We start from the raw sequence: 230,686 nt of genomic DNA, 5'->3' as shown, positions 1-230,686 counted from the left end.
AAAAAACTTTTATCCCTTTTTTTTTCCTTAAAATTTCTATAATAAGCCTTATACTAAGCCCTTTTTAGATAAAATATCTAAATTTTACAATAAAGGCATTTTTTAATGGAGAACCTTTTCGAAAATCAAGATATTATTAACATAAATATTGAAGACAGTATTAAAGCTTCATATTTAGATTATTCTATGAGTGTTATCATAGGTAGAGCACTTCCTGATGCAAAAGATGGATTAAAACCAGTACACAGAAGAATTCTTTACGCTATGCATGATTTAAACATGAGTGCAAGAGCACCATACAAGAAATCTGCAAGGATTGTTGGGGATGTTATTGGTAAGTATCACCCACACGGAGATAGTTCTGTTTATGATGCCCTAGTAAGAATGGCACAAGATTTCTCAATGAGAGCACCACTAGTTGATGGTCAAGGAAACTTCGGTTCAATTGACGGAGATAGCGCTGCTGCTATGAGGTATACAGAAGCTAGAATGACAAGAATCTCAGAAGATGTATTAAGAGATTTAGATAAAGATACAGTTAACTTTGTACCAAACTATGATGATACTTTAAAAGAACCAGATGTATTACCTACAAGAGTTCCAACTCTACTTTTAAATGGGTCTGAAGGTATTGCAGTTGGTATGGCTACAAAAATTCCTCCACACAACTTAGGGGAATTATTAGATGCTGTATTACATACTATTGATAATCCAAACACAACTGCTGATGAGTTAATGGAGTTTATCCAAGGTCCAGATTTCCCAACAGGTGGTACAATTTTTGGTAGACGTGGTATTATAGATGCTTATAACACAGGTCGTGGTAGAGTTAAAATAAGAGCTAAACATCATATCGAATCAAAAGGTAAGAAAGAGGTTATTGTTTTAGATGAATTACCATACCAAGTAAATAAAGCTAGACTTATTGAGCAAATTGCAAATCTTGCAAAAGATAAGCAAATTGAAGGTATCTCAGAAGTTAGAGATGAGTCAGATAGAGAAGGTATCAGAGTAGTAATTGAGCTTAAAAAAGATGCTATGAGTGAGATTGTATTAAATAACCTTTACAAATCAACTCCTATGGAAACTACATTTGGTATTATCCTTTTAGCAGTACATAACAAAGAGCCTAAAGTATTTACTTTACCTGAGTTATTAAAAGTATTCTTATCTCATAGAAAAACAGTAATTATTAGAAGAACAATATTTGATTTAGAAAAAGCAAAAGCTAGAGCTCATATTTTAGAAGGTTTAAAAATTGCCGTTGATAATATTGACGAAGTTGTTAAGATTATCAGAGCTAGTGAAAATGATGCAGATGCAAAAGATAAACTTCAAGAAAGATTCTCTTTATCTCCAATCCAATCACAAGCTATTTTAGATATGAGATTAGGAAGACTTACAGGTCTTCAAAGAGATAAATTAGAAGCTGAATATCAAGAGTTATTAGTACTTATTGCAGAATTAGAATCTATCTTAAAATCTGAAGATAAATTAAATGAAATCATCAGAGAAGAGTTAGTTGAGATTAGAGAAAAATATTCAGATGAAAGAAGAACTGAAATTGAAGATTCATATGATGAGATTGATATTGAAGACTTAATTCCAAATGAGCCAATGGTAGTTACTATTACTCACAATGGATATGTAAAAAGAGTACCAATCAAATCTTATGAAAAACAAAGAAGAGGTGGTAAAGGTAAAGTAGCTGTTACTACTCACGAAGATGACTTTATAGAGAAGTTCTTTGTATCTAATACACACGATACCTTGATGTTCATCACAAATATGGGACAATTATACTGGCTGAAAGTTTATAGAATCCCTGAAGGAAGTAGATCAGCAAAAGGTAAAGCAGTAGTTAACTTAATCAACTTAAGACCTGATGAGAAGATTATGGCTATCTTACCAACAAGTGATTTTGATGAGTCTAAATCTTTAGCATTCTTTACTAGAAATGGTATTGTAAAAAGAACATCATTAACAGACTTTGCAAACATCAGAAGCAATGGTGTAAGAGCAATCGTTCTTGATGATGCAGATGAAGTTGTAACAGCTAAGATTACAACTCCTGAAACACAATTCTTGATGATATTTACAAGTCTTGGTCAATGTATCAGATTTGATATTGAAAAAACAAGAGAGCAAGGAAGAACAACAAGAGGGGTTAGAGGTATTAAGTTTAAACACGATACTGACTTTGTTGTTGATGCTGAGATTATTGAAGATGACCAACATGAGTTATTAACTGTATCTGAAAAAGGTATTGGAAAAAGAACAACTGTTGATGAATATAGATTAACAAACAGAGCTGGTTCTGGTGTTATCTCTATGAAACTTCACCAAAAAACAGGAAATGTAGTTGGTGCAGTACTTGTTGATGAAACACAAGACTTAATGGCATTAACTTCTATTGGTAAGATGATAAGAGTTGACATGCAAACAATTAGAAAAGCTGGAAGAAACACTTCTGGTGTAATTATTGTAAATGTAGATGCAAAAGATAAAGTTGTATCAATTGCAAGATGTCCAAAAGAGGAAGATGAAGAGCTAAGTATAGAAAATGCAGATACTATGGACGGTATCGATTTAAACGAGTTCAATCTTTTAGATAAAGAAGAACCTATTTCTGAAGAAAATAACTCTTTAGATGTAGAAGAAAACAATGATGACAAAGGAAATGAATAATGAGAAAATTTAATGTAGCAGTAGTGGGTGCTACAGGTGCTGTTGGTGAAGAACTTTTTAGAGTATTAAAAGATTATAACTTCCCAATCAACAATTTAGTTCCCCTAGCAAGTGCAAGAAGTGCAGGAAGCAAAGTGGAATATGATGGAAAAGAGATAACAGTATTAGAGCTTACTGAAACTTGTTTTGAAGAAAATGAAGTTGATATTGCATTTTTTAGTGCAGGTGGTTCAGTTTCTGAAAAATTCGCAAAATATGCAGTTGAAGCTGGTGCAGTAGTTATTGATAACACAAGTCACTTTAGAATGGAACCAAATGTTCCATTAGTAGTGCCAGAAGTAAATCCAGAAGATATTGCAAACTGGAGAGAAACAGGGATTATTGCAAACCCAAATTGTTCTACAATTCAAATGGTACTTGCTTTAAAACCTCTTGATAATTTATATGGTATCAAAAGAGTAGATGTATCTACTTACCAAGCAGTTTCAGGAGCAGGTAAAACTGGTATGGAAGAGCTTGTAAAACAGATGCAAGATTTCTTTGCATTTAGACTTGATGAGAGTGAAAAAAATGCATTTGCTCACCAAATTGCACTTAATGTAATTCCTCAAATTGATGTAGCTCAGCCAAATGGATTTACTAAAGAAGAGATGAAGATGGTAAATGAAACTCAAAAAATCTTACACAAAGATGTACAAGTTGCAGCAACTTGTGTTAGAGTTCCAGTTTTAAGATCTCACTCTGAGTCTATTACAGTTACATTTGATGATAGTGTAGATGTAAGTGTAGATGAAGTAAGAGAAGCCTTAGCAGCTTTTGAAAATGTTGAAGTTATAGATGACTTAGAAAATAACGCATACCCAATGCCAATAATTTCAACTGATACAGATATAACATATTGTGGAAGAATTAGAAAAGATGTTTACGCAAAAAACGTTGTTCACTTCTTTAATGTTGCAGACCAAGTAAGAGTAGGGGCTGCTACAAATGCAGTAAGAATTGCACTTAAATGGATTGAATTAGGAGAATAATTTCTTTATGATAGAAAGAATTTTCGAAAGCACTATGTGGAAAGCAAGGCTTTTTGTCTTGCTTGCTGTTATATTCGGTCTTGTAGGCTCTACAATTTTATTTATTGTTGCATCTATAGATATTTTTGAAGTATTGACTTATACTTTTGAAGTATATACAAAAGGGCTTCACCCTGAAGATTTCCATGAAGCTATTGTAAGTAAAATAATAGGTGCAGTGGATTTATATCTTATTGCAGTTGTTATGCTTATATTTGCATTTGGACTTTATGAATTGTTTATTTCAAAAATAGATGTGGCAGAATCATCAAATAATGGAGCAAATATTTTAAATATCTCATCACTAGATCAGTTAAAAGATAAAATTGCAAAAGTTATTGTAATGGTTTTAGTTGTAAGTTTCTTCCAAAAAGTCTTACACACTAGCTATAACGGAGCTTTAGAGATGTTATATTTTGCACTTTCTATTGGATTATTAGCTGTTGGGCTATTTTTCTTGGGGAAAGTTGGAAAGCACTAAAAAGCTTTTATTTAAAGCTTTTTGATTTTACTACTTTTTAAAAAGTAGAATAGAATAAAAAGTCCCTTTAAAATAGGGACGATTTTAAGGAATATGTATGTCAAAAATTTTTGTTGATGCTTGTCTTAGAAAAGAGACTCCATATACACCTGTATGGATGATGAGACAAGCTGGAAGATATCTTCCAGAGTATATGGAAGTTAGAAAGAAAGCTGGGGATTTTTTATCTTTATGTCATAATCCAGAAATGGCTTGTGAAGTTACAATTCAACCACTTGATATAGTTGGAGTTGATGCGGCAATTTTATTCTCAGATATTTTAGTTATTCCAAATGAGATGGGAATGAAGTTAGAGTTTATAAAAGGTGAAGGTCCTAAGTTTGATACACCAGTAAAAACACAAGAAGATGTTGATGCACTATTAGGTGGAGAAGCAGCAGCTGACAAACTAACTTATGTATATGAAACAATCAAATTATTAAAACAAAGATTACCAGAAGATAAAGCTCTTATTGGGTTTACAGGTGCTCCTTGGACACTTGCAACATATATGATTGAAGGGCAAGGAACAAAAACATACAATATCTGTAAAAAGATGATGTATTCAAATCCTGAGCTTTTACATAATATCCTTAGAAAAGTAACAGAAGTAGTAAAATACTATATGATAAAACAAATTGAAGCTGGTGCTGATGTTGTTCAAATCTTTGACTCATGGGCAGCAGCAATTGAACCATCAAAATATGATGAGTTTTCTTGGTCTTATATGGTTGAAATAGCTGAATATATCAAAGAAAGATATCCAGATATTCCAGTTATCATGTTCCCTAAAGGTGTTGCGGCATTTATTGAAAGAGGACTAGTATATGGAAACTTTGATGTATTTGGTGTAGATTGGGGAACTCCAATGGCACTAGCTAAAGAGAAACTTGGAGACAAATATGTTCTTCAAGGAAATATGGAACCAACAAGACTTTACTCAAAAGAAAGAACTACAGAGTGTGTAGAAGCTATCCAAAAAACAATGCAAGGTGAAGGTCATATCTTCAACCTAGGACATGGTATTTTACCTGATGTTCCAGTTGAAAACGCAATCCACTTTGTAGAAGAGTGCCAAAGAGTGTCAAAAAAATAAATGTCATATTCAAACTCAATTATCTTTGGTCCCGTTCCCTCAAGGAGATTTGGAATCTCTTTGGGCGTGGACTTATCTCCATCATCAAAACAATGTAACTTTGACTGTCTTTACTGTGAACTTGAAAAAGCAAAAACAGTAGATACTATGACTACATATCCAAGTGTATTAGAAGTGATAACAGCCATAAAAGAATCAATAGAAAAACATCCTAAAATAGATGTTATAACTATCACAGCAAATGGTGAACCAACTTTATATCCAAAACTATCAGAACTAATAGCTGAGATAAACAAAATCAAAGGTGATACAAAAACTATGATACTTTCAAATGGAAGTACAATTTATCAAAAAGAGGTTTTTGATGCCTTACTAAAACTTGATACAGTAAAACTATCTCTAGATTGTGTAAGTGAAAAGTGTTTTAAAAAGCTTGATAGAATCCATGATGGTATTGATATTGAAAAAATGATTGACAGTATGGTTGAATTCAGAAAACAAACAACAAACAAGTTTGTTTTAGAAATACTATTTGTAAAAACCTTAAACGACAAAGAGGAAGAGATAGAACTACTTTATGAAGCAGTTAAAAAGATAAATCCTCATAGAGTTGATATTGGTACAATAGATAGACCACCAGCATATGAAGTAAAACCTGTAAGTTTTGAAACTCTGGAAAAAGTAGCAAATACTTTTGAGGGTGTAAATGTAAATATTGCATATAAAAACAGACCAAAACAAACAAATAGTTATAGCGAAGAGGAGATAAAATCTCTACTTTTAAGAAGACCTTTAACTAAAGAAGACATAGATAATATGTTTGATGAAAGTGCAAAAAATACACTAGAAAACTTAGTAAAAAATCAAGAAATTACACTTGTAGATAGTAGTGGAATTAAATTTTATAGAAAATTATAAAAACCATAAAAAATCTCTTGACAAATTAAGCTTTTTTTACTATAATTCCAACCCATTTAAGAGGAAGTATAGATTCCGGCATAGCTCAGTGGTAGAGTAGATGACTGTTAATCATTTGGTCCCTGGTTCGAATCCAGGTGCCGGAGCCACTTAACAACCTTTTAAATAGATAAATTTTAATATAGATTCCGGCATAGCTCAGTGGTAGAGTAGATGACTGTTAATCATTTGGTCCCTGGTTCGAATCCAGGTGCCGGAGCCACTATTTAAAATTTTATTCAAACTTATTAATCAAAATCCGGCATAGCTCAGTGGTAGAGTAGATGACTGTTAATCATTTGGTCCCTGGTTCGAATCCAGGTGCCGGAGCCACTTTTATTTTCGAAGAAAACAAATCAAATCACTAAACATACTTTTTAAAGATTTCTGCTTCAAATCAAAAATATATCATAGTCATTAACAGACGTTAACTCCCATAACATTTTTTCAATTTTCATTGAACTATTCAAAAATTATATTCATTGATTTGATTTAATTTTATTATGCCAATTAACATTATAGACAGTGCTGAATAAGGATGCTAAGAGATACTATAAGAATGTAAAAGATGTTTTAGTATAATACCTAAAATTATAAAGGTATATAATGGCAGATGCAACGATTGTAAATAATACTAAAGATATGTATGAGATAATAGATACCTCAATAAAAATTGGATTAGGTGCTGCAATTGGTGGTGTTTTTAGTTTTTTAACATTAAAATCAAATCAAAAATATGAAGTAAAAAAAGAAAAAAGAGCATTTAAAATTAAAACTTTAGATGAGGCATCTACTATTTTAGAAGAATATTTTAAAAGTAGTTATGAACTTATGAATTTTTTTTATGGATGTGCATACAAAGAAATTTATAACTTTGAATCTTTTAATCAACAAAGAAAAGACACCTATAAAGAAAAGGATACATTGTACTCTAACAGTATAACAAAAGCTCAAGAGTCACTTTCAAAATTTAATATAATAGGTCTAAAAGAGATTGAAAATATTATAATTAACCATGATGAGTTAGTAATAAATATAAGAAATGATTTTATTATTAATAACGATTTACCTCAATTTGAAAAAATTGATAGCATCATTACCAAAATGATTAGTTTAAAAATAAATGTCATGGAGAAATAAATACATACTTTGAAAATCTAGAATAACGAAGGCTCTCTAAGGTGTTTGATGATTTTATTGATTTTTTGCTTTGATAAGTCATAATCACTTGCTAGTTTAAGAACATTTTTCTTACTCATATTTTTTTCATAAGCTTCGCATATTTTTTTATCTCTAAAAGTACTTTTAAATGAAGGTATATATATATTTGTACCCCATGCTCTTTAAGGAAGGTTTCCATAGTGGTGTCTTATTTCTTTATATATTCAAACTAAATCAAGACTATTAATACAAGAACCAGTAGAACTCATAGCACCCTCCCTCTTAAACTTTCTTGAAAGTATATCAAATAAACTTACATAATGCAAGATTATTATAACAACATTACATATAGCAATTGAGAAATTAATTATATGCTTTTAGATAAAATAATCTCAACCTATATTTTAGGAGTATATTATGAAGTTGATGATGAAACATTGTTTTTGGTATATACCAATAATCTTAGTAATACTTTTAAATTATATTTTTTGTACTTATATTTGGTTTGCAATTGAGTTTTTAGAACTATTTAATAATTTGAGCAGTGATGCTAAACATTTTATTCAACTGTTTGTTTTAGGAATGTTAGGTGGGTCGATATACACAAGTATCTATTTTGCAAATGATTATAATGAAGTAATGGAAATAGCTGAAAAAAATAAAAGATTAGAGAAAGCACCCGCAGCAATAGATTTTTTAGGATACATACTCTTTATCTTTGGTGCTGGCATTACAGGAGTTGTATTATATCTGGCATTTAAAGCAGGAATAATTGTTATGTTAGTAGGCAGTTCTGAAATAGAAATTAATAAAGTTGCAACTTGGGTTATTGCATTTTCAGGTGGATTTGGTGCATCTCATGTAAAAAGATTTATTAATCATTTTGTAAAAGAAAATTTAGATAAAGATAATAAACATCAAAAAATTATAAAAAACAAGTAACTCATTTTTAAATGTTTATTTAAAATACTATTAAGGAATAATTCATTTCAACTATATGGTGAGATTTTACACAAAGGAAAAAGATGGAAGAAGAGAAAAAAGAAAATCAAAAGAATAAGAAAAAGATACAAGAGGATATTTTTGATTTTAGACTTTATATAAGTCTCGCCATTGCAGTTTTTCTTATAAGTATAGGTTCATTTGTAGGAAACTTTGGAGATGATAAAATTTCTGATAGTGTTAGTACATGGGGAGCATTTGGAGATTATTTAGGAGGAACACTTAACCCTATATTTGCTTTTGCGAGTTTTATTGCTCTACTTTATACTATAAATTTACAAATTAAAGAACTAAAAGCTTCACGAGAAGAGCTTGAACTTACAAGAGAAGAACTTTCAAAGTCAGCTGATGCACAAAAAGAACAAAGTAATTCTATCAAGATTCAAAACTTTGAAAACACATTTTTTAATATGTTAGATTTACATAATAAAATAGTAGATAATACAAATATATATAAAGGAACTAGTTTATCACATGCTGATTTTACTCCAAAAATGATAAAAAGCAGTAATGGAGAATTATTAAAAGGACGTGAAGCAATTGCCTCATTATTAGAGATAATAGGTAATTTCACTAAGAGAAATAATGATACAAGAAAATTTAATAAATCGTATGATATAGCACATGATACATGTCAAAACTTTATAGGACACTATTTTGGAAATATATATCAAATTCTTAAATTTATTTCTGAAAATAAATTTATATCCAAAGAAGAAAAACACAAATATGCTAGTCTATTTAGAGCACAGTTTTCATCAGATGAATTATTACTTTTATTCTACCATTGTACAGGAAAAATAGGTTCTAAAAAATTCAAACCACTTATTGAAGAATTTAACTTTTTAGAACATCTTAAATTAAATAAAGATGATGAAAATACTCAATTTATAATATATACAGAAATTTATGATATCAAAGCATTTGGAAAAAATAAGAATAAAGTGGAGGAAATAAAAAATGATGAAAAATCTAAAAGAAAAAAGTTAAAAGAAGATGATGATTATTTTGGATGGTTAGATAACACAGTTAAAATTGCAAAAATATTTTTTGATGATAACAATTATGAAAAAGCAGAAGAAATCTTAAATGAATATTTATCTCATAGAAAACGGGAAGAGTTTACTCTTCAAGATAAGATAAAAATATTACTTTATAATATAAAAGAAGAAAAGTCTTTGACTATATCAACTCAAGAGCCACAATAACTTTAGTGGCCTTACCTTTTAGCAAATCTTCCAGCCTTTGGAGTTTATATTTAGAGATTCTAAATACAAAACTTAATAAAGCCTCTTCACTCTTATCCCTTGCCTTTTCCATCCAAACTGTTCTTATCTTTTCAACTTGTGCTTGAGTTATAAGCTCTTTGTCTTCTACCTGATGTAGCATAGGTATATCACTAACTTTTCTATAACAAAAATCTAACAAAAGTTTTAGCTGGTCTATACTCATATCTTTTAAGCTCTTAGCACCAAATCTGCTTTGCATAAACTCTTTTCTCACATTCTCATCACTAAATACATTTGATTTATTTATCTGTATTTTAGTGATAAGATTTTGTTTGTATTCTCTTTGTTTAGGTGTCATAATCTCTCCTTGTTAATCCATTGACTATTAATTTTTATTTAGTTATTATTGAAGAACTTAAAAATTAGAAAAAATTTCATAAAATTTACTCAAATACATAAATGGAAAAGAGTGTTTAAATGTATAGCCCACTTGGGGAAAGGATATTTATGGAATTTTATATTTACTGCATAATAGGATGTGCATACATTTTATTAGCTCTAACAAAAATATTCCACTAAAAAATTTTCGATTCTTTTATGTTTAAAAGGCTTTAAAATTTTACTGTAACCTTTACAACTGTTACAACTCCCACCCTTTAGGGCTTTATTTATGGTTGTTGTAGTGGTTGTAGTGGTTTCAAGATATTAATTTATAAGTTACAGGTCTACCTTTTTTCTCTTGATGTTTAGACCAAAACTTATCCACATATTTTTCAAGAGTATCTCTAGCTGTTTTGTCTGTTTTCTCATGTCCTACAGCTTTGAGTAATTCAGTTTGCTTCATTCTATCTTTTGCTTTTTCAAGAACAGATTTTGTTTAGATTATGCTATTAATACAACTTCCCAAACCTATCAACATAAGTAAGATAAACCCTCAAATCAAACTCATACTGATGATAGCTTGGCTCCATAAAGGTGCATAGATTATAAAAGGCTTTGTCGTGTTGTTTCTCTTTTATGTGGGCTAACTCATGTACTACTATCATTTGTAAAAACTCTTGGGGTACATTTTTAAAGATTGAGGCTATTCTTATTTCATTTTTACTTTTTAGTTTTCCACCTTGAACTCTTGAGATGATTGTGTGTAGTCCTAAGGCATCGTTTATTACATTGATTTTTCCATCATAGATTACTTTACTTAGGGGTAGAGATTTTTTTAGGTATTGGTTTTTTAAATCCATTGTATATTCATACAAAGCCTTGTCACTTTTGTATTCGTGACAAGTTTTGTATTTGCTTAGCAGATATTTGTCTAGCCTTTTTTCATCTATTAGCTTTTGTATACTTTCTACATACTCTTTTGGGTAGTGTGCTAGATATTTTAGTTTACTCATTTTAGATACTAAATCTCATCTAGCTTTTTTTGGAACTCATCATTTAACTTATCAAGTTGTTTTTGTAACTCTCTTAGTTCTTGTTCACATTTTGACTTTTCTGCACCACTTAAAGCTTCAATCTCTTCTATTCTTGTTCTTATAGGTTTTGTTGCTTGACTTTTTTGGGTTACTATTTCTGCTCTTAATTTTTTTATCTCTTTTTTGTTTCTTTTTGGTTTTACAACTTTTTTCTCTTCTGTTGCATCATCTTCCCAACCAATTTTTTCTAAAAACTCATCATAAGTTCCATTGAAATAATCAGCTCCATCATTTGTAAATACAATCAATCTATCACATACTGCTCTTAATAACTCTTCTGAGTGAGTTACAATCATACAAGAACCAGGGAAAGCTTTTATGGCACTTGTTAGGGCGTCTATTGAGTCTATATCAAGGTGGTTTGTTGGCTCATCTAGGAAAAGTAGGTTTACATCTTGTGCGATGATTTTACCTAGCATTACTCTTGATTTTTCTCCCCCTGATAGAAGTGAGATTTTTTTCTTTGCATTATCTCCACTAAACATCATAAGTCCACAAATACTTCTGATAAGTGCTTCTGGAAGTTTGTGATTTACACTATAAATCTCATCCATGATTGTATTGTCTTGATTTAGGTGTGAGATGTTTGTTTGACCAAAGTGACCAAATACACAAGATGAGTGAAAATCTACACTTCCACTTAAAGCTTCAAGTTCTCCCGCAATAGTATTTAGTAAAGTTGATTTACCTTTACCATTTTTCCCTATGATTCCAATAGTTTCACCTCTAGATAGTGCAAAAGTGATATCTTTGAAAAGGATTTTATCAGGAGTATAACCAAAAGATAAATCTTTTACTTCAATTAAAAACTTAGCAGCAGAATCTTTGTAGTTGAAATCAAACTTTAGATTTGCATCATAATCCAAATCTTCTAAAATATCCATTTTCTCTAAGATTTTTACTTTTGATTGTGCTAGTGTAGCAGTTGCTGCTCTTGCTTTATTTTTAGCGATAAACTCTTCTAAGTCTTTTATTTTTTTCTCTTGTGCTATTTTTTGTTTTTCATGGTGCTCTTCGTTTGCTAAGATTTGTTCATAGAACTTTCTTGTTCCACCTTGAATCATAAATGCACTTTTTCTAACTATTCCTAAAGTGTGTGTACAAACACTATCCATAAAATCTCTGTCATGAGTGATTAAGATAACTTCCCCTTGGAAGTTCTTTAAGAAGTCTTTTAACCATCTAATAGACAAGATATCCAAGTAGTTTGTTGGCTCATCTAGAAGTAGCATATTTGGTTCTGTTAAAAGTAGTTTGGCTAAGTTGATTCTGATTTGATATCCACCAGAAAAAGATTTAGGGTCTTTTTCTAAATCTTCCATTGTAAAACCCAAACCAAAAAGTATCTTTTCAGCTTTATAAATTTCGTATTTGTCCTCTTCACTTAGTGCAAGAGCTGTTTCATTTATCAAAGTTTTTTCAGTAAAATCAAAATACTGTTTTAAAGCACCTATTTTATATGCTTTTGGAAGTTTTATCTCTCCACTGTCTTGATGTTCTTCACCAAGTATAAGTTTGAAAAGTGTTGATTTCCCTGTACCGTTTCTACCTACAAGACCAACTTTGTCTTTGGCATTTAGTCTAAGATTTAAATCTCTATATAAATCATTTGTTGGATAACTTTTTGATATGTTAACTAATTCAATCATGGATTCTTCTTTGTGTGTTTTTTGAGTTTGGGATTATACGCTATGATGGGTTATATGTTTATAAAGTGGGAAAAGTCTAATATTTAGAATATTCTCTAAGGTTACATAAACCTTGATATTGTGGAAAATCACTATTTATATTTAAAAAGTTTTCAGGTGTTGCTTCAGTTAAACTTTTAAATTCCCTTATAAAATGGGAGTGGTTTGAGAAGTTTTGTTCTTTTGCCAGTTCTTTGAATTTTGTATCATGTTCTCTGAATTTTATGTAATCTAATATTGAATAAAATCTTCCTATTCTACTTAAAAACTTGGGAGTTAATCCTGTAGTTTTTTTCATGTTTCGTTCAATTTGTCGAACTGAGAGATTTTGAGATTTAAAAAAGGCATCTAAATCTCCATCTTTATATAGTTTGTTTATATTACATAGATTTTCATTTTTATTAAAGTCAGATTTATAAAATAGGTCTATTAAAAAGTTATTTAGTTCGTTGTAAACTTTTGTTTTGTCATGTTTGAAGTTGTATATTTTTTCTATAAATGAAGAATCAAAATTTATTGATAAATCTTCCAAAGTATACATTGTATCTATTAATTCATCAACTGCTATATTAAAAAGTTTGTAGAATACACTTGGGTTTAGTTGGATATCTATAAAATATGCATCATCACTAACATAAGCAAAGTATGATTTTGATACAGGAGGATGAACATAAATTCCTCTTGTCATCTCCCCATTTTTATAAAGACTAAAATTTATCTCTCCATCTAGTACTATAAAAACCGTTGCACACCCATCAGGAATGATCTTTTGACAATTGATAAGATTACCATTACCATCTCCTTCTAAAAACCAAAAGACCTTTATCCAGTCTTTTAGTTTTTCATGAGGAATTAGCATTGAGGATTTAAGCATTTAAAACCTTAATTTTTTTAATAAGCTAATTATAATATATTCTACTTTTTAACCTAATTCATGAGCCAAATCAGACTCAGCTTGTTCAAGCATCGCAAACTCTTCATCTGCTGTTTTAGCAACTAAGTGGTTTTTACTATATAAGAAATAATATAAAGCACCAATTATATAAAGAATAATCGTATAAACAAAGGCTCTTGGATCAAAGGCATAAACACCTGTTAATGCAACCAATGATAAAACAAATGCAATACCTGATGTTACAGTTCCACCTGGAGTTTTATAAGGTCTTGGCATCTCTGGGTTTTTAACTCTTAGTAAAATATGACTTAAAGACATTAAAGCATATGAAATAGTTGCACCTACAACTGCCATTGCTAACATTAAATCACCTTCACCACTTAAAGAAGCTAAAAATCCTAAAACACCTGGAACAATTAAAGCCCAAGTTGGAGTTTTTCTTTTACTAGTAAGTGATAAAAATCTTGGTAAATATCCAGCTCTTGATAAGGCAAAAATTAGTCTACTATATCCATAAATAATTGAGAAGAATGATGCAATTAAACCAGCTAATCCTAAAACATTAACAGTTGTAGCTAAAGTGGTGTTTCCAGTTGCATTTAATGCATCTACTAAAGGAACAGCACTTTTACCAATAGCTTCAGCTCCTGTTGCACTTGGAACTAAAAACAGTACTAATGCAGCAGTAAATAGTAAGAATACCATAGCAGCGATAATCCCTTTAGGTACATCTTTTGCAGGATCTTTTGCTTCTTCAGCTGCTAATGGGACACCTTCAACAGCTAAGAATAACCACATAGCAAATGGTAATGCAGCCCATACACCATACCAACCTAATGGTAACATTTGAGTTGCTCCTGCAACATCAGCAGATGCAGCGATATCAAATAGTTTAGTTGAATCAAAATCACCTAATAAAGCAATAGCAGTTGCTAAGATTGCAAATACAGCTAAACCACTAATCACCATCATTGTTTTAAGAGCTTCACCCGCTCCAATTAAATGAATAGCAATAAATGCAGCATAAAATAGTGCATAAACAATAGGACCATTAAATCCAGTTAAGGCTTCAACAGCAGAACCGATAAATATTACAATTGCAGCAGGTGCTAAAGCATACTCAATTAGTATGGCAAGACCAGTTAAAAAACCACCAGCTGGTCCCATAACTTGTCTAGCGAAACTATATCCACCACCAGCAGCAGGGATTGATGCTGACATCTCAGCAAGTGATAATACTAAACAAAAATACATTAAAGCCATAAGACCTGCTGCGATTGCAAATCCACCCCAACCAGCTTCTGCTATACCAAAGTTCCATCCTGCAAAATCCCCTGAAATTACATATGAAATCCCTAAACCTGCTAATAAAATCCAACCAGCAGTACCTCTTTTTAATTGTCTCTTAGCAAGATAATCTTGATTCAAATTACTCATTTTCTTTCCTTATTTTATTAAAAAATTTTCTTCATTTATATTGTTTTCTATTATTGTTTGTGTTGTTCTATCTTTTAGGTTTACACCTGATAGTTCTAGTCTTCTAGACTCTTTTAGTAAATACATCGCCTTTTTTATTCCCTCCTCATAAGATAATCCTTCGATTCTAATATTTGATATACAGTTTCTACTCTCATCTGTGAGTCCTACTTTTGGATTATATGTTAAGTACAATCCCATACTATCAGGTGAACTAAGTCCTGGTCTCTCACCAATTAGTACAATGGATGTTTTTGAATTTAATATTTGTCCCACTTCATCACCAATTGCTACTCTTCCTTGTTGAACAATAGTAATTGGAGCTAAGTTCCAAGATTCTTTATCAGTATTTAATTCTTCAATTAATTTCTTTATAAAAATTGCAGCATTTTCTTTTATTGCAAGGGAAGATAAACCATCTACAACTACAATAGATAAATCATATTTTTCATCTTTTAAAGTATTTACCTTAGTTAATGTTTCGATTGATTTTTTATCTAATCTTCTACCTAAATCTGGTCTTTGTAAATATGTAGTTCTATTTACTGCTTGGGAATGCAGTAGTATTGGTGTAAATATCTCTTGATATAGGTTTGCATTTTCCAATTGTTCAATTACAGTCTCAACATCTAAAGGTAAATGAACAGCATCTTGTGCTTGTGCATGAGCTAATTGGAAGTTAAGTGACTCTTGGGTTGGTATACTAACTCCTGCTCTTCCTAAACCAATTCTAGCATCTGTATATTCTCTAAGGGCTGCCCATGGGTTTTCAATAACATTTTGCTTATCATTAGCTTTTTTAATATTACTCATTAGTTTGTCCCAATTGCATTTGATAGTGATTTTAAAAATGTTTTAGGCATCTTTTCATTTAAGATGAAATTATCCATATTTTTAAAAATTTCCATTTTTTCTAACCAAGCTGTAAACTCAGGAGCTGGCTTTAAACCTAAAACTTTTCTAGCATAAAGTGCATCATGGAAAGAGGTTGTTTGATAGTTAAGCATGATGTCATCACTTCCTGGAATTCCCATGATAAAATTGCACCCTGCAACACTTAAAAGTGTTAATAGATTGTCCATATCATTTTGGTCTGCATCTGCATGATTTGTATAACAAATGTCACATCCCATAGGAACACCTAATAGTTTCCCACAAAAATGATCTTCTAATCCAGCTCTTGTAATCTCTTTCCCATCAAATAAATACTCAGGACCAATAAATCCCACAACGGTATTTACTAAAAGAGGTTTGAATTTTTTTGCAACTGCATAAGCTCTTACTTCACAAGTTTGTTGATCTAAACCAAAATTTGCATTAGCAGATAGTGAGCTTCCTTGACCTGTTTCAAAATACATTACATTGTTGCCAACTGTACCTCTGTTTAGTGAAAGAGCAGCCTCATGAGCCTCTTTTAAGATACTTAAGTTTACTCCAAAACTTGAGTTTGTAGCCTCTGTTCCACCAATAGATTGGAATACCAAATCAACTGGAGCTTTTTTCTCAATTGCTTCAATAGTATTTGTAACGTGCGTTAAAACACACGATTGTGTTGGTATCTCATATTTTTGTATAACATCATCCATTAGTTTAAGAAGTTTAATTGTTTGCTCAACATTATCAGTTGCTGGATTTATACCAATAACAGCATCACCATTTCCATATAATAAACCATCTAAAATACTTGCTGCAATTCCTCTTACATCATCAGTTGGGTGGTTTGGTTGAAGTCTAGTTGATAATTGATTTTCTAAACCAATAGTATTTCTAAATGAAGTTACTACAGGGGACTTTTTAGCTACTAAAATCAAATCTTGATTTCTCATGATTTTACTTACAGCTGCTACTATTTCAGGAGTGATTCCAGCTCTTATGCTATTTATAACTTCTTCTGTTGTTTCATCACTTAAAAGCCAGTTTCTAAAATCTCCCACTGTTAGATGTGAAATTGGCTCAAACGCTTTTTCATCATGTTCATCTATTATAAGTCTTGTAATCTCATCTTTCTCATAAGGTATTAAAGCTTCAGTTAAAAAAGTTTTTAGAGGAACTTCTGCTAATCTCATCTGAGCTATTACTCTTTCTTGTGAGGATAAAGCTGAAACACCTGCTAATAAATCTCCAGAACGTTTTGGTGTTGCTTTTGCCATTAAATCTGCAAGATTTTTAAAAGTGTAGGTTCTATTTCCTAAGGTATATTTATAATTACTCATATTGCTATATACTTTATATATTAAAGTATAAATCCTTTTTACAAAAGTGATTACTACATAAAATTTACTGATGTAGCTTGTATAAGAAAATTTTAATATATAATGGTACGTTATAGTAAATATGATTTGTTTATTTTTTATAAAATGGAGAATTTGACAATTGTTAAATAATTTTTTACTTATTTTATAGATCTATATATAATTAAAAATATTGATAAATCTACCTTAAAATCATTAGTTTATAAATATTTTCTTTTATGAAAAAACTTATTATTTATTTATAGAAAAGCGTTGTTTTGTGTTAGATTTATTATTTCAAATGTCGTTTTTTTATTATACATTGAATAATTTTCAAAAAGAAATGGTTTTTGAACTATTCATATTTTGCTCTTTTATTACTTTTTTCATCTCTTCTATTCTTTTATGAAAATCAGGATGCGATGCTAAAAAATATTTCCATTTTTTTTCATTTTTTCCCATTCTTTCAAAAAGATTTGTTGCTCCAGATACTGAATCATAAGCACATTGCATAAGTTCTAAACCTGATTTATCAGCAGCTATTTCATTATTTTGAGAATATTTAGCTCCTCCAATTCCAATAGTATAGTTTAATAAACTGCTATACTCTTCACCCAATATTAATCCTATAGAGGCAAAAAAAAGTGAATTTCCTAAACCTTTTAGGTGATCTTTATTTTTAAAATGGGATAACTCATGGGCAATTATAAAGATTAGTTCACTTTCACTTTTAAGTTCATCCATCAATTTTTGTGTAATATAAATTGAACCTCCAGGTAAGGCATAAGCATTTGCAATATTGTCTTCAGAACTTATAAAAATTTTAGTTTTATAAGGGATATTTGTACAACTTGCAAGCTTATTTTTAATTTCACTTAGGTGTTTATCTTCCTTTCCATTTAAATCAATATCGTAAGTGATAAAATTTAAAAGTTTTTTCTCTTGTTCTGTGGATAAATGAGAAACTATAAAATTAACTGTCAATGAAATTAAAAGATAAAATAAAGTAGCTAATATAGCTAGTGATACGCCCAATTTAAAAGTTTTTAATAGAAAACTCTCTTGTGTAACATTTACACTTGTATTGGGAATTTTAGCATTATATTTCACGATAAATAGCTGTTCCATATGCAAGTACTTCAACTGTACCTATAGCTTTAGAATTTTTAGAGATTGAACTAGTTTCAATTCTTATATTTATTATTTCATTTGCATTAGTTGCATTCTCTTTCATCCTTAAGATTGCTTCTCTTCTTGCTCTATCAACAAGTGTTTCATAAGTTGAAATATTTCCACCAAAAATATTTATTAGTGCTGCTACAAATTTTTTAAAAAAATCTATAGATATAACAACACTTCCATTAACTAGTTTTGAATCTATTATATTTTCATTGTTTAGTGGCTTTTTGAGCATAATTGTTGGTAAAGATATAAACTCTTGTTCTCTTTTTTTTATTGATTTATAATGTCTTCTTTCGGCTAAAGTACCAAATAGGTAACCCATAATCAATAATATTAAAAAAATTATCAAATCATACATTATACAACCTTTACAGCTGTCCCATATACATATAGTTCTGCAGCACCTGCCGCAACTGTTGAGGTAGAAAACCTTACATTAACTATTGCATTTGCACCCAATGAGTGGGCTTGTTCTATCATCCTATTTATTGATTCATCTCTAGATTCACTTAATAATTCAGTATAGCCTTTTAATTCACCACCAAAAATATTTTTTAAACCAGCCATAAAATCTCTTCCAAGATGTTTTGCTCGCACAGTTGAACCTGAAACAACACCAAAGTGTTCTATAATTTCTTTATTTGGAACAGTTTCAATATTTGTTATTATCATCAATATATACTCCTTATATATAATGTATGATATTATCTTAAATTGTATTAATATTAGAAATGAATTTTATTTTGATTTTTATTAGAGTGTATTTTAGATTATTAGTTTAACTAAGGTATAGTTTGTACTATACCTTTAGATTTTAAAAGTTTTATTAACGCTTATGCGACTTGTTTTTTATATTGATTTATTGATTCAAAAATTGTGTCCCAAATCTCTGATAGTTCTAGTACACATTGTCTGTTAAATAGGTTTGAAACACCTTGCGCCATTTCGCTGCTATCAACTTGATATCTAATTACTTTATCACTGAACTTAACTACTACATTGTTATCTTGAGATGTAGCTTTATATTTGCTTCCAATCATTTTAATCCCCATATATTTTAAAATACAAATAATATTAAAATGATATAACAAGATAGTCACAGAAAAGTAACAAAATAGTTTAAAATTTAAACATTTTTATTTAAGAAGAGCAACTTACATGTGAAATTCCTGCAATTCCGAAAAAATCTGTTGGTTTTTTTCTATAATATTTCTCTTCTATCTCTTTTGTTTGTTCCTCATATGGCTTTGTCATAATCTCTTGTAATTCTTGGATTAATTCATAGTTTCCATTTTCTGCATCTTGATAAGCTTTTACTAAATGCCACTCTCTTAAAGTATATTTTGGATTTATTCTTTTCATATTTTTTGAAATAGTTTCTAAATCCTTATCTAAGTTCTCTTTCCAGTTTTCAAGCCACTTATTCCATGCTGATTTTATATTCTCTTTTTCAAAACTATTATCATAAAAAGCATTTGATATCTCATTTATATCTTCAGGTAAATTTGATAACTCCCTAAAAAATATTGTATAGTCAATAGGTGTTTCCATCAAAAGATTGATTAGTTCATTAAATAGTTCAAAATCAAACTTGTCAAGTCCTAGTTTTGAAGCCCACATTTTTTCTATTTTTGATTGCATTATATTTACAAAATCATTTTCAATATTTTCTAACTTTTTTAAACTATCTACATCAAGTAATGGTTTTAAAGCACTACAAAAGGATTTAAAGTTTTTTTGTGCTGCTTGGGGTTGATTGAAAAATGAAAAGTGCATACCACCACCAGTCCATGGTTGGTAATTTGGGTCAAACATATCTATAAAACCAAAAGGTCCATAGTCTAAAGTAAAGCCACCTGCTGCGCAGTTATCACTGTTGAAGTTTCCTTGACAATATCCTACTCTTATCCAGTTTGCTACTAATGAACTTAGCCTGTCTTGATAGTTTTTTGCTAGAAGTAATACTTTTTCTTCTAGATTTAATTCTTGACTTATTAGCTCTTTATATTCCCTTTCAATTAGATGCAATACAAGCATCTCCAACTCTTTTTTTGCATCTTGATATTCGTTTTTTCTAGCACGTCTTCCAAAAAGTTCAAGTTGTCCAACTCTTATAAAAGATGGAGCAACTCTTGTGGTGATTGCTACATCCTCTTCTATCATAAGTTCAGGGTCTTTTGAATAAGAATTATCTCTAAACCAAGGTCTACTTACTTGCTCTTTTTTAGAGGTAAATAAAGTTAAAGATCTTGATGTTGGAATGCCAAGAGAGTGCATATGCTCTTGGGCTAAAAACTCCCTCACACTTGATCTTAAAACTGCACGTCCATCTGCACCTCTACAATATGGAGTTCTACCTGCTCCTTTTAGTTGAAATTCCCATCTTTTACCATTTAAAACTGCTTCCAAAACTGAAATTGCTCTTCCATCTCCATAACCATTTCCTGTTTGAAAAGGGCATTGGGCATAATATTCTGTACCATAAATAGAAAGTGCATATCCTGTTGCCCAACCTTTATCTCTTATTTGTTCAGACTGATTTGAAATATCACCAGAAAACATTTTTATAAAATCTTCTGATTCAATCAACTTTTCATCAAAACCCAATTCTTCAAAAAAATCTTTACTATGAGAAATATATATTGGCTCTTTTATTGCAGTTGGTTCTACACTAACGTAGTGTCCAGAAAAAACCTCTCTAGGAAATTTGTTATCTGAATTAAACGCTTCTTCAGGGTCACTATTTAGGCTTTCTATAAAAGAATAGTTAGTATATTTTGCAAGTTCATCAAATGTTTGTATATTTTCTTTCATTTTTATAATCCAATTATTTTTATATATTTAGACTTTTAACATAAGTACTTGAAAGGTATAGAAAAAATATGATTTAAAAATATTTATTAAGTAAAAAATAATCATATACAAAGCTCTTACTTAAACTATTATCTATGTTTGATTTTTAACTTATTATTAAATAGAACTAAGATAAATTTTGAAAGGACGTTTTTTTGTTGGGTGAACTGGAGGGATTACTATGGTTTCTTTGCTTCATTTGCACGTCATTGCATTAGTTGTGATTTATTTAAATGTTTTGATTTTTAAAAAAAATATTTTAAACGATTTAGGTTCTAAGTATTTTTTTATAAATTATATTTACCATAATCACAAAAAAATCAGTTGCTTTCTTATAACTTACCCCTTTTTTATTATTTTAATCTATTACTTACAAGAAAATATATTTTTATTAAGCTCATTTTTTGTATCAATTCTTCATGTTTATTTTTTATATGAGATAACTTCTAAAAAAAATATAAATAAAAGAGAAGCTTATATAGCTTGGTATAAACAAAATGTTAAACATAGTCTTTCTATGCATTCTTATGATATCTCAAAAAAAGATTTTAACTTTTTAAATGAGAAGTTAAATCTTGCTATTTTATTTAAATTTGAAATTATTTTGTATCTATGTATAGTAGTAGAAAGTGAAGTGATGTATGAGGTTATATCTTATTTTCGTCCATAAAAATAAAATATAGACTAATACAATTTATGCTAAAATTAGCTCTTAATTAATATATTTGAAGGTGTTTTAGTGTCAATTTATGCTTTACAATCATTAGCAGGTGGATTTCTAGATGAAGATTTAGAACATTTTAACAAACATTTCGATGACTGGTGTATTCAGTTTGAGAGTTATGATGAGGCTATGGATATAGTTCAAACTCTTGAAAATCAAGAAGCCATAGATGTAGTAGAAATTACTCCATTAAGTTATCCAAAGTATTTTTTTAATTCTTTACAAGGTACAGTTTACGCTACAAGACAAATAGAAGATAAGATTATTTGTGTAATAGAACCACATATTGGTGCAAGTTTTAGAATTGCAATATGTGATTTAAAAACAAAAAATGTAAGACTTACAAAAACTACATATAAAAATATTCCAAGTATCGAGAATGCTTTTGCAAATTTTGATGAGATATAAAATCTATTAAAATATAGATTACTCACTCCACCATAATTTTAGTTTTAGATTAAAACTTGAAGTATATCCAACATCAGTAAATTTTAGATTTTTATTTTTATCATAAATTAGTGTTGTTGGGTAAGCTTTTACATTGAATCGGTATGCAAAGTCATTATAAGTATCATCAACAACATTAAAGCTTAGATTATTTTCTTCTAGATATTTTTGAATCTCCTCTTTTGTTCCTGATTGACTAGCTATTGTAATAACTTGATAATCTTTTGATAACTCTTCTATTGTTGGAGATTGTAGTTTACAAATAGGACACCAAGTTGCCCAAAAATAAACCAATGTAGGTTTTTCTTTATTTAGAGTATAACTTTTATCATTAATAAATTTAAAAGCATCATAGGGAAGATTCTCTTTATTTAAATCTTGCGATTTATAGTAGCTTATTATATTTAAAGCTATTATTGCAAAAATTGTGTATTTAACTATCTCTTTTATATATTTTTTTATTTTTTCATTCATGGTGTAATTTTAGCTTGTGGCTTTTTTAATATCACTTAGAAAAAAAAGATTTCTTGATAAATTTATATATTGCATAATGTAATATATTTACATTATGTAATATAAATGGTATAATTCTTTTATGAAAAAATCTATACCAAAATTAGAGATGTTAAGTGATTCACTTAATTCTCATATGACTTATTATAAATTCAATAAAATAGATATTCATTTATCTGACAACTATCGTAAGGGTAGGATAAATGCTGCAAAATGGCTTAATGACTTAGTATTTTATTATATACAAAAAGAGGCAAATCTTATTGAAGAGTTTAAAGAACATATCCAAAGGCAGAAAAAAGAGTTAGCCTCTTTAGCTGAGACTGAGTTTAAGCAAGGTTTATATGATGAACTAAATATTGTTGAAGAGATTATAAGTAAGTAGATTAAAAAGGAAAAAGATGTTAGATATAGTTTTTTATTTTGTACTTTTTATTTTTTTTACTTTTACCTATGGTTATATAAAAGAGAAAAAAGCACAGAAAAATAAAATTCCCTTTCATAAAGAGAGATTAAAATAGTAATTTTAAAAAGATGGTATAATAAATCAAGGATTAAAATTGGATATAAATAAATTTACAAACATAAAACTTGAAAAAAAACATAGAATTATTTTGATGATTATATATGCTGTCATAATGTTTATTTCTATTCAAGCTCAAATGGGTTTGATTAGCTTTATTATTCTATTTGCTGTGCTTCCTATAGTTATTTTTATTTATGTAAAAAAGTTATTTCCTAAGAAAGATTAACTTTTCTATTAATTATTTGTTAACGTATTATTGCATTTTTATTAACCTAGGTAGATTATAATTTTAATATAACAAATGAAGGAAACGCGAATCCTTTTTGTGAAAAGTTAAATATGCGAAGTTTAACATTTAGTCTCCGAAATTTTAAAAGGCTCTAAAGGAGCCTTTTTTTATGCCTTATTATTTCAATTTATACTACACAATCTACAATTTAAAATAACAAAGGATATAATCTATCCTATAAAACATAAAATAAGGAAAATCTAAGAGATGTATGGTTTTTATAGGGTAGCTTCAAGTGTTCCAAAAGTACAGATTGCAAATACAGATAAAAATATCCAAGAGATAATCAAAATATTTGAACAAGAAACTAAAAACGAAAGTTCAATCGTACTTTTTCCTGAGTTGTGTATTACTGGATACACTGTAGGAGACCTTTTTTTAAATCAAAATCTATTAGAATCTCAATATCAAGCCTTAGATAAATTATTAGTAAAAAGTAAAGGTATATCAACTATTGCTATAGTTGGAATAGTAGTTTCTTTTGAACATAGACTTTACAACTGTGCAGCGGTAATTCAAGATGGAAGTATTTTAGGAATAGTTCCTAAAAGCTATCTTCCAAATAAAAACGAATTTTATGAAAAAAGATATTTTCAATCAGGGCTTAGAATAAAAGCAAAAACTCTAAAACTTCTAAATCAAGAGGTTCCTTTTGGGGTTGATTTATTATTTACAGATGAAAACAATGTCACTTTTGGAATAGAACTTTGTGAAGACTTATGGTCAATCTTACCACCAAGTAACCAAATGGCTATAAACGGTGCAAATATGATTTTCAATCTTTCAGCTTCAAATGAACTTGTTGGAAAATCTTCATACAGACAAGAGTTAGTAAAAACACAAAGTGCAAGATTGGTCTGTGCTTATATTTATAGCTCTTGTGGAGTAGGGGAATCAAGCTCTGATACTATTTTTGGTGGAGATGCCTTGATTTGTGAGTATGGTTCTACTTTGGCAAAAAGTGAAAGATTTACTTTAGAAAACCAAACTATAAGAGCAGACATAGACCTTGAAAAAATTATTTGGCTAAGAAACCATGAGTCGTATTTTGGAGATAGTATTCCAAGTGAAGTAAGAATCATAAAAGTAAAATCAACACAAAATATCTCAAAACTAGATAGATATATAGATAAACACCCTTTTGTACCATCAAATGAGAAGATGAAAAAAGAGGTTTGTGAAGAGATTACAAATATCCAAGCTCACGGTTTAATCAAAAGATTAACTCACATAAACTCACAAAAAGTTGTTATAGGAATATCTGGTGGATTAGATTCTACTTTGGCACTTTTAGCTACATATAAAGCTTTTGAGATACTAAAATTAGATGTTAAAGGGATTATTGCTGTTACAATGCCTGGTTTTGGAACTACAAGCAGAACAAAATCAAATGCAATAAAACTTTGTGAAGCTTTAGGTGTAACAATAAAAGAGATTCCAATCTCTGAAATATCTTTAAAAGAGTTTGAGGCTTTAGGACATGATAAAGAGATTCATGATGTAACTTATGAAAATGTTCAAGCAAGAGCAAGAACTTCTATTTTAATGAACTTAGCAAATAAAGAGGGTGCAATAGTTATAGGAACAGGAGACTTAAGTGAGATAGCACTTGGTTGGTGCACTTTCAATGGAGACCATATGAGTATGTACTCTTTAAATAGTGGGATTCCAAAAACACTTATCTCATATCTTGTGGAGTATTTTACTTACAAACAAGAGATAAAAGAGGTTTTAATAGATATTTTAAACACACCAATTTCACCAGAACTTCTTCCCCCAAATAGTGATAAAATCTCACAAGAAACTGAAAGTATAATTGGACCATATGAACTACATGACTTTTTCTTGTATCACTTTATAAGATATGGTGCAAAACCTTCAAAAATACTATTTTTAGCCAATACTGCTTTTGAAGAGTATTCAAAAGATGAGATTAAAAAATGGCTAGATATTTTTATCAAAAGATTTTTCACTCAACAGTTCAAAAGAAACGCTATGCCAGATGGTGTAAAAGTTGGAACTATTAGTCTAAGCCCAAGGGCTGATTGGCGAATGCCAAGTGATGCTAGCTTTGAAGAGTGGTTAAACTATTAATCCTCTTTAAACAACTTGAATAGGGATATAAAAATCTAGGATAAATTTTTGTTAGTTTTACAGCTGTACCTAATAGCTCAATAAAAGTATCAGGTACAAGTAGAGTTATGTAGTTTTTTATTCGCCAAAAAGGATATTCTCTTTTTGGTGGATGATTTTAGAAGTAAAAATACTTACAACTAAAAGAGTTAATAAAGGAATCAATAAAAAGTAAAGACCTAAAACATCTGCTCTAAAATCCCAATATGACTCAAAAAGTAAATCACTTACAAAATATGAACCAACACTTCCTAATATAATCCCCAAACTACTAGCAAAAATAGAGATTAGACCAAACTCTAGTAAAAATGAGTTTTTAATTGTTTTGTTTTTTATCCCAATCATTTTTAGTCTTAGTATATTGTTTTTTTGTAAGTTCATTTGGTATTGAATAATAATAAAACTCATCAATAAACCAATAGCAATAGAGTAAAAGCTCATCTTCTCAGTTATTGAAGTTACATCTTTTACAATAGTTGCAAAGGATTCAAATAAACTTTTTACATCTATTACAGTAAGACTAGGAAATTTATCTGTTAGAGTTAAAAGCATTTTAGAAGCATCATAATCTCCTTGCGAGATTGTAGCCAAAATAGTGTTTGGAGCATCATCTATTGCACCTTTTTGAAGTATTAAAAAGAAGTTTGGTGTAAACTCTATCCATTTTACTGTTCTTATATTTACAACTTTTGCTTTTAATTCTAAGCCTAATACATCAAATATAACTGTATCTCCTAAGTTTATTCCTCTTCTTGAGGCATATCTTTGTTCAACACTTAGTTCTATTGGCTTTGAAAAATCACTTGAATCGTAATTTCCACTAAAATCTCTTCCCTCAACTAGTTGTTCACTTTCCTTTAAAGAACTTCTATATGAAAGGTTTACAGCTGAATCTCTTGAATTATTTTCTTCTAAATCCTCTTTTGGTTCTTTACCATTTATTTTAACTATTCTTGCTCTTATCATAGGAGCTATATTTTGAAGCTTTCCACCTAAATTTTCAACTTGCTTTTCTATATCTTTTAGTTGTTCCTCTTTTGCATCAATTACAAAAAATCTTGGTCTGTCATTTACACTTTGTGTTAAAGCATTTGATAGTGAGGAACCAACTTGTGGAATAAGACTAAAAAATGTAGTACAAAGTAATATTGCAGAAAAAAGAGTTAGTGAGGTTCTTTTTTGTCTTGTGATATTTTTAATAGCTAAAGATAAAGCAAGATTATCAAAGTGTCCTGAAAAATCAAATTTTTTAAGTAATAAAGAGCCAATTACAAAAAGTATTAATATCAATAAAAGTACCACTAAAGCAAAGAAAAACCCAATATATTTAGGAGGAGTTACAAAGTGTGATAACACAAGTAAAAATCCAACAAAAGGAATAAAACTAATAATAGTTTTTGAAAATTTTCTTTTTTCCCTTTGAACTAAAGGTAGTATTAAAGGTAAACCAATACTAAGACTAAGAGCAAAAAGTATTATTGCTGATTTTAAGAAAAACATATAATCAAGGGAAAAGTCAAAACTAAAATCTATATATTTTTGTATTAGTGGAGCTATAAATTGAGAACTTAAAGCTATAAATGAAAACACAATTACACTTGAGATTGATATTAAAACAAATAGGTGAAGAAGATAAGTATAAATTAGATTTTTCTTACTAACTCCAATATCACTTAAGATAGTAATATCATTCTGATGTTTTCTTAAAAAGCCTGAATATAGATATATAAGCCCAACTAAACCTAAAAAGAAAGAGATTAAAGAAACAAGTGATAAAAAGTTTGTTAAGAAGTTTAATACTCTAAGAAGTCTATCTCTTCCATCATTTGGGGATAAAACCCTAAGTGTTCTATCAAACTTAGTTTCTAAATTCTCTTCAAGAAGTTCAAGTTCATCATTTGTAAAGTTTTTTTCAAATAAAAAATTTAGTTTATATCTAGCAGTTGAGCCAAATTTTAAAAGTTCACTTCTTTTTAAAGCTTCACTACTTAAATAAACTTTTGGCATAAACCCACTAAAACTAATTGTTTTTAAAGAGTCTTCAATAATCACTTTTTTTATAGTGTAGTTTTGACTTCCTATTTTTAAGCTATCACCTTTTTTTAATCCAAGTAAATCAAGAACCTCTTGATAAACCCAAACTTCATTCTCTTTTGGAAGTGCTTCTTTTTGTGGATAGCTTGAGTTATCTTTAAAGCCAAAACCTCCATAAAAAGGAAAATTCTCATTTATTTGAACCACTTCCATAAGTCTTGCTCTATTTTTAGAAGCAACCATACTAACAGTTGAGATTCCTTCATCATAGGCTTTTATATTTGGAAGTTTGTTTTTTATATCTTCTTTTTGTTCATCTGTTATTGGAAATCTTGAAGAGATTACAATATCTGCCCCAAGTAAGGTTTTTGCTTTTGCATCAAGGGAGCTATCAATACTTCCTTTAAAAAACTGTAAATAAGATAATGATGCAATAGCCAAACAAAAGTTTAAAATAAATATCAAACTAAAAGATTTTGAACGTGCTAAGGCTTTTAAAACTAGTTCTACAATTAACATTTTGTCAAGTTTCCTGCTACTAGCTTATATGTCTCTTCACATCTTGCAGCCACATCTTTTGAGTGGGTTACCAATATCAAGGTTGTGTTATTTTCTTTGATAAGTTCAAAAAGTTTATCCATAACAGCTATTCCTGTTTCTTCATCCAAGTTTCCACTTGGCTCATCTGCTAAGATGACCTTTGGATTATGAATAAGTGCTCTAGCTATGGCAACTCTTTGTCTTTCACCACCACTTAGTTGTGAGGGTAAGTGATCAATTCTATGCTCTAGTCCTACACTTTTTAAAAGTTCAATAGCTTTTTCTTTTGGATTATCTATTCCACAAACTTTTCCTGGAAGCATCACATTTTCTAAAGCGTTTAGGTATGATACTAAATGGAAGTTTTGAAATACAAAGCCAATATTTGTTGCCCTAAAATCATTTATTTGGCTCTCATTCATATCTTTATATGAGATATTATCAAGAAGTATATCTCCTGAGTTTGGTTTTATAATTCCAGAAATTAAAGAGAGTAGGGTTGATTTCCCACTTCCTGATTTTCCCATTATTGCAACTCTTTTGGCCTCTTTTACCTCAAAATCTAAATTCTCAAAAATATCAACAGTATGTGAACCTTGAATATATGATTTTTTTAGTTCTTTGATTTTTAACATTATAATTCGTCCTTCAAGAATTCAAATACTTCATTTGCAATTATTTTATAACCTTCGCTTGTTGGATGGATTCCATCTGCTTGGTTTAACTCTTGTACTCCAGCTACATCTTTTAGTAAAAATGGCATAAACTTTAGTTTGTATTTATCTTTTAGTTTTATAAACATATTTTTAAAATCTTCACTATATTCTTTGCCATAGTTTGGTGGTAGTAACATTCCAGCTAATAATACTTTTGCACCAGATTTTAAAGCTTCATCAATTATTTTTTCAAGATTTCTTTGGCTTTCTTGCAGGTTTAAACCCCTTAAGCCATCATTTGCTCCAAGGGCAACAAAAACTATATCAGGCTTTGTTCTTAAATACCATTTTAGTCTTGATAAACCATCACTTATAGTAGAACCACTTACTCCACCATTTATTGCATCTATATTTTTGTTTAATCTTTTTTTTACTAATTCTTCCACTAAATGTGGGTAGGCTTCAGTTTTAGATACTCCTAGTCCTTCTGTTAGAGAATCGCCTAAAAATAGTATTGATTTTGCATATATAAATTGAGTAGTAAGTATACATAGGATAAAAATTATCTTTTTCATATTTTTATCTTATCCAAAGAAAAATTCGATGTCAATTTGATTTTGCTTATTTATTATGATTGATAATTAATTTTAGTATTGTTTAATTATATTTTTTTCATAATTCTTTAAATCCTCGTATTTGTAAAGAAGTTCTTGGTACTTTAGAAAGTTATCATTGTACAAAAATGAGTATTTGTCATCTTTATCTTTATATCTTCCATATTGATCTTTTGAACTATGAGATAAAGAAGATAAAAAGTTTACAGAATTTATTTGAAGTAGAATCTCATCTAAATACTCTTGAGGGATTTTTTCACCTGCTTTTGTTGTCTCAGAATTTGCTTTATATGAAATATATTTGTGTAAAATATCACTTATTGAGTTGTTACTATTTAAAGAAGTGAGATATGAGTGTTTATCACTATATGTGTCATATAGAAAACTATAGCCTAATTCAAAAGGTTTTCCTAATACTGTATTAAATAAAGCTAGTCCTAGATATTTATCTTCTGTAAACATTGTAGCAAGTTTTAGATTTTTTGCTTTTTGTTTATCCTCTTCATTTGAGTATAAACTTTCTATCTCTTCTAGGCTTAAATTTTTTATATTTTCATATGTAAAATCAGTACTTTTTTGTGAATTTTCTTCTTGTTTTGAAAAGATTAATGAATCAATAAAAGAGCTACTACTTGTGTTAGTTTCCTCTTTTGTATTATATTTACTTTTTAATAATATCTCATTTATATTAGATGTAATCATATTAAAACCTTTTGGCTTTTGTCTTTTTTATTTTAGCACAATTTACGAGATATGAAAAATTTGATAAAAAGAACAAATCTTGCATATATATTTTTATGGGTATAGAATCTTTATATTGTGAAAACTGTAAAAAAAATTATAATGTTCGTAAAGATGACTTGGAACTGATGAAAAATCATAATAAAAAGTTTGATGGGAAAAAGTATCTTGATGGTTGTTTCTTTAAAGACTTAATCAAACTGAAAAAAGCAAAATCTCAACTATCAAATTAGTAATATAAGTTTAAGAAGATATAATTTTCCATATTAATAATATATGGACAAAAAATGAAACTAAAAAAATGGATATTTATAGCAATCTTATTGGTGGTATTTTATTATGTATTTATAGTAAATATCTTCTTAACAATTTCAATAATATTTGGTCTTATAGTAGCATACAAACTATATAAGTTTTATGCAAAAATGAAATTAAATAAATTAGTAGATTCAAAAGAAAAATTTAGAGAAAGTGAATTAGGTCACTTCATAGCTCTTGTTGCAAAAGTTGCAAAAGCTGATGGTAGAGTTCATGAACTGGAAGCTCAACTTATAGGTATGATGTTTGATGATATCTCAAAGGTTTTTAATGAAAAAGTAAAAGCAAGAGATATTATGAAGGCAATTTTCAATGAAGAGAAACAAACTATTGAGGATACAAAAGAGATAGCAAAATCTTTAAATGAACTACTTGGAAAAAGTATAATAAAAAGAAGACAATATGTTAGTTTTTTGATTCAATTAGCATATATTGATAGTGGAATAAGTAGTGATGAAGAGAAGCTATTAAGGCAGATTGTACAAGAGTTAAATATTCCAGCAGATGTTTATGACACTATTGTAAATAGTTTTGAGAACAAAATGAAAAATAGAACTCAAACTATGAGTGAAACTGAAGCTTATAAAATCTTAGGTGTAAAAGAGACTGATGATATGAATACTATCAAAAAAGCCTATAGAAAGTTAATCCGTCAATATCACCCTGATATTATAAGTTCACAAGAAAAAGATGAATCTTATATGGAAGAAGCAACAGCAAAAACCCAAGAGATAAATCAGGCTTATCAAGTTATTAAAGATATAAAAAAGGTATAGGAGAATAGATGGATTATAAAAAGTTTGCAGAGCTTAGCCCATGTGATTATGCAGGACCATTAAAAAGAGAAAGTTTTATGGATGCAGGTATAAAAGAGTTATGGAGTGAGATACCAAGAATAGCTGGACCAGCTTTTACAGTAGAGATGGTTGCAGGTGATAACTTAGCATTACATAGAGCTATTTATGAAGCTCCAAAAGGCTCAATTATTGTGGCTCAAACAAACTCTATGGATTATGCTGTTTCAGGTGGAAATGTATGTGCCATAGCACAAAATCTAGGAATAGCAGGTTTTATCATTGATGGTGTTGTAAGAGATATAGGTGAAGTTAAACAAATAAAATTTCCTATTTTTGGTAGGGGAGTTATTCCTATGCCAGGGATTAAAAAAGCAGTTCTTCCTTTAAACACTCCAATAGTTGCAGGTGGTATAGATGTAAATCCTGGAGATATAATTATTGCAGATGAAGAGGGAGTAGCTGTAATACCTAAAGATAAAGCTGAAGAGATATATAAAGATGCAAAACAAAGAGTTGAAGAGGAAGCTGCTATGGGCTTAGAAAAATGGGCAGAAAACCATCGTAAAAAAATAGCTTCTTTTTATGAATAAAAGGAAACTTCCTTTTATTCATCTTTAAACTTTTCTCTAATTTCTAAAAACTCATCTAAATGTTCAAAAAATATATCTATTAGTTTTGGATCAAAATGTTTACCTTTTTCCTCTTTAAATAGTTTGAATATTTTTTCATCTTCCCAAGCTTTCTTATAACATCTATCACTACCTAAAGCATCAAATACATCAGCTAAAGCAGAGATTCTTCCATATATATGAATATTTTCCCCTTTTAAACCTCTTGGATAGCCACTTCCATCATATTTTTCTTGATGTTCAAAAGCTACAATTGCAGCTGTTTTTAATATAGGTCTAGTAGAAGTTCTTAACATCTCATAACCAATTGTTGTATGAGTTTTCATAATCTCAAACTCTTCTTCTGTTAGTTTTCCTGGTTTTTTTAGAATATTATCAGGAATTGCAACTTTTCCTATATCATGCATAGGGCTTGCTTGTTTTAGTATTTCTGCTTCTTCTTCCTCAAGTCCATAATGAAGTGCTAAAAGTTTTGAGTATTCTGCTACTCTTTTTACATGTTGACCTGTTTCTTTCGACCTAGCTTCAGCAATGGCACCCATTCTAAATACAACTTCTTTTTGTGTATCTTTTATCTCAATATTTAATTTTTCTATCTCATTTTTTGCTTGTTCTATTTGTTTTTTAGCTGTAATATCTTGACTAATTGCTGTGTAGTTTACAAATTCTCCATTTTTGTCGTATTCAGGGGTTATAATAGTATATAAAGTAAATAATTTCCCATTTTTACTTTTATTTATAAGTTCTCCACTCCAAATTTGTTTATTTGAAATAGTTTGTACTAGATCTTCAAGGGTTTTATTTGGTATTAAACCAGTTGTTAAAACAGTGTGTGTTTTACCAATAAGCTCATTTTCTTTGTAACCTGAAATTTCACAAAATGCTTTACTAACATAGATGATTTTACCATGCTGGTCTGTTTTAGAGATAATTACATTTTTATCAACCGTAACTAGTGTTCGATTAAGTTCATAAGTTAAAGCTTTTGATTCTGTTATATCAAATATTACACCAACTATTCCCCCAACTTCTCCATCATGGTAAAATAAGTTTTTGTAAAAAACTAAATCTTTTATACCTTGCCCATCAATATTTAAACTTGATTCATACTCTTGAACTTTTTTTGTATGTAATAACATATCATCTTGCTCGTGCAAGTATTTAGCAGTTTCTAAATTAGTTAAATCATAGGCTGTTTTATTTATGATATTTTCTTTTGGTATATTAATTAGTTTTTCAAAAGCTTTATTACATCCTATAAACTCTTTTTTTAAATTTTTATAGTAAATAGGTGTATTAACATTATCTATTAAGTCTTGTTGGAATCTTAATTGTTTTCTTATAAATATTTCAGCTTTTTTTCTTTTATTTATATTTATTAATAGGGTAATAATATAAAGAATTAGCAATATAAAAACTATTATTGTAATTAGAATTTCTTCAAAATATAAATCTAAAGGGGAAAGTTCTTTATTAATAATAGTACTGTTAGTTGGTAATAGATCTTCTTTTATATTAAATTTTTTTATTTGATTATAATCAAAAAAATATATATTTGGACTATCATATACAATAGGAATATTTTTTATTTTGATACCATTTAATATTTTTTCAGCCATTTTCGCAGCTGTTTTCCCTTGTTCATAACCACTTACAATATATCCACCTATAACACTTACTCCTACGATTTGGTCTGCAGACGTATATGTTGGAACACTAACATATTGATTTAGTAAATCTTGTAAATCAGAATATTCTAAATAGTATTCATCTTTTGTTTTAAAATATGCACTATGTAAAAGAACACTATCTTTAGGAAAAGATTTAAATTTTTTAATTAATTCAGACATAGTCATGTCTCCAATTATTTCAAATTTAACATCTTTATAGTTTGATTTGTTTATAGTGTTAATAATTAGTTTTTTAACAGAATCACCTGTTATTGTAGTGTCTACTAGATTGTATATAGTTTTTGTATTGGGATGAAGTTTTAATATTAGTTGATAATTTTTTATTATATCATTCTCTTCTGTAATCCCCGTAAAATTTTTATAATCATTTAATGAACCTTTTTTAAGATTATTTACACCACAAAAAACAACGGGTGCATTTTTAAATATTTTATTATTATATTTTTTTAAAAAATTAAGTGCATTATCATCAGAAGAAACAATAACATCAAATTTAATATTTTTATATTTTTCCTCATATATATTTTTAAGATTATCAAAATGTTTAATACTACGGTGTCTTTTAGTATCCATATATTCAATGTAAATATTATATTTGCTTGTGTTGTTAAAAACTGTTCCCATTCCGTCATTAACTTTTGTTGTCCAAACTGAAGAAGGGTGGTAGGAGTGTAGTAATAATACATTTGGTTTAGCTTCTAAATAGGAGCTTATAAGAGAGATAAAAATTAAATTTAGGACTAATATCTTTATTGATGTAAAAACTCTCATGATATATCCTTTATAAGAATTTTTAATAGTATAGCATTAATTTTACTGAATTCATTTTATATGGAAAAATTAATATTTTCTTATTAAGAGTATTTTTACTTTTAGCTTATTTTTTTTTGATTTTGATTATATTTGGCAATGCATTTATAAATATAGCACAAACAACTAAAGCTCCACCAATTATAGTCATTTTAGGTGGAATATCATTTAAAAAAATCCATAACCAAATAGGAGCCATGGTAGTTTCTATTGTGGTAAAAAGACTTACTTCTGCTGAACTTATATATTTTGTTGAGATAAAAATAAAATACATTGCAAAAGGTATTTGAACAAATCCCATAATACTAAGCCAAAAAAGAGTTTCTAAAGAGATGTTAAATATTTTATCATTGAAAGCAAACATAACAATTGCCACAAGAAATCCACTAAGTGAAATTATAAGCATAGTAGGAAAGTGGGCATATTTCCTAAGCATTGTTAATTCTAAACCCATAGTAATAGCTAAGGCTACTCCAAACATATCTCCTAAGATATTTCCTGTAATTGTAAAAGAGTTTCCAAAGACTATAAAAACTCCTATAAAAGATATGACAATAGCAAAAAGAGTTGATTTTTGGATTTTCTCTTTTAGTAAGAAATAGCTAAAAATAGCTGCAAAAAAAGATGAGGTTGCTAAAAGGACTACAGTATTAGCAGCAGCTGTATATTTTACAGAAAATACAAATAAACAAGTACCTAAAGCTGAGAGTTGAATAACAAAAGCAAAATTCATAAACTCTCTTTTATTTACAGGAAGCCATGATTTATTTTTACTTCTTTTAAAAAGAATTAGCATACTTATTCCCATAAAAAGGCCTCTATAAAAAGAGATAACAGAGGCATCAACATTAGCAAGTCTTACAAGTAGTGCATCAAAGCTTATTATGAAAACTCCCAATGCAGCTAGGAGCATTCCTTGAATTCTAATATCTTTCAAAGTAGTCTTTCTAAACTATTTTATAGTATTTCTATTTTCTTTTATCCATGATTTAATACCATGTTCTAAATGAAAAACTTTTTTATAGCCTAATTTATTTGATAAAAAGTTACCAACTACACCAGTTCTATTTCCAGATCTACAAACCAATACAAAAGCTTGATTTTTATCTTTTACATATTTTGAAAACTCATTAAGCCAATTTTCTACGTCATATTTTCCAGCTTGGTTAAAAAACATGATTTTTTTACTTGTTGGAACTACCCCTAACTCTTTCCATTCTGGTGGAGTTCTTATATCAATAACAACTACATTTTCATCTATTTTTTCTTGAAGGATTTTAGGTGTGATCCCTATAAAATCTGCAAAAGTTAAATTAAGTAATAGTATCAATAATAAAAATATTTTCATATTATAATCCTAAAGAATAATTATTTTTGAAATAATATCTTTATATAGTTTAAAAGCTTTAGAATTAATCTATTGTTTCAATATTTACAAGCTCTATTTCAACACAATCTTTTTTTGTAAGTTTTCTTGTTTTTGCATCCTCTTCAGCAAGGGTGATTAAATCCGCAAAATCATTTTTATCTACTTCTAGTTGATATAATTCTTTTTGTGTTTCTATTTTTATTTTTGAATCAAGCTCTTTTGAAAAAATATCAATATTTCTAATACCTTTTGCAAATTCACTTTTTATAACTTTTGATACTTTTTCATTTTCAAGAAGTTTTTGAAGAGTTAATTCTAGATTAAAATCATTTTTGCATAATATCTTATAAGTTACAATCATTTTGCCATCCATTTGTTTTCCTTTTTTATGATTAATTAATAGATTGTAGCAGTTAAAAAAGATTAGTCTTTAAAATATTACAACTTGTAATATTTAAAATTGTATTAGTCAACTTTTACTGTTTGATCTCTTCCTAAATCTTTTGCTTTATAGAGTGCATCATCAACATTTTTTATGAACTCTTTTAAAGAGATATCTTTTTTAGGAACACCTAATCCTATACTAACAGTAAGATCATATTTTTGCATCTCTTTAGATTTTTTTAGATTTGTATGAAGTTTTTTTGCAAGTTTAGTTGCACTGTTTAAATCACTATTTGGGTAGATTACTATAAACTCTTCTCCTCCCCATCTTCCAACTATATCAGTTAAACGTGTAGAGTTTTTTAATATTTTTGAAAATAGTTTTAATACTTCATCCCCTTCTTGGTGCCCATACTTGTCATTTATCTTTTTAAAGTGGTCTAAATCTAACATTAGTAAAGCAAAAGGAATATTATTGTTTTGAAAGCTAGCATAATGTATCTCTAGCTCTTTATCAATTTTATGTCTATTATAAAGTTTTGTAAGGGAATCTGTAATTGATTTTTTTGAAACCTCTTGATATTCAGTATGTTTGTCTTTTAATATTTTTTTATAAGCAATAAGTATAGGAACAATTGCTATTAAAAATAGTAAAAATGATAATAATGTTTGAATTGTATTTTGTTTGAGCAATTTGTTTACATAAGAGATATCCATATCAACACCAACTACATAAAGATTTCCTTTTGTTGTTTGTATGGGAAGTACAATGGAACGATAAGTTCCCCATCTATCACTAAATACTGGGACATAAAAGGGTTTGTATATTTTATTTGGTGCAGTGTAATCTGTACTTAAGTGCTCAAAACTGTTTTTTAAAGTTTCACTGGCATCAGGGTAGGGTGTATAATACCTAACTTCTGTATTTGTTTTTAGTTCTTTATTTAAAGCACTTGAACTTGTAAGATAATGAACACCATTTTTTGCTCGTATTACAGTATAAAGAAATTTTGTTCCTAATTGATTATTCAGTTTACTTAGATTTTTTATATTTTGATTATCTTCATTTATACTAATTGATGTGTTATCTATTGCTCTATCATGAAAATCATCTTCTAAAACAAAAGGTACTGCTACAGCTGCAGAATAAAGTTGTTTATCTATTTGGGCAATTAGTCGCTCTTTTTCATAAGAGTAGTTCCAAATGGAATATAATATTAATATTGTAACTGTAAAACTTACAGCCGCTGCCATTTTTATAGTTTCATGTTTCATTTTGATAAAAATATTAACCTTTAAAATATCTATTATATATAATAGTTCATATAAACTAATAATTATATGATATATTAATAATGTTGAATATTCTATTATTAATTTATAAATTAAACCTTTAGAATAAATAATAATCCCAAAAAAAAATAAAAAGTATTAAAAGTTATTTTTATATTTAGTTTTTACTTTTAATATTTGTTTTTATTAAAATTAAGTAAGATTAAAGTAATTCATTAAAAAGGTATCCTTTGTTGAAGTATATTTTTATGTTTTTTATAACTATACATTCCCTTTTTGCTGTTAGTTATTTAACAAATGAAGAAAAAGATTTTTTTAAAAATCATCCTATTATAAAAGTACATAATGAACAAAACTGGAAACCTTATAATTTCAATGAAAATGGTATTCCTAGTGGATATACTGTAGATGTTCTTAATATGCTTGTTAAAAAACTAGGAATAGAGATACAGTATGTTTCTGGTGATAGTTGGTTTAATTATTTATCAATGTTAAAGAATAAAGAGATTGATTTAATTGGAAATATAACTAAAACAACAAATAGAGAAAAATATCTATCTTTTACAAAAAATACTATTATAAATGAAAAACCAATAATTTTTGCCAAAAAAGATAAAAGTTTATTTTTTGATTTATCAAGTTTAAATGGTCACACTGTAGCTGTAGTAAAAGGTTTTTGGTATGAAGAACTTTTAAAAAGGGAATATCCTCAAATAAAAGTATTATTAGTAGATGAACCACACCAAACTATAAATGCTTTGATTAACAATGAAGCTGATGCCATAATAGATATAAAACCTGTAGTTGATAGTTTAATCTCTTCAAAAAATATTGATGAGATAATTGCAGTTGGTGAAGCAAAATTTAAACAACAAGAAGACATAAGTATTAAAATTGGTGTGCGAAATGATTATGCTTTATTAGTTTCTGCTTTGGACAAAGCATATGATAGATCATATGTTGAGATACAAAAGATAAAATCAAAATGGTTTAACTCTGAAGTAAATATACAAAAAGATACTAGGTTTGAGTTAAATGAAGAGGAAAAAACATGGATAGAAAACAATACTATTAATGTTGGTGTTGAGAGTTGGAGTCCAGTTGTTTTTTATAATAAAGAAACTAACTTAATAGATGGTTTTAGTGGGGAAATATTTAAAGAGATTGTTAAAAAATTTGATTTAAAAGTTAAATATCATGATAAGCTTTTTCATGAATTATTGTCTGATTTTAAAGATAAAAAAATAGATTTATTGCCTGATACTTATTTTACTAAAGAGAGGGATAGTTTTGGATTTTTTACAAAACCATATTTTAGTATAAAAGAGTTTTTATATGTTAATACCCAAAACAATAGTATAAAAACATTTGAAGATTTAAAAAACAAAAAATTAGCAATCATAAAAGATTATGGCACAATCACAAAAGTAAAAGAGAAATATCCCCAAATTCAAATAATTGAGACAAAAGATATTGAAAGTTCAATAAATAAACTTCTTACAAATGAAGTTGATGCTTTTTTAGATACACAAATTGTTGTAGAAAATTATTTGGCTAATAATTTTATTGTGGGAGTAAAAGGGATACCTCAAAATGGTTTTCCTCCCTCAAATCTGCATTTTTATATAAATAAAGATAAAGCAATTTTATTTTCTATTATAAAAAAAGGTCTTGAAACAATTGATACTTTTGAAAAAAATAAAATAATTGCAAAATGGGTAACTGAAGTAAATGAAAAAAAGAGTTTAGAAACTGTAATTGATTCTAATGATATATCTTATTTAAAAAAATATAATACTTTAAAAATGTGTGTTGCTCCAAATTGGATGCCTTTTGAAGCTATAAATTCAAAAGGTATGCATGATGGAATGGGTTCTGATTTTAAAGCAATGCTTGAAAAAAAATTGAATAAATCGATTAAAGTGGTTAAAACTAAAAACTGGACAGAATCACTAGAAAAAGCCAAATCAAAAGAGTGTGATATTTTATCTTTTGCTAAAAAAACACCAACAAGAAGTAAATATTTACTTTTTACAAAACCTGTTGTGTCTTTGCAGTATGTAATTGCAACAAAAAACAATCAGTTTTTTATTGATGATATTAACAATTATCAAGATAAAAAATTTGCAGTTGTTAAAAGTTATGCAGTAGAAGAAGACTTACGAATCAAATATCCTAAAATAAAACTTGAATTGGTTTCAAGTGTAAAAGAGGGACTAGAAAAAGTAAATGAGGGGAAAGCCTTTGCTTATATTGATTCAGCTTCTACAATAGGTCATACAATGGAAGAAAATGGCTTTGTTGATATAAAAATTGCAGGACAACTTCCTTTAAGTTATGATTTATCATATGGAATAAGAGATGATGATATAAAACTATATAAAATATTTGAGAAAGTTATAGAAAGTATAAGTGAAAAAGATATCAATAGAATATATAAAAAATGGGTTACTTTGAAATATCAACATGTAGTAGACTATTTTTTAATTTGGCAGATAGTTGTTGGGGCTGCATTTATATTATCTTTATTGTATTATTGGAATAGAAAAATTGTTTTAGCTAAAGAGATTATCGAAAAACAAAATAAAGAGTTAGAGATTTTAGCAACAACTGATAAGTTAACAAATATATACAATAGAACAAAACTAGATGAAATATTGTTAAAAGAACTTGATAGAAGTTTAAGATATAGTAACGATTTTGCCTGTGCTATTATAGATATTGATAACTTTAAACATACAAATGATACTTTTGGACATCTCATTGGAGATAAAGTCTTAATAGATATTACAAAAGTAGTAAGTAAAAATATTAGAAATACAGATTATTTTGGAAGATGGGGTGGAGAAGAATTTTTACTTATCATTCCTGAAATAGATAAAAATGGATTAGAACAATTAATTGAAAAAATTAGAATTTCAATTAGCAAACATAAGATTGAAAAAGTAGGAACTAAAACTGTTAGTATTGGCGCTACTATATATCAAAAAGATGATACAGCTGATAGTATAATAAAAAGAGCTGATGATGCTTTATATAAAGCAAAAGAAACAGGTAGAAATAGAACAATTATATATTAGATATTATGGAGAGTAAATGGAAGAAAAAGAGTTTTTAAATGAAGTAGAGTTAAATCAATTAAAGAGTTTTGTTGAAGAGAATTTTAATTTAATATATAAGTTTATAAATAATGAGATATTAAAAGATGTTGGTGTTATGAATTACAATTATTATATTAAACTTATTGATGATATGTTTGTTAAACAAAATGATTTAAAAATAAGTAAAATAAATCTTGATTCAAATCTTTTTCCATATTATATTTTTACACAAATATTTGGAAAAGGTAAGATGGATTATACCTCTTTACGAACTGAAACTATTAATTTACAAAAATTGAATAAACAAATTTCAGTTTATTATAACTATGCTAGATTTTCTTTAAAAGATGATTTTTTGTATATAGACTTGATGCAAACAAAAATTGGTGGTATGCCAATTGATGAAGATATTGTTAAGGTTACAAAAAAAATTGAGATTAAATCTAAAGGCTTAGAAGAGTTTATAAATAAAAATAAAACAAACTAATTATTATATTAGTTTGTTAATAAGTTCAATTAACTCTTCTTCTTCAAAAGGTTTTTCTAAAGAGGCATTTGCCCCTATTAATTCTGCACTTGCTAAATAAGAAGTATCAAGTCTTCTACTTCCCCCTGACATGGCAATTATAGGAACGGTTTTATCAATAGCTCTTAAAGATGAGATTAATTCCAATCCTTCAATATCAGGCATTATTATATCTGTAACGATAATATCTGGTTTGAAAGTTTTATATACTTTTGTTGCATTTTTCCCTGAAGGAAGAGTTTCAACTTCAAAACCTTTTCTTTGTAAGTATCTATTTAATGCAAAAGAAACTAATTCGTCATCATCTATTAATAATACTTTTTTCATTTATACTCTTTTATACTTGGAATTATTAGTGTAAACTCTGTAAATTCATTTTCTTTTGAATCAACTGAGATTTTTCCACCTGCATTAGAAATTATACCAAAAGTTTCAGAAAGACCCAATCCTGTACCTTTACCTTGCTCTTTTGTTGTAAAAAATGGATCAAAAATAAGCTCTTTATTTTCTTTACTAATTCCTGAACCATTATCTCTTATTTTTATCTCTATAATATTATTCTCACCTAACTTTAAAGAGATATTAATAATCCCATTTTTTTTATTTTCTAAAGCATGAATTGCATTTGTGATGAGGTTAAAAATTATAACTTCTATATTAACTTTTGATATAGGAATAATCAAAGATGTTTTTTCTATTTGAGTTTCAAAAGATATTGAACTAGGGATAGTTGTTTTTATAAGATTTAAACAATTATTTATTGTCTCATCTATAAAACAGCTATTTACTAACTGATTATTATCTTTTCTTGTATAATTTAGAACTTGTTTAACAATATCTTTTAATCCATAACTTGCTTCAAGTATTTTTGATATATCTTCATAATTTGGGCTATTTTTTGGCGTGTCTTCTTTTATAATTTTACTTAAAGTTATAATTGGGACTAAGTGGTTATTTATTGAGTGTGATAATCCACCTAGCATACTTCCCATATATTGAAGTTTTTTATTTGCTTGTATTTTTTTTTGTTGTTCAATTTCTTTTTTAGTTAATATTAGTACTTTTTTCCCAAATCTAAAACTTAGAAAAAATAGACTTATAGAAAGGGAAATAAAAAGTGCGATAAAGGTTAAAATTATCTCATCTAATTCCCAATCTTCATGTTCTCTTGATACTTCATAAATCCTCTCAAATATATCAAAAGTTATAAATATTGAACTAGCAATTATAAAAAAAGATAAAAATATAATAGATGCAATAAGAATATCTTTTGTGCTAAAAGTACCTTTTGGAAGTTTTGGAGTCTCACTCATGAGTTATCCTTGAATAGTCTAGATTCTAAGACTAAAAAAGTCTTAGAATCTATTTAGTTAAGTTTTTTTGATACAAGTTCATTTACAACTTTTGGATTTGCTTTCCCTCCAGTTGCTTTTAAAACTTGTCCTATAAAAAATCCAAACAGTTTTTTGTTTCCAGCTTTATATTTTTCTACATTTTCTGGATTTTTTTCTATAATTTCATCAATAATTGGTAAAATAGTTTCTGGATCACTAATTTGAACCAAACCTTTATCCTCAACAATTTTTGATGGGTTTTCACCTGTTTTCGCCATCTCTTCAAATACCTGTTTAGCTATTTTACTTGAGATAAGTTCCTCATCAATCATTTTTACAAGTTGTGCAATATCTTTTGAAGTAAATTCTAATTCATTTTTTTCTTTTAACTCTTTAGCTACATCATTTGCAATAATATTTGCCAATGAAATAGGGCTGTTTAATTGAGATAAAGCTTCTTCATAAAAAGATGATAATTTTTCATCTCTTGCTAAAATATTTGATACTTCATTGTTTAGATTAAGTTCATTTGTATATCTATCAAAAAGCTCTTTTTGCTCTATAGTTAAAGGCTCTGCTTCCCCATGAACAATCTCTTTTTTCTCTTGTTTTACAGTAGTTTGTACTTTTGGCTTATCTTCAGTTTCTTTTGATTTTTTCGCCCAAGAATCTTTTAATCCAACGATTTTATTAAATACTGGTTTTTCATCACTATAATCTATAGGATCAGCATAAAAATATCCTTGTCTTTCAAATTGAAATCTTTCATCTGGTTTGTCAGTTATTACGGCTGGTTCAATCAATGCATCTTTTATAATATTTAAAGAGTTTGGATTTAAATCTTCAAGACCTTCAGGAGCTTCGTTTTTATATAATCTATCATAAAGTCTAACTTCAATTTTTTTAGCTTCTTTTGCACAAACCCATTGAATAGCACTTTTTACTTTGATTCCACTTTTGTCTTGACCACTTTTTGAGTCAGGATTATATATAGCTTTTATCTCTATGATTTTTCCAGTTTCATCTTTGATAATCTCTTTACAAGTGATAATATAAGCGTGTCTTAATCTAACTGCTTGGTCAATAGTTAATCTATTGTAACCTTTTACAGGATTTTCACTAAAGTCTTCTCTTTCTATATAAACTTCATTTGAAAAAGGTATTTTTCTTGAACCTTCTTTTGGTACATCGTGTGGATAATATGAAGCTTCAATCTCTTCACTTCCTTCATAATTTTCAATTGTAACTTTGATAGGGTCAAGTACACACATAACTCTTGGTGCTTTTTGGTTTAAATCATCTCTAATACAAAATTCAAGTTGAGAAACATCAACCATAGAGTTTGCTTTTGCAATACCTATTTGTTCACAAAAGTTTAAAATAGAGTCTTTTGTATATCCTCTTCTTTTTAGACCTGCTATTGTTGGCATTCTAGGGTCATCCCAACCATTTACATAGTTTCCATTTACAAGCTCTAAAAGTTTTCTTTTACTCATAACAGTATAATTGATACCAAGTCTTGCAAATTCGTGTTGGTATGGTCTTGGTGGAGTTAAGTTTAGTTCATCTAAAACCCAGTCATAAATATCTCTATTGTTTTCAAATTCAAGTGTACAAATAGAATGGGAAACCCCTTCGATATAATCAGATAAACAGTGAGCAAAATCATACATTGGGTAGATGCACCATTCATCTTTTGTTCTAAAATGATGCGCGTGTCTGATTCTATATAAAAGAGGGTCTCTCATTTTCATATTTGCTGCACTCATATCAATTCTTGCTCTTAATACATGCTCTCCATCTTTAAACTCACCCTTTCTCATTCTTTCAAAAAGGTCTAAATTTTCTTCTATTGTACGGTTTGCATATTCACTTCTTTTACCAGCTTCTGTTACAGTACCTCTAAACTCTTTCATTTGTTCTTCATTGATACTATCAACATATGCTTTACCCATTTTTATAAGTTCTACTGCATATTCATAAATTTTAGGAAAATAATCAGATGTATATTTAACTTCACCAACCCAACTATAACCTAGCCATTCAACTGCATCTTTTAAAGCTTCTACATATTTTGTATCTTCAGTTGTAGGGTTAGTATCGTCCATTCGAAGATTACAATAACCCTTGTAATCACGTGCTATACCAAAATTTATAAATATAGATTTTGCATGTCCTATATGTGGAAAGCCATTTGGCTCAGGAGGGAATCTTGTAACGATCTTTTCGTATTTATTAGATTTTAAATCCTCTTCAACTATTGTTCGTAAAAAATCTTTGTTTTCACTCATTCTTATTAAACCTTTTGATTTTAAAACTATTATAAGAGGTATATTTTATCTAAATAGAACTTATATATTAGGGTTTCTTAATAGAATAAATTTAACAATAGCTCATTATAATTTAATTAATAAAAGTAATTATAAATTTTTTTATACTTATTCATCCAAATGTAACATATACTATATATGTTTTATATCAAAATAGATACTCATCTTAAACTCTTTATTTAATAAAAGTTTACAAAAGAATTATAGTAGTAAAGTGCATTTAAATAGTATATTCTAATCTATTTCTTTTTAATGTTAGTATTTATTTGCTCAATAGATTATATTAAATACCTAAATACTTTATATAATTATTAATTAAGTGAGTTTTTGTAGGATTAGTTAGTAGAAAAGAATAGGTCTCAGTATAATCTGAAGAATCGATGTAACAATATAAAAGGAAATATAATGATACATGAATCTAAAGAGAATATAAATAGAAGGGATTTTTTTAAAAATCTAGCTTTTCTAAGTTTGGTTACTTTTTCGACGAAATCACTTTATGCAAAAGGTTCAAAAAAAAGATTTGAATACCAAGATACACCAAAAAATGGTAAAGCCTGTAAAGATTGTATCCATTTTGAGTCAGAAACTAATACCTGTAAAATAATTGAAGGTTCAATTAGTCCTCAAGGTTGGTGTAATCTTTATATGGAAAAACCTCAATAATATTTAAAAATAAGACATAGACTATTAAGTTAAAATAGTCTGTGTTTTATTTATTTGGACTAAATGGAATTATTGGTTCTACAACACTATATAAAAATCTGTTGTTATTAAAAACTGTTTTTGATATTATTCCTACAAGTTTTCCCTCTTGAAAAACTCCACCACCACTATTTGAAGGTATTGCTAAGCAGTTACTTCTTATCTCTTCTTTTTTCTTTAGGTCTGTTAAATCTAAACTTGTGTTTACTCCTGTTGGAATATTTTTTGCTTTGTAAAATTTGCAATTTTTCTCTTGCAATAATACATTGTAAAACATCCCTTCTTTTGACATGGAATAGTATTTAAATGTACCTTTTTTAGATGTGTCTAGTTTTTCAATTTTTAGTTTTGAAGTATTTTTTGTATCTATATAATTTAGGTCATAATGTATATTTTTGGATTTTTCTATTTTACAATGTTTTGCAGTATAAATTTTGTTGTTTGCATGGACACCATTGCAGCCATCAAATTTGATAAAATATTTATATTCTTGGTTTTTTATTGGATTTTGTGAATCTATATTTAGATATTTTGGAATTTGTTCAAGATTGTTTTTATTGTAGTTATAATCTGGTAATAGTTGATTTAGGTAATTATTAAGCATAGTTATATTTTCACTCATAGATTTTACGCTAAAATCAGGATTTGGATTTTGTATCAAAAAATCTTTAAATTTAATTATACAATTTCTTGTAGACTTTAAATATATGTACGATAATCTTGTATGATCATTAAATTGCTTTGCCCTTTCGTATTTTTCAACACATTCATTCCATGTAAAAGCGTAAACTTGAGTAATACTTGCAAATAAAATCAAGAATATTACAATTAACTTTTTCATAATATAGAATTTTACTATATTTTATAGATAAAGTAAAGTTTTTATTAGTGTAAAAAATAGACTACTTTCAAGTTTGTCATTAAAATTAATGTATAATCATTTTTTAAAGGAAAAAAATGGGTGATTATTCTTTTATACTTGCAATAGCAGTAGTTTTTATATTTGGGACAATTAGTCCAGGTCCAAGTTTTATACTTGTAGCAAAAACAGCAGTGTCCAAACCAATCTCTGAGGGAATAGGGGTTTCAATTGGATTGGGCTTAGGAGCTACTTTTTTTACTCTCTTAGCTATTTTGGGTTTATATACTTTATTTGAAATGGTTCCTTTTTTGTATGAAAGTTTTAAAATAATTGGTGCTTTATATTTAATCTATTTAGCTTATGTTATTTGGAAACATTCTGGTGAATCTTTAGATATGAATATGAAATTGGAAAAAAAGTCAAAAAGTTTTTTAAAAGCTATAGCCTTTGGATTTATAACACAAATGAGTAATCCTAAAACAGCAATTATTTTAGGTTCAATTTTTGCAGCACTTTTACCTCAAACTTTACCAGAATATGGTGCTTTGCTGTTATGTTTGACTGCTTTTATAATAGACACAACATGGTATTGTTTAGTAACAATATTATTATCAACAAAAAAATCTCAAAAGATTTATTTAAAATTTAAAAAATACATTGATAGAGTTGCTGGTACTTTACTAGGGGCTTTAGGAGTAAAATTAGCAATTGATTAAAATCAATTGCCTCCACATAATTTTGTTTTATTTTTAGCTTGACATTCAAGAACTAAAGTATTTATTTCATCTTTATGCTGTTTTATTATTTCAAACATCTCAGTAGAAATATTTTCAGAAAGTTTTTCCTCAATTATTTTAAAAGTTTCATCTATTGATAAACTATCTCTATAGGGTCTTTTTTCCATTAAAGCTGTAATAATATCTGAAAATGCAAGTATTCTAACTCCATCATCAAGTTCAGATAAATCTAAAGCATATGGATATCCTGATTTATTTCTTTTTTCATGGTGCCATTCTGCCCAGTGAATAATCTCTTCAAACCATTTTGATGAACTCAATTCACTTAAAATTTGCCCCGTAAAATAAGGATGAAGTTTTACTAGATTAAACTCTTCAGGGCTTAAGTAGCCTTTTTTTTCTATTAATCCAGGATCAATTCCTATTTTACCAATATCATGTAAATATCCTGCAACCATCAATTTTTTGCATCTTTCTTCTGAAAAATTGAAATATTTTCCTAAAAGTGCAGCAAGATGAGCCACAGTAGTAGAGTGTGTAGCTGTAAATTTACTTCTATAATCAATAATATGTGAAATTGTAAGTGCAAAATTTAAAACATTGTCTATAGTTAGTTCAAAATCCATTGAAAAATTTAGTTTTTTAAATAGTTGTTCTATTTTCATGTTTGGAATCTCTATCCAAAATATATCTGCTTTTGAAACTTTTTCAAAGGCTTCAAAAACTTTGGGATGAAATAGGGTACCCACTTTTTTTCTAATTGTTTCTGTAACTTTTTCTTTTTGATTTAAGATAAATTCATCAGGAGAGATTATTACATCAATTCTATCTGCCAAATGTATAATATGACTTGCGAAAAATATTTTTCATCAGTCATATTTAAAGAATCTTCATATTTTATATGATGATGTTTTATTATTTGTGCAATATTATTAAAAGCTTCAAAAGAGGATAACATACAGTGTCCAACTATACAATGTGGTTCTGGATTAACAACATCTTCTTGGACTAACATATCTCTTTCTCGAACAGATAATGCACCAATATCATGTAATGAAGCTGCAATAACTAATTCTAAAATCTCTTCCTCTTTTAGATTTAATTCTTTTGCTAAGTTATATGAGATTACTGCAACTTTTCTATGGTGGGATTTTAGTAAATAATTAAAACTATCAATAGCTTTAATCATAGGTATAGCTAATTCTTTTAGTGTAAGTTTTTCCATAATTCAAGCAATCCTTTGAATAATTTTAGAAATTACTAAAATATTATTTATATTTCATTATATCATATTGCTCGAATTATGTTAAGTTTTTATAAAAGAGAGTTTAATTTATCTTCTAAAGCTGCTTTATTTGTAGCTCCTATAAGTTGATCAACAATCTCTCCATCTTTGAAAAATAAAATTGTTGGAATTGATCTTATTCCATATTTTACTGTTAAGTCTTGTTCCTCTTCAGTATTTACTTTACATATTTTTGCTTTACCTTCAAACTCTTCGGCTAATTGTTCAATTACCGGAGCAATCATTCTACAAGGTCCGCACCAAGGTGCCCAAAAGTCAACTAATGCAACACCTTCTTTTACTGTTTCTTCTATAGTATCTTGTGTTAATTCAATATATTTTGACATAATCTTTCCTTTTAAAATATCCCTTTTAAAAGGGACTTATTCTTTTGTCTTCTTTTTAGTGGTGGATATAAAATCCACCAAAAAAAGAAAATTCTAAAGCGAACAACTAGTTGTTCTTTCTATTTTATAGTTTGTCAGAGTTTTTACTTAAGTATTCAGCTACACCTTCAGTAGTATCTTTCATACCCTCATCACCTTTGTTCCATCCTGCAGGACAAACTTCACCATGTTCATTTGTAAATATCATAGTATCTACCATTCTAACCATCTCATCGATATTTCTTCCTAGTGGTAAGTCATTGATAACTGCGTGTCTTACTGTTCCATCTTTATCTATTAAGAAAGAACCTCTAAGTGCTACAGACTCACCAAATAATACGTCATAATCTTTTGCAATTTGTTTTGTGATATCTGCTACCATTGGGAATTTAACTCTACCAATTCCACCTTTTTCAACAGCAGTTTCTCTCCACGCAAAGTGAGAAAACTCTGAGTCAATTGAACAACCAATTACTTGAATACCTCTTGCTTCAAACTCTTCAACTCTTTTTGAAAAAGCAATAATCTCTGATGGACAAACAAAAGTAAAATCTAATGGCCAGAAAAATAAAACTGCACCTTTCTCACCGATATTATTGTATAAATTAAAATCCTCTACGATTTGACCATCTGCTAATACAGCTGTAGCTGTAAAATCTGGAGCTTTTTTAGTTACTAACATTTTTTTTCCTTTAATAATTTTTATATATGTGAAAGTATACATGAATAAAATTAAATTAATATTAATAAAATTTACTAAAGGATAAAAATTATCCTTTATATATTCTTACCCATAATTTTATATTATGGCTTTTAGTTGTTAATACATTATTTGTTTTTTAAACTCTCTATTGATAAATTCTTTTGTAAATCTTATTGCTTCAACAGTAAAATCTTCACAAAGATGAGGAGGGTTCTCTTCTTTAAATCCTTCTGGTCTTAGCTCTTTGCATAATAAACTTGTATATCTAGTCTCAAACTCTTTAGCAAATTTATTACATAGTTTAATAACATCAGTCTTTTCTAGCTTTTGCATATCTCCATAAATACCAATAAACATTAATGTTCCTTCAACTAAACCGCATTGAGCTCCATACTCTCCTGCACCATGCATAGCTGTTGCTGCATTAATTACTTGAGAATCTATTTTTATATTGAAAATTTCTGCTAGTGTTTTAATCATTGTTGTTGCACAGTTTATGTCATCTTCCCAATAATAGTCTTTTACTTTGTTTTTAATAAAACTGTTTTGTTCAGTCATTGTGGGTCCTTATTTAATCACTATGAGTTATATATAAAGGTAAGTGAGGTTTTTATTTTACCCCTTTTGAAATTGATTTTTACTTATAATTACTTAATATAAAAAATAATTTATATGCTTTATATGGAATAATAATTGCATTGGAACTTGCCATTGATTTTAAAGGTGTGAGATGATTTTAGATATGAATATTAAACTTAATGGTATCGATGAGGATTTTTTAGAAGAGTTAGATGAGTTAATAGAGGATACTAGAGTTGAGTATTTTATTATAAATCCAAAAACAAAAGATGAATTGGAAAAAACTTTAGAGTTGTGTTCTGATATTCAAAGATTTAAATACACTTTACCAATTGAGTTTAAAGAGAATAAAGATGAAAATTGTATTGCTTTTAAAATATCAAAAGTAGATGAACTTGATTTAGTAGAAAATATGCCAATAGTAATAGACTCAATTAGTTTAGATGATAGTTTTATTGATATTATTAACCAAAAAGGGTTTAACGGTGTAGTTATAGATGCAAAAGAGAGTGATAATAGATTAGAAAAGTTTGCATATTCTATTTCCCATAATTCTTTAAAACAATGGAGTAAAAAAGGTATTACGGATACAGATTTTAATAAACTTGCCCTTCAAAGTGATTATCCTGTGTTTAATTATGATGAGCTTTTAGATGGTCTTTTAAAAGATATCTCTGATTTAACATTTAGGGCAGAACAGTCAATCGCATCAGGTGGAACCAGAACTGTATTGAAAACTTTTGGACTTCTATAATCTATTAACAAATAAATAAGAGTATAAAATAGTAAATAATTTTTTACTATTTTATACGAAATTAAGAAGAAAATAACTAGAATTTTACATTCTAAAATTAAGCAAGTTCCAAGGTTTGGAACGACAATTAAGCTTTTCTTGTCAACAACTGCTTTTTAGGAAAACTATTATTTGAGGTTTTCATGAATCGAAGCAAAAAAATTATACTTTTAAGTCATTGTATACTTAATTCTAATGCAAAAGTTTATTCCTTAGCAAACTATAAAGGGTGTTTGGCTGAACTTATTAATCCTTTATGTGACAAAGGTTACGGAATTTTGCAATTACCTTGTCCAGAGATGTTAACTTGTGGAGTTAACAGATGGGGAATGGTTAAAGAACAATATGAAACACCAATATATAAACAACAATTCAAAAAAATGCTACTTCCAATAGTAAATCAAGTGATTGATTATAAAAATAATGGATATGAAGTTAATGCTTGCATAGGTATTGATGGAAGTCCAAACTGTGGTATTAATAAAACATGCCGAGCCCAATGGAAAGGGGAGATTGATAAATCATTTGATTTAGAAAAGAATCTTGACTCTTTAAAAACGGTTGATGAAGCAGGAGTTTATATGGAAGTACTTTTTGAGTTGCTTGAAGAAAATGGTGTAAGTTTAACTTTTTATGCTTTAGATGAACAAAACCCAACTGCATCGGTGCAGAACATATTAAAGGAGATTTGATGAAGAAATTTTTCGCAGGGTTATTGTTGACATTTGGACTTTTTGCAAATGCACAACAAGATGTTATTACAGTTGGTTTATGTGCAGCATATCCACCATTTGAGTCAAGAGATGAAAAGAGTGGAAATATTGTTGGTTTTGATATTGATTTAGCAAATGAGATTGGTAAAATCATTGGTAAGAAAGTTGAAATCAAAGATGCAGAATGGCAAGCATTATTAGGTGGACTTAAAAACGATAACTACGATATGATAGTTAGTGCAATGAGTAAACAAGAAGCTGGTGAAAACAATGTAAATCTATCAGATACTTACTACTTACTAAATGATGTTTTAGTTGTAAAAAAAGATAATGATAAAATTGCTTCACAAAAAGATTTAGCAGAAAAAACTGTTGGGGTTCAACTTGGAAGTGGAAGTGAACAAGTTGTTGATAAGCTATCAGGACTTGGAAAAGTTGCAAGATATAACTATAATCCAGAAGCATTTTTAGACTTAAAACATGAAAGAATTGATGCAGTAGTTGTTGGTTATGCATATGCTTTAAATCAAAAAGATTTTAATACTGAGTATAAAATCGTTGATAAACTAGCACCTGCTGAGTTAGTTGTTGTTATGAAAAAAGGGAAAGATGAGTTAACAAAACAAGTTAACGAAGCTTTAAAAACTTTAAAAGATAACGGAACTTACGACAAACTAATCAACAAATGGCTGGCAGTAAAATAAGTGAATTTTAACGCTGTATTTGATAACTTGGGGTTTCTTTTAGAAGCCTCATGGCTTACTATTTATTTATCTTTTGTATCTTTTGTTATTGCACTATTTATTGGTGTAATAATAGGTACACTAAGAAGTTTGAAAATAAACTATTTTTTCAAACTTCTAATTAGTTCATATATAGAGATTTTTAGAGGAACACCTTTACTTATACAACTATTTTTTATCTATTATGGTTTACCACAAATTGGTATAACTATGTCAAGCCATCAAGCTGCTATTATAGGTTTGTCTTTAAATTTTGGCGCATATATGGCTGAGATAGTAAGAGCTGGAATTCAAGCAATACCAAAAGGTCAATATGAAGCAGCAGATTCACTTGGACTTAGCAAAATACAGATGTTTATACACATAATCTACCCACAAGCATTTAAAATAGTTTTACCACCACTTACAAACACTTATGCTTCTATACTAAAAGACAGTTCTTTAGTTTCTGTTTTATCAATTACTGAACTCACAAGAGCAGGGCAACTTATATATGTGCGAACTTATGAGCCTTTTGAGATATATTTAACCCTTGGAGTTTTTTATTTTGTTATGACTTATACTATTGCAGTTTTCTCAAAATATTTAGAGAAGAAAGTTAGTAGACAACAATAAAATTAATTTTTCTTCTAAAGATAGTATGTTAAAATAGATCTTTAAAGGATTTAGATGAAGAAAACTATAGTTGTTGGTGGATTTTCTAAAGAGCAAAGATTAAAAGAATTAGAAAAAGTAAAAGCTAAGTATGAAAAAAAAGGTTATAAATTTTTAGAGTTTATTGAAAATGGTGCTATGAAATCTGTTGCAGTTTTTGAAGTTGAAAAAGCTATTGTAAGAAAAGAGCAATCAAGAAACCTGATTTTGCTAGGAGTTATATTCTTAGGTTTTGCTGCAATCTTATATATAAAAGCTACTTTAGCTCAATAATGATACTATCCCCAAATGGATAATAAATATAAAATATTAAAAGAGGTTTTTGGACACGACAACTTTAGAAGTTTTCAAGAGGGTGTTGTAGATGCAATTTTAGATAAAAAAGATGTATTAACAATTCTTCCAACAGGTGGAGGAAAATCTTTGTGTTATCAACTGCCTTCATTACTTCAAGATGGACTTACTGTTGTAATCTCTCCACTTATTGCTCTTATGCAAGATCAAGTAAAAGCTTTAAATGACTTAAATATTAGTGCAGGAATGATTAGTTCTCTTTCATCTCAAGAAGAGAATAGTTTTACTTTGCAAAAGATTTTAAATAAGCAATTAAAGTTTTTGTATGTAGCTCCAGAAAGATTCACTTCAAATGAGTTTGTCGGAGTTTTACAAAGGGTTGATATAAACTATTTTGTGATAGATGAAGCCCACTGTGTTAGTGGTTGGGGACATGAATTTAGAGCAGAATATAGAAACCTTGATAGATTAAAAAGGTACTTTCCTAACACTGCTATAGCAGCTTTTACAGCAACTGCAACAAAAAGAGTTGAAGAGGATATTGCTCAAAGTTTACATCTAAACAATCCTTTGCACTTTAGAGCAAAAACAGTAAGAGATAATCTTGATATTAAAGTAGAGCCAAGAATCTCAAATGGAAAAACACAAATTCTAAACTTCCTAAAATCCCACAAAGGACTTTGTGGAATAATCTATACCTTTACAAGAAAAGAAGCAGAAGCAACAGCAGAGTTTTTAGCACAAAATGGTTTTAGTGCAAAAGCATATCATGCAGGTTTAAGCAATGAAGTTAAAAACAAAGTTTTTGATGATTTTGTATATGAAAAAATTGATATTGTTGTTGCAACTATTGCATTTGGAATGGGAATAGATAAATCAAATATTAGATTTGTAATTCATACTTCACTTCCAAAAACTTTAGAAAACTATTATCAAGAGATTGGGCGTGCAGGAAGAGATGGAGAGATGTCTTATGTTTATCTTCTTTACTCAAAAGCAGATGAAGTAAAAAGAAAAATCCAAATAGAAGAAGCAATAGATGATTCATACAAACAAGTAGGGCTTGAGAAGCTTGAAAGGATGTATCGATATTGTGTTAGTAATAACTGCCGTCATAAACTTATTGCTTCATATTTTGAAGATGAGATTGAAGATTGTAAAACTTTATGTGATAACTGCACAAAAGGTGAAGTTGAGCAAGTTGATGTAAGTGTAGATGCACAAAAACTTTTATCAAGTATTTATAGAAGTGAACAAAGATTTGGACTAAATCATATTATTGATATTTTAAGAGGTTCAAAAAACAAAAAGCTTTTAGAGTTTGGTCACGATAAACTTTCTGTTTATGGTTTAGGTGTTGATAAAAGTAAAAATGAGTGGGTTGCAATAGCTGATAAACTAATAGATATGCAAGCTTTAGATTTGGGTGAGTTTAGAGCCTTAAAGATTACAAATCTTGGATTTCAAATCTTAAAAGGGCAAGAGAAACTACTTATAGATTCAGATAAATTAGGAATCGCACAAAAAGTTGAAGAGAGTGTTGAGGAACTAAGTTTTGATGAACAATTGTTTGAAAAGTTTAGAACTCTAAGAAAAGATATGGCTTTAGAATATGAAGTTCCAGCTTATGTAATATTTGGTGATAAAACTCTAAAAGAGTTTGCTACTAAACTTCCAATTACAAAAGAGCAAATGCTTGATATAAATGGAGTAGGGCTAGTAAAATATGAAAAATATGGAGAGCCTTTTTTAGAACTTTCAAAGAGTATAAAAGAGGAGTATAAAGAGGAAGTTGAAAATAGAGTTCCTCTTAAAAAGCTTACTAAAACATATCTTGATACCTATGAACTTATTTGTGAAGATAAAACCATAGAAGAGATTTCTCATATTAGGGATTTAAATATCTCTTCTGTTTTATCACATATATCACTTTTAAGTGAACATAAAAAAATATCTGATGGTAAAAAAAGAGAATTACTAAAACCTTTTACTTTGCCTAATGAGATTAAGTTTTGGATAGAAGATGGATTAAGACTGGATTCTATTAAGCAACTAAGACAATATTTATATTTGTATGAGTATCTTGAAAAAGAGTTATAAAGAAGTTATTGAATAACTTCTTTATTTGTGTGAGTGTTTATTAGATTTGTGATATTTTCTATAAATTTATCATTTACAACTAAATTATAGTGTTCATAAGTTCTTTGGTAATTGCTTTCAAAGTTATATTGCATAATTTTATTAAAAAAGTTATCATTTAAGATATTCTCTTTTTTCATTTTTGCATAATATTTTGAACCAATTAAATCTTTATCATTTTTTATAAAATCATCTAAAGCCAATAAAGAAGCATCAATCCGGATTAAATATTCCAATTGTTTTTCTAGGTGCTCGTTAGTTGTATTTGCTTCAATTATTTTATATATATTAAACATAGCAATTTCTGGTTTAACATAAAGCTTTAATTCTTCTAATTTTTTAACTGTTTCTTCATTGTCTAAAAGTGTCTCAAATACAAAGTTTCCTAATGATATTTGATAATACAATTCATATTTTGTAATCAAATCAATAATATTATTTCTTTGAAAAAACTTTTCATAAATAGAATCTTTTTTATAATAGTTTATAAAAGATTCATTATTTTTTTGACTGTTAAAATCTTTCATAAGCTTCCTTTCTTTATAAATATTATAAATTATATCAAATAAAATTAGCAGTTGTCAAGTGTAAGTGCTAAAATAATAAATACCCTTAGTAAGTATGACTAAAAATTATTAAGTAATTGGCAAAATAATAGTAAATGCAGCACCTTTATATCTCTCTTTAAAAACATTAAAAGTTGTGTTTTCAACTTTTATTTCACCATCCATATGTTTATTTATAATCATCATACAAAGGTGTAATCCAATACCTGAACTTTGTTTTGTTGAGTAGAATTGTTCAAAGATATTGTTTATGTGTTTTTTTTCAATCCCTTGGGCATTGTCTCTGATTTTTATAAATATTTTTCTATCTTTTTTATATGTTTGGATTTGTATAAGAGGTTTTTTTATTTGTCTTTCTATAAATACATCTCTACTGTTTGATAAGATGTTTATTAATACTTGTGCAAACTCATTTTGATATCCATAAAGAGATAAATCATTCTCTCTTTGTCTAATTATTTGAATATTTAGTTTTGTAAAATCATTTTCTAAAAGTTTTAATGCAACATTTAATGTATCATCAAACATAAAGTTAGTTTTTGTTTTGTCTTGGATATGGAAGTTTTTAAACTCATCAACAATATTACTCATATAATCTAAAGTTTTTTGCATATTTTCTAAAGAGGTTTGAAGTTTCTCTTTTTTTGGCATCCCTTTAAACTCAATCTCACTTTGAATTGAGATAATATTTGAAGAGAGTTTAGATAAAGGGCTTCTCCATTGGTGTTCAATATTTGATAGAGTTTCTCCAATAGTTGCATATCTTGATTGAATATATAAAATCTCATCTTTGTTTTTAAGTTGTTGAATCGATTCAAACTTTTGATTATGAAACTTGTTTATTCTGTATGAGATTATGATTGTTATTAATATACCAATAATGAGACTAAGTTCAAAAGCTAAACTTTTTCTTTCATTGATGTATGTTACACTAGGAATTGCTTCGAAAGTCCATTGTTTTCCCCAAACACTCGGAAATGTTTTTTTATAAACCATATGCTTATATATCTTATTTTCTGCTTTATGGCTAAAAATAATCTCTTCTATTTTATTACTTATATCATAAATGTTAAAATTTATTTGTTTTACTAAATTATCTTTTAACATAGATTTTGTAAATATATCTTCTATTACAAATACACCTAAAACAAAACCTCTAATTTCTTGGGTATGATTTTTGAATATTGGAAGAAATGCTAAAAAGCCTTTTTTATTTTTATTTTGAACCAATTCTATAGCTTTTGTTATCCTAGGTTGTTTTGTTAAAAGTGAATTTTGGATAGTTATATCTCTCGTTCTATTACTTGATAAATCAAACCCTAATGCTTCTTCATTGTTTTCTAATGGAACTACATAATATACTGGAAAATATTCATCTTTTTTTTCAATTTGGATCATTTTTTTATTTTTATCTTGTGTTGTAAAGAAAAACTCTTTTTCATACTCTTGTCTTTTATCGTGAGGAACTCTTGGAATCCACTCTAAAGCTTGTAGGGCATTGTGTCTGTTTATGATTTTTAGAGCTTCTTTTTGAAATGTTTCTCGTGAAGGTACTTTGTTTTCATTGAATAAAATTGATAAAGTATAAAGAGTTTCAAGGTTTACTGAAATCTCTCTATAAAAAGATTTCATTTTATTATCAACTACATTTTCAAATCTGTTTTTTATAGCTTTTTCTTCAATATTGTTTATTGTAAAACTAATAAATAAAGAGAGTAGGAATCCTACAATTATTATTGATGATACATGCAGTTTATATCTGTTTTTTATCAAATTAGAAGCCTGTAACCTTGTTCATTTTCGTTTATTATTGAGGTTTTTCCTATTTTTTGTCTTAGTTTTCCCACAATAACTTTTAGTGTTCCTTTGTTAAGACTATCGCCTTCCCAAACATTCTCTTCTATAATATCATAAAAAACAAGTTCATTTTTAAACTCGATTAGTGTTTCTAACAGAAGTTTTTCTTTGTTTTGAAGTTTTTCTATTTCTTTGTTTTTATTTGTAAAAATATTTGTGTGAAGATTGTATTTCGAGCCATTTTGAAAAACAATTTCAAATCTGTTTCTTTCTAATAGTTTTTCAGAACAGTTAAAAAGTGCTTCTTTTAAATCTTGGTAAGAGATAGGTTTTATAATATATGATTCAAGGTGTAAAGAAACAGCTTCCATTAAAAACTTTTCTGTTTTATAAGCAGTTAGTACAACAATTGGTGTTGTACTATCTTCTTCTCTAATCTCTCTTACTAACTCCAAACCATTTCTTCCTGGCATATCAATATCAGTGAAAATAATATCTGGTTTAATCTCATCATAAATATCCAAAGCATCTTCTACATTTGATGCAGAATAGACTTTTTTGACCATATTTGAGATTGTATCTGTAAGGTTTTGTCTTACTTCATCATCATCTTCAACATATAAAACTGTTAAATATTTTAGTATATTTTTCATGGTCAAAATTATATCTAATGAAACTTATTAATCCACATATTTTAGTTTTTCAGGCTCAAAGTGTGGAATTGATTCTATAAGTTTTTTAGTATACTCCTCTTTTGGGTTTTCTAAGATGTCATAAACATCACCTTGTTCAACTATTTCACCTCTGTTCATTACTATAACTCTTTCACAAAGTAGTTTTACTACATTTAAGTCATGTGATACAAAAATATAACTCATTTGAAGCTCTATTTTTAGTTTTTCTAAAAGTTGTAAAACAACTGCTTGAACAGATACATCAAGAGCAGAAGTTGGCTCATCTAGAATAAGAATTTTTGGATTTACTGAAATAGCTCTTGCTATTCCAACTCTAGCCTTTTGTCCACCTGATAATTGATGGGGAAATCTAGATAAAAGGTGAATTGGAAGTCCAACCATTAAGCTTAACTCTTCAACCCTTTTTTTAATCTGCTTTTTGTCTTTGATGTTAAGTAACCTTTTTAAAGGCTCAGAAATAGAATCAAAGGCAGTAAATCTAGGATTTAAACTCTCTGTTGGGTCTTGGAAAACCATTTGGATTTTATTTCTTTGTTTCATAGATGAAAATTGTGTAGCTGTATAAGGTGTTATATTTTCATTTTCTAAAATAATATCTCCAGAAGTTGGTTCAAGTAGTTTTGTAATCATATTTGAAGTTGTTGATTTTCCACATCCAGATTCTCCAACCAAACCTAAACTCTCACCTTTTCGTAAGCTAAATGAGATTCCATCTACAGCAGTAAATACAGGCTCTTCCTCTTTTTTGAAATTGAAAAATGACTTTTTGCCAATAGGGAATTTCTTTACTAAATCAATTACTTCTAAAACAACTTCATCGCTTTTTATATGTTTTTTACTAGTTGACTTTACAACTTCTACATTAGAATCTTCCATCTCTTCAGGAATAGCTGTCAAATCTTCAAGTTTAGATTTTGGTCCAGGTGAAGCTGCAATTAGTTTTTTTGTATATGGATGTTTTGGGTTTTGAAATAGTTCAAAAACACTGTTTTTTTCTACTATTTCCCCTTTTTGCATTACACTTATTTTGTCACAATATAAAGCTGCCATCCCTAAATCGTGTGTAATTAGCATAACAGACATATCTTCTTTTTGTGCTAACTCTTGTATCAAATCCATAATAACTTTTTGAGTTGTAACATCAAGTCCAGTTGTAGGTTCATCAGCAATCAAAAGTCTAGGTTTGCAAGCAATAGCAATTGCTATCATAACCCTTTGGCACATACCTCCTGAAAGCTCAAAAGGATAAGAATAATATCTTTGTTCAGGGTTTATGATTTTTACTTTTTCAAGCATTTTTATTGCTTTTTCTTTTACATCTTGCCTTGATGCTTGATGGTGACAAAGAAGTACATCTTCTATTTGTTTTCCTACACATCTAATAGGGTTTAATGCGGCTCTTGGATTTTGAAAAATCATTGAGATTTCTCTTCCTCTATAAAGTCTTAGTTCATTTTCTTTTGCTTTTGTTAAAGAGAAGTTTTCATATTTTATATCTCCATTTGATACAAACCCAGCATCATCTAAAAGACCTAAAACAGTAAAAGCAGTTACAGATTTACCTGAACCACTTTCACCAATAACACCAAGGATTTCACCTTTTTGAATATCCATAGAGACATTTTTTACCCCATGAACAATCCCATTTCTAGTTTTGAAGCCTACACTTAAATTATCTATATTTAAAAATGAGTACATCTATTATCCTTATGTTCTTTTTTTAGGGTCAACTAAATCTCTTAAACCATCACCAAGTAGATTAAAACAAAATACTGCAAGCATAAGAGCAAGTCCTGGGAATAGGGCAAGCCACCATTCTCCTGATACTATATATGTCGCACCTTCTGCAACCATAATTCCCCATTCTGCATCTGGTGGTCTAACACCAAGTCCAATAAATGATAAACCAGCTGCATTTAAAATTGCCCACCCCATATTTAGTGAGATTTGAATCATCATAGGTGGTAAACAGTTTGGAAAAATCTGTAAAGCCAAGATTCTCATATTTGAGTTTCCATTTAGTTTTGCAGCTTGAACATATCCTGCATCTCTTCGTATTAGAACTTCTGCTCTAGTAACTCTTGCATAAAAAGGAAGGTTAATAATAGCTGTTGCATATATGATATTTTCAACTGAATTTCCCATAGTTGCAACAATACCCATTGCTAAAACAAAAAGAGGAAAAGCCATAATAGAATCACAAACTCTACCTATGATCTTATCAAGCCAACCACCATAAAATCCAGAAATAGCTCCTAATGCACTCCCTGCAAAAAATGATAAAAATACAGCAGAAAAAGCAATAAACAAATCAAGTTTAGTTGCAACAATAACTCTACTTAGAATATCTCTTCCTAAATTGTCAGTCCCAAATAGATGAGCCCAAGATGGTGGCTGTAAAATAGCCTTTGAGTCAGTTAAAAGTGGGTCATAAGGTGCAATAGCTGAACCAAAGATTGATAAAAAAATTAGTGCAAAAAACATAAAAAAAGATAATGCTGTAACAGGATTTTCTTTTAATACATATTTAAAGTGTTTTAAAAATTGTTCCATTATCTTTCCTTAGTTATCTATTGAAACTCTAGGGTCAATTAGAGTTAATACAATATCAATAAATAGGTTTACTAAAACAAATAGTAAAGCCATAGTTAAAACAAAACCTTGAACGGCTGCATAATCTGAAGCAACTAAAGCTTCAATTGCAAAAGAACCAATTCCTGGCCATGAAAATACTTTTTCAACTAAAACATTTGCTCCTAAAAGAAATGAAAATACCATTCCTAATGTTGTCAGAATAGAAAGAAATGAGTTTCTTAAAGCATAAGTTATTAAAACTTTTCTTTGTGGTAAACCATTTGCTTTTGCAGTTCTTACATAATCACTTGATAGGGCATTTATCATAGATGCTCTTGTCATTCTAGCAATTGGTGCTAAAGCAAAAATACCTAAAGTTAAAGCAGGTAATATAAGCTGTCTAACACTTGCCCAAAATGTTTCCATATCGTTTGCTAATAGTGAGTCAATAGTATAAAAACCTGTCACATGAGGAGGTGAAAGATATATGATATCAAGTCTTCCAATTGGTGAAGGTGCAACTCCTAATAGAAAATAAAAAATATATATAAGAAATAATCCTGTAAAAAATGTTGGAAGAGAAACTCCCATTGTCACTAAAACTCTAGTTAAATGGTCTATCCAACTTCCTGGTTTTGTTGCTGATAAAATCCCTAAAGGTACAGCAACAAAAATTGCAAAAGTTAAACCAATTAAAGTTAACTCTAAAGAAGCTGGAAGTCTAGTTGTTAGCTCTTCTAAAACAGGAAGTCCAGTATTTAAAGATAATCCTAAGTCTCCAACTGCAAGATTTTGAACATAAATAAAAAATTGTTCAATAATCCCTTTGTCTAAACCAAGTGCTATTCTTACTTCATTTATCGATTCTTCATCTGCCATTGCCCCAGCAAAATAAACTGCTGGGTCACCTGGTAAGGCTCTTGTTAGAAGAAAAGAGATGATAATAATACCTATAATTGAAGGTATTGACTGAAATAGCCTATTTGCTATTTGACCGACACGATTTTTCATGATATTATGATTTTGTAATTGTGCTACAATCTAGCTGTCTATGGAACCAAGAAGAATAACCATCAACATTTTTTTGCATTGCTGCATCTAAATATGGTTGATATAGTGGAATTCTAGGAACATCCTCAAACGCAATCTCAATCATCTCTTTAATCATTGGCTGATACTCAGGGTCATTTACTTCCATAAATAAAGTTTTATCTGTTAACTCTTCAATTTTCTCATTTTTGTAGTTTGATGAGTTAAATAGGTGTCCATATTGGTATGCCCAGAAGAAATAGTAATCTGGATAGTTTAACCACCCACCAAAGTTTTCTAAGTGCATTGGAAGTCTTTTCTCAATAAGTGCCGCTGTTCTCCAGTTTGCTCCTGGAATTTTGTCTAGTTTTACTTTGATACCAATCTTTTTTAAAGCTTCTTGAATAAGTAGTGCAGTTGGTTCTTGCCAATCTGCCATTCCTAAGTTATAAGATAGTGTTGTTTCAAATCCATCTTTAAATCCAGCTTCTTCCATAAGTTTTTTTGCTTTTTGGATATTTGTATCATAAGGGAAAGCTTGTGGCCATTTGATTGAAGTTGGTTTTTTACTTTTTGCTCCAAACATTGGAACAGCTCTTTCATAAGCAGCAGCTTCAATAATTTGTTGATAAGGAATAGCATAAGCAATCGCTTGTCTCACTTTTTTGTTATCAAATGGTTTGTATTTTACATTTAAACCTAAAACATGTAAGCAGTTATCAATAGGTGCACCTTGAACTTTGATTTTACCTTCCTCTTTGAACTCTTTTACATCTTTTGGTGGTACATCAGTATAAAGGTCAGCATCTTTTCTTTCAAGTAAGGCTCTTCTTGTTGAAGCAGAAGGAACTTCTCTTACTATAACTCTTTGAATAGCTGGTTTTGGACCAACAGCATAATCTTCATTTCTTTGGTAAACATATTGTTGTCCTGCATCCCATCTAGCAATTTTATATGGTCCTGAACCAGCAGGTGTTTTATGTAAATATTCAGTTGCCCAAGGATCTTTTTCAGTGGCATGTTTTTTTGCAACTTTTGAGTTAATAATAAATGGAATGGGAACAGCTAAATCTGGAAGTGTTAGTTTAGAAGCAACGGGTGTATCAATTCTAAAAGTCATATCATCAACTACAACAAACTGTTTTGGGTCAGTCATAGAACCTGCTTTCATTTGAACTGTTGGGAAACCTCCAAGACTAACTGCTCTGTCAAAAGACCATTTAACATCGTGTGCAGTTACTTGTGTCCCATCCCAGAATTTTGCTCTTTCATCAATTTTAAATGTAATTGATTTTCTATCTTCTGAAAATTCCCATGATTTTGCAATTTGTGGCTCAATTTTAGTAGAATCATAAGCAAGTGTACCATCTGCTAAAGTAGTTGTACCAAATCTAACAAGTCTATCATAGATATTTACTGTAACTTCATAACTTGGTCTATTTGTTCCTTTTCTATGTAAATCAAGACTGTTAATTGAGTGTCCTGAAATCACAACTAAAATTCCATCTCTAGAAGCAGCATTTGCTTCAACTGGTAAATATCTTAAAAACGGTAAAACTGAAGCTGCTGCAGCAACTCTCATAAAATCTCTTCTTTTCATAATTAAATCCTTTTTTTATTTTTCAATTGAGTTTAAATAAGCTTTCCAGCCACCAAATGCAGATATATCTTCCGCTTCTAAAGTTGCAATATGTTCACATAAGAAACCTTTTACATATTTTCCATTTTCTAATTCAATATCTCCTATACATAATGGTGTTGATATATTTTTTTCAAAAGCACCAAGGTTTTTTATAGGAAGTGACCAAACTTCAATCTCTATTGCATAACCATCATCAGTTTTTATTAATCCTGGTTTTGCAATATCTTCATTTACTAAGTTATAAAGTTTGTATTTCTTTGCAGTTCTTGTTCTATAAACATAACTTGCATCTAAATCAGTTAGTTGGTAGTTTAGAGGCATATTTTTAAGGTGAGCACCAACTACAGCAATCTCTATTCTCTCTTTTTTATCTTTGTTGCAATCTGATGTAGAAGTATCAATCTCTACTTTAGAGTTTCCATAATAAAGTTTCATTCCCTCTTGAAGAGTTCTACAAAATAAAGAAAGTGTGTCTTCTTTGTGAGCAACAGCCATTGCAGTTATTCCACTTGCAAAACCATCTTTTCTTCTTTCTACAGGAATAGCAATAGCACTAAAATCTAAAAGATTTACAAATTTTGTGTATAGTCCAATTCTTGAGTTTGCTTCTATTGGCTCATTTTCTAAGTCTTCAACTGTATATGGTCTAGTAATTGTTGGTAATGCTAATAGATCAATACCTTCTAAAGCAATCTCAACTTCTCTTTTTAATTCGTTTAGTTTATATATATCTCTGTATACATCACTTGATGAGAAGTTTTTTGCTTTTGAGATGATATTTCTTGTTACATCTAAAACTTTTTGTGGAGCTTTTTCTATTAAGTCTCCAATTACTGTATATCTTTCTGCAACCCAAGAACCTTCATATAAAAGTTCTCCAACTTCAAAAAATGCTTCTAAATCAATCTCTTTAAGAGTAAAACCTTTTTCTCTTAATTCTATTAAAGTTCTTTCGTATGATTCCTCTTCTAAGTCATCTCCATAAAATATTCTAGAGGCACTGTTTGGAACACCAATAATCATATCTTCTGTTTTTTTAGGCTCCTCAAGCTCTCTTTTTTTAGAGTAAGGGTCTTTTATATTGTATTGAGCACTTATATCAAAAATCTGTGAGGCATCACAAATAGTAAGTGCAAAAATTGAAATTGTATCAAGTGTAAGACAAGCAGGAACAACTCCTTGTTTAGAAAGTGTTCCAAGTGTTGGTTTAAATCCAACTATATTATTTAAAGCAGCAGGAACTCTACCTGAACCAGCAGTATCTGTTCCTAAAGAGAATGAAACAATTTGATGTGAAACTGCAACGGCAGAACCACAACTTGAACCCCCTGGAACAATCGAAGCATCAACTGCATTTTTAGGTGCACCATAAGGCGTTCTTACTCCCACAAGTCCAGTGGCAAATTGGTCAAGGTTTGTTTTACCTATACAAATAGCACCAGCTTCTTTTAGTAGTTTTACTACAAAAGCATCTTCAACTGGAGTGTACTCATACGCTTCACAAGCAGCAGTTGTAGGAACACCTGCAACATCAATATTATCTTTTACAGTAAAAGGGATACCCCAAAGTGGTTTGTCTGTTAAGTTCATATTGTCAAAAGAAGATACCTCTTTTAGAATATCTTCAATTGGTTGAAGATGGATAAAAATCCCATCATCATTTACCTCTTCAATTCTTCTATAAACCTCTTTAACTATATCTTCAACTTTAGTTCCCCCTTTATATGCATCGTGGATACTTTGTATATCAAATAATTGTTTTTCTAACATGCTCTGCCTTTTTTAATTTCTTATGGTGAAATTGTAAAGGTAGGTGGTAAACTAAAAGTAAATTGTTATTTTTTATATGTTAAAAATGCTATAATATCTTAGTTTTTATGAGGGGCTTTTATGAATTTTATTATTTTAGGTACGGGTGGAATTGGTGCATTTTATGGAGCAAAACTAGTTTTAGCAGGTCATAGTGTAAAATTTATTGCAAGGGGTGAACACCTAAAAGTTTTAAAAGAAAAAGGATTAAGTTTAACTCACAGCACTTTTGCTTTTAATGAAAAAATTGATGTGTGCAGTTTTGAAGATTTAGATTTTAAGGTGATTCAAGAGAGTGATGCAATTATTTTTTCTACTAAATCTACTTCAACAAAAGAACTTGCTCAAAAATTAAATACTGTTATTAATCAAAATCTTTCTTTTCCTTATTTAGTTTCTCTTCAAAATGGTGTTGAAAATGAAGATATATTATGTGAATATTTTCCAGAAGAAAAGGTTATTGGAGGATTATCAAGAAAAATAGGTGCACATATAATTGAAGCTGGAGTAATTGAATCAACAGGAGATGTGGAAACAATAATTGGTGCAATTAAAGAGAATAATTTAAATAAATCTTTTATGGAAGATTTTAAATATAGTTTAGAAAAAGTTGAAACTAAATGTGAGATTGTTTCTGATATTAAACTTGAATTGTGGAAAAAACTTATTATAAATAATGGTGTTAATGCTATTTGTGCTTTACTTAGAGTTAAAACAGGTATTGTAATGAGAAATGAAAAGTTATCCCAAATAGTTTATGGGCTTATGAAAGAAACAGCAATAGCTGCAAAAGTTGATAATATTGAGATATCCCCAAAAGATGTTGAACAAATGTTTGAGCTAATAAAACATTTTGATTCAATAAAACCTTCAATGTTGGTTGATGTTGAAAATGGTAGAGTTATAGAGATTGATGAGATTTGTAATATTGTAATCAAAAAATGTGAACAGCTTGATTATGATGCTTCTTACACTAAAACTATATCTTATTTATTAGATTTTATATATTATAACTAAAATTTTACTTTATATTATTCGATATTATTACTTATTGTTTACTAAATTATAATAATTAAAAAAATACCAAATTTTATTAGAGTTATAAATTTAGTATACTTCCTAAAAAATGGGAAATAAAGAAATTATTTTCATCTGATAATTATTACAAAAAATAATGTTACAAAAATGAGTAGCATTTCTTTTCCTATTTTTATATAATTAAGTAAGAAAAAATAAAGGCTTTAGAATGCTAAATAAAATCTCAATAAAAGTAAAACTTTACATATTGGCAATTTTGTCAATTACTGGTTTAGGTATATTAAGTGTACTTTTGTTTCAGTCTGTTTCAAATGTTCATACCTTAGGTAATGCTCAATCATTAGTAGAAACTTTAGATTCAGATATGTTAATGTTGAGGCGAAATGAAAAAGATTTTCTAGCAAGGAAAGATTTAAAATATAAAGAGAATTTTTCAAAAAATACTCAAATACTAAAATCAATATTGAGAACTTAGACTTATTATTAAAAGATTTAGATGTTGATGATTCAGATTTAATAAAGTTTAATAATATAATTGAACAATATCAAAAAGTATTTTTTTCTCTTGTATCAAAACAACAAGAGATAGGGCTTACGCCTAAAGATGGTTTATATGGAAGTTTAAGAGAAGCAGTACACAAAAGTACAAGAGAGTGCAAAAAAATCTCAAAATAATGAATTATTGGCAATTGTGTATGATTTAAGAAAGCAAGAAAAAGATTTTATGTTAAGAAGGGATTTAAAATATGTTGATAAGTTTACAAAAATAATTGATAAATTATTAGTAAATGAGATATTAATAGATGCCCAAATAAAACAGTTTCTAGAAAAATATAAAAATGATTTTCTAAAACTTATCGAAGCTGAAAAAGCTTTAGGTTTAAATAGTAAATCTGGAATTCAAGGTCAGATGAGAGATACAATTCATCAAACAGAAGCTATTTTAAAAAAGATGACAAGTGATGCTTCAACTTATATTGAAAATTCAATAAATAAAATTGAGATGACAGTATTGGTTATATCTATTGCTATTATTCTTATAATTTTAATTCTTTCACTTATTATTTCAAGAAATATTGCTCAAAGATTAAATGATTTTCAAGGGGGATTATTAAGCTTTTTTAAATATTTAAATAGAGAAGTTTCTGATGTAAAACCACTTGATGCAAACTCTCACGATGAAGTGGGAATTATGGCTACAACAGTAAATGAAAATATTAATAAGATAAAACATATGATAGATGAAGATAGAAATACAATTGATAATACAATTGAAGTTTTATCAGAGTTTGAAAAAGGAGCCTTTGCAAGTAAAGTAACTGCTCACTGTACAAATCCATCATTAAATGAGTTAACAAATCTTATTAATCAAATGGGTACAAATCTTGAAAAAAACATTACTACAGTACTAGATATTTTAGAGCAATATTCAAATAGTAATTTTATGAATAAAGTTCCAACAGAAGGTTTAAAAGAACATATACTAGAACTTGCTGATGGAGTTAACTCTTTAGGTGGAGCAATTACAAATATTTTAGTAGAAAATAAAAAAAGTGGGGTAACAATAAATAATTCTGCTCACTCACTACTTGAAAATATAAAAACACTAAATACAAACTCAAATAAAGCAGCAGCAGCTTTAGAAGAAACAGCAGCAGCTCTAGAAGAGGTTACAAGTAATGTAACAGGTAATACTGAGATGATTATTCAAATGGCAGGTTATGCAAATGAATTGAATAATGCAGCAACACAAGGTGGAAACTTAGCAACTGAAACTACAAAAGCTATGGATGAGATTAACAATGAAGTAACTGCAATAAACGAAGCAATTACTGTAATTGATCAAATAGCATTCCAAACAAATATACTTTCACTAAATGCAGCTGTAGAAGCAGCAACTGCTGGTGAAGCTGGTAAAGGATTTGCTGTTGTTGCACAAGAAGTAAGAAATCTTGCAGCAAGATCAGCTGAAGCTGCTAAAGAGATTAAAGATATTGTTACTGAAGCAACTCAAAAAGCTAATAATGGTAAAACTATTGCAGATTCTATGATAAGTGGTTATGAGAGTTTAAATACAAATGTTTCAAAAACTTTAGAATTGATTTCAAGTGTAGAGATTGCTAGTAAAGAACAATTAACAGGAATCAAACAAATAAATGATGCAATTAACTCATTAGACCAACAAACACAAGAAAATGCAGGAATTGCAAGTGAAACACAAGATATTGCAAATGATACATCAACAATTGCAGATAAAATCATTGAAGAAGCAAATCAAAAAGAGTTTGTAGGAAAAAATGATATCCAAGAGACAAAAAGAGTTTCAAATAAAAAAGAGATACAAACAAAAGTAATCAAAAAAACGGAAGTACATAATAATCCATCACCAAAAAAAGAAACACCAAAAGAAAACACAAATAAAGAGATTAAACCCATTAATAATGACGATGATGAGTGGGAAAGTTTTTAAAAATATTTAGGTTAATATAGATTTATATTAACCTAATTTTTTGGTAGTGTAAAAATAACTGTGTAAATCCAAAAATATAAATTTATTAGATAGAATTTATCTAGTAGATTTATTTAAAGGATTTACATTATGGGAATACTAAACAAAGAAGAATTAAGAAGACAAATAAAAGAAGGTAAAGAAGTATCATTAGATGGTATTTTAGATGAATTTAAAGGATTACTAAAAGAAGCTTTACAAACAGCAACGCAAGAAGAACTTACTTCACATCTTGGCTATGAAAAGCATAAAGAATCAGATAATCCAAACTATAGAAATGTACATAATAAAAAAACATTAAAGTCAAAGTATGGAGAGATTGATGTATCCATGCCAAGAGACAGAGATGGAACATTTGAACCAAAACTAGTACAAAAAAGAGAGAGACTTTTAAAAGGAAGTGAAGATTTAATATTATCACTTTATACCAAAGGAATGAGTGTAAGGGATATACAACATCATTTAGATGATTTATATGGATATGAACTATCAGAACAAACAATATCAAATATTACAAGTGCAATTATCGAAAAAGCTAAAGAGTGGCAAAACAGACCATTAGAATCAATTTACCCAATTATCTTTATGGATGCAACAGTTCTAAAAATAAGAGTAGATAGAGTTGTTAAAAATATAGCTGCTTATATCATGCTTGGAATCACACTAGATGGTAAGAAAGAGATTATAGGTATTTGGATTGGAGAGAATGAATCTAGTAAATATTGGCTAACACTTTTAAACGAACTTAAAAACAGAGGTGTAGATGATGTTCTTATATTTGCTATTGATGGTTTAAATGGATTTAACCAAGCCATTGAAGCAGTTTATCCCAAAGCTGAGATTCAAAGGTGTATAGTTCATCAGATTAGAAGTTCACTAAGATATGTATCTTGGAAAGATAGAAAAGCTGTAGCAAAAGACTTAAAGACAGTTTATCAAGCTTCTACAGAAGAAGATGCTCAATTAGCTTTGACTTCATTTAATGATATTTGGGGTAAAAAATATCCTCACATTTCCCAATCTTGGACAAATAATTGGACAGAACTTGCTACATTTTTTAAATATCCAAAAGCTATTCAAACTTTAATTTATACAACAAACCCAATAGAATCACTAAATTCAAATATTAAAAGAAAGATCAAATCTAAAGGCTCCTTTCCAACAGTTGATTCAGCATTTAAACTATTATATTTAGCAACACAGGAGGTTCAAGAAAAGTGGACTAGAACTAAACTTAGAAATTGGAGTGAAATTTATCCTCAACTTAGTATATTCTTCAGTGAGATTATGGAAAAATATACTAAGTGATTTAAAGTTTACTGGTGATTTACACAGTTTACTTTACAGGCTCAATTTTTTTACTACAATTGATTGTTTCTTCATTCTATATAGTTCATAAGTTTCATTAAAAAACTCATCATAATCCAAAATTTCAAAACCATCTGTAAAAAAACTTTTTAATTCGTCTTTTTTTAATAAATAATCAGGATTAGAATGTTTTTTTTCATTTTCTTCATCCTCCATATATGTTTCTATAACTATAATCCCATTTTTTTTCAAACTCTTTTTTAATTTTTGAATGATATCTCTATCTAAAAAATTTGTTTTAATAATTAAGTTATAAGTATTTTCTTGAAAATTATATTCATCTAAATCAACCAACAAAGTATTGATATTTTTGTTATTAAGTTTATTTAAGTTTTCTAGAGCAACACTTGAAATATCTAAAGCATCAACTTGAAAACCATTATTTGCCATATATATTGAATTTCTTCCAGAACCACAAGCTACATCTAAAGCTTTTTCTTTTGATACTTTATCAATAAATTTTACAAGCTTCTCACAAGGGTCTCTTTTTTCTAATAGTTTTGGTAACTCTTTATATTTGTTATCCCATTTTATTTTATCTTTTTGTGCCATGAGTATCCATTTTGTTTTTTAGATTGTATCAAATTTATTTATATATTTTCTAAATGTAGTTAGATAGGATACAAATGTATCCTATCTTTTTAAATTATTGAAAGATGTCAGCAGTTTGATTTTTATACCAACCTACAGCATATTCTGCTTCTGTGGCTCTAACTCCTTCATCTGCATTCATTGGACTTAGTCCTCCTGAACCAGCTACTTTTTCAATTATATCTTCTTTTGCTTCATAAACTGCAGCAACAGAAATACCATAATTTGGAGCAACTAAACTATAACAAGTATTTGCAAGTTTAGGAGGATTTACAACAGGTTTATTTTTTAACATTCTACTTATTTGAAGTACTGCAATTTTAGCTTGTGAATTTGCTGAAAAGCCAGATTTTGGCATACTAGTTGCTATTGCAGCATCACCAATTATATGTACATCTTTTACTAACTTTGATTCAAATGTTTTTTTGTTTACAGGACACCAATCACCTTCAGTTAGACCTGAATCAAAGGCTAGTTTTCCAGCTTTTTGTGATGGAATATAATTTAATACATCAGCTTTTATAATTCCATCTTCTGTTGTTAATTCTTTTTTTATTGGATCAACAAAACTAACTGCTCCTCCAAATTCTGCGCTTCTCCATTCAATCATATCTGCATATAGTTTTTCCCATCCTTCTTGAAATAAGCCTTGTTTTGAGAATTTGTTCTTTTGATCTAAAATTATGATTTTAGAATTTGGTTTATTGTTTTTAAGATAGTGTGCAACTAAAGAGATTCTTTCATATGGTCCAGGAGGACATCTAAATGGATTAGCTGGCGCAACCATCACATAAGTACCACCATCTTTCATATTTTCTAATTGTTCTCTTAAAAGTTGTGTTTGAGCTCCAGCTTTATATGCATGAGGTGCATACATTTCTGAACCTTCAATATAACCTTTTTCATATTTAAAATCAATTCCTGGAGAAACTATTGCTTTATGAAAAGGAATAATATCACCATTTTCTAATATTACAGTATGCATTTGCCCATCAACTTTTGCAACTTTTTCATAAATTACAGTAATTTTATACTTCTTTTCTAAAGTCTTATAATCATGTTTGATATACTCTAAGTCATTTAATCCTGCAATAACAGTATTACTAAAAGGACAAGTATAATACTCTTTGTTTTGCTCTATTAAAATTACTTCTGTTTCAGGTGAGTATCTTTTCATATATTTAGCAGCAGTTGCACCACCAAATCCACCACCAACTATAACAACTCTTTTTCTATCTTTTGGTAAAGTTGAAGTCATACTTGTTACACTTGAACATGCTGCAAATGACAATGCAAATGAGCTAGCAAGTAGTTTATTAAAATTTCTTCTATTCATCATAACATTATCCTTTTATCTTTTGATTTTTGAAAAGTAGTAACTGATTTGTTCTAATTCAGCATCAGTGAAACCCTTTGCATGTTTTGGCATCATTGTACCTGGTCTTCTATCATATTTATAATCTAGAAGAATATTATACATTGTTGTTTTTCCAAGCCCCGCAATAAGTGGTGTAATTGCAACAGATTTTCCATCTGTTCCATGACATGAGGCACATGAAAGGGACAACATACTTCCTTTAACAGGATCGTAGTCTATGGCATATGATAAGCTAATTGCACAAGTTAGTGCTATAAGTGTTTTCTTCATCTCTTTTCTCCTTGATTTTATCTATATTGTTGCGATAATACAATAATAAATAATATTGATTAATCTCTTAATTAAATATAAAAAATAATTATTAATATAATAGGAAAAAATTGTTTTTTAAATGAAGATTTTAATAAAAGTATTACAGTAGTTTAAAATACTCTTCTCTGGAAATCTCTTTAGCACCTAAACTAGCTAAGTGATCATTATATACTTGGCAATCTATTAGCTTGATTCCATTTTCTTTTGCTTGTTTACAAAGGTGATAAAATGCAACTTTTGAAGCATCTTTTTCTTTTGCAAACATGCTTTCTCCACAAAAAATATCATTAACAAGTATGCCATAAAGACCACCAACTAACTTATCATCTAAATAACATTCAATAGAGTAAGCATAACCTAGTTTAAAAAGATTTGTATAAGCTTGTATAAAATTTTCATCAATCCAAGTGTCATCTTCATGTTTTCTTTTTATAGTTGAGCAGTTTCTAATAACCTCTTCAAAATTTTCATTTGTTTTAACTATAAAGCCTTTATTGTTTATAGTTCTTCTTAGACTTTTAGAAACTTTAAATTCATCTGGAAATAGAACCATTCTTTGTTCTGGACTAAACCAATGGATATGATTATATTCATCTATAAACCAAGGAAAGATACCATTTTCGTAAGCATTAATAAGTCTTTGGGGATGAAAATCTCCACCAACAGCAACTAAATCATTACTCATCATCTCTAAAGTGGGAAAAAGAAAGTTATTATTATCAAGAAGATATATTTTGTGAGTTGGGTCAAGTAGTTCCATGAAGGAAAGTTTACTAAACTTTTCCTTCAAATTTGTTCATTTTTACATTTTCAACAATATCGTTAGAGATTTGATTTGTTTCTTGTGAAATATCATTTGTTTTATCTGCAACTGCAGCATTTTCTTGTGTGAATTTATCTAGTTGGTTTATTGCATCACTTACTTGTGACATTGCCAAACTTTGTTCACTAGCTGCATTTGTTACATCATCTATTAAATTACTTGTATCTTGAATTTTTGATTCAAGTTCAGTAAAACCTTCAATCATAGATGAACTTACATTTTTACCTTCATTTGCTTTAATTGTAGCATTTTCAACTAAGTCTTTAATCTCTTTAGCAGCTTCAGCAGATCTTGCTGCAAGGTTTCTAACTTCTTGTGCAACAACAGCAAACCCTTTTCCTGCTTCTCCGGCAGTTGCTGCTTCAACAGCAGCATTTAGTGAAAGGATATTTGTTTGGAATGCTATTTGATCAATTACTGTAATAGCTTCATTTATGTTCATTACTGTATCGTTAATCTCATCCATAGATTTTGCTGTACCTGCAGCTAACTCTTTACCTTTATTTGCAGAGGATTTTGTGTCTCTTGAGATTTTTAACATCTCTTGGGCTTTTCCATTTGTTTGTTTAATATTTCCAGTGATCTCTTCAATTGAAGCAGCAGTCTCTTCTAATGAAGCAGCTTGCGAAGTAGCATTATCACTCAATGTTCTAACATTAGAACTTAGCTCTTGTGATTTATCTCTTAGTAAAAGACCATCTTCTTGATTATCTTGAAGAATTTTTGTAATCATTTTATGCATATTAATAATACTATTTCCAATTTTACCACTTGAATTTGAATTTAATTTTTTAGTAAAATCTCTGTTTGCATACTCTTCTAAAACTTCAGTTAAAGAATTGATATTTGTTCCAACAAGTGCTTGAAGGTTTGTTAACATAGCATTTAGTAGAGTTTTTAATTCTTCTAAAGATTCATTATTTGTTGAACCAGTAATTTTTTTGTCTAAATATCCTTCTCCAACATTTGTCACTATATCTTTTACTTCATGGATTAGTTTATTGTCTTGGTCTATGATTTCTTTAGATTTTTGAATATTTTGGTTGATAAGTGTAGACATTTTTCCTATCTCATCATTTGCCTCAATCTCAATTTCATTGATATCATTTTGCTCTTTATTTACATATTTAAAGAAATTTAGAAGACCATCTTGAAATTTTAATAATGGTGTAAAAAGAATCTTTTTCATAAATATTGTTACTGCTATTGATACTAAAACAAGTAATACTAATATCATTATTATATTACTAATAATAACACTTTCTACATTTTCATGAGTTCTTGCATCCATTGCATCAATTGAATCTTTAATATCAGTAACATAAGCTCCAGTTCCAATAATCATATCCCAAGGTTCAAATTTCTTAACATAAGAGAATTTTTGGAAGTCACCTTTTTTCCCAGGAATAGGCCAATAGTATTTAACAACTCCACCATCTTTATTTTCATTTGCAGTTTTTACTATATCTCTATATAAAAAGCTACCTTTTGAATCTTTTAAATCATATAAATTTTTTCCTATAAGTGATTCATTCGCACCATGTGCAAGTACAACATGATTTGAATCATTTATCCAAAAATATCCAGTTTTTCCATATTTCATATCAGTAATAGCTTTTAATGCTTCTTTTTTCATCTTTTCTGAAATATCATCAATATAAGCTCCTGTTCCTAATATCCAATTATATGGTTTAAAAACTTTTACAATAGATGTTTTAAAAACAGTTTTCTTTGAACTTGGATTATAAAAAGAGTATTCTATATAACCAGTATCAGCTCCTGTTTTTTTAAGTTCATCTACTCCTAGTTGAACAAATGGAACTTTTGGTGTATCTTTAAAATATTTTCCACTTAGTTCTGGTTTGATTGGGTGCATAACCATTTTATAGTTAAAATCATTAATCCAAAAATAACCAGATGTACCATATCTAGTAGAAGCAATTATAGATTTTATTCTATCTTTTAGTTCATTTTCAGATAATATATCTTTGTTTTTTTCATATTCTGCAGTTATTATAGAGAATAAAAAGTCAGTTTGTTCTTCTATATAATGTTTAACTTCATTCTTGATTTTTTCTTTTGAAGTTCTTGCGTAATATGATTCTACAGTCTTAAAAGCTAATGATACATAATTCTCTAGCTCTTTCTCTTTTGTTTTGTATGCAGTTTGTTCACTGTCATCTAAGATTAAATCAACTTCACCATTTATAGTTGAAGTCATTTCTACTAACATAATTAACCCAATTAATACTATTGATCCAATTACTGTTGACAGTAATTTAACTTTTATGGAAAAGTTTTTAAGCATAATGTCCCCTTTTTTGTAACAACTGTCACAAGCTATAAACATATTTTACTATAATTTTGTTAAATCTAGTATAAAATAAAAAAATTATTTTTAAATAAAACTTAATTTATAATAAAAATATTTATCTTTTTGTATCTTAAGATAAATCCCATATAATAGGTAATTATTATGTTAATGATAATAGTTATTAATATAAAGTTATAATTATTATTATTTAAAAAAATAATATTTTTATAATGTTATATATTATAAGAAGATTATTTTAGTAAGCAATTCTAATTGGAATAAAGAAATCCAATTCAAAGTTTTTTTGATCAGTTGTAAAATAGTTTTTATAATAAATTGTATATGCAGGTATTATTTTAGCTTCATATCCAGAATTTGGTAACCAGTAATGATACACATATCTAAGTAGATTTAATACATCACCGTATACTCCTTTTAGATAAAATACTGCGCATAAAGATTCAGGAATATCAAATGTACTAATTTTATCAAAATCTTTTTCAACACTTATACAAGCAACATAAGAGCAATTTTCTAATGGTGTTATTACAGGATTATCATGAAATAGGGCAATCTCTTTATAGTTTTCAAGACTATTTTCATAGGCAATAGCTTCTAGTTTTTCCCAACTTTTTTTTATCGTTTTATTATAACCCTTGTGTCTTATATAGGCACAATGTATTTGCTTACAAATTTTTATTTCAGGTTCTATATCTATAAATTCCCTTTTAGATGTAAAATCTTGAAGTAATTGCTTTGAGTATTTTTTAAAACTTCCATTTTTCCATTGGGTTGGTGTATAAATATATCTAGATTTAAAAGCTTTTATAAATGAAGAGTGGGAAATATAACCACATTGATTTGCTATTTCACTAATTGTTGAATGGGAATTTGTGATTAAAAGATTAGCAGCTTTTTTTAATCTTTCATCAGCAATTATCTCAAATAAGGTTTTACCTGTTTCCTCTTTTATTATACGATGGTAGTGGTATTTACTTAGATGATTTATTTTTGCCAATTCATCAAGTGTAACTTTATATTCCAAGTTTTTATAAATATAATAAAAAGTTCTATTAACTACATCATTTCTAAAATGCTTTGTTTCTTTTTTCATAAATAGATTATATCGAAAATAGCAATATAAGACAAATATTTTGAAATTTGAGATAAAGATTTAATTTTTAAATTCTAATATAATTATGAAATTTTTTAAGGGACAGTACAATGAAAAAAGTTGAGAGATCATATATCAGACAGATATTAGATGCAATAAATGAAAGAACAATCTCTTTTGCAGGTGGTTTACCAAATGAAAACCTATTTCCTATTGAGGATTTAAAAGTAGCTACAAATAAAGTATTAGAAAATAAGTTATGCTTACAATACTCAAAATCACAAGGAGTCGAAGGTCTGAGAGAAAAAATTGCACAAATCTATACTGAGAAATTTGATTTTCCAACAAATAAAGATGAGATATTAATAACAACAGGTAGTCAACAAGCTTTTGATATTATTGCTAAATCATTTTTAAATAAAGAATTATATGTGCAAAGACCTACATATATTGGTGCTTTAAGTGCTTATAAAGTATTAGATTTAGATATTAAATCATTTGAGGATTTAGACGATTTAGAAAATAGATTAAACACTTCAAATGGACTTTATGCAATGAGTGATTTTACAAACCCTACAGGTAGAGTTGTAGAGCAAGAAAGAAGAGAAGAAGTAGCAAAAATCTTAAATAAAAAACAATGCTATTTTATAGAAGATGGAGCTTATTCTTTAATCGATTTTGATGGTGTTATTAGAAAACCAATTAGTGCTTTATATGAAAAAAGTTTCCATTTAGGTTCATTTTCAAAAATTGTTGCACCTGGATTTAGAGTAGGTTGGATTAGAGCAAAAAAAGAGATGATTGAACAAATGATGGTATGTAAAGAAGCAATTGATTTACACACTTCTACATTTAATCAAATGATATTAAATGAATATATGGAAGAGTTTGATGTGTTTGAACATATAAAACTTGTAAGAGCTGAATATCAATCAAAAATGAAGTTTATGGCTGATTGTTTTGAAAAATATATTCCAAGTTTTAAATTTGAAAGACCAAAGGGTGGAATGTTTATTTATGGTTCATTCGAAGAGAATTCTTTTGAATTGGCGAAAAAAGCCTTAGAACAAGACGTGGCTTTTGTACCTGCAAAAGTTTTTTTCCATGATAACAGAGATTCAAAAGAAGCTAGGTTTAATTTTACCAATTCAACATTTGAACAAATAGAAGAGGGTGTTCAAAAGTTAGCTAAATTACTTTCTTAAAAAAGAGGATAGCTTAAAGTTATCCTCTTTTTAATACTATTTCTCCTAAGTTTCTTGAAATAGTATTTGCTACAACTTCACATTTTACTTTAAATAGAAAGAATATTTTTTTATCTTTATAACTTTCTAAACACTCAAAGTTTCCCATACCTTTAGATAATATTAGTGGTGTTTTATCAAACAATTCTAAAAATTCTTTTGAGGCTTGTTTTTTTTCTAGTCCTGGTGTATCTACACCTGTGCTAATCACTTCACAGTATTTATCAATACCTATCTGATATGCCTCTTTTGTTGTTATATCATTTATAATTGGTTTATCTCTTGTAGCGTAATAGATGGTAAGTTTAGGATAAAGGGCTTTAATTGTTTTTACTAAAATTTTATCAAATACATTTTCACCTGCATTATCTGAAAGTATTATGATAGAGTTTGTTTTTTCAAGTTCTTTTTTAAAAATCTTATAATCATTTATTGCAAAAGAAGTTTCAAATATTGAATTTATCTCTTCATCTAAACTAAACTCTTTTTTTGTTGAAAAATCAATAACATTTCCTGCTACAGCAGCTTTAATTGCTGTAAAAAGTTTATCTTCACTTTTTTCCAACCTTTTTTCTATAAATGGAATATATGTAGTTGCTTGTTTGATTGATAATTGTTTTATCTCTTCAAGTGGGTCATTTAGATTTGTTCGTTTTGCCAAATATTGATATACATCTTTTGCAACAAATGGAGGAGTATCATCAAAAGAGAAGTTTTCAGCTCTTTTTCTAACCTCTTTCATAATTGATTTTGAAAGCTCTTCGTCGAGGTTTAATACTTTTGTTGCCTTTTCTATTTGATAAATTATACAGTTAACACATTCATTGGTAATATTCATAATTAGTTGCTCTTTTTATTTATGTAAGTTATACATTTTATACACTTTTTTAGTATAAATAAACCTTAGATTAAGTACAATTATCTCTTAATATCGAAAAAAGAAGGACAAGATTATGTTTAAACTAAAAGAACATAACACAAGCGTAGGTACTGAGCTTAGTGCAGGGTTTACTACCTTTTTAACAATGATGTATATTGTTCCTGTAAATGGATTTATCCTAGCAGATGCGGGTTTACCAATGGATGCAGTTGTTACTGCAACAGCATTAATTACTATTCTTGCAACACTATTTAGTGGTTTATGGGCAAATACTCCAATAGCTATGTCAGTTGGTATGGGACTAAATGCATACTTTTCATATGGATTAGTTCTTGGTATGAAAATACCTTGGCAAACTGCATTAGGTATAGTATTTTTATCTGGTATTTTGTTTATGATTCTGTCGTTTACCAATTTTAGGGTTTGGATTATGACTTCAATTCCTATGAACTTAAGAAGAGCAATTAGTGCTGGTATTGGTTCATTTATCGCATTTATTGGTTTAAAACAAATGGGAATGATAGTTGATAACCCTGCTACTCTTGTGTCGCTTGGTGATTTTTCAAATCCAAATGTTCTTTTAGGAGTTTTAGGACTTATTCTTTCTTTTACTTTATATGCATATAGAGTTAAAGGAGCATTTATTTTAGCTATTGCTGTTACATCAATTGTTGGTTGGAGTTTTGGAATTGGTACACTTCCTGAAGGTATAGTTTCTGCTCCTGCATCAATTAGTCCAATTGTATTTGAGCTTGATATAACTAGTGCATTGACATTGTCATTATTACCTGTAATTATTACATTTTTAATTACAGATATGTTTGATACTTTAGGTACTCTAACAGGTGTTGGTACAAGAGCAAATCTTTTTCAAGAAAACAATAAAGATGATAAATCTTTACAAAAAACTTTAGAAGCAGATGCTATTGCAACAACTGCTGGTTCTTTACTTGGAGTTTCAACAACAACTGCTTTTATTGAAAGTGCAAGTGGTGTTGAAGAGGGTGGTAGAACTGGTCTTACAGCAGTATTTACTGCAATGTTTTTTGTAACTACACTATTTTTATTGCCATTATTTAAAGCAGTACCTGGAAATGCAATTTATCCAGTATTAGTTGTAGTTGGGGTGTTGATGTTTACAGAATTAGGTAAAATAAATTTTGAGGATTCAGATTTAGCAACAAGTGCAGGTGCATTTTTAATTGTAATTTTGATGCCGTTAACTTTCTCTATTACAAATGGTATAGCAGCAGGTTTTCTTATCTTTACAATTATTAAGTTCGCTAAAAAACAAACTTCAGATTTAAATCTTGGAATTTTTGTTATTACATTCATAAGTGCTTTAGCATTTATTTTATAAGGAAGTTTTTTGGAAAAATATTATTATGGTTACGATGAGTTCGCAAAAGATACTCAAGTTTTAGTTGATAAGTGTAGGGATTATGAACCAGATATTTTATTAGCAATAGCAAGAGGAGGATTAACTCTTGCGCACTTGATGTCTCAGGCCTTGGATATGAGAAATTTATATTCATTAAATTCTATTCATTATGAGGGAGAATTAAAACTAAATAGTTTTAATATTTTTAATATTCCAGATGTATCCCATGCAAAAAGAGTTTTAATAATTGATGATATTGTTGACTCAGGAGAAACTATGGAAGAGATTTTAAAACTCTTAGCAGAAAAATTCCCTAAAGTAGAATTTAAACTTGCAACAATATTTTATAAAAAGACTGCTTGTTTACAACCTGACTATGCAGTAAAAGAAGCTAAAGGTTGGATCGATTTCTTCTGGGAAGTTGATGTAAAATAGAAAATAGGTTTAACCTATTTTCTACTTATTATCTATAAAATATGTATTTTATACATATTTGCTACCGTTTTTTTAAAAATTCAAGTATTTATATTGTATAATATTTAAATCTTAATTATATATGGACGAGAATATGACATTTATAGAATTTAAAAAATTATTACTTGATGCTGAATTAACAATTCCTAAATTCACAGCTTTAATAAAAGTTAGTGAAAAAAATATCCAAGCATATAAGAAAAAAGAAGAGGTACCAAATGCAATCGCAGCTGTTGCAGCCTGTTTTGCTAAGATGAATCAAGAGGGTATGGATTTTAGAGAGTTAATGGATGAGTTAGATTTAAAGAAAAAAGAGAAAAAGGGTGCAGGATTCTCATCTAAAAAGAAAGATAAAAAATAACAATAGCTTTTATAAAACTTTTTATAAAAAAACTTAAATAAATTTTCAACAAAATTTTTGATATACTTCCAAAAAAATTTAGGAAGTATATATGACAGATAATAAAAAAGTAAATCAATTTTTAACTATAGCTTCAATAATGATGGCTTTAGCCATAGCTATTGGTGCTTTTGGTGCACATGGTTTAAAATCTTTAGTTAGTCCTGAGATGTTAGTTGTTTATCATACCGGAGTAGAATATCAATTTTACAATACCTTGGGACTTTTTGCAGCCTCTTTTGTAATCTATTTAAAACCAGATTCAAAGAAAAGTGTAGTTGCTGCATGGTTAATTTTGATTGGTATGATAATCTTCTCTTTTTCACTATATCTTTTAGTTATTTTAAATATTCCAGTATTAGGTGCTATTACTCCAATAGGTGGAACACTTATGATTATTGGATGGCTTACTTTAGCTTATTCTATTTTAAGAGGTTAATAAATGGGAATTATTCAAAAGATTGAAGAGATTAGAGATGCTAGATGGTTTTCTAATCTAACAACTTTTATAATTTTAGCCTATGCTTCAGTATTAGGTTTTAAAACAATTGGTGAAGTTGAAGAGCATTATGCTTTATTTTTAACTTTTGCTGATTCTTTTGTGACAATATATTTCGTATTTGAGATAGCTATAAAAATGGTTGCAGAGAAAAAGTTTATAAACTTTTTTAAATCTGGCTGGAATGTTTTTGATTTTGTTATTGTTGTTATTACTCTTTTACCTTTAGAGCAATCAGGATTTGCAGCAGTTGCAAGGGTATTAAGAGTATTTAGGGTATTAAGACTATTTACTGCAAGGCCTGAATTAAAAGCAATTATAGATATGTTAATTAGAGCAATTCCTTCAATTATTGATATTGTTATATTGATGTTTATCATTTTCTATATATATGCTATTGTAGGAAACTTCTATTTTAGTGAACTACCATCTGGTTTATGGAAGGATTTCTTAGTTTCAATGCTTACCTTGTTTAGAGTATTAACTTTTGAAGATTGGACAGATGTAATGTATGAGGCTATGGAGGTTTATCCTTGGGCATGGATATACTTTGTATCTTTTGTTATTATTGCAGCATTTGTATTTTTCAATCTTTTTGTTGCAGTTATTATTGGGGAAATGCAAAAGATTCAAGAATCTGATTTTCACGATGAGATGCATGAAGATAGTAAAAAATTAGATACTTTACTTTCAGAAATAAAAATTTTAAGAGAAGAAGTAAAAGAATTAAAAGATAAAAAAGAATAATGAAAACTTTTTCTATTTTAGGTACTGGATGGTTGGGCTTAGCTTTAGCAAAAGAGCTTAAAACTAATTATAAAGTAAAAGTATCTATTAGAACTTTGGAGAAAGAAAAACTTATGTTAGGTGAGGGATTAATCCCTCATTTATTAGATGAAGATAATTTGGAAAACTTAGATTCTTTATTAGATACTGATTATATATTTATAAACTTTCCACCTAGAAAATCAAAAAATTATATTAATTTTTTAGATAAAATCTACTCAAAAATAAAACTTAAAAATCAAAAAGTAATATTTATCAGTTCAACTTCAATATATTCAAATAAAGAGGGAATATATGATGAGGATTCACTATTGTGTGAGTTAAATTCATCTTTAGTATATAAAGCAGAAGAATTAGTTAAATCAAAAACAGATGTAATCTTTAGATGTTCTGGACTTATGGGATATAATAGAGTTGCAGGAAGATATTTTGCAGGGAAAACTTTAGACTGTGAAGATTCAAAAGTTAATTATGTCCATAGAGATGATGCAATTGAAGCAGTAAAATTTGTAATTGAAAATAATATAAATGGTATTTTTAATTTATGTTCAAAAAACCATCCAACAAAAAAAGAGATTTACACTCATAATGCCATAAAAGAAGGTTTTACGAAGATTATTTTCAAAGATAAAAAAGATTATCCTAATAGAATTATAGATGGAAGTAAAATCGAAAGTTTAGGATTTAGGTATAAGTACCCAAATCCACTTGATTATCTTTAGTTTGTATTAAATGCTCTATCACCAGCATCACCAAGACCTGGTCTAATATATTTGTTTTCATCTAATCTATCATCTATTTGTGCAATATAGATATCTACATCAGGGTGTGCTTCAACTACTGCATTTACCCCTTCAGGTGCACCTAAAATGTTTAAAGAGATAATTTTTTTAGCTCCTTTAGATTTTAAATAAGTGATACCATCAATTAATGAACCTCCAGTTGCTACCATTGGATCAAGAAGTAAAACAGTTTTGTCCTCCAATGGTGGTACATTTTCATAAAATAGTTTACTTTCAGCTGTTTCTTCATCTCTTTTCATAGCTAAAAATCCACTTCTAGCATATGGTAGTGTTCTTAAAATACCTGTTAACATTGGTTCCCCAGCTCTTAAAATAGGTATTAAAACTAATTTTTGAACCTCAATCATCTCTACATCTAAAGGACCTTGCCATGTTTCAATATTAGTTGTTATTGTTTTAAAATCATTTAATGCTTCAGATGCAACAATTCTTGAAATCTCTTCTATTGTTAATCTAAATTCATTTGATGCAGTTCTAACATCTCTTAATCTATTTACAAGATGTTTAACTACAATATTTGTACTCTCTTTATACATATTGTCTCACTTTTAGAATTTTTTTTATGTTATCGAAAAATTGCTTATAAATTACACATTTATTTACCGTATCTCTTATGTTAGTTTAGATATTATTTGAGACTAAATTTCTACACGAAGAGGACGTATGAAACCTACAGATTACAATTTTAGAGTCAAAGACTCAATCATCGGTATTCAATTTTTATTTGTTGCTTTTGGTGCATTAGTATTAGTTCCTATTTTGACAGGACTTGATCCGAATGTAGCATTATTTACAGCAGGTATTGGTACTTTAGTTTTTCAACTAGTAAATAGAGGTGCTATTCCGCCAATATTTCTAGCTTCATCTTTTGCATTTATTGCGCCAGTTTCTTATGGGGTAAAAACATGGGGAATAGCCGCAACTATGTCAGGGCTTATTGCAGCTGGTTTGTTATATGTAGTACTTAGTTTTGCAATTAGATTAAAAGGTGATGGATTTATTCATAGATTATTACCTGCAACTGTTGTTGGTCCAGTTATTATGTCTATTGGTCTTATTTTATCTCCTGCAGCTGTAAACATGGCTATGGGTAAATCAGGAGATGGTGCAATTGTTATAGTGCCATTTGAAAGTGCAATTATAGTATCTATGGTATCTTTATTTGCAATGATGTTTATCTCTTTATTAGCAAAAGGTATTTTTAGATTAGTTCCTATTTTAGGAGCAATAATTATTGGATATGTTGTTTCTGTATTTATGGGAATAGTTGATTTTTCACCTGTAACTAACGCAGCTTGGTTTGCGATTCCAAGTTTTACTGCTCCAGAATTTAACTGGCAAGCAATTTTATTTATTCTTCCAATTGCTATTGCACCAGCTATTGAACATATTGGGGATATGTTAGCTATTTCTAATGTTACAAAAAATGATTATTTAAAAAAGCCGGGTCTTAAAAATACATTATTAGGTGATGGTTTAGCAACTTCAGTTGCAGCATTATTTGGTGGTCCACCAAATACTACATATTCAGAAGTAACAGGTGCAGTAACTGTTACAAAAGCATATAATCCTGCAATTATGACTTGGGCAGCAATTACAGCTGTAATTCTTGCATTTGTAGGTAAATTAGGTGGTATATTAGCTACTATTCCAGTTCCTGTAATGGGTGGAATTATGTTATTGCTATTTGGAATTATTGCAAGTGTTGGTATCTCAACATTAGTTAGAGCAAATATAGATTTTAATTGTCCTAGAAATCTTATTATTATCTCAATAATTTTAGTATTTTCAATTGGTGGAATGACATTTAACTTTGGTGGAGTTCCTTTTTCTGGTATTGGACTTGGAGCAATTACAGGTATTGTTTTAAATTTAATCTTACCACAACCAAGAAAAGACGACCATATAATTTAAATAAAAAGGGGATTTGCCCCTTTTTAACTCTTTTAAAACTTACATTTTCTTATAATAAAAATAAATATTTAAAAACAGGATTTATAATGGCAAAAGAACACAGCTTTGATATCTCTGCAAAATTAGATCTTCAAGAGATGAAAAATGCAGTTGTACAAACTCAAAAAGAGATTGAAAATAGATATGATTTTAAAGGTATAGCAAAAGAGATTGATTTTAATCAAGGTGCTAAAACTCTTACTTTGAACTCTTCAAGTGATAATAAAGTTGAGGCTATGTATGATATTTTAATATCTAAAATGAACAAAAGAGGTATCTCTATAAACTCTTTAGAAGAGTTAAGAAAAGAGGATAGTTCAGGTGGAAATAGAAAGTTTACATATTCAATTGTAGATTCTATTAAAGCTGATGAAGCTAAACAAATACAAGTTGAAATTAAAAAATTAAAACTAAAAGTAAAAGCAGTAAATCAAGGTGATGAAATAAGAGTTACTGGAAAAAATATTGATGATTTACAAACAATTATGAAACACCTAAAAAGCCTTGAATTCAAATCTCCATTAGTATTTGATAATTTTAAATAGTCTTTGAAATCAAAATGATACCTTAAGTTGATAACATGCTTTCAACTTAAGGATTAAATGATGAAAGACTATGATTATTCAATTAAATATACAAAAACAGAAGAGATTGCTCTAAAAGAGTGTAATAAGATTGAAAAAATTAGGTCTAGACTTTTTTGTTTGGGGCTTATTGGTTCTTATTCAAATTGCTCTAGTTTTGGGAGTGCTTCTATAAGATATAATAAAAATAAAAATTCATTTGTAATTACAGGAAAAGATACTGGTGAGTTTCCTAAACTTAATGCAAACTATTATTCTTTTATAAAAAAAGTTGAGTTTAATAAACAAAAAATGTTTTGTGTTGGACCTAATAAACCCTCAAGTGAATGGTTAATTCACTCTTATCTTTATAATTTAAATATGCAAATAAAAGCTGTTATTGTTGTAAACAATGAAAAAATTTGGGATGTAATGTATAGTAATGAATCTTTGAAAGTTGATTATGACAATTTAGATAAAAAAGATATATTAGAAGAATTATATGAAAACGTAGACCCTTTTTTAAATAATTCATTTATTATTGATGGAAACGATTTCTCATTGGTTACTTTTGGAAAAACATTAAGTGAAGCAGAAAAAACTCTTTATAATATAATAAAAAAAGTGTTAAAACATTAATACACACTTGATAAACAAACTTTTTGTATAATATTTTAATTTTCTAATTAAAGGATTATATATTGAAAGTTTTATTACTAGAAGATGACCCAGCTTTAAATGACTTATTAAATGAACATCTTGAAGATAAAGGTTATGAAGTAACCCTTTGTACAAATGGTCAAGAAGCTTTAGAGTACCTAATAGACAATATATATGATTTAGCTTTATTAGATATAAATACTCCACTTATGACTGGTCTTGAGGTTTTAAAAACATTAAGAGATGATTATAAGAATAGAACACCAATTATAATTTTAACAGCTTATCAAGATACAAAACATTTAAAAGAATCTTTTGAAAATGGTGTAGATGATTATATAAAAAAGCCTTTTGATTTAGAAGAATTAGACCAACGAATTATGAAGCTTTGTAAGCAGTTTTATATTGAGCAATCAAATGAAGTAAACATAAATGAAACAACAAGTTTTTTACCTGAAACTTGTCAAATTAGAATTGGAAATATTACAAAAAATATTGCTCAAAAAGAAAGAGATATTTTAAAATATTTTATAAAACATAAAAGTAGAGTTATCTCAAGTGAAGAATTGTTGCAAAATATTTGGGTTTATGAAGAGATGCCAACTGATGCAACTATAAGAGTATATATAAAAAACCTTAGGGAAATACTTGGAAAAGATAGTATTCAAACAATAAGAGGCATAGGATATAAATTTGAATAATGATGAAAAAAAAGCTTTAATTAGTTTTTTATCAATATATATGGGTTCAGCTATATTACTAATAGGAATTTTACTTTATATATATTATCAAGATGAGATTGAATCTTTACAAAAAACATGCAGTATGGAGCTAAATAATGCTTCTATGAATATTAAAACAGATATATTAAACTCTTTTATGCATAATAAAAAATTTGTACCAAAAAAACTTAAAGAGGATGATATTAAATATGCACTTTTTGATAAAGATAAAAAGGTAATATATTCTTATCTAGATGGAAAAGATTTTATAAAATTTAGAAATAATTTTTATGAAAATGGTGATTTTCATTATTTCGTATCAAAAATAGATGAAGTAGGAATACCAATAAAATATATTGTAATGGAGACTTGTAGAGGTGTTCAAAGTAGAGATCAACTTAGAATTTATACCGTATTAGCTTTTATTTTTAGTTCAATATTTGTAGGTTTAATTGCTATTTTTCTTGCACGAATATTATTAAAACCAGTTAGAGATAAAGTTACCCATTTAGATAATTTTATCAAAGATTCAGCACATGAATTAAATACACCAGTTTCAGTTCTTATGACTTCTGTTTCAATGTTGAAAAAAGGCAAAAATCCTGAAAAGATGATGAAATATATTTTAAGTAGTTCAAAACAAATTTCTCAAATATACAATGATATACATTTTTCAGCTTTTAATGACTTTCAAGAAAATATCGATGAAAAGATTAGTTTAGATTCACTAATAAACGAAAGTGTAGAGTTTTTTAATGATATCTCTATTACTAAAAATATTAAAATAGAAACTGATTTAGAAAATTTTGAAATATTAATGGATAAAACAAAAACACAAAAACTAATAAACAATCTTATATCAAATGCCGTTAAATATAGTAAAAATGGTTCAATTATAAGTATAAAATTAAAAAATGGAATATTTTCAGTACAAGATTTTGGTATAGGTATTTCAAAAGAGGAACAAGAAGAGATTTTCAAAAGATATAAAAGGGGAATAAATAGTGAAGGTGGCTTTGGTATTGGTTTAGATATTGTAAAAAGAGTTTGTAATGATTATGGTTTAAAGCTCTCTTTACAATCTAAAGTAGATGAAGGTTCTACTTTTTATATAGATTTTAATAAAATAATTATTTCCCTATAGAATTAATATTTAATCGTATCTTGATATCTTTTTCATCATGAACTGTGTCTATTGTTGAACCTACTGATCTATGATTATGGTTTGACAATTCCCCTTGCAGTGATTGAAATACATGCCAAAATCTTTCGTTAAATACAGAATTAATAGCTTTTATTTGATTTTTAAAAATATCATCCACTATAATTTTTATTAATTCATAATAGATAATTTTGTTTGTTTCTCTTTGAATTCTATAGTTTTTCATAATAATTAGATTATTCTTATAAATTCTTTTTTCCTCTTGAGTATACTCTTTATGCTCTTTAGTTTTTTCTATCTCTTCATCTAGATATTCAATTAATTTATCTATCTCTATTTTACAAATCTCATTCAAATCTGGTCTTAATTTTAAAATCTCATTTAATAATTCTTCATCATTTAATCTTTTACCTTCAATATTATGAGAATAAACATGTCCCTTTTCATAATCGTGGTGTAAGGCTTTATATATTTGGAAAGCTGGGTAAATATAAGTATATTTATCATCTTTACCACTTTTAAAACTTATTCCATGGGCTGAAATCATCTCTTTAGGACCTGTATATTTAAGTATCATTTAGAAAACCTTTGTATATTTAAAAATTTAATTTACTATTATTTTATACTAATAAAATTAAAATATACGAAAGGTTTTTAATGAATAACAAAATTGAAGAGTTTAAAACAGCTGATTTAGAGGACACAAAGTTTGTACATCCTGTAAAAATATCATATATACAAAATGGTATCTCAAAAAATTGGGAGGCAGTAAAAAGCTTTGATTCAGTTGCAGTATTGCTTTTTCATGAAGAAAAAAATGCATTTTTATTAGTTAAACAATTTAGACCACCTGTTTATTTAAATGATAATTCAAAAGTTTGCACTTATGAATTATGTGCAGGTATAGTTGATAAAGAAAAGTCTTTAGAAAAAATTGTGCAAGAAGAGATTGATGAAGAGTGTGGATATGAGGTACCTTTAAATTGTATTGAAAAAATTACTTCTTTTTATACCAATGTTGGTGTAAGTGGTGGTTGTCAAACTTTATATTATGCTAAAATAGATGAAAGTATGAGAAAACATAAAGGTGGTGGAATAAATGATGAAGAGATTGAACTTTTATATCTGCCATTAGAAGATTATAAAGAGTTTATGTTTGATGAAAGTAAAGCAAAAACACCAGGATTATTATTCTCTTTTCTTTGGTTTTTAGAAAATAAAAAATCTCAGTAAAAACTATAATATTCAAAATTTGTAGAAATTGACAATATTTTAAGAGTAATATTATATCTATTAAATAGTAATTGAGATATTATTTATATATAAAAAAATAAGGAAACAAGTGTTTGTAAATATAAAAGATGTAGGTGAAACATATTTTAGTTCATGTGAAAATTGTCAAAATGATTGTTGTAGTGCACCTTTAGTTAGTTTAGCACCTTTGATTTTAGAAGATATTGAATATGCATATAAAAATTTTTTAATTCAGTTTGCATATATAAATAATGAATTAAGACTGTTAATGGTTATAAATAGAGGTGAGGGAAGCTGTAAATATTTTATAGATAGAAGATGTTCTATTTATGAAGAAAGACCGCCAGCATGTAGAATGTTTCCCATATCTCCATATTTTGATCAATTTTTTATAAGTAGTGATTGTTCTGCTTTATCTTCAAATAAAGACTCAGGTGAGCTTATTTGTGATGAAGAGAATATAAGTCCTAATTTTTACCACCAAGAGTAGAAAATTTTATAGAAAAACTAGATAGAACAAGAGAGTTTTTAAATAAAGTTGAAAATGATCTAGAACCAACAATTACAGTAGCTGGAGTTAAGCTTTATAAGTATGTTGGTGATTTAGATGATGATTATATAAAAATGCACAAAGAATCATTAATACATTTATAAAATAATAAAATAAAAAGAGATTGGATTTATCTTTATCTAGATAAAGATATTCCAAATCCAATTCTATTTACCTCTTTATCATAATCTATTAAACTATCCCCATAACCTGTTGATGCTTGAATATATCCAAAGGTATTATCTGAACCAAAGAATGGAAAAGTCCAATCAAGTTGAGCAAACCCTTTATTATCATCATTAAATCTTAAATTATTTCTAAGTAGAAGTTTAAAGGTATGACTTTTATAAGCATATGCAAAGGTTAAATCCCCATATCCTAAGTATTTGTCAATGTCTGGGTTATCGTCATCATTTTTACTTTCTGGGATTCTATACCATACCCTTGGAGATATAAAAAGATTTCCTGCTTGAAAATAAGTTGTAAGATAGATTCTATTCCATGATCTAGAATCATCTCCTGGTTGTCCATTTGATTCATGTAAGAAACCAAATTTAAAACCTTTTAAGGCTGTTTCATCCCTTTTCCCATAAGGTATAGTCATAAATATCTCTGGCTTATAGTTTGTTTCTCTAAATGGAGCAGAGTCTTTATATAATTGCCACCATGAAGTTTGGGTATATCCAAAGTTTATACTCTCGTTCATATTGAAAAAATTAGTTAAGATAGGTTTTTTTACACTTAATTGGAATTTTGCTTCTACTTTTTTCCTATCAGCTCTTTTTTTTGTATCATATGAAAAAGGTATAAAATAGTTTTCCTCATATGGATATAGGTTAAAAGCACTTGCAAGTATTTGTTGAATAGTTTGTTCTGTTTCTTTATCTTCAATTTTATCTAAAGTCTTAGTTGCAATCTCTTTTGCAATCTTTTTTTCTTCATCAAAGTATGTTCTACTTGAGTTTTTTTCTTTTAACGCTATCTCTTTATATATCTCTAAGGCATTTTTATAATCCCCATTTTTTTCAAAAACATCAGCTTTTTTATAAAGCATATCTAATTGTTCATTTGCAAATAATGGAATAAAAAAGAGTAAAGAAAATATTATTTTATCTATTTGTTTCATTTTATCTCCTATTTTAGTCTTATGAAATAGTACCTAAAAAAGGAAAATAATACTATAAAATAATAAATTATAAAAAACAGAGTATATTATTACTCTGTTTTTTAGTTTATGATACTTGACGCTCTTCTATGTTTTTTGCTTGAACTCTATCTTTTCCTATAAAATTTTTTTCATTTGCATCACTTAAAATAAGTTTTGCAATTTCATCTGTTTGCATTGCTATATCATACGTTTGGGTTGCAATTGCAGCATTTTGTTGAGTTTGCTGATCAAGATTATTGATAGCATCATTAATTTGTTCTATCCCAAACTTTTGCTCTTTTGAAGCAGATTCAACATTTTCTATTAACTCAATTGTTTTTGATATATTTTCTGTTAAGCCGTTATATCCTTCAATCATTTTATTAGATATTTCTTTTCCACTATTTGCTTTTGTTGTTGCATTTTCAACTAGATTTTTTATAACTTTTGCTGCTTCAGCACTTCTAGCTGCTAGATTTCTAACCTCTTGGGCTACAACTGCAAACCCTCTACCAGCTTCACCTGCAGTTGCTGCTTCAACAGCTGCATTTAGAGATAAGATATTTGTTTGGAAAGCAATTTGATCTATTATTGTTATTGCTTCATTTATTGCATTTACTTCTTCATCTATCTCATTCATTGCTGTTGTTGTTTGTTGTGCTAAGTCTTTACCTTCATTTGCAGAATTAGTAACTTGATTTGCAAATTCTGCCATTTTTATTACATTTTGAGTATTTAATGATATGTTACTTGTAATCTCTTCTAATGCAGCAGCAGTTTCTTCTAAAGATGCAGCAGATTCATTTGAATTTTGATTTAATGTATTTACATTAGTAAGTAAAATATTCGAACTATCATCAAGGGTTAATCCATTTGCTTTGTTCTCTACTAACATTTCATTTACTACATTTGCAAGATTATTTAGACCTATAGCTGTTTCCCCTTCATCATCTATTCTATGGGTAAAATCTAATTCTTGAAAAGAGTTTAAAGCGTTAGATATTTTATTTAAATCTCCTGATACTTTTTCTGATACAATTTTATATAACTCATTTATTCCATTTTTTAGTTCTTCAATTGCTTCATTTGTTGTTGTATGTGTTATCTTTTGTTTCATAATTCCTGATTTAGCTATATCAATAGATTCTTTTACTGCATTTATAACTTTTTTTGAATCAGTAATATCTTGTGCAAACTTAACAACTCTTGTAACTTTCCCATTTTTATCTTTTACTGGTGTATAAGATGCTTGAATCCAAATTGAACTTCCATCTTTTCTAAATCTTTCAAATTCATCAATTTGTGATTTACCTTCTGCTAAACTTTTCCAAAAATTTGAATATTCATTTGATAATATATAAGTCTTATCACAAAACATTTTGTGATGTTGACCAACAATCTCTTCTAAGTTATAACCCAATGCATTTAAAAAATTTTTATTTGCATGTAATATAGTTCCATCAGGTTTAAAAGAAATAATTGCAAAGTTTTCTTCCATTGCAGATAATCTTCCTGATTGTTCTTCATTTTTACCAAAACCAAACATAATTGTGCTCCTTATTATATTTTTCTTTTTTAAATAATTTCGTAAGAATAACAAATAAGGGTATTCTAATAGTAATATTTTCGCTAAATTTAATAGAAAAAAATGATACCTTTTAAAAAAAATAATCATTTAATAAGGAATAGATATGTTTATTCTTCTGCTATAGTTAATTTATAAAAAGAAAAATAAAACAATAAAATAGTATAATCGCGATAATTTAATAAAAAAAGGTTATTAATGCTAGTAGCACCCTCAATATTATCAGCAGATTTTGGAAAACTAAATGAAGAGATAACAGCTATTTGTGATGGTGGTTGTGATTTTATTCATGTTGATGTTATGGATGGACATTTTGTTCCTAATATGACTTTAGGTCCTGTTGTTGTTAATCCAGTTGCAAAAGTTGCAACAAAACCTCTTGATGTACATTTAATGGTTGAAAATAATACGTTTTTTGTAGAGCTTTTTGCTCCTTTAAAACCTGAATATATCTCATTTCACATTGAGAGTGAAAAACACCCTCACAGATTAATTCAAAAAATTAGAAGCTTTGGAATTAAACCTGCAATAGTTTTAAACCCACACTCAACGCCTGAAAGTATTGAATATTTACTTGAAGATTTAGATATGGTTTTATTGATGTCAGTAAATCCAGGATTTGGTGGACAAAAATTTATTCCAAGTGTTGTTGAAAAAGCAAAAAAATTAAAAGAATTGATTAATAAAAGAAACCCAGCCTGTTTAATTGAAGTAGACGGTGGAGTAAATGATAAAAATATTCACGAGCTTAAAGATGCTGGAGTTGATGTTGTTGTTGCTGGTTCATATGTTTTTGGAAATGAAGATTACAGTAAAGCTATAAAATCATTACAGGTATAATATGAGAACAAAAATTTGTGGAATAACTAACCTAAATGATGCTTTAGATGCAATTGAAGCTGGAGTAGATGCATTAGGGTTTGTTTTTTATGAAAAAAGTCCTCGATATATTAAACCTTTGGAAGCTAGAAAAATAGTTGAGTCTTTGCCACCTTTTGTCCAAGCAGTTGGACTTTTTGTTAATGAAGATTTTGAGACTATAAATAGTATTTGTTCTGAAGCAAAAATGCAACTAGCTCAAATAATTGATGACGATAATTACACAGATTTTTCAAAACTTTCATATAAATATATAAAAGTTGTAAGAGCAAAGGCTAAAGAAGATATTATAAATAATCAAAACTCATATGTTTTAATTGATGCTTTTGTTGAAAGCTTTGGAGGTTCTGGTAAACGTGTTGCACTAGAATGGTTTGAAAATGTTGATTGTTCAACATTTGTTTTAGCTGGTGGCTTAAGTGAAGAAAACTTAAAAGAGTTAAAACCTTACAATTTTTATGGAGTAGATGTCAGTTCTGCTGTAGAAAAAACAAAAGGTAAAAAAGATAAACAAAAAATGTTTAATTTTGTAAAAGCAGCCAATGAAATATAAAAAAACAAACCCTTTTTCAGTAAAACTTGTAGAAAAGTTAAAAAAACATCCTATCTCTTTTGATGATTTTCTTTTAGAATTGACAAAAAATAAAGAGAGGTTTTTTGATTCTGCAGAATTAGAGTTTGAATTACTTCTAACAAATGGTTTACCCCTTGAAATAGAAAATGATAAAGTTATTTTAAAAACTACAAAAACCTTAATATCTGAACAAACATTTTGTATTGTAGATATTGAAACAAATGGTTCACATGTAAGTAGGGGACACCAAATAATTGAATTAGGTGCTGTTAAATATAAAGGTGGTCAAATTATTGATAAGTTTGAATCTTTAGTTTATGCTAAGACTATTCCAGAGTATATTCAAGAAGTTACAAATATTAAGCCAGAGATGTTAGAAGATGCACCTGATTTACAAAGAGTTTTAAAAGAGTTTAAGCTTTTTTTAGAAGATGATGTTTTTGTTGCACATGATATTAAATTTGATTACAATTTTATATCAAATTCTTTAAATAAATATGATTTAGGAATACTTGAAAATAGAAAACTTTGTACAATAGATTTAGCTAGAAGAACAATAAAAGCAGAGAGATATGGTCTTAGCTTTTTAAAAGAACTTCTAAAAATAGATATAGATAATCATCATAGAGCGTATAGTGATGCTTTAAGTACTACATATATATTAGAAGAGTCTCTTAAGTATTTAAATAGTAGTGTTAAAACTGCAGAAGATTTAATAGAATTTTCAAAAAATGCAAAACCTGTAATGCCTAAGATAAATACAAATGCAGGACAGAAAAAAGAAGAAAAGAAGGAAGAAAAATAATGTTTAGTCAAGATAAATATTTAAAAGCTTTAAATTTTGCAGCAAAAGCACATGGTGAACAAAAAACTCCACATGACTTACCTTATTTGACACATTTGACTTCTGTTGCTATGGAAGTTATGCATGCTTGCATAGAATCACAACTTGAAGATAAAAAAGCAGATATTGCTATAACTGTAGCTTTACTTCATGATACAATTGAAGATACAGATGTAACTTATGATGATTTATATACTGAATTTTCACCTGAAGTTGCAGAGGGAGTAGAAGCTTTAACTAAAGATTTCACACTTTCAAAAAAAGAACAAATGGCTGAAAGTATTAATAGGTTGTTAACACAACCATATGAGATTCAAATGGTAAAACTTGCTGATAGAATAGTGAATTTACAAAAGCCTCCAGAGTCATGGGAAGGTTTAGAAATATTTAATTATCATAAAGAATCAAAATTTATATTATCATGTTTAAAAAATTGTAATTTATACTTATCTAAAAGATTAGAAGAGAAAATCAATAACTATATTGTTTATATAAAATAGAGTTAGTCATATTTTTGTGAAGGTATGGTTATAATAAATTCAGCACCTTTATATGTATCATTTTTATAGGTAAACTCTTTATTAGAAACACTAATTGAGCCTTTCATGTGATCTTTAATCATCTCTTTAGACATATATAATCCAATTCCTGTACCTTTTTCCCCTTTAGTTGTAAAATAAAGGTTAAATATATTTTCAATAATATCCTCAGGAATTCCCCCTGCATTATCATAAATCTTTATTTGAACACAATTAAATTCACAAATATTATCATTAATTAAACCTTTACAATTTTTTAATTCATTTGTTTCGATTACTAAAAGTTTATTTATTTTTTGTTTTTTTTCTAATTCTTCTACAGCATTATTTAGTATATTAAGTAATACTTGAATAAATTCATTTTTAAAACCATATGCATCTTTTGCATTTATATTCATTTCAACTTCAATCAAATTGTTTTTAATTTTTGATTGTAATAGTATTAATGATTTATCTATTACTTTTTCTAAATTAAAATATCTCTGCATTTTTTCTGGTTTTAAGTAATCTCTAAAATCCTGAATTGTTTGATTTAAATGCTCAACTGCTACATTAACATTTTCAATAGATTCTAATAAAAATTTATCATCAAGTTGTCCAAATTCTTTTTTTAATTTTATTCCACTAGAAGTACTTAGAATCAATGATAAAGGCTGTCTCCATTGATGGGCAATATTTTCTAACATCTCACCTAATGAAGCCATTTTAGATTGTTGGGTTAAAAGTTTATCTTTTCTATTTAAGGACTCTTCTAAATCTCTTTTTTCTGTTATATCCATAAATACTCCAAGTACACCAATAACTTCATTTTTTGTATTCTTTAATGGTACTTTAGATGTAATTACATGGATAGTCGAACCATCTTCTTGGGTAAGTTCTTCTTCTATCTGAAGTCTAGATTTTCCACTTTGAATCACTTTTTTATCATCTTCTATATAGTCTTTTGCTTGAGTTTTAGCCCAAGGCATATCGTAATCAGTTTTTCCTATCATTTCAAAGGGTGAATTTAAACCTGCATTATTTAAGATATATTTATTTACTCCCAAATATCGATTATTTATATCTTTCCAAAAAATTGCGGCAGGTACAGAATCTATAATATTTTGTATTAATATTTTTGATTCTTTTATCTCTATTACTTTTTTTTCTAAACTTTTTTGTGTATCTAAAAGCTCTGATTCAATCTTAAATATTTTTTTATTTAATATATTTATTATTACTAAAATACTTATAATCGTAAAAAATACAAAAAATAATGTGTAATATATTGTTGTATTGATTTGTTCATTAATATATGCTTTTTCATTTTTTTGAACTCTTTTAAATTCTTCAAAAATCAATTTTTCATATTGAGTTAGAAAATCAATTTTTTTGATTAGTAGATTAATTATATTAAATTGTTCATTTTTATCTTTTAATATAAATAGTTCACCTTTTAAGGCAAGTAAAGGTTTTTGTTCCAGATGAAATGAGGATAAAAAATTATTGTTTAATAAATTGTAGATTTCATTAATCTCTTTTTTTGTTGGATACCATAATGTTTCTACTTTGTTTTTATTTAAGAAATTAATATTATTTAAATCCTTATCAAATTTTTTAACTGATTTTATCCATTCCTCTTTCTTATGTTGTATTTCAGAAGTAATTAATAGGTTTTCACTGTTAACTTTCATTTGTAAAAAACTATTTTGTATTAATGTTAGTTCTGCAATTTGATTGTTAAGATTTTTAATTTTTGTTAAAGAAAAATACAATATTGCACTTGTAATTAAAAGTCCTATTATAAGATATAAAAAGCTATAAAATGTAATATCTTTAATTTTAAAATTACTCATTTATTGCCTCTTTATAAAATGATTTTTGTTTTTCAACACCATATATATTTGTTATCTCTTCCCATTCTTGTGCTATCATATCTAGACCTTTTTTAGGGGAGATATTTTTTTCTATTACAAGATTTAAATATTTTTCCATTACTTTATAATATTTAGAACTTTCTGGTATTTTTAAATCACTTAAAACATTTTCATTTGAAAGGGCATTTGAAATGGTTTCTAAATATCTTTTTGCATCATTTTGGGAAAAACCATCTTTTGTCCAGTTTTGTAAATTGTTAGTATCAAGGTGTGAAAATCTAGATGGATTAATTCCTGATTCACCTATTGTAACGTATTTTGTAGTAATTGATTTTGATGTCATATGTGATGCAAAGTCAAAAGCTTTATCTAAATTTTTAGAATTTTTATTTACAACTATAACCCAATTTCCATTTATAGATGATGGTGCATTATAAAAATATTCCCATTTTTTTGTGTGATTATTAAATATTTGATTACTTCCAGGTAGTTCTCTATATCCAACTTTGTTTTTTACTATTGATTCTTCAGCATTATTAGCCATTGTTCCAATATCTGCCCAATCTAAAGCCATAGCTACTTGTCCAGTTATAAAACTCATTCTAACTTCAGCAGGGGAATAGTTTTTTATATTAGGTGGAGCAAATTGCATTATATCAATAAATTCTTCTAAGGATTTAACAAATCCTTCACTATTTATCAATGGATTCATATCTTCATCAAAATAGTAATAATTGTTTTTTGGATATTTTGTTTTAGCTGCAGCTTTTGTTAAAAATTGGAATGTAGTACCATATCCTTTTATTCTACTCTCTGCAAAACCATATTCAATTTTACCATCATTGTCCCAGTCCCAACCATTAAAAAACTCTGCAATATCTCTATACTCTTTCCAAGTTTTTGGTGGGTTTAGTTCATAGTTATATTTTTCTTTAAAGAGTTTTTTGTATTTAGGATTTTCAAATAAATCTTTTCTATAATATAAAATTATACAATCTCCATCGTAAGGTAAAAAATAGTATTTATTATCCCATTTCATTATATTTTTTTTATATATTGGAAGTATATCTTCCCATTCTAATTTTTCTTTTATCTCCTTGGAAATCTCAGCTGCATTATTTTGGGATAATAAGGAGCCTGCCCAAGATGAGAAAAGTACAAAAACATCATAATTGATATTTTCATCTTTTAATGATTCTGATATTTTATTTGGCATATCTTCCCAACTAGGAGCTACTATATTTATATAAAGATTGTGATTTTCCTCATAAAATAAGGCTTCTTCTTTTATAGGTCCAGTGATTTGTTTTTCAAAATTTGGAGTTAAAATTGTGATTTCATCATAAATATAATTGTTTTTGTCTTTGCAAGATAGAAGTAATAGTGATAATAAAATAAAAAATATGATATTAAGTTTTTTCATATTTAATCCTAATACTTATATTAATTTATTTTATAGCTATTAAACTTAAAGTTTTTAATTGAATATGATTTAATAGAACTTTACCCCTCTTTTTTAAGAGAGGTAAAATTATTATGCAGTTGCTTGTTTAGCGTATTTTATACCTAAATCGAAAGCTTTATTGTTTATATCATGTACTTTTTCTGGTACTTTTGAAAGCATTGCATCTCTTAGTGTGTCATCATCAACTGTATGTCCAGTCATATAATTTGCAATAGATAATGCAAGTACTGATTGAGTAATTACATTTCCTACTTCTTCTTTTGCTATAGTGATAATTGGAATTTCATATATATTCCAAGTTTTTCTATCTTCTTCTGTAGGAGTCACAAGATTTGGTTCAATTACAATTGTTCCACCTGGTTTAACACCTGTTTTAAATTGATCATAAGATACTTGTGCAACTGAAAGCATAAAATCAATTTCACCTTCATTTGCATAAGGATATAAAATAGGATCATCTTCAAGTGTAATATCAACAACCGTTGCACCACCTCTTACTTGAGAAGTATATGTTGCAGTTTTTAATCCATATCCACCAGCTTTAATTTTTGCTGCAGCAAAGATAGCACCTGCAAGAAGTACACCTTGTCCACCAACACCTGTAAATCTCATTAATGTTCTAGCCATTGTGTTCTCCTTATAGTTCTACCGCAGTTTTATTTTGGTGTGCTTCTTTAACTTTTGCATACATATCTGTATACTCTTTTGCTTCTGTGTCTTGTTTAAGAATACCAGTTGGAAATATTCCTTCTTTCTCAGAATCTTCTAATTTATCAAATTTAGTTTTTGCCATACTAATTGAATCAATCCATTCTAAGTTTGCCATTGCAGAATTCATTTTATTTTTTCTACCAAGGTTTACGTGACAGTTTGAGAAAATATCAAAAAAAGAGTAACCATTATGCTCTAAACCTTTTACAAAAACTCTTTCAAGTTTTTTAGGGTCTAGCATAGTTTCTCTTGCTACAAATGAAGCTCCTGCTCCTATTGCTAAATTACATGCATCAAAAGTTGGGTCAATATTACCTCTTTTCATAGTAACAGTCCACATACCTTGTGGTGTAGTAGGACTTGTTTGAGAGTTAGTTAATCCATAAATAAAGTTATCAATAACAATATGGTTAATATCAATATTTCTTCTGCAACCATGAATTGTATGATTACCTCCAATTGCTAATCCATCACCATCTCCCGTTACACAAATAACATGTTTATCTGGATTTGCTAGTTTTACACCTGTAGCATAAGCAACAGCTCTACCATGAGTTGTATGAATAGTGTTACAGTTAATATAAGAAGAAAATCTTCCAGAGCAACCAATTCCAGATACAACACAAACATCGTCCATGTTCCATCCTAATTTATCAATTGCTCTAATTAGTGCTTTTAAGATAACTCCATCACCACATCCCCAACACCATAGTGTTGGCATTTTATTTGTTCTTAAATATTCATCATAATTAAATGCCATCTTACATTCCTTTCACTCTTTCAATGATCTCTAATGGGGCAATTGGTCTACCATTTGCTTTAAATAGTTTTGCAAAATCTCTTCTTCCACTAGCTCTTTCTATCTCATCAATATATTGTCCCATATTAAGCTCTATTACTAATGTTTTTTCAAATTTATCACAAAGCTCTTTAATTTTATTTTCTGGACTTGGCCATAAAGTAATTGGTCTAAACATACCAACTTTAACACCTTCATCTCTTAATCTATTAATAGCTTCTCTTGCTGATAATGCAACTGAACCATAAGCAATAATCATAATTTCTGCATCATCTAATTTATACTCTTCATAAGAGTCAATCTCATCAACATGAGCTTCTACTTTATTAAATAATCTATCAATTAAATTTTGACACATAGTTGCATCTTCTGTTGGGTGTCCATTAAAGTCATGATGAAGTCCAGTATAGTGGTATCTATAACCTTTAAACATTGGATTTAATATTGCTGCTTCATCTTTTGGAACATCATAAGGTTTATAATCTTTTGGATCACCTTCAAATACTCTTCTTGGTTTTATATTAGCTTTAATTTCTTCTAAAGTAGGTATTACAGCCTTCCCAGACATATGACCTATAGTTTCATCAAGAAGTACAAATACTGGTTGCATAAATCTATCAGCAAGATTAAATGCTCTTACAGTTTCAGTATAACACTCTTCTAAAGTAGATGCACATACTGTGATTGATTTATAATCACCATGAGTAGGAGCTTTAGCTTGATTTACATCACCTTGTTGAACTCTAGTTGGAAGTCCAGTAGATGGTCCACCTCTCATTACATTTATAATTACTAATGGAACCTCTGCAATATATCCTAAACCAATATTTTCTGCTTTTAATGAAATCCCCGGTCCTGAAGTTGCAGTAAGTGATCTTTTCCCTGACATTGCAGCACCTAAAGCAGCACAAATCCCTGCAATTTCATCTTCCATTTGAATTGCTGCACCACCTGATTTTGGAAGTAAATCAGAGATTGTGTGCATAACTTCTGATGATGGAGTAATTGGATACCCGCCAAAAAACTCACATCCAGCATCTACTGCTGCCATTGCAGCTAAATCATTACCTGTTGATATTATCTCTCTAGCCATTATTACTTCTCCTTATACACTTAGAACTCTATAATTGTTCTTTTTGATTGCTTCGCCTCTTTGTTTAGCTTCGTCTGTTAGCTTAGCAAATTTAAACTCTTTTTTATCTGCAACATATATTGCAAAATCAGGACATGATAGTTCACAGTCATTACAGCCAATACATGACTCTGAAGCTATTATTTGTACCATAGCACCAAGTGTAGAAGTAGGTTCTGGTCTCATCGCCAAAACACCAGCTGGACAAACTGATACACAAACATCACATGCTTTACATCTATTTTCATCTACCCAAACAGGTGTGTTTGTAGGAGCTTCCATTATTGCCATATTTTCCCCTTAAAAAATTTGATTGATAGTTGAGCAGAAATTCTCAAGTATACTTGAAGAATGATAACTAATTATGTAATTAAAGTTAATTTAAATGTGACGTTATGGCATTTCAATTTCGTTTTTGTTACTTTATGCTACATAAAAAAATATAAATAAAAGTTATATTATATAGCTTTATAGTATGAATAATTTAAAATAATTTTAGATATTAATTAATAGATAATATCTCACTTTAATTAAATAAATTATTAGATATAATCACAAGAAATTAAGAAAAGGTATTTTTTGGTTTTATATCAACCGAGTAATGGATATTGTTATAATAGTGATACCCATTTTTTATATAATTTTACAATTGAGTGTTTAAAAAAATTTAAAAATGTAAATGGTGATATTTTAGATATAGGAAGTGGAAGTGGTATTTTAGGACTTCTTATTGCTAGAGATAATAAAAAACTAAATTTAAATCAATGTGAGATTCAAAAAACTTTTCAAGAGTTATCTACAATAAATGCAAAATGCAATAAAATAGATACTCAGATGTATAAAGGCTCTTTTTTAGAGTTGGAGTTTGACAAAAAATTTGATATATGTGTATCAAATCCACCTTTTTATCATAGTAATGTAATAAAAAGTGAAAATGAAAATCTTAAGATTGCAAGATATAATGATAGTATGCCTTTGAATCTTTTTATAAAAAAAGTTTCAAAAGTTTTGAAAAATGATGGAAAATTCTTTTTTTGTTATGATGTGAAACAATTAAAAGAGATTGTAAAACTTTTAGAAGAGTGCAAACTTAATATTGAAGCTATGCAGTTTGTTTACCCGAAAGAGGGTAAAGATGCAACTTTAGTTTTGATTTATGCTAGAAAAAATTCAAAATCTTTATTAAGAGTTTTAGATTCAATATATGTATTTGAAGGTAATGAATTTACATCAAAAGTAAAAAAAATATATGAGATGTGTTCAACACATAGTATAAAAGTAGAGATATGAGTATTATAAAAAAAGAGGGTTTTAATTTTGCATTTAATCCAATAGGATGTGAATCTTGTGCAGGAAATTGTTGTATTGGTGAAAGTGGAAATATTTGGATTAAAAAAGAGGAGATGAAAAAGTTAAGTAAACTTTTAAAAATCTCTTTAGAAGAGTTAAAAACCAATTTTTTAGAAAAAAGAGGGTACAAATACAGTATACAAGAGGTTAAATTATCAGAAAACAATTATGCATGTAAATTTTTTGATTTAGATAAAAAACAGTGCTCAATATATGAAGCAAGACCAATACAGTGTAAAACATTTCCTTTTTGGGAATATTTTAGAACTAGAAAAAATGAGGTGAAAGAAGAGTGTCCAGCTATTATAGATATTTAATTTTGATTTTTCTTATTTTCCTTTCAGGCTGTAGTTTAAATAATGAGAATATTAATACTAATTTAATAAAAAAAGATTTCAAATATAAAACCTTTGCCCTTGAAGATAGATATATTATGTTTGCTCTTGAGTATTTAAGACAAGGGAATAATGAAGAAGCAAGTGATTTATTTTTAAAACTTTTTGAAAATACATTAAAAGAACAATATTTATTAGAATATACAAAATTAGCATTTGGTTTAAAAAGATATGATGAATTAATCTCATATGTTCAAAAAAATAAAAATACCCTTGATGAAAATAAAAATCAAATTTTAAAGGTTTATATATTAGCACTTATTCAAAAAAGTGAATTAGATTTAGCAGAAAAAGAGATAAAAAATTTATTAAAAGTTGAAAATGAAGAATCAACAAATGAACTTTTAGGGAATGTTTATATTAAAAAAGCTGAATATAAAAAAGCAAAAGAGATTTATAAAAAACTTTATAAAAACAGTTCTTCTATGAGCTCTTTATTAAATCTTTCAAATGTAATGTACCAATTTACTGATGAGAAAAAAGAGGCTATTAATCTTCTTGAATCGTATGTAAACGTAAAAGGTTGTGGAAATATAGTTTGTTCTAAACTTTTAGAATTTTATCAAAATGATAATAATATTGATGGGGTTATTTCTATCTTAAAACGTACATATTTAACCTTTAAGGATGAGGAAAATTCACAGATGCTAGATAAAATATATAAACTGCTGATGTTTTATCTAGAAAAAAAAGATATAAATGAGGCTATCTTTTTTTTAGAAGAGAGTGGGGCAGATGATAATAAATTGTTGTCTTTATATCGGGTAACTAATAATTATAAAAAAGCAAATAAATTAGTTAATAAACTTTATAAAGATACTGGAAATATTGATTATTTAGCACAAATTGCAATTATTGAATTTGAAATGGCAAAAGATAAGAAAAAAGTTTTAAAAAGTGTAATTAAAAAGTTTGAAGATGTATTAACTATTCTTGATAATCATGTTTATCAAAACTACTTAGGGTATATTTTAATAGATTTTGATATTGATGTAGAAAAGGGGCTTTATTATGTGAATAAAGCTTTAGAAAAAGCTCCTGACAATTTGGCATATATCGATTCTTTAGCTTGGGGTTTATATAAACAAAAAGATTGTAAAAATGCATATATAAATATGAAAAGAGTTGTTGAATCTACAGGAACAAATGATAATGAAATTAAATTACATTGGGAAAAAATTAAGGAGTGCAATAAGTGATTTTAGATGAAATTAATAGAAAAACAAGAGAAGATGTAGAAAAAAGAAAAAAAGATTATTCTCTTGATTGGTTAGGAAGAAGTTTAAGTATAAACCCTTTTCCTCCAAGAGATGTTAAACCATATTTAACATCAACAAAAGAAGAGCCTGTTAGAATTATTGCTGAGGTAAAAAAAGCAAGTCCTAGTAAAGGTGTTATAAAAGAGGATTTTGATCCTTTATTTATAGCTCAAGAGTATTCTAATAATGGAGCTAATGCAATATCAGTATTAACAGAACCACACTATTTTCAAGGTAATTTAGAGTATTTAACACAAATAAGAAGATATGTCCCAACTCCTTTACTTAGAAAGGATTTTATACTTGATAAATATCAAATTGTTGAAGCTTTAGTATATGGTGCGGACTTTATATTACTTATAGCAAAAAGTTTAAGTACAAAAGAGTTAAAAGAGCTTTATGAGTATGCTTTACACTTAGGATTAGAAGTATTAGTTGAAATCCATGATAAAGAGGATTTAAAGAAAGCCATGAAGTGTGGTGCAACTATTATTGGTATAAACCATAGAAACCTTGAAACATTTGAGATGGATATGACACTTTGTGATCAATTAATTCCAATGATTCCAAATGGAAAAATAATTGTAGCTGAATCGGGAGTTTCTAATACAGAAACAATAAAAAGATTAAGTTCTATTGGAGCAGATGCTTTTCTTATAGGGGAACATTTTATGAGAGTACCATCTATAGAAGAAGAGTTGAAAAAATTTAAAAACTCTTGTAATTAAGGTTTAAATGTTAAGCTAAGATTTTCACTGTACTGAAGAACATCTTCATTGTGTACAGGAAAATTTATGCTTTCATCATTGAATTCTAAACTTGTCATTGCTCTTTGGCTAATCTCAACTTTAAAAGCTTCGTTAAATTGTTTAATACTATTTTTTGGATTTACTTGAATATTCTGTTTAGAATTAGGTTGTATTGTTGAATCATATCTATTAAGATTATTAGAAATTTCCATTTTTTACCTTTTAAATCTCTTGGTCAAATACTGATTGTAAAATCTCTTCTTCTGATAATTCTTTCTTTTCTCTCTCTTTTGGAGGATTCTTAATAATAAGTACCATCTCTTTTAAATCGTGTAGATTATACTTAGTTAAATTTTTAAGAAGTGTATCATTAATCATCTCTTTTTTTAGAGTATCATTATTTATCATTTTATTAATAGCATTTTGAATATTTCTTCTAGTCATTTCAAATACTTGTTCTTCTTCAGTTAAAACTTTACACTCTTTTTCAATATATTTTAATATGGCATCACCATCATATTTATATGTTTTAACTGAGTTATATGTGAACTCTTGGTATTTTAAACCTTCAATAAGTAGATTAGTAAAAATATTTCCTCCAACATCTACAACACCAACTAAACTTTTTAGTGGGTTATGTGAACAAATATAATCCTCTTTTACTTTTACTGGTGAATATTCTAATGATGTGATATTATTTCTTAATATAATAAAGTTTTTACCAACTTCAATTGGTCCACCTTTTAGAGAAGTTAATTCATTTTTATATGCTAAAAAACTTCCTCCTACTCTTTTTGGAGAACCTTCAAGGGTTGTTAAAACATTATCACTAATATCAAAATCACCTGTAACTTCATGGAATCTAAGTGGTAGTTTTGAAAGGTTTTCCAACTTTTTAGAAAAGCTTACATCCCCTTGTACTTTAACAGAGTTATCTTTTAAGATATGGAAATCTTTAACTCCATGTTTGCTAAGCCATCTTCTAATATCATCTTTATCTGTTAGGTCAAGTAATGGTTTATAAATATGACCAATTACCTCTTCACCTTTGTATGTCCAAACCTTTTTCTCTTCATCAAAACTTTTTGTAATATGGTTTAAAGAGATATCAGTAATAAGATTCCAAGAAATTTCATCTGCTACATCACTTAAATTTTTTAATTGATTCCAATAACAAATGTAATCTTGCCCAACAGTAATTGGTCCACCTTTTAATGTTTCTAATCTATTTTGTGAACAATCAAAAAAACCATCAACATATTTAGGTCCACCTTTTAAACTTGTAAGTAGGTTGTTAGAACAATTGAAATACTCTACAATACTTCTTGGAGCTCCATCAATAGTTGATAATCTATTATTTGAACAATTATAGTATCCATATACCTCTTTAGGCCCATAAGATAAATTATTTTTTAATTCATTGTTTGAACAATCAAAGTCTCCAACAATTTGAGGACCACCAAAAAGGCTTGTTATTTTATTATTTGAACAGTTGAAATCTCTAGCTACTTTTTTAGGACACCCTTCTAGAGTTTCTAAATTATTATTTGCAATATTAAAGTAGCCATCAACAACTTCAAATTTTACTGGAAGTTCTCTTTCATTAACTTTTCCATCTAAATCAACATTACCATGAACTGTGATATATAAATCTTCTGAAACTGTATAATTTTCTACATTTTTATTTTTTAACCATTTACGTATATCACTTAAACTTTTCATTTGGCACCTTTAGTTAGGAAAATATAATTTTGAAGAATAAAAAAATTATTTTTGAATTATAGCATAAAATATTTTAGAATTGAGTATAGTTTTACTTAAATAAAGTAGAACCAACTCTAATCATATTTGATCCACAAGCAATCGCTAAATCAAAATCTGAACTCATACCCATAGAACAATATTTTGCACCAAAAGGTTTAAGTTCATCAAAAATATTTTTTGTAGTAATGAACGATTTTTTTACCACTTCTCTTTCATTAGTATGAGCACCGATACTCATTACACCTTTTAATCTGATATTTTCAAAATTTTCATTTATATATTTATATATTGATACAGCTTCACTAGGTTCAACTCCAGCTTTACTATCTTCATAAGCAGAATTTATTTGAAGTAAACAAGACATCTTTTTATTTTTTGCTTCTAGTTTTTTATTTAATTCTTCTGCTAGTTCAATTGAATCTAGCGAGTGCATTAAAGTAGGGCTTAAATCAATTAGATTGTTTATTTTATTTTTTTGAAGTCTTCCTACAAAATGCCACTCAATAGGTAGATCATCTAGATCTTCTTTTTTTGTTTTTAAATCTTGAACTTTATTTTCACCAAAAGCTCTTTGTCCAACTTCATAAAGAGTTTTAACATCTTCAGCAGTAGAATATTTAGAAATTCCAATAATTTTTACTATATGATGCTCCGAAACTCTAAGTCTAGATGCTTCAACTTTTGTAATAACTTTATCTAAATTTTTAACAGCAAGTTCTTTTTCCATTATTCACCTTTTAAAAATATTCTATTTATATCATTATATATACCAAGTAACATTAAAGAGGCTAAAATAACCCATCCAGCTAATGTTAAATACATAAATACTTTGTCACTAGGTTTTCTTCTTGCAATGATTTCATATAGATTAAACATTATATGACCACCATCTAAAGCAGGAATAGGAAGAAGGTTTAAAACTCCTAAGTTTACAGATATAAGTGCTGTAATAGCAAGTAGGGCAATTATAGATGATTCACTTGCATCTGAAATTACTTTTCCAATAGATATAACTCCACCAACTTCTGAACTAGGAATAATTCCTTGAATAAGTTTTTGTACACCTAAAAAGATCATTTTTGAGGATTCAATTGTTTTATCCCATGCATAGCCTAAGGCAGAAATAGGATTATGATATATTGTTACAATTTTTGGTGCAGGGGAGATTCCAATCATTCTTTTTTTAATATTCTCTTTAAAAATATTTTGGGCATCAGATATATAAGGGTTTATTGTTTTAGCAATGGTTTTACCATCTCTTTGTATAAAAAATTTTAGTGAACCATGAGAATTTTTAATATAATCTCCTAAGTCTTCCCAAGTTTTAATATCTTTGTCATTTATTTTTAAAATTATATCATCAACTTGAATTCCAGCTTTTTGAGCAGGTGAATTTGGCTGAATTTGACCAACTGTTGGACTTAAAGAGTTTGCCCCTGCAAGAGCAATTACAAAATATAATATAGCTGCAAGGATAAAATTAGCAAAAGGACCTGCAAATAATATTACTATTCTTTGCCAAGGTGTTTTGTTGTTATATGAGTCTTTTCCCTCTTCAACAAGTCCTGGTTTAGTATCATCTTGACCTTTCATTTTTACATATCCACCAAGTGGGACCAATGCAAATTGCCAAACTGTACCTTTCCACTCTTTTGCATAGATTTTTTTACCAAATCCTATTGAAAAAACTTGTACTTTAACTCCAAAATATCTTGCTGCTAAAAAATGTCCTAATTCATGAAAAAATACTAAAAATGAAAGTACTAATAAAAAAGTAATTGTACCCAAAAAAAATCCTTATATTTTAAAATAATCTCTAGTATATTCATATCCAGAATATATAGTTAAAACAACAGCTATCCATAAAAGTGCAGTTGCATATGGCCAATTCATAATTAAAAAACCTATTGCAATCATTTGAAATACAGTTTTAACTTTTCCTGCCATTGTAGAAGCTACACTTTTACCCTCAGCAACAGCAACAACTCTTAATCCTGTTATAAAAAATTCCCTTGAAAGAATTAAAAAAACAGCCCATCCTGAAGCTCTATCTATTACCATTAGACCTAAAAACCCTGCAAGCATTAACATTTTATCTGCTAAGGGGTCAAGTATTGCTCCTAGTTTAGTCATTTGATTCCAGCTTCTTGCTATATATCCATCAAAAAAATCAGTTACAGAAGCTATTACAAAAATTAAACCTGCAAAATAGTCAAGCCAACTTGGATGCCAATTTTCAAAAATTAATAAATCTCTTTCGATTAAGAAAAGTAGCATTAGCGGGGCTAATGCTATTCTGAAAAGTGCTAGTGTATTTGGAAGATTTAGACTTTTCTTCATTATTTAAATGTTGTCCCACCATCAACAATCAGTGTATGACCTGTAATCCAAGATGCATCTTGAGTACATAAGAAGAAACATGATTGAGCTAAATCTTGTGGTTGTCCAATTCTATTTAATGGTGAATATTCAGCAGTTTTTGCTTTTACCTCTTCATAGTTTGTAAATGCTTTAAGTGCATCTGTATCAATAGGACCTCCTGAAACAGCATTAACTCTAATATTCATTTCACCAAGTTCAGTTGCAGCATATCTAACCATTGCTTCAACAGCAGCTTTATTTGTTCCATGTCCTGAATAGTTTTCAATATAAACTAAGTTTCCTGTACTACTTAAAGAAACAATTGAACCACCACCAACTTTTTCCATTCTTTTAGCTGCTTGTTGAGCTCCACAAACAAATGCATTTACTGTTGCAGTATAGATATTATTTAATCCTCTTGGTTTTAATTTCATAAATTTACCATATCCACCAACAACAGCTCTACCATAAATCATAGCATTTGAAATAAAGAAGTCAACTCTATCAAAATCTTTATCTATTTCTAAAAATAGTTCTTTATATTTTTCTGGTTCTAGAATATTAAATGGATAACATTTACATTTTACACCAAATTTATCTTCAACATCTTTACAAATATCTTCTGCAATTTGTGCATTTGAATTATATGTAAATGCAACATTTACACCATTACTTGCAAACTTATAAACACACTCTTTACCAATTCCTTTAGTTCCCCCACTAATAACTAAAGTCTTCCCCTTCATGAATTCATTCATTATTTTATCACCTCATAGTTTTTTAATACTTCTTCTAATTTTTTCATTGTATCTGCACTTGGTGCAGTTAATGGTAATCTATATTCCAATGTATCTAATAATCCAGCTAAGTACATTGCAGCTTTAATTGGAATAGGATTTGGTTCAACAAAAAGTACTTTATTTAACTGATATAGTTCATTATTTAATCTTCTTGCTGTATCGTAATCTCCCTCAAAAACTGAATGTACAATTTTTGATTTTATATTTGGAAGTAGATTAGCTGTTACAGAAATAATACCTTTCCCTCCATTTGCTAGCATAGGGAAATCTATAGCATCATCTCCAGAAATAACACAAAAATCTGGTCTTTGAGAGTTTATTTCAATTGCTCTTTCAAGAGAACCTGTAGCCTCTTTTATAGCATAAATATTTTCTACATCATCATATAGTCTAATTGCTGTATCAGCAGAAATATCAGAACCTGTTCTTCCTGGTACATTATATAACATAAATGGAATCTCTACAGACTGTGCAATCGCTTTATAGTGTTGGTATAATCCCTCTTGTGAAGGTTTGTTATAATATGGTGCAACAGATAAAAGTCCATCTGCTCCAACAGATTGTGCATGTTTTGCAATATTGCAAGCTTCATGTGTAGCATTTGAACCAGCCCCAGCAATAACTTTTACATTAGTTCCTTTACAAGTAGCAACTGCAATCTCTATACATTCTTTATCTTCTTCAACAGAAAGTGTTGCACTTTCTCCTGTTGTACCAACAGGAACAACCACATCAATACCTTGAGCTATTTGTCTTTTAATTAATTCTTCATATTTTTGTGTATCTAATTTTCCATTTTTAAATGGGGTGATAAGTGCGGTCATAGCACCTGTAATAATCTCCATATTATCTTTTCCTTTTCTTATAATTAAACTTTTACTATATCTTCTGGTAGTTTTAAACCAGTATTTACATTAACAGTATGTTTTGAAAATGTTTCCAGATATTCCCAAAAACTTTTTTTTGCTTCATCTGATATATCAAACTCTCTTAATATCTCTTCCATACAACCTAGCCACTCTGTTCTAGCTTTTTCTGTAATAGAAAAAGGTTCATGGGCTTTTATCATATCAAAGTGTCCAACTGTGTTTGAATAATGTTTTTCTCCACCACAAGCTTCAATAAAAAACTTAACATTATGAGCTTTGACTTTTTCAAGTTCCTCTTCATCTTGTGGAAAGAAGTTTCCTATATCACTATCTGCAACTAAATCATAAAATTTATCAAAAAGTTTTATTAGACCTTCCTCTTTCATCTCTTCTAAAAAAAGTGGTTTTGGAAGATTATATTCTGGCTTCTCTCCAAAAACTGTCTTTGTGATTTTATAATCCATTAATTCTCTTTAGCTTTTTTTAATATTACAGTTGTTGAATTGTCTTTTGTAAGATATTTTTTTGTAACTTTAATAATATCTTCTTTTTTTAGTTTTTCAACTCTTTGTTCATATTCAAATAAAGGCTTAGTGTTTCCTCTAACAAAGTAGCTACCATATAAAGATGCTACAGAACTAGAGTTTTCCAGTGAAAAAATAAAATCAGCTTTTGTATTTATTTTAATTTTTTCTATCTCTTTTTTACTGATATTTCCACTTTTTATATCTTTAATGATTTTATCAATCTCTTTTTTTACATCTTCAGCTTTTACACCTTCATTACAAACAGCCATAAAAAGGAAAACACCAGGGTCAGTTAGTTCCATATTATAGGCATAAACTGAGTTAACTAATCTTTTTTTATCAACTAAAACTTTCTGTAAATAAGAACTTTTTCCTGAACTTAATAGTTCACTTAAAGCTGAAAGTGCAACTTGGTCTTCATGCTCATAGTTTGGAATATGATAAGCAACAGCTAACATTTCAACTTGAGTGTCTTTATGTACAATAATATTTTTTTCACCATCTTGTTTTGGTTCAACCATATGAACTACTGATGGTATCTCTTTTTTATTTTTTATATTTTTAAAATATTTCTCTGTTGAAGAGAATACTTCCTCTTTTGTTATATCGCCAGCAATTACAACTGTTGCATTTGCTGGTTGATAATATGTAGAGTGAAAATCTCTAATATCTTCAATTGTCCAGTTTTTAATATCATTTGTAAAACCAATTGGAGTCCAGTGATAAGGATGGTAAATATAAGTATTATTAAAAAGTCTATATTGTAAATATCCCATAGGGTTATTATCTGTTCTCCATCTTCTTTCTTCTGCTACAACATCTCTTTCTGGTTGGAACTCTTCATCTTTTAATGTTAAGTTTTCCATTAGTTCTGCAAATAGTTTTAAAGATTCGTCCATATTTTTAGAACTAGATTTAATAAAATATTTTGTGTAATCAAAAGATGTTGAGGCGTTGTTAACCCCTCCAAAACCTTTTACTATCTCATCAAATTCACCAGCATCTAAATTTTTTGTAGATTTAAAGTTTAGGTGTTCTAACATATGGGCAATCCCAGATTTACCCATAATCTCATTTCTACTACCTACATTATAAAAAATATTTGTAGAAACAACATTTGAGCCATTATCCATAGGAATAGCAACAATTTTTAATCCATTTTCTAAAGTTTTCGTATAATAACTTGGTAAACTTTGACTCATTAAATCTCCCATAAATATAATTAATAATGAAAAATGAATAATAAATAATTTAGATTTTTTCATAAAAATCATTTTTCAATAACCTTTCTTATTTTAAATCTGAACCAATAACTTCAGATATATTATTAAATCCATCTTCTTTCATAAGTTCTAAAATACCCTCATTGATTTTTCTAACCATTGATGGTCCTTCAAAAATCATTCCAGTATAAGATTGAACTAAAGATGCACCAGCTTTTAATCTTTTATAGGCCTCTTTTGCATCAGAAATACCACCAACTGATATTAGTACAGTTTTACCATATAACTCTTTTGCAATCTCTTTAAATAGATTATAAGATTTATCTGTTAAACAAGCACCACTTAACCCACCAAAATCTTGCGCTCCTTCTACTAAAGAATAATCTATTGTAGTATTCGTTGCAATGATCCCAGAAGCTCCAGCATTAACAGCAGTTTTACAAAGTTCAATTGCAGTTTCAACTTCCATATCAGGTGCAATTTTTAAAAATATTGGTTTATTAGTTAACTCTTTTGCCATAGAAAAAAGCTCAGTAATAAACTTTTCATTTTGTAAATCTCTTAAATTTGGTGTATTTGGACTTGAAATATTTATAACCAAATAATCACTGTTATCTTCAAATTTTCTAATTAATATTTTGTAATCTTGAAGTGCAAACTCTTCAGGAGTTACTTTGTTTTTTCCAATATTTGCACCAATTGGTATCGAATATGGATAAACTTTTTTTAAGTTCATTAAAACTTTTGCAGAACCTTCGTTATTAAATCCCATAGCATTTTGAACAGAGTTTAATTCAGGATATCTAAACATTCTTGGCTTTGGATTACCATCTTGAGGTCTTGGTGTCATTGTACCAATCTCTGTATAACCAAATCCTAATGCCATCATTGATTTTATCATTGTAGCATTTTTATCAAAGCCTGCAGCTAATCCCACAGGATTTTGAAACTGTATTCCACATATCTCTTGATTTAGTCTTTTATCCATAATAAAATTTTTATTTATCATGTAGTTGTTGATTACTTTTAGATTTGGAAGTAATCGTAATCCAAACTCGGCTAAATTATGGGCTGTTTCAGGTTGAAACAAAAAAAGTACTTTTTTTAATGTTTGGTAACTAAACAAAGAGGTCCTTTATAAAAAATTTTAATATTTTATCTAAAAACTATTGAAAAAAAGTTAATAGGTATCTATATATTTGCTAGATTATAAAGTCTCTTGTATTCACTACAGTTTTCAAGAAGATTTTTTTCATTGTCGATGCAAACAATTTTACCTTTTTTAAATACTGCAATTTTATCAGCATTTTTAATTGTACTTAATCTATGGGCAATAACAAAAGTTATTCTATCTTTAGAAACTTCATCAATCACTTCTGAAATAATTGATTCACTCTCATTATCAAGTGCTGATGTTGCTTCATCTAAAATTAGTATTTGAGGATTTTTATATAAAGCTCTTGCTATGGCAATTCTTTGTCTTTGCCCACCACTTAAATTTGTACCAAATTCATCAAGTTTTGTATAGATACCATCTTCTAAACTTGAAACAAAATCATATGCATGTGCTTGTTTTAAAGCATTTATTACTCTTTGCTCATCTATTTTATAACCATATGCTACATTGGATGCTACAGAATCATTAAAAATATAAACTCTTTGGGTAACAACAGATATATTTGTTCTTAACGATGTTATATCAATATCTTGCAGGTTTGAATCATTAAATAAAATTTCACCAGCATGCGTATCATAAAATCTAATTAATAGATTTATTAGAGAAGATTTTCCTCCTCCACTATCTCCAACTAAGGCAAACTTTTCCCCTTTTACTGCTGTTAAATTTATATCTTTTAAAGCAATAAAATCATCATATTTTAATTCCACATTTTTAAATTCTATTTTTTCGATATTTTTTGGGAATTCTTTATCTCCTGTTGGTATAGTTGATTCTATAGAATAAACAGATAACACTCTTTCATGGGCAGCAATTGCACCTTGTAATTGATTATAAATTGCAGAAATTCTTTTTAATGGTGTATATAGCATAAAAAGTGCAGCAATAAAAGACATAAATGAACCAGCTGTAAGCTCTCCATTTATAACTTCAGAACCACCGTAGATAATAACTATAGCCGCAGCAATTGCACCTAAAAATTCCATAATTGGTGAAGTTAATTCAGAAGTTTTTACTGCTTTAATATTTATATCAAAAAAGTTTTTGTTATGGTTTTCAAATTTATCAAGCTCAAGTTTTTCTGTACAATTTGCTTTAATAATTTCAACATTATTAAAAGTTTCACTTAAATGTGAAGTGATATCTGATGCACTTTCTTGAGATCTAAATGATAACTTTTTCATTTTTTTTGCAAGAACAGCCATTGGATATATTGCTAGAGGCATAACGATAAGTCCATAAAATGCCAATTCGGCACTTTGATAAATTACAACACCTATTAATGCAATAATAGTTAAAGTTTCCCTTATAAAACCAGCAATTTGGTTTGATACTGCATTTTGAATTCTATTTATATCATTTGTAATTCTAGATATTAATTCTCCACCATGCTTTTTTTGAAAAAATGCTATATCAAGGGTTAAAATATGTTTTAATAATCTATCTCTTGTGATTCTAATAATATCTTGACCAATATAAGAAACATAATAGACTTGAATATATTTTCCAAAGCCTTGTGCAGTTTGAACTAAAATTAGTAATACTGGTACCATATATAACATCTGCTCATCTTTTGCAATAAACACTTCATCAAGAAGTGGTTTCACAATATAAGCTAACCCAGCACTTCCTCCGGCAACTAATAAAATTCCTATAAAAGCATAGAAAATTTTTAATTTATAATTTTTATAAAAAGGTATATAGTATTTAAAAAAGTCTTTCATTATTATCCTATTTCTTAGTTAAGTTAATATTTTATCAAAAGTTACATAAAATAGAGTGTTTTTAATCTTTTAAAACCAAAAGCTTTTAGGGTTAAAAAGAAAAGTATAAAGCCACTTAATGTACTTGCAAAGGCTAATCCTGCAGCTTCATATGGTCCAATTAATATTAATGAAAATATAATATTAGCTCCAAGTGATTTAACAGAAATTTTAGCTGCTAAAAATTGCTCTTCTTTTGCATATAACCATAAAGAGAATATTTTTGCTAATCCATATGGCAGTAGTCCAATTAAGTACATAGTTAATATCAAAGCAGTATTTGAAGTGTCATTGCTTGTAAAAGCACCTCTTTCAAAAAGTAACCAGATTATTTCATCATTTAATACTATACCTATTAAGGTAGCTATTAAAAGAAGTGAGAATAAGATTAAAGAGGATTTTTTCATAAGTTGTAAGGCTTTATCTTCATCTTTATTTTTTATTGCACGGGCTATCATTGGAAACAGGGCAACTGAAGTTGCAATTGCAAAAAGAGCCAAAGGTAATTGAAATACTCTGTTTGCATAATATAAATAAGAGATTGATCCTGTAACTAAAAATGAAGCTAACCATGTATCTAAAAAAGCAGATAAATGAGCAGTAGAACTTCCCATTGTTGCGGCAAAAAAGTTTTTATAAAATTTGTTTTCTTCTTTTTTTTCATGTTTCTTAAAAGTAAATATCTTACATAAATTATATTTTTTTATTGCAAGTAAATGGACTATGATTTGTAATATTCCACCAATAAGCACACCATAAGATAGATAAAATGTAATCTCATATTTATCATAATTTTTTGAGATAATAAGTGCTGCAATTAAACTTAAATTTAATAATGAGGTTGAAAATGCAGTTGTGGCAAAATGGTTTTTATATTGTAATAGCGCGGCCATAAAAGTAACAATAAAAATTAATGGTAGATAATAAAAGTTTATTGCAACTAAAGGTGATGCTAAATCAATAGTTTTGTCATCAAAACCAAAGGCAACAGCTTTTGTAATTAAACTTGAAAATAGGGTTACAAGAAGTGATAAAACTATTAAAAATGCAATTAGTTGAAGAAATATAATTGATGAAAATCTAATTTTATATTTTGATTTTGCATAAGAGGGTATAAAAGCCTGAGTAAATGCACCTTCTGCAAATATTCTTCTAAATAGATTTGGTATTTTAAATGCTACAAAAAATATATCTGAATATATATTTGCACCTAAAATTGATGCTGTTAATAGATCTCTAATAAAACCTAAAATTCTTGAAAGTAAAATACCACTACTGTTTGTAAAAATAGATTTAATTAACATCAAAATCACTTTTTTTATGGATTACCAATTGTATTTTATCTTTATAATATCCTATTTGAGCACGTTTAATTTTTATGTTCATTGTATTATTTGGTTTATCCTCTTTATTTCTAAAATATATATTTATAACTTTATCTTTGTAATAAAAATTTCCATTTTTATATAAGCCTTCTATATCTTTTACTATTTCATTTTGATATTTTAAGTCGTCTATATTTAGTTTATTTAAATCTAAATATAAATTTTCATAATCTAGAAATTTACCATTATTTTTTACAATTTTAAAATCTTTTATCTCTTTTAGACCAAAGTAGTTTTTTATTTGGAACACTTTTATATTATAAAAGTTTCCTTCTATCAAGCCTTGTGCATTGTTAAAAAGGTAAATTGCTCTATCATTTTTTTGTTTTATAATTGCATTATTTGCATTTTTATAAATTACTATTATATCTTTTAAATCTATAGATTCAGTTAATTTGATTTTTTCATATAATTGAGAGATATGTTTTATTTTTTTATTTGTGCTTTCTTTTTTTATTACTTTAGCTGTTGTAAAACTTGCGCTAATAGGTAGATGATCTGAAAAGCCATATCCTTTATGTTTTTTATTAACTGTTTGCCATCTATTTATCTTTTTATTTTTATATAAATATGAGGGTTTAAATACCTTGAAACTATTTATTTTGAAAGATATATTTTTGTTATCAAATAAAGATGCAGAAACAAGTATATTATCAGGGGTTTGATTCTCACCTCTGTATTTACTTGAAAATCTACCTTCAAAAGCTAACTCTAACCACAAGTTATAATGAACTCTTTTCTTATATTTTAAAATATCTTCTTTTGTAATATAGTTTTTATCTATAGTTGTATTTAATACTTGATTAATTCCTGTTAAACTTTGGGTATTGTTTAACTCTTTATTGTAGTAGATTGTTTCAAACTCATTATAGTTTGAGTTAAAATCACCAAGTAATATATAATCATAACCCTCTGGAAGTTCATTAATTCTATCAAAAAGTTTTTTTGCGTATTTTATTCTATAGCTTTCAGGTGATCTTTTTGATGGCCAATGATTATTAAAAATTTTAAATTGAAAATCATCTAATTTAAATGTTGTTTCTAATATTGGTCTGAATATTTTATTTGAAAATTTTACATTTATTGTTTTATTTTTTATAATTTTAATTTTACTTAAAAATCCAACACCTACACTAGCATTTGGATATTTAGAAAAAGAATAATACTTATATTCTGGAAGTATTTTTAATAAAAGTTTTATTAGTTCTTTATTTTCAATCTCTTGTAAAGCGATAATATCACTGTCTAAATCTTTTAATACTTTTATAGTGTTTGAGAGTTTTATATTGAAAGTTTTTTTATTCCAGTTTGAATTTGTATTTGGTTTATACTCTTTGTAATCTGTTTTATTAAGTTCTAAATCAAAAAGGTTTTCCACATTGTATGAACTAACAGTGAAATCTTTTGCATATAAACAGATGCTTAGAAAAAGCAATAAAAAAAGTCTTACCAAAACATCTCCATAATCTTAATAAATGAATTGGTATTTTATCTAAGAGTAGAAAAATCTACTCTTAATATATTTATTTTTTAGAATTTAATCTTGATTGATATTCTTGTGGATGTTTACAAACAGGACACATTTTTAGTGCTTTTTTACCTCTGTGAACATGTCCACAGACTTCACAGATCCACTCTTCATCTTCATCATCACTTTCAAACTCTTTTCCTGATTCAAGTCTTTCAAGTAACATTTTATACATATTTTCATGTTCAATTTCAATTTTACCAATCATCTCAAGCATTTTAGAAATTTGTTTTTTACCTTCATCTTTAGCAACTGCAGCAAAATCAGGGTACATTGTTACATTTTCATAACTTTCACCAGCAATTGCATCATTAAGATTTTCAATTGTATTACCTAACTCTTTACCTTTAATCATCTCATTATATGCTCTAAGTTCTAAGTTCGCATGCTTTTTCTCATTGTTTGCAGCTCTTTGGAAATGTTCAGCTATATCTCTGTATCCCTCTTTTTGTGCAACTTTTGCATAATACTCATATTTGTTTCTTGCCATTGATTCACCAGCAAATGCTTTCATAAGATTAACAGCTGTAAGATTTTCTGTAATCATCTCCATTGCTTGACCACAGCAGTGAAGTTCTCCCCCACCAACATTTTGTACTTCAACTATATTTCCACATTTGTTACATTTGTACGATTCGTATTGTCTCATAATTTCTCCTTATAGTTTTTTTATAGACTTAGTTTATAATAAACATACTATATTACAATCATAATTTAAACATACTTACATTTAATATAATCTTAAAAGAAAATAATTTTCTTTTACTAATATTAATTAGTAAATAAAAAAACAAGTTTAATATACTAAGATTACATGATGAATTGGTCCGTATAGCAAAAATTAAATAAATTTTATGTAAAATAATACGGGAAAGGAAAAAATATGTTCAATAGCTCAGTTTTGTTAAAAGAGTACGATCTTAAAGTTACTCCACAAAGGGTTGCAATTGTTGATGAATTATATAAAAATGGACATATGAATATTGATGAGTTATATCAAAATTTATTAAAAAAATTTCCTTCAATATCACTTGCAACTATATATAAAAATGTAAATGCAATGGTTGAAAAGATTTTTTTAAATGAAGTAAAAATTCCAGAAGCTAAATCAGTTTATGAATTAGCAAAAGAGGAACACTCTCATCTTGTTTGTTCATCTTGTGGATATATAGAAGATATTCATGTTGATACATCTATTTTAAATGAATCTATAGCAACAATTTCTAACTTTAAAGTAGAAGATACAAAAGTTGTATTTTCAGGAATTTGCTCTAAATGTCAATAAACTTCAAGATAGCCTTATAGGCTATTTTGAATAACTAATCCTAATACTACCATTAAAACAATACCTGCACTTTTATTATAAAGTTTATTTGCTGTTATAAATACTAACATAAGTGATAAGATAAAGGCAGCTGCAATATCAAAAAAGTTTCCACTTAAATTTACATTTAGTGGATTTACCATTGAACTTATACCTAAAACCATAGTAAAGTTTGCAACATTTGAACCAATAATATTACCAATTGCTAAGTCTGCATTATTATTTAAAGCTGATTTTATAGAAATTGTTAATTCAGGTAAAGATGTACCAAAAGCAACTAGAAATAGACCAATTACCCATTCACTAATTCCAAAACTTCTAGCAATATTTCCTGCACTGTCAATTGCAAAGTCTGCACCAGCAATAGTTAAAACAAAACCTATTAGTAGCATAACTGAGGTTTTCCCCCAAGCAAACTTTTCTTTTTTTATTTCATCATCAAGCTCTTCAACTTGATTTGAAGTGATAAGAAACATTAAGTATCCAATCATCAAAATTACAAATAACAGACCATCTACAAAGTTTAATTTTCCATCAATACTCATAAGTATAAAAACTAAAATAGGAAATAAAGCCCAAGCTGAATCTTTTGCAAAAAGATCTCTATCTGGTTTGATTTTTTTAGAGATTAGAAATACTGCACCTAATACTAAAGCTATATTAAATATTGTACTTCCAATTACATTTGCAACTGCAATATCTCCACTACCTTTACTTGATGCAGAAATTGATACTGCCATTTCAGGTAAAGAAGTACCAAGTGCAATTAAAGTTGCACCAATTACAAAAGGTGAAATATTATAGTGAAGAGCAATTCTTTCACTTTGTTCAATAATAAAATCTGCTCCATAAATCAAAGCAGTCATTGCAACAACAAAAATTAGTATATCCATATTATGAATTCCTTACTATTAAACTTTTTGGCAAGTTATATTTATTTATCAATTCTTCCTCTTTTTTTCTATGCTCGCCATTATCAACTTCATGATCGAACCCTAATAGATGAAGTAAACCATGAATAAAAAGAAGTTTAAACTCATCTTCTAAACTATGATTATATTCTTTTGCTTTTTCTTCCACAAAATCAACTGAAACGATAATTGAGCCTAAAGGCATATTTGGCATTTCAAATTCAAGTGGAAAACTTAAAACATCAGTTGCTTTATCAATATTTCTGTGTTCTTTATTTAACTCTTTTATCGCATCATTATTAACTATTATTAATTCAATATCTTTTTGTGTTAAATCTTCAACTATATTTTCTAAAGAAGAGATATCAATATTAAAATCGGTCTGATTATCTAAATCAATCATATTTTATCCATTATTATTTTGGCGGATTATATCTAAAGTTTACAAATGAGTAGCTAAAAAATAGATTTTTATTTAAGTATAGAGAATATAGAATATAAAAAACATAGGAGTAGGTATGCAATTAGAAAATGGAACTAGTGATTTTATTGAATTTAAAGTTGATAGAAAAGATTTAGCTAAAAATTTAGGTATCTCAAAGGAAGATAACTTTCCTGAAGTTTTTGCAACTGCAAGAATGATTGCCTTAATGGAAGCTAGTGCAGCAAAAGTTTTAATCCCTTTTTTAAATGAAGGTGAATTATCTGTTGGTGTTGAAGTTAATGTTAAACATCTTGCTCCAACTCTTTGTGGAGATATTGTTAAATCTACAGCAACTTTTGTTGGAATGGAAGGTAAACTTTATAAGTTTTCTATAGAGGTTGAAGATTCAGGTGGAAAAATAGGTGAGGGTACTCACACAAGAGCGATTGTTACAAAAGACAGACTTATGGCAGGAGCTAATAAAAGAGTAGGGAAATAGAGCTATTTAAAATAGCTCTATCATCTTAGATACTTCATCTACTGCAAAGGTTTTTAAATCAAGTTTTAGATTTGTTTTTTGAGCGATTACAGCTTTTCTTATCCCTTGTGCTTGCGCTTCTTTTAATCTTAAATCAATAGAATAAACATCTTTTATCTCACCTGTAAGAGATACTTCCCCTATAAATGTAGATTCTTTAGAAATAGGTCTATCTCTAAATGAACTAATAATTGCAGCGATTACTGCTAAATCAGCGGAACTCTCTTTAATCTTTATACCACCACTTATATTTACAAATACATCATAATGATTTAAAGGTAAATCGATTTTCTTTTCAAGTAAAGCTAAAAGCATATTTAATCTGTTTCCATCAAAACCTGTAGCTGTTCTTTTTGGGTTTGGATAAGTTGATTCTGTAACTAAAGCTTGAACTTCAATTATAAGAGCACGACTTCCTTCCATAACTACAGTTAAAGCTGAACCACTTTGGGCTTTACTTTTATCAAAAAACTTTGAAGCTATATCTTTTGCAGAAATTAGTCCCTCTTGGGTCATCTCAAAAATACCTATTTCAGAAGTTGAACCAAATCTGTTTTTAAAACCTCTTAACATTCTTAATTCTCTACTTGCTTCCCCTTCAAAATATAAAACAGTATCAACCATATGTTCTAAAACTCTTGGTCCTGCAATACTTCCATCTTTTGTGATATGACCAATTATAAACATTGCGATATCACTCTCTTTTGCTTTTCTCATAAGCTCAAAAGTGATCTCTCTTACTTGTGAAACTGAACCTGGCGCTGATGTAATAGCACTAGAATAAATTGTTTGAATTGAGTCTATGATACAAACTTCATACTCATCTCTTAATAGTTCATCAAGTATCTCTTCAAGTTTTATTTCACTTAAAAGATATAATTTATCATGGTTTGCATCAAGTCTATTTGCACGAAGTTTAATCTGTCCTGAGCTTTCTTCCCCTGATACATATAAAACTTTTTTGCCAGACTTTGCAATACTTCCTGCTACTTTTAAAAGAAGTGTAGATTTTCCAACTCCTGGACTTCCACCAATTAAAGTTAAACTTCCAGGAACAATTCCTCCACCTAAAACTAAATCAAATTCATCGTTGTATGAAGAAAATCTTGTTACATCATCTTGTTGAATTTGTGTTATTGGAGTTGCTTTTGAAGTAGTATTTACAACTTTTGCAGTTTGTTTTAAAACCTCTTGTTGCTCTTGATTTAATTCAATAAATGAGTCCCAAGAACCACAATTTGGACATTTACCTAACCATTTTGCACTTTGTTCTCCACAATGTTGACACTCAAATAATGATGTTTTTTTCTTAGCCATACTTTTCCTTATTTAAAAAGAGATTCTATATAATTGTTAATTAATATTTGAACTTTATCATAAAAAAAATATATATAAATAAAGTATTGCATTTTGTTAATTATTTATTTAAAAATATGAAATAAGTTAAAAATCTTTATGATATAAATATAAAATGTGTTAATGAAGTTAAGATACTAAAAGGATTAAAAATGATTAGAGTTATCTATAAATGGAGAGTTGAAAAAGAGGATTTTGATGCTTTTAAAGAGGCTTGGAGTATTGCAACAAATAAAATTCACGAAACTACAAAGGGAGCTAGAGGAAGTTTTATGATTAAGTCTTTTGAAGATGAGACATTGATTTCTACAGTTGCTAGATGGGATAATCTTGAACAATGGAAAGCCTTTTGGACAATTAAGCCACCTAAAGAGATGGAAAAGATGAGAAAAATTGCAGAGTTTATATCTTCTGAAGCATATGAAGAAATAGAGGATTATACTTTTTAAAAAACTTAATGATTTAAGCATTAAACTAATAAAATTCTAAAAAATTAAATTTTAGGATGTGTATTGATACAAAGGGATGTTTGCTTTAAATGTTATAGACCAAAAACTAGTTGTATGTGTAAACATATAAATAGTATTGATACAAAAACTAGATTTATAATATTGATGCATCCAAAAGAGTATAGAAAAACAAAAAATGGAACAGGACACTTTACAAATCTTTCTTTAAAAAATTCACAAATATATATTGGTATTGATTTTTCAAATCATGAAAAAATTAATGAGATAATTGATAATCCAAATATTAATTCCTATGTTCTTTATCCAGGGGAAAATAGTATAGAATTAAATTCACAAGAGTTACCTAAAGATAGTAAAGAGAATGTGATTTTTATTATTGATTCAACTTGGCCTTGTTCTAAAAAGATGATTAGGCTAAGTAAAAATATAGCTTCTTTGCCAAAGGTTAGTTTTAAATATACACAAGAGTCAAATTTTAAAATCAAAACACAACCAAATCTATATTGTTTATCAACTATTGAATCTGTTTTTTGCGTATTAAAGTTACTTAACAACCAAAAAATAGAAAATATAAATGAATCTCAATTTGAAAATTTTTTAAAGCCATTTGATGAAATGGTTGAATATCAGTTAACTTGTGCAAAAAAATCTCAAATTAGAAATAAAACTATAATCTAAAATATGAAAAATATAAAATTATTTTGTGATGGAAGTGTTAATCCAAAAACAAAAATAGGTTTTGGATCATATTTTATTTATGATGAAAACAAAGATAAACAAGATATAGAAATAAAAAAATTTCTTGAAACTTCTTCTACTAAACTAGAAATGGAAGTTTTACTTTGGGCTTTAGAAGAAAAAGAGTTAGTGAATATAAAAGTATATGTATATACTGACTGTCAAAATATTTTAAAACTTTTAGATAGAAGAGAAAAGTTAGAAAAGAATAATTATTTAACCAGTACAGGTAAGATGGTTAATAACACAGTTTTATATAAAAAATTTTATTTAAAATATGATAATTTGGATTTAGAATTTATAAAAGTTAAAGGGCATAAAAAATCAGTTTTAAAAGATGAAATTGATAATTTATTTAATCTTGTAGATAAAGCTTCTAGAAAGGCTTTAAGGGAATTTAATAAAAAAGAGGAAATATGATTATATATATACATGGATTTGGAAGTAGTGGTTTTGGTGGGAAAGCTTCACTTTTTAGGGAATATTTTGAAGATGAGGTTATTACACCTTCTTTATCTTATGTTCCTAATTTGGCAATTGATACTTTGGAGCAAATAATTGAAGCTTTTTTAAACAAAGATGAAAAGGTAGCTTTAGTTGGGTCATCTTTAGGGGGATTTTATTCAATCTATTTAGCTAATAAATATAATTTGAAAGCTGTTTTAATAAACCCTGCTGTGTATCCATATAAAACTCTTGATAAGATTGGAATGGCTATGAATTATTATGATGGTAGCTCTTTTGAGGTAACTAAAGAGCATATTGATTCTTTAAAAGCTATAGAAGTTACACAAATAGAAAATCAAGAAAATTTTTTAACACTTCTTCAAACTGAAGATGAAGTTTTAGATTATAGTGAAGCTGCTGATAAATTAAATGAAAGTGAACTTATAATAGAAGAGGGTGGAAATCATTCTTTTGAAAATATCGAAAGTTATTTTAGAAAAATAGGGTCATTTTTAGGGGTGTAAATAGTAAGCTAATGCTTACTATTTACCATTTTTGATTGTTTGTAAATCTAATCCTAATGCTTTAAAGTTAGATTCTACACTATGTTTTTCTTCTAAAACTTTTGAGTTATAATAACCCATTTCTTCTTTTGGTAATAAACCTTTTTGTAAATCAAAGTCTGCTCTTTCTTGTGCATTCATATATAAAACAACATCTGCAACTTCTTGATCACTTAAGCTTCCACCTTGACCTAAAGGCATATTTGATTTAACCCATGCTGCAGCTTTATCAAGTTTACTCATACCAGCACCTGTGTTATAAGCTAACCATTTACCATCTGCATCTTTTCCCCATAATGGAGGGAATGCACCAGGGATACCTGCACCATTTATTCCATGACATGAAGCACATCTTTTTGCATATACATCTTTACCTGCTACATAGTTTTCATGTGTAGCTTTTTTCTGAATAGCTTTGAAGTGTTTTACAGCTTTAGGATATAGTTTTGTATTATGTTCACTCCAAGGACCTTTTTCATTCATTTTAATAGTAGTTCCCTCTGATAACCAAGTGATATATGCAGCAATAGCCATACTTGCTTCAGTATCAATAATTGGTCTTTTACCATTCATACTTCTCATAAAACAGTTATTTGATCTATCTTGTAAAGATTGAACTGTTTTTTCTCTTTTTGACCATGCAGGGAAAGCAGCAGCTGTTCCAATCCAACTAGAGATTCCTTCTCCTGTTCCAACTTTTCCATCTGCACCTTTTAAGTGACAGCTTTTACATTGTAGTTTATTTCCAACTAAATCTTTTGTCAATGGATGAGTATCTGTATTATTTACAATATCCTCTCCAAGTTTAACTAATTTTCCTACTTCTCCTGTTGGGTAATTAGCAGGTGCTTTATACTCCAAACCAAAAACTAGTGTTGCTAGACCTAAAAAAAGAATTAACTTTTTCATGACTTCTCCTTTTAATTTTTATTATTGTAACAATTGAATATAAATTAAAAGTTGTTTTTTAGATATATAAATTAAGTTTTAATTAAGATATTGAATATGTAAACTTTGAACCTTTGTCTTTTTCAGATTCAACATCTATCTCTATAAAGTTTTTTTTGCAGATATTTTTTACTATATTTAAACCAATACCAAAACCACCCTTGATACTCTCTTCTCTATGGTATCTATTAAATATTTTTTCTGTATCTGTTATACCTATACCAAAATCTTCCACACTAAAATAGATATTTTCATTTTTGTATAGTTTTATAATAACTTTGGAACTCTCATTTGAATATTTAATTGCATTTGAGATTGTATTATCAATTATTCTTTGTAGTTCAATTCTATTTATTTCAATATTTATATTATCTTCTATATTTTGTTCAATTTGGATTTTTTTTGAAAAAGCTAAACTTTCAAACATCTCAATTCTATGTTTTAAAAATATACTAAAATCTACAATCTCTTTTGAATAGGCTACCCTTTTTTGTTTTATTAAGTATTCTATATCTTCATATGTTAAAAGAAGTGATTTTACTGCATTTAGAGATCTTTTGACTTCATTTGAATTTTTATCTTTCTCCTCAAGTAATTCAAGATTTAATTGTAAAACACCCAAAGGGGTTTTTATTTCGTGCATTGCATCATTGAAAAATCTATCTAGATATTTATTTGCTTTTTTGTATGGAGTGATTGTTTGTTTTAATATTATATAAGCACTAATAAATATAAAAAGACCAATAGATATTGTAAGGATTGATATTTTTAAATATATCTCATTTAAGTTTAATTCTTTTATTAAAACTAAAGAGTGGGCATTTAATCTATTTGTATTTAAAATATATTTTTTTGAAATAGTATCTTTATTATCTAAGTTTTTATTCATAGTTGAGTAGATTAGATTATTGTTTTTGTCATACAAATAAGCATCATAACTAAAAGATTTAGGAAAATAAAATATATCATTCTTTGAGTTATTGAAATCGTAAATTGCCCTTTGAATATTTAAACCTTGATATTCTAACTGGGCTTTTTGATTATATTTATAGCTTTGAATCTCACTTTGCATATAAAAGTATGCAGGTATACAAATTAATATAATGATTAAAAAAGTATAAGCAAGGGAGAGTTTTGTTAAATGGTTTTTACTAACTAACTCTTGCAATTTTATATCCTATACCACGTTTGGTTTCTATTAAATCTTTTGAAGTTTTATCTCTAATATTTTTAATAAAAACTCTAATATCTGCCTCATTCATATATTTTTCATTCCAAACTTCACATCTAAGTTGTTCTATACTTACATAGCTGTTTTTATTTGTAATAAGTAAAAAAACTATCTCTAATTCTTTTTTTGTTAAGTTTACTAATTGTTCATTTTTATACAATTGCATAGTAGAGATATCATAAGAAAAATCTTCATTTATTTTTAATCTATTTTCATTTAGCGTAAAATAAAAAGATTTTATAAGTTGCTCAACTCTGTATTTTAATTCTTTTGGGGAAAAAGGTTTTTTTATATAATCATTACATCCTAATTCATATCCCATACTAAGATTATTTATATCTGTTAAAGAGGTTATAAAAATAACTGGGATATTGTTTTTATCTTCCCTTAGGCTTTTTACTATTTCATAACCATTAAGACCAGGAACTCTTATATCTAAAATCAAGAGGTGATAGTTTTTTTCATATATTGCATCAAAGGCTTCAGTTCCATTATCAAAATCATCAACTTGATAATTTAATGTTTCTAAGTATTCTTTAATACTGTTTTTATAATCATAATCATCTTCTAACAAAAGTATATTCATTCTATTATAATCCCGCTGTTGTTTATTACTCTTTTTTTCTCATAAGAGTTATCTATAATTATATTATCATCATTTGATAAAGCAATTATTATATATCCTAGTTTTTCCCTATTTAAAGAATAGATGGAAAAATAGCTAAATGCTTTTTTTTCACTTGTGAAATAACCATAATCTTTTAATTTTTCTAAATTAAATTTTTCTAAAGAGCTGATATTATTTTTATTATCATTTACCAAAGTATAGTTTTGAATTTTTTTATTTTCTATTAAAGTATCAGCTATGTTTAGATAACTATTTTCCAAAAGAATAAAGGTTTCATACCCTTTTTGTTTTAATTCATTTTCTAAATAATCAAAACCTATAATTACCTCAATTGAACCAATCTGTTCATTATTATTAAAAATAGGGGAGATAGCTTTTATATTTAAACGTTTTCCCAATTCTATAGAGACTAAAGGTTTATTTTCTTTTGCAACTTTCACTAAACCCTGTCTAAAAGATTCAAGGGGAATATCTTTTTTAGTAAAATCCCAGCTTCTAATATATGTTGTTAAATCTTTATTATGTATTTGTACATCAAAACTACTGTTTTGAAGTTTTTTAAGAAGATTGATTTTTTTATTTACTATTATAAAACTTTGCCTTCTATCTTTTTTTAGAAAACTATTTTTTAATTCTTGATCTTGAGATAATAATAAAGATAAAGATAAAGCATATCTTTTTTGTTCTTCAAATAAGTATCTTGTTGTAGTTAGTCCATTTTCAAGTTGCGATAATAGATTATCATTTTTATCAATTTGTGTTAATTTATAGAAAATAAAAGAGAGTATAATAGCTGTAATAACTAATACTAAAAAGATATAACGGTTAATTTTAGAATCAAATATTTTCAATATAAATCCATTTTAATTTATTATAAAATTTATCACAAAATGGATAAATTTTATATTTATAACTCTTGAAGTGTTCTAATAAGTTTATAATTATTTATAACATCTCTACTAACTTTATTATAAATAAACTTAGTTTCAATTATATTTGCTAAAAAGTTAAATTTATTTGCTACAACTTTTAACTCTTTATCGATTGTTTCATTTTTTGTTAGTTTCTTATATATATTAATAATCTCTTTGTAATCTAACTCTTTTTTTAAATCACTTAATGAAACTAGAAAAAGAAAAAAATCTCTAAACTGTATATCATGTAGGCTAATATCATTTGAAAACTTATCTTCAAAATCAATAGCTGAGATTAAATCATCTTGTAAGGTATAGTTTTTAATTTGAGAACCCGCGTGGTACTCATTTGCATTATGAATTTGAGCTAATACATTTACAGTTTTTTTAATAAGTTCTTCTACTGTTGAGGTTTCAAGTTGGGTATGTCTTATATATTTTCTTAAGTTAACACCTTTGTCTTCTAAAACTAAAAAATCTTTTTGACAGGCTACAACCTCAGGAACATTTATATTTTTCACTTTTAGTCTTTGAAGTTTTGTTACTTCATGGTATAAAACGCTTTCTTTTTCACTTGGAACAACAGGCATTAAACCTTTTGCTTTTGTGGTTTTGTATATTAGTTTATGAATTAAACTTGAATCACTTTTGCTAGAACGTTTTAACCAATAAAATTTATTATCATGCTCTATATGTAATATAAACTCTTTGTTGTTTTTAACAATATCTAAAATCTTTTCTTCAAGCTCTTTACTTTTGAAGAAATATATATCTTTATTAAACATTAAATCTATTTTTCTTCCGTATATATCTCATCTAATAACGAGTCAACGAAATTATCAGGACTAAATTCAATTAAGTCTTCAGCGCTTTCTCCAATACCAACATAAAAAATTGGTAGTTCTAATTGATTTGAAATAGAAAAAAGTGCTCCACCTTTTGCTGTTCCATCAAGTTTTGTAACAATAATACCATCAACACCAACCATCTCATTAAAGGCTTTGGCTTGTGCAATTGCAGTATTACCTTGTGTTCCATCTAAAATCATTAGTTTTTGATGAGGTGCATTTTCCATAGCTTTAGAACAAACTTTTACTATCTTTTTTAACTCATTACTTAAGTTTGTTTGTGTTTGTAAACGCCCAGCTGTATCAATGATAACATTATCAATATTTTTAGCCATTGCTGAAGATATAGTATCGTACGCAACTGCACTTGCATCATGCCCTTGTTTTGTTTTTATAATTGGAACATCAAGTTTTTGTGCCCAAGTTGATAATTGTTCAATTGCAGCAGCTCTAAAAGTATCTCCTGCACCTAAAATTACCGACTCTCCAGCTTTTTTAGTTCTATTTGCAAGTTTTGCAATTGTAGTTGTTTTTCCTGCACCATTAACTCCAATTATAAGTCTTACAAAAGGTCTTGGAAGGTTTGATAAATCTACATCAGGCGCATGTTCAAAAAGCATTACAAGTCTATGTCTTAACTGTTTTCTTGTAATCATATCTGGAAGTCCATCCATAGCTTTTTCTATGATTTCATATTCCATATCTGCTTCAATTAATAACTCTTCAATATCATCAAAAGATATTTTCTCTTTTTTGTGGGGAACAACAGTTTTTATATTTTCAAAAGTTTTTGATAAAGCTTTGCCAAAAAAACTTTTAGATTCTTCCTCTTTGGTCTCTTCTTCTAAAACTTTATTTTCTTCTAACTCTTGTTGTTCTAAATTTTGTTCTTCTTCTTTTTTCTTAAAAAAACTAAACATATATTATTTCCTAAGTGCTCTTTTTATGTCTGTTTCCATCATCTCTTCAGGAACTATCCCTACATATTTTTGTACAGTTTTACCTGTTGTATCAAAAAGAAACATTGTAGGAATTATCTCAACTTTGTCCATCATTTCAGCTATTTTAAAATTATTAGTATGATTTGAGACATTATAATTTATATTATATTCTTTTATAAAGTTTTGAATTTTTTCATCTTCTGATAAGACACCATTTTTTTCACCCATATTAATAGCAATAATCTCAAAATTGTCTTTATATTTGTTCTTTAAGTTGACTAAATGGGGAATTTCAGCTTTACATGGAGGACACCATGTTGCAAAAAAGTTTAATAATACAACTTTACCTTTTAACTCTTTAAAGTCAATTCCTTCTGCTGTTTTTTCAATAGTGATTTTTGGCATTAATTGTGAAGTTATTTCAAACTTTACCTCTTTTTTTTCTATTGTTTCTTTTTTCTCGTCTTTTTTTGAATCACATCCAGTAACCACTAAGATAACTGAAATTATAAAAAATGCGATTTTTTTAAACTGCATTTTAATTCCTTGCTGGTAAAATAATTTAAGGTAAGGATTTTACCAAAGTAAGGCTTAAATATGGAAAGAAATCACAAAAGTGATTTTAGAAAATCGTGTATAAAAAGATTAGAGTTTACAAGCCGTTTTTTAAAGTTTAGCAAAGAGAAAAAAACAGTAGAAAAATTAAAAAGAATTATAAACAAATATGATGCAAAAAATATTTTGTTATATATTCCTATGGATATGGAAGTAGATGTACTTCCTTTGATAAATAATTTACGTAAGGAACAAAAAAATGTTTATGTTCCTTTTATGGTTGGGGATAGTTTTAAATTAGTAAAGTATAGATTGCCACTAGAAGCCAAAAAATTTGGTATAAAAGAGCCAAAAAACTCTTTTTGCATTAATAAAAAAATCGACTTAGCTGTAGTGCCTGTAGTGGGCATAGATAAAGAGTGCAAAAGAATTGGTTTTGGTCGTGGAATGTATGATAGGTTTTTTTATAGGTTGAAATACAAACCAATTACTGTTTTCACTCAATTGACACTTTGTAAAACAAATGAAACTCTAACAGATAAATACGATATTCGGGCTGATTATATAATTACAAGTTAAGGTTTTGAATATGGAATTAGTAGGAGTTGGGGTAATTGTTGCAATCTTAAGTGTTGCAATTACTGTTTTTGTTCTAAAGAAAATCAATAAAGCAAAATTTGATATATATATTGAACAAGCAAAAGCGAAAGCAAAGGTTATTGAGCACGAAGCCGAAGTGGCTTTAAAAGATGCTCAACTAAAAGCAAAAAGAGATTATGACAGAGAGTTTAAAACTGCAAAAAGAGAGTATGATGAATTGCTTTCTCAAATTGAGAAAAAAGAGAAAGAGTTAAACCATCATCTTGAGTCAGAATTAAAAGCTATAAAAGAAGAAAAAGCTCAAATTGTTGAAAAAAATGAGAAAATCACAACAATTAAAGAGGGTTTAAAAAGACAACAAAAAACTTATGAAGAAAAGATTTCTCAAGCTATAAAAGTGCTTGAAAATGCATCTGGACTTACAGAAGATGAAGCAAAAGATTTAATGCTTGAAAAAGTAAAAGAGGACAGTAGAGCAAAAATCGCTTCAATATTTAGAAAAAAATATAAATTAGCAGAGCAAAAGTGTAAAGAAGAAGTAAATAATATGCTTTCTCATGCAGTTACTAGATATGCTGGTGAGTTTGCTGCTGAAAGACTTATTAATAATCTTCCATTAAGTGATGAAGAAACTAAGGGTAAGATTATTGGTAAAGAGGGTAGAAACATTAAAGCTCTTGAGATGTTATTAGGTGTTGATATTATCATTGATGATACTCCAAACACAATAACTATTTCATCTTTTAATCTTTATAGAAGAGCAATTGCAACTAGAACAATCCAAGAGCTTTTAGAAGATGGAAGAATTCAACCAGCAAGAATTGAAGAGATATACCTAAAAGTAAAAAGTGATTTTGATAAAAACATCTTAAAAGAGGGTGAAGATGTTATTATGGAACTTGGTATTAAATCTATGCATCCAGAGTTGATAAAACTTATTGGTAGATTAAGATATAGAGCTTCATATGGTCAAAATGCTTTAGCTCATACACTTGAGGTTGCTAATTTAGCAGGATTATTAGCTGCTCAAATGGGTGGAGATGCAATTTTAGCTAGACGAGCAGGTATTTTACACGATATTGGTAAGTCTTTAACACATGACATGCCAGGTTCACATGTTGATTTAGGTGCCGAAATCTGTAAAAGATATGATGAACCAGATACAGTTATAAATGCAATTTATGCTCACCATGGGCATGAAGAGCCAATAAATGTAGAGAGTGCTGCTGTATGTGCTGCTGATGCTTTAAGTGCAGCAAGACCAGGGGCTAGAAGAGAAGTTCTAGAAAGCTTCTTAAAAAGAGTAGAAGAGGTTGAAAATATCTCTACATCTAAAACAGGTGTTCTTAATGCTTATGCAATTAATGCAGGTAGAGAAGTAAGAGTAATAGTAAAAGCTGATTTAGTAAATGATGATGAAGCTATTTTACTTGCTACAGAAATAGCACAAGAGATTGAAGAGAAAGTTCAATATCCTGGTGAAATAAAAGTAAATGTAATTAGAGAGCTTAGAGCCTCTTCTTACGCTAGATAATACTATAAGTATGTATGATTTAATTAAATCATATATACTTTTTCTTTTTTTATAATAATTCAAACAATTAATTCATTATTTTTTATACATTTAGCCTTTATCTATATTTTGTATATTCTTGTATAATAGTCGTAATGTAGGTAGTTCTATATCGACTTTTATATATAATGAATATAGTTATTTTTAAGTTTTTTAGGAATATAATTCTTTTTTAATTAAAGGATAAAATATGAAAACAAGCGCAAGAAATGAATTAAGTGGAAAAATCATTGACATAAAATCTGGTGAAGTGATGTCAGAAGTTAAAGTTGAAGTAGCTCCAAGTGTTATAATTTCAGCGACAATTACAAAAGAGTCTACTAACTCTTTGGGTTTAGATATTGGAAGTGAAGTGTCTGCATTGGTTAAATCATCTTCAGTAATTATTTCAAAAGAACAATTAAAAGCGACAGCTAGAAATATAATTAAAGCAGAAATTGTTGATATTAAATCAGGACAAGTTAATTCTGAAGTAAAATTAAAAGTTGGTGAAAATGTAATTTGTGCAGTTATAACAAACGAAGCAGTTGAAGATTTAAATCTTACTGTAGGTTCAATTGCTTATGGAATTTTTAAAGCTTCAAGTGTAATTTTAGTAGCATAAGTATAAGTGAGATTTTCTCACTTATCTTATTTTTATTTTTCGTCTATCTTTTTTTACTGAATATATCCAAAAAAAGTTTACTAAAACATAACAAACTACAGCACTAAACAATCCCACAACTATTGCTCCACTCCAAAGAGAAAGTGCTATCTCTTCAAAGTTGTCATACATTGAATGAAAATTAAATTCAACTGGATGTTCAGGTTTTATAATTAGTTTTCCAATTTGGTATTCAAAATAGAATAGTGCAGGCATTGTAATAGGATTACTAATAAATATCAAAGCAAAACTGATTGGTAAGTTCATATTAAAAATAATTGCTAAAAGTGAGGCTAAAACCATTTGAAGTGGCATAGGTAGGCAAGCTACAAAAATACCTATAAATACTCCACCAATAACTTTTTTTCTACTTAAACTCCATATCTGCTTTTTATTTAGAAAATTACCAAATATTTTTAATAGTTTTTGTTCTTTTATTTTTTCATGTGTTGGTAATATTTTTTGAAGTTTTTTTCTTGGCAAAAATACCCTTTAAATTTTTGTTGGAATTTTATCAAATAAAGGGTGTTTTTTTAATTACAAAATTTAATTACTTGAAATTATTGCTATTACTTTAAATGGACTATCACCGTTTGCCTTAGCAATAGCTCCAATAGTTTTACCATCAAGCCCTGTCATCTTTGCATTTTGTAATTTCTTCATCGCTTCATCTTTTTCTATATTTAAAACTTTCAAAGAAGCATCAATTGGAGCACTAATAATACTTCTAAGAACCATACCTTTTGGGTCATCTCCTCTATTTAAACTTTGTGAAACAAATATTCCACTAATTATTGCAACAACAATTGAAGCACTTATAAATATTTTTTTGGTAAAGTATTTTTTCATAGCTTTCCAATTTGCTGTAACATGTAAAATAGCAGCAGCTACAAAAGCTAAACCTAAAATCTCATGTAATTCTTTAACTTGACTATTAAATATTTTAAAATACAGCATAACTCCACTAATTCCAACAACTAAAAAAATCAGTGTTGCTAAAGAGGTTGCCATATCTTTAAATTTAAATTTCATCATTTCTCCTTCAATTTAATAATAAAATTATATAAAAGCTAGATAACTAAAATTAAACTCAATCTTAATATAATATTAACAAAATCAATTCAAAATCAAATCCTTAACTTTTTTTTATTATAATACGCCAAATTAAATAGTGAAATGAGTTATGAAGAATAATAAACCAACAACAAAAATTATTGCAGGAAAACATAAAGGGAAAGTAATAGAGTTACCCTCTTTAGATGTTACAAGAAGTTCAAAAGCAAGACTAAAAGAGTCTTTATTTAATGTTCTTCAATTTGATATTATTGATAAAATTTTTATAGAAAGTTTTGCGGGAAGTGGAAGTATTGGCCTTGAAGCGATTAGTCGTGATGCAAAAAGAGCTTATTTTGTTGAATTAGATAAAAATTCATATAAAATCTTAACAAAAAATTGTAAAAATATTGAGCCAGATAAATGCCAAACTATGATGGGTGATACTTTTATCCAAACACCATCAATCTTAAATAGTTTAAAAAACTCTTCTGATGAATTGATTTTATATATTGATCCACCTTTTGATTATAGAGATGGGATGGAAGATATTTATGATAAATCATTTAAGATGATAGAAAATATTGAAAATGATAATATTTATATTGTTATATTAGAACATGTTTCAACATTGAATATGCCAGAAGAGTTAGGTAGATTTGTTTTAAACAAAACAAAAAAATTTGGAAAGAGTTCTCTTTCTTATTATATAAATAAGTAGCAAGATGTTAAAAACGGCAAGTTATACTTTAATAATATTAATCTTATTAGTGTTTTTATTGCCTTTTATTTATACGGTTTCTCCATATGAGTTAAATACTGAAAAAATATTACAAGCACCATCTTTAAACCATTTATTAGGTACTGATAGATTAGGGCGAGATATGTTGGCTAGGGTTTTAAATGGGGGACAAACTTCGCTTATAATAGGTTTTTTAAGTGCAGCAATTGCTTCTTTGATTGGCTTATTTGTTGGGATAAATGCGGGTTATTTTAAAGGTAAGATTGATAAAAGTATTACAATTTTGATTGATTTATTTTTAACATTTCCTACATTTTTCCTTTTATTAGCTTTAGTTTCATATATCCAAGCTTCATCTTTTGTTTTGATTATTGTAATCTCAATAACCGGTTGGATGGGGATGGCAAGATTAATTAGAAGTGAGAGTTTTGCTATTGGAAACAGACCTTATATAAAAGTTTTAAAACTTGCAAATGTATCAAAAACAAAAATCATATTTAAATACTTTGCACCACTTTTAGCCCCAATATTTCTAATCTCTTTTACCTTTGGAGTTGGAGGGGCTATATTAGCTGAATCTGGATTATCATTTTTAGGATTAGGGGTAAATCCTCCTCAAATGTCTTGGGGAAGTTTACTAAGTGATGGTAAAGCAGTTATAGATATAGCTTGGTGGGTTAGTTTCTTTCCTGGTCTTATGATATTTATTGTAACTTTTTGTTTGATGCAAATTTCTGATTACTTACAAAGTAAAACAAACCAAAAAGAGATACAACAATAATTAAAGTTTCTTTAAAATAAATATATAATTTAATCGAAATTTTTAAATGCTTTTATGATACAATTCCCGCTATTTTTTTTAAAGGAATATTGTGAAAGGTATAAAAAAAACTTTTTATTTAATTATGCTTTTGCCCATAATTGCATTTGCAAGTGAGACAAAAGATAACTCAACACTGTTTGGTGTATTTACACTAATTCCACCTTTAGTAGCTATTGTTTTAGCATTTATTACAAGAAATGTAATTTTTTCTTTGTTTATAGGGATTTTCTCTGGAACTTATATGATAAGTGTAAGTGAGAAAAATGTATTTATATCTATATATTATGCTTTTGTTGATATGTCTTCAAAGATGGTAGGTTCATTGGCTGATTCTTGGAATGCTGGTATTGTTTTACAGGTTCTAACAATTGGTGGTATGATTGCAGTTATAACAAAAATGGGTGGTCCAAGAGCAATTGCAGAAAAACTTGCAAAAAAGGCTAAGACACCAGCTTCAGCACAACTTTATACTTGGATTATGGGATTTTTTATCTTCTTTGATGATTATGCAAACTCTTTAGTTATTGGTCCAATTATGAAACCAGTAACAGATAAATTAAAAATTGCAAGAGAAAAGTTAGCTTTCATTATCGATGCTACTGCTGCTCCTATTGCAGGGCTTGCTTTAATCTCAACTTGGGTTGGATATGAATTATCTTTAATCAAAGATGCATATGATTCAATAGGGCAACCTGAAATAAATGCTTTTGGAATTTTTGTAGAAACTCTTCCATATAGATTTTATAATATTTTAATGCTAGCATTTGTATTTTTCTCAGCTTTAACTTTAAGAGAATTTGGTCCAATGTATAAAGCTGCACACAGAGCTCACACAAAAGGGCATGTTACTGATCCAAAAACAGACAGTACATTAATGAATCAAGAAAACTCTTTTATGCTTCCAAAAGAAGGGGTTACATATTCTATTTATAATGCAATTGTCCCTATTTTTGTTTTAATTGTTGTTGCTATAGTTGGATTTTATTTAAATGGTGTTTCTGCATTAGAAGGTGATATTTTAAAAGCCGTGGAATCTAATCCATTTAGTTTTTATGCAGTAAGGGAAGCATTTGGAGCAGCTGATGCTTCGGTTGTTATTTTTGAAGCAGCATTATTCTCATCTTTGGTAGCTATTGTCATGGGATTAAAACAAAAAATATTTTCATTACATGAAGCTTTAGAAACTTGGGTATATGGAGTTAAAGCTTTAGTTATCACAGCTGTTATATTGATTTTAGCTTGGTCTTTAAGTGCTGTTATGAAAGAGGTTGGTACAGCAAATTATTTAGTAACTTTATTATCTGAGTCTACTCCACAGTTTATTCTTCCAACTGTAATATTTATTTTAGGTTCTATAATCTCTTTTTCTACAGGTACTTCATATGGTACGATGGGGATTTTAATGCCACTTACAATACCTTTGGCAAATGCAGTTGGTATTCAAACAGGTTTAGAAGATGTTGCTTTACATAATTATATAGTATTAAATGTTGGTGCAGTATTAACAGGGGCAATATTTGGTGATCACTGTTCTCCTATCTCAGATACATCAATTTTATCATCAATGGCTTCATCTTGTAATCATATGGACCATATTTCAACCCAGTTATATTATGCAATATTTGTTGGGGCAGTATCTATTCTTTGTGGATATCTACCAGCAGCATTTTCAGTTCCTGTAACTATTTTATTGCCTTTAGGATTGTTAGTTATATTCTTGGTTATAAGATTTTATGGAAAACCGTATTTAGAAAAGTAAGAAAGGAGAAATACTTTCTTATATTTTATTAAGTATTTTATCTAACAGTGATGTTGATAAAATACGTTTTAAAAACCCTAATAGATAAGTTGCTTTTGTAACATAATATCTAGGTTTAGGTTTACTACTTTCAAGTATTTTTAAAACAACATTTGCAACAGAGCTAGCTGGAAGATTAAAAGGTGTATCATCTTTATCGTTTTCTAGTCTTTCTTTTAACTCTTTTTTATAAACTTCACTAAAAGCACTATTTTCTATATCAATATTTTTTCTAAAGTTTTTTAGTGCATTTTCTCTAAATTTACTTGTAACAGGACCTGTATTTATTGTACTTACACTAATATTTGTATTGCTTAATTCAAGTCTTAAAGTATCAGCAAGTCCTTCAATGGCATATTTTGAACAGTTGTATGCTCCTCTAAATTTTAAAGATATTATCCCTAAAACAGAAGAGTGCTGAATAATCTTTCCATATCCTTGTTTTCTCATATATACAAGAGTTTGTCTTGTAACTTCATGCATACCAAAAACATTTGTTTCAAACTGTTCTTTTAAAACTGGTACTGTGATATCTTCCACTGCTCCTGGTTGTCCAAAACCAGCATTGTTGAAAACGGCGTCTATTTTTCCATCTATTGAGTAGATTTGTTCAAGCATTGTTTTTATATGTTTTTCATTTGTAACATCAAGTAAAAAAGCCTTTAACCCTAACTCTTTTAACTTTTCAACATCTTCTTGTTTTCTAGCTGTTGCATATACTTTTATTCCTGAAGCATCTAATAGTTTAGCTGTTTCCAAACCTATACCACTTGAACAACCTGTTATTAGAATATTTTTCATTAAAATTTACCTATTAATACATCATTTAAATCTCTTTTTGGTACACAATGAATATCTATTTCATCTCTATAATAATTTGTATCAAGTTTTACATCAACCACTTTTATTGTTTCATCTTCTACTCCAATAGCGATACCAAGCATTGGTTCTATTTTCTCATCAAGAGAAAAAAGCTCTTTGCATAACTGTTTGTCAATTGAAGCTAAAGGGCAAGATGAGTAACCTTTTATTTTTAAACCTAGCATTATGTTGTTTAAAGCAATTCCACAATCTAACATAGCAAACCCATCAATTTTCGTGTCATTTAATACTATTATAAAAGCACTTGGTTGCTCTTCTTCTTTTTGATTCCATTCTTTAAGATGGGCTGCCCATTGGCAAGTTTGGGCTAGCTTTTTTACTAGGTCTTTATCAGTCACTGTTATATATTTTAGTGGTTGCATGTTTTTAGCACTTGAAACAACCCTTGCCGCATCTAAAACCTCTTCTAATTCTATATTTTCAATTGTAATATCTTTTTTAAATCTTCTAGTTGTTCTTGTATCGCAAACTAATTTTTTAAAGTCTTTAAAGTTCATTATCTAATCCTTTTTAAATAGTTGGTATAATACCAAAATTAACAATAAATTTGGATTTCAAATGGATAAAAAAATAGTCATTTTCAGTGGGGCAGGACTTAGTGCAAGTAGTGGCATCTCTACATTTAGAGATAAAGATGGCTTATGGGAAGAGCATGATATAAATGAGATATGTAGTGCAGGGTGCTTAGACTGGAATTATGAGAATACAATCAGTTTTTACAATAAAAGAAGAGAAGATATAAAAGATAAATTTCCAAATAATGCACACAAAATGATTTCAAGATTAAAAGCTAAATATCCTAATAAAATAGAAGTGATTACTCAAAATGTAGATGATTTGTTAGAAAAAGCAGATTGTAAAGATGTATTACATCTTCATGGTTTTCTTCAAGAACTAAGATGTATGAATTGTGATGATATAATAAATATAAAATATGAAGCACAAGATAGAAGTAATTCTATATGTACTAAATGTGGCTCAAAAATGAGACCAAATATAGTTTTTTTTGGTGAAGCTGCACCAAAATATCAAAGTATGTATAAAATTTTGAATAACTGTTATTTGTTGGTAGTTATTGGTACAAGTGGAAATGTGATAGATGTAAATTATCTGTCACAATATGCAAACAAAGCTATACTAAACAATCTTGAGCCAAGTTCCATGATATACGAAGAGTGCTTTGATAAAATATATTATGAAGATGCAAATACAGCATATAAAAAAATAGAAGAAGATATTGAGGAATATATAAATAACTAATGAATAAAAATGACTTAAAAATAAAAGAACTATTAGACAAAGAGATAGAGTGTAGAAATAATGATTGTGAATTAAGTTATGAAAAACCAGACCCACTTTTAGTTGCAAGTAGATACAAAGATGAATATGCCATCTTGCTTTGTGCTCTTTTTGGATATGGAAAAGCAAGTTTAATTGTAAAATTTTTAGATAGTTTAGATTTTTCCCTTTTAGAATGTAGTGAAGAGAAAATTGAAAAAGAGTTAGATAAGTTTTATTATAGATTTCAAAATAGCGAAGATGTAAAAACCATCTTTAAAACCTTTAGAAGAATGAAACAAGAAAGTTCACTAAATGATATTTTTCTAAAAGGATATAAAAAAGAAAATTCAGTTTTAGAGGGTTTAGATTTTCTAATCAATATAATAAATAAGTATGCCTCATACAACTCTCAAGGTTTTACTTTTTTAGTATCAAGCCCATTAAAAAGAGATAAAAATAAAATTATAAAAGAGATAGGAAATGCCCCATATAAAAGATGGCATATGTTTTTAAGATGGATGGTAAGAGAAGATAATTTGGACTTGGGTTTATGGAAAGGAATAGATAAAAAAGATTTAATTCTTCCCCTTGATACCCACACTTTTAAAGTCTCTCAAAAATTAGGACTATTAGACAGAAAAACTTACGATTTAAAATCAGCTTTATTAGTAACTGAAAAGTTAAAAGAGTTTGATGCATATGATCCTATTAAGTATGATTTTGCTTTATATAGAATTGGACAAGAGAAAATAATTTAAGTGTCATGGTGTATATTTTAAAACTTTTAATGATTTTATAGTAATATAATTAAGAATTGAATTATTTTTAACTATTCTAATTCTAAAATTTATAAAACAGAGAGCTTATTTTTGAAATATCTTATTTATCTATTAATAGTTTCATCATTACTTTTTTCAGAGAATTTAGAAAAAATTAAACTTCAACTGCAATGGAAACATCAATTTGAATTTGCGGGATTTTATATCGCAAAAGAGAAAGGTTATTATAAAGAACTTGGACTTGATGTTGATTTTATTGAGTTTAAAGAAGGTATGGATATTACTCAAGAAGTTATATCTGGTAATGCAGACTATGGATTATCTTTCTCTTCAATTATTGTAGATTATTTTAATAATAAACCTATTGTTATGGTTGCAAATTTTTTAAAACAATCTCCATTGGTTTTAGTAACTCAAGAAAATATAAAGACTTTAAATGAGTTAAAAAACAAAAAAGTTATGGGATTATTGGATAGTACTCATAAAAGAACAATTTTAACGATGCTTGACAAATATAATATAAGTAAAAATGATTTTAAAAATGTGCCAAGAAAATTTGTATTAGATTCGTTTATAAAAAAAGAAGTTGATGCTATTAGTATTTTTTCAACTAATGAAATATATACATTAAATAAATTAGGGATAAAATATAATATATTTGATCCAGCAGTATTTGCTACAAAATTTTATGATTTAAATTTATTTACAACAAAAGATGAAGTAAAAAATAATCATTCCAGGGTAGAAAAGTTTAAAAAAGCTTCTATTAAGGGGTGGCAATATGCTTTAAAGAATAAAGAAGAAACTATAAATCTAATTTTAAATAAATATAATACTCAGAATAAAACAAAAGAATCATTAATGTTTGAAGCAAATCAAATAGAATATTTAATGCTTTCAAATCTTTATCCAATAGGTAGTATTGATATTCAACAGTTACAAATTATTGCTGATAATTTTGCTCAATCACATTTTATGGCTAAACAAAGTAAGGAGACAATCAAAGAGTTTGTTTATGTAAATGAACCTTATAATTTGAAACTTACTAGTGAGCAAAAAAATTATTTAAAAAATAAACAAAAAATAAAAATGTGTGTAGATCCAAATTGGATGCCATTAGAAATGATAAAAGATAAAAAACATGCTGGAATAGCAGCAGATTTTATAAATATTATTTCAAATGAATTGAAGATACCATTTGAATTAGTAACAACTAAAACATGGACAGAAAGTATTGAAAAAATAAAAAAACATCAATGTGATATCTTACCTTTGGCACAAGTTACACCTAGTAAACAAGAATATTTAAATTTTACAACACCATATATAACTACTCCTTTAGTTATTGTTACAAAAACAGCTAAACCTTTTATAAATGATTTAGAAGTAGTAAAAAATAAAAAAATTGCTATTGTTAAAAACTATTCAATATTTGAAATCTTAAAAAACAAATATCCATATATAAATTTTGTTGAAGTTGATTCAATAATTGATGGATTGAACAAAGTTAAAAAAGGGAAAGTTTTTGGTTTAATAGATACCTCTATAGTGATTAATCATGAGCTTTTTAAAAAATATGCAGAGGGTTTAACAATTTCAGGTCAATTAAGAGAATCATGTTATCTAAGTATTGCCTCTCGTAATGATGAGGGAATATTAAATGAAATTATGGAAAAAGTTTTATCCTCTATTGATTCAAAAAAGAAAAATGAGATTTTAAACAAATGGACATATTTAAATTATAATGAAATTATAAATTACCAAATGATTATAAATTTATTAATATTTTTCACTTGTATTGTAATATTATTTATATATTGGAATTTAAAATTAACAAAAGAGATAAAAAATAGAAAAATAATCGAAGAAAAACTAAGACAAAGTGAAGAAAAATTTAGAATTCTTTTTGATATTGCACCAATATTATTAAATCAATTTGATGAAAACGGAAAAATAGTTTTCTGGAATAAAGAATGTGAAAAAGTTTTTGGTTATGATTTTAAAGAAATAAAAAATATGGATAACCCTTTAGAGGTTTTTTATCCAAACCCAGATATGAGAAAAAAGGTAATTCATTCTTTTCAACAAAAAGATGGAATTTATAAAGAGTGGCATCCTTTAAACAAATATGGAAATAAACTTGCAACAATGTGGGCAAATATAGAGCTACCAACTGAAGAAGTTATAAATTTTGGTTTCGATATCACAAAACAGCGTGAGGATGAGTATTTATTAAATAAAGCAAAAATTGAATTAGAAAAACTGAATAATTCATTAGAAGATAAGATAAAAAAAGAGATTGAAAAAAATACACAATTTCAAATCACATTAATGGAGCAAAATAAATTAGCTCAAATGGGGGAAATGATTGAAAACATTGCTCATCAGTGGAGACAACCACTAGCAGAAATAAACTCTTCGGTTTTATTGCTTGATGCAATACTTGATAAAAAAGGTTGTTTTGATTCAAATATAGAAAAGAAACTTTATGAAATAGAACAATTAACTGAATATATGTCAAACACAATTAATGATTTTAAAAACTTTTTTGAGCTTGATAAGAAAAAGGAGAAGTTTAACTTATATGAAAGTTTTTCACTCACGCTTAAAATAATTAAAGGAAGATTATCTTTACATAAAATAGCTGTAGATATAAATATTGATAAAGATTTAAATATAAATTCATATATGAATGAATTAAATCAAGTATTTTTGGTGATATTAAATAATTCAATAGATGCAATTATAAAAAATAAAATAGAAATACCATTAATTTCAATAGAAGTAAAAGAGATAAAAAATGAAATAATTATTTCAATTGAAGATAATGCAAAAGGTGTAGATGAACATTTATTAGGGAAGATATTTGAGCCATATTTTACAACAAAACACAAGAGTCAAGGTACAGGTTTAGGTTTATATATTTCAAAAATGATTATTGAAAAAGGTTTAAATGGTACAATTACAGCTAGTAATAATAATTTAGGAATTTGTTTTATTATAAAGTTACCAAAAGGAGAAGTTTGATGAGTAGTAATTTATATCCTTATAAAATATTAGTAATTGAAGATGAAGAGTTACTAAGAAAAAATTATGTTGAATATCTAAAAATGAATTTTAAGGATGTACTTGAAGCAAAAGATGGGGAAGAAGCTTTAGAATTATATAATAAATTCAAACCTGAAATTTTAATTATTGATATTAATATTCCAAAAATTGATGGTCTAAAACTTTTGGAAATGATAAGAGAACATGATATTGTAACTAAAGCAATCATTTTAACAGCTCATGTGGATAAAGAGTTTTTATTAAGAGCAACATCTTTAAAATTAGTAAAATATTTAGAAAAACCAGTAAATAGAAGAAATTTAAAAGAAGCACTTAAAACTGCTGTTGATGAAATAGTAACTTATAGTATTCAAAATATAAAGATTTTACAATTAGCAGAAAATATATTTTGGAATAGTGAGTTAAAAGAGTTGACATATAATAATGAAAATATTGAGTTAACAAATAAAGAAAAGCTTCTTTTAGAACTATTAACTTCTCATCCTAACAAAGTTTTTTCTTATGATGATATATTTTTTCATGTATGGAATGATTATAATGAAGAAGCTAGTTTTAACGCATTAAAAAACCTCATAAGAAGAATAAGAAAAAAAATACCAGAGGATTTAATTCAGAATGTTTTTAATGAAGGCTATAAAATAAATATAATATAAATTAAAAAAAAATTATTAAATTAACTCTTTTTGATACTTCTTTGATACTTCTTATTTATACAATTCTTTAAAATAATTTAATTTTAAGGAATTAAGATGAAAAAACCTTTGTTAAGTATCGCTGCTAGTGGTCTTTTGTTAATAGGTGTAAATTTAAATGCACTTACTTTAGAAAAAAGTATAGAAGAAGCTTTAAACACAAATCCAGTTGTTAAAGAAAGATTAAAAAACTTAAGAGAGGTACAACAAGATTTAAATATTGCAAAATCTGAATGGCTTCCTTCTTTGGATTATTCAGCTTCATTTGGAAGAAACAATGCCGGTGAATATAAAGATTATACTGATGATGATAAGTATAGAAATACTGTAGAAGATAAAACTTACAATCATTATACTCAGTCTTTAAAACTAACTCAAAATATCTTTAATGGATTTAGTACAACAAATAAAATAGACTATCAAAAATCTAGAATCTTAGCAGCAGCTCACCATTATGTAGAAAATGCTAATGATATTGCATTTCAAATGGTAGGTTCATATTTAGATTCTATTAGAAGTTATAGGTTATTGCAAAATGCAAAAGATAATGTAAGAGTAAATGAAAAAATTTATGAAGATGTACAATCTTTATTTAATAGTGGTTTAACTACAAAATCTGAAATGACAAAAATTAGATCTTCTTTAGCTCTTGCAGAGTCTAATTTAGTTGTTCAACAAAACAATATGATTGATAAAGGGTTTAGATTTAAAAGACTTTTAGGTAGAAAAGTTAATATTTCAGAGCTTTCTTTACCAAAACTAAATCTATCTATGCCAGAGAGCTTAGAAAGAGCAACTATGGTAGCTATTAGAAATAATCCTTCAATTCTTGTAAGTAATTATAATATTAAAGGTGCACAAAGTCTTTATAAAGAAAAGAAAAGTAAATACTATCCTAAAATTGATTTAGAGATAGAGCAAGTTTATAATGATGTAGATAAAAGAAATAGTTTTGATAGTCCTGATGACAGAACTAGAGGATATATCACATTAAATTGGAATCTTTATAAAGGTGGAGCACATGAAGCAGATATTCAAAAAAGCAGAAGTTCTATAAATAAAGAAGTAGAGATTCAAAGAGATCTAAAAAGACAAACAATAGAGAGTTTAGAACTATCTTGGTCTGCTTATGAAATGTTAACAGATCAACTTGAAAAACTATATAAATATTATGAATATAGTGAAGAAACTTTGGCTAGTTATCAAAGTGAATATGAAATGGGAAGAAGAACTTTATTAGATTTATTATCAGCTCAAAATGATTTAATAAACTCTAAATCACAAATTATTAATGCTCAAACAGATAAACTTTTTGCTCAATTTAGAATTTTAGATGCAATGGGATTATTAGTAAGTTCAGTATTAGATGAAAAAGAGTATGAAAACATTATTTATCCTACACAAAAACCTTTTGAAATTGTTGAAGATAAATTGCCTGTAAAATTAGATATTGATAATGATGGAATTGTTGATTCTTTAGATATTTGTGATAACTCAACATCTAATGGAAATATTAAACCTACAGGATGTGTACAACAAGAAGCTGATTCAGATTTTGATGGAGTACCTAATACAAAAGATGCTTGTCCTAATAGTACATTTGGTGTATTAGTAGATGACAAAGGGTGTGCTTTACCAGATGGGAAAAATAAGTTTGAGCCAGAAGTAAATACTTATCTAAATCCTGTTCCTAAATATAGTGCTCAGAGTCCAAAAAAAGATGAGAAATTAGGTTTATATGATTATGAATTCAATGTAGCGGCAAATAAAAATGTAGAATCAACACAACTTGATAAACATTTAATGTATGATGATTTTGAATTAATTAAAAGATTTGATTTTATAGATATGAATAGTTTTGATATAGATAATAACAATATAAAACAAATAGCTGAAAAGATAAATTCATATAAAAGAGACGATATCACTGTTACAGTAATAGGTCATACTCAAAATATGAAAGATGATGAAACAAGTTACAATCAAGCCTTAGATTATTCAAAAACAATTACAAAACTATTGGTTGATAATAATGTAAGTGAAAAAATAATTGTTCCTCAGTCAAGAGTTAATTATGATAATCTATTTTTAGAAACAGATAAACATGATATTAATAATGTTGTAGCAATTGCACTATATATTCCAAAAGTTAAAGAAGAAATTATTCTTGATGATGATAATGATGGTGTTAGAAATGAATTAGACAAATGTCCAAATACAGCATCAGGATATACTGTAGATAAAGATGGTTGTACAAATAAAATAAATTTGGAAGTATTATTTGAAAATAACTCTTCAAAAATAAAAGATAAAACAAAAGAAAAAGTAGAGGCTTTTGCTAAATTTTTAATTGATAATAAAGAGTTTAATACAATGATAACTGGGCATGCAAGTAAAGAGAATGAAAATAGTTCTATTGTTTATAATAAAAGTTTATCTGAACAAAGAGCAAATGCTATTAAAAGTTATTTAATCTCTAAAGGTGTAAAAGAATCTAGAATAGAAGCTCAAGGAAAAGGTTTTGATGAGCCAATTGCTGATAATAGTACAGAAGAAGGAAGAGCTTTAAATAGAAGAATTGAAGCTGAGCTAATAAATGTAAATAATAAGTAGTAAAAAAATTGTTACATCATTCTTATAAAAAAGACTCTTTATTAGAGTCCTTAGTATTATATACAAGATTGTTCTATAAACCTTATTCTGCACAATCTTTAATGTCAGGTTTGCCTTTAGATGCAAATCTGACAGAACCCTTATTGTCTCCAAAAAATAGTTCGAAATCATTATTTTCAAGAGCTGCATCTCGTGCAGGATTAAAAAGTATATTAATAGAAAAACCTATTTCAGAAATATTACAGTTACAATTACCAATGATTCTTGTTTTATCAAATAATAACTCTTGTATTTTACAAAAGTTTATTGGAGAAGATAGAAAAAAAGCAAAGATTATTTTTCCTGGTGAAGAACCTTTAGAGGAGATTGTAGAAGTTGAAGATCTTGAGAAAGAGTATTTAGGCTTTGCTTTTATGCTTAAAAAAGTTTTTGAATATGATGATAATAAAAATAAAACATTGGATCTAAAAAATCATAAACACTGGTTTTGGAACACTTTAGGTTTTTCAAAAAAAATATATTTTGATTGTATTTTAGCTTCAATTTTAATAAATCTTTTTGTTTTAGCAACACCACTTTTTACTATGAATGTTTATGACAGGGTTATCCCAAATAATGCCCAAGAAACTTTGCTTGTCTTTACTATAGGAATTATTTTTGTTTTTTTAATAGATTCCTCATTAAAGTTTTTGCGTTCATATTTTTTAGAAATAGCTGGTAAAAAAAGTGATATTATTATGTCTTCAATAATTTTTGAAAAAGTATTGGACTTAAAATTAAAAGAGCATCCAAGTTCTGTAGGTTCTTTTTCTAATAATCTAAAAAGTTTTGATAGTATTAGATCTTTTTTAACAAACGCTACCTTAAGTGTATTAATAGACTTTCCTTTTTCTTTACTTTTTTTAGCAGTTATATTTTATTTAGCAGGTGTATTGGTATTAGTCCCAATTGTAATTATTGTTTTAATAGTTTTATATGCTTTAATTATAAAAAAACCTCTTCAAAAAAGTATTGAAAGTACCTATGAAGCAAGTGCAAAGAAAAATGGTATTTTAGTAGAATCTTTACATAATATTGAAACAATAAAAGTGCAAGGCTTAAGTAGTAGTATTCAATATGATTGGGAAGAATCAACTGGTGAAATAGCAAATAAAAGTTTAAAATCTAGAATATTATCCTCTTCTATCCCAACTATTACTGGACTTTTAACAGGATTAAATACAGTATTAATTATTGTAATTGGTGTTTATCAAATCCAAAATTTTGAATTAACTATGGGTGGACTAATCGCAACTATGATTTTATCTGGTAGGGCAATTGCACCTATGGGACAAATTGCAGCTTTAATCTCAAACTATGAAGATGCAAAAACTTCATACAAAATGTTAGATGATATAGTAAATAAACCTTTAGAACGGCCCCTTGCAAAAGAGTTTGTGAAAAGACCATCATTAAAAGGAAATATAGAATTCAAGAATGTAAGTTTTAGATATCCAGATTCTCAAAATTATGCACTAGATGATGTTAGTTTTACTATAAAAGAAGGAGAGAAAGTTGCTTTTATAGGAAAAATTGGTTCTGGTAAAAGTACAATTGCAAAACTTATTTTAAAACTATATGAACCTGAAAGTGGTTCTATTTTAATTGATGGAATTGATATCTCACAGATTGATCCAGTGGATATAAGAAAAAGTATGGCATATGTACCTCAAGATATAAATTTATTTAGAGGAACAATAAAAAATAATATTTTAGGCTCTTACCGATTTATTGATGATGAATGGCTATTAGAGTGTTCAAAAATCAGTACTACAGATGATTTTGTTAAATTACATCCTATGGGATACGATATGCAAATTGGAGAAAGAGGATTAGGACTTTCTGGAGGTCAAAGACAAAGTGTAGGAATTGCAAGAGCACTAATATCAGAATCAGATATTTATCTTTTTGATGAGCCTACAAATGCCATGGATCAATCAACAGAAAATAAAGTCTTAAATAATCTAAAAAAGAGTACTGAACATAGAACTTTAATCCTTGTTACACAAAAAATGAATATGCTTGATTTGACATCAAGAATAATTGTTATGAATCATGGTAAAAAAGTTTTAGATGGTAAAAAAGAGGATGTTATAAAAAAACTAGGGGTAATTAATGGCTAGTTTTAAAGAGATTAAAGAAGCTTTTTTTAATGATAATATTCCCAAAATAAAAAAAGATTTAAATAAACATGACCTTGAATATATGCAAAGTCTAAGCTCTGCACTAATACATAATAGACCTCAAAAACTTCATTGGGTTTTAGTTGCTTTTACTGTTACTATACTATTTTTTATAATTTGGGCATCTTTTGCTCAAATTGATGAGATAGCAAGAGGACAAGGGAAAGTAGTTCCTAGTGGACAAAATCAAATTCTTCAAAATCTTGAGGGTGGAGTTGTTTCAGAGATTTTAATAAAAGAGGGGGATTTTGTAAAAAAAGATCAAGTTTTATTAAAAATCAGTAATGAAAAATCTTCATCTAGTTTAAGCTCAAATAAAATAAAAATTTTATACTTAAAAGCACAAATAAAAAGACTAGAAGCAGAATTGTCAAATGAGATGTTTGAGTATGAAACTACAGATAATGATAATTTAAATGTATTTTTAGAAAATGAAAAAGAGTTATATTTAAGTAATATGAAACAATTAAACTCAAAAATACAAATACTAAAAGAACAATTAAAACAAAAACAGAGTGAATTAAAAGATGCAAGACAAAGAATAAAACACCAAAAGTTTTCAGTAGAAGCTATTGAAAAAGAAGTGAAAATGACTGAACCTATGGTAAAAAAAGGGATTAGGGCAGAAGTAGATTTTTTAAAATTACAAAGAGAATTTAGTGACTCAAAACAAAAACTACAAAGTGTAATATATTCTGTAAATAAGATAAAGTCAGAAATAGTAGAAATTGAGAAAAAAATAGAAGAAGCTAGTGAAATACATAAAGTAAAAACCCAAGAAAAATTAAATGAAATAACTACCTCTTTAAAAGATTTAGAAGCAAATACAGTTGCTTCAATTGATCAAGTATCAAGGGCAATAATTAAATCACCTTTAAATGGTATTGTACAAGCTTTACATGTGAATACTATTGGAGGAGCAATTAAACCTGCACAAGATTTAATTGAAATTGTTCCAACAGATTATAATCTAATTATTGAAGTTAAAATTTTGCCTTCAGATATTGCCTTTATATATCAAGGTCAAAAAGCTGTTGTAAAGTTTTCTGCTTATGATTTTTCTATTTATGGTGGATTAGATGGTCAAGTAATAAATATATCACCTGATACTATTACTGAAAAAGATGATAAAACATACTATCTAGTGAGAATAAAGACAGAAAAAAATTATATAGGCAAAGATGCTAAGAAAATGAAAATAATTCCTGGAATGGTAGCTGATGTAGATATTATTACAGGAAAAAAGACAATCTTAGATTATATCTTAAAACCAATACTTAAAACAAAGCAATATACCTTTACGGAAAGATAAAATGAAGTCAATATTTTTATTTAGCGATGATTTATTATTAATTGGCAGATGGTCAAAATTGATAAATGAAACCACACTTATGATTGATAATTTAAAAGACCTAAACCGTGTAAGTGATAGTATTATTATAATAAATACTTCTATAATTAAAAGTTTATCCGAAGATAAGTTTCAAAATATTATTGAAAATCAAAATGACATAATGGTTTTAGATAATACACCAAATCTTTTATCTGCAAAAAAGTTTTTAAATAAAGGTGTAAAAGCCTATGGAAATACTTTAATGACTAGTTCATATCTAAATTCATGTGTTGAAGCTCTTCAAAATAATTATATTTGGTTATTACCTGATATTTCTACAAAACTAATGAGTGAAATGATTAATTCCCAAAAAAATAATGATAGTGAAAAAACAAAATCTTTATTTGATATTTTAACTACAAAAGAAACACAAATTGCTGTTCTTTTAAAAGAAGGATATACAAATAATAAAATAAGTCAAGAGCTTAATATTTCAATAAATACAGTAAAGACACATATAAAACATATATATGAAAAACTTGATGTAAAGGATAGATTATCTTTTGCTTCTTTATTTACAAATTGATAAAAAACAAAAATATCACCCCCTTGGGTGATATACAAAAAAAATGAAAATAACTAATATATTAAGATAATAAATAATCTCATAAAAAGGAATTGTTGTGGCAACGAAAGCTGGTATTATAAAAAGTTTATCCGATGGAGTTTTTCATGTAAAAGATGAAAATGGAAATATAAAAGTATTAAAAGTTGGAGATACAGTTTTTGAGAATGACACTGTTTATGGTGATTCTTCAAACTCAACTTCTTCAAAAATAGAAATTGAATTATCAGGAAATGATGTAATAGTATTAAGTGAAGGTCAAAAACAGTTAATTGATGCTTCTTTAATTGAAACTGCATTTGGTACAGAAGAATTATATTTTACAAGAGAGGGATTAAATTTAAATCCAGAAGAATACAATGCTCAAGAAAATGTTGTAAGTGATTTAAGAGATGCTGAGTTTAAAGATGAAACATTAAAAACAGAAATTGAAAATGCTGATGGAGAAAATCAAGATAATGTAAATGCAGATGAGGATGTTACAGAAGAAAAAACATCAGAAGGTGAAGAAGATGCAGAAGATGAAACAACAGGAGAGGCACAATTCCAAGCAAGAGATGGAGATGCAACAAATGTTGCTAGTGATTTAAGAGATGCTACATTTAGAGCAAGAACACAAATTTTTATTGATAGAGAGATGTTTAAAAATGAATCAGAAGAGAGATTAAGTTTTGAAACAAATGATGATCCGTCAAATCCATTTGATCAAACAACATCTACGACTCCTACAACTCCATCTACTCCAGATAGACCATCTTCAGAATTAAGAGAAGATGAAGTTACTCCAGAAGAGCCTACTACTCCAACACCACCACCTACTTATGTTCCAGAGCCAGAAGAGCCAACACCTGAACCTGAGCCAGAAGAGCCGGAAGAACCAGAAGAGCCAACACCAGAGCCAGAACCAGAAGAGCCAGAAGAACCAACACCAGAGCCTGAGCCAGAAGAACCAGAAGAACCAGAAGAACCAGAAGAACCAGAAGAACCAGAAGAACCAGAAGAACCAGAAGAACCAGAAGAACCAACACCAGAGCCTGAGCCTGAGCCAGAAGAACCAGAACAGCCAGTTATTCCAAGAACAATAATAAAAATTGTTGCAGCTGATGAAAATGGTAATCCACTTAAAGATACAAATGGAAATTATATTGAAGTAAATAGTGCTCCAGAAGGTGGCAATGCTTACTATGTAGCACTTGCTTTTAAACCAAATACTACTGTTTTTAATGATAATTCTAAGCTTGATATTCAAGAGGGAACAGTTGATTTTACTTTTTCAGATGGTACAGCTACAAGAAACACAGAAGTGGATGCATTGGAAGGTACAAATGATTATAAACCACAAGATAAAATTACATCTATCACTTTAGGTACTGTAGTATCAATAGATGCACTTGATGATTATTTATCAGATAACGGAGAAGTTCTTACTGTAAAAATTACAAATTTTGTAGCAGCAGAAGATAGTCAATATGGTAGAACAACTATAAGTAATTCTAGTGTAACTACAACTATTACTGATAATCCTTCAAAAATAGATGAACTGGATACAAGTACAGAACCTGATGAACCGACAAATGGTTCATATGACCAAGATGATACTATATATGTTATTATTGAAGGACCATCAAGTGTTAAAGAGGGTGATACTACTACAGATTATACAGTAAAACTTGTAGATAAAGATGGTAATCCTGTTGTTGTAACAAAAGAAACAGATGTTACAGTAACTTTTACTAATGATACAACTGAAGATGGAGATACTGAATATAAAGAAAGTGATACTGTTACTGTAACAATTCCTGTAGATAGTTCATCAAATACATTTACAGTTGATACAATCGATGATATATACAAAGACAATGCAGAGGTATATAATTTAGAAATTACTGATGTTGAAAATACAAGTGAGTTTGAAAATATTAAGATAGGAGATAAAGATGGTAATTATAAAGATGTTGATACGACAATTTATGATAATACTACTCCTAATACAGAATCTGATACTGATTCTGTAAAAATTGTACTTGTAGCAGTACCATCAGAAACAACAACAATAGAAGATATTACAGATGCAGATGGAAAACTTATAATTACAAATACAAATATTACTTCTGAAGGTGGAAATTTATATTATATTCCAGTTGCTATCGATAGTGAAGGTAAACCACTATCAATTCAAGATGGAAAAGTTGATTTAACCTATGGAATTACAAGTGATACTTCTGATAGTGACGCTACAGTTGGATATGATTATGTTAATACAAAAACTGATGCTAATATAGGTGAAATATTTAGTGTAAAAACAAATATTGACACTAGTGGAGAAGTGAATGAAAACTTTACTGTAACAATTTCTAATCCACAAGGAACTTCTTATGAAACACCTATTGTAGATGATGCTAATAAAATGGTTACATCAACAATTGAAGATAGTGTTTATGTGAAGATAATACATAATGATGAACAAATTGAAGGAAATGATCTTACTCATACTCTTCAACTTGTAGATAAAAATGGTAATTCTATAGATGTAAATATTCCAACTGGTGAAAAACTTACTGTAACTTTAACATATAGTAGCGATGAAACTGAAAATGCTGATTATAGTACATCTCATACACAAAATGGTACAGTAACAGTTGAGTTTAGTAATACTACCAATAGCATTACTATTACAAATAGTACCATTGATGATTTTATTAGTGATAATGATGAAAGTTATATATTAACTATCACTGATTTTATTCAATCTTCTGGTAATCCTTATGATATTTTAGGAATAGATACACAAGATAGTGTAACAGGAAATATTTTAGATGGTGTAATTCTTGGCAATCCAACGAATGCACAAGTTGATGAAGATGATTTTGTTGTAACTAATCCAAATACAAAAATAGAAGCAACTGAATCTTTAGGTATTCAAAAACCAAATAATCCTGATAACAACTATACTTTATCTTTTGATGAAAATACAACAAAAGTTTATCAAGGAGATTTCACTAGTACTACAGATTATGGATTAGGAAATTTAAAAGCTGGTGGACAAACAGTTAATTATCAAACTATAGGTAACAAAATTATTGGATATGTAGGTTCTGATGTAGGTAATGGTGTAGTGGCAGATTCAGATAAAGTATTTGAAATAGTTTTAAATAAAAATAGTGATATTAGTAATGGTACAACTACAAAAGATAGTTATACATATACTCAATATAAAAATATTGACCATCCTATTGCAGGAGATTCATCAAACTCTATAAATGATGATGATTTAACATTTGAATTTGGTTTTAAGATTACAGATCAAGGGCAAACAAGTGATACAGTAAAATTTAAAGTAAAAGTAAATGACTCTTTACCTTATAATGAAACAAGAAATGTTGAAGTTAATGAAGATAACTCTTTAGATATTGTAATCTCTCCTGAAAACTTTAAAGATGGTGAAATTCAAGTTAGAGTAAATGGCGATGGTACAACTTATACAACACTAAATACTACTGATACTCAGACAATAAGAGTAACTGATCCAAATGATAGTAATATAGAGATTGGAACATTAACAAATAATGGTGATGGTACGGTAACTTTTACTCCAAATGCAGATTATAGTAATTATAGTGCAAAACCTTGGTTTGAATATGCAGTGAGTGATTTTGATGGAGATACAGCAGCAGGTAGAGTTAATATTGATGTTAAACCTGTTGCAGATGCTCCTTCAATTCCTGTATCAGATGTACTATCGTATGAAGATGCTTCAACTTATACTGATTCTAAAACAGGTAATAATGCTGAAGGTGGTAATAAAATTCCTTTAGATTTAAAAGCTCCAACTTTATCAAAAGATAGTGATAAAGATTATACATCTATAGATGATGGGGTAGAACAAACAGGTAGCACAGATCAAAATAGTAATAATACAGGAGACAATCCAGAAAGAAACGGAGAGATAACTCTAACATTTACAAATGGAAATAGTGTAACAGGTGCAAATGTATTTAAAGCAGATGGAACCAATTTAGCAACAATTAATTCAACTAATCAAGAGTTAAAAATTGTGATGGTTCAAACATCAGGCGGAACAGATATAGATTATACTTACCATCATGGAGATATTACAGCATCAAATCCAAGTGGTACTAATGTTTTATATCTTACAAAAACAGAGTATGAGGGATTACAAATTCAACATGCAGAAGATAATGATACAGATATTGATATCAATATAAGTGTAACATCTTATGAAGTAGATGATAGTGATAAACCTTTAGACACAAATACTTATGGAAGTCAAGTTGAAAATGAAACAACAGAAAGTATGACTGTTAAAATTAATCCAGTTACTGATACTTTTACATTGAACTGGGATGGAACAACTAACTCTCAAGTTGATTCCGTAGATACTGTAACAAAAACTATAGTATTTAATGATATTGTAGAAAATAATTCTAATCCTCAAAGTGGTACAGTATCTGAGACTTCTTTAGATTTAAAAGCATTATTAACTGCAACAAGTGGAACATCAAATGTAGGTAATACAGATTCTATTTTTGATTTAGATGGCTCAGAGGAGAGAAGTTATACTATTAGCTTAACAGAACAAGATGGAAAATCTCTTCCTGACTTTATCTATATTACTATTGGTAATAAAACTGATGTAAAAGTATACAAAGATGTTAATGATGAGTATACTTTAACATTTGATAAAAATGACAATAAAGTAGCTGATCCAGACTTCAGTATGAAATTTCCTGACTACTGGAGTGGGAAAGTGAGTGGAACTATTACATTATCATCAATAGATAAAGGTGTAGATAGTACTGATATAGCTGGAATAGAAGAGAGTGATAGTGTTAATTTTGAAGTTACAGTAACACCTACTCCAAATCTAGCAACTATCAAAGTAGAACAGTCAGTAGGATTTGAAGATGCAGGTAGGTCTAATGGAAATAGTTCAGATAGTCCAAGCGATACAATAGATGACATAGCTAATGCAATTCCTTTAAATATTAAAGTAAGTTCTGATGATGAAGATGGAAGTGAAAGCTTTAATGTAAAAATTGCTGATATTCCAACTGATGCAAAAATTTATTATGGAGGTGTAGAACAACCTATATCGAGTAATGAAATTACAATAAATAATTTTGATAATGATACACCATTAGTTATTATCCCAGTATATAATGATGATGCAGACTTTACCTTAAAAGTTGATGTTCAAACACAAGATGGTCTGGGTAATACAAGTGCATGGCAGACGAAAGATATAGATGTTGTTGTAAAAAATATTGCTGATGCACCAGTTGGAACTACATTAAATTCAGATATAAGTATATCAGAGGATTCACAACTTAATTTAAAAGATATTTATTTAGATTCAACTGCTCTTGATGCTTTAGATAGTACAGAAGAACTTACAGTTAAAATTGAATTAACAGCAGGCTTTATTATAGATTCTGGAAGTCCATATTATATAGAAAATGATCAATATGTTGTAAAAGCAAGTGATATAAAGGACGGGAAAATCAAAATAAATCTTCCAGAAAACTTTAGTGGAGATGCAAGTTTTGATTTAACTTATGTTACTACGGAAAAAGCAGGAGAGGGTGATAGTAAAACACATAATACTCAAACTGTAAACTTCTTTGTAGATCCAATTGCTGATGATTTATCTGTTTCAACATCTTCAACAATTTATGAAGATGTAGACGGAGGATCAAATAAGATAAATATTACTCCAAATTTAACAGATAATGATGGAAATGGTGTTGAAACAATAGATGCAGTTAAAATTTTAGCTAGTGATTTACCTCTTGGATTTAAATTGTATGCTGATTCAAATATGGCTACAGAACTTACTACAACAGATATAAGTGGCACAGACTATTATATTTTAACACAAGCACAATGGGAAAATGGTATTTATACTAAAAATACTACAACACATGATGCAGATAGTTCTGATAATTTTGATTTAACAGTTACTTATACAGTTACAGATACTAATGGAATTAAAACAGATACAAAAGACTTTACCCATACACATACAGTAAATGTACAAGCGGTTACAGATGCACCTAGTTTAGTTGTTGATAGTATTAATCCAAACTCAGGAGATGTAAGTATTTCAGGTTCAACAGTAACAGTTAATCAAGAAAATTCTGAATTTACTGTTACAGTAACAACATCAAGTGCTGATCAAGATAGTAGTGAAACTGTCCAAGAGATTGTTATTTCAGGTGTTCCTATGGGTGTTTCAATTGAAGGTGCGACATATTATGGATATAGTGGAAGTCAGCATAATGGTATCTGGGTTATTTCTAATCCAACTGATAATTCCTTAGATTTAGACGGTGCACTTGAGAGTATTAAGTTTATAGTAAATCAAGGTGCAAACTTTGAAAATAGAGATATTACAATTACAACATATACTCAAGATATTAATGCTGAAGTAAAAAGTGCATCACAGACTATAACAATAGAAAAAAATTACACTCCGGGAACAGAACCAGGAACACCTCCATTATTTGATTTAAGTGCAATCTCAGCAATTATTTATGAAGACAATAATGATGGTACAAATGATGTTATTTATAATTTAGGAAAGTCAATAGATGTAATAAATAGTGGTGGTACATCTAATTCAGGTGGTTATGCAGTTACAATTTCTGGTTTTCCAACAGGTGCAGTTGTTTCTGGTTATAGCTATTCTTATGAACAAAATGGGGAAACTTTCTATGTTGTAGCTGGAAATGGTAATGAAGCTGATATTGAAGCAGCCTTATCAAATGTGATAGTAACTCCACCAAATGATATGAATACTGGTGGAGATAAAGATGGGCAAATGACTTTTACTGCAACTATTTCTACTTATGATGGAGGAACTTTTAGAGAAGGAACAGAAATACTTAATTATGTAGAAAATATTATTCCTGTAACAGATAAAATGACTATAGATATTTCTGCAAATAATATTGATGAAGATGATACAACTCCTTTAACTATTACTTTATCAAATCCAAATGATGGAAGTAAAACAGAGCTTGTTGGAAATAGTATGACTATAAAAATAACTGAAACTTGGGTAGATGTTTCAACTGGTGGAGGCCTAAAAGGAACATTAACTGATACTTCAGGAAAGTACAATATTGTTGATAATAATGATGGTACATTTACAGTTACACCTATAGATGTTGCAGATAATTTTGTAGTTGATACTCCAATTAGTGGTTTAGTATATACTCCTGCATCTAATAGGGATGGTAATGTTAACTTTGAGGTAAGTGTTAAAAATATAGAAACAGGAAGTAGTGTTACTCTTGATTCATCTGAAATTAAAACTATTAGTGTAACTCCTGTAATAGATGTAGAGTTGAATGCACAAGTTGTTACAGCTGTTGGAACTGAAGATGTTTCTCAAGAAGGTTTAGCAAATCCAGTAAAACTTGAAATAACAGCTGGTACATTTGAGGATGGCTCAGAAACATTAGGGAATATTATTTTAGATGAAGTACCAAATAACTTTACAGTTTGGTATATTGATAATGGTTCTTTAGTAATGGCTACAAATATAGGAACTACAACTGGGACAGCTTTTGATTTAACACCAAATATTAGTGGAGATAATGATGTCTCAAGAAATAAATGGTTAATTCCAGCTTCAAGTGATGGTAATTTACCTGAAATATATGTTAATGCTCCAGAAAATTGGTCTGGCGAATTTGATTTTAAGGCTAAATTTACTGTAAGTGAAGAAAATCTAGCTACATCAGAAGCATTGGAAGTAAATGTAACAGGAAAAATTGATGCAGTTGCTGATGATATAACAATAGATCCAACAATGACCTTTGGAGAGGCATTTTCTTGGGTAGATTTAAATCTAAACGCTAATATGCAGGATGTAGATGGCAGTGAAACTATGAGTTTAGAATTAATCGGTTTAAATGAATCAGCACAATTTAGACTTGAAAATGGTACAGATTTAAGTTCAAATACAAGTTGGAATGGTACTAGTTGGACAATTGAAGGTATTACATTTGATGAGATTAATAATATTCAACTTTCTCATGATGAGTCAGTTAATAATGTAAATGTAAATGTGTGGACACAAGAAATAGACAAAAATGGAAATTCATTTACTCCAGAAGTTATTTCAAATCAAGTGTCTAGTTCTTTTGAATTAAATCTTTCAGAGGTTTCAGGTACATTTAAACTTGAAGAAGGAATGAGTTTAGACTTTGATAAAATCGATGATATTACTAGTGCAAAAAATTTAAATGAGATTGATTTAAGTGCAGCTGGTGCAAATGATTTACTAAATTTATCCTTAGAAGATGTGTTAAATATGACAGATAGTAGTAATGAGCTAAAAATATCAGGAACAAATGAAGATGAAGTTCAATTAAAAGGTAATTGGACAACTAGTACAGTAGAAGCAGGATATGATATTTATATAAATTCAGATGATTCTTCTGTAAAAGTAAAAGTTCAAACTGATATTTCAGATGGTATAACGAGTTAAAAAACCTAGTATATTCTAGGTTTTTTATAAAGTTTGAATTAATAATTTGGATACAATAGTTGAATGAAAATATTTATTATTATCCTATTTTTAGCTTTATCGTATTCTTCTGCTAGTTTTAGTAGTTCCTCTCTTATACAAAAAGTAGAGAAAAAATACAAGCGTTTTGCAAAAAATAGATTTGTAGCATTAGAGCGAACTATAAAAAGAGCGTCAAAAAAGAGCGAAGAGAAAAAGTTAGAGATAGTAAATGATTTCTTCAACTATGTACCCTATGGTGATGATAAAGATATTTATGGAGTAAGTGATTATTGGGCAAGTCCTTATGAGTTCTTAGCACGGGATAAAGGTGATTGTGAGGATTATGTTATTGCAAAATATCTTGTGTTAAAACATTTAGGTGTGTCTTCTAAAAAGATGTTTTTATCTTATGTTAGATTAAAAGGTTCAAAAGAAGCACATATGGTACTTTCTTATTTTAAAACACCTAATTCTGAACCTCTAATTTTAGATAGTGTAAATAAAAAAATATTCAAAGCATCAAAAAGAACTGATTTGACACCAATTTATAACTTCAATCCAAATATATTAAAAAATGGTAAGAAAACATCTGCTCATAAAAAATGGGATACATTAATGAAAAATTTTAGGGAGAATAAAATATGAGTCTATTTAGGCAAATTTCAATTTTACTATCAGTTATATTCATATTACTTTTTGTTCTAATTTTAACAATAAGTTTTAATCAAATAAAAGACTCTGCACAAAAATCACTATATGAAAATGTTCAAAATAGTGTATCTAATATTAGTCTTTCTATAACAAATGCTAAATTTGATGAGAGTACAATAAAAACAGTTTTAAATGCAAGTTTTGATAATGGAAATTATGAAAAAATTTTATTTAAAAATCTAGAAGAAAAGATTGTATATAAAAGAATAAAAAAAGAAGATACTGATGATAATGTGCCGACATGGTTTTTAAATTTTGTTAGTATAGATGAAATTTTCTCTTCATCAACAGTATCTCAGGGCTGGTCAATACTTGGTACACTTGAAGTTTATGCAAATAGAGATACACTTTATTTGCAATTATATAAAATATTTGTAAGTTTATCTTTTACTTTAGTTGCAATATTTATTTTTGTGTTATTAATAATTTCTTTTTTCTTTAAAACAATTTTAAAACCATTAATTATGATTAAAGAACAAAGTGATTGTGCTATGAATAATAATTTTATTTTTCAAGAAAAAATACCTTTTACTTTAGAGTTTAAATCATTAACTATCAGTATAAATAAAATGATTGAAAAAATACAAAATATGTTTCACCAAGCAAATGAAATTTTAAAAAGAAATAAAGAATTACTATATATAGATCAACTAACTAAACTATATAATAGAAATTATTTTATATTTAAAATAAGTGAATATTTAGATGAAAATAGTACAAATAATAGTGGATTTATTATCACCGTAGTATTAAACAAAATTGATTTATTAAATAAAAAAATTGGCTATGAAAGTGTAGATGAAGTAATTAAGTGTGTAACGAATTTTTTAAATCAAATTACGATGAATAATAACTCAAGTTTTAGTGCAAGAACAAAAGCAGGAGAATTTATTATTGTTTTACCTAGAGAAAATAAAGATAGAGTAATTAAATGGGCTGAAGAGTTATCTATAAATTTATCAGAAATTATGAAAAAAAACTATAATGAAAGTGATATAAAGTTTTCTATTGGCATTTGTTCATATAATAATCTAGATACAAATAGTAAGTTTTTAAGTAAAATTGACTTTACAATACTAAACTCAAAGATAAATAATACAAATAAAGAATATTATTTAAATGAAAAAGATATTTCAACATCTAAAAAAGATTTTAGGCAAATTATAAATTTTGCAAATAAAAATGATAGTTTCAATCTTTTATTTAGAAAAATAGTTGAGTTAAATACAAATAAGACAATATATAATACTATTAGTTTTGAAATTAAAACAGAAGATAAAAACTACGCTTATGGAGAATTTATCGCTTTAGTTATTGAACTTGATTTATTAGAAGAAGTTTATTTAAAGATTATAAAAAAAGTTTTAGATTTAAAATTGTCAGATGAAATAGTAACAATTCAAATTCCTAATAGGTTCATTGAAAATATGCCATTTGAGAAACTAAATAAAATGTTCAGTTCCACAAATAACTTTAAAAATATTATATTTGAATTAGAAGAGGAATCTTTTTTTAAAAACTATTTTAATTGTATTGTATTTGTTAATTTACTTAAAGATTATAAGTTTGACCTTGCTATTTTCAATTTTTTAGGAATCAGTCAAGACTACAACTATTTAAAACTTATTAAACCTAAATATATCAAAGTTAACAAAGAAATACTAGAGAGTGAAAATTTATATGCATTAAATATGATAAAAAACTCATTGAATATTGAATTAATAGCTACATCTGTTAATTTAGAGGAAGATATTAAATCTTTACAAGATAAAAATATTACTCTAATATCAGGTGAAGTAACTGAAAAGCTAAAAGATAAAAATTAGAATAAAGTAAAATTTATTCTAATTTATAACTACACAGTTTCTACCTTTTTCTTTTGCTTCATATAAAGCTTCATCTGCTCTATGAAGTAATGTTTTTATACTATCATCTTTTTGATATGTTGAAACTCCAAAGCTTGCTGTTTTCTTATCAATTACTGGAAAAGTGTGTTCTTCTATTTTTATTCTAATACTATTTGCTAAAGCTTTAATATCATCAATATTTATATAATTTATAATAATTAAAAACTCTTCTCCTCCCCATCTTCCAACAATGTCACTTTTTCTTATATTGTTTTTTAAAATCTTTGCAATTTCAATTAGTGTTGTATCTCCTACTTGATGTCCATATGTATCATTAACTTGTTTAAAATAATCCACATCAATCATTATTACCCCAAAGTTTTCATCATATCTTTTGGCTCTATCTATTTGAATCTCTATCTCTTCATCAAGTTTTATTCTATTGTATATATTAGTTAATTTATCAGTAACTGAAAGTTTTCGTAATTCTTTATTTTTTTCTTTTAATTCTTTTGTTCTTTCTTTTACTTTTAATTCTAGTTTATGTTGGTATTCATAGATTGATTCACTCATATTTAACAAAGAGTTAGATAATTCTTGGATTTCAAATACTCTACTATTTACTTTTTTCAAATCTGAATATTTTCTATTTTTTACCTTTTTACTCTCTTCAATTAATTTTAAAACTGGCTCAACAATTATTGATGCAAAATACCAAATGATTGGAAGTAAAACTAAAAATAGTATAACTGTAAAAATAATCATTAAATCAAAATATTTAGAATACTCTTTCATAACTTCATCTAAAGAAACAATCGAAACTAAATGGTTATATATATCATCATCTAGTTTTGAGTAGTTTATAATATAATCTTTTGAATTTATTGTATAAATAGATTTAGTGTTTATAGAGTTTTCTTTTATAAGTTTAGTTATTTTAGATATCAATTCTTTATTTGTTGTAGTTGTTGTAATCAATTCATTTGTTTTAGAAAAAATAAAACTATCCATAGTATTTAAAGAGTTCAATTTATCAATAGATTGGTTTAAATCTTTTAATAACACATCAAGTGCAAAGATTACATCATCGTTATATTTCTTTGCATAAGTCATTCCTATAGAATTAATATTTTTAAAAGAATAAGGAAGACTTTTTATTAGTTGACCTTCTTTATTAGAAGCTTTTTTAAACCAAGGTCTACTTGTAGCTAAATATGTATTTTCACTCTCTGATTCATCGATTTTTACTAAATTTTCATCATAACTAAGTATTTTTCTAATCTCTTTTTCTTTTCCATCTATATAGATTAGTAACCAACGTGATTTTAGAGATAAGGAATATTTTTTTCTAAGTGATTTGTCAATATCTAGATTTATTATTTCAAAAAAACTATTATCATTAAAAGCAAAGTAGGTTGAATATAAATTTTTATTTTTTTCTAAAATTTTTGTTAAAACATCGAGATATTGTTTTTTATTTTCAATAATTTGCTCAAAAGAGTTTAAATCCTCAAAAGAGATGCTAATTGCATCTATAAAAAAATCATTTTTTTTGTTTAAGACTTTTAAATTATTTTTTACTTCAGAAGAAGAAAGAACAAAATTGTCTTTTGTAATATCTAAAGAAAAATCTTTTATGAAAACTGTTTGAATATAAATCATAAATATAATAATTATTATAGAAAGAAATATAAATAGAGATAGTACAGTAAACCTAAAAGGGATATTTTTAAACATTTGAATCCTTGGATATTGATAAGAAGATTATATAGAATTATAATTATATTATAGCATTTACTTATTAATAAAAAATTATTTATTTAACTAATAAATTTTATAGTAAGAAAATAAAATATATCTTATATTATTTTAATTAAAAATAACCTTATTATAGATATAATTAATTAAAATTTATAAGAAGGGTTTAATATTATGAATTTGAAAACAATATTATTAGTATTTTTTACTTTATATACATTTATAAATGCTCAAGAAAATGATATAACTATAGGAATCGCTCCCCATTCTTCTACAAGAGTTATTCTTGAATCGCATCAAGACTTAAGATTGTTTCTTGAAAAACATTTTGATAGGCCAGTTAGAATTGTAACTGCAAAAAATTTTAGCGAGTTTTCAAAACGTTCAAATACGGGTACTTTTTATGATTTAGTTTTAACTTCTCCAAATCTTGCAGTACTTGCTCAAAAAATGGGAGATTACGAACCAATAATGACATACAAAAAAGGCTTGTCAACAATAATATTGTCAAAAGATAAAAATATATTAAAAAAAGAAAAATATCCTTTACATGTAATTGGTTTAGATCCTGTATCTTTCCCTACACTTGATGCGCAAAAATGGTTAGATGAACAAGGGTTTAATGAGGATGAAAAAATAAAATATACCTATACCAGTGCTACTGATAGTTCAATAGCCATTCTTCTAAATAATCATGCAGATATGATTATCATGTCTTTACCAAATTATCTAAAACTTTTAGATAATAAGATGAAAGATAAAGTTCATGTAATTTATCAAAGTGAACCTAAACCAAGTAGAGTTTATTTAGCAAAAGATAGAAATGGAATAACTCTTAATGAATGGAAAAAGGCACTAGATATATTTACAAAATCAAAAGAAGGGCAAAACCATTTAAAAAAGACTAGGCTAGAAGGTTTTAAAAAAATAGAGTCGAAAGATCTAGATGTTCTTAAACCTATTGTTGAAAAAACTATGAAAAGGTTATACAAGTAAGATGAGAATATCTTTATCCTATAAATGGGTAATCGCAAGTTTATTAATAGAAAGTTTAATGCTTACCTTAATGGTGATTAAAAATGTTGATCAACTTGAAGATAATCTATCCGTACAGACTCATATTAGACTTGATGAACAAAAAATTCTCTTACAAAGTGCCCTTGTTGCACCTATTGTTCAAATGGATTATGCAACAATTGATGCCATACTTAAAGAAACAAAAAAAATATCTACTATTGAATATCTTGCAGTTGTAGATAGTAGAAATAATTGTATATCATCTGTAGGATGGGAAGATTGTAAAAATTTACCCAGTCCAGAAAAAAATCCTTTTAGTAGTGAATCTTTAGAAGATGAAAGGTTTGATACTAGTATACCTATTGCTTTATCATCTCAAAATCTTGGAAAGGCATATTTAGGATTATCCACAAGGTTTTATGTACAAGCAAAAGAAGAGATGATTATAAGAAGTATAATAATAGCAATGGTTGAATTAATACTTTCAGCTTTTCTTCTTATAACTGTAAGTAAATGGATAATTAAAAACTTAGTTAAATTAACTCATACAGCAGATGCTATAGCCCATGGTGATTACTCTCAAAGAATAGATTTGGGAGATAGTAAAGAGACTTTTGAATTACAAAATTCATTTAATCTTATGGCTGAGAATATTGAAAAAAATATTGATAGTTTAAAGCTTTCAAATAAAAAAGAAAAGAAACTTTTTGAGAAATTAAAATCTCAACTTGAAAAAAATAATGAACAAGCCCAATTGATAAAACAGCAAACAAGAATGGCTGTAATTGGAGAGATGCTTAATAATATTGCACATCAATGGAGACAGCCTCTAAATGCTATTACAGTTCAATTAAGTAGTTTAAAACTAAAAAATGAATTAAATATTGTTGAAGAAAATGATATAAGTGATACTGCTGATAGTGTTATTAAATATGCAAAATATTTAAGTAATACTATTGATGATTTTAGAAATTTTATGAAAAGTAATCCAAGAAAAGAGAATTTTAGTATTAAAGAGAGTTTTCAAAAAGCTGTTGATATTGTAAGTGCTTCTTTAAAGAACAATTATATAAATTTGAAGCTTGAAGATACTGAGGATGATTTTTTTATAGATGGAATTAAAAATGAATTAACACAGGTTTTTATTAATCTACTTAACAACTCAAAAGATATTTTGTCGGAGAATAATATTAAACAAAAAGTTATTGAAGTTAAATTTTATAAAGACAATGAAGATATTATAATTACTATTCAAGATAATGCTGGTGGGATAAATGAGTCAATTATAGATAAAATTTTTGATCCATATTTTACAACAAAACACAAAAGCCAAGGTACAGGAATAGGATTGTATATGAGTACAAAAATTATAAATGAACATTTCAATGGTGAGATTATTGTCAAAAATGATGATATTGTGTTTGAGAATAATAGCTATAAAGGAGCTAAGTTTTTTATTGTTTTACCCACATAATGTATTTATTTGATTTTATCGAAAAAAGATTGTAAAATTATTCTCAGAGGTATTATTATGAATTTCTGGCATAAATTTAATAGATATTTTGATGGAAATACAAGTAAAATTATATGGATTCTTTTAGGCTTACAAACTCTTATTGTAGCTATTGTATCTTATCAGTAAAATTTTTTATTAGTTTATTTGATTCTATGATTTTAGATAACTTTATCTCTTTTTGTTCAATTAGATTATAAATTGTATCAACAATTGTTTTTAAATCATTTTTATCTAATTGATTTCCAAAAAGTAATATATTAACACCTGCATTTATAGATAATTTTATTCTTTCTCTTAAAGAATAATGTTCACTTATAGCTTTCATTTGCAAGTCATCACTTATAATTACACCTTTAAATTTTAATTTTTCTCTTAAAATTTTTGTATTTATTTTATAAGATAGTGTTGCAGGATATTCTTTATCAAGTTTTTTATTAAATACATGTGCTGTCATAATAAAATCAACCTTATTATCTTTTATCAATTGTTTGTAAGGGTTTAACTCCTTTTTTTTCCATGTATTTGTTATATCTACAAAACCTTTATGTGAATCAGCATTTGATGAACCATGTCCTGGAAAATGTTTGATTACAGAGCCAATACCATATCTATTTTGCTCTTCAATAAATACTGAAGCATATTTAACTACTTCTGATGGATCTTTAGAATAAGAACGTTCTAACTGCACTATAACTTTATTATTAGGGTTTATATTTAAATCTACAACAGGAGCAAAATTTAGATTTATTTTCATCTTTTTTAAATTGTATGCTAATTTTTGATATTCTTTTTTTGCTTGATTTATATCTTTAGAAGAGATATCTTTTGCACTAGGTGTAAGAAAAAAACCATTATTAGGATTTAATCTACTAACTTTCCCTCCCTCTTGGTCAATAGATATAAACATTTTATATTTTGAATAGTTTTGTATATTAGAATTTAGTTTTTTTAATTGATTAGGATTTAGTATATTTTTTTTCTTTTTAGTTTTATAATCTTTATTAAATAAGATCACACCACCTAAGTTATATTTATCTATATTTTCTTTTAAGCTTGAATTTAAAGTTTGGCCCTCAAAGCCTATTATGATTGTTCTTCCAATTAGTTTTTTAATCTCTTGTTCATTTAAATTATTTGCATTTAAACAAGAGAATAAAAGTAGTATTAGAGCAATGGTTTTAAATAACTGTACCATCTTCTAAGATTATTCTATTTCTTCCAGCTTCTTTTGCCTCATATAACAACATATCTGCTTTTTGTATAGTACTATCGTAGCTGCTGTGATTATTTCTAATAGATACCCCAGCAGAAAATGTTAAATGAATTTTTTGATTTTTATATACAAAACTATTTGCTTGTATTATTGATTTTATTCTTTTTAGATATTTTAATAATTCTCTTTTTAGATTAAAATGAACTACAGCAACAAACTCTTCTCCACCATATCTTGAAACCACATCTAAATCTCTTGTGTTTTTCCCTAAAATTTTTGCAAATGTAGAAAGAATAACATCACCTGCTTCGTGTCCATAAGTATCATTTATCTTTTTAAAGTGATCAATATCAAAAAATACAATTGCATATTGAGTATTGTTGCGTATAAAAGTATTTTCAATCTTTTTAATTGCTTCATCATAAGCTCTTCTTGTAAGAAGTCCTGTTAGATGATCTTTTATACTCTCTTCTCTAGTTTTTTCTAATTCTTCTTGTAACCTTTTAACTTGCTGTTCTAAAGTTTCAACTTCAGATTTCCCTGATGTTAATTTTTCACCTACATTATTCATCTCATCTTCAATAGATTTTGCTGCATCTATAAGTTTTGTTTGAAGAGATGTTAATGTTTTTATGTCAGGAGTTTGCATATCCATTGATTGGATTTCTGATTTGATATTTGATACATTTTCTGAGCCATTGCCACTACTTTGGATTGCATCATTAAAATACTGTCCCATAAGAGTTAACATTTTAGCTATTTCCGCAGTTTTTTGTTTTACAACTCTTTTATCTGCTTCAAATCTTTTAGTTATATAGTTTTGCATCTCTTTTTGAATATCTTCTTCAAACATTAAAGCTGGAGAATCACCAATTTTTATTGAAAACTTATTTCTCTCTTCATTTATATCTATACTGATTGAAGGAACAATTGATTGTTGAAAGATTTTAGCTAAAGAGCTTAAGTTATCTTTTGAAACTCTATTTAATAAGATTGGTATCAAGTCTTCAAAAGTTGTTATATCTTTTTTTTCTATCTCAATTTGTTCATTTTTGCTTAGTTTACTTACTAATTCTTTAAAAAGTTCACACTCTTGGATTGTTAGATTATGAACTTTTGAAAATTTGCAAAACTCTTTATGGTATTCATTTGGAGTTGCAGGAATACCTTTTTCATGAAGGCTTAGTATTGTATCTTTTACTACTTTTTGAACTTTGGATTCCATTTTTTAATCCTATTTATCCCAATAATTTTTTTGTCATTTCATTGATTCTTTTTCCATCAGCAACACCAGCAAATTTCTTACTTGCTTGTCCCATAACTTTACCTATATCTTTCATAGTTTGGGCATTTACAGCTGCAATAATCTCTTTTAGTCCAGCTTCTAATTCTTCATCACTAGCTTGAGCTGGTAGGTATTCTTTAAACACATCAATTTGTTCTTGCTCTTTTTGAACTAATTCATCTCTTGAAGCCTCTTTGTATTGTATTACAGCTTCTTCTCTTTGTTTTATACCCTTTTGAATAAGTTTTATCACATCTTGATCAGATAATTCTTTTCTTTCATCAACTTCAATTTGTTTAATCATAGTATTTATTGCTCTAATTGAATCTCTTTTTACAATATTCTTTTCTCTCATTGCAAGTTTTAAATCATCTTTTAGTTGTTGTTTTAAACTCATTCTTTTGTCCTTCTTATAATTTGTCTTTATTATATCTTATTACTAGTTAAAGCTTTCAACCATCTCTTCTAGTTCTAAAAATCTTTCTACTTTTTCTTCATATATTTTTTCTGTTTCCTCTAATTCTTTAGAAACAGCAACTATCCCTTTTTCTTCATAACAAGATGGTGTAGATAAACAAACATTTATTTGTTCAATCTTTTCTTCTAATTCTTCTATCTCTTTTGGTAAAGAATCATATTCTCTTTGGTCTTTGTATGAAAGTTTATTCTGTTTTTTTGGCTTGTTATCTTCTTTTGTTTGAGTTTTTTCTTTTTCAACCTCTAATTCAAAAGAGCTTAACTCTTTTATCTCTTTTTCAATTTCTAAATATTCAGTATATGGCTGAAAACTCTCTTCAACTATTCCTGCACCTTTAAAAACAAAAAGTTTTTTAGCAATCTTATCCACAAAGTATCTATCGTGGGATACAAATATCAATGCCCCTTGAAAGTTTTGTAAATACTCTTCTAAAATATTAATTGTAGGAATATCTAAGTCATTTGTTGGCTCATCAAGTATTAAACAATCAACTTTTTTAGTAAAAAGTAGGGCTAGGGCAACTCTATTTTTTTCTCCACCACTTAAAACACCTATTTTTTTCTCTAAATATTCCCTTGGAAAAAGGAAGTTTTTCAGATATCCAAATACATGCATATTTCTTCCATCATCTAAAACAACTCTATCTCCACCATTTGGACAGAATGTCTCCATGATGTTTTTATTATCATCTAGCATATCTCTTTGCTGGTCAAAATAGCCAATATTGAAATCACCCTTTTTAAACTCTCCACTATCAACTTTCATTTTTTCCATAAAGATTTTAAGAAGAGTAGATTTACCACTTCCATTTGGTCCAACAATTGCTATTGTATCTTTTTGTAAAATTCTTGAAGTAAAATCTTTAATAAGAAGTTTATCTCCTAGTGTTTTAGAGATTTTATCTAACTCATATAGCATCTTTTTTTTATTTTGTTGCTTCTCTTCACTGTTAAAAGATTTTTGTTCTCTTTGTAGTTCAACAGACATTTTTTTGATTAAAGCAGGGTTTGATTTTGCTTTCTTTTTTAAATCAAAGTATTCAGCTTTTCTTCTTTCATTTCTTTTTCTTCTAGCTGTAACACCTCTTTGCATCCAGTGAGCTTCTCTTTTAACAAGTCTTAAAAGGTTTTCATGCTCTTTTTGCATATTCTCAAGCATTTGTTCTTTTTGCTCTAAATACGAAGAATAACCACCATTAAATTTTTTTAAGGCACCACCTTCAACCTCTACAACTGATGTTGCAATATTATCAATAAAATATCTATCGTGAGAGATAAAAAGTAGGGTGAAGTTGTTTTTTAAAAGTAGAGATTCTAAAAACTCAACCATATAAACATCAAGATGGTTTGTAGGCTCATCAAGAAGTAAAATATCAGGTTTTTTAAGAAGTAACCCAGCAAGACTAACTCTTCTTTGCTCACCACCACTTAAAAGGTTTACATCTTTGTGTTCATATTGTTTTAGTTGAAACTCTTCTAAAACCCTTTCAATCATATTATCTAAGTCCCAAGCATTATGAAATTCGATATATGTTGCAAGTTCACTTTGTCTTTTTAAAAGCTCTTGGTTTTCATAATCTGTAATGATTTGATTAGTAATATTTTCATATTCAGTTTTTGCTGATTTTAATTCTGTTAGTTGGGCTTCTATTGCTTCTCTAACATTTATACCAGATTTAAATTTTGGTTGTTGGTCTAACATCTCTATTTTTACAGATTTATCAATAGAAATTTCACCATAATCAGGCTCAACTTCATTCATAATGATTTTAAATAAAGTTGATTTCCCTTGACCATTTTGACCAATTACAGCTATTCTTTGACCTTCTGTTAAAGTAAAATTAACATCTTTTAGAATAACTTTTATATCGTATTGTTTGCTTATGTTTTGTAAGTCTATTAGTGCCATTTTAAATATTGTAATCCTATATAAAGTTTTTAAATGTCATTGTTTAATAAATATAAATTATTATACAATAGAGCAAGTTTTAGATGATTCGTTTATCTCAAAATCATCATAGGGATCCATATGAATGTTTATAACCCAATCTTTTTTTGAGTTAATCATTTTTATTTTTTCTTCTATTCTATCGGTGATTCTATGAGCTTCCATTAGAGTTATTAAGCAGTCAAATACTAAGTGTACTTCTACAAATGTTTGGTTTCCTGCTTCTCTTGTTTTTAATAAGTGGTGAGTGTTTATTCTTTCTTCAGCTTCTATAATTTCAACTATATTTTCAACAATCTCTTCATCTACAGCTCTATCTAATAAAACTAAAATACCTTCTTGAATTAATTCATAAGCTGAATAGATGATAAAAATTGAAATTCCACCACCAACTACTACATCTATAAGCTCTATACCGGTGAAGTTAACAAGTACTAAAGAAACTAAAACAGCTATGTTTGTATATACGTCAGTTTTATAATGTAAAGCATCAGCTTTTATTACCATACTGTCTGTTTGTTTGGCAACTCTATTTAAAAATAAAACTAGTGCAATAGTGATAATCAATGAAATAATCATTACAGTAAGAGATATACCCAAGTATTGAGAAACTTCGCCTTTTATGGCTTTTTCAATAGCTTGATAAAGTAAGAATAAACCAGAAAGTGTAATTATGGTACCTTCTATAACAGAAGCTAGAGCTTCAATTTTTCCTCTACCATAATTAAATGTTTCATCTGCTGGTTTTTCAGAGTTGTTAATTGCAAAGTAATTAAATACTGAAACAAACATATCCAGTACCGAATCAATTGCAGAAGCCAAAACTGCAACTGATCCACTAGCAATACCAACTACTAATTTAATCAGGGTTAATAATGCGGCAACACTACTTGAGACTATCGTGGCTTTTTTTTGTGCTGTCATAATTTATTATTTTTCTATAAAATCTTTAATTCTTTTAATTCCCTCTTGAATACTTGCTAAATCTGTAGCAAAAGAGAATCTGAAATAACCTTCCATACCAAATGCAAGTCCAGGAACTACTGCAACACCTTTGTCTTCTAAAAGATCAGCTGCAAATTTCATTGAATCAGGAGTTACATCTTTAATATTTACGAAAAGATAGAATGCACCTTGTGGATTAAAACAAGATACCCCTTTTATTGCATTGAATGATTCAACAGCAATATCTCTTCTCTCTTCAAAAGCTTTTCTCATCATCTCAATATCAGCATCAGCATCACCTTCAAGTGCAGGGATCGCTGCATGTTGAGTGATTGAGTTTACATTTGAAGTTACTTGACCTTGTAATTTAATCATAGCTTTTACAATCTCAACTTTTGGAGTTGCTATATAACCAAATCTCCATCCAGTCATAGCTACAGCTTTACTTAATCCATTGATTGTAATTGTTCTTTGGTACATATCTTCACTTACACTAGCAGCTGCTGTGAACTCTTTCCCATCGTACATGATTTTTTCATACATCTCATCAGACCAAACAAGAATATCAGTTCCCTCTAATACTTTTCCAATAGCTAAAAGCTCTTCTTTTGAATATACAGCTCCAGTTGGGTTTGAAGGAGTATTTAGCATAATAGCTTTTGTTTTAGGTGTGATAGCTGCTTTTAATTGTTCAGCAGTCATTTTAAATTCTGTAGATTCATCCGTATCAATAAATACTGGAACACCATCAGAAAATTTTACTTGCTCTGGATATGTAACCCAATATGGAGCTGGAATGATAACTTCATCACCCTCTTCAATTAATAATTGACATAAGTTAAATAAAGAGTGTTTAGCACCATTACTAATCACTATTTGATTTAATTCATAAGTTAATCCATGGTCTTTTTTTAATTTATTAATAATTGCTTGCTTTGTTTCAGTGATACCCTCTACAGCGGTATATTTTGTAAACCCGTCTTTAATAGCCTTAATCGCAGCATTTTTAACGATTTCAGGAGTGTCAAAATCTGGTTCACCAGCACTAAAACTTAAAATGTCTTTACCTTGAGCTTTAAGTTCTCTACCTAAAGCAGTAATAGCCATTGTTACCGACGGAGATAAATTCTCCATTCTTTGCGCAATTTTCATTAGTTTTTTCCTCTAATAATTTTCAATATGTTAATATTATGAGACATAATATTTTTAGGATTTTATCTAAAAAATACTTAAGGATTAGTTTGAATTTTTTAACAAATATTAATAATAAAGAGGTCACTGTAGAATTAAATAAAAAAAGAGGCATGAAACATACCTACATGAGGTTAGTATCTTCAAGTATGATACGAATTAACTCAAATATTTATTTTACAGAAAATGATGCAAGAAACTTAATTGAGAAAAAGAAAAAATGGTTAGAAAAAAATCTACTACAATTGGAAAAAAATACTTTAAATAATGATGAATTTCTTTTTTTGGGAATTAAACACAAAAATTTTGATAATAGAAATCTAGATAGATTTTATAAATTAGAAGCACAAAAAATGATTCCCAAACTAGTAAATGAATATTCTGAACTAATGCAACTTTTTCCAACTGCAATAAAGTTTAGAAAAAATAAAAGAACTTGGGGAAGTTGCAATTATAAAAATGAACTAAACTTTAATACTCTGCTTATGAAGTTTCCAATCCCTTTAATAGAATATGTTGTAGTTCATGAATTAGCTCATATTAAACATAAAAATCATTCAAAAAGATTTTGGAATTGTGTGGAAGAGTATTGTCCAGATTATAAAGAAAAGATTAAAGAGTTTAAGAGTTTTTTATAATCTCTCTTATCTCTTCAAATTTTTTATGTAATTTTTCATCTTTTATATTATTCGCAAATATACCAAAAGATCGCTCTTGATAGTTGTTCTCTTGTATTATTGGTTTTTGTTTTTTTTCTATTTTATTTGTTACAAAAAACCTTACATCGTCGATATTTGCAATGTTTGACTTTTTTAATAAGTCATTTATCAAACTCTTGTTATACTCAAATTCCATTTTATAAACAGGATGAGTTAACACAAAAAAGAAGATTTGTTTCCTAATATAGGCGAATTTAACGCCTTTTTTCAATTTAGGCGGTAGTATTTCAATTATCTTTTGAATCGTTTCTTGTGTATTAATTCTTCTGAATTCAGGATTATTTTTAAGATGACAAAGTATTTCACTCAATTTTTTCATGTTGTTATTATAGCAGGAATTTTATTATCTTTAAGTGGATGTGGTTATAAAGCCCCTCCAACATATGTGCCAGATACTCAAGAAGTATCAAAATAATGGTTGTTTATGATTATATTATTATAGGTTCAGGTGTAGCTGGTTTAAATGCTGCACGATTAATACCTGATACAAAAAATGTATTAATCTTATGTAAAAAAGAACCTTGGGAATGCAATACCTTTTGGGCACAAGGTGGTATTGCAACAGCTGTTGATAAAGAAGATATTCCAGACCATATTAAAGATACTTTGGTTGCAGGAGTTTATCACAACAATAAAGATGCTGTAACAGTATTAAGTGAAAACTCTAGAAAAGCAATTGATAACTTAATAGAAGATGGAATGAATTTTGATCTAAATGATAAGGGTAAAATAGCCTTTACCAAAGAAGCAGCCCATAGTAGAAGTAGGATTCTTCATGCTGATGGTGATGCTACAGGTAGAATGATACACCTTTTTTTAATGGGAAAATTCCCCCACAAACTAGAAACTAATTGTGTAGTAAATGATTTACTTATGCAAGATGATATTTGTTATGGGGTTAAATATTTCATAAATGAAACAGAAGAAAAAGTAGCTTTTGCCCATAATACCATTATTGCTAGTGGTGGAGTTGGCTCAATATATAAGTACCATACAAATTCAACTGCAGTTGCAGGGGAAGTTCAAGGTATATGTGTTGAAAAAGGTTTAACTTTAAAAGATATGGAGATGATGCAATTTCATCCAACAGTATTTAAAGGAACTTCATTTGCTAGAAAAACTTTACTTAGTGAAGCTTTAAGAGGTGAGGGTGCTTATATTGTAGATGATAATGACCATAGATTTTTATTTGATTATCATAAAGATGGAGAACTAGCTCCAAGAGATGTTGTAAGTAGGTCAATCTTTGATTATCATAAAAAAACAGGCTCAAATATCTATTTATCTTTTGACAAATTTGAAAAGAAATGGTTTAGAAAAAGATTTCCAAATATATATGCTAACTTTGAAGACCTAGGTTATGATTTACCATTTGAAAAAGTACCAATCTCTCCAGCTTTTCACTATGCAATGGGTGGAATTGCAACTGATATTAATGCAAAAGTATTAAATACAAAAAATCTATATGCAGTAGGTGAAGCAGCTTGCACTGGAGTACATGGTGCAAACAGACTTGCTTCTAACTCTTTACTTGAAGGTTTGGTTTTTTCTAAACTTGCAGTAGAACACTCTTTAAAAGAGGATTTTAAAATCGATCACTCTAAGTATTTAAAAGAGATAAAAAAGTGTATTAGAAATAAAAGTATTGATAAACCAATAAAAGACAGAGTAAGAAAATTAATGTGGGAAAATGCGGCAATCGTAAGGGATTTTGACTCTTTGAAAAAAGCTTTATCTGAGATAGATGAGTTTTTGAAAGAAGATGTGGGAAGACTACTATATTTAAGGTTGCTTACGGCAAAATCTATTTTAAAAGCTGCAATTGACAGAAAAGAGTCTCTTGGAGCACACTTTATTAAGGAGTAAGAATGTTAAAGATTCTGATGGTATTATTATTATCATCTCTAGCTTTATTTGCAAGTGGCGGTGGCGCTGCTTCTGGGGAAGTTGCACCAGATTTAACTATGACTTGGGTTGGATTTGCGTGTTTATTTATTTTTGTAGTAGGTTACTACTTTGTGGCGGCAGAGGAAAAATATGAGATAGATAAGGCAAAGCCAGCTTTATTTATTGGTACATTTATGTTTATCTTAGTTGCGCTATATTATTCGTTAAATCATTTAGATATGGGATTAGTTCATACTCAAGCTCAACACTTAATTTTAGAAATTGCTGAAATTTTCTTCTTCTTATTTGTTGCAATGACGTATATTGAATCATTAATCCATATGAATGTATTTGATAAGCTTAAATACAACCTTGTTTCAAAAGGGTTTACTTATAGAAAACTTTTCTGGGTAACTGGTATTTTAGCATTCTTTATATCTCCAATTGCAGACAACTTAACAACTGCACTTATTCTTTCTACAGTATTAATTACAATTGAAAAAGAGAGAAGAGACTTCTTAGTTCCTGGTGCTATTAATATTGTTGTTGCAGCAAATGCAGGTGGTGCTTGGTCACCATTTGGAGATATTACTACACTTATGGCATGGACTGCTGGTAAAGGTGCATTTGGAGATTTCTTATTTTTATTCCCTGCATCAATTTTAGGATATCTAGCTACAGCTGTTTTATTATCTAAAGTTGTACCAAATGAAAAACCTACTTTTGACGCTTCTAAAGAAGTTGTTCCAGTGATGGCTGAAGGTGCAAAAGTTGTAATGGGACTTGGTGTATTTACTATTTTCTGTGCAGTTATGTCTCACCAAGTATTACATCTACCTGCAATGTGGGGTATGATGTTTGGTCTTTCTTTACTTAAAGTTTATTCTTATGGACTTAAAAGAAGACATGGTAAAGACCACTTTAATATCTTCCACTCAATGGCTAAAATTGAAAATAACACATTGATGTTCTTCTTTGGTATTTTAGCAGCAGTTGGTGCATTATACTTTATTGGATGGTTAGCATTAGCAGCAATCGTTTATGACCCATCAGTATTAGGACCAACATGGTCAAATATTGGAGTTGGTTTTTTATCAGCTATTGTTGATAACGTACCTGTAATGTCAGCAGTTCTTAAAGCAAATCCACCTATGGAACATGCTCAATGGATGCTTGTAACACTTACAGCTGGGGTTGGTGGTTCACTAATCTCATTTGGTTCAGCAGCTGGTGTTGGAGTTATGGGTAAACTTCATGGTATTTATACTTTTGGTTCACATATGAAATATGCTTGGACTATTTTAATTGGATATATTATCTCTTGTGCGATTTGGTATGTTCAATTTGAGATGTTTGGTATAGGTGCATAAGCTTAAATCACAATCTCAAAAGCCATTCAGTCTTAGACTGGATGGCTTTTTTTTTGCCCAATTTTCTTTTAAAAAGAATCCCATTAATTAATCGTCTTCAAATTCCTTTTTAGTTATAATCGCGGTACTTTTAAAAAATCAAAGGAATCATTTTAATGAAACATGTACCAATAGTTGTATTAGATTTTGGTAGTCAATATACACAAATCATTGCAAGAAAACTTAGAGAAGCTGGTGTTTATTCTGAGATTGTACCGTTTAGTGAGAGCATAGAAGATATTAAAGCTAGAACTCCAAAAGGTATTATCCTTTCAGGTGGACCAGCATCAGTATATGCAAAAGATGCTTATCACCCAGACAAAGAGATATTTGATTTAGGTCTTCCTATTTTAGGTATTTGTTATGGTATGCAACTTATTTCTCAATATTTTGGTGGGTCTGTTATTCCTGCAGATCATCACGAATATGGAAAAGCAAAACTTACATTTGAAAAAGAAAGCGATATTTTCAAAGACACTACAGATGGTCAAACTGTATGGATGTCTCATGGGGATAAAGTTGACAAATTAGCTGATGGTTTTGAAGTTATTGGAACAAGTGAAAACTCTCCTTTTGCAGCAATTGCAAATATGGATAGACTAATTTATGCTTTCCAATTCCACCCAGAAGTTTACCATTCAGAGCAAGGGAGCAAAATCCTTAAAAACTTCGCAAAATATATTTGTGGTTGTGAATCAACTTGGAATATGGGTTCTTTTGCTAAAGAACAAATCAAAAAAATCCAAGATCAAGTTGGAAATAAAAAAGTTCTTTGTGGTGTATCAGGAGGAGTTGATTCTTCTGTAGTTGCTACACTTTTAGCAGAAGCTATTGGTGACCAACTTATCCCAGTATTTGTTGACAACGGACTACTTAGAACAAACGAAAGAGAACAAGTTGAAGCTATGTTCAAAAGTAGAGGTGTAAACCTTATCACTTGTGATGCAAGTGAAACTTTCCTTTCAAGACTTGAAGGTGTTACTGACCCTGAGAGAAAAAGAAAAATCATCGGAGAAACTTTTATTGAAGTATTTGACGAAGAAGCAAAAAAACACGATGGAATTGAGTTCTTAGCTCAAGGTACACTTTATACAGATGTTATTGAATCAGTATCTGTAAAGGGACCATCAAAAACAATCAAATCTCACCACAATGTTGGTGGACTACCTGATTGGATGACATTTGAACTAATCGAGCCTTTAAGAGAAATCTTCAAAGATGAAGTTAGACTTTTAGGACTTGAATTAGGACTTCCAAAAGATATGATTGGAAGACATCCTTTCCCTGGACCAGGACTTGCTATCAGAGTTATGGGAGATGTAAATAAACCAGATTTAGAATTACTTAGAAAAGCTGATGTTATCATGCTAGATGTTTTACATGCAACTGGATTATATGATAAAACTTGGCAAGCATTTACAGTACTACTAAATGTAAAATCAGTAGGTGTTATGGGTGATAACAGAACTTATGATAACACAGTATGTGTTAGAATAGTTGAAGCAACAGATGGTATGACTGCAACATTTGCACATATCCCTCATGATGTATTAGAAACTATCTCTAGAAGAATCATCAACGAAGTTGATGGGATTAATAGAGTGGTTTATGATATCAGCTCAAAACCACCAGCAACAATAGAATGGGAATAAAAGCGATAGCTTTTATTCATCTTGCACTAGATTTAGGTTAGAAGTACTTTTAGCCACCAGCAACAATAGAGTGGGAATAATTTTTTTGCCGTAATTTCGGCGCATCTTTCACCGAATTCTAGCTTCGATGTACTTCTAGTACACCTTCGCTAGACTTCGGCAAAATCTACACCAAACTTCCGACAAAAACTTTTATTAAAGATTATAATTTTTTTAGATATTATTTTAAAAATAGGAGTTAAATAACTTAATATGATTAAAATATCTGAAAAAACAAGAAAGAATACTTTATATATTTCAATTATATGTTATTTTTTTACTTTGATTTCTATTGGATATTACTTTATGAATTTTGATGATTCATATTTTAAAATGATTTTATCAATTATTGAATTTTTAATTTTCCCTATTTGGTTTATTTTAATTATTTATCTGCAAAATAAGTACAGGAATATAAATAAGCTAGATTCATACTCATTTGATGTGATTAAATTTTTTAATAGTAAACCAAGATTATTAATTGTCATAACATTAATAACTTTAATGGTTTCTTTCTTTTCTTTTTTATTAGGGTTTATAAATAGTGCGAATGGGGTGCCGACTATTGAAAATGGACAATATATTTTAAGAAATCATTCTATTATTACACATATAACAAAAGAAGAGTTTTATGAACTTACTAGAATACAGAATATTGTTAGTTCATTTCATCTTTTAGCTTTTTATATTATACCTACATTACTTTTAGATAAAAAAGATTTAGGATTAAGATGATATGTATTCTATTATAAAATTAAGCTCTATATAATACCAGCCATTATTAAAGCCGAAAGTTTTCAATTTATTTTTGGAATTGCCTGATAATGTTTGAGGAAAGTAAAGTGATTAAATATCACACCAACTAAAATAAAATGGTACTAAAAAATACAAAGGTCATTATCCCACTTTCCCACATTTGAGAAGCCGAGTATTTATTTATAGTTTCGAAAAAGTTTTGTAACTGTATGAGCATAACAAATATGCTAGGAGCATATTTTTAGTTTTCTCAAAGAGAGTGCAAGCATAGGTTTTACTTTTTTCAATATATAATCCTGCTTGCAGGCAAAAAAGTGAATATTTAAAACTTGTCACTTATTATATCAAGTAGTTTTTTACCCATAATATCTCCTAAATTATAAAAATGTTATTTAAAGTTAAATTTTTCACTTTTAACATATATTGTGTATATTAAAGTTTTAAATATCTGTATAAAACATACGTAAAAATTATTATGTTTTGTAATCTTTTTTTATAAAAATCCTTAAAATGGACTCTGTTATAAATATATAATAAATAAGTAGATTTAAGTACTTTATTTATATAATGTATATTCAATAAATAGTTAGGTTAGATGAGGAAGCACAAAAAATGAGTTTTTTAAAGAGACTTGATGAACAATTAATTAGCAATAGATCCAACTTGTTTGGCCATGATGAGATATTTAATAATTGCAAAAAGATTATTGATTTAGTCCATAATCAAGATAATGAGTTAAAACTCTTGTTTGAAGAGCTTGATATTCGAAGTATTAATATTTTCCATGGTGAAACAGGAACTGGAAAGACAACATTATCTTATGAACTTGCCAAATATGTTTTAGAAAAATATGAAGTTGAAACTTATGAACTCAAAGCTCAAGAGATAATTACCGATAATCTAGGCAAAACACTTGGCAACTTCCATAAAGCTTATGAAGAAATAAATGATTTATGTTCAAAAGACAAAGGAATTGTCCTCCTTTTGATGAGTTTGACAGATTTTTAGTTAGTAGAGAAAATGACGATGAAGTGTCTGAGCTGAAAAGGGCATTAATCTCCCTCATGGATTTTTTTCAGTCTATATCTACAGATCATAAAATCACTATACTTGCAACTACCAATTACTTTGATACTTTAGAACCAGCTTTTAAGCGTAGGTTTTCATTTCATTACGAACTACTATGTAATAAAGAAATATTAGAAAAATATGTAGAAAGCTTGAATAGTAAGATTCCTCTTGAATTAAACTATGAGCTGCCAGAAGAGTATCTTGAAAACTCAAAAACTATTGCTGATCTGAAACGAGCTGTCAGGGAAGACTTGGTTAAATTACTTTTGGAAGGTAAAAAATAATGAGTATGACTTTAAGTGTAGTTGAATTCAAAAAAGAAAATGGTCAGTTACAAGCCAACTATATAAGCCACAGCAAAGATGTTATTGTTACAGAATATATAAATTCATTTATATCAGAAGAATACATTTCTGAATTTTCTGTATTTGAAGATGATGAAGAAGTGATTTATAGGGAGCTTGATTTAACTTCTGTAAAATCTTTATCACCAGAAGTAGACAAAAAAGAAGACAATTTATTAACTGAGTTGAAAAAAACATCTGGTAAAAGTATGCGTGATGAAATTCTGAATAATCTTCAAGATATTGTTTGCCTAAATAGATTGATAAAACAACTTTTACTAATGTTGTCAAATAAGTCTTGCATTGCAAAACTGATAATATCTTAGAATGGGATTAGCATGAACAAAGGTAGTATTTTGGAAGGCAAATCCCTTGAGGTTGGTGGATTAATGCAACAGGACACAGGAGGCGATATTGAACATCTCCGTAAAAAGACGACAAATCAACAAGATGATGGTGTAGATTATGAAAGAGTTATCAAACAAAATATGAACTATTTTGACTATTTGAGAAAAGCGAAGAGTGGAGAAAAAAATGGCTAAAAAAGGTTTGGTTTTAGGCCAAGACAAAAACTATACGGGAAAATTGCCAACAAAAGAGCTTGAAAAAGCAATTAATAAGTTAAAAGTGCGATACCAAGATCATTCAGATGATACGAAGGAAGTGATTGGTTTTGAAATAAATGGTGGTGAGGGCCTAACAAAATCAGGTTTAAAAAAAATGGATGAGTTTAAAGAATGGGCCAAAAAAAAAGGAATGGATGCAGAATATAACTCAAATAGGGACTTAGAAATAATCACGAAAATTCTAAGAAATCGTATAAGTAACAAAAATAAAAATTAACTTTTATATGCATTCTAAACAGTGGAGTGAATAAATTACCTGTAGCTTATTTATTTGCTTATTTTAAACGTTAGATATTAAAGGAAAAATAAATATGGCATTAACTAAGGTTGCAGTTTTTCTTCGCAAAGATTGGAAAGTGAATCGTTTTAGAAATGTAATCATTTCAACGTTTAATTCTTCTGATATATCAGAAATGATTTTATGTTCAGGATTTTTTCAAGAGAACAAATACTTTATTGCTAGTAATGATTTTAAAGGTGTTTGCTTACACAATCAAAAAACTCTTAAGCTAGTGGGAGTTTATGACTATAAATGGAGAACTGCATATTATGATTTTCATGATAATGTGATAAAAAACAATTGTTCCTCTTGTTTAAATGTTCAAAAATATAGAATACCAGGTATGCGTTGGCATGCAAAAATCATGATAGGCAAGAAAAAAGATGCACCTGTTATTGCAACAATTGGAAGTAGTAATATAACTGGTCGAGCATTTGGACTTAGCAAAAACTATAACTACGAAAGTGATGTGGTATTTTGGGATGATTCAATTGATAGTATTAACCAAGTAATTACTCGTTCAATTGAAGGAAATATTCAGAATTCGGATGAAGTTTTCATCTCAAATTATGATGAAGATGATTGGAGAAATGGTAGACAATCTTTAGATGAAAAAATTGTACAATTAGAAAAAGATATTTTTGATGTTGCTAAGCTTGCTGAGTAATATCTAACAAACCAGTGGAGCCAATAAATTACCCTGTGAGAAATTTATTAGCTCATTTTAAACGTTATGAGATTAATTTAAAGGACAATAAATACAATGACACAACAAGAATTCTTTTTTAATACACCAATTTACACACCTCTTAAAATTGAGTCAGTAACTTTACTAGACCTTACAAGTTCATCCAAAGAATTTGAAGGTTATAATCCATGGCAAAAAGTTGAATCAACTTTTGTAGTAGAAGAAGGAATTTATCCACCATTTATTAGAAATGGTGGATACGAAACAATTGAAGTGAGATGTAAAAGAACTGATAGTATATTTAAATATTATATACTATGGGTTCCAAAGGAACAAACTATTGTTAAAATTGGACAATATCCATCAATTGCAGACTTTCATATTTCAGAAATAAAACAATATAAAAAATTATTATCAACAGAAAAATTAAAAGAATTTACTCGTGCCATTGGCTTAGCAGCCAATGGTGTAGGAATTGGTTCATTTGTGTATTTAAGAAGAATATTTGAATATTTAATTGAGGATGCTTACACTATGTGTAAAAAGGATGGAACAGTTGATGAAGAAAATTATAAAAAATCAAGAATGGATCAGAAAATTGAACTATTATCTTCTCATTTACCTGACTTTTTAGTAGAACATAAATCTATGTATTCTATTTTAAGCAAAGGAATACATGAGTTAGATGAAAAAACTTGCTTAGCCCATTTTGATTCTTTAAGAGTTGGTATTGAAATTATTCTTGATGAAAAGTTAGAAGAATTAAAGAAAAAAGAAAAGATAGAGCAAGCTAAGAAAAAACTAATGAGCATACAGGTTTAATAATCATCTCATAACAAATCAGAGGAGCTAATAAATTACCCTGCGGGAAATTTATTAGCTCATTTCAAACGTTAAAAGGAAATTTATGTCAAAAGTAACATTGAAAGGCTATATTTTAGTTCCTGAATCAGAACTTGAATTAGTACAAAATGAGTTAGTAAACCATAGACGTCTTACTCTCGAAGAAGAAGGTTGTAATATGTTTAGTGTCATTCAAAGTTCGGAAAATTTTCTTCGTTTTGATGTTTATGAAGAATTTGCAGATAAAGCCTCTTTTGAGCAACATCAAAAAAGGGTTAAAAATTCTCATTGGGGTAAGGTAACAGTTAATGTTGAGCGTCACTATGAAATCTTTGAGTGAATATAGATTTAAAAAAATACTAAAGATAGTTTTACTATTTTATTCTTTTAGTTTATGGGGAGCAGATTTGATGAACAATAGAGTTATTTATATAAAAGTTAATGGCTATTTTTTGGAGGTTCAGCTTGAAAACAACTCTTCTGCAGATGCCTTAATTGATAAGTTACAAAGTGAAGATACTTCAATACATATGAAAGACTATGCCAATATGGAAAAAGTGGGTTCTTTGGGATATTCACTTGTAACTAATGACAAACCAATAGACACAGTTTCTGGTGATGTTATTTTATATCAAGGTAAATATTTTGTTATTTATTATGATAATAATTCTTGGAGTTTAACAAAACTAGGAAAAATAACAAATGTAAATAAACAAGAACTTAAGAAGATTCTTGGTGAAAAAGAAGTAGAAATAGTACTTTCTTTAAAGAAGGATTGAATATATTTAGTTAAAATGCTACAAAATTACACCCCTGAGGTAGAATCTCTGAGTTTCATGGTAATCTAAAAATTATAATTGGACGAGCTGAATATGATGAAGAAACAGAAACTGTTTATAATTTTGAACCATACGAAGAATTTAGAACTGGTAGATACATATAACAAATCAGAGGAGCCAATAAATTACCTTGCGGGCAATTCATCGGCTCATTTTAAACGTTATACTACAAGGTTAAATTATGAAACAATGTCCTAATTGTGGAAAGAAGTCAATTCCCCTTAAGTGGATTATTTTTAATAAATCATCTTCAGGGTCTTTTATCAAGTGTTTCCAATGCCCAGATTGTAATGAAAAAATCAAGAAAAATAAAAAGTTCATACTATAGAACTAGTATGGTTATTAATAATTGCTTTTTTTATAGATTATATTACAGATTCTTTATGGGTGGCAATTATTGGTACTATAATGACATTTATATTTTTAGAGTATGTTTTAGAATATTTATCACCATTAAGTGTAGCTGATGAATCATATTGTCGAGATGAAATGACTAAAATAGGAGCTATTTTGCGTTAGTTTTAATGGTATCTATTATAGGTTTTTTAATATATTATTTTATTGTTAGTCCATTTGTATTGAATACTTGATTTTGTTGTAAAAGTTAAAATACTAAAGAATAACAATCTATTAAAAAATTACTGATACTATTCTCTATACTATTATGTTTTCATTATTTAGGATTTTAAACTAATAGAATTATATTTTATAATCTATTTCCCATTTATTTTAGATTATATATTATAGTTTTATATAATCTTATATATTATTTTTGTATAATGTGTCAATAATAAATAGTTATGTTTAATATTAAAATAACTATTTTAGGAGTTACAACAAATAATGAATATAAAATCTAAAATTGAAGCACAACAAAGAGTTGACCAAATCAACCAATTTCAAAAAGAACTACAAATACTTGAAAAAGAAAATATTCTTACTCTTGACAAAACACAATATATCAATATAGAGGATTATCATAAAAGCCTTATTTCTAAGCTTATCTCAGCATTTGATATTGATTCAAATCATCAAAAAAAACAATTAAGTTTAGGGATGAAAATAGCATCGTTTTTAGGTGCTCTTGGTTTATCTGCAAGTGTATTTTTTCTTTTTTATCAATTTTGGGGTGTATTATCTATTACAATTCAAGTAATAATATTGGTAATAACACCAATTCTTGCTTTAACAGTAACTACATATCTTTCTAAAAAAGAGAAAACAAGCTATTTTTCGAAAATATTTGGATTACTCAGTTTTGTTTGTTTTGTACTTAATATTTCCATGCTTGGACAAATATTTAATATTACTCCATCTTCAAATGCTTTATTAATATGGTCAATATTTGCATTACTATTAGCTTACGCTATTAATGCTAGATTACTTCTAGCATTTGCAATTTTAAGTTTTTCTGCTTTTCTATCGGCAAAAATTGGAACATGGAGTGGTATGTATTGGATTGGGTTTGGAGAAAGACCCGAACATTTTTTACCAGTTGCTATTTTATTATTTTTTATTTCATTTATTAAACATCATCGTTATGATGGTTTTGATGTTATTTATAGAGTTTTTGGAATGATTATATTTTTTATTCCTGTATTGATTCTATCAAACTGGGGAATAGTAAGTTATTTAAATCTTCAAATAGATTATATTGAAACAATGTATCAACTGATTGGTTTTGGTATGAGCGCTTTGTTAATTTGGTTTGGAATAAAAAAGAGCTTAGTAGATGTAGTAAATACTGGGAATATATTTTTTACTATATTTTTATACACAAAGTTTTTTGATTGGTGGTGGGATTGGATGCCAAAGTATATTTTCTTTTTCATAATAGGCTTATCCGCACTAATTGTATTGTTAGTATTTAAAAAATTACGATTATCTGTTATTGAAAATGATGAAAAGGTATTATCATGAGATGTTTTTTTAATTCAAACAAGTTGTTTATTTTAGCTTTTGCTTTTATTATCATTTCAAATATTGTAATTTTATATGGAGTTTTTAATAATAGAATAGGATTACCTAGTTCAGAAGTATCTCTTACAGAACGTGAGTTAAAACTTCCATATCTAAACATAAATGAAAACAGTGCCATTTCGTTAAGACTTAATTTCAGAACTCTAAATAACTTTTCTTATACCAGTAAGAATGCCCTATGGCTTACAACACAAAAATTAAAAACTCTTGGTTTTTATATTGATAAAGATTTTAAAAAGAGTGATGGTTCACATTTTTTTGAAAGTGCTCAAAAAGAAGTGTTTATTGTTTTAGAATATGATGGTAAATCATATCAAGATTCATTAGCCCTTGCAAAAAATAGGGTTGTAGAAATACAAAAACTAAACTCTACAGAAAAAAAAGATCAACAAAAATTGAAACATGCAATAGAAGAATTAAAAAACGAACAATATAAATATTCTAGACTTTTTGCAATTGATGCAGATATTAATCCAGAAGTTTTAAAATCTAAATACCAAGATAAATCAAAATATATTATTACAAGAGGACTGATAAATGTTAGTCATACTAGCAAAGGAATTAGTGCTTATATTTTGGGTTTAATTATAAAGGAGATTTATATTCCACTTGAGTATAGTAATTTTCTTAAGTCATTACAATCAATAAGAAATTATAATAATAAAATAATCAAACCTAGGTATACAATTACACTAAAATATGGAACAAAATTTGAACCATACGTAACTTCTGTTAAGAAACTGAATTAAGTAGAAAAAAATTATAACTTAAAATATAAATAATTATATAGAAAAGGAGATACCAGATGAAAATAACACCTCTGAACTTAGAAAATACACTCCATAATCACATTCTAGAGATAGAATTTCCACTTTTATATATAAACAAATGATTAGTATAAAATGATGCTTAAATCTTTAGAAACAATTCTTCAGATTATGCTTTTATCTTAGGTATTAAATAATAAAAATAGCTGTTTTATATAAAAATAAAATTATAAATAATGTTATTAATTTTAAAATATTTTAGATATAATTTATTTATGGATAAAAATAAATTAGAAATTGAATATGAATATAATTTTTCTTATTTTTTCTTCATCATTCAAAATATTTTTATAGAATTAATCTTAATCTTTGTAGCAATTGATATGTTTGAGAAGAAGTTATCAAGTTATAAAGATTATTTTATATTCTTTTTTTTAGTATTGATTATTGTATTTATATTTCTTGAATATATAAAAAGTTTTTTCACTATGAAAGATATTGTATTTCTTGATGATAACATAGTAATTAATAGTAAGATTTTTAAATTAGAAGATATTGAATGTATAGATCGTACTGATAGAAATGCAACGAGAATAATACTGAAAGATAAATCAACTAATAAATATTTGGTTACAGTTTTTTTTGAAGGTTTGATTTCAGGAAATATGTTAAATATAAGTTACTATACATTCACAAAAATCTTTGAAAGTGAATTTAGTGGAGAACAAAATTTAGAAAAAAAGTTAAATGCAGTTAAAAATATTAATTTAGAACAAGAAAAAATAGAAAATGATATATTTGATAAGGGATGGTATTTATATTATTTATTTATGATAGTACCAGTTTCTATTATATTATATTTGATGGTATCATCTTCATAAAAAAATGAAAAAAAGGGAAAAAATGAATAGTCATATTAAATATTTAATTATATTTTTATGTTTAGTTTCAACATTAAATGGATTTGATAAAGGATCTCCTTTGATGAATGCAGTTGATCAACAAAATTTTGAAGAAATTGTCAATTTAGTAGAAAAAGGTGTAGATATTAATAAAAAAAATAAGTTAGGTTTCACTGCATTACTTTATGCAGTAGGTTGGGGAGATTTAAAAACAGTAAAATATTTAATTAATAAAGGTGCTTCATTAAAGAGTCGAGCGAATAGAGGTTTTGGAGTATTACATCGAGCAGCAATGAATAAAAATGAAGAGATTATTAAATACTTATTGGAAAATTATAGTTTTGATGTTAATGATAGAGGTAAGAGTTATTGTTCTCCACTTGATTTTTCTTTAAGAAATAATGCTTTGCAGAAAAATGGAACTTTAAATGCTACAAAATTACTTTTAAAATATGGTGCTAAAAAAAGTATTAATTGGAATTGTAATGGATATACACCTCTAATGATTTCAATTAAAAATAAAGAAGTAGTAGATTTACTAATTAATAATGGTGCAGATAAAACTATAAAAAATAAAGCAGGCTTTACTGCATATGATTTAGCAATAAGAGAAAATAATTCAAAAGATATAACTGAAATTTTAAAAATGAAAAATTATAAAAATGAAAGAAAAGATATATATTTTATAAAAAATTTAGTATGGGAATTGAAAAACAATAATAATAGATATGATAAATATTCTAAAAATGATGCAATTAATTATTGTAAAAATTTAGTTATTCAAAATTATAATAAATGGAGAATACCAACTGAACTTGAATATAAAACAATTTTAAGAGATGAACCTTATACTGGTTATATAATAGATGGTATAGATAAATATTATTTTAATCCAAAGAATTTTCCTAATATGGTTCCTTCTAGGTATTGGATTGTTTTTAAAGATATTTCTTTGGGATATCAATCTGTGTCACAAAATTTTACTCGTAAAATAGATGACAATAAGAAGTATTATATACGTTGTGTAACAGATAAAAAATGAGATAATATAAATTAGGAATTACACCCAGAGGATGAATCTCCACTTTAAAGAGCCTGTAAAGTAAACTGTGTAAATCACCAGTAAACTTTAAATCACTTAGTATATTTTTCCATAATCTCACTGAAGAATATACTAAGTTGAGGATAAATTTCACTCCAATTTCTAAGTTTAGTTCTAGTCCACTTTTCTTGAACCTCCTGTGTTGCTAAATATAATAGTTTAAATGCTGAATCAACTGTTGGAAAGGAGCCTTTAGATTTGATCTTTCTTTTAATATTTGAATTTAGTGATTCTATTGGGTTTGTTGTATAAATTAAAGTTTGAATAGCTTTTGGATATTTAAAAAATGTAGCAAGTTCTGTCCAATTATTTGTCCAAGATTGGGAAATGTGAGGATATTTTTTACCCCAAATATCATTAAATGAAGTCAAAGCTAATTGAGCATCTTCTTCTGTAGAAGCTTGATAAACTGTCTTTAAGTCTTTTGCTACAGCTTTTCTATCTTTCCAAGATACATATCTTAGTGAACTTCTAATCTGATGAACTATACACCTTTGAATCTCAGCTTTGGGATAAACTGCTTCAATGGCTTGGTTAAATCCATTTAAACCATCAATAGCAAATATAAGAACATCATCTACACCTCTGTTTTTAAGTTCGTTTAAAAGTGTTAGCCAATATTTACTAGATTCATTCTCTCCAATCCAAATACCTATAATCTCTTTCTTACCATCTAGTGTGATTCCAAGCATGATATAAGCAGCTATATTTTTAACAACTCTATCTACTCTTATTTTTAGAACTGTTGCATCCATAAAGATAATTGGGTAAATTGATTCTAATGGTCTGTTTTGCCACTCTTTAGCTTTTTCGATAATTGCACTTGTAATATTTGATATTGTTTGTTCTGATAGTTCATATCCATATAAATCATCTAAATGATGTTGTATATCCCTTACACTCATTCCTTTGGTATAAAGTGATAATATTAAATCTTCACTTCCTTTTAAAAGTCTCTCTCTTTTTTGTACTAGTTTTGGTTCAAATGTTCCATCTCTGTCTCTTGGCATGGATACATCAATCTCTCCATACTTTGACTTTAATGTTTTTTTATTATGTACATTTCTATAGTTTGGATTATCTGATTCTTTATGCTTTTCATAGCCAAGATGTGAAGTAAGTTCTTCTTGCGTTGCTGTTTGTAAAGCTTCTTTTAGTAATCCTTTAAATTCATCTAAAATACCATCTAATGATACTTCTTTACCTTCTTTTATTTGTCTTCTTAATTCTTCTTTGTTTAGTATTCCCATAATGTAAATCCTTTAAATAAATCTACTAGATAAATTCTATCTAATAAATTTATATTTTTGGATTTACACAGTTAGTTTTACACTACCACTTTAAATCAAATCTCTTCTTAAATTTTTAGAAACAGTATCTTTTAATTTTCTTGGTACTTTATATTTGTCTGCAAGTTTTTCAAACTCTTTAAATACTTCAATAGTTTTTTCAAGTATTTTTGTTGTTTGTTTCTCAGTCAAATCACAATATTTCCCAAATGTTATAATATCCTTTTTTGTAAAACTATCTTGTTTTTTATTAAGTCTTATTTGATGTACTTTTGTCCAAGTTCCAGTTGGGTCATAAGAGTAGGTCATATCAAAAGCGGGAGATAAACTCCAGTCCCCTTTTTTATTCATCAAAAATCCAAAGTTTTTTGTATGGTCATCTTGGTTTCTTCCAACTATATTAAAAACTGCTCTTTTAAAAACTTCCGTTATCTCTTCTTGTCCAAAGTTTAGTTGTCGTAAGTTTAAAACTAATTGTTCGTATGAGTATGCTCCTGTTGTATCTCTGTCGTAGTGAGATAATCCAGCCCAAGATATGTAGTGTAGTTTTGAGGTTTTTTTATTTTCTACAACTCTATCAAATCTTTTTATCATAAAATGAAAATCCTCATCTATTTCTATATATGAGGTTTCGGGAATATCTATTTCACATTTTTTAGCTAGTATAGAATATATATATTCAACTCTTGTCATACCTTTTGGGTCTTTTGAATCTCTATCTTGATTAGCGGATGAGTCAAATTTTAAAAGCCAGTAAGAGTAGTTTCCTTCATATACGTTTGTTCCATCTATGTATCTGTTTTCTTTATCTTCATCTTTTGCTATAAGTGCTTTGGCTCTTGCACCTCCTGCACTAGAACCAACTCTTATCAAGTCTAATACCTCTTTTTTTGTTTTGGAGTTTTTTAACTTATCATTTAAATTGTCTTTTTTTGAAATTACCAATTCTGCTAATTTGGCTAGTGTTGTTATATCTAAAGCTTGCATCCCTTTTTCAAAATCATCTTCAAATTCACAAGGATGATATTCTAGAGCACCTATACTTCTTTTACCTACATATAGCAATCTATCAAGAGTTGTTATCTCTTCTTGGGGGATTTTTTTCTCTGCCATGAACTGGTCTATTAGTTGATTTCCATATTTATCTGGTAAAGAGTCAGCGAAAACACCTGCAACTCCTTTAAAAGTTCTAAAACTTATATCTTCAAAATAAAACTTGTCAGGTGGATATTTCATCAATAAAGGTGAAGGGAAAATATTAGATCTCATAAAGTTTTCATCATATTCAAATTGTGCTATGTTTGAATCTTTTGGGTAACCTAAATATCCAATGGTTGTGCCCCATAATTTTACTTCAACAATCTTACTCATTTATCTTCTCCCCAAATAAAGTTTTCATTTGTATCTTTCTTAGTTTTGAATATTCTTTTAGGTTTTGTTTTTTTTTCTTTTTGTTTAATACTAAATTCCTCTTTGACTTCAAGTAGTTTTTGTAGTTTATCTAGCTCACCAAGACCTTTTAAAATTTTTATAAAATTTAATAGGTTTATATTTGAGCCACTTTTTAGTCTTTGGATAGCATCAATACTAACACCACCTTTTTTATGAACATCTTCATCTGAAAGTTTTTTATAAAGTCTCAATTCCTCATAGTTTTTACCAAGCTCTTTTATAATATCTTCATTTGTTAATAAGTTAAAATCCATAAGAACTCCTTTTAAAATATTATATCATAATACTTTGTATTTATACTAAGTATTATCTTAAAAAATTAAAATACTTTGTATATATGCATATTAATAATACAAAATATAAGGTTAAATGGATAATCTTAACTTAATTTGTATATCTTTTGTATTGTTTTATTTAAAACTCCTCTTTATAAAATAAAAGCTACAATTCCACATAATTCAAAGGACAAGTTTTAATGCCAAATACTCACCAGCACTTCAAAATCTTCAAACCATACGGATGTTTAAGCCAGTTTAAACAAGAAAAGATGAAAAACAAAAGTTTATTGGGTGACTTTTATGATTTTCCTGAAAATACTATGGCTATTGGAAGATTAGACCATGATTCAGAAGGCTTATTATTGCTTACAACTGATGGTAAAGTTAGTAATAAAGTAACTAGCAAATCTATTGAAAAAGAGTATTATGTTCAAGTGGATGGTATTATCACTCAAGATGCTGTATCTAAACTACAAAAGGGTGTTGAGATTACAGTTAGTGGAAAAAGATATCAAACTCTTCCTTGTAATGCTTTTGCTATAGAAGGCGAACCAAATCTTCCAGCTCGTGGAAAAAATATTCGTCATCCAAAACATGGACCAACTTCTTGGGTTTCTATTACTGTTTGTGAAGGTAAAAAAAGACAAGTTAGAAAAATGACTGCTGCTGTTGGTTTTCCTACTTTAAGGCTTGTAAGAGTTCGAATTGGGGATATTCATCTAGATAGTTTGATGCCTGGGGAAGTGGCTTCAATACTTAGTATTGATGATGCAATAAATTAATTACACCATAGTATGTTATACTAAAATTAAATAGTAATAAAAAGGCAAAATACAATTTATGGTAGATATAAAAGATTTTGACTACATAAATGAAAAAGATAAAAAGCTAGTAAATCTTTTTATAGAGTCAAAAGATATAAAAAAATATATTCTTGGAATAAACAAATATACAAAAGCTATACAAAAACATATCTCTGTTGATGGTATTATAGATGATTTTACAAGGGTTCAAAAATCTAGAAAAAAAGAGATATTAGATATAAATGATATAGATAAAAACTCTATAGTTCTTTGGGTATCATGGGGAAGTCCTTTGGATGTTAAAGAGAAACTTGATTCTATGGGCATAGAAAATATAAGTTATTTAGCCTTTAATAGATATAGCTCACTTCCTCTTCCTTCTGCTCCTTTTATGGATGATTTTGAAGAGGACTTCAAGCAAAATAAAGACCAATATGAAAAGATTTTTAATCTACTAGAAGATGAAAAATCAAAAACCATTTTTAAAAAGGTTTTAAATTTTAAGATTACTGGCGATTATGGTTTTATGAAAGGCTTTACAAACAACCATGACGAACAATATTTCGATAAAGAGATTGTCCCAGATATAAAAAATATAAGTTTTGTAGATTGTGGTGGATATGTGGGAGATACTATCCCTAATATAATCACTAATTTCCCTGATTATAAAAATATATATTCAATAGAGCCAAATAAACTACATATAAATATTGCCAAAAGAAAATTTGCTGATACACCAAATATAGAGTTTATAGAATCTGGATTATCAAATAAAAAAATTATAGCTGAAGATAATATATCATCAAACAATTGCGATCACAATTATAATGCTCTAAATACTAATACCTTGGATAATATCATAAAAGAAAAAGTAGATTTTATAAAAATGGATATTGAAGGTGCAGAGCAAGATGCGATTGAGGGTGCAAAAGAGACTATAAAAAGATATAAACCTATTTTAGCTATTTGTATATATCATAAGGCAGAGGATTGGTATAAGATACCCCAAATGGTTTTATCCATTTATAGTGGCTATAAAATTTATATGAGGCATTATATGGAAGGGATATATGAAACTGTTCTTTATTTTATTCCAAAGTCTGATAATATAAAGTAAAGCAATGGAAAATTTAAAAACTCAATTCCTAGGATACCTAAACACACCTTCTTTATTTAAAAACTTAAATGGTCTAAATCAATTTGAACTAGATATAAAAGAAGTAAATGAGTTTGATTTTACTAAATTAGATATTTCTACTAATCTTCCTTTAGGAAAAAGAATAGAGCGTTTTTTTGAGTTTTATATAAATCAATCGCCAAACTATGAGTTAATAAAATCATATATCCAAATTATTCATGACAAAGAAACTCTTGGAGAGTTGGATTTTTTGCTTTTTGATAAAACAACACAAAAATATTTACATATAGAGCATATCTACAAATACTATCTTTATGATACCTCTTTTACAAATGAAATAGATAGATTTATTGGTCCAAATAGAGATGATTCTTTTGCTCAAAAATTAACAAAATTAAAAAAGAAGCAGCTTCCTTTACTCTATAAAGATGAGACTAAAAAGTATTTGTTTGATTTAAATGTTAATGCTTTTGAACAAAAGGTTTGTTTCAAAGGAAATATTTATGTTCCTTTAAACTTAGTAGGTAAAGAGATACCTATTATAAACAACGATTGTATAAAAGGTTTTTATCTAAGTTACAATGAGTTTTTAAAACAAGAAGATTTTAAAGAGTTTAAATACTTTTTGCCTTCAAGAGATGATTGGGTTAGAGATTGTTTTACAAACAATATTTGGAAATCTTTTGATGAAGTATTAACTGAAATAGAACTATTTTTAAATCATAAGAAATCCCCTCTTGTTTGGATGAAGAAACTAAAAGAGGATAAAAGCCAAAGCTTTTTTATAACTTGGTGGTAAAAAGCAATTTTATTCTATACACATAAAGTTTGATTTATCTATAATCTGATTTTAAAGGAATTAGATGGATATCAAAGGTATTTTATTAGCTTTTTTAGTTGTGTTGATTTGGGGAATTAACTTTCCCATAATAAAGTTTGGTTTAGAAGAACTGCCACCTATACTTTTTTCAGCACTTAGATTTTTGATTGTTGCTATTCCTGCTGTATTTTTTATCCCTTTTCCTAAAACTTCTATTTGGAATATTTTGGGTGTAGGTGTATTTTTAGGTGTTTTAAAATTTGGTTTTTTATTTTATGCAATGAATGCAGATGCTAGTGCTGGAATCTCATCTTTACTTTTACAAGCTCAGGTTATATTTACTATCATACTTAGTATTTTGATATACAAAGAGGTGATTACAAAGATACAAGCTATTGGAATTTTAGTTGCTACTATTGGTTTTTCATTTTTCTTTTTTACTGTAAACAACAGCATTACAACATTGGGTATTATACTTTTACTTTTTGCTGCATTTTTCTGGTCAATATCAAATATCATTATGAAAAGAATAAAAGGGGTAAATCTTTTACACTTTATGGTTTGGGTTTGTTTAGTACCACCTTTGCCTTTATTTCTTATGTCATACTTTTTTGAGTCAAAAGATACTCTAACAATACTTTTATCAACTACACAAAAAACATGGTTTTCTTTAGTTTATGTATCATATCTCTCTACCTTGATTGCTTTTGCTATTTGGGGATGGTTACTTAAAACTTATCAAGCTTCATTAGTAACACCTTTTGCACTTTTGATACCTATTGTTGGAATTTTTAGTTCATCTGTTTTATTGGGTGAAAAGCTTTCTTCAACGGAAATAATTGGAGCTATTCTTATTTTAAGTGGTCTATTTATTACAATATTTGCTAAAAAAATATTTAACAAAATTCGTAATAAATAGAATTCTTTTTTAGTTTATCTCTTTTTGTTTCTCTTCCATTTGATTCATAAGTTCACTATTTAATTCCATAGTTAAATAGTGGTCCATCATACTTGAATCTGCACCTGTTAGTGTTGGATTTGCTTCTAGGATTTTTAATACTGCATATGAGGCAAATGGGTCATGCTCTTTTTTTATTAAAAGTTTCTCCAACAATAAATCCATCTCTAATACTTCCAAATGCATAGACATAGTTTTGTATATCCAAGCCAAAACAATAATCTCCATAAAGTTAGTAGTAGGTTTAAATACTCTCATGTCATTTACTATTGTATGAAGTTTGATTTTTCCCAACATTTCTAAAATATCTGCATCTTTACTTGCATTTAATTTATATCCATCTTCACTAACTTCAATCTCACCTTCTTTTAGTACTTTATCTAATTTTACATCTTTATTTATCTTATAAGCCTCTTTGTACATATCTATAAAATCTTGCATATTTTCTCCCATTTTTGTACTTCTTATATGCAAATATAATACCACAGTTAAAAAATAGTTTTATCAAGCATTATGTTATAATTTAAACAATTAATTAAGTTTAGAGGTAAGTTTGAAAATATCATATCATCGCAGACGTAAAATGAAAACTAGAAGAATAGCCATAAAAGAACTACTTTCAAATGGTATTTCTGATCCAAAAGAGTTAGCAAAAGAGCTTAAAGTTACAGTTCCTACTATCAAAAGAGATTTAGACGCTATGAAAACTATGAGTGAAGAGGATTTTACTTTCCAAAAAAGACAAACTTCCCAAGAGATACTAGATAAAAAGGATGAAATTTTACGAATGCTTGATGATGAAGAGTACTATACAGACAATGGTGATATAAATATTAGTAAAATAATGCAAGAACTTAAAACAAGTAGATCTACTGTTATGTCTGTTTTAAATGGTGAATAAGATTTTACCTTTAGATTATAATCTTCTGTTACAATTTGTCTTTTTTATTTAAATATATCGTTTTTCTTTATTCCTCAAAATAGTACCTAAGTCTAATTTCTATAAAATAAATTCTCAATAAATAATCAATATTTATATAAACTAAAAAGAGGATATGATGAAAAACAGTAAAAATCTATTTATAATTTTATTATTAGTATTAACAATTGTTTGGTTTTTAGCTGATACTTTAGCTCCTGAGCCATTCACTTATTTTTCATTTCGTGCAGTATTTGTACAGTATAGTGGTGTGATAGCAATGTCACTTATGAGTGTAGCTATGTTGCTTGCCTTAAGACCAAAATTTATTGAGCCATACTTAGATGGGCTAGATAAAATGTATCGTCTTCATAAATGGCTTGGTATTACAGCTGCAATTTTTGCAATATCTCACTGGTGGATGGCACAAGGTACAAAATGGATGGTTGGCTGGGGCTGGTTAGAAAAACCAGTTAGAAAAGCAGGACAAGGAAGAGAATTAAGTGAAATTGAGAGTTTCTTTCGTAGTCAAAGAGGATTTGCAGAAAGTGTAGGAGAATGGGCATTTTATGGTGCAATTATCCTTATAGTTTTAGCTTTAATTAAATATTTCCCTTACCATTGGTTTGTAAAAACACATAAGTTAATTGCTATCTCATATTTAGTATTGGTTTACCATACTATTATACTTATGAAATTGGACTATTGGGTACAGCCTGTTGGTTGGATTATGGCTCTTTTACTACTTGGAGGAACTATCTCTGCAATATTAACTTTAACAGGAAAAATTGGAGCCTCTCGTAAAGCACAAGGAACTGTATCTAAGCTAAACTATTATCCTAATTTAAAAGTTTTAGAAACAACTATAACTATGGATGAAAACTGGAAAGGTCATGAAGCAGGGCAGTTTGCTTATGTAACTGTAGATAAAAGTGAAGGGGCACACCCTTATACTATTGCATCAGCATGGAATGATAAAAAAGAATTAGTTTTTATTACAAAAGCTTTAGGTGATCATACAAGTAGATTAAAAGATAAACTAAAAGAGGGTATGAATCTTACCGTTGAAGGTCCTTATGGATGTTTTGATTTTAAAGATGAACAAGAACATCAAATTTGGGTAGGTGCTGGTATTGGTATCACTCCTTTTATAGCTAAACTAAAACAAAGAAAACAATCGGCTAAAAATATAAGCGTTGACCTTTTTCATCCAACTGCTGAGTTTGAAGAGACTGCAATAGAGCAATTAAAAAAAGATGCAAAAGAAGCAGGTGTTAATATCCATATTTTAGTAAGTGGAAAAGACAAAAGATTATCAGCCGAACAAATACGTTCAGAGGTTTCTGCTTGGAAATCATCTAGTATTTGGTTTTGTGGTCCTCAAGGATTTGGTCAAACACTAAAAGAGGATTTTATTACAAATGGATTAGATGCTAAGCATTTTCATCAAGAAATCTTTCAAATGCGTTAGGATAGTATAAAGTTCTTTTAAGAGAATTTCCCTATTCTAATAAAGAACAAAATTATTTGGAAGTTAAGTAGGTAAGATATGACATTTTATAAAAATGAAAATGAACTAGATTTAGATATAGGGAATCGACACATTGTTATACAGCGCCGATATGAATTTATTGGTGCTTTTAATGACTTACTTATAGCAATTTGGTTTTTGGTAGGAAGTATTTTCTTTTTGAATGATTCTTTGATGGAGAGTGGAACTTGGTTGTTTATTGTTGGTAGTGCACAGTTTTTGATAAAACCTCTAATCAAAGTTATAAGTCTAATCCATGTAGCAAATATATATAATGCACAGTTTCCTAAAGATTCTGAAAAATCTATATAGCTATTAAGAGATTTCTTTATATAATAAATAAAAAGGAATTTTTTGTCATTTGATATATTTAACTTATCTTCAGAACTTACAAAAGCATTAGAAAAAAACAACTATAAAACACCAACTCTTATACAAACAAAAGTGATCCCTCTTGTAAAAACAAAACAAGATATTATGGCTCAGGCAAAAACTGGAAGTGGAAAAACAGCTAGTTTTGTTATTCCAATACTTGAAGCACTAAAAGAAAACAAAACACAAAAAAAAGCAAAGATAAAAGTTCTAGTCTTGGCTCCCACAAGAGAGTTAACTCTACAAATTGCCCAAACATTTTCAAATTTGAGTGAATATTTCCCAAAGCAGCTTAGTGTTGTATCTGTTATAGGTGGAGAGAAAATAGGGGAGCAGCTTTTAAAGATACAAAAAGGGTGTGATATAGTAGTTGCTACTTCTGGAAGACTACTAGATATCATAGGTAAAAAGCAGATTGATTTAAGCACTATTGAATATTTTGTTTTAGATGAAGCTGATAAGATGCTGGATTTAGGGTTTGTTCAAGAGCTTGATGAGATTTTAAAGATTATTCCAAAGCAAAGACAAAACCTATTATTTTCTGCAACATATTCTCAAAAGGTTATTGATATAGCTTCAAAGATAACTACTAAGGCTATAAAAATAGAAGTTGAAGATACAAGTACTCATGTTCAAGAGATAACTCAAAGGGCAATATTTGTAAAAAAAGAGGATAGAAGTGAACTTTTAAGATACCTAATAAAACAACACAACTTCAAATCAGTTTTAGTTTTTATGGCAAATAAAAGAGCAGCAGATAATATAGCAAATAAGTTTTTAAAAAAAGGCTACGAAGCAGAATCTTTCCATAGGGATCTAACCCAAGAGGAGAGAATTTTAACCCTTGATGACTTTAAAAATAAAAAAATAGATATTTTATTCTCTACTGATATTGCTTCAAGAGGTTTACATATTGATGATATAGATTGCGTTATCAATTTTGATTTGCCAAGAAGTACAGAAGATTATATCCATAGAATAGGAAGAACAGCAAGAGCAGGTAAAACTGGAACAGCAATATCTTTTTTAGACAATGAAAATCTAAATCACTTTAAACTAATAGAAAAAAGATATAAATTAGATATACCAAAAGAGCAAATAGATGGTTTTGATTTTACTTTGATAGAGCAAAAGAAACAAAAAGGCCCACAACCTGTAAAAGGGAAAAGAAAAAGTAAAAAAGATAAGTTAAGAGAGCAAGGACTAAGATAGTTATCTTGAAAAATCTACCAATATATGAAGTCTTAGATGAGATAAAAAATACTCTAGATACAAACTCTACACTGATACTTGAAGCTCCACCAGGAGCTGGGAAAAGTACAGTTGTTCCAGTTTCACTTCTAAAAGAATCTTGGCTAGAAGACAGAATAATTATAATGCTTGAACCAAGACGAGTAGCAGCCAGAATGGTTGCTTTACAAATGGCAAGACTATTAGGGGAAGAAGTAGGGCAAAGCGTAGGTTATCAAGTCAAAATGGAGAGTTGTTTTTCAAAAGAGACTAAACTTCTAGTTGTAACAGAAGCAATACTAGTGCGAAAACTTCAAAGCGACCAAGCTTTGGAAGATGTAGCTATGATAATCTTTGATGAGTTTCATGAAAGAAGTATCCATACAGATTTATCCCTTGCTTTATCTTTACAAGTTCAAGAGTTATTAAGGGAGGATTTAAAACTTCTTATTATGTCTGCAACTTTAAACTCAAATGCTTTAGAAACTCTTTTAGGAGAAGTTCCTGTTATAAGTTCCAAAGGTAGAAGCTATGAGGTGGAAGAGGTTTTTTTAGAAGCAAATATAAAACAGCCAGATTTCAAATCCATAAACACGCTTCTTTTAAATACTATTTTAAAAGCAATAAAAGAGGATGAAGGGGATATTTTAGTTTTTCTAGCTGGGGCTAAAGAGATAACTACTTTACAAAACTCTTTAGATGATGCTTTAAAAGATGAAGATATAAAGATTTTCCCTTTGTATTCAGCTTTGAGTAAATCGATGCAAGATAAAGCACTAAATCCATCAAACAAAAGAAAGATAATACTCTCAACAAATATAGCCCAAACCTCTTTAACTATAGAAGGGGTAAAAGTAGTAATAGACTCAGGATTAGAAAAACAATCTTTATATAACTATTCAAATGCAATGAATCATCTAAATCTTACCTTTATCTCAAAAGATAGTGCAGTTCAAAGGGCAGGGCGAGCAGGAAGAATAAGTTTAGGAAAGTGTTATAAACTTTGGCACAAGGGTAAAATACTACAAGAGTCAACAAAACCAGAGATTTTAAGAATAGATTTAAGCTCCTTTTTCCTTGATATTGCCCTTTGGGGTGTAGAGGATATCAGGGAGTTGAAGTTTTTAGATTATCCAAATAAAGAGGTGGGAAATAGCACTAAACTTATGCTTCAAGAGCTTAAGATGTTGGATAATAATTTTGAGATTACAACTATGGGTAAAAAAGCTTTAGGTCTTGGTGTTCATCCAAGATTTGCTTTTATGATATTAAAAGCAAATGAGTTAGCCTTTGGCTATGAAGCTTGCCTTTTAAGTGCCCAACTAAGTGAAAAAGATATCTTTAAAGGGATGTTTTCAAATTGTGATATATATTCAAGGTTTATCCATCTTTATGAGAAAGATTTGGATAGTTCTTATATCAAAAAGTTACAAGCAAATACTATTTTAAAACAAGCGCAGTTTTTTTATACCAAATTAAAAGCTTGTGAAGAGGTGAAAAAATCTAAAGAAAAAATAGATGAAGAGAGTTTAGCTATTTTACTTCTATTTGCATATCCTGATAGGCTAGCACGTCAAAGGGGCAAAAACGACAATAGATATAAACTAAGTAATGGCAAAGGGGCTATTTTAAATAGTGAGGATAATCTGTTTAATGAGGAGTTTCTTATAACGCCTGTTTTAAATGCTCAAAACAAAGACTCATATATAAATCTAGCTTTAAAAATATCATTAAAAACCATAGAAAAAGAGTTTGCTGATTATATACAAGTAAAAGAATCAATCACTTATAACAAAGATAATAAAAAGTTTGATATACGACAAATAAGCTACTTTTATGAGCTTGAACTATACTCAAAACCTGTATCCATAGATGATAAACACGATTTTTCTAAGCTATTTTTAGAGCTTATTAGAAGTGAAGGTTTGAGTGTTTTAACATGGAGTAAAAAAGCTATTGATTTAAAACAAAGGCTTGTTTTTATAAGTACACATCTGGATATAGAGTTGCCTGATTTTTCAGATGAGTATTTGTTGGATAGTTTAGAGGAGTGGTTAAGCCCTTATTTATCAAATATAAAAACTATAAAGGAGCTTGAAGCTTTAGATATCTATTCTATACTTTTAGGTACAATACCTTGGGATATGCAACAGCAAATAGATATCTTGGCACCCACACATATAAAAGTGCCTAGTGGTTCAAATATAAAGATTGATTACTCAAATTCTCAAACACCTATATTGGCTGTAAAGATTCAAGAGATGTTTGGACAAAGTGATACTCCAAAGATTTTAAACAATAGTTTTGCACTTCAAATACATCTTTTAAGTCCAGCATTAAGACCAATACAAATAACATACGATTTAAAAAGCTTTTGGGAAAACTCATATGATGAGGTGAAAAAAGAGCTTTTTTCTAAATACAAAAAACACTATTGGCCAGACAATCCTTTTGAAGCAATAGCTACAAATAAAACTAAAAAAAATATGAAATAATCATCTAGGAGAAACTATGAAAAAAGTTTATATAACAGATAAGATAACAAATCCAGATATAGAAAAAGAGGTTTTAGGGGACGAAATCTCACCTGAACTTCATGAAGGTATTGAAGTATTATTAGTTTGGCATAAAAAAATTACAAATGAATTTATAGACTCTTTGCCAAATCTAAAAGCGATGGTAAGATACGGCGTTGGATATGATGTATTCCAAGATTTAGAATATATCAAACAAAAAGGAATTTATGCTTCAAATACTCCTGATTATGGTACAGAAGAGGTTAGTGATACAGCTATTGCTATGATTATGAACATTGCACGAGGAATTACAAGATATGATTATCAGTGTAGAGAATACGAAGATGGCTCTTGGCAAACCAATACTTTAAAATATATCAAAAGAAATAGTGATTATAAAGTTGGTGTAATAGGAGCTGGAAGAATAGGGGGAAGTGTTATTTTAAAAGCAAATGCCCTTAGGTTTCAAACTTACTTTTATGACCCATACCTTTCAAGTGGTACAGAAAAGATGCTTGGAGCAAAAAGAGTTGATAGCTTAGATGAGCTTCTAAAAACTTGTGATATCATCTCTATAAACTGCCCTTTAAACTCTGATACAAATGGCATGGTAAATGAAGAGTTTATCTCAAAGATGAAAAAAGGTGCTTCTATAGTAAACACAGCACGAGGTGCTATAGTAAAAGATTTGGATGTATTTTATGAGCCTTTAAAAAGTGGTCAACTAAATTGTGTAAACCTTGATGTACTTCCAAGTGAACCACCAAAAGATGGACTTATGATAGATGCATGGAAAGCAAAAGAGAAATGGCTTGATGGAAGATTTTTGATAAATCCACACTCTGCATTTTATAGCGATAAAGCATATTTTGAGATGAGACAAAAAGCAGCTTTAAATGTAAAAAGGGTGCTAGATGGCTTAAAACCTATAAATATTGTAAATGGTTTAAAATAAGTGTCAGAAAAATTAAAATCAATAGACAAGGGTGTTTTATTTATGCTTATAAGTGCTTTATTTGGAGCACTTAATGGAGCAGTTGCTAAGTTCTTATCTCAAACTATGGATCCAATCGAGATAGTTTTTTATAGAAATCTTATAGGTGTATTTATTATACTTTTTAGTTTGAAGAAGTTTTCTGTTTCAGTTGATGTATCAAAGCTTCATTTACTTGTATTAAGAGGTCTATTTGGAGCTTTAGCTATGGTTTTGTTTTTTTATACAATTGCAACTATACCTTTAGGTGAGGCTGTTATATTAAATAAAACATCACCATTTTTTGTAACTATATTGGCTTATTATCTTATGAAAGAAACTATAAATCTAAAAACTTTTTTTGCCCTTATAATTGGATTTGCTGGAATACTTTTTATTATGAAACCTTTTGGTGTAGAGATTTCTCATGAGCATTTTTTAGGAGTATTGGGTGGTTTTTTTGCAGCAGCAGCTTATGCAACTATAAAAAAGATAAAAGATATCTATGACGCAAGATTGATAATGCTTTCTTTTATGGGTGTTGGTATGCTTATACCTTTAGTATTGTGTCTATTTACACCATATGCTAGTTTTCAGATGCATACACAAATTTGGGTTTGGGCATTAGTACTTTTAATGGCTGTAATCTCAACTGCCTCACAATGGTTTTTAACAAGAGCATATAGTATAAGTAAAGCAAGTATTATAGGCGTAGTTAGTTATACTAATATTCCATTTGCAATTGGATTTGGTGTTCTTTTAGGGGATGTATTTCCAGATATTTATACATTTATTGGTATTATTTTAATTGTAACTGGTGGTATTTTAGTTACAAAAAAATCATCAAAAAAGGTTTGATTTGATATGCAAGATTGTAGTAGTTTATATCAAAAGATTGGTGATGAGTTTCAATTAGGAAGATTAGTCTCTATCGAAACTATACAGATTTTATGGAGTGGATATGGGGAACTTGTTCGTGTAAAGTTTCCTAAAAATAGTATTATTATCAAACATATAAAACTTCCACAACCATCTTCTCATCCAAGAGGTTGGAATACTGATTTTTCCCACAAAAGAAAACTACACTCTTATCAAGTTGAAGTAAATTGGTATAAAAACTTTTCTAAAACAATAGATGAAAACTGTCGTATGCCACAAGGTCTTAAATGCTTTCAAACAAATGAAGAGTTTCTTATTGTAATGGAAGATTTAGCAAGTGTAGGATTTACTTCAGTTATCTCTTATGCTTATAAAACACACTTAAAAGCTTGTCTTTCTTGGTTGGCTAACTTTCATGGAAAATATATGGGAGTCAAATCTGATATTATTTGGGAAACTGGGACTTATTGGCACTTAGATACTAGACCAGATGAGTTTGAGTTATTAGAAGATAAACAACTAAAAGATTATGCAAAAACTATTGATAAAGTTTTACAAAATACAAAATATCAAACTATAGTTCATGGGGATGCTAAGTTAGCAAATTTTTGTTTTAACATACAAGGAACTTCATGTGCAGCTGTAGATTTTCAATACGTAGGACATGGCTGTGGGATGAAAGATATTGCTTATTTTATGAGTAGTGCAATAGATCCTGAAGCTTGTGAACAAAATGAAGAGTGGATTTTAGATACATATTTTGATGCTTTAGAACTTGCTTTAAAAAACTATAAAAAAGAGATTGATATTGAAAAGTTAGAAGAGGAGTGGAGACCTTTGTTTTCTGTGGCATGGGCTGATTTTCAAAGATTTTTAAAAGGTTGGAGTCCTAATCATTTTAAAATTAATGAGTATTCAGATGAACTTACAACAAAAGCCTTAGCTTACTTAAAAAATAAAAATTTACAAAAAGAGAAAATATGAAAATAGATATTCCAGGAAGAGAACCTTTTGAGTTAAAAAATATTGTATTTGATTACAATGGAACTATAGCAATAGATGGAAAACTAATCTTAGGTGTTAGTGAAAGTATAAACTCTTTGTCTAATGATTTTGATTTTTATGTTATTACAGCAGATACGTACGGTACAGTTGAAAAAGAACTTGAAAATACAAATTGCAAAGTGATAACCATAGGAAAGGATTCTCAAGATATATGTAAATTGGATTTTATAAAGCAATTAGGTTCAAATACAACTTTGAGTGTGGGAAATGGTAGAAATGATATGCTGATGTTAAAAGAATCTATTCTAGGAATTGCAATATTACAAGATGAAGGCTTGTGCACTCAAACTCTTTTGAATTCGGATATCTTAGTAAAATCTATTAAAGATGTTTTCTCATTTTTAGAAGATAAAAATAGACTAATAGCAACAATGAGAAACTAATAAATGAATTTTACTACAAACGACTATTGGGAAGAGGAGTTTGAAAACTATAGTGATAAAAATCTAGATAAGATATATTTTGATAATTGTATCTTTGTCAAGTGTGATTTTTCAAAAAGTGTTATTGAAAACTGTAAGTTTACCGAGTGTGAGTTTATAAATTGCGATTTATCACTAAGTAAATTAAAATCCTCAACATTTAATGACATAAAATTTAAAAACTCAAAACTAATAGGCATCTCATGGAGCTCTTGTGATGAGCCTTTTAATGTGGAGTTTAAAGCTTGTAATTTATCACAAAACTCTTTTCATCTTATGGATTTAAGAAGAATAAAATTTATTGATTCTTTGATAAAGGATACAGGCTTTGAAGAGTGTAATTTAGAAAATTCAGTTTTCGATGGATGTGATTTAGAACAAACTGTATTTATAAATAATAATCTAAAAAAATCAAATTTTGAAACTTCAAAAAACTATCTAATAGACCCAAAATACAACGATATACAAAAAGCACAATTCTCACTACCTGAGGCTTTAAGTTTCTTAAGCTTACTTCCTATAAAGATAAAATAATAATATATTGATTTCACTATTATAGGCTATTTAATATCATTTGCGATATTATTAAAATAATGAATAAATAAATTATTGAAAAGGATTATAAATGAATATTCTAATATTTTTATTAATTGGAGCTATTGCTGGATGGTTAGCTGGAAAAATCATGACAGGTGGCGGTTTTGGTATTGTTGGTAATATCGCAGTTGGGATTGTTGGTGCTATAGTTGGTGGTTTTGTATTTGGCTTAGTTGGAATAAAAAGTGTAGGATTTATAGGCTCTATCATTACTTCAACTGTAGGAGCAGTTTTATTACTATATGTAGTTAAAATAATAAAAAAGTAATATTTTGAATATTATTAAAGCAGATATAAAAGATGCTGAAAAAATATCTTTTATAATCAAAAAAGCAAATGAACAAGTTGCAAAAGAGTTTAATCTTAATATAGATAATTGTCCAAAGCATCCATCCTTTTGTACTAAAGATTGGGTTATCTCAGATTTTGAAAGAGATGAAGAGTATTTTTTATATAAAAAAGATGAAAATATTGTTGCTTGTGTTGCTTTTGAAAATCCAAAACCAGAAGTTGCATATTTAAATCGCTTGTCTGTACTTCCTTTACATCAAAAACAAAAGATAGGAGAAGAGTTAGTATCTTTTATTTTCAAATATGCAAAAACTAAAAACATAAAACGAGTTAGTATTGGTATTATTGCAAAACATGAAAAACTAAAAAATTGGTATTTAAAACTGGGCTTTGAAGAGGGAAGAAAAAGTAGTTTTGAACATCTTCCTTTTGAAGTTTTATATATGAATAAATATTTATAGTCTTAAAAATAAACTTTTCTATAGATTAAATAGATAAAATATCATTTTACATACAATAATGATAAAAGGACTATTATGTTGATTCGAGATGCAAATATCTCTGATTTTGATGAAATTACAAAAATATATAATTATTACATTGAAAATACTGTCATAACATTTGAAGAAGATTTAGTTTCAAAAGATGAGATGATAGAGCGCTTTGAAAAAATAAAAAATACAAAACTTCCTTGGATAGTAGCTCAAGTTGAAGGTAAGATAGTAGGCTATGCTTATGCTCATTTTTGGCATGACAGAAGTGCATACAGATTTACCGTTGAACCATCAGTTTATTTAAATCATCAATTTACAGGAAAAGGTGCAGGAAAAATACTATACAAACAATTAATTGAGCAATTAAAAGATTTAGGTATTAAAAATCTACTTAGTTTAATAACTGTGCCAAATGAAGCAAGTATTGGTTTACACAAAAAATTTGGTTTTGAAAAAGTTGGTCATCTACCTGATGTGGGATTTAAGTTTGAAAAGTGGTTATGTGTTGAATTTTGGCAGTTGAAAATATAATTAATAAGCAGCAAAATGCTGCTTATGGGTAAGATTATACAGCAGTTACGTTTTCTGCTTGTAGACCTTTGTCACTTTCTGCAATTTCGAAAGTTACTTTTTGTCCATCTTCTAGTGAAACTCTACCGTATCCTGATTTATTGATTTGTCTATAGTGTACAAATACATCTTTTCCACCATTTTCTTGTTCGATAAAACCGAAACCTTTTTCACTATTGAACCATTTTACAGTTCCATTTACTAATGTTGCCATTATTTTCCTTGTTTTGTTTATTGTGCCATATTGCTAAGGCGGGGTTAAAAATATAATATGAAGTGTTCTTTTTATATCCATTTTTATCGAAACGAGTAGTTATCAAAATAAAGCAGACTCAAAGATGCAACTTTTATCATCTTTTTGTATTAATAGTTTATCAAAATAAAATATAAAAAGCAAGTATATGTAATCAATATGTAAATTTTAATAAAAAAAATATACAAAAGCAAAAATATTTATTAATATTTTAAATTAGAATAATTTTTTGCTTTTTATAATATATTAAAATAGTAATGTTTCAAAAAATTTAAAGGAATGATATGGAATACAAAATTGCAGAAGCCTCTTTTGGACAAAGACCAGATGTACAAATTCCAAACCCTATGGTTTTAGCAGCTATTGGCGAGCAGGGTATGAGAGATTTGGTGGCTAGGCATTATGATTTATTAGCCCATAGTGAGATTAAAGATCTTTTCCCTAATACAAAAGAGGGATTAGATATGGCAAAAAAACATGCTGCAGATTTTTTTATTCAAATTTGTGGAGGACCTAAGTATTTCAATGAGAGTAGGGGTGCTCCTAGAATGGTAGCAAGACATATGCCTTTTGAAATTGATAGCAATGCAAGAATAATTTGGCTAGAAAAATATGCACAAGCTATAGAAGAAACTTCTTTAGATGAAGATTTAAAAAAATCTTTTTGGAATTATATTAATATATTTTCAATTTGGATGATTAATAAAGCATGATAAAACTCCTTTATTAGGAGTTTTAATCTATCGATTTTTTATTATTTTATAGTTTAGATAGTAGTTTATAGTTGGCATTAAGATTATAAAAATAACTCCCATAATCCAATAAAAAAACCATTGGCTAGCCATTCCTAAAAAGCCATCAAATTCATAATAATCCATCACTTCAAATATAAGAAAAAAAACGATTGTTGATTTTAGTGAAGTATCATTGCTAGGCAATATATTTTTTACTTCATGGTTTTTTAGTTTTAGTTTAAAAAATAAAAATACAAATATAAGAATAAATAAAATTGATAGGGAGATATATTCCTCTTTTATTATGTTTAGAGTTTCTTGTTCTCCAAAAAGATATAAATATATACAAATAATAAATATAAAAGTGATAGAGAATAGATAAATAGGTTTATTCAAACTTTTTCCTTGATTTAAAAATGAATTTTATCAAAAAATTTATTTAGTATTTATAATATATTATATAATATATACATGAAAATTATTTTGGGAAAATATTATGCAAATATTAAAATATGAGAAAATTGATGCTAGCTTTAAACCATGGAATGAAGAGTATTTTAATGTAGCTAATAGTTTAATAGAATTTATACAAAATGAAAGATTTAAAGTAATACATATAGGTTCGACTTCAGCAAAAGTTTCAGGAAAAGGTATAATAGATTTATCTTTATTATACGAGATGGATGAATTAAAAGATGCTATTAAATATATTAAGTCTCTTGGTTTTCAAGATCAAACAGGAAAAAAACTTTTTCCAAGAGAAAGACCAAGAAAAGATGGAATGGTTATATTTAATGATAAAAAATACAATATTCATATACATCTTATTTTAAATGGAAGTATTGAACATAGAAAACAAATAAAGTTTCGAGAATATATGCTTGAAAATCCCTGGGCTAGAAAAAAGTATGAAGAGTCCAAATTGGATATCCTAGAAAAAGGGATTACAGAGCAAGATGAATATGGAAAAGAAAAATCAGTTTTTGTAAAATCTGTAATTGACGAACTTGAAAATACAGAATAAAATTATTAGTTACAATTAAAACTTTATCCATGAAAGAGATAATATATTTAATACCAGATCTTATGACCGATAAAAAGATTGTGGAGTAGATTAATTCCACATTTAGAAGATATAAAGCAAAAAGCAGCATTAAATGCAAAACACCAACTAATATAGTAAATGGCTTATAAAAAGGAATATTATGAAACTAAAAATTGATATTGTAGATGCTTTTACAAATGAAGTATTCAAAGGAAATCAAGCTGCAGTTATTATTTTAAATGAATGGTTAGATGAAAGTTTAATGCAAAATATTGCAATGGAAAACAATCTTTCAGAAACTGCATTTTTAGTTCAAGATGAAAAAGAAGTATATCATATAAGATGGTTTTCTCCTTTAAGTGAGATTGATTTTTGTGGTCACGCAACTTTGGCTAGTTCATATGTTTTATTTAATGAGAATAAAGAGCTAAATAACTTGAAGTTTTTTGCTAAAGCAGTTGGAGAGTTTGAAGTAGAAAAAGTAAAAGATTTGATACAAATGAATTTTCCAAATAGAAAGCCAGAGCTTGAACTAGATATACCAAAAGAGTTAATAGAAGGTTTGTCAAAAAAACCAATAAAAGTTTATAAAAGTTCACAAGCATATTTTGCAATTTATGAAAAAGAAGATGAAGTTTTGGAAGTCTCATATAATAGTGAACTTTTGAAAAAACTTGCACCTTTAGATGTAGTGGTAACTGCACCATCAAATTGTAGTGATTATGATTTTGTTTCAAGATATTTTTGGCCAGCAAATGGTGGAATTGAAGATCCAGTTACAGGTTCTATTCATGCAGGGCTTGCACCTTTTTGGGCTGAAAAATTAGGAAAAAACAGTTTAATTGCACTTCAAGCTTCAAAAAGAACAGGTATTTTAAAATGTGAAGTAAAAGATGATAGAGTTTTTATCTCAGGAAAAGCTATTGGATATCTACAAGGATTTATTACAGTTTAGGAAGGGGACTAATGTCCTCTTCCTAACATCTCTGTTGCTTCAGTGATGATTAAAAACCCTTCGGGATCAGTTTCTTTTACCATCTTTCTTAGAACTTGAAGTTTTCCAACTTCTACAACTATAAGAATCATCTTTTTGTTTTCACCTTCAAAAAGACCATCCCCTTTTATGATTGTTCCTTTTGGTCCTAATTCTTCTCTTATTCTTATTTTTAACTCTTCTGTTTTATTTGTTACTAGATATACAACTTTTTTATTTAGTCTACCCGTTAAGATTGTATCAATTATTTTAGAGGTTACATAAATACTAATTACACTCCATAAAACTTTTGTTCTATCTTCAAAAATTACAAGTGATGAAAAGATTATGATTGAATCAATAGTAAGAATTACAGTTCCTGCTTTGATTTCTGTTTTAGCAGCAATAAGTCTAGCAATAATAGTAGAACCACCTGCACTTGAATCTCCTTTTATAACAAGAGATAAACCAATACCTACAAGAATACCTCCAAAAATAGAACCTAAAGGTGTATCTATTATAAAAGGCTGTATCTCAAATACTTTGTCAAAAAGGTCAATAAACAAAGAGATAAAGATAAGTGTAACTATTGTTCTGATAGCAAAAGATTTACCTAAAAATTTTCCACCAATCATTAGTAAAGGGAAGTTGATTAAAAGAATCAAAGAACCAATTGACAAAGGTGTAATGTAGTGAAGTAAAAGTGCAAGCCCCGCTGTACCACCTGTAATTAGTTGATTGGGTGAAAAAAATCCTACAACTGAAAATGCTAATGTAATTGAGCCAATTATAATCAAAATATAGTTTTTGAATTCATCTTTAGAAAAGATTGTAGTACTCATAAAAATCCTATAAAATATTTTTATGAAATTTTATCTATTTTAGTTTAATCAAAAATAGTTTTGAGAATAAAAAAATAATCATACATTTATTAAATAAGTCTATTCATAGGTCTTTTATGTATAATAACTGCTCAAAAAATAATCAAGTTGTAGAGAATGAAAGAGATAATATATTTAATACCAGGTCTTATGACCGACAAAAGATTGTGGAGTAGATTAATTCCACATTTAGAAGATGAATATGAACTGATACATTTTCCCATCCCATTAAGTGAAGATTTTGATGAGATTGTTGAGCACCTAGATAAAGAGATTGGCAATAAAAAGGTTAATATTTTAGGATTTTCTTTAGGTGGGTATATTGCTAGTTATTATACTTTGAAAAATCCAGATAAAATCAAAAGATTGTTTTTAGTTAGTTCAACACCTAGTTCAACTGAAGAAAAAGATATAGCTAGAAGAGAAAAAAAGCTACAAGAAGCAAGAGAGGATAACTTTTCACCTTTAAATTTGGAAAAGGCAAAAGAATTATTAGAAATAAAAGATGACGAAGAATTAATTCATATAGTTTCTTCAATGTTCAATGATTTAGGTAACAAAGCTTTTGTTCCTCAATTAGCAAGCACTTTAAAAAGGGAAGATTTATTTGATGATTTAGTTAAATTGAATATTCCTATTAGCTTATACTACAGTACTGAAGATAGACTTTTAAATCATACTTCAATAAATGAAATTTTACAAAAAGAGAATAATTTAAAAGTTATATCAAGAGAGGGAACTAGTCATAATATACCTTTGGAGTTTTCAAAAGAGTTGAGCATTCATATAAAAGATTGGATGTCTCATGAGTAAGTGTCTTTTATAAAGATTTATTATTATAAACCATAAAATATATGAAAAAAGAGAAAATATACTTACTTCCAGGACTTATGAATAATGAATTATTATGGGAAAAGATTGTTCAAATTTTAAAAGATAAATATGAATTTATATATCTTCCCATACCCTTAACAAAAGATTTTGATGATGCGGTAAATCATTTGGATAAATTTATAAAAGATGAAAAAATAAATCTTTTAGGTTTTTCGTTGGGCGCATACCTTTCTTCATATTATACTATTAAAAGAAAAGAGAAAATCAATAGAGTATTTTTAGTAGCAGGAACACCAAGTTCATTAAGTAAAACAGAAACAAGAAAAAGAGAGATTTTTTTAAAACAAATGGATAATTTCTCTTCAATAAATCTTTCCACAAAAAAAGTAAAACTATTATTAGAAGAGCAAAATCAAGAAGATAAGTATTTAATCAATCTTATTAAGAAAATGTTTAATAGTTTTAGTATTGAAGAGTATAAACTTCAACTAAGTACTACATTTCAAAGAGAAGATATATATAAAGAGTTGTTAGAAATGAATATTCCTATAAATTTTATTTTTAGCAAAAAAGATAGATTATTAAATCTAAAATCAATGGAAAAGATTGATAGCAGTTTAAAAAATGTAGTGTTAAAACCTTTAGAGGGTACTAGTCATATGATACCTTTAGAAAAAGCTGATATATTGGCAAAAGAGATTGAAAATTGGATGAATAGAAAAGTCTAGTTTCATATAGTGAAACAATAATTAATTAGTAGTTGTGATAAATTCATTATTAAAAGCGATTGATATAATATTTTTATAAATAATCAAGGAGTGAATATGTCAAAAAAAATATTAATTATTGCCGGTGATTTTGTTGAAGATTATGAACTTATGGTTCCTTTCCAATGTTTAAAAATGTTAGGGTATCAAGTTGATGTAATTTGTCCTGATAAAAAAGCTGGAGATCAAATTAAAACTGCAATTCATGATTTTGAAGGTGATCAAACATATACAGAGAAGCCAGGTCACAATTTTACTTTAAATGCTACATTTGATGAAATAGATGAAACAACATACGCTGCACTTGTAATACCTGGTGGTAGAGCACCTGAATATATTAGATTAAATCAAAGAGTTTTAGATATTGTAAAAGATTTTAATGATAAAGATAAACCAATTGCATCAATCTGCCATGGAATTCAAGTTTTAGCTGCAGCTGATGTAATCAAGGATAAAACTTGTTCTTGTTATCCTGCTTGTGCACCAGAAGTAGATAGAAATGGTGGAGCGTGGGTCGATATTGGATTTGAATCTGCTTATGTAGATGGAAATCTAGTTACAGCAGCAGCTTGGCCAGCTCACCCAGAATGGCTTGCAAAATTTAATGAACTTTTATAAAACTTGTGCAAAACTAAACATTTAGTTTTGCATCAAGGATTTTTATGTCTCAACAGTTAAAATCACTATCAAAAGGTTTACAGGTTTATAAAGAGATTGTAAATTATGGAAAACCAATATCAGCCACACTTTTATGTGATAGATTATCAATAAATAAAAGTACTATGTCAAGGATACTTCAAACTTTAAAAGATGAAGAGTATATACTTTATTTAGATAATAGCAATGAAATTCTTCCAAAAAATTTAGAAAATATCGAATCTAAAAAAACTAGAATAGAACTACTTATTCAAAAAACTAAACCTTTGTTAGAAGAGATATATGAAGAAACTAAAGAGTGTTCATATCTTGGAATAATTGATAATAATAAACTTTTATATCTAAACCAAATAGATTATTCAAATAGAGAAATCAAAACTAGAAACAGTGTAGGTTTACAAGCTCCTTTACATACAAATGCTTTAGGTAAATCTATTTTAGCTTTTGGAAATTATAGTTTAGACAATTTAAAATTAGAACCTTATACAAACAATACTATAACTGATTTAAAGTCTTTTAAAAAAACTATAGATGAAGTTTTAATAAATGGATATTCTATAGACAATAGCGAATATCAAGATAATATGCGTTGTGTTGGAGTACCAATTTTTAACCATGAAAATATTTTAGTTGGTGCGGTAGGAATATCAGGTACAAAAGATAGACTCTCTTTTGAAAAATTAAATCAATTAGGTAAAGATATTATAGAAATAGTTGATAAATACAATATAAAATGTTAGAAGATTAATACTATTTTTTATTATAAATATAAGGATATTAAAATATAATAGAATAATAATAAAAAGGAGTATTTTATGAAAAAATATTTTATAGCTATTTTATTTCCTATATTTTTATGTTCTCAAACAATCTTGCGATTCTCTAGTGAAAATATGAATTTAAAACTTGAAAGAGTAATTAGTGAAAATGATGTAATTTGGGCATTGGATTTTATTTCAAAGGATGAGATTATTTTCGCAATGAAAAATGGAAATATTGCAACCTATAACTTAAAAAGTAGAGTAACAAAATATTTTAAAAATACTCCTTATGTAGTGAATAGAGGACAAGGAGGACTTCTAGATGTAGCAGTATCTCCAAACTTTAAAAGTGATCAAACAATATTTTTCACTTATGTAAAAGAGTATGGAAATGATATTGTAACAGCACTTGCAAAGGCAAAATACAGATACAATGATTTATATGAATGGAAAGATATATTAGTAACTAAATCTAATTCTGGCACATCAAGACACTTTGGAAGTAGAATAACTTTTGATGAAGAGGGACATCTTTTTTTTAGTGTTGGAGAAAGAGGTTATAGACCAAATGCTCAAGATTTAAGTAATCATGCAGGAACAATTATAAGATTAAATATTGATGGTACAATTCCTAAAGATAATCCTTTTATAAATCAATATGAAAAGTTACCTGAAATATATTCTTATGGACATAGAAATCCCCAAGGTATATTTTATGATAGACACAGAAAAACTATTTTTAGTAGTGAACATGGTCCTAGAGGTGGAGATGAAATAAATGTTATATACAAAGGTCAAAATTACGGCTGGCCTACTATATCTTATGGAAAAGAGTATTGGAACCCTTTATCAGTAGGGGAAGGTACTCACAAAGATGGAATGATGCAACCTATAAAGTATTATGATCCATCAATTGCTCCAAGCTCTTTAATAGTTTACAATGGAAATAAGTTTCCAGCTTTTAAAGGAGATATTTTTATTGGTGCTTTAAAACTAACCCACTTAAATAGGATAATCTTAGATAATAATTTTAATGTACTAAGAGAGGAAAGATTACTAAATGATTTAGATGAAAGAATAAGAGATGTAATAGAATCTCCCGATGGACTTATATATATCTCCACAGATAGTGGAAATATATATAGAATAGTTCCTAATTAACTATGTTGTAAATGTTTAGGAGTACATTTTTTAGTAATCATACAAGTAGGACAGAAGTTAGTAAGTCCTGCTATTAATGGAATAATTCCTAAATAAAACCAATAAATTCCTGTATAAATTCCTATACCAATTAACACAATCCCTAAAATAACTCTAAACTTTCTGCAAAAGTTTCTAAACTTGTCAAATTTATTCATAATATAACTTGCCTTTATAATTTTTTAGCAATTATATATTATTAAAACTTATTATAATTTTAAAAAATAAGTTAAGTAAAACTTATAATTCTATTTTGCACTGTTTATTTATTTTTATCTCTTCTAAAGATATGCTTGATTGATATACTAAAACTTCTACACCTTTTGATAAAACATCTTTAAAAGTTTGGGCATATTTTTTATCAATTTCATTTGCTATTCTAAAAGGTAAATCATCAGTTCTTTGAATAATATATAACATCACAGCTCTATGTCCTTGATTTACCATCTGGCAAAGTTCATTTAAATGTTTTTCTCCCCTTGAAGTCACCGCATCAGGGAAAGCTAACATCTCATCAATTCTAAGACTAACGCTTTTTATCTCCACAAAACATTTTTTATCATCATTTTCTAGAAGTATATCTATTCTACTGTTTTGGCCATATTTTTGTTCAGGTTTTAAAGAACTATATCCTTGAAGCTCTTTTATAGTTCCATCTTCAATGGCTTCTATTCCTAGTTTATTTGCAACACCCGTATTAGTGCAAATTAGATTTTCACCCATCTTTGTTAGCTCTAAAGTGTATTTTAATTTTCTTTTTGGATTATCATGAAAAGTAACCCATACATCACAGTTTGGTTCTATACAGCTTGTCATAGCTCCACTATTTGGAACATGCGCTGTTATCTCTTCACCATTTTCAAGTATAATATCAGCAAGAAACCTTTTATATCTTTTTATCAATTTTCCTTTGTATAATTTATCAAATTTCAAATTCTTCCTTTATTCTTTATTTATATAAACTGAATATAATTGCATTTTATTATATTACTAATTGGATTTTTATGAAACACACTATACATAGACCCCGAGATAAAAGTTTAGGATTGTTAGAATTAATCGCAATAGCCTTAGGTGGAATGGTTGGCGGTGGTATATTTACGATACTTGGAATTTCTGTTTCTATGATTGGAGTTTATACTCCAATTGCAATTATTATAGGTGGGTGTATTGCAGCTTTAGCAGCATATTCATATATAAAACTTGGACTTTACTACAAAGATGAAGGGGCTGCATATAGTTTTGTAAAAAAAACTTTTTCAAATTCAAGATTTATCGCTGCTTTGATTGGATGGTGGGTTGTATTTGGCTATGTAAGTACTTTATCACTTTATTCTTATACTTTTTCCTCTTATGCAATTAGTGGTTTTGATTTTAGTGATGAAGGTTTTATAAGAAAATTAGTTGCAGGGGCAATACTACTTGTTTTTACACTTATTAATATTTGGAGTGTAAAAGGTATGGGAAAATTAGAAGATATTATGGTTTATACTAAATTGGTAATCTTAGTGGTTATCTCTTTTGTTTTAATAAATAACAGCCAAACAACCATACCAAAACTAATTGAGGATAATACAGAGGTAACACTTTATGCAATTTTAATTGTTTCATCTATAACTTTTGTAGCTTATGAAGGTTTTGAGTTGATTATTAATGCAGTAGAAGAGATGGAAAATCCTCAAAAAAATATTCCTAGAGCAATATATAGTGCTATTGGTTTAGCTATTTTAATATATGTGGTTATAGCTATTGGTGCTATTTTAGCTATATCTTTTGATGACATCATTGCAAATAAAGAGTATGCTTTGGCTTCAGGTGCAAATAAAGTATTAGGGCATTGGGGAAATGACTTAGTAATTATTGGTGCTTTATTAGCAACAAGTAGTGCTATTAGTGGTACAGTGTTTGGTGCTTCAAGACAGATGTCTATTATTGCCCATGATGGTTTGATGCCGAAATTCTTAGCTAAAAGAGATGGAAATAAAATACCAACTAAAGCAATATGGACTATGGCTATATTGGCATTTTGTCTTATTTTAAGTGGTACCTTACAACTACTTTTAGAGTTTGGAAGTATAACTTTTCTAGTAGTCTCTTTGATAATTACCCTTTCAAATTTTAAGATTAGAAAAGAGACAAACTCTTCAACTGTTTTACTAAGTATTGCTATTTTTGTTTTGACTTTAGGCACAGGCTTTATTTTATATTATGAATTTTTAAATGAGATAAAACAGATGTTTTTTATTTTATTTATATACTTCTTACTTACTTTAGGGGCCTTATACTATTCTAAAAAATAAAATCATGGAATAAAAATTGCATAAACTCCTTCAACGAAGGAGAATGTGATGAAATCATTTGAGGAGAGTAAACATCTATTGAATCATGAGGAGATAGATACTTTACATAAAGAGTTTTTGGATATTTATAATAGTGTAGATAAAACAGACACAAATAGTTATATACAAAAACTTATTTCGCTTTTAGTACACAGTAAAATCCATTTTAAAATAGAAGAAGACTTAATGGATAAATACAATTATCCAAGAGCTAGGGAACACAAAGATGAACATAGAAAAGTTCTTGCAGAGATGGATTATTTTATTAAAAATGCAAACACAATTTTTGGTAAAAAGATGTTAAAAGCATATTTCAATGAAAAAATAGGAGACTGGTTTGATTTACATCTTTTAAGTATGGACAGTGATTTAACTGCATATTTAAAAAAAGGTGATAAATGGGCTTGTTAGAAGATAAAATCAAACAAGACTTGATGCAAAATATTTTTACGTCAAATTTAAAAACATTTGAGACAATCGACTCTAAATTTAAATTAAACAATGAAGATAAATCAAAAGTATTAGATTTGGTTTCAAAGTTTAATGAAGAGTTAAACAAACTATTAAAAAACGCCAAACTTTCATAGGAAGATAAATGATTACACCAGCAATTGGAACTTCAGAATTATATAAACAATTACAGGCACTACTAGAAGCAGATATCCCTTGCTTTATCCATGGAAGCCCAGGTATTGGAAAATCATATATTGTAAATGATATCGCCCAAAAGAGTGACTTGGAACTCATAGATGTAAGACTTTCTCAACTTGATGCAGTTGATTTAAGAGGGATACCAACTATTAGCAATGAGCAAACAAAATGGATGCCACCAATTTTCTTACCAAATGATGAAGACTCAAAAGGGATATTGTTTTTAGATGAGTTAAACTCAGCTCCACTATCAGTACAAGCTGCTATTTATCAACTAGTACTTGATAGAAAAATAGGAGAGTACACACTTCCTAAAGGTTGGAGAATAATTTGTGCTGGAAATAAAATAGATGATAAAGGGATTGTATTTAAACTTCCTAGTCCACTTATCAATAGAATGGTTCATATTGTACTTGAAGCAAAATATGATGACTTTAAAGTTTGGGCTATTAAAAATGAGATTCATCCATTTGTAATTGGATTTTTAGGATTTAGACCAGATTTATTAAGCTCAGAAGTTCCAGGTTCAACTGAAACAAATCCTGCTTTTTGTACACCTAGAGCTTGGAATATGCTTTCAAATATAATCCAGAAAAATGAAGAGATAAATCAACTTCACCCAATAATCTATGGTACAGTTGGATATGGAGCTGGAATAGAGTTTATCTCTTTTGTAAAAGTATATAAAACTCTACCAAATATCGATGCAATCCTTGAAGGGCAAAGTGAAGCAGTCCCTGAAGAGCCAAGTGCATTATATGCCCTATGTGCAGCTATTATAGAGAAGTACAAAGAGAGCCATCAGGCAGTAAATCTTTTTGAGTATGTAAAACACCTGCCAGTTGAGTTTAATGTGATGCTTATAAAAGACCTTATTGTAAAAGATGAGGATATAGCTGAACTAGAAGCATTTGATGCTTGGATGGAGCAATATGGTGAGTACATCATATGATGAGGTTTTTCAAAAAATTAGAATTAATTTTTTGTTTAACCATCCCTTTTTATCAGTATTAGCACTATCTATACCTACAATATACCAAGAGAATAAAAACTCTGCTTTCCAAACAAATGGTAGTGAGATACATATTGATTTAAAAAAGCTTGAAAGATATTCAAGTGAAGAGATAACTTACCTTTATGCTCATGCTTTATTGCATATAGTTTTAAAACACCCATATAGACAAAAAACTAGAGAGAAAAAGCTTTGGAATCAAGCTTGTGATTTGGTTGTAAATCTTATTATGTCAACTTTCTCAAATGTAGGTAATATGCCTGTTGATGAAGTATTAGATTTAGATTTAAAAGACAAGTGTGTTGAAGAGGTTTATGAGATTTTATATAAAGAGAATCAAGAAGAGGAAAACGAAGACTCAAGCAGTGAAGAGAAAAAAGAGCAAGAGATAAAAACAACCCCAAATGAAAAAGGGGATTTAAAAGCACATATCTATGATGAATCAAAAATGGATATAGAAGAGGTTAATGATGAGAAAACCAACGAAGGTGAGAGAGAAAAACTTGATGGTATCATAATCCAAGCTTTATCAATAGCTAAAAAGACTTCAAGAGAATATATTGGGATGCAAATAGAGATAGATACTCTAATCAAGCCTGAGATATCTTTACAAGATATGTTAAAAGAGTATCTTATCTCATCATTATTTGAAAAAACAACTACTTATGAAAGGCCAAATAAAAGGTTTATTCATAGTGGGCTTTATCTTCCAGGAAGTAAAAAAAGTGATGAGCTTATAGAGGTTTATATTGCCCTTGATAGTAGTTCTAGTGTAACACTTGATGAATACAAAAAGTTCTTAGGTGTAGTAAAAGACGTATGTGATGGTTTTTATGAGTACAAAGTAACTGTACTTCCTTTTGATTTAAAGGTAAAAGAGGAGCATATTATAAACTTTGATTCTTTTAATCCTTTGATTGAAGATGATTTGTTTATTCCTAAAAGTGATGGGGGAACAGACTTCGATGAGGTTCTTAGATACTTAAAAAAGTCAAGTGATATAAAAAGTGATAATCTTTTGATGGTTTTAACTGATGGTGAGTTTGACATAACTGAAGCTTTAGTTTGTACAACACTTTTTGTTGTAAGCGAAAAGAAAAATATTACGAGGTTTGAAAGATTTGGAAGAGTTATTCAATTTGACCTATAAAGATGAGGTCGAACTACTAAAAGATGAAGAGGATTTTGAAAGCTTAGGTGATGAAAAATATTTAAATCACGAAGATATGGAAGCAAGACTCTATTGGGCATTTTGTAGACCAAATGGCTCAAGGGAGGAACAAATAGCCGACAAAGAACCCCTAGTATCAATCATGGCTTTCAATCACTCCAAACTACCAGCACTAAAAAGATTTCAACTACTACATAATGATGTAATCCAAAACGATAATCTAAGAGTAAAAATAAGAAACAGAACAAGGATGCTTTTTAGAAGTTTAGTTGATGATGATTTTACTGAATTAAACAAAGTATTAGATTTAGTTCCAGTATTTTTACCTGTGGCAATAGATCAGTTAAAAACAGGAAGAAAGTGGAATGACATAGTTGCAGATGAAATAGAAGCAACAAAGTTTTTAGAAAAAGCAAAAGAGTTTATAGACGATAGTTTATTAGAAGCTTTATATTTCAAACTTCAAAGTTTTGAAGAATTTGACCATAGTGAGTTAAAAGAGTATTTGGAAAAGATTATAGGTATAAAAGAATCTGTTCATAAGATAATATTGGATTATTATCAAGAGAAAGCTATGGAGTGGATAGAGGATTGTGGGTTGCATATTTTGCAGAAGAAGGGGTTGGAGAAGTTAGTGGGGAAGTTAGGGTAGATGATTTTAAAACTTTAAGTGAGGTAAAGAATCTCACTTAAACTGTTGATTATATAGTAGTGTGTTCAATTAATTATCATATTTTTACTAACTTATATTCTTATAACTTTTATTAATTTCATTATCGAGGATAGTGAACATTTCGTTTTTATGTTTTTTTGCCTTATCTTCTGTCCATCCTTCATCATCAAATTTTGTCATTTCTTCCATAATTATTAGTTTTGGACTTTGATTAATAATACTGGGATAAGAATTAATTTTACCAACAGGTGGTAAATTAGAAAACTTCGAATTCCCCCAAACTGTTATTAAGGCTAAATTACCAAAACTGTTTAGATCATCTTGTTCCCAATATCTTATCTCTGTCGGATTTTGAGGATGAAAATGCTCAATAGAACTTCTAAATTGAAATTGCCAATCATCTTGTAGGGATACTACAATTTTTTTGTTATACAAAGAATAGCCATCTCGATAAATTAAATAATCTAGATAAGTAAATACAATTCGTTTTACTCCAAAACCACTACTATTTTGATAATTAGAATTTTTAACTTTCTTTTTACAATAATTTTCTAATAAGATTGTTATGTTAGTATCTTCTTTTTTTAATAAATTTGATAAAACTAATGTAATCCAATGCATAGTTTTCGGTGATGTATAAGTTATTCGTAAGCAAGATTGAAGGGTTCTTAGTCTTTTATTATCAATTACTTCATTTACTAAAGTTCCAACATATTTAGGTTTATCACTATTTTTTTTATTATCATGATATTTCTCTAAACGTTGTAATGACCATTTTCCTGTTTCTTTATAGTCTCTAGCAAATTCACGTTTTAATATATATTTATCAAATAAAACCCGACATTCTAATAATTTAAATATGAATTCTTTTGCTTTAGTAGGTGTTTCCCACGCCCATGATAGTTTTTTAAGAAAAAATTTATCATCAAGACTAGTTTCATCTTCAATTGATTTTTCGATAACTGCATTTACTTGCAATAAAAAGTTAGGAAATGAAATAGTTGACTCAAAGTGCTCATTTTCATATTCAAAATTTATGGAAGAATTATCTATTATTTTATTTTCCTTTAGAATATCATGTAATAATTTTTTATCCATTGATGTATCATCTATTGAAATTCTATTTTTTAATGAATCAAAATCAGAGATTGATTTATGAATACTACTCCAATCTTCAGTAAATATTTTTTTACGTACTTTAATGTCAAAATTCATTTGTACATAGGAATTTATATCTGAACATTTTTCCCAAATCATTGATGCAATTGTCTGATCATCTTTATTTTTAAGTGCATCTAATAATTTAGCTTTAGCTATTTCATGTAATTCTAATTGTTCTCCACGAGTATTCATAATTTCGAAGTAATGATTTAGATCAATATTTTGTGGAACTTGTACTAGAATGAGAAATACTTGTTTTAATTTCTGAAGAAAATTATCTTTATTAATTGTCTGATTTTTAAAATAATTTTCAATTATTTTAAATCCAGTTAAAATTTCTTGTGTTAATAATTCTTCACTTAAATAATTAATTTCAGATCCGATTGAAGAAAGAGTACGATTTGAGTTTTCACGTGCTTCAAATCGTAAAGATTCTTTTGGAAATTCAAGGCCTAAATATTTTTGAAGAAGATACAGTGTAGTTAATCGTTGTTGACCATCAATCACTTGATATAAATTATTATTTGCTTGGTTAACAATCAAATTTCCTAAGAAATAGCTTTTGTCATTATTATAAATAGAGCTTTCAATATCCTCAATCAACTGCTCAATTTGTACTTCAAGCCATGCATAATTACGCTGATAAATCGGTATAATATAGTTATTGTTAACAAAAATATCAGAGACAGGAATTATAATTAAATCATCTGTCATTTTTTCCATCCATTCCAGTCAAAGATAAATTCATATATTGCTTTGTACTTACTTTTATTATTTTTATGAATATCAGGCTTTGTAAGTAAAATCATTTTCAATTCTTCTGGGTCTGACATTTCATTTATTTTTGTAAACATATCAATCCCCAAATTTACTCTATCATGTTGGCCCTTTGCATATTTATTAATTGTTTGCTGATATACAGCATTCATCGTTAATCGTAATGAATAACACCATGAATAAAGTAAATGCATTACGTAAGAGCTTAAATTTTCAAGCCCAAATCTATCGGCATAGAATAATAAAGAGCATTCGTATAACTGTTTAATATAGATGTCACCTGAGCGTTTACTTGGAATTGTACTTTTTTCATGTAAATGATTGATTTGCTCCTGTATTTTCTCTAATAATTTTCCATAATGAAGTGAATAATTAAAAAATCTTCTTCCTGCAATTAAGGGTTGTGTTAATTGAAATTGATTAATGCAATTTGATGAAATTAATTCATTTACTCCATTTGAATTGATTTGTTCTATATATAAATTGCTAGCTTTGTGATATATAGAATAATTATAATTATTTGCCCCTTTTATCCCTTTAAAATAATTAATTTTACTTGAAGAATAACCAAGACCATCTTTTCTTTTATACCAATTTATTAATGGATACAGATAGTTTTTAAATAAATCATATAAATATTCTTGTTTAATATTTTCCCAACAATTAATAATTTTAATTTTTTCTTCTTCATTTTCATTTTTCATTTCTCTTAGATGGTAAGATTTTAGTAAATCATGAGGAGCAAGTTCTTTTCCTCGTGAATTTTGTGAATCAAAAAATTGAAATGCTTCTTGTTCTGTATTTGTGACTATCTTTACTATGGTACATTTCTTTAAAAGATATTCTTTAAATTTTTTGATTTTTCTTTCATCTATTTCCTTGATTCGTTTTGATAGAATTCTATAATTTAGAATAATTGCATTATTTGAAAGTTTGCTATATTTTTCTTTTAAAAGTTTTTGATTTATATTTCCTAACGAATAAAGAAGAATTGATAATGTAGTAAGCCTTTGTTGCCCATCAACAATATTATATTTTCCAGAATTTTCTTTATGTAAAATAATAGTCCCAATACGATATTCATCAATACCACTATTAAATGCTTCATATATATCAAAAAATAAAGTATTACAAGAGTTTATACTCCAACTATATGGTCTTTGATATGAAGGTAAAGTTAAATTTATTTTAAGTATATCTATTATTTTTGAAATTTCTAATTCATCTTTTAATAATGCCATTATTTATTTTACTCCTAATTATTTTATTTATGAAAATAGAGTCTGACACTTTTTTGATTTTATTGCATTGTGATATTCATTAGGTAAGTTGCAACTCAATTTCTTTTTAGTCTGTACCAATTGTTCTTTGAGAGGTTAATGGCACTGATTTCTCCTTATCTATAATGGTTAACTTGAGGAACAAGTAGGCAAAATGATTTGAACCTTTAATCTTTTATGTCTGTTTAATCAACACTTAAAAGTTTGTAATTTCAGCATTTTACACTTGATTCTTCAATCCTACTTTTAAATTTAGTTTACAAAATATTAGTTTAAAATCGCAAGTATACTCTCGTTTTTCTTTCCAATGATTTGTTAGACACCTTTTATCTTTAAAACTATCAATGTAGTAATAATTGCAGTTGTTATTGTCCAAATTATATTTGTAACTCTTTTTTTTAATTGACCTCGTTTACTTTTTTCTCTTAATTCATCCAAAAGTTTATGTCCAGAAGTTGTTAAAGAAATTTGTTTTAACTCCAAATAATCTTCTTTATCCTCATTTTTGTATTCAATCTATTCTGTTTTTATATAACCTTCATCTTCAAGTTGATTTAAAATAAATAATATACTCCAATGTTCATCTTTATTTTTATGATTATCTGCAAATTTAACATATCCTTTATGATACCAATGTGCCATTTCAAGATATCCTTGAATAGAATCAAACCCTAATGCAGTATGCATATCTTTTGGAAAATATCGTGTACTATAAAAATCTTTCATATTATTTATTTTCCTTTTTAAAATTGCTATTTTCAACACGATGTCTAACTATTTATTGAATGTACATTATATAAATGAAATACTTAAATCCACTTATTTATTATATATTGTAGTAAGAGGTTATTTTGGTATATTTATTAAAAAACATCAAAACTATTTGATATTCTCCAAAATAAGATTTTTCTAGTTACTTATTTATTGGAAAAAGTAAAATAAAAAGCAACCCACAGAGTTTTGAAGGCAAAAAAGAATTACAAATGTGTAGAGAACTTTAACTTCAATAACGTGTCTGGTTGCTTTTTCTCAAAGAGAGTGTAGGCATTTTAAAATATATTTATTTCTCAAAAACCTTTTTCTGTACTTTATATATTACATTATTTTTTTGTTTCTTACAACAACTGTTTTTGCTAATTTGTCATGCCAACCTTGTTTTCTTTTATCAAAGCCTACCCAAATAATTCCTATAAAAAGTGGAATCATTGCTATAAAATAACCTAAGTATCTCACAATGGCTTGTCCAACAGATAATGCTTGTCCATCTTCTGAATTAAGAACTTTTAATTTAAGAATCATTTTCCCTGGAGTTGCAGATTTATAAAGCCAAAATAATATTACAGCAAGAGCTGGCAAAACATAGTTTATTAAAAAATCTGCTGGTCCCATTATAAAAGATTCATTTTCCCACATTGAATCACCATAAATCATCATAGTTATTGGTAGTGTTAACATTGCTAATATAATTGTATCAATTATTGATGCTGCAACCCTTACCCAAAAACCTGCATATTCATATTCTTCCATTACTTATGTCTCCTTTATGTAACTATTAATTATCTAATATATTATATATAAATAATATTTAAAATTATATTATGTTTTTCTAATAAGATAGTAAAAATTATATGATGTTATGTAAAATAGTATCTGACACTTTTTTGATTAATCTCTTCGTATCTTTTAGAAGATACCGTACCATACTTCCCATAAATAAAATAAATACCTGTATTAAGGCAAGTAAACTTGATAAAGTAACTCCTAGCCATATAACAATATTCTTACCGTGTTTTTTGATATGAAAGTTTCCATAGATTATACTTAATGTCAAAAATATAATAACAGTTAATGCCATCAATATAAAATTGACTTGTATATTATCAATCCACTCACTTTTCCAATTAAAGAATATCACTCCACTTAGAAAAGACATTGTAAAAGGTATAAATTCTGAAATTTTTTTGTTCATATTCTATTTCTTATACATAACGTTGGACTTTAAAAACAAGGTTACAAGTCCACTTGATTGTTTCAGTTTTCATTTTAGCTTTTTGTTCTAAAAAGTTTAAATTATCCGCAGTATACTTTTGTTTTTTCTTTACAAGGTTTTGTTATACTACTTAACTACTTTCGGACAATTATCCAGTCTTGTATCACATATGAATACATTTTGTAGATATTTCATCGATGCAATAACTTCTTCTTTTGTAGGACTGTATGAAAAAGCTTTTTGTACAACATAAAAACTATCATTTCCTTTAATAGCTTTGAAATATGTAAATTCTTCTTTATTTGTCATTTTATTTTTTTTACAATATGCCATAAATAGTGCATATTCATAACCATTTTCTTTCCCATCTGGTAAAAATTTTGTATAGTTGTCTTGACAACTTTTCTTCCATGAAGAATTCATATATTGAATATACTCTTTTGCTGATAAGTTAATATTTCTATGATAAATATTAGTTGTAATCATTTGTGACCAATTTTGTACAGTTTCACCTTTAGGAATAAACTCAATTAAACTAATATGAGTTTTCTTATTATAATCTTTAAATCCAAGTTTAAAACCTTTCGGTATCCCTTGCATTAAATTTTCATCTTTTAAGTTTTGACCAAAAACTGATATTGCAAAAATTAAAAGTAAAAGTATTGATTTTCTATTCATATTTTCCTCTCCGTATAACTATTAATTGAATATATATTATATAAATAAAGTACTTAAATATAGTTATTTATTATATTTTTAAAAGAGTTTATTTTATATTGATACTTAGCACTTTAATATAAATAATGTATGTTAAAAGTAAAAAATTACTTGATATAATGACTCATTGTATTTTTTAGTATCATTTTATTTAAACTGGTGTGAAACTGACGATTATTATAAAAGTTTAATTTATTGGCTCCACTGTTTTGTTAGTTTTATGGTCAATTTTTACTTTGTTAACAATAGAACCAAAGAATGACTTATAACCTTCAACTATAGCTTGGTCTTTCAATTTGATTTTTTTATAGGCTCCTTGTGATACACAAGCTATTGTTGATATGTCTTTATTTTTTAATTCAATTTTGAAAGTGCATGGAGATTGATAAGCACCTATATTCTTATTTACCACTACAAACTTTTCTTTAAAAGGTTGCTCAATTAGTTTATGCATCAAAAAAGCCGTAGGATAGATGAGTGAAAAATGCAATAATCCAAAAAATATCATAATCACACCAGCATATCCAAAAAATGAGCTGACTGAATCTATCATATACTTAATATTTCTATTCTTTATATTGATCCATAAAAATATAGAAAAAAGAAAAACTATAAAAATTTCAATAATTAATACAATATGATTAAAGTTTTCTCTCAATCTAAAATCTGTAATATAATAAATAATAAATGAAAACAATGAATACAGAATAATTAAGTAAAATATTTTTATTGCCATTTTTTCTCTTTTTATAGACTAACGTTTGAAATGAGCCCATAAGTTAGTGCAGGGTAATTTTACTGGCTTCACTGAT

General features: G+C 27.9%; 237 protein-coding genes, 3 tRNA genes and 1 pseudogene. 130 read left to right on the top strand and 111 right to left on the bottom strand.

From position 1 onward, the window contains the following. Positions 1 to 105: 105 nt before the first annotated feature. The 9 genes from gyrA to ACKU3H_RS14260 all read left to right on the top strand — a co-directional run bounded on the left by gyrA (position 106) and on the right by ACKU3H_RS14260 (position 7,471). Positions 106 to 2,688: a DNA gyrase subunit A gene (gyrA, locus tag ACKU3H_RS14300; RefSeq protein WP_320034546.1), complete on the top strand. Its 2,583-nt coding sequence runs from the start codon at positions 106 to 108 to the stop codon at positions 2,686 to 2,688. After that, positions 2,688 to 3,719, top strand: coding sequence for an aspartate-semialdehyde dehydrogenase (locus ACKU3H_RS14295; protein ID WP_320034545.1), 1,032 nt, complete (start codon positions 2,688 to 2,690; stop codon positions 3,717 to 3,719). The genes gyrA and ACKU3H_RS14295 overlap by 1 nt, the downstream gene beginning before the upstream one ends. A gap of 7 nt (positions 3,720 to 3,726) precedes the next feature. After that, complete coding sequence (locus tag ACKU3H_RS14290) at positions 3,727 to 4,239, top strand: YqhA family protein (RefSeq protein WP_320034544.1); 513 nt, start codon at positions 3,727 to 3,729, stop codon at positions 4,237 to 4,239. Positions 4,240 to 4,336: 97 nt separating this feature from the next. Further along, positions 4,337 to 5,374: a uroporphyrinogen decarboxylase gene (gene hemE / locus ACKU3H_RS14285; protein ID WP_320034543.1), complete on the top strand. Its 1,038-nt coding sequence runs from the start codon at positions 4,337 to 4,339 to the stop codon at positions 5,372 to 5,374. After that, positions 5,375 to 6,292, top strand: coding sequence for a radical SAM protein (locus ACKU3H_RS14280; RefSeq protein ID WP_320034542.1), 918 nt, complete (start codon positions 5,375 to 5,377; stop codon positions 6,290 to 6,292). Positions 6,293 to 6,366: 74 nt separating this feature from the next. Next, a tRNA-Asn gene (locus ACKU3H_RS14275) sits at positions 6,367 to 6,441 on the top strand. A 38-nt stretch (positions 6,442 to 6,479) separates the two neighbouring features. After that, positions 6,480 to 6,554 (top strand) — tRNA-Asn (locus ACKU3H_RS14270). A gap of 35 nt (positions 6,555 to 6,589) precedes the next feature. Then, positions 6,590 to 6,664: transfer RNA gene (locus ACKU3H_RS14265), tRNA-Asn, on the top strand. A 273-nt stretch (positions 6,665 to 6,937) separates the two neighbouring features. Next, positions 6,938 to 7,471, top strand: coding sequence for a hypothetical protein (locus ACKU3H_RS14260; protein ID WP_320034541.1), 534 nt, complete (start codon positions 6,938 to 6,940; stop codon positions 7,469 to 7,471). A 17-nt stretch (positions 7,472 to 7,488) separates the two neighbouring features. Here the strand turns inward: ACKU3H_RS14260 and ACKU3H_RS14255 are convergent, their stop codons facing one another. Further along, entirely contained in the window at positions 7,489 to 7,614 is a 126-nt protein-coding gene (locus ACKU3H_RS14255; protein ID WP_407933692.1) for a hypothetical protein, read from the bottom strand. Positions 7,615 to 7,909: 295 nt separating this feature from the next. Here ACKU3H_RS14255 and ACKU3H_RS14250 point away from each other — a divergent pair, with 295 nt between their 5' ends. After that, complete coding sequence (locus ACKU3H_RS14250; RefSeq protein ID WP_320034540.1) at positions 7,910 to 8,434, top strand: hypothetical protein; 525 nt, start codon at positions 7,910 to 7,912, stop codon at positions 8,432 to 8,434. A gap of 83 nt (positions 8,435 to 8,517) precedes the next feature. Beyond that, a complete protein-coding gene (locus ACKU3H_RS14245; protein WP_320034539.1) occupies positions 8,518 to 9,702 on the top strand; it encodes a putative phage abortive infection protein in 1,185 nt (394 codons plus the stop codon). Here the strand turns inward: ACKU3H_RS14245 and ACKU3H_RS14240 are convergent. The 13 genes from ACKU3H_RS14240 to ACKU3H_RS14180 form a co-directional block, all read right to left on the bottom strand. Further along, entirely contained in the window at positions 9,677 to 10,081 is a 405-nt protein-coding gene (locus ACKU3H_RS14240; protein ID WP_320034538.1) for a phage protein GemA/Gp16 family protein, read from the bottom strand. The two genes, ACKU3H_RS14245 and ACKU3H_RS14240, sit on opposite strands and share 26 nt — an antisense overlap. Before the next feature lie 339 nt (positions 10,082 to 10,420). Next, positions 10,421 to 10,567 carry a hypothetical protein gene (locus ACKU3H_RS14235; protein WP_320034537.1) on the bottom strand — a complete coding sequence of 49 codons (147 nt, stop codon included), beginning with the start codon at positions 10,565 to 10,567 and terminating at the stop codon, positions 10,421 to 10,423. A gap of 46 nt (positions 10,568 to 10,613) precedes the next feature. Further along, a complete protein-coding gene (locus ACKU3H_RS14230; protein ID WP_320034536.1) occupies positions 10,614 to 11,117 on the bottom strand; it encodes a M48 family metallopeptidase in 504 nt (167 codons plus the stop codon). Between the two features lie 8 nt (positions 11,118 to 11,125). Continuing rightward, complete coding sequence (locus ACKU3H_RS14225; protein ID WP_320034535.1) at positions 11,126 to 12,847, bottom strand: ATP-binding cassette domain-containing protein; 1,722 nt, start codon at positions 12,845 to 12,847, stop codon at positions 11,126 to 11,128. 76 nt (positions 12,848 to 12,923) lie between these two features. Next, positions 12,924 to 13,760: a helix-turn-helix domain-containing protein gene (locus ACKU3H_RS14220; RefSeq protein ID WP_320034534.1), complete on the bottom strand. Its 837-nt coding sequence runs from the start codon at positions 13,758 to 13,760 to the stop codon at positions 12,924 to 12,926. Between the two features lie 48 nt (positions 13,761 to 13,808). Next, complete coding sequence (gene eat / locus ACKU3H_RS14215; protein WP_320034533.1) at positions 13,809 to 15,218, bottom strand: ethanolamine permease; 1,410 nt, start codon at positions 15,216 to 15,218, stop codon at positions 13,809 to 13,811. Between the two features lie 9 nt (positions 15,219 to 15,227). Continuing rightward, positions 15,228 to 16,070, bottom strand: coding sequence for an ethanolamine ammonia-lyase subunit EutC (gene eutC / locus ACKU3H_RS14210; protein WP_320034532.1), 843 nt, complete (start codon positions 16,068 to 16,070; stop codon positions 15,228 to 15,230). After that, positions 16,070 to 17,470, bottom strand: coding sequence for an ethanolamine ammonia-lyase subunit EutB (locus tag ACKU3H_RS14205; RefSeq protein WP_320034531.1), 1,401 nt, complete (start codon positions 17,468 to 17,470; stop codon positions 16,070 to 16,072). The genes eutC and ACKU3H_RS14205 overlap by 1 nt, the downstream gene beginning before the upstream one ends. Positions 17,471 to 17,821: 351 nt before the next feature. Next, positions 17,822 to 18,616, bottom strand: coding sequence for a M48 family metallopeptidase (locus ACKU3H_RS14200; protein ID WP_320034530.1), 795 nt, complete (start codon positions 18,614 to 18,616; stop codon positions 17,822 to 17,824). Beyond that, complete coding sequence (locus tag ACKU3H_RS14195; RefSeq protein ID WP_320034529.1) at positions 18,588 to 19,028, bottom strand: heavy metal-binding domain-containing protein; 441 nt, start codon at positions 19,026 to 19,028, stop codon at positions 18,588 to 18,590. Before ACKU3H_RS14195 ends, ACKU3H_RS14200 begins: the two co-directional genes overlap by 29 nt. Then, positions 19,028 to 19,342: a YbjQ family protein gene (locus tag ACKU3H_RS14190; RefSeq protein ID WP_320034528.1), complete on the bottom strand. Its 315-nt coding sequence runs from the start codon at positions 19,340 to 19,342 to the stop codon at positions 19,028 to 19,030. The genes ACKU3H_RS14195 and ACKU3H_RS14190 overlap by 1 nt, the downstream gene beginning before the upstream one ends. 161 nt (positions 19,343 to 19,503) lie before the next feature. Further along, positions 19,504 to 19,710 carry a hypothetical protein gene (locus ACKU3H_RS14185; RefSeq protein ID WP_320034527.1) on the bottom strand — a complete coding sequence of 69 codons (207 nt, stop codon included), beginning with the start codon at positions 19,708 to 19,710 and terminating at the stop codon, positions 19,504 to 19,506. A gap of 100 nt (positions 19,711 to 19,810) precedes the next feature. Continuing rightward, a complete protein-coding gene (locus ACKU3H_RS14180; protein ID WP_320034526.1) occupies positions 19,811 to 21,484 on the bottom strand; it encodes a protein adenylyltransferase SelO family protein in 1,674 nt (557 codons plus the stop codon). A 220-nt stretch (positions 21,485 to 21,704) separates the two neighbouring features. Here ACKU3H_RS14180 and ACKU3H_RS14175 point away from each other — a divergent pair, with 220 nt between their 5' ends. Next, positions 21,705 to 22,193 (top strand): hypothetical protein, encoded by a 489-nt coding sequence (locus tag ACKU3H_RS14175; RefSeq protein ID WP_320034525.1) that lies wholly within the window; start codon positions 21,705 to 21,707, stop codon positions 22,191 to 22,193. A gap of 69 nt (positions 22,194 to 22,262) precedes the next feature. After that, the gene (locus ACKU3H_RS14170) at positions 22,263 to 22,655 is read left to right on the top strand and encodes a hypothetical protein (RefSeq protein WP_320034524.1); all 393 of its coding nucleotides are present in this window, start codon (positions 22,263 to 22,265) and stop codon (positions 22,653 to 22,655) included. A gap of 18 nt (positions 22,656 to 22,673) precedes the next feature. Here ACKU3H_RS14170 and ACKU3H_RS14165 read toward each other — a convergent pair whose 3' ends face one another. Then, positions 22,674 to 23,168 (bottom strand): redoxin domain-containing protein, encoded by a 495-nt coding sequence (locus ACKU3H_RS14165; protein ID WP_320034523.1) that lies wholly within the window; start codon positions 23,166 to 23,168, stop codon positions 22,674 to 22,676. Between the two features lie 121 nt (positions 23,169 to 23,289). On the opposite strand from ACKU3H_RS14165, the gene ACKU3H_RS14160 reads away from it, so the two are divergent. The 3 genes from ACKU3H_RS14160 to ACKU3H_RS14150 all read left to right on the top strand — a co-directional run bounded on the left by ACKU3H_RS14160 (position 23,290) and on the right by ACKU3H_RS14150 (position 26,116). After that, complete coding sequence (locus ACKU3H_RS14160; protein WP_320034522.1) at positions 23,290 to 23,592, top strand: hypothetical protein; 303 nt, start codon at positions 23,290 to 23,292, stop codon at positions 23,590 to 23,592. A 175-nt stretch (positions 23,593 to 23,767) separates the two neighbouring features. Continuing rightward, positions 23,768 to 23,959, top strand: coding sequence for a hypothetical protein (locus ACKU3H_RS14155; RefSeq protein WP_320034521.1), 192 nt, complete (start codon positions 23,768 to 23,770; stop codon positions 23,957 to 23,959). 270 nt (positions 23,960 to 24,229) lie between these two features. After that, complete coding sequence (locus tag ACKU3H_RS14150; protein ID WP_320034520.1) at positions 24,230 to 26,116, top strand: NAD(+) synthase; 1,887 nt, start codon at positions 24,230 to 24,232, stop codon at positions 26,114 to 26,116. A 117-nt stretch (positions 26,117 to 26,233) separates the two neighbouring features. Here ACKU3H_RS14150 and ACKU3H_RS14145 read toward each other — a convergent pair whose 3' ends face one another. The 4 genes from ACKU3H_RS14145 to ACKU3H_RS14130 all read right to left on the bottom strand — a co-directional run bounded on the left by ACKU3H_RS14145 (position 26,234) and on the right by ACKU3H_RS14130 (position 30,701). Continuing rightward, the gene (locus ACKU3H_RS14145; protein ID WP_320034519.1) at positions 26,234 to 28,708 is read right to left on the bottom strand and encodes an FtsX-like permease family protein; all 2,475 of its coding nucleotides are present in this window, start codon (positions 28,706 to 28,708) and stop codon (positions 26,234 to 26,236) included. Beyond that, complete coding sequence (locus tag ACKU3H_RS14140; protein ID WP_320034518.1) at positions 28,702 to 29,364, bottom strand: ABC transporter ATP-binding protein; 663 nt, start codon at positions 29,362 to 29,364, stop codon at positions 28,702 to 28,704. Before ACKU3H_RS14140 ends, ACKU3H_RS14145 begins: the two co-directional genes overlap by 7 nt. After that, complete coding sequence (locus ACKU3H_RS14135; RefSeq protein WP_320034517.1) at positions 29,364 to 29,960, bottom strand: arylesterase; 597 nt, start codon at positions 29,958 to 29,960, stop codon at positions 29,364 to 29,366. The genes ACKU3H_RS14140 and ACKU3H_RS14135 overlap by 1 nt, the downstream gene beginning before the upstream one ends. Positions 29,961 to 30,032: 72 nt before the next feature. Then, a complete protein-coding gene (locus tag ACKU3H_RS14130; RefSeq protein ID WP_320034516.1) occupies positions 30,033 to 30,701 on the bottom strand; it encodes a hypothetical protein in 669 nt (222 codons plus the stop codon). 95 nt (positions 30,702 to 30,796) lie between these two features. Between ACKU3H_RS14130 and ACKU3H_RS14125 the strand changes: the two genes are divergently transcribed. Genes ACKU3H_RS14125 through ACKU3H_RS14115 form a run of 3 tightly spaced genes read left to right on the top strand, consistent with a single transcriptional unit; the run spans position 30,797 to position 32,445 of the window. Then, positions 30,797 to 30,973 (top strand): hypothetical protein, encoded by a 177-nt coding sequence (locus ACKU3H_RS14125; RefSeq protein ID WP_320034515.1) that lies wholly within the window; start codon positions 30,797 to 30,799, stop codon positions 30,971 to 30,973. Positions 30,974 to 31,027: 54 nt separating this feature from the next. Next, on the top strand, positions 31,028 to 31,834 hold the full coding sequence (locus ACKU3H_RS14120; protein WP_320034514.1) for a DnaJ domain-containing protein: 807 nt from the start codon (positions 31,028 to 31,030) through the stop codon (positions 31,832 to 31,834). An 8-nt stretch (positions 31,835 to 31,842) separates the two neighbouring features. Continuing rightward, complete coding sequence (locus ACKU3H_RS14115) at positions 31,843 to 32,445, top strand: RraA family protein (protein ID WP_320034513.1); 603 nt, start codon at positions 31,843 to 31,845, stop codon at positions 32,443 to 32,445. Between the two features lie 14 nt (positions 32,446 to 32,459). Here ACKU3H_RS14115 and ACKU3H_RS14110 read toward each other — a convergent pair whose 3' ends face one another. The 5 genes from ACKU3H_RS14110 to ACKU3H_RS14090 all read right to left on the bottom strand — a co-directional run bounded on the left by ACKU3H_RS14110 (position 32,460) and on the right by ACKU3H_RS14090 (position 38,013). Beyond that, the gene (locus ACKU3H_RS14110) at positions 32,460 to 34,946 is read right to left on the bottom strand and encodes an ABC transporter substrate binding protein (RefSeq protein WP_320034512.1); all 2,487 of its coding nucleotides are present in this window, start codon (positions 34,944 to 34,946) and stop codon (positions 32,460 to 32,462) included. A 106-nt stretch (positions 34,947 to 35,052) separates the two neighbouring features. Next, on the bottom strand, positions 35,053 to 35,922 hold the full coding sequence (locus ACKU3H_RS14105; RefSeq protein WP_320034511.1) for a DMT family transporter: 870 nt from the start codon (positions 35,920 to 35,922) through the stop codon (positions 35,053 to 35,055). Positions 35,923 to 35,937: 15 nt separating this feature from the next. Further along, positions 35,938 to 36,333 (bottom strand): rhodanese-like domain-containing protein, encoded by a 396-nt coding sequence (locus ACKU3H_RS14100; protein WP_320034510.1) that lies wholly within the window; start codon positions 36,331 to 36,333, stop codon positions 35,938 to 35,940. A 64-nt stretch (positions 36,334 to 36,397) separates the two neighbouring features. Then, positions 36,398 to 36,727 (bottom strand): hypothetical protein, encoded by a 330-nt coding sequence (locus ACKU3H_RS14095; protein ID WP_320034509.1) that lies wholly within the window; start codon positions 36,725 to 36,727, stop codon positions 36,398 to 36,400. Between the two features lie 92 nt (positions 36,728 to 36,819). Then, entirely contained in the window at positions 36,820 to 38,013 is a 1,194-nt protein-coding gene (locus ACKU3H_RS14090) for a GGDEF domain-containing protein (RefSeq protein ID WP_320034508.1), read from the bottom strand. A 266-nt stretch (positions 38,014 to 38,279) separates the two neighbouring features. On the opposite strand from ACKU3H_RS14090, the gene ACKU3H_RS14085 reads away from it, so the two are divergent. Both ACKU3H_RS14085 and ACKU3H_RS14080 read left to right on the top strand, forming a co-directional pair. Further along, positions 38,280 to 41,111, top strand: coding sequence for a transporter substrate-binding domain-containing protein (locus ACKU3H_RS14085; protein WP_320034507.1), 2,832 nt, complete (start codon positions 38,280 to 38,282; stop codon positions 41,109 to 41,111). Positions 41,112 to 41,127: 16 nt separating this feature from the next. Next, positions 41,128 to 41,619, top strand: a complete 492-nt coding sequence (locus ACKU3H_RS14080) for a hypothetical protein (protein WP_320034506.1) — start codon at positions 41,128 to 41,130, stop codon at positions 41,617 to 41,619. A 3-nt stretch (positions 41,620 to 41,622) separates the two neighbouring features. On the opposite strand, the gene ACKU3H_RS14075 is transcribed toward ACKU3H_RS14080, so the two are convergent. From ACKU3H_RS14075 to ACKU3H_RS14065, 3 genes are read right to left on the bottom strand one after another with little or no spacing between them, the layout of a single operon-like run. Further along, complete coding sequence (locus ACKU3H_RS14075; RefSeq protein WP_320034505.1) at positions 41,623 to 41,985, bottom strand: response regulator; 363 nt, start codon at positions 41,983 to 41,985, stop codon at positions 41,623 to 41,625. Then, positions 41,982 to 42,971, bottom strand: coding sequence for a HAMP domain-containing sensor histidine kinase (locus ACKU3H_RS14070; protein ID WP_320034504.1), 990 nt, complete (start codon positions 42,969 to 42,971; stop codon positions 41,982 to 41,984). The genes ACKU3H_RS14075 and ACKU3H_RS14070 overlap by 4 nt, the downstream gene beginning before the upstream one ends. Before the next feature lie 53 nt (positions 42,972 to 43,024). Next, positions 43,025 to 45,283, bottom strand: coding sequence for a glutamine--tRNA ligase/YqeY domain fusion protein (locus tag ACKU3H_RS14065; protein WP_320034503.1), 2,259 nt, complete (start codon positions 45,281 to 45,283; stop codon positions 43,025 to 43,027). Between the two features lie 444 nt (positions 45,284 to 45,727). Here ACKU3H_RS14065 and ACKU3H_RS14060 point away from each other — a divergent pair, with 444 nt between their 5' ends. Continuing rightward, positions 45,728 to 45,988, top strand: a complete 261-nt coding sequence (locus tag ACKU3H_RS14060; protein ID WP_320034502.1) for an iron oxidase oxidoreductase — start codon at positions 45,728 to 45,730, stop codon at positions 45,986 to 45,988. A gap of 46 nt (positions 45,989 to 46,034) precedes the next feature. Here the strand turns inward: ACKU3H_RS14060 and ACKU3H_RS14055 are convergent, their stop codons facing one another. After that, positions 46,035 to 46,868, bottom strand: a complete 834-nt coding sequence (locus tag ACKU3H_RS14055; RefSeq protein WP_320034501.1) for a hypothetical protein — start codon at positions 46,866 to 46,868, stop codon at positions 46,035 to 46,037. 116 nt (positions 46,869 to 46,984) lie between these two features. Between ACKU3H_RS14055 and ACKU3H_RS14050 the strand changes: the two genes are divergently transcribed. Beyond that, a complete protein-coding gene (locus ACKU3H_RS14050; RefSeq protein ID WP_320034500.1) occupies positions 46,985 to 47,605 on the top strand; it encodes a LysE family transporter in 621 nt (206 codons plus the stop codon). A 2-nt stretch (positions 47,606 to 47,607) separates the two neighbouring features. On the opposite strand, the gene ACKU3H_RS14045 is transcribed toward ACKU3H_RS14050, so the two are convergent. From ACKU3H_RS14045 to ACKU3H_RS14025, 5 genes are all read right to left on the bottom strand, one after another. Next, positions 47,608 to 48,462, bottom strand: coding sequence for an HD domain-containing phosphohydrolase (locus ACKU3H_RS14045; protein WP_320034499.1), 855 nt, complete (start codon positions 48,460 to 48,462; stop codon positions 47,608 to 47,610). Beyond that, positions 48,441 to 48,851, bottom strand: a complete 411-nt coding sequence (locus tag ACKU3H_RS14040; protein ID WP_320034498.1) for an HD domain-containing protein — start codon at positions 48,849 to 48,851, stop codon at positions 48,441 to 48,443. The genes ACKU3H_RS14045 and ACKU3H_RS14040 overlap by 22 nt, the downstream gene beginning before the upstream one ends. 89 nt (positions 48,852 to 48,940) lie before the next feature. Further along, positions 48,941 to 49,258, bottom strand: coding sequence for a thioredoxin (trxA, locus tag ACKU3H_RS14035; protein ID WP_320034497.1), 318 nt, complete (start codon positions 49,256 to 49,258; stop codon positions 48,941 to 48,943). A gap of 124 nt (positions 49,259 to 49,382) precedes the next feature. Further along, positions 49,383 to 49,979 carry a peroxiredoxin gene (locus ACKU3H_RS14030; protein ID WP_320034496.1) on the bottom strand — a complete coding sequence of 199 codons (597 nt, stop codon included), beginning with the start codon at positions 49,977 to 49,979 and terminating at the stop codon, positions 49,383 to 49,385. 138 nt (positions 49,980 to 50,117) lie between these two features. After that, positions 50,118 to 50,558 (bottom strand): C-GCAxxG-C-C family protein, encoded by a 441-nt coding sequence (locus ACKU3H_RS14025; RefSeq protein WP_320034495.1) that lies wholly within the window; start codon positions 50,556 to 50,558, stop codon positions 50,118 to 50,120. A gap of 172 nt (positions 50,559 to 50,730) precedes the next feature. On the opposite strand from ACKU3H_RS14025, the gene ACKU3H_RS14020 reads away from it, so the two are divergent. The 6 genes from ACKU3H_RS14020 (at position 50,731) to recQ (ending at position 55,876) form a co-directional block, all read left to right on the top strand. Further along, on the top strand, positions 50,731 to 51,333 hold the full coding sequence (locus ACKU3H_RS14020) for a hypothetical protein (protein WP_320034494.1): 603 nt from the start codon (positions 50,731 to 50,733) through the stop codon (positions 51,331 to 51,333). A 182-nt stretch (positions 51,334 to 51,515) separates the two neighbouring features. Further along, a complete protein-coding gene (locus ACKU3H_RS14015) occupies positions 51,516 to 52,064 on the top strand; it encodes a CD3072 family TudS-related putative desulfidase (protein ID WP_407933673.1) in 549 nt (182 codons plus the stop codon). Then, a complete protein-coding gene (locus ACKU3H_RS14010; RefSeq protein WP_320034492.1) occupies positions 52,064 to 52,789 on the top strand; it encodes an ABC transporter substrate-binding protein in 726 nt (241 codons plus the stop codon). The genes ACKU3H_RS14015 and ACKU3H_RS14010 overlap by 1 nt, the downstream gene beginning before the upstream one ends. Beyond that, positions 52,790 to 53,443 (top strand): amino acid ABC transporter permease, encoded by a 654-nt coding sequence (locus ACKU3H_RS14005; protein WP_320034491.1) that lies wholly within the window; start codon positions 52,790 to 52,792, stop codon positions 53,441 to 53,443. 54 nt (positions 53,444 to 53,497) lie between these two features. Next, positions 53,498 to 53,755, top strand: coding sequence for a hypothetical protein (locus tag ACKU3H_RS14000; RefSeq protein WP_320034490.1), 258 nt, complete (start codon positions 53,498 to 53,500; stop codon positions 53,753 to 53,755). Positions 53,756 to 53,770: 15 nt separating this feature from the next. Next, positions 53,771 to 55,876 (top strand): DNA helicase RecQ, encoded by a 2,106-nt coding sequence (recQ, locus tag ACKU3H_RS13995; protein WP_320034489.1) that lies wholly within the window; start codon positions 53,771 to 53,773, stop codon positions 55,874 to 55,876. Between the two features lie 5 nt (positions 55,877 to 55,881). On the opposite strand, the gene ACKU3H_RS13990 is transcribed toward recQ, so the two are convergent. From ACKU3H_RS13990 to atzF, 8 genes are all read right to left on the bottom strand, one after another. Further along, positions 55,882 to 56,442 carry a hypothetical protein gene (locus tag ACKU3H_RS13990; RefSeq protein WP_320034488.1) on the bottom strand — a complete coding sequence of 187 codons (561 nt, stop codon included), beginning with the start codon at positions 56,440 to 56,442 and terminating at the stop codon, positions 55,882 to 55,884. A 108-nt stretch (positions 56,443 to 56,550) separates the two neighbouring features. Then, on the bottom strand, positions 56,551 to 58,254 hold the full coding sequence (locus ACKU3H_RS13985; RefSeq protein ID WP_320034487.1) for a CHASE domain-containing protein: 1,704 nt from the start codon (positions 58,252 to 58,254) through the stop codon (positions 56,551 to 56,553). Beyond that, a complete protein-coding gene (locus ACKU3H_RS13980) occupies positions 58,251 to 58,931 on the bottom strand; it encodes a response regulator (protein WP_320034486.1) in 681 nt (226 codons plus the stop codon). Before ACKU3H_RS13980 ends, ACKU3H_RS13985 begins: the two co-directional genes overlap by 4 nt. Before the next feature lie 27 nt (positions 58,932 to 58,958). Beyond that, positions 58,959 to 60,671: an ABC transporter ATP-binding protein gene (locus tag ACKU3H_RS13975; RefSeq protein ID WP_320034485.1), complete on the bottom strand. Its 1,713-nt coding sequence runs from the start codon at positions 60,669 to 60,671 to the stop codon at positions 58,959 to 58,961. Between the two features lie 9 nt (positions 60,672 to 60,680). Further along, positions 60,681 to 61,526: an ABC transporter permease gene (locus ACKU3H_RS13970; protein WP_320034484.1), complete on the bottom strand. Its 846-nt coding sequence runs from the start codon at positions 61,524 to 61,526 to the stop codon at positions 60,681 to 60,683. A 9-nt stretch (positions 61,527 to 61,535) separates the two neighbouring features. Further along, positions 61,536 to 62,558: an ABC transporter permease gene (locus ACKU3H_RS13965; RefSeq protein WP_320034483.1), complete on the bottom strand. Its 1,023-nt coding sequence runs from the start codon at positions 62,556 to 62,558 to the stop codon at positions 61,536 to 61,538. Positions 62,559 to 62,562: 4 nt separating this feature from the next. Further along, the gene (locus ACKU3H_RS13960) at positions 62,563 to 64,176 is read right to left on the bottom strand and encodes an ABC transporter substrate-binding protein (RefSeq protein WP_320034482.1); all 1,614 of its coding nucleotides are present in this window, start codon (positions 64,174 to 64,176) and stop codon (positions 62,563 to 62,565) included. 15 nt (positions 64,177 to 64,191) lie between these two features. Beyond that, complete coding sequence (gene atzF / locus ACKU3H_RS13955; protein WP_320034481.1) at positions 64,192 to 65,988, bottom strand: allophanate hydrolase; 1,797 nt, start codon at positions 65,986 to 65,988, stop codon at positions 64,192 to 64,194. Between the two features lie 120 nt (positions 65,989 to 66,108). Between atzF and ACKU3H_RS13950 the strand changes: the two genes are divergently transcribed. The 4 genes from ACKU3H_RS13950 (at position 66,109) to ACKU3H_RS13935 (ending at position 70,882) form a co-directional block, all read left to right on the top strand. Next, the gene (locus ACKU3H_RS13950; protein WP_320034480.1) at positions 66,109 to 67,044 is read left to right on the top strand and encodes a 2-dehydropantoate 2-reductase; all 936 of its coding nucleotides are present in this window, start codon (positions 66,109 to 66,111) and stop codon (positions 67,042 to 67,044) included. A 229-nt stretch (positions 67,045 to 67,273) separates the two neighbouring features. Continuing rightward, complete coding sequence (locus tag ACKU3H_RS13945) at positions 67,274 to 67,540, top strand: hypothetical protein (protein ID WP_320034479.1); 267 nt, start codon at positions 67,274 to 67,276, stop codon at positions 67,538 to 67,540. A gap of 216 nt (positions 67,541 to 67,756) precedes the next feature. Next, a complete protein-coding gene (locus tag ACKU3H_RS13940; RefSeq protein ID WP_320034478.1) occupies positions 67,757 to 69,535 on the top strand; it encodes a methyl-accepting chemotaxis protein in 1,779 nt (592 codons plus the stop codon). Positions 69,536 to 69,664: 129 nt separating this feature from the next. Continuing rightward, a complete protein-coding gene (locus tag ACKU3H_RS13935) occupies positions 69,665 to 70,882 on the top strand; it encodes an IS256 family transposase (protein WP_320034361.1) in 1,218 nt (405 codons plus the stop codon). 33 nt (positions 70,883 to 70,915) lie between these two features. Here the strand turns inward: ACKU3H_RS13935 and ACKU3H_RS13930 are convergent, their stop codons facing one another. The 6 genes from ACKU3H_RS13930 to ACKU3H_RS13905 form a co-directional block, all read right to left on the bottom strand. After that, positions 70,916 to 71,494 carry a methyltransferase domain-containing protein gene (locus ACKU3H_RS13930; RefSeq protein ID WP_320034477.1) on the bottom strand — a complete coding sequence of 193 codons (579 nt, stop codon included), beginning with the start codon at positions 71,492 to 71,494 and terminating at the stop codon, positions 70,916 to 70,918. 94 nt (positions 71,495 to 71,588) lie between these two features. Then, positions 71,589 to 72,872, bottom strand: a complete 1,284-nt coding sequence (locus tag ACKU3H_RS13925) for an FCSD flavin-binding domain-containing protein (RefSeq protein ID WP_320034476.1) — start codon at positions 72,870 to 72,872, stop codon at positions 71,589 to 71,591. A gap of 12 nt (positions 72,873 to 72,884) precedes the next feature. Then, a complete protein-coding gene (locus tag ACKU3H_RS13920) occupies positions 72,885 to 73,181 on the bottom strand; it encodes a c-type cytochrome (RefSeq protein ID WP_320034475.1) in 297 nt (98 codons plus the stop codon). A gap of 142 nt (positions 73,182 to 73,323) precedes the next feature. Next, positions 73,324 to 73,983 carry a leucyl/phenylalanyl-tRNA--protein transferase gene (aat, locus tag ACKU3H_RS13915; RefSeq protein WP_320034474.1) on the bottom strand — a complete coding sequence of 220 codons (660 nt, stop codon included), beginning with the start codon at positions 73,981 to 73,983 and terminating at the stop codon, positions 73,324 to 73,326. 13 nt (positions 73,984 to 73,996) lie between these two features. Then, positions 73,997 to 76,354 (bottom strand): cache domain-containing protein, encoded by a 2,358-nt coding sequence (locus ACKU3H_RS13910; protein WP_320034473.1) that lies wholly within the window; start codon positions 76,352 to 76,354, stop codon positions 73,997 to 73,999. A gap of 262 nt (positions 76,355 to 76,616) precedes the next feature. Next, the gene (locus ACKU3H_RS13905; protein WP_320034472.1) at positions 76,617 to 77,474 is read right to left on the bottom strand and encodes an AraC family transcriptional regulator; all 858 of its coding nucleotides are present in this window, start codon (positions 77,472 to 77,474) and stop codon (positions 76,617 to 76,619) included. 110 nt (positions 77,475 to 77,584) lie between these two features. Here ACKU3H_RS13905 and ACKU3H_RS13900 point away from each other — a divergent pair, with 110 nt between their 5' ends. Next, a complete protein-coding gene (locus ACKU3H_RS13900; RefSeq protein ID WP_320034471.1) occupies positions 77,585 to 78,679 on the top strand; it encodes a PLP-dependent aminotransferase family protein in 1,095 nt (364 codons plus the stop codon). A 19-nt stretch (positions 78,680 to 78,698) separates the two neighbouring features. Here the strand turns inward: ACKU3H_RS13900 and ACKU3H_RS13895 are convergent, their stop codons facing one another. Next, a complete protein-coding gene (locus tag ACKU3H_RS13895) occupies positions 78,699 to 79,556 on the bottom strand; it encodes an ARMT1-like domain-containing protein (RefSeq protein ID WP_320034470.1) in 858 nt (285 codons plus the stop codon). A 115-nt stretch (positions 79,557 to 79,671) separates the two neighbouring features. Here ACKU3H_RS13895 and ACKU3H_RS13890 point away from each other — a divergent pair, with 115 nt between their 5' ends. From ACKU3H_RS13890 to ACKU3H_RS13865, 6 genes are all read left to right on the top strand, one after another. Beyond that, the gene (locus ACKU3H_RS13890) at positions 79,672 to 80,958 is read left to right on the top strand and encodes an NCS2 family permease (protein WP_320034469.1); all 1,287 of its coding nucleotides are present in this window, start codon (positions 79,672 to 79,674) and stop codon (positions 80,956 to 80,958) included. Positions 80,959 to 80,967: 9 nt separating this feature from the next. After that, positions 80,968 to 81,414, top strand: coding sequence for a phosphoribosyltransferase family protein (locus ACKU3H_RS13885; protein ID WP_320034468.1), 447 nt, complete (start codon positions 80,968 to 80,970; stop codon positions 81,412 to 81,414). Between the two features lie 133 nt (positions 81,415 to 81,547). Beyond that, positions 81,548 to 81,814, top strand: coding sequence for a hypothetical protein (locus tag ACKU3H_RS13880; RefSeq protein ID WP_320034467.1), 267 nt, complete (start codon positions 81,548 to 81,550; stop codon positions 81,812 to 81,814). A gap of 91 nt (positions 81,815 to 81,905) precedes the next feature. Further along, positions 81,906 to 82,292, top strand: coding sequence for a DUF423 domain-containing protein (locus ACKU3H_RS13875; protein WP_320034466.1), 387 nt, complete (start codon positions 81,906 to 81,908; stop codon positions 82,290 to 82,292). 3 nt (positions 82,293 to 82,295) lie between these two features. Then, positions 82,296 to 83,099: an ion transporter gene (locus ACKU3H_RS13870; protein ID WP_320034465.1), complete on the top strand. Its 804-nt coding sequence runs from the start codon at positions 82,296 to 82,298 to the stop codon at positions 83,097 to 83,099. Continuing rightward, the gene (locus ACKU3H_RS13865) at positions 83,099 to 83,860 is read left to right on the top strand and encodes a hypothetical protein (RefSeq protein ID WP_320034464.1); all 762 of its coding nucleotides are present in this window, start codon (positions 83,099 to 83,101) and stop codon (positions 83,858 to 83,860) included. Before ACKU3H_RS13870 ends, ACKU3H_RS13865 begins: the two co-directional genes overlap by 1 nt. Here ACKU3H_RS13865 and upp read toward each other — a convergent pair. Then, positions 83,857 to 84,477 (bottom strand): uracil phosphoribosyltransferase, encoded by a 621-nt coding sequence (upp, locus tag ACKU3H_RS13860; protein WP_320034463.1) that lies wholly within the window; start codon positions 84,475 to 84,477, stop codon positions 83,857 to 83,859. The genes ACKU3H_RS13865 and upp overlap by 4 nt on opposite strands. A gap of 127 nt (positions 84,478 to 84,604) precedes the next feature. On the opposite strand from upp, the gene ACKU3H_RS13855 reads away from it, so the two are divergent. The 5 genes from ACKU3H_RS13855 (at position 84,605) to ACKU3H_RS13835 (ending at position 88,983) form a co-directional block, all read left to right on the top strand. Further along, positions 84,605 to 85,855 (top strand): uracil-xanthine permease family protein, encoded by a 1,251-nt coding sequence (locus tag ACKU3H_RS13855; protein ID WP_320034462.1) that lies wholly within the window; start codon positions 84,605 to 84,607, stop codon positions 85,853 to 85,855. A gap of 83 nt (positions 85,856 to 85,938) precedes the next feature. Continuing rightward, a complete protein-coding gene (locus ACKU3H_RS13850; RefSeq protein ID WP_320036484.1) occupies positions 85,939 to 86,439 on the top strand; it encodes a YajQ family cyclic di-GMP-binding protein in 501 nt (166 codons plus the stop codon). A 60-nt stretch (positions 86,440 to 86,499) separates the two neighbouring features. Continuing rightward, positions 86,500 to 87,096, top strand: coding sequence for a hypothetical protein (locus ACKU3H_RS13845; protein WP_320034461.1), 597 nt, complete (start codon positions 86,500 to 86,502; stop codon positions 87,094 to 87,096). A gap of 62 nt (positions 87,097 to 87,158) precedes the next feature. After that, entirely contained in the window at positions 87,159 to 87,818 is a 660-nt protein-coding gene (locus ACKU3H_RS13840; RefSeq protein WP_320034460.1) for a response regulator transcription factor, read from the top strand. Next, positions 87,811 to 88,983 (top strand): HAMP domain-containing sensor histidine kinase, encoded by a 1,173-nt coding sequence (locus ACKU3H_RS13835; RefSeq protein ID WP_320034459.1) that lies wholly within the window; start codon positions 87,811 to 87,813, stop codon positions 88,981 to 88,983. The genes ACKU3H_RS13840 and ACKU3H_RS13835 overlap by 8 nt, the downstream gene beginning before the upstream one ends. On the opposite strand, the gene ACKU3H_RS13830 is transcribed toward ACKU3H_RS13835, so the two are convergent. Continuing rightward, positions 88,970 to 89,578 (bottom strand): hypothetical protein, encoded by a 609-nt coding sequence (locus ACKU3H_RS13830; protein WP_320034458.1) that lies wholly within the window; start codon positions 89,576 to 89,578, stop codon positions 88,970 to 88,972. The genes ACKU3H_RS13835 and ACKU3H_RS13830 overlap by 14 nt on opposite strands. An 80-nt stretch (positions 89,579 to 89,658) precedes the next feature. Here ACKU3H_RS13830 and ACKU3H_RS13825 point away from each other — a divergent pair, with 80 nt between their 5' ends. Together ACKU3H_RS13825 and ACKU3H_RS13820 are read left to right on the top strand one after the other, a co-directional pair. Beyond that, entirely contained in the window at positions 89,659 to 90,234 is a 576-nt protein-coding gene (locus tag ACKU3H_RS13825; protein ID WP_320034457.1) for an NUDIX hydrolase, read from the top strand. Between the two features lie 109 nt (positions 90,235 to 90,343). Continuing rightward, positions 90,344 to 90,745 carry a YkgJ family cysteine cluster protein gene (locus ACKU3H_RS13820; protein ID WP_320034456.1) on the top strand — a complete coding sequence of 134 codons (402 nt, stop codon included), beginning with the start codon at positions 90,344 to 90,346 and terminating at the stop codon, positions 90,743 to 90,745. A gap of 196 nt (positions 90,746 to 90,941) precedes the next feature. Here ACKU3H_RS13820 and ACKU3H_RS13815 read toward each other — a convergent pair whose 3' ends face one another. Both ACKU3H_RS13815 and ACKU3H_RS13810 read right to left on the bottom strand, forming a co-directional pair. Beyond that, entirely contained in the window at positions 90,942 to 91,931 is a 990-nt protein-coding gene (locus tag ACKU3H_RS13815) for a phospholipase A (RefSeq protein ID WP_320034455.1), read from the bottom strand. 121 nt (positions 91,932 to 92,052) lie between these two features. Then, a pseudogene (locus tag ACKU3H_RS13810) lies at positions 92,053 to 93,450 on the bottom strand (methyl-accepting chemotaxis protein); the annotation flags it as partial. 285 nt (positions 93,451 to 93,735) lie between these two features. On the opposite strand from ACKU3H_RS13810, the gene rpe reads away from it, so the two are divergent. Genes rpe through ACKU3H_RS13790 form a run of 4 tightly spaced genes read left to right on the top strand, consistent with a single transcriptional unit; the run spans position 93,736 to position 96,334 of the window. Next, positions 93,736 to 94,377 carry a ribulose-phosphate 3-epimerase gene (gene rpe / locus ACKU3H_RS13805; protein ID WP_320034454.1) on the top strand — a complete coding sequence of 214 codons (642 nt, stop codon included), beginning with the start codon at positions 93,736 to 93,738 and terminating at the stop codon, positions 94,375 to 94,377. 1 nt (position 94,378) lies between these two features. After that, positions 94,379 to 94,969, top strand: coding sequence for a phosphoribosylanthranilate isomerase (locus ACKU3H_RS13800; protein ID WP_320034453.1), 591 nt, complete (start codon positions 94,379 to 94,381; stop codon positions 94,967 to 94,969). After that, on the top strand, positions 94,959 to 95,795 hold the full coding sequence (locus ACKU3H_RS13795; protein WP_320034452.1) for a 3'-5' exonuclease: 837 nt from the start codon (positions 94,959 to 94,961) through the stop codon (positions 95,793 to 95,795). The genes ACKU3H_RS13800 and ACKU3H_RS13795 overlap by 11 nt, the downstream gene beginning before the upstream one ends. Beyond that, positions 95,795 to 96,334, top strand: a complete 540-nt coding sequence (locus ACKU3H_RS13790; RefSeq protein WP_320034451.1) for an HD domain-containing protein — start codon at positions 95,795 to 95,797, stop codon at positions 96,332 to 96,334. The genes ACKU3H_RS13795 and ACKU3H_RS13790 overlap by 1 nt, the downstream gene beginning before the upstream one ends. Positions 96,335 to 96,336: 2 nt before the next feature. On the opposite strand, the gene ACKU3H_RS13785 is transcribed toward ACKU3H_RS13790, so the two are convergent. The 6 genes from ACKU3H_RS13785 to ACKU3H_RS13760 all read right to left on the bottom strand — a co-directional run bounded on the left by ACKU3H_RS13785 (position 96,337) and on the right by ACKU3H_RS13760 (position 102,627). After that, positions 96,337 to 98,208 (bottom strand): ATP-binding protein, encoded by a 1,872-nt coding sequence (locus tag ACKU3H_RS13785; protein WP_320034450.1) that lies wholly within the window; start codon positions 98,206 to 98,208, stop codon positions 96,337 to 96,339. Continuing rightward, the gene (locus ACKU3H_RS13780) at positions 98,201 to 99,652 is read right to left on the bottom strand and encodes an extracellular solute-binding protein (protein WP_320034449.1); all 1,452 of its coding nucleotides are present in this window, start codon (positions 99,650 to 99,652) and stop codon (positions 98,201 to 98,203) included. The genes ACKU3H_RS13785 and ACKU3H_RS13780 overlap by 8 nt, the downstream gene beginning before the upstream one ends. A 111-nt stretch (positions 99,653 to 99,763) precedes the next feature. Next, positions 99,764 to 100,321, bottom strand: coding sequence for a 2-oxoacid:acceptor oxidoreductase family protein (locus tag ACKU3H_RS13775; RefSeq protein WP_320034448.1), 558 nt, complete (start codon positions 100,319 to 100,321; stop codon positions 99,764 to 99,766). A gap of 10 nt (positions 100,322 to 100,331) precedes the next feature. After that, complete coding sequence (locus ACKU3H_RS13770) at positions 100,332 to 101,165, bottom strand: 2-oxoglutarate ferredoxin oxidoreductase subunit beta (RefSeq protein WP_320034447.1); 834 nt, start codon at positions 101,163 to 101,165, stop codon at positions 100,332 to 100,334. A 1-nt stretch (position 101,166) separates the two neighbouring features. Then, positions 101,167 to 102,297 carry a 2-oxoglutarate synthase subunit alpha gene (locus ACKU3H_RS13765; protein WP_320034446.1) on the bottom strand — a complete coding sequence of 377 codons (1,131 nt, stop codon included), beginning with the start codon at positions 102,295 to 102,297 and terminating at the stop codon, positions 101,167 to 101,169. A 12-nt stretch (positions 102,298 to 102,309) separates the two neighbouring features. Continuing rightward, positions 102,310 to 102,627 (bottom strand): 4Fe-4S dicluster domain-containing protein, encoded by a 318-nt coding sequence (locus ACKU3H_RS13760; protein WP_320034445.1) that lies wholly within the window; start codon positions 102,625 to 102,627, stop codon positions 102,310 to 102,312. Positions 102,628 to 102,915: 288 nt separating this feature from the next. Here ACKU3H_RS13760 and ACKU3H_RS13755 point away from each other — a divergent pair, with 288 nt between their 5' ends. Genes ACKU3H_RS13755 through trpC form a run of 4 tightly spaced genes read left to right on the top strand, consistent with a single transcriptional unit; the run spans position 102,916 to position 106,068 of the window. Further along, positions 102,916 to 103,626, top strand: a complete 711-nt coding sequence (locus ACKU3H_RS13755; RefSeq protein ID WP_320034444.1) for a methyltransferase — start codon at positions 102,916 to 102,918, stop codon at positions 103,624 to 103,626. After that, entirely contained in the window at positions 103,623 to 104,003 is a 381-nt protein-coding gene (locus ACKU3H_RS13750) for a YkgJ family cysteine cluster protein (RefSeq protein ID WP_320034443.1), read from the top strand. Before ACKU3H_RS13755 ends, ACKU3H_RS13750 begins: the two co-directional genes overlap by 4 nt. A gap of 2 nt (positions 104,004 to 104,005) precedes the next feature. Further along, on the top strand, positions 104,006 to 105,280 hold the full coding sequence (locus ACKU3H_RS13745) for a hypothetical protein (protein ID WP_320034442.1): 1,275 nt from the start codon (positions 104,006 to 104,008) through the stop codon (positions 105,278 to 105,280). Then, on the top strand, positions 105,277 to 106,068 hold the full coding sequence (trpC, locus tag ACKU3H_RS13740; RefSeq protein ID WP_320034441.1) for an indole-3-glycerol phosphate synthase TrpC: 792 nt from the start codon (positions 105,277 to 105,279) through the stop codon (positions 106,066 to 106,068). The genes ACKU3H_RS13745 and trpC overlap by 4 nt, the downstream gene beginning before the upstream one ends. Here the strand turns inward: trpC and ACKU3H_RS13735 are convergent. The 14 genes from ACKU3H_RS13735 to ACKU3H_RS13670 all read right to left on the bottom strand — a co-directional run bounded on the left by ACKU3H_RS13735 (position 106,065) and on the right by ACKU3H_RS13670 (position 120,135). Beyond that, positions 106,065 to 106,301 carry a hypothetical protein gene (locus tag ACKU3H_RS13735; protein ID WP_320034440.1) on the bottom strand — a complete coding sequence of 79 codons (237 nt, stop codon included), beginning with the start codon at positions 106,299 to 106,301 and terminating at the stop codon, positions 106,065 to 106,067. The two genes, trpC and ACKU3H_RS13735, sit on opposite strands and share 4 nt — an antisense overlap. A gap of 10 nt (positions 106,302 to 106,311) precedes the next feature. Next, complete coding sequence (locus ACKU3H_RS13730) at positions 106,312 to 107,811, bottom strand: hypothetical protein (protein WP_320034439.1); 1,500 nt, start codon at positions 107,809 to 107,811, stop codon at positions 106,312 to 106,314. Between the two features lie 91 nt (positions 107,812 to 107,902). After that, a complete protein-coding gene (locus ACKU3H_RS13725) occupies positions 107,903 to 108,580 on the bottom strand; it encodes a YggS family pyridoxal phosphate-dependent enzyme (protein WP_320034438.1) in 678 nt (225 codons plus the stop codon). Then, positions 108,580 to 109,641, bottom strand: coding sequence for an RIP metalloprotease RseP (rseP, locus tag ACKU3H_RS13720; protein WP_320034437.1), 1,062 nt, complete (start codon positions 109,639 to 109,641; stop codon positions 108,580 to 108,582). Before rseP ends, ACKU3H_RS13725 begins: the two co-directional genes overlap by 1 nt. A 9-nt stretch (positions 109,642 to 109,650) precedes the next feature. Then, positions 109,651 to 110,193, bottom strand: coding sequence for a CDP-diacylglycerol--glycerol-3-phosphate 3-phosphatidyltransferase (pgsA, locus tag ACKU3H_RS13715; protein WP_320034436.1), 543 nt, complete (start codon positions 110,191 to 110,193; stop codon positions 109,651 to 109,653). Next, on the bottom strand, positions 110,193 to 110,972 hold the full coding sequence (locus ACKU3H_RS13710; RefSeq protein WP_320034435.1) for an enoyl-ACP reductase: 780 nt from the start codon (positions 110,970 to 110,972) through the stop codon (positions 110,193 to 110,195). Before ACKU3H_RS13710 ends, pgsA begins: the two co-directional genes overlap by 1 nt. Continuing rightward, positions 110,972 to 111,859 (bottom strand): 4-hydroxy-tetrahydrodipicolinate synthase, encoded by an 888-nt coding sequence (gene dapA / locus ACKU3H_RS13705; RefSeq protein WP_320034434.1) that lies wholly within the window; start codon positions 111,857 to 111,859, stop codon positions 110,972 to 110,974. Before dapA ends, ACKU3H_RS13710 begins: the two co-directional genes overlap by 1 nt. 23 nt (positions 111,860 to 111,882) lie before the next feature. Further along, positions 111,883 to 112,347, bottom strand: coding sequence for a globin (locus tag ACKU3H_RS13700; RefSeq protein ID WP_320034433.1), 465 nt, complete (start codon positions 112,345 to 112,347; stop codon positions 111,883 to 111,885). Beyond that, positions 112,347 to 113,612, bottom strand: coding sequence for a pitrilysin family protein (locus ACKU3H_RS13695; protein WP_320034432.1), 1,266 nt, complete (start codon positions 113,610 to 113,612; stop codon positions 112,347 to 112,349). The genes ACKU3H_RS13700 and ACKU3H_RS13695 overlap by 1 nt, the downstream gene beginning before the upstream one ends. A gap of 88 nt (positions 113,613 to 113,700) precedes the next feature. After that, positions 113,701 to 114,759, bottom strand: coding sequence for a quinone-dependent dihydroorotate dehydrogenase (locus ACKU3H_RS13690; protein WP_320034431.1), 1,059 nt, complete (start codon positions 114,757 to 114,759; stop codon positions 113,701 to 113,703). Positions 114,760 to 114,824: 65 nt separating this feature from the next. After that, entirely contained in the window at positions 114,825 to 116,534 is a 1,710-nt protein-coding gene (locus ACKU3H_RS13685; RefSeq protein WP_320034430.1) for an ABC transporter ATP-binding protein, read from the bottom strand. Between the two features lie 41 nt (positions 116,535 to 116,575). Next, complete coding sequence (gene murJ / locus ACKU3H_RS13680) at positions 116,576 to 117,877, bottom strand: murein biosynthesis integral membrane protein MurJ (RefSeq protein ID WP_320034429.1); 1,302 nt, start codon at positions 117,875 to 117,877, stop codon at positions 116,576 to 116,578. Continuing rightward, positions 117,867 to 119,411 (bottom strand): endonuclease/exonuclease/phosphatase family protein, encoded by a 1,545-nt coding sequence (locus ACKU3H_RS13675; RefSeq protein ID WP_320034428.1) that lies wholly within the window; start codon positions 119,409 to 119,411, stop codon positions 117,867 to 117,869. The genes murJ and ACKU3H_RS13675 overlap by 11 nt, the downstream gene beginning before the upstream one ends. 70 nt (positions 119,412 to 119,481) lie before the next feature. After that, entirely contained in the window at positions 119,482 to 120,135 is a 654-nt protein-coding gene (locus ACKU3H_RS13670; protein WP_320034427.1) for a ferritin family protein, read from the bottom strand. A 234-nt stretch (positions 120,136 to 120,369) separates the two neighbouring features. On the opposite strand from ACKU3H_RS13670, the gene ACKU3H_RS13665 reads away from it, so the two are divergent. After that, on the top strand, positions 120,370 to 120,771 hold the full coding sequence (locus ACKU3H_RS13665; RefSeq protein ID WP_320034426.1) for a transcriptional repressor: 402 nt from the start codon (positions 120,370 to 120,372) through the stop codon (positions 120,769 to 120,771). A gap of 14 nt (positions 120,772 to 120,785) precedes the next feature. Here ACKU3H_RS13665 and ACKU3H_RS13660 read toward each other — a convergent pair whose 3' ends face one another. After that, positions 120,786 to 121,703: a calcium/sodium antiporter gene (locus tag ACKU3H_RS13660; RefSeq protein WP_320034425.1), complete on the bottom strand. Its 918-nt coding sequence runs from the start codon at positions 121,701 to 121,703 to the stop codon at positions 120,786 to 120,788. Between the two features lies 1 nt (position 121,704). Further along, positions 121,705 to 122,124: an rRNA maturation RNase YbeY gene (gene ybeY, locus ACKU3H_RS13655; RefSeq protein WP_320034424.1), complete on the bottom strand. Its 420-nt coding sequence runs from the start codon at positions 122,122 to 122,124 to the stop codon at positions 121,705 to 121,707. A gap of 115 nt (positions 122,125 to 122,239) precedes the next feature. Here ybeY and ACKU3H_RS13650 point away from each other — a divergent pair, with 115 nt between their 5' ends. Then, positions 122,240 to 122,644 carry a thioesterase family protein gene (locus tag ACKU3H_RS13650; RefSeq protein WP_320034423.1) on the top strand — a complete coding sequence of 135 codons (405 nt, stop codon included), beginning with the start codon at positions 122,240 to 122,242 and terminating at the stop codon, positions 122,642 to 122,644. A gap of 6 nt (positions 122,645 to 122,650) precedes the next feature. Here ACKU3H_RS13650 and radA read toward each other — a convergent pair whose 3' ends face one another. Next, a complete protein-coding gene (gene radA / locus ACKU3H_RS13645) occupies positions 122,651 to 124,000 on the bottom strand; it encodes a DNA repair protein RadA (RefSeq protein WP_320034422.1) in 1,350 nt (449 codons plus the stop codon). 191 nt (positions 124,001 to 124,191) lie between these two features. On the opposite strand from radA, the gene ACKU3H_RS13640 reads away from it, so the two are divergent. The 4 genes from ACKU3H_RS13640 (at position 124,192) to ACKU3H_RS13625 (ending at position 126,218) form a co-directional block, all read left to right on the top strand. After that, complete coding sequence (locus ACKU3H_RS13640) at positions 124,192 to 124,488, top strand: antibiotic biosynthesis monooxygenase (RefSeq protein ID WP_320034421.1); 297 nt, start codon at positions 124,192 to 124,194, stop codon at positions 124,486 to 124,488. 114 nt (positions 124,489 to 124,602) lie between these two features. Continuing rightward, entirely contained in the window at positions 124,603 to 125,187 is a 585-nt protein-coding gene (locus ACKU3H_RS13635; protein WP_320034420.1) for a tRNA-uridine aminocarboxypropyltransferase, read from the top strand. Positions 125,188 to 125,190: 3 nt separating this feature from the next. Continuing rightward, the gene (locus ACKU3H_RS13630) at positions 125,191 to 125,667 is read left to right on the top strand and encodes an RNase H family protein (protein ID WP_320034419.1); all 477 of its coding nucleotides are present in this window, start codon (positions 125,191 to 125,193) and stop codon (positions 125,665 to 125,667) included. Next, positions 125,664 to 126,218, top strand: coding sequence for a YqiA/YcfP family alpha/beta fold hydrolase (locus ACKU3H_RS13625; protein ID WP_320034418.1), 555 nt, complete (start codon positions 125,664 to 125,666; stop codon positions 126,216 to 126,218). Before ACKU3H_RS13630 ends, ACKU3H_RS13625 begins: the two co-directional genes overlap by 4 nt. An 18-nt stretch (positions 126,219 to 126,236) precedes the next feature. On the opposite strand, the gene ACKU3H_RS13620 is transcribed toward ACKU3H_RS13625, so the two are convergent. The 7 genes from ACKU3H_RS13620 to ACKU3H_RS13590 all read right to left on the bottom strand — a co-directional run bounded on the left by ACKU3H_RS13620 (position 126,237) and on the right by ACKU3H_RS13590 (position 132,304). Next, complete coding sequence (locus ACKU3H_RS13620) at positions 126,237 to 127,166, bottom strand: c-type cytochrome (protein ID WP_320034417.1); 930 nt, start codon at positions 127,164 to 127,166, stop codon at positions 126,237 to 126,239. An 82-nt stretch (positions 127,167 to 127,248) separates the two neighbouring features. Next, positions 127,249 to 128,373 (bottom strand): HAMP domain-containing sensor histidine kinase, encoded by a 1,125-nt coding sequence (locus ACKU3H_RS13615; protein WP_320034416.1) that lies wholly within the window; start codon positions 128,371 to 128,373, stop codon positions 127,249 to 127,251. Further along, entirely contained in the window at positions 128,357 to 129,022 is a 666-nt protein-coding gene (locus tag ACKU3H_RS13610) for a response regulator transcription factor (protein ID WP_320034415.1), read from the bottom strand. Before ACKU3H_RS13610 ends, ACKU3H_RS13615 begins: the two co-directional genes overlap by 17 nt. Beyond that, on the bottom strand, positions 129,019 to 129,915 hold the full coding sequence (locus tag ACKU3H_RS13605) for a cache domain-containing protein (RefSeq protein ID WP_320034414.1): 897 nt from the start codon (positions 129,913 to 129,915) through the stop codon (positions 129,019 to 129,021). Before ACKU3H_RS13605 ends, ACKU3H_RS13610 begins: the two co-directional genes overlap by 4 nt. Positions 129,916 to 129,971: 56 nt before the next feature. Next, positions 129,972 to 130,763 carry a hypothetical protein gene (locus ACKU3H_RS13600; RefSeq protein WP_320034413.1) on the bottom strand — a complete coding sequence of 264 codons (792 nt, stop codon included), beginning with the start codon at positions 130,761 to 130,763 and terminating at the stop codon, positions 129,972 to 129,974. Positions 130,764 to 130,768: 5 nt separating this feature from the next. Beyond that, complete coding sequence (ftsY, locus tag ACKU3H_RS13595) at positions 130,769 to 131,746, bottom strand: signal recognition particle-docking protein FtsY (RefSeq protein WP_320034412.1); 978 nt, start codon at positions 131,744 to 131,746, stop codon at positions 130,769 to 130,771. Positions 131,747 to 131,749: 3 nt separating this feature from the next. Further along, the gene (locus ACKU3H_RS13590; RefSeq protein WP_320034411.1) at positions 131,750 to 132,304 is read right to left on the bottom strand and encodes a TlpA disulfide reductase family protein; all 555 of its coding nucleotides are present in this window, start codon (positions 132,302 to 132,304) and stop codon (positions 131,750 to 131,752) included. Between the two features lie 60 nt (positions 132,305 to 132,364). On the opposite strand from ACKU3H_RS13590, the gene ACKU3H_RS13585 reads away from it, so the two are divergent. From ACKU3H_RS13585 to ACKU3H_RS13575, 3 genes are all read left to right on the top strand, one after another. Beyond that, positions 132,365 to 132,901 carry a 5-formyltetrahydrofolate cyclo-ligase gene (locus tag ACKU3H_RS13585; protein WP_320034410.1) on the top strand — a complete coding sequence of 179 codons (537 nt, stop codon included), beginning with the start codon at positions 132,365 to 132,367 and terminating at the stop codon, positions 132,899 to 132,901. Between the two features lie 10 nt (positions 132,902 to 132,911). Then, a complete protein-coding gene (gene rny / locus ACKU3H_RS13580) occupies positions 132,912 to 134,456 on the top strand; it encodes a ribonuclease Y (RefSeq protein ID WP_320034409.1) in 1,545 nt (514 codons plus the stop codon). Between the two features lie 229 nt (positions 134,457 to 134,685). Then, positions 134,686 to 135,099: a TOBE domain-containing protein gene (locus tag ACKU3H_RS13575; RefSeq protein WP_320034408.1), complete on the top strand. Its 414-nt coding sequence runs from the start codon at positions 134,686 to 134,688 to the stop codon at positions 135,097 to 135,099. 21 nt (positions 135,100 to 135,120) lie between these two features. On the opposite strand, the gene ACKU3H_RS13570 is transcribed toward ACKU3H_RS13575, so the two are convergent. Further along, positions 135,121 to 135,621, bottom strand: a complete 501-nt coding sequence (locus ACKU3H_RS13570; protein ID WP_320034407.1) for a DUF2062 domain-containing protein — start codon at positions 135,619 to 135,621, stop codon at positions 135,121 to 135,123. A 63-nt stretch (positions 135,622 to 135,684) separates the two neighbouring features. After that, the gene (locus tag ACKU3H_RS13565; protein WP_320034406.1) at positions 135,685 to 136,170 is read right to left on the bottom strand and encodes a DUF4405 domain-containing protein; all 486 of its coding nucleotides are present in this window, start codon (positions 136,168 to 136,170) and stop codon (positions 135,685 to 135,687) included. A 151-nt stretch (positions 136,171 to 136,321) separates the two neighbouring features. Here ACKU3H_RS13565 and rsmD point away from each other — a divergent pair, with 151 nt between their 5' ends. The 3 genes from rsmD to ACKU3H_RS13550 all read left to right on the top strand — a co-directional run bounded on the left by rsmD (position 136,322) and on the right by ACKU3H_RS13550 (position 139,515). Continuing rightward, positions 136,322 to 136,912 (top strand): 16S rRNA (guanine(966)-N(2))-methyltransferase RsmD, encoded by a 591-nt coding sequence (gene rsmD / locus ACKU3H_RS13560; protein ID WP_320034405.1) that lies wholly within the window; start codon positions 136,322 to 136,324, stop codon positions 136,910 to 136,912. Between the two features lie 4 nt (positions 136,913 to 136,916). Next, positions 136,917 to 137,714, top strand: coding sequence for an ABC transporter permease (locus ACKU3H_RS13555; RefSeq protein WP_320034404.1), 798 nt, complete (start codon positions 136,917 to 136,919; stop codon positions 137,712 to 137,714). A gap of 124 nt (positions 137,715 to 137,838) precedes the next feature. Further along, positions 137,839 to 139,515 (top strand): Na+/H+ antiporter NhaC family protein, encoded by a 1,677-nt coding sequence (locus ACKU3H_RS13550; protein WP_407933691.1) that lies wholly within the window; start codon positions 137,839 to 137,841, stop codon positions 139,513 to 139,515. An 18-nt stretch (positions 139,516 to 139,533) separates the two neighbouring features. Here the strand turns inward: ACKU3H_RS13550 and ACKU3H_RS13545 are convergent, their stop codons facing one another. Both ACKU3H_RS13545 and ACKU3H_RS13540 read right to left on the bottom strand, forming a co-directional pair. Then, positions 139,534 to 140,355 carry an SDR family NAD(P)-dependent oxidoreductase gene (locus ACKU3H_RS13545; RefSeq protein WP_320034403.1) on the bottom strand — a complete coding sequence of 274 codons (822 nt, stop codon included), beginning with the start codon at positions 140,353 to 140,355 and terminating at the stop codon, positions 139,534 to 139,536. After that, positions 140,355 to 140,933 (bottom strand): nitroreductase family protein, encoded by a 579-nt coding sequence (locus tag ACKU3H_RS13540; RefSeq protein ID WP_320034402.1) that lies wholly within the window; start codon positions 140,931 to 140,933, stop codon positions 140,355 to 140,357. The genes ACKU3H_RS13545 and ACKU3H_RS13540 overlap by 1 nt, the downstream gene beginning before the upstream one ends. 61 nt (positions 140,934 to 140,994) lie before the next feature. On the opposite strand from ACKU3H_RS13540, the gene ACKU3H_RS13535 reads away from it, so the two are divergent. From ACKU3H_RS13535 to ACKU3H_RS13485, 11 genes are all read left to right on the top strand, one after another. Next, a complete protein-coding gene (locus ACKU3H_RS13535; RefSeq protein WP_320034401.1) occupies positions 140,995 to 141,696 on the top strand; it encodes a Sir2 family NAD-dependent protein deacetylase in 702 nt (233 codons plus the stop codon). Continuing rightward, positions 141,696 to 142,475 carry a TIGR02757 family protein gene (locus ACKU3H_RS13530; RefSeq protein ID WP_320034400.1) on the top strand — a complete coding sequence of 260 codons (780 nt, stop codon included), beginning with the start codon at positions 141,696 to 141,698 and terminating at the stop codon, positions 142,473 to 142,475. Before ACKU3H_RS13535 ends, ACKU3H_RS13530 begins: the two co-directional genes overlap by 1 nt. 111 nt (positions 142,476 to 142,586) lie before the next feature. After that, complete coding sequence (locus tag ACKU3H_RS13525) at positions 142,587 to 145,523, top strand: ABC transporter substrate-binding protein (RefSeq protein ID WP_320034399.1); 2,937 nt, start codon at positions 142,587 to 142,589, stop codon at positions 145,521 to 145,523. After that, positions 145,523 to 146,218, top strand: a complete 696-nt coding sequence (locus ACKU3H_RS13520; protein ID WP_320034398.1) for a response regulator — start codon at positions 145,523 to 145,525, stop codon at positions 146,216 to 146,218. Before ACKU3H_RS13525 ends, ACKU3H_RS13520 begins: the two co-directional genes overlap by 1 nt. Before the next feature lie 96 nt (positions 146,219 to 146,314). Then, entirely contained in the window at positions 146,315 to 148,870 is a 2,556-nt protein-coding gene (locus ACKU3H_RS13515) for a TolC family outer membrane protein (RefSeq protein WP_320034397.1), read from the top strand. 8 nt (positions 148,871 to 148,878) lie between these two features. Continuing rightward, complete coding sequence (locus ACKU3H_RS13510) at positions 148,879 to 151,032, top strand: type I secretion system permease/ATPase (protein ID WP_320034396.1); 2,154 nt, start codon at positions 148,879 to 148,881, stop codon at positions 151,030 to 151,032. After that, on the top strand, positions 151,025 to 152,404 hold the full coding sequence (locus ACKU3H_RS13505; RefSeq protein ID WP_320034395.1) for an HlyD family type I secretion periplasmic adaptor subunit: 1,380 nt from the start codon (positions 151,025 to 151,027) through the stop codon (positions 152,402 to 152,404). Before ACKU3H_RS13510 ends, ACKU3H_RS13505 begins: the two co-directional genes overlap by 8 nt. 1 nt (position 152,405) lies before the next feature. Continuing rightward, positions 152,406 to 153,011, top strand: a complete 606-nt coding sequence (locus ACKU3H_RS13500) for a response regulator transcription factor (RefSeq protein WP_320034394.1) — start codon at positions 152,406 to 152,408, stop codon at positions 153,009 to 153,011. A gap of 97 nt (positions 153,012 to 153,108) precedes the next feature. After that, a complete protein-coding gene (locus tag ACKU3H_RS13495) occupies positions 153,109 to 161,568 on the top strand; it encodes a cadherin-like domain-containing protein (protein ID WP_320034393.1) in 8,460 nt (2,819 codons plus the stop codon). A 63-nt stretch (positions 161,569 to 161,631) separates the two neighbouring features. Beyond that, the gene (locus ACKU3H_RS13490) at positions 161,632 to 162,234 is read left to right on the top strand and encodes a transglutaminase-like cysteine peptidase (protein WP_320034392.1); all 603 of its coding nucleotides are present in this window, start codon (positions 161,632 to 161,634) and stop codon (positions 162,232 to 162,234) included. Then, on the top strand, positions 162,231 to 164,126 hold the full coding sequence (locus tag ACKU3H_RS13485) for a LapD/MoxY N-terminal periplasmic domain-containing protein (protein ID WP_320034391.1): 1,896 nt from the start codon (positions 162,231 to 162,233) through the stop codon (positions 164,124 to 164,126). Before ACKU3H_RS13490 ends, ACKU3H_RS13485 begins: the two co-directional genes overlap by 4 nt. A gap of 18 nt (positions 164,127 to 164,144) precedes the next feature. Here ACKU3H_RS13485 and ACKU3H_RS13480 read toward each other — a convergent pair whose 3' ends face one another. Beyond that, positions 164,145 to 165,884 carry a diguanylate cyclase gene (locus ACKU3H_RS13480; protein WP_320034390.1) on the bottom strand — a complete coding sequence of 580 codons (1,740 nt, stop codon included), beginning with the start codon at positions 165,882 to 165,884 and terminating at the stop codon, positions 164,145 to 164,147. Between the two features lie 195 nt (positions 165,885 to 166,079). Between ACKU3H_RS13480 and ACKU3H_RS13475 the strand changes: the two genes are divergently transcribed. After that, a complete protein-coding gene (locus ACKU3H_RS13475) occupies positions 166,080 to 166,901 on the top strand; it encodes a PhnD/SsuA/transferrin family substrate-binding protein (RefSeq protein WP_320034389.1) in 822 nt (273 codons plus the stop codon). Between the two features lies 1 nt (position 166,902). Beyond that, entirely contained in the window at positions 166,903 to 168,396 is a 1,494-nt protein-coding gene (locus ACKU3H_RS13470) for a HAMP domain-containing sensor histidine kinase (RefSeq protein WP_320034388.1), read from the top strand. 148 nt (positions 168,397 to 168,544) lie between these two features. On the opposite strand, the gene ACKU3H_RS13465 is transcribed toward ACKU3H_RS13470, so the two are convergent. From ACKU3H_RS13465 to ACKU3H_RS13440, 6 genes are read right to left on the bottom strand one after another with little or no spacing between them, the layout of a single operon-like run. Further along, complete coding sequence (locus ACKU3H_RS13465) at positions 168,545 to 169,633, bottom strand: glycoside hydrolase family 3 N-terminal domain-containing protein (RefSeq protein WP_320034387.1); 1,089 nt, start codon at positions 169,631 to 169,633, stop codon at positions 168,545 to 168,547. Next, positions 169,617 to 170,876, bottom strand: coding sequence for a diguanylate cyclase (locus ACKU3H_RS13460; RefSeq protein ID WP_320034386.1), 1,260 nt, complete (start codon positions 170,874 to 170,876; stop codon positions 169,617 to 169,619). The genes ACKU3H_RS13465 and ACKU3H_RS13460 overlap by 17 nt, the downstream gene beginning before the upstream one ends. Before the next feature lie 13 nt (positions 170,877 to 170,889). Further along, a complete protein-coding gene (locus tag ACKU3H_RS13455) occupies positions 170,890 to 171,333 on the bottom strand; it encodes a GatB/YqeY domain-containing protein (protein WP_320034385.1) in 444 nt (147 codons plus the stop codon). 42 nt (positions 171,334 to 171,375) lie between these two features. Further along, positions 171,376 to 173,322, bottom strand: a complete 1,947-nt coding sequence (gene abc-f / locus ACKU3H_RS13450; protein WP_320034384.1) for a ribosomal protection-like ABC-F family protein — start codon at positions 173,320 to 173,322, stop codon at positions 171,376 to 171,378. A 60-nt stretch (positions 173,323 to 173,382) separates the two neighbouring features. Then, complete coding sequence (locus ACKU3H_RS13445; RefSeq protein ID WP_320034383.1) at positions 173,383 to 174,285, bottom strand: cation diffusion facilitator family transporter; 903 nt, start codon at positions 174,283 to 174,285, stop codon at positions 173,383 to 173,385. Positions 174,286 to 174,291: 6 nt separating this feature from the next. Further along, complete coding sequence (locus ACKU3H_RS13440; protein ID WP_320034382.1) at positions 174,292 to 175,458, bottom strand: pyridoxal phosphate-dependent aminotransferase; 1,167 nt, start codon at positions 175,456 to 175,458, stop codon at positions 174,292 to 174,294. Positions 175,459 to 175,547: 89 nt separating this feature from the next. Between ACKU3H_RS13440 and ACKU3H_RS13435 the strand changes: the two genes are divergently transcribed. After that, positions 175,548 to 176,135, top strand: a complete 588-nt coding sequence (locus ACKU3H_RS13435) for a SprT family zinc-dependent metalloprotease (protein ID WP_320034381.1) — start codon at positions 175,548 to 175,550, stop codon at positions 176,133 to 176,135. On the opposite strand, the gene ACKU3H_RS13430 is transcribed toward ACKU3H_RS13435, so the two are convergent. Further along, positions 176,119 to 176,352, bottom strand: a complete 234-nt coding sequence (locus ACKU3H_RS13430) for a hypothetical protein (protein WP_320034380.1) — start codon at positions 176,350 to 176,352, stop codon at positions 176,119 to 176,121. The genes ACKU3H_RS13435 and ACKU3H_RS13430 overlap by 17 nt on opposite strands. Positions 176,353 to 176,505: 153 nt before the next feature. Between ACKU3H_RS13430 and ACKU3H_RS13425 the strand changes: the two genes are divergently transcribed. The 18 genes from ACKU3H_RS13425 (at position 176,506) to ACKU3H_RS13340 (ending at position 191,341) form a co-directional block, all read left to right on the top strand. Further along, positions 176,506 to 176,631 (top strand): lipoprotein, encoded by a 126-nt coding sequence (locus tag ACKU3H_RS13425; RefSeq protein ID WP_320034379.1) that lies wholly within the window; start codon positions 176,506 to 176,508, stop codon positions 176,629 to 176,631. Further along, positions 176,631 to 178,082, top strand: coding sequence for an L-aspartate oxidase (nadB, locus tag ACKU3H_RS13420; RefSeq protein ID WP_320034378.1), 1,452 nt, complete (start codon positions 176,631 to 176,633; stop codon positions 178,080 to 178,082). Before ACKU3H_RS13425 ends, nadB begins: the two co-directional genes overlap by 1 nt. Positions 178,083 to 178,084: 2 nt before the next feature. Further along, positions 178,085 to 179,473, top strand: a complete 1,389-nt coding sequence (gene nhaD / locus ACKU3H_RS13415; RefSeq protein ID WP_320034377.1) for a sodium:proton antiporter NhaD — start codon at positions 178,085 to 178,087, stop codon at positions 179,471 to 179,473. Between the two features lie 155 nt (positions 179,474 to 179,628). Beyond that, entirely contained in the window at positions 179,629 to 181,164 is a 1,536-nt protein-coding gene (gene guaA, locus ACKU3H_RS13410; protein WP_320034376.1) for a glutamine-hydrolyzing GMP synthase, read from the top strand. Positions 181,165 to 181,416: 252 nt separating this feature from the next. After that, complete coding sequence (locus tag ACKU3H_RS13405) at positions 181,417 to 181,938, top strand: hypothetical protein (protein ID WP_320034375.1); 522 nt, start codon at positions 181,417 to 181,419, stop codon at positions 181,936 to 181,938. 633 nt (positions 181,939 to 182,571) lie between these two features. Then, complete coding sequence (locus tag ACKU3H_RS13400) at positions 182,572 to 182,967, top strand: AAA family ATPase (protein WP_320034374.1); 396 nt, start codon at positions 182,572 to 182,574, stop codon at positions 182,965 to 182,967. Continuing rightward, positions 182,913 to 183,314 carry an AAA family ATPase gene (locus ACKU3H_RS13395; protein ID WP_320034373.1) on the top strand — a complete coding sequence of 134 codons (402 nt, stop codon included), beginning with the start codon at positions 182,913 to 182,915 and terminating at the stop codon, positions 183,312 to 183,314. The genes ACKU3H_RS13400 and ACKU3H_RS13395 overlap by 55 nt, the downstream gene beginning before the upstream one ends. Next, entirely contained in the window at positions 183,314 to 183,700 is a 387-nt protein-coding gene (locus ACKU3H_RS13390; RefSeq protein ID WP_320034372.1) for a hypothetical protein, read from the top strand. Before ACKU3H_RS13395 ends, ACKU3H_RS13390 begins: the two co-directional genes overlap by 1 nt. 30 nt (positions 183,701 to 183,730) lie before the next feature. Then, positions 183,731 to 183,916, top strand: coding sequence for a hypothetical protein (locus ACKU3H_RS13385; protein ID WP_320034371.1), 186 nt, complete (start codon positions 183,731 to 183,733; stop codon positions 183,914 to 183,916). Next, positions 183,909 to 184,217 carry a hypothetical protein gene (locus ACKU3H_RS13380; protein ID WP_320034370.1) on the top strand — a complete coding sequence of 103 codons (309 nt, stop codon included), beginning with the start codon at positions 183,909 to 183,911 and terminating at the stop codon, positions 184,215 to 184,217. Before ACKU3H_RS13385 ends, ACKU3H_RS13380 begins: the two co-directional genes overlap by 8 nt. A gap of 94 nt (positions 184,218 to 184,311) precedes the next feature. Then, positions 184,312 to 184,947: a restriction endonuclease PLD domain-containing protein gene (locus ACKU3H_RS13375; protein WP_320034369.1), complete on the top strand. Its 636-nt coding sequence runs from the start codon at positions 184,312 to 184,314 to the stop codon at positions 184,945 to 184,947. 96 nt (positions 184,948 to 185,043) lie between these two features. Further along, a complete protein-coding gene (locus ACKU3H_RS13370) occupies positions 185,044 to 185,790 on the top strand; it encodes a hypothetical protein (protein WP_320034368.1) in 747 nt (248 codons plus the stop codon). An 85-nt stretch (positions 185,791 to 185,875) separates the two neighbouring features. Further along, entirely contained in the window at positions 185,876 to 186,151 is a 276-nt protein-coding gene (locus ACKU3H_RS13365; RefSeq protein ID WP_320034367.1) for an antibiotic biosynthesis monooxygenase, read from the top strand. After that, the gene (locus ACKU3H_RS13360) at positions 186,135 to 186,590 is read left to right on the top strand and encodes a cyclophilin-like fold protein (RefSeq protein WP_320034366.1); all 456 of its coding nucleotides are present in this window, start codon (positions 186,135 to 186,137) and stop codon (positions 186,588 to 186,590) included. Before ACKU3H_RS13365 ends, ACKU3H_RS13360 begins: the two co-directional genes overlap by 17 nt. Positions 186,591 to 187,493: 903 nt before the next feature. Beyond that, positions 187,494 to 188,570, top strand: a complete 1,077-nt coding sequence (locus tag ACKU3H_RS13355; RefSeq protein WP_320034365.1) for a DUF2157 domain-containing protein — start codon at positions 187,494 to 187,496, stop codon at positions 188,568 to 188,570. Next, positions 188,567 to 189,379, top strand: a complete 813-nt coding sequence (locus tag ACKU3H_RS13350; protein ID WP_320034364.1) for a DUF4824 family protein — start codon at positions 188,567 to 188,569, stop codon at positions 189,377 to 189,379. The genes ACKU3H_RS13355 and ACKU3H_RS13350 overlap by 4 nt, the downstream gene beginning before the upstream one ends. A 293-nt stretch (positions 189,380 to 189,672) precedes the next feature. Then, complete coding sequence (locus ACKU3H_RS13345; RefSeq protein WP_320034363.1) at positions 189,673 to 190,278, top strand: hypothetical protein; 606 nt, start codon at positions 189,673 to 189,675, stop codon at positions 190,276 to 190,278. Positions 190,279 to 190,300: 22 nt separating this feature from the next. Next, complete coding sequence (locus ACKU3H_RS13340; RefSeq protein WP_320034362.1) at positions 190,301 to 191,341, top strand: ankyrin repeat domain-containing protein; 1,041 nt, start codon at positions 190,301 to 190,303, stop codon at positions 191,339 to 191,341. Positions 191,342 to 191,433: 92 nt separating this feature from the next. Here the strand turns inward: ACKU3H_RS13340 and ACKU3H_RS13335 are convergent, their stop codons facing one another. The 3 genes from ACKU3H_RS13335 to ACKU3H_RS13325 all read right to left on the bottom strand — a co-directional run bounded on the left by ACKU3H_RS13335 (position 191,434) and on the right by ACKU3H_RS13325 (position 194,396). Further along, complete coding sequence (locus tag ACKU3H_RS13335) at positions 191,434 to 192,651, bottom strand: IS256 family transposase (protein WP_320034361.1); 1,218 nt, start codon at positions 192,649 to 192,651, stop codon at positions 191,434 to 191,436. 90 nt (positions 192,652 to 192,741) lie between these two features. Further along, the gene (locus ACKU3H_RS13330; protein ID WP_320034360.1) at positions 192,742 to 194,061 is read right to left on the bottom strand and encodes a type II toxin-antitoxin system HipA family toxin; all 1,320 of its coding nucleotides are present in this window, start codon (positions 194,059 to 194,061) and stop codon (positions 192,742 to 192,744) included. Beyond that, entirely contained in the window at positions 194,058 to 194,396 is a 339-nt protein-coding gene (locus tag ACKU3H_RS13325; RefSeq protein ID WP_320034359.1) for a transcriptional regulator, XRE family protein, read from the bottom strand. Before ACKU3H_RS13325 ends, ACKU3H_RS13330 begins: the two co-directional genes overlap by 4 nt. 221 nt (positions 194,397 to 194,617) lie before the next feature. On the opposite strand from ACKU3H_RS13325, the gene ACKU3H_RS13320 reads away from it, so the two are divergent. The 4 genes from ACKU3H_RS13320 to ACKU3H_RS13305 all read left to right on the top strand — a co-directional run bounded on the left by ACKU3H_RS13320 (position 194,618) and on the right by ACKU3H_RS13305 (position 198,100). Continuing rightward, positions 194,618 to 195,202 (top strand): pseudouridine synthase, encoded by a 585-nt coding sequence (locus ACKU3H_RS13320; protein WP_320034358.1) that lies wholly within the window; start codon positions 194,618 to 194,620, stop codon positions 195,200 to 195,202. 58 nt (positions 195,203 to 195,260) lie between these two features. Beyond that, positions 195,261 to 196,340 (top strand): FkbM family methyltransferase, encoded by a 1,080-nt coding sequence (locus tag ACKU3H_RS13315; RefSeq protein ID WP_320034357.1) that lies wholly within the window; start codon positions 195,261 to 195,263, stop codon positions 196,338 to 196,340. 4 nt (positions 196,341 to 196,344) lie between these two features. Next, positions 196,345 to 197,160 (top strand): DUF1853 family protein, encoded by an 816-nt coding sequence (locus ACKU3H_RS13310; protein ID WP_320034356.1) that lies wholly within the window; start codon positions 196,345 to 196,347, stop codon positions 197,158 to 197,160. A gap of 64 nt (positions 197,161 to 197,224) precedes the next feature. Beyond that, entirely contained in the window at positions 197,225 to 198,100 is an 876-nt protein-coding gene (locus ACKU3H_RS13305; protein ID WP_320034355.1) for an EamA family transporter, read from the top strand. Positions 198,101 to 198,109: 9 nt separating this feature from the next. On the opposite strand, the gene ACKU3H_RS13300 is transcribed toward ACKU3H_RS13305, so the two are convergent. Continuing rightward, on the bottom strand, positions 198,110 to 198,580 hold the full coding sequence (locus ACKU3H_RS13300; protein ID WP_320034354.1) for a hypothetical protein: 471 nt from the start codon (positions 198,578 to 198,580) through the stop codon (positions 198,110 to 198,112). A 142-nt stretch (positions 198,581 to 198,722) separates the two neighbouring features. On the opposite strand from ACKU3H_RS13300, the gene ACKU3H_RS13295 reads away from it, so the two are divergent. The 13 genes from ACKU3H_RS13295 (at position 198,723) to ACKU3H_RS13235 (ending at position 209,959) form a co-directional block, all read left to right on the top strand. Continuing rightward, positions 198,723 to 199,040, top strand: a complete 318-nt coding sequence (locus ACKU3H_RS13295; protein ID WP_320034353.1) for a hypothetical protein — start codon at positions 198,723 to 198,725, stop codon at positions 199,038 to 199,040. 157 nt (positions 199,041 to 199,197) lie between these two features. Then, a complete protein-coding gene (locus tag ACKU3H_RS13290) occupies positions 199,198 to 200,529 on the top strand; it encodes a ferric reductase-like transmembrane domain-containing protein (protein ID WP_320034352.1) in 1,332 nt (443 codons plus the stop codon). A 78-nt stretch (positions 200,530 to 200,607) separates the two neighbouring features. Further along, positions 200,608 to 200,901, top strand: coding sequence for a YrhK family protein (locus ACKU3H_RS13285; protein ID WP_320034351.1), 294 nt, complete (start codon positions 200,608 to 200,610; stop codon positions 200,899 to 200,901). A gap of 42 nt (positions 200,902 to 200,943) precedes the next feature. Next, a complete protein-coding gene (locus ACKU3H_RS13280; protein ID WP_320034350.1) occupies positions 200,944 to 202,173 on the top strand; it encodes a DEAD/DEAH box helicase in 1,230 nt (409 codons plus the stop codon). Between the two features lie 5 nt (positions 202,174 to 202,178). Next, on the top strand, positions 202,179 to 204,686 hold the full coding sequence (gene hrpB, locus ACKU3H_RS13275) for an ATP-dependent helicase HrpB (protein WP_320034349.1): 2,508 nt from the start codon (positions 202,179 to 202,181) through the stop codon (positions 204,684 to 204,686). A 16-nt stretch (positions 204,687 to 204,702) separates the two neighbouring features. Next, positions 204,703 to 205,662 (top strand): C-terminal binding protein, encoded by a 960-nt coding sequence (locus ACKU3H_RS13270; protein WP_320034348.1) that lies wholly within the window; start codon positions 204,703 to 204,705, stop codon positions 205,660 to 205,662. Beyond that, on the top strand, positions 205,663 to 206,538 hold the full coding sequence (locus ACKU3H_RS13265) for a DMT family transporter (protein WP_320034347.1): 876 nt from the start codon (positions 205,663 to 205,665) through the stop codon (positions 206,536 to 206,538). 6 nt (positions 206,539 to 206,544) lie between these two features. Continuing rightward, entirely contained in the window at positions 206,545 to 207,543 is a 999-nt protein-coding gene (locus ACKU3H_RS13260) for an oxidoreductase family protein (protein ID WP_320034346.1), read from the top strand. After that, a complete protein-coding gene (locus ACKU3H_RS13255) occupies positions 207,540 to 208,007 on the top strand; it encodes an ATPase P (RefSeq protein WP_320034345.1) in 468 nt (155 codons plus the stop codon). Before ACKU3H_RS13260 ends, ACKU3H_RS13255 begins: the two co-directional genes overlap by 4 nt. Positions 208,008 to 208,010: 3 nt before the next feature. Then, positions 208,011 to 208,580 carry a pentapeptide repeat-containing protein gene (locus tag ACKU3H_RS13250; RefSeq protein ID WP_320034344.1) on the top strand — a complete coding sequence of 190 codons (570 nt, stop codon included), beginning with the start codon at positions 208,011 to 208,013 and terminating at the stop codon, positions 208,578 to 208,580. Positions 208,581 to 208,671: 91 nt separating this feature from the next. After that, positions 208,672 to 208,911, top strand: coding sequence for a GlsB/YeaQ/YmgE family stress response membrane protein (locus ACKU3H_RS13245; RefSeq protein WP_320034343.1), 240 nt, complete (start codon positions 208,672 to 208,674; stop codon positions 208,909 to 208,911). Positions 208,912 to 208,915: 4 nt separating this feature from the next. Beyond that, positions 208,916 to 209,395, top strand: a complete 480-nt coding sequence (locus tag ACKU3H_RS13240) for a GNAT family N-acetyltransferase (RefSeq protein WP_320034342.1) — start codon at positions 208,916 to 208,918, stop codon at positions 209,393 to 209,395. A gap of 75 nt (positions 209,396 to 209,470) precedes the next feature. Continuing rightward, a complete protein-coding gene (locus ACKU3H_RS13235; RefSeq protein WP_320034341.1) occupies positions 209,471 to 209,959 on the top strand; it encodes a GNAT family N-acetyltransferase in 489 nt (162 codons plus the stop codon). A gap of 34 nt (positions 209,960 to 209,993) precedes the next feature. Here the strand turns inward: ACKU3H_RS13235 and ACKU3H_RS13230 are convergent, their stop codons facing one another. Then, positions 209,994 to 210,212 carry a cold-shock protein gene (locus tag ACKU3H_RS13230; protein ID WP_320034340.1) on the bottom strand — a complete coding sequence of 73 codons (219 nt, stop codon included), beginning with the start codon at positions 210,210 to 210,212 and terminating at the stop codon, positions 209,994 to 209,996. Positions 210,213 to 210,535: 323 nt separating this feature from the next. On the opposite strand from ACKU3H_RS13230, the gene ACKU3H_RS13225 reads away from it, so the two are divergent. Beyond that, entirely contained in the window at positions 210,536 to 210,964 is a 429-nt protein-coding gene (locus tag ACKU3H_RS13225; RefSeq protein ID WP_320034339.1) for a globin, read from the top strand. A 27-nt stretch (positions 210,965 to 210,991) separates the two neighbouring features. Here the strand turns inward: ACKU3H_RS13225 and ACKU3H_RS13220 are convergent, their stop codons facing one another. After that, a complete protein-coding gene (locus ACKU3H_RS13220; RefSeq protein WP_320034338.1) occupies positions 210,992 to 211,381 on the bottom strand; it encodes a hypothetical protein in 390 nt (129 codons plus the stop codon). Positions 211,382 to 211,481: 100 nt separating this feature from the next. On the opposite strand from ACKU3H_RS13220, the gene ACKU3H_RS13215 reads away from it, so the two are divergent. After that, positions 211,482 to 212,009 (top strand): GrpB family protein, encoded by a 528-nt coding sequence (locus ACKU3H_RS13215; RefSeq protein ID WP_320034337.1) that lies wholly within the window; start codon positions 211,482 to 211,484, stop codon positions 212,007 to 212,009. 181 nt (positions 212,010 to 212,190) lie between these two features. Continuing rightward, entirely contained in the window at positions 212,191 to 212,985 is a 795-nt protein-coding gene (locus tag ACKU3H_RS13210) for a PhzF family phenazine biosynthesis protein (protein ID WP_320034336.1), read from the top strand. An 8-nt stretch (positions 212,986 to 212,993) separates the two neighbouring features. Here ACKU3H_RS13210 and ACKU3H_RS13205 read toward each other — a convergent pair whose 3' ends face one another. Then, positions 212,994 to 213,845 (bottom strand): YitT family protein, encoded by an 852-nt coding sequence (locus ACKU3H_RS13205; protein ID WP_320034335.1) that lies wholly within the window; start codon positions 213,843 to 213,845, stop codon positions 212,994 to 212,996. Between the two features lie 156 nt (positions 213,846 to 214,001). Between ACKU3H_RS13205 and ACKU3H_RS13200 the strand changes: the two genes are divergently transcribed. The 5 genes from ACKU3H_RS13200 (at position 214,002) to ACKU3H_RS13180 (ending at position 218,064) form a co-directional block, all read left to right on the top strand. Next, the gene (locus ACKU3H_RS13200; RefSeq protein ID WP_320034334.1) at positions 214,002 to 214,697 is read left to right on the top strand and encodes an alpha/beta fold hydrolase; all 696 of its coding nucleotides are present in this window, start codon (positions 214,002 to 214,004) and stop codon (positions 214,695 to 214,697) included. 77 nt (positions 214,698 to 214,774) lie between these two features. Further along, the gene (locus ACKU3H_RS13195; protein WP_320034333.1) at positions 214,775 to 215,446 is read left to right on the top strand and encodes an alpha/beta fold hydrolase; all 672 of its coding nucleotides are present in this window, start codon (positions 214,775 to 214,777) and stop codon (positions 215,444 to 215,446) included. A 96-nt stretch (positions 215,447 to 215,542) separates the two neighbouring features. Beyond that, positions 215,543 to 216,103 (top strand): DJ-1/PfpI family protein, encoded by a 561-nt coding sequence (locus ACKU3H_RS13190; RefSeq protein WP_320034332.1) that lies wholly within the window; start codon positions 215,543 to 215,545, stop codon positions 216,101 to 216,103. Between the two features lie 44 nt (positions 216,104 to 216,147). After that, on the top strand, positions 216,148 to 216,882 hold the full coding sequence (locus tag ACKU3H_RS13185) for an IclR family transcriptional regulator (RefSeq protein ID WP_320034331.1): 735 nt from the start codon (positions 216,148 to 216,150) through the stop codon (positions 216,880 to 216,882). Positions 216,883 to 216,957: 75 nt separating this feature from the next. Next, positions 216,958 to 218,064 carry a PQQ-dependent sugar dehydrogenase gene (locus ACKU3H_RS13180; RefSeq protein ID WP_320034330.1) on the top strand — a complete coding sequence of 369 codons (1,107 nt, stop codon included), beginning with the start codon at positions 216,958 to 216,960 and terminating at the stop codon, positions 218,062 to 218,064. Here ACKU3H_RS13180 and ACKU3H_RS13175 read toward each other — a convergent pair. Together ACKU3H_RS13175 and sfsA are read right to left on the bottom strand one after the other, a co-directional pair. Then, positions 218,061 to 218,261 carry a DUF2892 domain-containing protein gene (locus ACKU3H_RS13175; RefSeq protein ID WP_320034329.1) on the bottom strand — a complete coding sequence of 67 codons (201 nt, stop codon included), beginning with the start codon at positions 218,259 to 218,261 and terminating at the stop codon, positions 218,061 to 218,063. The two genes, ACKU3H_RS13180 and ACKU3H_RS13175, sit on opposite strands and share 4 nt — an antisense overlap. Before the next feature lie 82 nt (positions 218,262 to 218,343). Then, positions 218,344 to 219,036 carry a DNA/RNA nuclease SfsA gene (sfsA, locus tag ACKU3H_RS13170; protein ID WP_320034328.1) on the bottom strand — a complete coding sequence of 231 codons (693 nt, stop codon included), beginning with the start codon at positions 219,034 to 219,036 and terminating at the stop codon, positions 218,344 to 218,346. Positions 219,037 to 219,107: 71 nt separating this feature from the next. On the opposite strand from sfsA, the gene ACKU3H_RS13165 reads away from it, so the two are divergent. From ACKU3H_RS13165 to ACKU3H_RS13140, 6 genes are read left to right on the top strand one after another with little or no spacing between them, the layout of a single operon-like run. Further along, entirely contained in the window at positions 219,108 to 220,403 is a 1,296-nt protein-coding gene (locus tag ACKU3H_RS13165) for an APC family permease (RefSeq protein ID WP_320034327.1), read from the top strand. Between the two features lie 48 nt (positions 220,404 to 220,451). After that, positions 220,452 to 220,853, top strand: a complete 402-nt coding sequence (locus ACKU3H_RS13160) for a hemerythrin family protein (RefSeq protein ID WP_320034326.1) — start codon at positions 220,452 to 220,454, stop codon at positions 220,851 to 220,853. After that, positions 220,841 to 221,029 (top strand): hypothetical protein, encoded by a 189-nt coding sequence (locus ACKU3H_RS13155; RefSeq protein WP_320034325.1) that lies wholly within the window; start codon positions 220,841 to 220,843, stop codon positions 221,027 to 221,029. Before ACKU3H_RS13160 ends, ACKU3H_RS13155 begins: the two co-directional genes overlap by 13 nt. Before the next feature lie 8 nt (positions 221,030 to 221,037). Beyond that, positions 221,038 to 222,045, top strand: a complete 1,008-nt coding sequence (locus ACKU3H_RS13150; protein WP_320034324.1) for a MoxR family ATPase — start codon at positions 221,038 to 221,040, stop codon at positions 222,043 to 222,045. Continuing rightward, positions 222,026 to 223,255, top strand: a complete 1,230-nt coding sequence (locus ACKU3H_RS13145; protein WP_320034323.1) for a DUF2201 family putative metallopeptidase — start codon at positions 222,026 to 222,028, stop codon at positions 223,253 to 223,255. The genes ACKU3H_RS13150 and ACKU3H_RS13145 overlap by 20 nt, the downstream gene beginning before the upstream one ends. Next, positions 223,227 to 223,928: a hypothetical protein gene (locus ACKU3H_RS13140; RefSeq protein ID WP_320034322.1), complete on the top strand. Its 702-nt coding sequence runs from the start codon at positions 223,227 to 223,229 to the stop codon at positions 223,926 to 223,928. The genes ACKU3H_RS13145 and ACKU3H_RS13140 overlap by 29 nt, the downstream gene beginning before the upstream one ends. 87 nt (positions 223,929 to 224,015) lie before the next feature. On the opposite strand, the gene ACKU3H_RS13135 is transcribed toward ACKU3H_RS13140, so the two are convergent. From ACKU3H_RS13135 to ACKU3H_RS13100, 8 genes are all read right to left on the bottom strand, one after another. Continuing rightward, positions 224,016 to 225,824 (bottom strand): DUF262 domain-containing HNH endonuclease family protein, encoded by a 1,809-nt coding sequence (locus tag ACKU3H_RS13135; protein ID WP_320034321.1) that lies wholly within the window; start codon positions 225,822 to 225,824, stop codon positions 224,016 to 224,018. After that, on the bottom strand, positions 225,821 to 227,128 hold the full coding sequence (locus tag ACKU3H_RS13130) for a DUF262 domain-containing protein (RefSeq protein ID WP_320034320.1): 1,308 nt from the start codon (positions 227,126 to 227,128) through the stop codon (positions 225,821 to 225,823). Before ACKU3H_RS13130 ends, ACKU3H_RS13135 begins: the two co-directional genes overlap by 4 nt. A gap of 354 nt (positions 227,129 to 227,482) precedes the next feature. After that, positions 227,483 to 227,650 carry a hypothetical protein gene (locus ACKU3H_RS13125; protein WP_320034319.1) on the bottom strand — a complete coding sequence of 56 codons (168 nt, stop codon included), beginning with the start codon at positions 227,648 to 227,650 and terminating at the stop codon, positions 227,483 to 227,485. A 33-nt stretch (positions 227,651 to 227,683) separates the two neighbouring features. Beyond that, the gene (locus ACKU3H_RS13120; protein WP_320034318.1) at positions 227,684 to 227,893 is read right to left on the bottom strand and encodes a hypothetical protein; all 210 of its coding nucleotides are present in this window, start codon (positions 227,891 to 227,893) and stop codon (positions 227,684 to 227,686) included. 369 nt (positions 227,894 to 228,262) lie between these two features. Continuing rightward, positions 228,263 to 228,694: an RDD family protein gene (locus ACKU3H_RS13115; RefSeq protein ID WP_320034317.1), complete on the bottom strand. Its 432-nt coding sequence runs from the start codon at positions 228,692 to 228,694 to the stop codon at positions 228,263 to 228,265. A gap of 97 nt (positions 228,695 to 228,791) precedes the next feature. Then, positions 228,792 to 229,136 (bottom strand): hypothetical protein, encoded by a 345-nt coding sequence (locus ACKU3H_RS13110; protein WP_320034316.1) that lies wholly within the window; start codon positions 229,134 to 229,136, stop codon positions 228,792 to 228,794. A 147-nt stretch (positions 229,137 to 229,283) separates the two neighbouring features. Continuing rightward, entirely contained in the window at positions 229,284 to 229,835 is a 552-nt protein-coding gene (locus ACKU3H_RS13105) for a hypothetical protein (RefSeq protein ID WP_320034315.1), read from the bottom strand. Positions 229,836 to 230,061: 226 nt separating this feature from the next. After that, on the bottom strand, positions 230,062 to 230,610 hold the full coding sequence (locus tag ACKU3H_RS13100; protein WP_320034314.1) for a hypothetical protein: 549 nt from the start codon (positions 230,608 to 230,610) through the stop codon (positions 230,062 to 230,064). Positions 230,611 to 230,686: the final 76 nt, after the last annotated feature.

This window comes from Halarcobacter sp., assembly GCF_963675975.1.
Classification (GTDB): Bacteria; Campylobacterota; Campylobacteria; order Campylobacterales; family Arcobacteraceae; genus Halarcobacter.
This window is presented reverse-complemented; position numbering and strand designations above follow the sequence as displayed.

Bases quoted from the DNA above. Each gene is read 5' to 3' on its own strand.
- ACKU3H_RS13370 (WP_320034368.1), top strand. From the start codon at position 185,044: ATGACACAACAAGAATTCTTTTTTAATACACCAATTTACACACCTCTT.
- ACKU3H_RS14195 (WP_320034529.1), bottom strand. From the start codon at position 19,028: ATGTATGATTTGATAATTTTTTTAATATTATTGATTATGGGTTACCTA.
- ACKU3H_RS13295 (WP_320034353.1), top strand. From the start codon at position 198,723: ATGAAAACTAGAAGAATAGCCATAAAAGAACTACTTTCAAATGGTATT.
- ACKU3H_RS13865 (WP_320034464.1), top strand. From the start codon at position 83,099: ATGAAAACTTTTTCTATTTTAGGTACTGGATGGTTGGGCTTAGCTTTA.
- ACKU3H_RS13700 (WP_320034433.1), bottom strand. From the start codon at position 112,347: ATGGATTATAAAATCACAAAGACAGTTTTTGGAGAGAAGCCAGAATAT.
- ACKU3H_RS13475 (WP_320034389.1), top strand. From the start codon at position 166,080: ATGAATTTGAAAACAATATTATTAGTATTTTTTACTTTATATACATTT.
- ACKU3H_RS13650 (WP_320034423.1), top strand. From the start codon at position 122,240: ATGCAATTAGAAAATGGAACTAGTGATTTTATTGAATTTAAAGTTGAT.
- ACKU3H_RS13545 (WP_320034403.1), bottom strand. From the start codon at position 140,355: ATGAAAAATATTCTAATAACAGGTTGTTCAAGTGGTATAGGTTTGGAA.
- ACKU3H_RS13310 (WP_320034356.1), top strand. From the start codon at position 196,345: ATGGAAAATTTAAAAACTCAATTCCTAGGATACCTAAACACACCTTCT.
- ACKU3H_RS13575 (WP_320034408.1), top strand. From the start codon at position 134,686: ATGAAAACAAGCGCAAGAAATGAATTAAGTGGAAAAATCATTGACATA.
- ACKU3H_RS14030 (WP_320034496.1), bottom strand. From the start codon at position 49,979: ATGTTAGTAACTAAAAAAGCTCCAGATTTTACAGCTACAGCTGTATTA.
- ACKU3H_RS14125 (WP_320034515.1), top strand. From the start codon at position 30,797: ATGGGTATAGAATCTTTATATTGTGAAAACTGTAAAAAAAATTATAAT.
- ACKU3H_RS13640 (WP_320034421.1), top strand. From the start codon at position 124,192: ATGATTAGAGTTATCTATAAATGGAGAGTTGAAAAAGAGGATTTTGAT.
- ACKU3H_RS13215 (WP_320034337.1), top strand. From the start codon at position 211,482: ATGCAAATATTAAAATATGAGAAAATTGATGCTAGCTTTAAACCATGG.
- ACKU3H_RS13210 (WP_320034336.1), top strand. From the start codon at position 212,191: ATGAAACTAAAAATTGATATTGTAGATGCTTTTACAAATGAAGTATTC.
- ACKU3H_RS13290 (WP_320034352.1), top strand. From the start codon at position 199,198: ATGAAAAACAGTAAAAATCTATTTATAATTTTATTATTAGTATTAACA.
- ACKU3H_RS13945 (WP_320034479.1), top strand. From the start codon at position 67,274: ATGCTAAATAAAATCTCAATAAAAGTAAAACTTTACATATTGGCAATT.
- ACKU3H_RS13440 (WP_320034382.1), bottom strand. From the start codon at position 175,458: ATGAAAATTGCGCAAAGAATGGAGAATTTATCTCCGTCGGTAACAATG.
- ACKU3H_RS14240 (WP_320034538.1), bottom strand. From the start codon at position 10,081: ATGACACCTAAACAAAGAGAATACAAACAAAATCTTATCACTAAAATA.
- ACKU3H_RS14160 (WP_320034522.1), top strand. From the start codon at position 23,290: ATGAAAAAATCTATACCAAAATTAGAGATGTTAAGTGATTCACTTAAT.
- ACKU3H_RS13530 (WP_320034400.1), top strand. From the start codon at position 141,696: ATGAATAAAAATGACTTAAAAATAAAAGAACTATTAGACAAAGAGATA.
- ACKU3H_RS13250 (WP_320034344.1), top strand. From the start codon at position 208,011: ATGAATTTTACTACAAACGACTATTGGGAAGAGGAGTTTGAAAACTAT.
- ACKU3H_RS13900 (WP_320034471.1), top strand. From the start codon at position 77,585: ATGAAAAAAGTTGAGAGATCATATATCAGACAGATATTAGATGCAATA.
- ACKU3H_RS13935 (WP_320034361.1), top strand. From the start codon at position 69,665: ATGGGAATACTAAACAAAGAAGAATTAAGAAGACAAATAAAAGAAGGT.
- ACKU3H_RS13110 (WP_320034316.1), bottom strand. From the start codon at position 229,136: ATGAACAAAAAAATTTCAGAATTTATACCTTTTACAATGTCTTTTCTA.
- ACKU3H_RS13600 (WP_320034413.1), bottom strand. From the start codon at position 130,763: ATGTTTAATAAAGATATATATTTCTTCAAAAGTAAAGAGCTTGAAGAA.
- ACKU3H_RS14040 (WP_320034498.1), bottom strand. From the start codon at position 48,851: ATGGAAAAACTTACACTAAAAGAATTAGCTATACCTATGATTAAAGCT.
- ACKU3H_RS14065 (WP_320034503.1), bottom strand. From the start codon at position 45,283: ATGAGTGAAAACAAAGATTTTTTACGAACAATAGTTGAAGAGGATTTA.
- ACKU3H_RS13905 (WP_320034472.1), bottom strand. From the start codon at position 77,474: ATGAAAAAAGAAACAAAGCATTTTAGAAATGATGTAGTTAATAGAACT.
- ACKU3H_RS13445 (WP_320034383.1), bottom strand. From the start codon at position 174,285: ATGACAGCACAAAAAAAAGCCACGATAGTCTCAAGTAGTGTTGCCGCA.
- ACKU3H_RS14120 (WP_320034514.1), top strand. From the start codon at position 31,028: ATGAAACTAAAAAAATGGATATTTATAGCAATCTTATTGGTGGTATTT.
- ACKU3H_RS13375 (WP_320034369.1), top strand. From the start codon at position 184,312: ATGGCATTAACTAAGGTTGCAGTTTTTCTTCGCAAAGATTGGAAAGTG.
- ACKU3H_RS13845 (WP_320034461.1), top strand. From the start codon at position 86,500: ATGAAAGACTATGATTATTCAATTAAATATACAAAAACAGAAGAGATT.
- nhaD (WP_320034377.1), top strand. From the start codon at position 178,085: ATGTTAAAGATTCTGATGGTATTATTATTATCATCTCTAGCTTTATTT.
- ACKU3H_RS13120 (WP_320034318.1), bottom strand. From the start codon at position 227,893: ATGAAAGATTTTTATAGTACACGATATTTTCCAAAAGATATGCATACT.
- ACKU3H_RS13480 (WP_320034390.1), bottom strand. From the start codon at position 165,884: ATGTTTAAAAATATCCCTTTTAGGTTTACTGTACTATCTCTATTTATA.
- ACKU3H_RS13565 (WP_320034406.1), bottom strand. From the start codon at position 136,170: ATGAAATTTAAATTTAAAGATATGGCAACCTCTTTAGCAACACTGATT.
- ACKU3H_RS13775 (WP_320034448.1), bottom strand. From the start codon at position 100,321: ATGGCTAGAACATTAATGAGATTTACAGGTGTTGGTGGACAAGGTGTA.
- ACKU3H_RS13785 (WP_320034450.1), bottom strand. From the start codon at position 98,208: ATGAGTAATTTTAAAATTAAAGATATTACATTTTATAGCTTTTTATAT.
- ACKU3H_RS14235 (WP_320034537.1), bottom strand. From the start codon at position 10,567: ATGAAGCAAACTGAATTACTCAAAGCTGTAGGACATGAGAAAACAGAC.
- ybeY (WP_320034424.1), bottom strand. From the start codon at position 122,124: ATGATTGATTTAGATAATCAGACCGATTTTAATATTGATATCTCTTCT.
- ACKU3H_RS13625 (WP_320034418.1), top strand. From the start codon at position 125,664: ATGATTATATATATACATGGATTTGGAAGTAGTGGTTTTGGTGGGAAA.
- ACKU3H_RS13325 (WP_320034359.1), bottom strand. From the start codon at position 194,396: ATGGATTTTAACTTATTAACAAATGAAGATATTATAAAAGAGCTTGGT.
- ACKU3H_RS13555 (WP_320034404.1), top strand. From the start codon at position 136,917: ATGTTAAAAACGGCAAGTTATACTTTAATAATATTAATCTTATTAGTG.
- ACKU3H_RS13950 (WP_320034480.1), top strand. From the start codon at position 66,109: ATGAATTTTATTATTTTAGGTACGGGTGGAATTGGTGCATTTTATGGA.
- rpe (WP_320034454.1), top strand. From the start codon at position 93,736: ATGCTAGTAGCACCCTCAATATTATCAGCAGATTTTGGAAAACTAAAT.
- ACKU3H_RS13875 (WP_320034466.1), top strand. From the start codon at position 81,906: ATGACAGATAATAAAAAAGTAAATCAATTTTTAACTATAGCTTCAATA.
- ACKU3H_RS13535 (WP_320034401.1), top strand. From the start codon at position 140,995: ATGGATAAAAAAATAGTCATTTTCAGTGGGGCAGGACTTAGTGCAAGT.
- ACKU3H_RS13630 (WP_320034419.1), top strand. From the start codon at position 125,191: ATGAAAAATATAAAATTATTTTGTGATGGAAGTGTTAATCCAAAAACA.
- hemE (WP_320034543.1), top strand. From the start codon at position 4,337: ATGTCAAAAATTTTTGTTGATGCTTGTCTTAGAAAAGAGACTCCATAT.
- ACKU3H_RS13195 (WP_320034333.1), top strand. From the start codon at position 214,775: ATGAATAATGAATTATTATGGGAAAAGATTGTTCAAATTTTAAAAGAT.
- ACKU3H_RS13930 (WP_320034477.1), bottom strand. From the start codon at position 71,494: ATGGCACAAAAAGATAAAATAAAATGGGATAACAAATATAAAGAGTTA.
- radA (WP_320034422.1), bottom strand. From the start codon at position 124,000: ATGGCTAAGAAAAAAACATCATTATTTGAGTGTCAACATTGTGGAGAA.
- ACKU3H_RS13665 (WP_320034426.1), top strand. From the start codon at position 120,370: ATGTTCAATAGCTCAGTTTTGTTAAAAGAGTACGATCTTAAAGTTACT.
- ACKU3H_RS13255 (WP_320034345.1), top strand. From the start codon at position 207,540: ATGAAAATAGATATTCCAGGAAGAGAACCTTTTGAGTTAAAAAATATT.
- ACKU3H_RS13750 (WP_320034443.1), top strand. From the start codon at position 103,623: ATGAGTATTATAAAAAAAGAGGGTTTTAATTTTGCATTTAATCCAATA.
- rny (WP_320034409.1), top strand. From the start codon at position 132,912: ATGGAATTAGTAGGAGTTGGGGTAATTGTTGCAATCTTAAGTGTTGCA.
- ACKU3H_RS14200 (WP_320034530.1), bottom strand. From the start codon at position 18,616: ATGGAACAGCTATTTATCGTGAAATATAATGCTAAAATTCCCAATACA.
- ACKU3H_RS13725 (WP_320034438.1), bottom strand. From the start codon at position 108,580: ATGGAAAAAGAACTTGCTGTTAAAAATTTAGATAAAGTTATTACAAAA.
- ACKU3H_RS13795 (WP_320034452.1), top strand. From the start codon at position 94,959: ATGAAATATAAAAAAACAAACCCTTTTTCAGTAAAACTTGTAGAAAAG.
- abc-f (WP_320034384.1), bottom strand. From the start codon at position 173,322: ATGGCACTAATAGACTTACAAAACATAAGCAAACAATACGATATAAAA.
- ACKU3H_RS14060 (WP_320034502.1), top strand. From the start codon at position 45,728: ATGATACATGAATCTAAAGAGAATATAAATAGAAGGGATTTTTTTAAA.
- ACKU3H_RS13335 (WP_320034361.1), bottom strand. From the start codon at position 192,651: ATGGGAATACTAAACAAAGAAGAATTAAGAAGACAAATAAAAGAAGGT.
- ACKU3H_RS13465 (WP_320034387.1), bottom strand. From the start codon at position 169,633: ATGGTACAGTTATTTAAAACCATTGCTCTAATACTACTTTTATTCTCT.
- ACKU3H_RS13770 (WP_320034447.1), bottom strand. From the start codon at position 101,165: ATGGCATTTAATTATGATGAATATTTAAGAACAAATAAAATGCCAACA.
- ACKU3H_RS13155 (WP_320034325.1), top strand. From the start codon at position 220,841: ATGGGCTTGTTAGAAGATAAAATCAAACAAGACTTGATGCAAAATATT.
- ACKU3H_RS13130 (WP_320034320.1), bottom strand. From the start codon at position 227,128: ATGGCATTATTAAAAGATGAATTAGAAATTTCAAAAATAATAGATATA.
- ACKU3H_RS13235 (WP_320034341.1), top strand. From the start codon at position 209,471: ATGTTGATTCGAGATGCAAATATCTCTGATTTTGATGAAATTACAAAA.
- ACKU3H_RS13975 (WP_320034485.1), bottom strand. From the start codon at position 60,671: ATGTACTCATTTTTAAATATAGATAATTTAAGTGTAGGCTTCAAAACT.
- ACKU3H_RS13430 (WP_320034380.1), bottom strand. From the start codon at position 176,352: ATGGAATTTGAGTATAACAAGAGTTTGATAAATGACTTATTAAAAAAG.
- ACKU3H_RS13150 (WP_320034324.1), top strand. From the start codon at position 221,038: ATGATTACACCAGCAATTGGAACTTCAGAATTATATAAACAATTACAG.
- ACKU3H_RS13990 (WP_320034488.1), bottom strand. From the start codon at position 56,442: ATGAAAGATTTTAACAGTCAAAAAAATAATGAATCTTTTATAAACTAT.
- ACKU3H_RS14020 (WP_320034494.1), top strand. From the start codon at position 50,731: ATGATTTTAGATATGAATATTAAACTTAATGGTATCGATGAGGATTTT.
- ACKU3H_RS13160 (WP_320034326.1), top strand. From the start codon at position 220,452: ATGAAATCATTTGAGGAGAGTAAACATCTATTGAATCATGAGGAGATA.
- ACKU3H_RS13305 (WP_320034355.1), top strand. From the start codon at position 197,225: ATGGATATCAAAGGTATTTTATTAGCTTTTTTAGTTGTGTTGATTTGG.
- ACKU3H_RS13460 (WP_320034386.1), bottom strand. From the start codon at position 170,876: ATGGAATCCAAAGTTCAAAAAGTAGTAAAAGATACAATACTAAGCCTT.
- ACKU3H_RS13710 (WP_320034435.1), bottom strand. From the start codon at position 110,972: ATGAATGAATTCATGAAGGGGAAGACTTTAGTTATTAGTGGGGGAACT.
- ACKU3H_RS13790 (WP_320034451.1), top strand. From the start codon at position 95,795: ATGTTTAGTCAAGATAAATATTTAAAAGCTTTAAATTTTGCAGCAAAA.
- ACKU3H_RS13185 (WP_320034331.1), top strand. From the start codon at position 216,148: ATGTCTCAACAGTTAAAATCACTATCAAAAGGTTTACAGGTTTATAAA.
- ACKU3H_RS13485 (WP_320034391.1), top strand. From the start codon at position 162,231: ATGAGTCTATTTAGGCAAATTTCAATTTTACTATCAGTTATATTCATA.
- ACKU3H_RS14145 (WP_320034519.1), bottom strand. From the start codon at position 28,708: ATGTTAATTGTAGAACTAGTTTTAAAAGCCTTAGCACGTTCAAAATCT.
- ACKU3H_RS13320 (WP_320034358.1), top strand. From the start codon at position 194,618: ATGCCAAATACTCACCAGCACTTCAAAATCTTCAAACCATACGGATGT.
- ACKU3H_RS13910 (WP_320034473.1), bottom strand. From the start codon at position 76,354: ATGCTTAAAAACTTTTCCATAAAAGTTAAATTACTGTCAACAGTAATT.
- ACKU3H_RS13175 (WP_320034329.1), bottom strand. From the start codon at position 218,261: ATGAATAAATTTGACAAGTTTAGAAACTTTTGCAGAAAGTTTAGAGTT.
- ACKU3H_RS13520 (WP_320034398.1), top strand. From the start codon at position 145,523: ATGAGTAGTAATTTATATCCTTATAAAATATTAGTAATTGAAGATGAA.
- ACKU3H_RS13200 (WP_320034334.1), top strand. From the start codon at position 214,002: ATGAAAGAGATAATATATTTAATACCAGGTCTTATGACCGACAAAAGA.
- ACKU3H_RS14025 (WP_320034495.1), bottom strand. From the start codon at position 50,558: ATGACTGAACAAAACAGTTTTATTAAAAACAAAGTAAAAGACTATTAT.
- guaA (WP_320034376.1), top strand. From the start codon at position 179,629: ATGAAACATGTACCAATAGTTGTATTAGATTTTGGTAGTCAATATACA.
- eutC (WP_320034532.1), bottom strand. From the start codon at position 16,070: ATGAGTAATATTAAAAAAGCTAATGATAAGCAAAATGTTATTGAAAAC.
- ACKU3H_RS14085 (WP_320034507.1), top strand. From the start codon at position 38,280: ATGTTTTTTATAACTATACATTCCCTTTTTGCTGTTAGTTATTTAACA.
- ACKU3H_RS13735 (WP_320034440.1), bottom strand. From the start codon at position 106,301: ATGGAAATTTCTAATAATCTTAATAGATATGATTCAACAATACAACCT.
- pgsA (WP_320034436.1), bottom strand. From the start codon at position 110,193: ATGAAGAAAAGTCTAAATCTTCCAAATACACTAGCACTTTTCAGAATA.
- ACKU3H_RS13870 (WP_320034465.1), top strand. From the start codon at position 82,296: ATGGGAATTATTCAAAAGATTGAAGAGATTAGAGATGCTAGATGGTTT.
- ACKU3H_RS13765 (WP_320034446.1), bottom strand. From the start codon at position 102,297: ATGGCTAGAGAGATAATATCAACAGGTAATGATTTAGCTGCAATGGCA.
- ACKU3H_RS14080 (WP_320034506.1), top strand. From the start codon at position 41,128: ATGGAAGAAAAAGAGTTTTTAAATGAAGTAGAGTTAAATCAATTAAAG.
- ftsY (WP_320034412.1), bottom strand. From the start codon at position 131,746: ATGTTTAGTTTTTTTAAGAAAAAAGAAGAAGAACAAAATTTAGAACAA.
- ACKU3H_RS14250 (WP_320034540.1), top strand. From the start codon at position 7,910: ATGAAGTTGATGATGAAACATTGTTTTTGGTATATACCAATAATCTTA.
- ACKU3H_RS13540 (WP_320034402.1), bottom strand. From the start codon at position 140,933: ATGAACTTTAAAGACTTTAAAAAATTAGTTTGCGATACAAGAACAACT.
- ACKU3H_RS13115 (WP_320034317.1), bottom strand. From the start codon at position 228,694: ATGGAAGAATATGAATATGCAGGTTTTTGGGTAAGGGTTGCAGCATCA.
- ACKU3H_RS14140 (WP_320034518.1), bottom strand. From the start codon at position 29,364: ATGTTAAAAATCAAAGAACTAAAAAAATCATATATTCAAGGTTCACAT.
- ACKU3H_RS14070 (WP_320034504.1), bottom strand. From the start codon at position 42,971: ATGAGTGAGACTCCAAAACTTCCAAAAGGTACTTTTAGCACAAAAGAT.
- ACKU3H_RS13830 (WP_320034458.1), bottom strand. From the start codon at position 89,578: ATGATACTTAAATATACAGGTCCTAAAGAGATGATTTCAGCCCATGGA.
- ACKU3H_RS14190 (WP_320034528.1), bottom strand. From the start codon at position 19,342: ATGATAATAACAAATATTGAAACTGTTCCAAATAAAGAAATTATAGAA.
- ACKU3H_RS14225 (WP_320034535.1), bottom strand. From the start codon at position 12,847: ATGATTGAATTAGTTAACATATCAAAAAGTTATCCAACAAATGATTTA.
- nadB (WP_320034378.1), top strand. From the start codon at position 176,631: ATGGTTGTTTATGATTATATTATTATAGGTTCAGGTGTAGCTGGTTTA.
- ACKU3H_RS14015 (WP_407933673.1), top strand. From the start codon at position 51,516: ATGAATCGAAGCAAAAAAATTATACTTTTAAGTCATTGTATACTTAAT.
- ACKU3H_RS13260 (WP_320034346.1), top strand. From the start codon at position 206,545: ATGCAAGATTGTAGTAGTTTATATCAAAAGATTGGTGATGAGTTTCAA.
- ACKU3H_RS13365 (WP_320034367.1), top strand. From the start codon at position 185,876: ATGTCAAAAGTAACATTGAAAGGCTATATTTTAGTTCCTGAATCAGAA.
- recQ (WP_320034489.1), top strand. From the start codon at position 53,771: ATGGATAATAAATATAAAATATTAAAAGAGGTTTTTGGACACGACAAC.
- ACKU3H_RS13470 (WP_320034388.1), top strand. From the start codon at position 166,903: ATGAGAATATCTTTATCCTATAAATGGGTAATCGCAAGTTTATTAATA.
- ACKU3H_RS13760 (WP_320034445.1), bottom strand. From the start codon at position 102,627: ATGGCAATAATGGAAGCTCCTACAAACACACCTGTTTGGGTAGATGAA.
- ACKU3H_RS14290 (WP_320034544.1), top strand. From the start codon at position 3,727: ATGATAGAAAGAATTTTCGAAAGCACTATGTGGAAAGCAAGGCTTTTT.
- ACKU3H_RS13105 (WP_320034315.1), bottom strand. From the start codon at position 229,835: ATGAATAGAAAATCAATACTTTTACTTTTAATTTTTGCAATATCAGTT.
- ACKU3H_RS13100 (WP_320034314.1), bottom strand. From the start codon at position 230,610: ATGGCAATAAAAATATTTTACTTAATTATTCTGTATTCATTGTTTTCA.
- ACKU3H_RS13390 (WP_320034372.1), top strand. From the start codon at position 183,314: ATGAGTATGACTTTAAGTGTAGTTGAATTCAAAAAAGAAAATGGTCAG.
- ACKU3H_RS13855 (WP_320034462.1), top strand. From the start codon at position 84,605: ATGAAACCTACAGATTACAATTTTAGAGTCAAAGACTCAATCATCGGT.
- ACKU3H_RS13270 (WP_320034348.1), top strand. From the start codon at position 204,703: ATGAAAAAAGTTTATATAACAGATAAGATAACAAATCCAGATATAGAA.
- ACKU3H_RS13400 (WP_320034374.1), top strand. From the start codon at position 182,572: ATGAGTTTTTTAAAGAGACTTGATGAACAATTAATTAGCAATAGATCC.
- ACKU3H_RS14135 (WP_320034517.1), bottom strand. From the start codon at position 29,960: ATGAAAAAGATAATTTTTATCCTATGTATACTTACTACTCAATTTATA.
- ACKU3H_RS13550 (WP_407933691.1), top strand. From the start codon at position 137,839: ATGCTTTTGCCCATAATTGCATTTGCAAGTGAGACAAAAGATAACTCA.
- ACKU3H_RS13405 (WP_320034375.1), top strand. From the start codon at position 181,417: ATGATTAAAATATCTGAAAAAACAAGAAAGAATACTTTATATATTTCA.
- ACKU3H_RS14010 (WP_320034492.1), top strand. From the start codon at position 52,064: ATGAAGAAATTTTTCGCAGGGTTATTGTTGACATTTGGACTTTTTGCA.
- ACKU3H_RS13345 (WP_320034363.1), top strand. From the start codon at position 189,673: ATGGATAAAAATAAATTAGAAATTGAATATGAATATAATTTTTCTTAT.
- aat (WP_320034474.1), bottom strand. From the start codon at position 73,983: ATGGAACTACTTGACCCAACTCACAAAATATATCTTCTTGATAATAAT.
- ACKU3H_RS14000 (WP_320034490.1), top strand. From the start codon at position 53,498: ATGAAGAAAACTATAGTTGTTGGTGGATTTTCTAAAGAGCAAAGATTA.
- ACKU3H_RS14055 (WP_320034501.1), bottom strand. From the start codon at position 46,868: ATGAAAAAGTTAATTGTAATATTCTTGATTTTATTTGCAAGTATTACT.
- ACKU3H_RS14205 (WP_320034531.1), bottom strand. From the start codon at position 17,470: ATGAGTAATTATAAATATACCTTAGGAAATAGAACCTACACTTTTAAA.
- ACKU3H_RS14090 (WP_320034508.1), bottom strand. From the start codon at position 38,013: ATGAAACATGAAACTATAAAAATGGCAGCGGCTGTAAGTTTTACAGTT.
- ACKU3H_RS13225 (WP_320034339.1), top strand. From the start codon at position 210,536: ATGGAATACAAAATTGCAGAAGCCTCTTTTGGACAAAGACCAGATGTA.
- ACKU3H_RS13815 (WP_320034455.1), bottom strand. From the start codon at position 91,931: ATGAAACAAATAGATAAAATAATATTTTCTTTACTCTTTTTTATTCCA.
- ACKU3H_RS13245 (WP_320034343.1), top strand. From the start codon at position 208,672: ATGAATATTCTAATATTTTTATTAATTGGAGCTATTGCTGGATGGTTA.
- ACKU3H_RS13920 (WP_320034475.1), bottom strand. From the start codon at position 73,181: ATGAAGAAAACACTTATAGCACTAACTTGTGCAATTAGCTTATCATAT.
- ACKU3H_RS13515 (WP_320034397.1), top strand. From the start codon at position 146,315: ATGAAAAAACCTTTGTTAAGTATCGCTGCTAGTGGTCTTTTGTTAATA.
- ACKU3H_RS14115 (WP_320034513.1), top strand. From the start codon at position 31,843: ATGGATTATAAAAAGTTTGCAGAGCTTAGCCCATGTGATTATGCAGGA.
- ACKU3H_RS14100 (WP_320034510.1), bottom strand. From the start codon at position 36,333: ATGAAAATATTTTTATTATTGATACTATTACTTAATTTAACTTTTGCA.
- ACKU3H_RS14230 (WP_320034536.1), bottom strand. From the start codon at position 11,117: ATGAGTAAACTAAAATATCTAGCACACTACCCAAAAGAGTATGTAGAA.
- ACKU3H_RS13340 (WP_320034362.1), top strand. From the start codon at position 190,301: ATGAATAGTCATATTAAATATTTAATTATATTTTTATGTTTAGTTTCA.
- ACKU3H_RS13980 (WP_320034486.1), bottom strand. From the start codon at position 58,931: ATGAAAAATATACTAAAATATTTAACAGTTTTATATGTTGAAGATGAT.
- ACKU3H_RS14095 (WP_320034509.1), bottom strand. From the start codon at position 36,727: ATGGATGGCAAAATGATTGTAACTTATAAGATATTATGCAAAAATGAT.
- ACKU3H_RS14180 (WP_320034526.1), bottom strand. From the start codon at position 21,484: ATGAAAGAAAATATACAAACATTTGATGAACTTGCAAAATATACTAAC.
- ACKU3H_RS13395 (WP_320034373.1), top strand. From the start codon at position 182,913: ATGTTCAAAAGACAAAGGAATTGTCCTCCTTTTGATGAGTTTGACAGA.
- ACKU3H_RS14220 (WP_320034534.1), bottom strand. From the start codon at position 13,760: ATGCTTAAATCCTCAATGCTAATTCCTCATGAAAAACTAAAAGACTGG.
- ACKU3H_RS13230 (WP_320034340.1), bottom strand. From the start codon at position 210,212: ATGGCAACATTAGTAAATGGAACTGTAAAATGGTTCAATAGTGAAAAA.
- ACKU3H_RS13590 (WP_320034411.1), bottom strand. From the start codon at position 132,304: ATGCAGTTTAAAAAAATCGCATTTTTTATAATTTCAGTTATCTTAGTG.
- ACKU3H_RS14245 (WP_320034539.1), top strand. From the start codon at position 8,518: ATGGAAGAAGAGAAAAAAGAAAATCAAAAGAATAAGAAAAAGATACAA.
- ACKU3H_RS13505 (WP_320034395.1), top strand. From the start codon at position 151,025: ATGGCTAGTTTTAAAGAGATTAAAGAAGCTTTTTTTAATGATAATATT.
- ACKU3H_RS14110 (WP_320034512.1), bottom strand. From the start codon at position 34,946: ATGAGAGTTTTTACATCAATAAAGATATTAGTCCTAAATTTAATTTTT.
- ACKU3H_RS14175 (WP_320034525.1), top strand. From the start codon at position 21,705: ATGGTTTCTTTGCTTCATTTGCACGTCATTGCATTAGTTGTGATTTAT.
- ACKU3H_RS13780 (WP_320034449.1), bottom strand. From the start codon at position 99,652: ATGAAAAAACTTAATATCATATTTTTTATTTTATTATCACTATTACTT.
- ACKU3H_RS13925 (WP_320034476.1), bottom strand. From the start codon at position 72,872: ATGATGAATAGAAGAAATTTTAATAAACTACTTGCTAGCTCATTTGCA.
- ACKU3H_RS13825 (WP_320034457.1), top strand. From the start codon at position 89,659: ATGAATAACAAAATTGAAGAGTTTAAAACAGCTGATTTAGAGGACACA.
- atzF (WP_320034481.1), bottom strand. From the start codon at position 65,988: ATGTTAGAAAAACAATTATTTGATATACAAAGTATCCACGATGCATAT.
- ACKU3H_RS14295 (WP_320034545.1), top strand. From the start codon at position 2,688: ATGAGAAAATTTAATGTAGCAGTAGTGGGTGCTACAGGTGCTGTTGGT.
- rsmD (WP_320034405.1), top strand. From the start codon at position 136,322: ATGAAGAATAATAAACCAACAACAAAAATTATTGCAGGAAAACATAAA.
- ACKU3H_RS14150 (WP_320034520.1), top strand. From the start codon at position 24,230: ATGTATGGTTTTTATAGGGTAGCTTCAAGTGTTCCAAAAGTACAGATT.
- upp (WP_320034463.1), bottom strand. From the start codon at position 84,477: ATGTATAAAGAGAGTACAAATATTGTAGTTAAACATCTTGTAAATAGA.
- ACKU3H_RS13315 (WP_320034357.1), top strand. From the start codon at position 195,261: ATGGTAGATATAAAAGATTTTGACTACATAAATGAAAAAGATAAAAAG.
- ACKU3H_RS13330 (WP_320034360.1), bottom strand. From the start codon at position 194,061: ATGAGTAAGATTGTTGAAGTAAAATTATGGGGCACAACCATTGGATAT.
- murJ (WP_320034429.1), bottom strand. From the start codon at position 117,877: ATGTTAATTAAATCTATTTTTACAAACAGTAGTGGTATTTTACTTTCA.
- ACKU3H_RS13425 (WP_320034379.1), top strand. From the start codon at position 176,506: ATGACAAAGTATTTCACTCAATTTTTTCATGTTGTTATTATAGCAGGA.
- ACKU3H_RS14185 (WP_320034527.1), bottom strand. From the start codon at position 19,710: ATGATTGGAAGCAAATATAAAGCTACATCTCAAGATAACAATGTAGTA.
- ACKU3H_RS14260 (WP_320034541.1), top strand. From the start codon at position 6,938: ATGGCAGATGCAACGATTGTAAATAATACTAAAGATATGTATGAGATA.
- ACKU3H_RS13800 (WP_320034453.1), top strand. From the start codon at position 94,379: ATGAGAACAAAAATTTGTGGAATAACTAACCTAAATGATGCTTTAGAT.
- ACKU3H_RS14130 (WP_320034516.1), bottom strand. From the start codon at position 30,701: ATGATTACATCTAATATAAATGAGATATTATTAAAAAGTAAATATAAT.
- ACKU3H_RS13300 (WP_320034354.1), bottom strand. From the start codon at position 198,580: ATGCAAGATTTTATAGATATGTACAAAGAGGCTTATAAGATAAATAAA.
- ACKU3H_RS13285 (WP_320034351.1), top strand. From the start codon at position 200,608: ATGACATTTTATAAAAATGAAAATGAACTAGATTTAGATATAGGGAAT.
- ACKU3H_RS13355 (WP_320034365.1), top strand. From the start codon at position 187,494: ATGAATATAAAATCTAAAATTGAAGCACAACAAAGAGTTGACCAAATC.
- ACKU3H_RS13610 (WP_320034415.1), bottom strand. From the start codon at position 129,022: ATGAATATACTTTTGTTAGAAGATGATTATGATTATAAAAACAGTATT.
- ACKU3H_RS14050 (WP_320034500.1), top strand. From the start codon at position 46,985: ATGGGTGATTATTCTTTTATACTTGCAATAGCAGTAGTTTTTATATTT.
- ACKU3H_RS13500 (WP_320034394.1), top strand. From the start codon at position 152,406: ATGAAGTCAATATTTTTATTTAGCGATGATTTATTATTAATTGGCAGA.
- ACKU3H_RS14280 (WP_320034542.1), top strand. From the start codon at position 5,375: ATGTCATATTCAAACTCAATTATCTTTGGTCCCGTTCCCTCAAGGAGA.
- gyrA (WP_320034546.1), top strand. From the start codon at position 106: ATGGAGAACCTTTTCGAAAATCAAGATATTATTAACATAAATATTGAA.
- ACKU3H_RS13970 (WP_320034484.1), bottom strand. From the start codon at position 61,526: ATGGAACAATTTTTAAAACACTTTAAATATGTATTAAAAGAAAATCCT.
- ACKU3H_RS13190 (WP_320034332.1), top strand. From the start codon at position 215,543: ATGTCAAAAAAAATATTAATTATTGCCGGTGATTTTGTTGAAGATTAT.
- ACKU3H_RS13455 (WP_320034385.1), bottom strand. From the start codon at position 171,333: ATGAGTTTAAAACAACAACTAAAAGATGATTTAAAACTTGCAATGAGA.
- trxA (WP_320034497.1), bottom strand. From the start codon at position 49,258: ATGTCAAAATATATTGAATTAACACAAGATACTATAGAAGAAACAGTA.
- ACKU3H_RS13730 (WP_320034439.1), bottom strand. From the start codon at position 107,811: ATGAAAAGTTTAAGTGATATACGTAAATGGTTAAAAAATAAAAATGTA.
- ACKU3H_RS13695 (WP_320034432.1), bottom strand. From the start codon at position 113,612: ATGAGTCAAAGTTTACCAAGTTATTATACGAAAACTTTAGAAAATGGA.
- ACKU3H_RS13620 (WP_320034417.1), bottom strand. From the start codon at position 127,166: ATGAAAAAGTTAATTCTTTTTTTAGGTCTAGCAACACTAGTTTTTGGT.
- ACKU3H_RS13960 (WP_320034482.1), bottom strand. From the start codon at position 64,176: ATGAAAAGAAGAGATTTTATGAGAGTTGCTGCAGCAGCTTCAGTTTTA.
- ACKU3H_RS13360 (WP_320034366.1), top strand. From the start codon at position 186,135: ATGAAATCTTTGAGTGAATATAGATTTAAAAAAATACTAAAGATAGTT.
- ACKU3H_RS13670 (WP_320034427.1), bottom strand. From the start codon at position 120,135: ATGAGACAATACGAATCGTACAAATGTAACAAATGTGGAAATATAGTT.
- ACKU3H_RS13585 (WP_320034410.1), top strand. From the start codon at position 132,365: ATGGAAAGAAATCACAAAAGTGATTTTAGAAAATCGTGTATAAAAAGA.
- dapA (WP_320034434.1), bottom strand. From the start codon at position 111,859: ATGGAGATTATTACAGGTGCTATGACCGCACTTATCACCCCATTTAAA.
- ACKU3H_RS13180 (WP_320034330.1), top strand. From the start codon at position 216,958: ATGAAAAAATATTTTATAGCTATTTTATTTCCTATATTTTTATGTTCT.
- ACKU3H_RS14165 (WP_320034523.1), bottom strand. From the start codon at position 23,168: ATGAATGAAAAAATAAAAAAATATATAAAAGAGATAGTTAAATACACA.
- ACKU3H_RS13380 (WP_320034370.1), top strand. From the start codon at position 183,909: ATGGCTAAAAAAGGTTTGGTTTTAGGCCAAGACAAAAACTATACGGGA.
- ACKU3H_RS13965 (WP_320034483.1), bottom strand. From the start codon at position 62,558: ATGAAAAATCGTGTCGGTCAAATAGCAAATAGGCTATTTCAGTCAATA.
- ACKU3H_RS13895 (WP_320034470.1), bottom strand. From the start codon at position 79,556: ATGAATATTACCAATGAATGTGTTAACTGTATAATTTATCAAATAGAA.
- ACKU3H_RS13660 (WP_320034425.1), bottom strand. From the start codon at position 121,703: ATGGATATACTAATTTTTGTTGTTGCAATGACTGCTTTGATTTATGGA.
- eat (WP_320034533.1), bottom strand. From the start codon at position 15,218: ATGAGTAATTTGAATCAAGATTATCTTGCTAAGAGACAATTAAAAAGA.
- ACKU3H_RS13145 (WP_320034323.1), top strand. From the start codon at position 222,026: ATGGTGAGTACATCATATGATGAGGTTTTTCAAAAAATTAGAATTAAT.
- ACKU3H_RS13880 (WP_320034467.1), top strand. From the start codon at position 81,548: ATGACATTTATAGAATTTAAAAAATTATTACTTGATGCTGAATTAACA.
- ACKU3H_RS13205 (WP_320034335.1), bottom strand. From the start codon at position 213,845: ATGAGTACTACAATCTTTTCTAAAGATGAATTCAAAAACTATATTTTG.
- ACKU3H_RS14075 (WP_320034505.1), bottom strand. From the start codon at position 41,985: ATGAAAAAAGTATTATTAATAGATGATGACGAATTAGTTTCTTTTGCA.
- ACKU3H_RS13685 (WP_320034430.1), bottom strand. From the start codon at position 116,534: ATGAAAGACTTTTTTAAATACTATATACCTTTTTATAAAAATTATAAA.
- ACKU3H_RS13635 (WP_320034420.1), top strand. From the start codon at position 124,603: ATGTGTAAACATATAAATAGTATTGATACAAAAACTAGATTTATAATA.
- ACKU3H_RS13490 (WP_320034392.1), top strand. From the start codon at position 161,632: ATGAAAATATTTATTATTATCCTATTTTTAGCTTTATCGTATTCTTCT.
- ACKU3H_RS13135 (WP_320034321.1), bottom strand. From the start codon at position 225,824: ATGACAGATGATTTAATTATAATTCCTGTCTCTGATATTTTTGTTAAC.
- ACKU3H_RS13350 (WP_320034364.1), top strand. From the start codon at position 188,567: ATGAGATGTTTTTTTAATTCAAACAAGTTGTTTATTTTAGCTTTTGCT.
- ACKU3H_RS13890 (WP_320034469.1), top strand. From the start codon at position 79,672: ATGTTTAAACTAAAAGAACATAACACAAGCGTAGGTACTGAGCTTAGT.
- ACKU3H_RS13165 (WP_320034327.1), top strand. From the start codon at position 219,108: ATGAAACACACTATACATAGACCCCGAGATAAAAGTTTAGGATTGTTA.